The sequence below is a fragment of the Nocardia asteroides genome, from assembly GCA_019930625.1.
GTDB classification, from domain to species: domain Bacteria; phylum Actinomycetota; class Actinomycetes; order Mycobacteriales; family Mycobacteriaceae; genus Nocardia; species Nocardia sputi.
On sequence record CP082844.1, the window covers coordinates 57,672 to 288,357 of the forward strand.

The 230,686-nt window shown below is 68.9% G+C and carries 198 protein-coding genes, 1 tRNA gene and 5 pseudogenes (1 of these 204 running past the window's edge); 89 read left to right on the top strand and 115 right to left on the bottom strand.

What is annotated here, in order from left to right:
* Positions 1 to 66 precede the first annotated feature (66 nt).
* The 5 genes from K8O92_00335 to K8O92_00355 all read right to left on the bottom strand — a co-directional run bounded on the left by K8O92_00335 (position 67) and on the right by K8O92_00355 (position 6,062).
* Positions 67 to 1,530 carry a multidrug efflux MFS transporter gene (locus K8O92_00335; GenBank protein ID UAK32538.1) on the bottom strand — a complete coding sequence of 488 codons (1,464 nt, stop codon included), beginning with the start codon at positions 1,528 to 1,530 and terminating at the stop codon, positions 67 to 69.
* A gap of 284 nt (positions 1,531 to 1,814) precedes the next feature.
* Positions 1,815 to 2,696, bottom strand: a complete 882-nt coding sequence (locus K8O92_00340; GenBank protein UAK35345.1) for a glycosyltransferase — start codon at positions 2,694 to 2,696, stop codon at positions 1,815 to 1,817.
* Between the two features lie 19 nt (positions 2,697 to 2,715).
* Positions 2,716 to 3,585 carry a glycosyltransferase gene (locus K8O92_00345; GenBank protein UAK32539.1) on the bottom strand — a complete coding sequence of 290 codons (870 nt, stop codon included), beginning with the start codon at positions 3,583 to 3,585 and terminating at the stop codon, positions 2,716 to 2,718.
* A gap of 11 nt (positions 3,586 to 3,596) precedes the next feature.
* Positions 3,597 to 4,484 carry a polysaccharide pyruvyl transferase family protein gene (locus tag K8O92_00350; GenBank protein ID UAK35346.1) on the bottom strand — a complete coding sequence of 296 codons (888 nt, stop codon included), beginning with the start codon at positions 4,482 to 4,484 and terminating at the stop codon, positions 3,597 to 3,599.
* Between the two features lie 186 nt (positions 4,485 to 4,670).
* Positions 4,671 to 6,062, bottom strand: coding sequence for an aldehyde dehydrogenase family protein (locus K8O92_00355; GenBank protein ID UAK32540.1), 1,392 nt, complete (start codon positions 6,060 to 6,062; stop codon positions 4,671 to 4,673).
* A gap of 160 nt (positions 6,063 to 6,222) precedes the next feature.
* On the opposite strand from K8O92_00355, the gene K8O92_00360 reads away from it, so the two are divergent.
* The 14 genes from K8O92_00360 to K8O92_00425 all read left to right on the top strand — a co-directional run bounded on the left by K8O92_00360 (position 6,223) and on the right by K8O92_00425 (position 20,778).
* Positions 6,223 to 7,200, top strand: a complete 978-nt coding sequence (locus K8O92_00360) for a glycosyltransferase (GenBank protein UAK32541.1) — start codon at positions 6,223 to 6,225, stop codon at positions 7,198 to 7,200.
* Positions 7,201 to 7,231: 31 nt separating this feature from the next.
* On the top strand, positions 7,232 to 8,497 hold the full coding sequence (locus K8O92_00365; GenBank protein UAK35347.1) for a glycosyltransferase: 1,266 nt from the start codon (positions 7,232 to 7,234) through the stop codon (positions 8,495 to 8,497).
* Positions 8,498 to 8,499: 2 nt separating this feature from the next.
* On the top strand, positions 8,500 to 9,516 hold the full coding sequence (locus K8O92_00370; GenBank protein ID UAK32542.1) for an SDR family oxidoreductase: 1,017 nt from the start codon (positions 8,500 to 8,502) through the stop codon (positions 9,514 to 9,516).
* 54 nt (positions 9,517 to 9,570) lie between these two features.
* Positions 9,571 to 11,193 carry a carbamoyltransferase gene (locus tag K8O92_00375; GenBank protein UAK32543.1) on the top strand — a complete coding sequence of 541 codons (1,623 nt, stop codon included), beginning with the start codon at positions 9,571 to 9,573 and terminating at the stop codon, positions 11,191 to 11,193.
* Positions 11,190 to 12,692 carry an HAD-IIIA family hydrolase gene (locus K8O92_00380; protein UAK32544.1) on the top strand — a complete coding sequence of 501 codons (1,503 nt, stop codon included), beginning with the start codon at positions 11,190 to 11,192 and terminating at the stop codon, positions 12,690 to 12,692. Before K8O92_00375 ends, K8O92_00380 begins: the two co-directional genes overlap by 4 nt.
* Positions 12,689 to 13,732 (top strand): glycosyltransferase family 9 protein, encoded by a 1,044-nt coding sequence (locus K8O92_00385; GenBank protein ID UAK32545.1) that lies wholly within the window; start codon positions 12,689 to 12,691, stop codon positions 13,730 to 13,732. The genes K8O92_00380 and K8O92_00385 overlap by 4 nt, the downstream gene beginning before the upstream one ends.
* The gene (locus K8O92_00390) at positions 13,729 to 14,292 is read left to right on the top strand and encodes an SIS domain-containing protein (GenBank protein ID UAK32546.1); all 564 of its coding nucleotides are present in this window, start codon (positions 13,729 to 13,731) and stop codon (positions 14,290 to 14,292) included. Before K8O92_00385 ends, K8O92_00390 begins: the two co-directional genes overlap by 4 nt.
* Entirely contained in the window at positions 14,289 to 15,671 is a 1,383-nt protein-coding gene (gene rfaE2 / locus K8O92_00395) for a D-glycero-beta-D-manno-heptose 1-phosphate adenylyltransferase (GenBank protein ID UAK32547.1), read from the top strand. Before K8O92_00390 ends, rfaE2 begins: the two co-directional genes overlap by 4 nt.
* A gap of 20 nt (positions 15,672 to 15,691) precedes the next feature.
* Entirely contained in the window at positions 15,692 to 16,381 is a 690-nt protein-coding gene (locus K8O92_00400; GenBank protein UAK32548.1) for an SDR family oxidoreductase, read from the top strand.
* Between the two features lie 8 nt (positions 16,382 to 16,389).
* Positions 16,390 to 17,319, top strand: a complete 930-nt coding sequence (locus K8O92_00405; protein ID UAK35348.1) for a glycosyltransferase family 9 protein — start codon at positions 16,390 to 16,392, stop codon at positions 17,317 to 17,319.
* Positions 17,312 to 18,628: a UDP-glucose/GDP-mannose dehydrogenase family protein gene (locus K8O92_00410; GenBank protein ID UAK32549.1), complete on the top strand. Its 1,317-nt coding sequence runs from the start codon at positions 17,312 to 17,314 to the stop codon at positions 18,626 to 18,628. The genes K8O92_00405 and K8O92_00410 overlap by 8 nt, the downstream gene beginning before the upstream one ends.
* A 383-nt stretch (positions 18,629 to 19,011) precedes the next feature.
* Positions 19,012 to 19,551, top strand: a complete 540-nt coding sequence (locus tag K8O92_00415) for an RNA polymerase sigma factor (GenBank protein UAK32550.1) — start codon at positions 19,012 to 19,014, stop codon at positions 19,549 to 19,551.
* Positions 19,552 to 19,627: 76 nt separating this feature from the next.
* A complete protein-coding gene (locus tag K8O92_00420; GenBank protein ID UAK32551.1) occupies positions 19,628 to 20,101 on the top strand; it encodes a peroxiredoxin family protein in 474 nt (157 codons plus the stop codon).
* A gap of 290 nt (positions 20,102 to 20,391) precedes the next feature.
* Positions 20,392 to 20,778: a hypothetical protein gene (locus tag K8O92_00425; protein UAK32552.1), complete on the top strand. Its 387-nt coding sequence runs from the start codon at positions 20,392 to 20,394 to the stop codon at positions 20,776 to 20,778.
* 143 nt (positions 20,779 to 20,921) lie between these two features.
* On the opposite strand, the gene K8O92_00430 is transcribed toward K8O92_00425, so the two are convergent.
* Together K8O92_00430 and K8O92_00435 are read right to left on the bottom strand one after the other, a co-directional pair.
* Positions 20,922 to 21,818, bottom strand: a complete 897-nt coding sequence (locus K8O92_00430) for an aminoglycoside phosphotransferase family protein (protein ID UAK32553.1) — start codon at positions 21,816 to 21,818, stop codon at positions 20,922 to 20,924.
* Positions 21,815 to 22,372, bottom strand: coding sequence for a Gfo/Idh/MocA family oxidoreductase (locus K8O92_00435; protein UAK32554.1), 558 nt, complete (start codon positions 22,370 to 22,372; stop codon positions 21,815 to 21,817). Before K8O92_00435 ends, K8O92_00430 begins: the two co-directional genes overlap by 4 nt.
* Before the next feature lie 172 nt (positions 22,373 to 22,544).
* Between K8O92_00435 and K8O92_00440 the strand changes: the two genes are divergently transcribed.
* The 4 genes from K8O92_00440 (at position 22,545) to K8O92_00455 (ending at position 26,908) form a co-directional block, all read left to right on the top strand.
* Positions 22,545 to 23,789: a tetratricopeptide repeat protein gene (locus tag K8O92_00440; GenBank protein ID UAK32555.1), complete on the top strand. Its 1,245-nt coding sequence runs from the start codon at positions 22,545 to 22,547 to the stop codon at positions 23,787 to 23,789.
* Positions 23,790 to 23,847: 58 nt separating this feature from the next.
* Positions 23,848 to 24,729, top strand: coding sequence for an aminoglycoside phosphotransferase family protein (locus K8O92_00445; protein ID UAK32556.1), 882 nt, complete (start codon positions 23,848 to 23,850; stop codon positions 24,727 to 24,729).
* Between the two features lie 171 nt (positions 24,730 to 24,900).
* Positions 24,901 to 25,029: a YegP family protein gene (locus tag K8O92_00450; GenBank protein UAK35349.1), complete on the top strand. Its 129-nt coding sequence runs from the start codon at positions 24,901 to 24,903 to the stop codon at positions 25,027 to 25,029.
* A 637-nt stretch (positions 25,030 to 25,666) separates the two neighbouring features.
* Positions 25,667 to 26,908, top strand: a complete 1,242-nt coding sequence (locus tag K8O92_00455) for an IS256 family transposase (GenBank protein ID UAK32557.1) — start codon at positions 25,667 to 25,669, stop codon at positions 26,906 to 26,908.
* A gap of 210 nt (positions 26,909 to 27,118) precedes the next feature.
* Here the strand turns inward: K8O92_00455 and K8O92_00460 are convergent.
* Both K8O92_00460 and K8O92_00465 read right to left on the bottom strand, forming a co-directional pair.
* Positions 27,119 to 27,329: pseudogene (locus K8O92_00460) on the bottom strand (IS1380 family transposase).
* Positions 27,330 to 27,634: 305 nt separating this feature from the next.
* Positions 27,635 to 27,707 (bottom strand) — tRNA-Asn (locus K8O92_00465).
* Positions 27,708 to 27,910: 203 nt separating this feature from the next.
* On the opposite strand from K8O92_00465, the gene K8O92_00470 reads away from it, so the two are divergent.
* Positions 27,911 to 28,156, top strand: a complete 246-nt coding sequence (locus K8O92_00470) for a hypothetical protein (GenBank protein ID UAK32558.1) — start codon at positions 27,911 to 27,913, stop codon at positions 28,154 to 28,156.
* 83 nt (positions 28,157 to 28,239) lie between these two features.
* Here K8O92_00470 and dnaG read toward each other — a convergent pair whose 3' ends face one another.
* The 3 genes from dnaG to K8O92_00485 form a co-directional block, all read right to left on the bottom strand.
* Positions 28,240 to 30,159 (bottom strand): DNA primase, encoded by a 1,920-nt coding sequence (gene dnaG / locus K8O92_00475; GenBank protein ID UAK32559.1) that lies wholly within the window; start codon positions 30,157 to 30,159, stop codon positions 28,240 to 28,242.
* 66 nt (positions 30,160 to 30,225) lie between these two features.
* A complete protein-coding gene (locus tag K8O92_00480; GenBank protein ID UAK32560.1) occupies positions 30,226 to 30,975 on the bottom strand; it encodes a Mut7-C ubiquitin/RNAse domain-containing protein in 750 nt (249 codons plus the stop codon).
* Positions 30,972 to 32,126 carry an FIST C-terminal domain-containing protein gene (locus tag K8O92_00485; protein UAK32561.1) on the bottom strand — a complete coding sequence of 385 codons (1,155 nt, stop codon included), beginning with the start codon at positions 32,124 to 32,126 and terminating at the stop codon, positions 30,972 to 30,974. Before K8O92_00485 ends, K8O92_00480 begins: the two co-directional genes overlap by 4 nt.
* A 374-nt stretch (positions 32,127 to 32,500) precedes the next feature.
* Between K8O92_00485 and K8O92_00490 the strand changes: the two genes are divergently transcribed.
* Positions 32,501 to 35,356: a hypothetical protein gene (locus tag K8O92_00490; protein UAK32562.1), complete on the top strand. Its 2,856-nt coding sequence runs from the start codon at positions 32,501 to 32,503 to the stop codon at positions 35,354 to 35,356.
* A gap of 27 nt (positions 35,357 to 35,383) precedes the next feature.
* On the opposite strand, the gene K8O92_00495 is transcribed toward K8O92_00490, so the two are convergent.
* The 3 genes from K8O92_00495 to K8O92_00505 form a co-directional block, all read right to left on the bottom strand.
* The gene (locus K8O92_00495) at positions 35,384 to 36,643 is read right to left on the bottom strand and encodes a deoxyguanosinetriphosphate triphosphohydrolase (protein ID UAK32563.1); all 1,260 of its coding nucleotides are present in this window, start codon (positions 36,641 to 36,643) and stop codon (positions 35,384 to 35,386) included.
* 7 nt (positions 36,644 to 36,650) lie between these two features.
* Positions 36,651 to 37,331: a YdcF family protein gene (locus K8O92_00500; protein ID UAK35350.1), complete on the bottom strand. Its 681-nt coding sequence runs from the start codon at positions 37,329 to 37,331 to the stop codon at positions 36,651 to 36,653.
* Between the two features lie 104 nt (positions 37,332 to 37,435).
* Positions 37,436 to 38,023: an MBL fold metallo-hydrolase gene (locus tag K8O92_00505; GenBank protein UAK35351.1), complete on the bottom strand. Its 588-nt coding sequence runs from the start codon at positions 38,021 to 38,023 to the stop codon at positions 37,436 to 37,438.
* A gap of 120 nt (positions 38,024 to 38,143) precedes the next feature.
* On the opposite strand from K8O92_00505, the gene K8O92_00510 reads away from it, so the two are divergent.
* Together K8O92_00510 and K8O92_00515 are read left to right on the top strand one after the other, a co-directional pair.
* Positions 38,144 to 40,117 (top strand): TPM domain-containing protein, encoded by a 1,974-nt coding sequence (locus K8O92_00510; protein UAK32564.1) that lies wholly within the window; start codon positions 38,144 to 38,146, stop codon positions 40,115 to 40,117.
* Between the two features lie 47 nt (positions 40,118 to 40,164).
* A complete protein-coding gene (locus K8O92_00515; GenBank protein UAK32565.1) occupies positions 40,165 to 40,983 on the top strand; it encodes a MerR family transcriptional regulator in 819 nt (272 codons plus the stop codon).
* Between the two features lie 60 nt (positions 40,984 to 41,043).
* Here the strand turns inward: K8O92_00515 and K8O92_00520 are convergent, their stop codons facing one another.
* Positions 41,044 to 42,456, bottom strand: a complete 1,413-nt coding sequence (locus K8O92_00520) for an acyltransferase (GenBank protein ID UAK32566.1) — start codon at positions 42,454 to 42,456, stop codon at positions 41,044 to 41,046.
* Between K8O92_00520 and K8O92_00525 the strand changes: the two genes are divergently transcribed.
* The gene (locus K8O92_00525) at positions 42,377 to 42,985 is read left to right on the top strand and encodes a transcriptional regulator (GenBank protein UAK32567.1); all 609 of its coding nucleotides are present in this window, start codon (positions 42,377 to 42,379) and stop codon (positions 42,983 to 42,985) included. The two genes, K8O92_00520 and K8O92_00525, sit on opposite strands and share 80 nt — an antisense overlap.
* 78 nt (positions 42,986 to 43,063) lie before the next feature.
* Positions 43,064 to 43,453 (top strand): DUF1707 domain-containing protein, encoded by a 390-nt coding sequence (locus tag K8O92_00530; protein ID UAK32568.1) that lies wholly within the window; start codon positions 43,064 to 43,066, stop codon positions 43,451 to 43,453.
* Between the two features lie 47 nt (positions 43,454 to 43,500).
* Here the strand turns inward: K8O92_00530 and K8O92_00535 are convergent, their stop codons facing one another.
* Positions 43,501 to 44,907, bottom strand: coding sequence for a glycine--tRNA ligase (locus K8O92_00535; protein ID UAK32569.1), 1,407 nt, complete (start codon positions 44,905 to 44,907; stop codon positions 43,501 to 43,503).
* A 204-nt stretch (positions 44,908 to 45,111) separates the two neighbouring features.
* Between K8O92_00535 and K8O92_00540 the strand changes: the two genes are divergently transcribed.
* Together K8O92_00540 and K8O92_00545 are read left to right on the top strand one after the other, a co-directional pair.
* Complete coding sequence (locus K8O92_00540) at positions 45,112 to 45,462, top strand: metalloregulator ArsR/SmtB family transcription factor (protein UAK32570.1); 351 nt, start codon at positions 45,112 to 45,114, stop codon at positions 45,460 to 45,462.
* Positions 45,463 to 45,465: 3 nt separating this feature from the next.
* Positions 45,466 to 45,900: a transcriptional repressor gene (locus K8O92_00545; GenBank protein UAK32571.1), complete on the top strand. Its 435-nt coding sequence runs from the start codon at positions 45,466 to 45,468 to the stop codon at positions 45,898 to 45,900.
* Positions 45,901 to 46,181: 281 nt separating this feature from the next.
* On the opposite strand, the gene K8O92_00550 is transcribed toward K8O92_00545, so the two are convergent.
* Complete coding sequence (locus K8O92_00550; GenBank protein ID UAK32572.1) at positions 46,182 to 47,153, bottom strand: hypothetical protein; 972 nt, start codon at positions 47,151 to 47,153, stop codon at positions 46,182 to 46,184.
* 105 nt (positions 47,154 to 47,258) lie between these two features.
* On the opposite strand from K8O92_00550, the gene K8O92_00555 reads away from it, so the two are divergent.
* Positions 47,259 to 47,885, top strand: a complete 627-nt coding sequence (locus tag K8O92_00555; protein UAK32573.1) for a TetR/AcrR family transcriptional regulator — start codon at positions 47,259 to 47,261, stop codon at positions 47,883 to 47,885.
* A gap of 7 nt (positions 47,886 to 47,892) precedes the next feature.
* Here the strand turns inward: K8O92_00555 and K8O92_00560 are convergent, their stop codons facing one another.
* The gene (locus tag K8O92_00560; protein ID UAK32574.1) at positions 47,893 to 48,303 is read right to left on the bottom strand and encodes a YbjN domain-containing protein; all 411 of its coding nucleotides are present in this window, start codon (positions 48,301 to 48,303) and stop codon (positions 47,893 to 47,895) included.
* Positions 48,304 to 48,317: 14 nt separating this feature from the next.
* Positions 48,318 to 49,133: an isoprenyl transferase gene (locus tag K8O92_00565; GenBank protein ID UAK32575.1), complete on the bottom strand. Its 816-nt coding sequence runs from the start codon at positions 49,131 to 49,133 to the stop codon at positions 48,318 to 48,320.
* A gap of 122 nt (positions 49,134 to 49,255) precedes the next feature.
* Between K8O92_00565 and K8O92_00570 the strand changes: the two genes are divergently transcribed.
* Positions 49,256 to 49,636, top strand: coding sequence for a YdiL family protein (locus K8O92_00570; protein UAK32576.1), 381 nt, complete (start codon positions 49,256 to 49,258; stop codon positions 49,634 to 49,636).
* Between the two features lie 64 nt (positions 49,637 to 49,700).
* Here K8O92_00570 and recO read toward each other — a convergent pair.
* The 3 genes and pseudogenes from recO to K8O92_00585 all read right to left on the bottom strand — a co-directional run bounded on the left by recO (position 49,701) and on the right by K8O92_00585 (position 51,977).
* Positions 49,701 to 50,429 (bottom strand): annotated as a pseudogene (gene recO / locus K8O92_00575) (DNA repair protein RecO).
* 89 nt (positions 50,430 to 50,518) lie between these two features.
* Positions 50,519 to 51,124, bottom strand: a complete 606-nt coding sequence (locus tag K8O92_00580; protein ID UAK32577.1) for a TetR/AcrR family transcriptional regulator — start codon at positions 51,122 to 51,124, stop codon at positions 50,519 to 50,521.
* Positions 51,111 to 51,977, bottom strand: coding sequence for an alpha/beta hydrolase (locus K8O92_00585; GenBank protein ID UAK32578.1), 867 nt, complete (start codon positions 51,975 to 51,977; stop codon positions 51,111 to 51,113). The genes K8O92_00580 and K8O92_00585 overlap by 14 nt, the downstream gene beginning before the upstream one ends.
* Before the next feature lie 148 nt (positions 51,978 to 52,125).
* Here K8O92_00585 and K8O92_00590 point away from each other — a divergent pair, with 148 nt between their 5' ends.
* Together K8O92_00590 and K8O92_00595 are read left to right on the top strand one after the other, a co-directional pair.
* Complete coding sequence (locus K8O92_00590; protein ID UAK32579.1) at positions 52,126 to 53,553, top strand: amidase; 1,428 nt, start codon at positions 52,126 to 52,128, stop codon at positions 53,551 to 53,553.
* Positions 53,554 to 53,966: 413 nt separating this feature from the next.
* A complete protein-coding gene (locus K8O92_00595; protein UAK32580.1) occupies positions 53,967 to 54,755 on the top strand; it encodes a hypothetical protein in 789 nt (262 codons plus the stop codon).
* Positions 54,756 to 54,890: 135 nt separating this feature from the next.
* Here the strand turns inward: K8O92_00595 and K8O92_00600 are convergent, their stop codons facing one another.
* Positions 54,891 to 55,109 carry a hypothetical protein gene (locus K8O92_00600; protein ID UAK32581.1) on the bottom strand — a complete coding sequence of 73 codons (219 nt, stop codon included), beginning with the start codon at positions 55,107 to 55,109 and terminating at the stop codon, positions 54,891 to 54,893.
* A 4-nt stretch (positions 55,110 to 55,113) separates the two neighbouring features.
* Positions 55,114 to 55,593 (bottom strand): DNA-directed RNA polymerase subunit beta, encoded by a 480-nt coding sequence (locus K8O92_00605; GenBank protein UAK32582.1) that lies wholly within the window; start codon positions 55,591 to 55,593, stop codon positions 55,114 to 55,116.
* A 238-nt stretch (positions 55,594 to 55,831) separates the two neighbouring features.
* Here K8O92_00605 and K8O92_00610 point away from each other — a divergent pair, with 238 nt between their 5' ends.
* A complete protein-coding gene (locus tag K8O92_00610; protein UAK32583.1) occupies positions 55,832 to 57,124 on the top strand; it encodes a hypothetical protein in 1,293 nt (430 codons plus the stop codon).
* 4 nt (positions 57,125 to 57,128) lie between these two features.
* Positions 57,129 to 57,761, top strand: coding sequence for a 2'-5' RNA ligase family protein (locus K8O92_00615; GenBank protein UAK32584.1), 633 nt, complete (start codon positions 57,129 to 57,131; stop codon positions 57,759 to 57,761).
* A gap of 205 nt (positions 57,762 to 57,966) precedes the next feature.
* Here K8O92_00615 and K8O92_00620 read toward each other — a convergent pair whose 3' ends face one another.
* The 7 genes from K8O92_00620 to K8O92_00650 form a co-directional block, all read right to left on the bottom strand.
* The gene (locus tag K8O92_00620; GenBank protein UAK32585.1) at positions 57,967 to 58,368 is read right to left on the bottom strand and encodes a PPOX class F420-dependent oxidoreductase; all 402 of its coding nucleotides are present in this window, start codon (positions 58,366 to 58,368) and stop codon (positions 57,967 to 57,969) included.
* A gap of 218 nt (positions 58,369 to 58,586) precedes the next feature.
* Entirely contained in the window at positions 58,587 to 59,504 is a 918-nt protein-coding gene (gene era, locus K8O92_00625; protein UAK32586.1) for a GTPase Era, read from the bottom strand.
* On the bottom strand, positions 59,497 to 59,883 hold the full coding sequence (locus K8O92_00630) for a cytidine deaminase (GenBank protein UAK32587.1): 387 nt from the start codon (positions 59,881 to 59,883) through the stop codon (positions 59,497 to 59,499). Before K8O92_00630 ends, era begins: the two co-directional genes overlap by 8 nt.
* Positions 59,880 to 61,244 carry a hemolysin family protein gene (locus K8O92_00635; protein UAK32588.1) on the bottom strand — a complete coding sequence of 455 codons (1,365 nt, stop codon included), beginning with the start codon at positions 61,242 to 61,244 and terminating at the stop codon, positions 59,880 to 59,882. The genes K8O92_00630 and K8O92_00635 overlap by 4 nt, the downstream gene beginning before the upstream one ends.
* Positions 61,241 to 61,795 (bottom strand): rRNA maturation RNase YbeY, encoded by a 555-nt coding sequence (gene ybeY, locus K8O92_00640; GenBank protein ID UAK32589.1) that lies wholly within the window; start codon positions 61,793 to 61,795, stop codon positions 61,241 to 61,243. Before ybeY ends, K8O92_00635 begins: the two co-directional genes overlap by 4 nt.
* A gap of 62 nt (positions 61,796 to 61,857) precedes the next feature.
* Entirely contained in the window at positions 61,858 to 62,919 is a 1,062-nt protein-coding gene (locus K8O92_00645; protein ID UAK35352.1) for a PhoH family protein, read from the bottom strand.
* Between the two features lie 156 nt (positions 62,920 to 63,075).
* The gene (locus K8O92_00650; protein UAK32590.1) at positions 63,076 to 63,978 is read right to left on the bottom strand and encodes a LysR family transcriptional regulator; all 903 of its coding nucleotides are present in this window, start codon (positions 63,976 to 63,978) and stop codon (positions 63,076 to 63,078) included.
* 99 nt (positions 63,979 to 64,077) lie between these two features.
* On the opposite strand from K8O92_00650, the gene K8O92_00655 reads away from it, so the two are divergent.
* Positions 64,078 to 65,334 carry an MFS transporter gene (locus tag K8O92_00655; protein UAK32591.1) on the top strand — a complete coding sequence of 419 codons (1,257 nt, stop codon included), beginning with the start codon at positions 64,078 to 64,080 and terminating at the stop codon, positions 65,332 to 65,334.
* A gap of 120 nt (positions 65,335 to 65,454) precedes the next feature.
* Here K8O92_00655 and K8O92_00660 read toward each other — a convergent pair whose 3' ends face one another.
* From K8O92_00660 to hrcA, 3 genes are all read right to left on the bottom strand, one after another.
* A complete protein-coding gene (locus tag K8O92_00660) occupies positions 65,455 to 66,195 on the bottom strand; it encodes a 16S rRNA (uracil(1498)-N(3))-methyltransferase (GenBank protein UAK32592.1) in 741 nt (246 codons plus the stop codon).
* Entirely contained in the window at positions 66,196 to 67,347 is a 1,152-nt protein-coding gene (gene dnaJ, locus K8O92_00665) for a molecular chaperone DnaJ (protein UAK32593.1), read from the bottom strand.
* 151 nt (positions 67,348 to 67,498) lie between these two features.
* Positions 67,499 to 68,530, bottom strand: a complete 1,032-nt coding sequence (gene hrcA, locus K8O92_00670) for a heat-inducible transcriptional repressor HrcA (GenBank protein UAK32594.1) — start codon at positions 68,528 to 68,530, stop codon at positions 67,499 to 67,501.
* A 215-nt stretch (positions 68,531 to 68,745) separates the two neighbouring features.
* Between hrcA and K8O92_00675 the strand changes: the two genes are divergently transcribed.
* Positions 68,746 to 68,916 carry a hypothetical protein gene (locus K8O92_00675; protein UAK32595.1) on the top strand — a complete coding sequence of 57 codons (171 nt, stop codon included), beginning with the start codon at positions 68,746 to 68,748 and terminating at the stop codon, positions 68,914 to 68,916.
* Between the two features lie 193 nt (positions 68,917 to 69,109).
* Here the strand turns inward: K8O92_00675 and K8O92_00680 are convergent, their stop codons facing one another.
* From K8O92_00680 to K8O92_00690, 3 genes are all read right to left on the bottom strand, one after another.
* Positions 69,110 to 69,325 carry a hypothetical protein gene (locus K8O92_00680; protein ID UAK32596.1) on the bottom strand — a complete coding sequence of 72 codons (216 nt, stop codon included), beginning with the start codon at positions 69,323 to 69,325 and terminating at the stop codon, positions 69,110 to 69,112.
* A gap of 194 nt (positions 69,326 to 69,519) precedes the next feature.
* A complete protein-coding gene (gene hemW, locus K8O92_00685; protein ID UAK32597.1) occupies positions 69,520 to 70,728 on the bottom strand; it encodes a radical SAM family heme chaperone HemW in 1,209 nt (402 codons plus the stop codon).
* A gap of 274 nt (positions 70,729 to 71,002) precedes the next feature.
* Positions 71,003 to 71,410 carry an SgcJ/EcaC family oxidoreductase gene (locus K8O92_00690; GenBank protein UAK32598.1) on the bottom strand — a complete coding sequence of 136 codons (408 nt, stop codon included), beginning with the start codon at positions 71,408 to 71,410 and terminating at the stop codon, positions 71,003 to 71,005.
* 594 nt (positions 71,411 to 72,004) lie between these two features.
* Between K8O92_00690 and K8O92_00695 the strand changes: the two genes are divergently transcribed.
* The 6 genes from K8O92_00695 (at position 72,005) to K8O92_00720 (ending at position 78,472) form a co-directional block, all read left to right on the top strand.
* Positions 72,005 to 73,654 (top strand): nitrite/sulfite reductase, encoded by a 1,650-nt coding sequence (locus K8O92_00695; protein ID UAK35353.1) that lies wholly within the window; start codon positions 72,005 to 72,007, stop codon positions 73,652 to 73,654.
* Positions 73,655 to 73,674: 20 nt separating this feature from the next.
* The gene (locus tag K8O92_00700; protein UAK32599.1) at positions 73,675 to 74,391 is read left to right on the top strand and encodes a phosphoadenylyl-sulfate reductase; all 717 of its coding nucleotides are present in this window, start codon (positions 73,675 to 73,677) and stop codon (positions 74,389 to 74,391) included.
* 181 nt (positions 74,392 to 74,572) lie between these two features.
* Positions 74,573 to 75,505 (top strand): sulfate adenylyltransferase subunit 2, encoded by a 933-nt coding sequence (locus K8O92_00705; GenBank protein ID UAK32600.1) that lies wholly within the window; start codon positions 74,573 to 74,575, stop codon positions 75,503 to 75,505.
* Position 75,506: 1 nt separating this feature from the next.
* Positions 75,507 to 76,802, top strand: a complete 1,296-nt coding sequence (locus tag K8O92_00710) for a 50S ribosome-binding GTPase (protein ID UAK32601.1) — start codon at positions 75,507 to 75,509, stop codon at positions 76,800 to 76,802.
* A gap of 1 nt (position 76,803) precedes the next feature.
* Positions 76,804 to 77,667 (top strand): sirohydrochlorin chelatase, encoded by an 864-nt coding sequence (locus K8O92_00715; protein ID UAK32602.1) that lies wholly within the window; start codon positions 76,804 to 76,806, stop codon positions 77,665 to 77,667.
* A 115-nt stretch (positions 77,668 to 77,782) separates the two neighbouring features.
* Entirely contained in the window at positions 77,783 to 78,472 is a 690-nt protein-coding gene (locus K8O92_00720) for a hypothetical protein (protein ID UAK32603.1), read from the top strand.
* A 224-nt stretch (positions 78,473 to 78,696) separates the two neighbouring features.
* Here K8O92_00720 and K8O92_00725 read toward each other — a convergent pair whose 3' ends face one another.
* The gene (locus tag K8O92_00725; GenBank protein UAK32604.1) at positions 78,697 to 79,320 is read right to left on the bottom strand and encodes a TetR/AcrR family transcriptional regulator; all 624 of its coding nucleotides are present in this window, start codon (positions 79,318 to 79,320) and stop codon (positions 78,697 to 78,699) included.
* Between the two features lie 103 nt (positions 79,321 to 79,423).
* On the opposite strand from K8O92_00725, the gene K8O92_00730 reads away from it, so the two are divergent.
* Together K8O92_00730 and K8O92_00735 are read left to right on the top strand one after the other, a co-directional pair.
* A complete protein-coding gene (locus tag K8O92_00730; GenBank protein ID UAK32605.1) occupies positions 79,424 to 80,836 on the top strand; it encodes an MFS transporter in 1,413 nt (470 codons plus the stop codon).
* 8 nt (positions 80,837 to 80,844) lie between these two features.
* Positions 80,845 to 81,528 carry an SGNH/GDSL hydrolase family protein gene (locus K8O92_00735; protein ID UAK32606.1) on the top strand — a complete coding sequence of 228 codons (684 nt, stop codon included), beginning with the start codon at positions 80,845 to 80,847 and terminating at the stop codon, positions 81,526 to 81,528.
* Positions 81,529 to 81,601: 73 nt separating this feature from the next.
* Here K8O92_00735 and K8O92_00740 read toward each other — a convergent pair whose 3' ends face one another.
* Positions 81,602 to 82,564 carry a YafY family transcriptional regulator gene (locus K8O92_00740; protein ID UAK32607.1) on the bottom strand — a complete coding sequence of 321 codons (963 nt, stop codon included), beginning with the start codon at positions 82,562 to 82,564 and terminating at the stop codon, positions 81,602 to 81,604.
* Positions 82,565 to 82,658: 94 nt separating this feature from the next.
* On the opposite strand from K8O92_00740, the gene K8O92_00745 reads away from it, so the two are divergent.
* Positions 82,659 to 83,069 carry a VOC family protein gene (locus K8O92_00745; GenBank protein UAK32608.1) on the top strand — a complete coding sequence of 137 codons (411 nt, stop codon included), beginning with the start codon at positions 82,659 to 82,661 and terminating at the stop codon, positions 83,067 to 83,069.
* A 209-nt stretch (positions 83,070 to 83,278) separates the two neighbouring features.
* On the opposite strand, the gene K8O92_00750 is transcribed toward K8O92_00745, so the two are convergent.
* Together K8O92_00750 and K8O92_00755 are read right to left on the bottom strand one after the other, a co-directional pair.
* Positions 83,279 to 84,073, bottom strand: a complete 795-nt coding sequence (locus K8O92_00750) for a Cof-type HAD-IIB family hydrolase (GenBank protein ID UAK32609.1) — start codon at positions 84,071 to 84,073, stop codon at positions 83,279 to 83,281.
* Positions 84,074 to 84,170: 97 nt separating this feature from the next.
* Complete coding sequence (locus tag K8O92_00755) at positions 84,171 to 86,345, bottom strand: Hsp70 family protein (GenBank protein ID UAK32610.1); 2,175 nt, start codon at positions 86,343 to 86,345, stop codon at positions 84,171 to 84,173.
* A gap of 510 nt (positions 86,346 to 86,855) precedes the next feature.
* On the opposite strand from K8O92_00755, the gene K8O92_00760 reads away from it, so the two are divergent.
* Positions 86,856 to 87,617, top strand: coding sequence for an SDR family oxidoreductase (locus K8O92_00760; protein ID UAK32611.1), 762 nt, complete (start codon positions 86,856 to 86,858; stop codon positions 87,615 to 87,617).
* Positions 87,618 to 87,639: 22 nt separating this feature from the next.
* Here the strand turns inward: K8O92_00760 and K8O92_00765 are convergent, their stop codons facing one another.
* The 8 genes from K8O92_00765 to K8O92_00800 form a co-directional block, all read right to left on the bottom strand.
* Positions 87,640 to 89,226 (bottom strand): FAD-dependent oxidoreductase, encoded by a 1,587-nt coding sequence (locus K8O92_00765; GenBank protein UAK32612.1) that lies wholly within the window; start codon positions 89,224 to 89,226, stop codon positions 87,640 to 87,642.
* Between the two features lie 6 nt (positions 89,227 to 89,232).
* Positions 89,233 to 90,240, bottom strand: a complete 1,008-nt coding sequence (locus K8O92_00770; GenBank protein UAK35354.1) for a diiron oxygenase — start codon at positions 90,238 to 90,240, stop codon at positions 89,233 to 89,235.
* Positions 90,241 to 90,402: 162 nt separating this feature from the next.
* Complete coding sequence (locus K8O92_00775; protein ID UAK32613.1) at positions 90,403 to 91,536, bottom strand: Hsp70 family protein; 1,134 nt, start codon at positions 91,534 to 91,536, stop codon at positions 90,403 to 90,405.
* Positions 91,537 to 92,082: 546 nt separating this feature from the next.
* Positions 92,083 to 93,078 carry a sulfate ABC transporter ATP-binding protein gene (locus K8O92_00780; protein ID UAK32614.1) on the bottom strand — a complete coding sequence of 332 codons (996 nt, stop codon included), beginning with the start codon at positions 93,076 to 93,078 and terminating at the stop codon, positions 92,083 to 92,085.
* On the bottom strand, positions 93,075 to 93,881 hold the full coding sequence (gene cysW, locus K8O92_00785; GenBank protein UAK32615.1) for a sulfate ABC transporter permease subunit CysW: 807 nt from the start codon (positions 93,879 to 93,881) through the stop codon (positions 93,075 to 93,077). The genes K8O92_00780 and cysW overlap by 4 nt, the downstream gene beginning before the upstream one ends.
* Positions 93,878 to 94,678 (bottom strand): sulfate ABC transporter permease subunit CysT, encoded by an 801-nt coding sequence (gene cysT / locus K8O92_00790; protein UAK35355.1) that lies wholly within the window; start codon positions 94,676 to 94,678, stop codon positions 93,878 to 93,880. Before cysT ends, cysW begins: the two co-directional genes overlap by 4 nt.
* A gap of 129 nt (positions 94,679 to 94,807) precedes the next feature.
* Entirely contained in the window at positions 94,808 to 95,854 is a 1,047-nt protein-coding gene (locus K8O92_00795) for a sulfate ABC transporter substrate-binding protein (protein UAK32616.1), read from the bottom strand.
* A 597-nt stretch (positions 95,855 to 96,451) separates the two neighbouring features.
* Positions 96,452 to 96,730, bottom strand: coding sequence for a hypothetical protein (locus K8O92_00800; protein ID UAK32617.1), 279 nt, complete (start codon positions 96,728 to 96,730; stop codon positions 96,452 to 96,454).
* A 111-nt stretch (positions 96,731 to 96,841) separates the two neighbouring features.
* Here K8O92_00800 and K8O92_00805 point away from each other — a divergent pair, with 111 nt between their 5' ends.
* Positions 96,842 to 98,824: a glycoside hydrolase family 15 protein gene (locus tag K8O92_00805; GenBank protein UAK32618.1), complete on the top strand. Its 1,983-nt coding sequence runs from the start codon at positions 96,842 to 96,844 to the stop codon at positions 98,822 to 98,824.
* Positions 98,825 to 98,842: 18 nt separating this feature from the next.
* Here K8O92_00805 and K8O92_00810 read toward each other — a convergent pair whose 3' ends face one another.
* Positions 98,843 to 100,648 carry a 50S ribosome-binding GTPase gene (locus K8O92_00810; protein ID UAK32619.1) on the bottom strand — a complete coding sequence of 602 codons (1,806 nt, stop codon included), beginning with the start codon at positions 100,646 to 100,648 and terminating at the stop codon, positions 98,843 to 98,845.
* A gap of 81 nt (positions 100,649 to 100,729) precedes the next feature.
* Positions 100,730 to 102,901, bottom strand: a complete 2,172-nt coding sequence (locus tag K8O92_00815; GenBank protein ID UAK32620.1) for a hypothetical protein — start codon at positions 102,899 to 102,901, stop codon at positions 100,730 to 100,732.
* Between the two features lie 435 nt (positions 102,902 to 103,336).
* On the opposite strand from K8O92_00815, the gene K8O92_00820 reads away from it, so the two are divergent.
* Together K8O92_00820 and K8O92_00825 are read left to right on the top strand one after the other, a co-directional pair.
* Positions 103,337 to 104,029, top strand: coding sequence for a response regulator transcription factor (locus K8O92_00820; protein UAK32621.1), 693 nt, complete (start codon positions 103,337 to 103,339; stop codon positions 104,027 to 104,029).
* Positions 104,026 to 105,280: pseudogene (locus K8O92_00825) on the top strand (HAMP domain-containing histidine kinase). Before K8O92_00820 ends, K8O92_00825 begins: the two are co-directional and overlap by 4 nt.
* 4 nt (positions 105,281 to 105,284) lie before the next feature.
* On the opposite strand, the gene lepA reads toward K8O92_00825, so the two are convergent.
* Positions 105,285 to 107,162: a translation elongation factor 4 gene (gene lepA, locus K8O92_00830; protein UAK32622.1), complete on the bottom strand. Its 1,878-nt coding sequence runs from the start codon at positions 107,160 to 107,162 to the stop codon at positions 105,285 to 105,287.
* 283 nt (positions 107,163 to 107,445) lie between these two features.
* Here lepA and K8O92_00835 point away from each other — a divergent pair, with 283 nt between their 5' ends.
* Positions 107,446 to 108,000 (top strand): type II toxin-antitoxin system PemK/MazF family toxin, encoded by a 555-nt coding sequence (locus K8O92_00835; GenBank protein UAK32623.1) that lies wholly within the window; start codon positions 107,446 to 107,448, stop codon positions 107,998 to 108,000.
* A gap of 49 nt (positions 108,001 to 108,049) precedes the next feature.
* Here K8O92_00835 and K8O92_00840 read toward each other — a convergent pair whose 3' ends face one another.
* Positions 108,050 to 108,838 (bottom strand): aquaporin, encoded by a 789-nt coding sequence (locus tag K8O92_00840; protein UAK32624.1) that lies wholly within the window; start codon positions 108,836 to 108,838, stop codon positions 108,050 to 108,052.
* 310 nt (positions 108,839 to 109,148) lie between these two features.
* Here K8O92_00840 and rpsT point away from each other — a divergent pair, with 310 nt between their 5' ends.
* Both rpsT and K8O92_00850 read left to right on the top strand, forming a co-directional pair.
* Positions 109,149 to 109,409, top strand: coding sequence for a 30S ribosomal protein S20 (rpsT, locus tag K8O92_00845; protein ID UAK32625.1), 261 nt, complete (start codon positions 109,149 to 109,151; stop codon positions 109,407 to 109,409).
* A 183-nt stretch (positions 109,410 to 109,592) separates the two neighbouring features.
* Positions 109,593 to 109,841: a hypothetical protein gene (locus tag K8O92_00850; GenBank protein UAK32626.1), complete on the top strand. Its 249-nt coding sequence runs from the start codon at positions 109,593 to 109,595 to the stop codon at positions 109,839 to 109,841.
* Between the two features lie 7 nt (positions 109,842 to 109,848).
* Here K8O92_00850 and K8O92_00855 read toward each other — a convergent pair whose 3' ends face one another.
* Positions 109,849 to 110,661: a helix-turn-helix transcriptional regulator gene (locus K8O92_00855; GenBank protein ID UAK35356.1), complete on the bottom strand. Its 813-nt coding sequence runs from the start codon at positions 110,659 to 110,661 to the stop codon at positions 109,849 to 109,851.
* 301 nt (positions 110,662 to 110,962) lie between these two features.
* Here K8O92_00855 and K8O92_00860 point away from each other — a divergent pair, with 301 nt between their 5' ends.
* Positions 110,963 to 112,036 carry an aldo/keto reductase gene (locus K8O92_00860; protein UAK32627.1) on the top strand — a complete coding sequence of 358 codons (1,074 nt, stop codon included), beginning with the start codon at positions 110,963 to 110,965 and terminating at the stop codon, positions 112,034 to 112,036.
* A 56-nt stretch (positions 112,037 to 112,092) separates the two neighbouring features.
* Positions 112,093 to 112,725, top strand: a complete 633-nt coding sequence (locus K8O92_00865; protein ID UAK32628.1) for a maleylpyruvate isomerase family mycothiol-dependent enzyme — start codon at positions 112,093 to 112,095, stop codon at positions 112,723 to 112,725.
* 243 nt (positions 112,726 to 112,968) lie between these two features.
* Here K8O92_00865 and holA read toward each other — a convergent pair whose 3' ends face one another.
* The 15 genes from holA to K8O92_00940 form a co-directional block, all read right to left on the bottom strand.
* The gene (gene holA / locus K8O92_00870; GenBank protein ID UAK32629.1) at positions 112,969 to 113,940 is read right to left on the bottom strand and encodes a DNA polymerase III subunit delta; all 972 of its coding nucleotides are present in this window, start codon (positions 113,938 to 113,940) and stop codon (positions 112,969 to 112,971) included.
* 272 nt (positions 113,941 to 114,212) lie between these two features.
* On the bottom strand, positions 114,213 to 116,876 hold the full coding sequence (locus K8O92_00875) for a ComEC/Rec2 family competence protein (protein UAK32630.1): 2,664 nt from the start codon (positions 116,874 to 116,876) through the stop codon (positions 114,213 to 114,215).
* On the bottom strand, positions 116,873 to 117,766 hold the full coding sequence (locus K8O92_00880) for a helix-hairpin-helix domain-containing protein (GenBank protein ID UAK32631.1): 894 nt from the start codon (positions 117,764 to 117,766) through the stop codon (positions 116,873 to 116,875). The genes K8O92_00875 and K8O92_00880 overlap by 4 nt, the downstream gene beginning before the upstream one ends.
* A gap of 668 nt (positions 117,767 to 118,434) precedes the next feature.
* Complete coding sequence (locus tag K8O92_00885; GenBank protein ID UAK32632.1) at positions 118,435 to 118,917, bottom strand: GNAT family N-acetyltransferase; 483 nt, start codon at positions 118,915 to 118,917, stop codon at positions 118,435 to 118,437.
* 83 nt (positions 118,918 to 119,000) lie between these two features.
* Positions 119,001 to 119,843 (bottom strand): DegV family protein, encoded by an 843-nt coding sequence (locus tag K8O92_00890; GenBank protein ID UAK32633.1) that lies wholly within the window; start codon positions 119,841 to 119,843, stop codon positions 119,001 to 119,003.
* A gap of 3 nt (positions 119,844 to 119,846) precedes the next feature.
* Positions 119,847 to 120,539: an SGNH/GDSL hydrolase family protein gene (locus K8O92_00895; protein UAK35357.1), complete on the bottom strand. Its 693-nt coding sequence runs from the start codon at positions 120,537 to 120,539 to the stop codon at positions 119,847 to 119,849.
* 673 nt (positions 120,540 to 121,212) lie between these two features.
* Entirely contained in the window at positions 121,213 to 121,875 is a 663-nt protein-coding gene (locus K8O92_00900; GenBank protein UAK35358.1) for a histidine phosphatase family protein, read from the bottom strand.
* Positions 121,869 to 122,282, bottom strand: a complete 414-nt coding sequence (rsfS, locus tag K8O92_00905) for a ribosome silencing factor (protein ID UAK32634.1) — start codon at positions 122,280 to 122,282, stop codon at positions 121,869 to 121,871. The genes K8O92_00900 and rsfS overlap by 7 nt, the downstream gene beginning before the upstream one ends.
* A 28-nt stretch (positions 122,283 to 122,310) precedes the next feature.
* Entirely contained in the window at positions 122,311 to 122,952 is a 642-nt protein-coding gene (gene nadD, locus K8O92_00910; GenBank protein UAK32635.1) for a nicotinate-nucleotide adenylyltransferase, read from the bottom strand.
* 110 nt (positions 122,953 to 123,062) lie between these two features.
* The gene (locus tag K8O92_00915; GenBank protein ID UAK32636.1) at positions 123,063 to 125,024 is read right to left on the bottom strand and encodes a hypothetical protein; all 1,962 of its coding nucleotides are present in this window, start codon (positions 125,022 to 125,024) and stop codon (positions 123,063 to 123,065) included.
* Positions 125,025 to 125,026: 2 nt separating this feature from the next.
* The gene (locus tag K8O92_00920; protein UAK32637.1) at positions 125,027 to 126,877 is read right to left on the bottom strand and encodes an HSP90 family protein; all 1,851 of its coding nucleotides are present in this window, start codon (positions 126,875 to 126,877) and stop codon (positions 125,027 to 125,029) included.
* Positions 126,878 to 126,913: 36 nt separating this feature from the next.
* Positions 126,914 to 127,273 carry an MmcQ/YjbR family DNA-binding protein gene (locus K8O92_00925; GenBank protein UAK32638.1) on the bottom strand — a complete coding sequence of 120 codons (360 nt, stop codon included), beginning with the start codon at positions 127,271 to 127,273 and terminating at the stop codon, positions 126,914 to 126,916.
* A gap of 9 nt (positions 127,274 to 127,282) precedes the next feature.
* Positions 127,283 to 128,710, bottom strand: coding sequence for a VWA domain-containing protein (locus K8O92_00930; GenBank protein UAK32639.1), 1,428 nt, complete (start codon positions 128,708 to 128,710; stop codon positions 127,283 to 127,285).
* Between the two features lie 3 nt (positions 128,711 to 128,713).
* A complete protein-coding gene (locus tag K8O92_00935; protein ID UAK32640.1) occupies positions 128,714 to 129,595 on the bottom strand; it encodes a MoxR family ATPase in 882 nt (293 codons plus the stop codon).
* 85 nt (positions 129,596 to 129,680) lie between these two features.
* On the bottom strand, positions 129,681 to 130,946 hold the full coding sequence (locus K8O92_00940; GenBank protein UAK32641.1) for a glutamate-5-semialdehyde dehydrogenase: 1,266 nt from the start codon (positions 130,944 to 130,946) through the stop codon (positions 129,681 to 129,683).
* 111 nt (positions 130,947 to 131,057) lie between these two features.
* Here K8O92_00940 and K8O92_00945 point away from each other — a divergent pair, with 111 nt between their 5' ends.
* The 6 genes from K8O92_00945 to K8O92_00970 all read left to right on the top strand — a co-directional run bounded on the left by K8O92_00945 (position 131,058) and on the right by K8O92_00970 (position 139,240).
* On the top strand, positions 131,058 to 131,936 hold the full coding sequence (locus K8O92_00945; protein UAK32642.1) for a ribokinase: 879 nt from the start codon (positions 131,058 to 131,060) through the stop codon (positions 131,934 to 131,936).
* Between the two features lie 52 nt (positions 131,937 to 131,988).
* On the top strand, positions 131,989 to 133,359 hold the full coding sequence (locus K8O92_00950) for a glutamine synthetase family protein (protein UAK32643.1): 1,371 nt from the start codon (positions 131,989 to 131,991) through the stop codon (positions 133,357 to 133,359).
* 1 nt (position 133,360) lies between these two features.
* On the top strand, positions 133,361 to 134,440 hold the full coding sequence (locus K8O92_00955; protein ID UAK32644.1) for an amidohydrolase family protein: 1,080 nt from the start codon (positions 133,361 to 133,363) through the stop codon (positions 134,438 to 134,440).
* A gap of 92 nt (positions 134,441 to 134,532) precedes the next feature.
* Positions 134,533 to 135,756, top strand: coding sequence for an RtcB family protein (locus K8O92_00960; protein UAK32645.1), 1,224 nt, complete (start codon positions 134,533 to 134,535; stop codon positions 135,754 to 135,756).
* A 235-nt stretch (positions 135,757 to 135,991) separates the two neighbouring features.
* Positions 135,992 to 136,921 carry an alpha/beta hydrolase gene (locus K8O92_00965; GenBank protein ID UAK32646.1) on the top strand — a complete coding sequence of 310 codons (930 nt, stop codon included), beginning with the start codon at positions 135,992 to 135,994 and terminating at the stop codon, positions 136,919 to 136,921.
* Between the two features lie 186 nt (positions 136,922 to 137,107).
* On the top strand, positions 137,108 to 139,240 hold the full coding sequence (locus K8O92_00970) for a RecQ family ATP-dependent DNA helicase (GenBank protein ID UAK32647.1): 2,133 nt from the start codon (positions 137,108 to 137,110) through the stop codon (positions 139,238 to 139,240).
* A 42-nt stretch (positions 139,241 to 139,282) separates the two neighbouring features.
* Here K8O92_00970 and K8O92_00975 read toward each other — a convergent pair whose 3' ends face one another.
* Both K8O92_00975 and K8O92_00980 read right to left on the bottom strand, forming a co-directional pair.
* Positions 139,283 to 139,525 (bottom strand): hypothetical protein, encoded by a 243-nt coding sequence (locus K8O92_00975; protein UAK35359.1) that lies wholly within the window; start codon positions 139,523 to 139,525, stop codon positions 139,283 to 139,285.
* 62 nt (positions 139,526 to 139,587) lie between these two features.
* Entirely contained in the window at positions 139,588 to 139,827 is a 240-nt protein-coding gene (locus K8O92_00980) for a hypothetical protein (GenBank protein UAK32648.1), read from the bottom strand.
* A gap of 124 nt (positions 139,828 to 139,951) precedes the next feature.
* On the opposite strand from K8O92_00980, the gene ligD reads away from it, so the two are divergent.
* Together ligD and K8O92_00990 are read left to right on the top strand one after the other, a co-directional pair.
* Positions 139,952 to 140,920: a non-homologous end-joining DNA ligase gene (ligD, locus tag K8O92_00985; protein UAK32649.1), complete on the top strand. Its 969-nt coding sequence runs from the start codon at positions 139,952 to 139,954 to the stop codon at positions 140,918 to 140,920.
* Positions 140,921 to 141,032: 112 nt separating this feature from the next.
* A complete protein-coding gene (locus K8O92_00990; GenBank protein ID UAK32650.1) occupies positions 141,033 to 141,983 on the top strand; it encodes a D-isomer specific 2-hydroxyacid dehydrogenase family protein in 951 nt (316 codons plus the stop codon).
* 47 nt (positions 141,984 to 142,030) lie between these two features.
* On the opposite strand, the gene K8O92_00995 is transcribed toward K8O92_00990, so the two are convergent.
* Positions 142,031 to 142,612 carry a GrpB family protein gene (locus K8O92_00995; GenBank protein ID UAK32651.1) on the bottom strand — a complete coding sequence of 194 codons (582 nt, stop codon included), beginning with the start codon at positions 142,610 to 142,612 and terminating at the stop codon, positions 142,031 to 142,033.
* A 90-nt stretch (positions 142,613 to 142,702) separates the two neighbouring features.
* Here K8O92_00995 and K8O92_01000 point away from each other — a divergent pair, with 90 nt between their 5' ends.
* From K8O92_01000 to K8O92_01040, 9 genes are all read left to right on the top strand, one after another.
* The gene (locus tag K8O92_01000; protein ID UAK32652.1) at positions 142,703 to 143,689 is read left to right on the top strand and encodes an alpha/beta hydrolase; all 987 of its coding nucleotides are present in this window, start codon (positions 142,703 to 142,705) and stop codon (positions 143,687 to 143,689) included.
* A gap of 1 nt (position 143,690) precedes the next feature.
* Positions 143,691 to 144,593, top strand: coding sequence for an SDR family NAD(P)-dependent oxidoreductase (locus K8O92_01005; protein UAK32653.1), 903 nt, complete (start codon positions 143,691 to 143,693; stop codon positions 144,591 to 144,593).
* Positions 144,594 to 144,600: 7 nt separating this feature from the next.
* Entirely contained in the window at positions 144,601 to 145,521 is a 921-nt protein-coding gene (locus K8O92_01010) for a ferritin-like domain-containing protein (GenBank protein ID UAK35360.1), read from the top strand.
* A gap of 11 nt (positions 145,522 to 145,532) precedes the next feature.
* Entirely contained in the window at positions 145,533 to 147,038 is a 1,506-nt protein-coding gene (locus tag K8O92_01015) for an NAD(P)/FAD-dependent oxidoreductase (GenBank protein UAK32654.1), read from the top strand.
* A gap of 93 nt (positions 147,039 to 147,131) precedes the next feature.
* Positions 147,132 to 147,914: a MerR family transcriptional regulator gene (locus K8O92_01020; GenBank protein UAK32655.1), complete on the top strand. Its 783-nt coding sequence runs from the start codon at positions 147,132 to 147,134 to the stop codon at positions 147,912 to 147,914.
* Positions 147,915 to 147,956: 42 nt separating this feature from the next.
* Entirely contained in the window at positions 147,957 to 149,051 is a 1,095-nt protein-coding gene (locus K8O92_01025) for a hydroxyneurosporene methyltransferase (protein UAK32656.1), read from the top strand.
* A gap of 99 nt (positions 149,052 to 149,150) precedes the next feature.
* On the top strand, positions 149,151 to 149,855 hold the full coding sequence (locus K8O92_01030; GenBank protein ID UAK32657.1) for an ESX secretion-associated protein EspG: 705 nt from the start codon (positions 149,151 to 149,153) through the stop codon (positions 149,853 to 149,855).
* 93 nt (positions 149,856 to 149,948) lie between these two features.
* Positions 149,949 to 150,323 (top strand): hypothetical protein, encoded by a 375-nt coding sequence (locus tag K8O92_01035; protein UAK32658.1) that lies wholly within the window; start codon positions 149,949 to 149,951, stop codon positions 150,321 to 150,323.
* Positions 150,320 to 151,606 (top strand): hypothetical protein, encoded by a 1,287-nt coding sequence (locus K8O92_01040; GenBank protein UAK32659.1) that lies wholly within the window; start codon positions 150,320 to 150,322, stop codon positions 151,604 to 151,606. Before K8O92_01035 ends, K8O92_01040 begins: the two co-directional genes overlap by 4 nt.
* Before the next feature lie 449 nt (positions 151,607 to 152,055).
* On the opposite strand, the gene proB is transcribed toward K8O92_01040, so the two are convergent.
* From proB to K8O92_01090, 10 genes are all read right to left on the bottom strand, one after another.
* Positions 152,056 to 153,198, bottom strand: a complete 1,143-nt coding sequence (proB, locus tag K8O92_01045) for a glutamate 5-kinase (protein ID UAK32660.1) — start codon at positions 153,196 to 153,198, stop codon at positions 152,056 to 152,058.
* 54 nt (positions 153,199 to 153,252) lie between these two features.
* Positions 153,253 to 154,707, bottom strand: coding sequence for a GTPase ObgE (gene obgE / locus K8O92_01050; GenBank protein ID UAK32661.1), 1,455 nt, complete (start codon positions 154,705 to 154,707; stop codon positions 153,253 to 153,255).
* Between the two features lie 121 nt (positions 154,708 to 154,828).
* Positions 154,829 to 155,095, bottom strand: a complete 267-nt coding sequence (gene rpmA / locus K8O92_01055) for a 50S ribosomal protein L27 (GenBank protein ID UAK32662.1) — start codon at positions 155,093 to 155,095, stop codon at positions 154,829 to 154,831.
* Between the two features lie 22 nt (positions 155,096 to 155,117).
* On the bottom strand, positions 155,118 to 155,429 hold the full coding sequence (gene rplU / locus K8O92_01060; protein ID UAK32663.1) for a 50S ribosomal protein L21: 312 nt from the start codon (positions 155,427 to 155,429) through the stop codon (positions 155,118 to 155,120).
* A 329-nt stretch (positions 155,430 to 155,758) separates the two neighbouring features.
* Complete coding sequence (locus K8O92_01065) at positions 155,759 to 158,917, bottom strand: translation initiation factor IF-2 N-terminal domain-containing protein (GenBank protein UAK35361.1); 3,159 nt, start codon at positions 158,915 to 158,917, stop codon at positions 155,759 to 155,761.
* 517 nt (positions 158,918 to 159,434) lie between these two features.
* Positions 159,435 to 159,851 carry a nucleoside-diphosphate kinase gene (ndk, locus tag K8O92_01070; GenBank protein UAK32664.1) on the bottom strand — a complete coding sequence of 139 codons (417 nt, stop codon included), beginning with the start codon at positions 159,849 to 159,851 and terminating at the stop codon, positions 159,435 to 159,437.
* Positions 159,852 to 159,984: 133 nt separating this feature from the next.
* A complete protein-coding gene (locus K8O92_01075) occupies positions 159,985 to 160,401 on the bottom strand; it encodes a DUF4233 domain-containing protein (GenBank protein ID UAK32665.1) in 417 nt (138 codons plus the stop codon).
* 117 nt (positions 160,402 to 160,518) lie between these two features.
* A complete protein-coding gene (locus K8O92_01080) occupies positions 160,519 to 161,889 on the bottom strand; it encodes a bifunctional folylpolyglutamate synthase/dihydrofolate synthase (protein ID UAK35362.1) in 1,371 nt (456 codons plus the stop codon).
* A 92-nt stretch (positions 161,890 to 161,981) separates the two neighbouring features.
* On the bottom strand, positions 161,982 to 164,660 hold the full coding sequence (locus tag K8O92_01085) for a valine--tRNA ligase (GenBank protein UAK32666.1): 2,679 nt from the start codon (positions 164,658 to 164,660) through the stop codon (positions 161,982 to 161,984).
* 337 nt (positions 164,661 to 164,997) lie between these two features.
* Positions 164,998 to 165,924, bottom strand: coding sequence for an NAD(P)/FAD-dependent oxidoreductase (locus tag K8O92_01090; protein UAK32667.1), 927 nt, complete (start codon positions 165,922 to 165,924; stop codon positions 164,998 to 165,000).
* 91 nt (positions 165,925 to 166,015) lie between these two features.
* Here K8O92_01090 and K8O92_01095 point away from each other — a divergent pair, with 91 nt between their 5' ends.
* Positions 166,016 to 166,609, top strand: a complete 594-nt coding sequence (locus K8O92_01095) for an XRE family transcriptional regulator (GenBank protein UAK32668.1) — start codon at positions 166,016 to 166,018, stop codon at positions 166,607 to 166,609.
* A gap of 210 nt (positions 166,610 to 166,819) precedes the next feature.
* Positions 166,820 to 167,434 (top strand): ATP-binding protein, encoded by a 615-nt coding sequence (locus tag K8O92_01100; GenBank protein UAK35363.1) that lies wholly within the window; start codon positions 166,820 to 166,822, stop codon positions 167,432 to 167,434.
* Between the two features lie 21 nt (positions 167,435 to 167,455).
* Here the strand turns inward: K8O92_01100 and K8O92_01105 are convergent, their stop codons facing one another.
* Both K8O92_01105 and K8O92_01110 read right to left on the bottom strand, forming a co-directional pair.
* Positions 167,456 to 168,388, bottom strand: coding sequence for a YegS/Rv2252/BmrU family lipid kinase (locus K8O92_01105; protein UAK35364.1), 933 nt, complete (start codon positions 168,386 to 168,388; stop codon positions 167,456 to 167,458).
* A 14-nt stretch (positions 168,389 to 168,402) separates the two neighbouring features.
* Positions 168,403 to 169,980 (bottom strand): FAD-binding oxidoreductase, encoded by a 1,578-nt coding sequence (locus tag K8O92_01110; GenBank protein ID UAK35365.1) that lies wholly within the window; start codon positions 169,978 to 169,980, stop codon positions 168,403 to 168,405.
* Between the two features lie 175 nt (positions 169,981 to 170,155).
* On the opposite strand from K8O92_01110, the gene K8O92_01115 reads away from it, so the two are divergent.
* Complete coding sequence (locus K8O92_01115) at positions 170,156 to 170,794, top strand: TetR/AcrR family transcriptional regulator (protein ID UAK32669.1); 639 nt, start codon at positions 170,156 to 170,158, stop codon at positions 170,792 to 170,794.
* Between the two features lie 43 nt (positions 170,795 to 170,837).
* Positions 170,838 to 172,379, top strand: coding sequence for a glycerol-3-phosphate dehydrogenase/oxidase (locus tag K8O92_01120; GenBank protein UAK32670.1), 1,542 nt, complete (start codon positions 170,838 to 170,840; stop codon positions 172,377 to 172,379).
* Here K8O92_01120 and K8O92_01125 read toward each other — a convergent pair.
* Together K8O92_01125 and K8O92_01130 are read right to left on the bottom strand one after the other, a co-directional pair.
* Entirely contained in the window at positions 172,372 to 172,836 is a 465-nt protein-coding gene (locus K8O92_01125; GenBank protein UAK35366.1) for a GNAT family N-acetyltransferase, read from the bottom strand. The two genes, K8O92_01120 and K8O92_01125, sit on opposite strands and share 8 nt — an antisense overlap.
* Positions 172,837 to 172,963: 127 nt before the next feature.
* Entirely contained in the window at positions 172,964 to 173,635 is a 672-nt protein-coding gene (locus tag K8O92_01130; GenBank protein ID UAK32671.1) for a TetR/AcrR family transcriptional regulator, read from the bottom strand.
* A gap of 446 nt (positions 173,636 to 174,081) precedes the next feature.
* Between K8O92_01130 and K8O92_01135 the strand changes: the two genes are divergently transcribed.
* The 4 genes from K8O92_01135 (at position 174,082) to K8O92_01150 (ending at position 179,260) form a co-directional block, all read left to right on the top strand.
* A complete protein-coding gene (locus K8O92_01135) occupies positions 174,082 to 175,242 on the top strand; it encodes an FHA domain-containing protein (GenBank protein UAK32672.1) in 1,161 nt (386 codons plus the stop codon).
* A gap of 62 nt (positions 175,243 to 175,304) precedes the next feature.
* Entirely contained in the window at positions 175,305 to 177,656 is a 2,352-nt protein-coding gene (locus tag K8O92_01140) for an FdhF/YdeP family oxidoreductase (protein UAK32673.1), read from the top strand.
* Between the two features lie 144 nt (positions 177,657 to 177,800).
* A complete protein-coding gene (gene fdhD, locus K8O92_01145) occupies positions 177,801 to 178,640 on the top strand; it encodes a formate dehydrogenase accessory sulfurtransferase FdhD (GenBank protein ID UAK32674.1) in 840 nt (279 codons plus the stop codon).
* 80 nt (positions 178,641 to 178,720) lie between these two features.
* Positions 178,721 to 179,260 carry a hypothetical protein gene (locus tag K8O92_01150; protein UAK32675.1) on the top strand — a complete coding sequence of 180 codons (540 nt, stop codon included), beginning with the start codon at positions 178,721 to 178,723 and terminating at the stop codon, positions 179,258 to 179,260.
* A 90-nt stretch (positions 179,261 to 179,350) separates the two neighbouring features.
* On the opposite strand, the gene K8O92_01155 is transcribed toward K8O92_01150, so the two are convergent.
* Positions 179,351 to 179,665: an integration host factor gene (locus K8O92_01155; protein ID UAK32676.1), complete on the bottom strand. Its 315-nt coding sequence runs from the start codon at positions 179,663 to 179,665 to the stop codon at positions 179,351 to 179,353.
* Between the two features lie 195 nt (positions 179,666 to 179,860).
* Here K8O92_01155 and K8O92_01160 point away from each other — a divergent pair, with 195 nt between their 5' ends.
* The 5 genes and pseudogenes from K8O92_01160 to K8O92_01180 all read left to right on the top strand — a co-directional run bounded on the left by K8O92_01160 (position 179,861) and on the right by K8O92_01180 (position 183,575).
* Entirely contained in the window at positions 179,861 to 180,490 is a 630-nt protein-coding gene (locus tag K8O92_01160) for a dihydrofolate reductase family protein (protein UAK32677.1), read from the top strand.
* 200 nt (positions 180,491 to 180,690) lie between these two features.
* Positions 180,691 to 181,485: an AraC family transcriptional regulator gene (locus K8O92_01165; GenBank protein ID UAK32678.1), complete on the top strand. Its 795-nt coding sequence runs from the start codon at positions 180,691 to 180,693 to the stop codon at positions 181,483 to 181,485.
* Positions 181,486 to 181,526: 41 nt separating this feature from the next.
* On the top strand, positions 181,527 to 181,904 hold the full coding sequence (locus K8O92_01170; protein UAK32679.1) for a nuclear transport factor 2 family protein: 378 nt from the start codon (positions 181,527 to 181,529) through the stop codon (positions 181,902 to 181,904).
* A gap of 106 nt (positions 181,905 to 182,010) precedes the next feature.
* Positions 182,011 to 182,580, top strand: coding sequence for a carboxymuconolactone decarboxylase family protein (locus K8O92_01175; GenBank protein UAK32680.1), 570 nt, complete (start codon positions 182,011 to 182,013; stop codon positions 182,578 to 182,580).
* A 224-nt stretch (positions 182,581 to 182,804) separates the two neighbouring features.
* Positions 182,805 to 183,575, top strand: a pseudogene (locus tag K8O92_01180) (hypothetical protein).
* A gap of 228 nt (positions 183,576 to 183,803) precedes the next feature.
* Here the strand turns inward: K8O92_01180 and K8O92_01185 are convergent.
* The 7 genes from K8O92_01185 to K8O92_01215 all read right to left on the bottom strand — a co-directional run bounded on the left by K8O92_01185 (position 183,804) and on the right by K8O92_01215 (position 190,183).
* On the bottom strand, positions 183,804 to 184,064 hold the full coding sequence (locus tag K8O92_01185) for a ribosomal protein L7/L12 (protein ID UAK32681.1): 261 nt from the start codon (positions 184,062 to 184,064) through the stop codon (positions 183,804 to 183,806).
* 28 nt (positions 184,065 to 184,092) lie between these two features.
* Positions 184,093 to 184,503: an STAS domain-containing protein gene (locus tag K8O92_01190; GenBank protein UAK32682.1), complete on the bottom strand. Its 411-nt coding sequence runs from the start codon at positions 184,501 to 184,503 to the stop codon at positions 184,093 to 184,095.
* 151 nt (positions 184,504 to 184,654) lie between these two features.
* Complete coding sequence (clpX, locus tag K8O92_01195; GenBank protein ID UAK35367.1) at positions 184,655 to 185,935, bottom strand: ATP-dependent Clp protease ATP-binding subunit ClpX; 1,281 nt, start codon at positions 185,933 to 185,935, stop codon at positions 184,655 to 184,657.
* 465 nt (positions 185,936 to 186,400) lie between these two features.
* Positions 186,401 to 187,069 (bottom strand): ATP-dependent Clp protease proteolytic subunit, encoded by a 669-nt coding sequence (locus K8O92_01200; protein UAK32683.1) that lies wholly within the window; start codon positions 187,067 to 187,069, stop codon positions 186,401 to 186,403.
* A gap of 70 nt (positions 187,070 to 187,139) precedes the next feature.
* Entirely contained in the window at positions 187,140 to 187,745 is a 606-nt protein-coding gene (locus K8O92_01205; GenBank protein UAK35368.1) for an ATP-dependent Clp protease proteolytic subunit, read from the bottom strand.
* A 218-nt stretch (positions 187,746 to 187,963) separates the two neighbouring features.
* Positions 187,964 to 189,340, bottom strand: a complete 1,377-nt coding sequence (gene tig / locus K8O92_01210) for a trigger factor (GenBank protein ID UAK32684.1) — start codon at positions 189,338 to 189,340, stop codon at positions 187,964 to 187,966.
* A gap of 264 nt (positions 189,341 to 189,604) precedes the next feature.
* Entirely contained in the window at positions 189,605 to 190,183 is a 579-nt protein-coding gene (locus K8O92_01215; GenBank protein ID UAK32685.1) for an FKBP-type peptidyl-prolyl cis-trans isomerase, read from the bottom strand.
* 212 nt (positions 190,184 to 190,395) lie between these two features.
* Between K8O92_01215 and K8O92_01220 the strand changes: the two genes are divergently transcribed.
* The 5 genes from K8O92_01220 to K8O92_01240 all read left to right on the top strand — a co-directional run bounded on the left by K8O92_01220 (position 190,396) and on the right by K8O92_01240 (position 196,457).
* Positions 190,396 to 192,867: a phosphoketolase family protein gene (locus K8O92_01220; protein ID UAK32686.1), complete on the top strand. Its 2,472-nt coding sequence runs from the start codon at positions 190,396 to 190,398 to the stop codon at positions 192,865 to 192,867.
* Positions 192,868 to 193,003: 136 nt separating this feature from the next.
* A complete protein-coding gene (locus K8O92_01225; protein ID UAK32687.1) occupies positions 193,004 to 193,648 on the top strand; it encodes a TetR/AcrR family transcriptional regulator in 645 nt (214 codons plus the stop codon).
* A 182-nt stretch (positions 193,649 to 193,830) separates the two neighbouring features.
* On the top strand, positions 193,831 to 194,580 hold the full coding sequence (locus tag K8O92_01230; protein UAK32688.1) for a DUF6008 family protein: 750 nt from the start codon (positions 193,831 to 193,833) through the stop codon (positions 194,578 to 194,580).
* An 808-nt stretch (positions 194,581 to 195,388) separates the two neighbouring features.
* A complete protein-coding gene (locus K8O92_01235; GenBank protein UAK32689.1) occupies positions 195,389 to 195,769 on the top strand; it encodes a hypothetical protein in 381 nt (126 codons plus the stop codon).
* Between the two features lie 148 nt (positions 195,770 to 195,917).
* Positions 195,918 to 196,457 (top strand): hypothetical protein, encoded by a 540-nt coding sequence (locus K8O92_01240; protein UAK32690.1) that lies wholly within the window; start codon positions 195,918 to 195,920, stop codon positions 196,455 to 196,457.
* A 41-nt stretch (positions 196,458 to 196,498) separates the two neighbouring features.
* Here the strand turns inward: K8O92_01240 and K8O92_01245 are convergent, their stop codons facing one another.
* The 4 genes from K8O92_01245 to K8O92_01260 all read right to left on the bottom strand — a co-directional run bounded on the left by K8O92_01245 (position 196,499) and on the right by K8O92_01260 (position 203,369).
* Complete coding sequence (locus K8O92_01245) at positions 196,499 to 199,048, bottom strand: hypothetical protein (protein UAK32691.1); 2,550 nt, start codon at positions 199,046 to 199,048, stop codon at positions 196,499 to 196,501.
* A 111-nt stretch (positions 199,049 to 199,159) separates the two neighbouring features.
* The gene (locus K8O92_01250) at positions 199,160 to 201,688 is read right to left on the bottom strand and encodes an AAA family ATPase (GenBank protein ID UAK32692.1); all 2,529 of its coding nucleotides are present in this window, start codon (positions 201,686 to 201,688) and stop codon (positions 199,160 to 199,162) included.
* Between the two features lie 117 nt (positions 201,689 to 201,805).
* Positions 201,806 to 202,360 carry a dihydrofolate reductase family protein gene (locus K8O92_01255; GenBank protein ID UAK35369.1) on the bottom strand — a complete coding sequence of 185 codons (555 nt, stop codon included), beginning with the start codon at positions 202,358 to 202,360 and terminating at the stop codon, positions 201,806 to 201,808.
* Between the two features lie 274 nt (positions 202,361 to 202,634).
* Entirely contained in the window at positions 202,635 to 203,369 is a 735-nt protein-coding gene (locus tag K8O92_01260; GenBank protein ID UAK32693.1) for a MerR family transcriptional regulator, read from the bottom strand.
* A 203-nt stretch (positions 203,370 to 203,572) separates the two neighbouring features.
* Here K8O92_01260 and K8O92_01265 point away from each other — a divergent pair, with 203 nt between their 5' ends.
* Positions 203,573 to 203,929 (top strand): DUF1707 domain-containing protein, encoded by a 357-nt coding sequence (locus K8O92_01265; GenBank protein UAK32694.1) that lies wholly within the window; start codon positions 203,573 to 203,575, stop codon positions 203,927 to 203,929.
* A gap of 6 nt (positions 203,930 to 203,935) precedes the next feature.
* Here K8O92_01265 and K8O92_01270 read toward each other — a convergent pair whose 3' ends face one another.
* Positions 203,936 to 206,374: a protein kinase gene (locus K8O92_01270; GenBank protein ID UAK32695.1), complete on the bottom strand. Its 2,439-nt coding sequence runs from the start codon at positions 206,372 to 206,374 to the stop codon at positions 203,936 to 203,938.
* A gap of 129 nt (positions 206,375 to 206,503) precedes the next feature.
* Positions 206,504 to 208,042, bottom strand: coding sequence for an amino acid permease (locus K8O92_01275; protein UAK32696.1), 1,539 nt, complete (start codon positions 208,040 to 208,042; stop codon positions 206,504 to 206,506).
* A 209-nt stretch (positions 208,043 to 208,251) separates the two neighbouring features.
* On the opposite strand from K8O92_01275, the gene K8O92_01280 reads away from it, so the two are divergent.
* Complete coding sequence (locus tag K8O92_01280) at positions 208,252 to 209,316, top strand: SPFH domain-containing protein (GenBank protein UAK32697.1); 1,065 nt, start codon at positions 208,252 to 208,254, stop codon at positions 209,314 to 209,316.
* A 37-nt stretch (positions 209,317 to 209,353) separates the two neighbouring features.
* Here K8O92_01280 and K8O92_01285 read toward each other — a convergent pair whose 3' ends face one another.
* The 14 genes and pseudogenes from K8O92_01285 to eccCa form a co-directional block, all read right to left on the bottom strand.
* On the bottom strand, positions 209,354 to 214,297 hold the full coding sequence (locus tag K8O92_01285) for an NAD-glutamate dehydrogenase (GenBank protein UAK32698.1): 4,944 nt from the start codon (positions 214,295 to 214,297) through the stop codon (positions 209,354 to 209,356).
* A gap of 171 nt (positions 214,298 to 214,468) precedes the next feature.
* Positions 214,469 to 215,149, bottom strand: a complete 681-nt coding sequence (locus K8O92_01290) for a hypothetical protein (GenBank protein ID UAK32699.1) — start codon at positions 215,147 to 215,149, stop codon at positions 214,469 to 214,471.
* 1 nt (position 215,150) lies between these two features.
* A complete protein-coding gene (locus K8O92_01295; GenBank protein UAK32700.1) occupies positions 215,151 to 216,197 on the bottom strand; it encodes a discoidin domain-containing protein in 1,047 nt (348 codons plus the stop codon).
* 77 nt (positions 216,198 to 216,274) lie between these two features.
* Positions 216,275 to 216,562, bottom strand: a pseudogene (locus tag K8O92_01300) (helix-turn-helix domain-containing protein).
* Between the two features lie 85 nt (positions 216,563 to 216,647).
* Complete coding sequence (gene eccE / locus K8O92_01305) at positions 216,648 to 218,369, bottom strand: type VII secretion protein EccE (GenBank protein ID UAK32701.1); 1,722 nt, start codon at positions 218,367 to 218,369, stop codon at positions 216,648 to 216,650.
* Positions 218,366 to 219,724, bottom strand: a complete 1,359-nt coding sequence (gene mycP, locus K8O92_01310) for a type VII secretion-associated serine protease mycosin (GenBank protein UAK32702.1) — start codon at positions 219,722 to 219,724, stop codon at positions 218,366 to 218,368. The genes eccE and mycP overlap by 4 nt, the downstream gene beginning before the upstream one ends.
* Entirely contained in the window at positions 219,724 to 221,247 is a 1,524-nt protein-coding gene (eccD, locus tag K8O92_01315) for a type VII secretion integral membrane protein EccD (protein UAK32703.1), read from the bottom strand. Before eccD ends, mycP begins: the two co-directional genes overlap by 1 nt.
* Before the next feature lie 34 nt (positions 221,248 to 221,281).
* Entirely contained in the window at positions 221,282 to 222,568 is a 1,287-nt protein-coding gene (locus K8O92_01320) for a MinD/ParA family protein (protein ID UAK35370.1), read from the bottom strand.
* 325 nt (positions 222,569 to 222,893) lie between these two features.
* The gene (locus K8O92_01325) at positions 222,894 to 223,724 is read right to left on the bottom strand and encodes an ESX secretion-associated protein EspG (protein ID UAK32704.1); all 831 of its coding nucleotides are present in this window, start codon (positions 223,722 to 223,724) and stop codon (positions 222,894 to 222,896) included.
* 59 nt (positions 223,725 to 223,783) lie between these two features.
* Positions 223,784 to 225,121: a PPE domain-containing protein gene (locus K8O92_01330; GenBank protein UAK32705.1), complete on the bottom strand. Its 1,338-nt coding sequence runs from the start codon at positions 225,119 to 225,121 to the stop codon at positions 223,784 to 223,786.
* A gap of 30 nt (positions 225,122 to 225,151) precedes the next feature.
* The gene (locus K8O92_01335) at positions 225,152 to 225,463 is read right to left on the bottom strand and encodes a PE domain-containing protein (protein ID UAK32706.1); all 312 of its coding nucleotides are present in this window, start codon (positions 225,461 to 225,463) and stop codon (positions 225,152 to 225,154) included.
* 425 nt (positions 225,464 to 225,888) lie between these two features.
* On the bottom strand, positions 225,889 to 226,185 hold the full coding sequence (locus K8O92_01340) for a hypothetical protein (protein UAK32707.1): 297 nt from the start codon (positions 226,183 to 226,185) through the stop codon (positions 225,889 to 225,891).
* A gap of 43 nt (positions 226,186 to 226,228) precedes the next feature.
* On the bottom strand, positions 226,229 to 226,537 hold the full coding sequence (locus K8O92_01345) for a hypothetical protein (protein ID UAK32708.1): 309 nt from the start codon (positions 226,535 to 226,537) through the stop codon (positions 226,229 to 226,231).
* A gap of 402 nt (positions 226,538 to 226,939) precedes the next feature.
* Positions 226,940 to 230,686, bottom strand: partial view of a type VII secretion protein EccCa gene (eccCa, locus tag K8O92_01350; GenBank protein ID UAK32709.1) — the 3' portion only. Its footprint extends 261 nt past the window's final position; only the last 3,747 of its 4,008 coding nucleotides appear in the window; its start codon lies beyond the right edge, outside the window; the stop codon is at positions 226,940 to 226,942.

The following is a 230,686-nucleotide window of genomic DNA, read 5'->3' on the forward strand; positions in this document are numbered from 1 at the left end:
ACAGCGTTGGGGCAACGACCCCGGAATCCGCGCGATGCGGCCGGGCTCGGTGGTGCCGAACCTTGTTCAGCCCTTGACCAGCTCGGGCGTCGCGGTCTCCGGTTCCTCGGCTTCCACGGGGGCGGCGGCCCGGCTCGGCAACAGCACCGCCATGACGATCACGATCAGCGCCAAGGCGGCGGAGACGAGGAAGGCCAAACGCATGCCGTCGAGCTGGGCGGTGACGGCGTCGAGGCCATCGCCGACCAGCGTGGTGCTGCGCGCCGACATCACCGTCACCACCAGGGCGGTGCCGAAAGCCGCGGCGACCTGCTGCAAGGTGCCCAGCATGGAGCTGCCGTGCGAGTACAGGTGCTGCGGCAGAGCGCCGAGACCGAGGGTGAAGACCGGGGTGAAGGCCGCGGCCAGCGACACCATGAGCAGGATGTGCAGGGCCAGCAGCTGCCAGTACGGCATGGTCATCGAGATCTGCGTGAAGCCCGCCAGCGAGGCGGCGATGCCGACCGAACCGGGAATCACCAGCGAACGTCCGCCGAACCGGTCGAACAGGCGACCGACCGTCGGGCCGAGCAGACCCATCGCCAACCCGCCCGGCATCACCAGCAAACCGGTGGCCAACGGGCTCAGGCCACGCAGGTTCTGCAGGTACAACGGCAGCAGGATCATCGAGCCGAGCATCGCCATGAACGCGACCGACATCAGCACCAGCGCCTTGGTGTAGGTGCCCGACAACAGGACCCGCAGGTCCAGCAGCGGAGTGCCGGTGCGCTGCAGGCGCAACTGACGCCACACGAACGCGGCGATGAGCGCCGAGCCCGCGGAGACGATCAGCGCCGGGGTGGTGAGGTGGCCGCTCTCGAACCGGCTGAGCCCGAACACCAGCCCACCGAAGCCGAGCGCGGCCAGTGCCACGCCGATCGGGTCGATCTGCCCGGCCTGCGGTTCACCGACGTTCTCCAGCTGGCGCAGACCCAGCCAGGTGATCACGCCCGCGATCGGCAGCACCAGCACGAAAAGCCAACGCCACGAACCGATCTGCAGCACCGCTCCGGAGATCACCGGCCCCATGGCCGGCGCCACCGAAATGGCCAAGGTGACATTGCCCATCACCCTGCCGCGATCGTGCTCGGGCACCACCGTCATCAGCGTGGTCATCAGCAGCGGCATCATCACCGCGGTGCCGAAGGCTTGGATGATCCGGCCGAGCAGCAGCACCGCGAACGACGGCGCGACGGCCGACAGCGCGGTACCTGCCAGGAAGACGGCCATCGCCGCGGCGTAAGCCTGACGAGTGGTCACACGCTGCAGGAACCAGCCGGTGGTCGGGATGACCGCCGCCATCGTCAGCATGAACGCCGTCGACACCCATTGCGCCGCCCGGTCGGTGATCGAGAGGTCTCCCATCAGCCGCGGGATCGCGTTGATCATGATGGTCTCGTTCAGGATCACCACGAACGTCGCGAGCACCAACACCCGGATGACAATCGGTGTCCGTCCTCCCGAGACTGGAGCGGATGGTTCGGCGGACATCGGATACCTCCGGAAACGTTGGCGGTTGCTGGAATACGTGGCCCGTCGCCGAGTCACCGAATCGCGTCCCGGCGCCACAGTGGTCGAGACGGCTTCAGCTGCTCGAACTCATCGGGCGCGGGTCAGTATTCCGGCCGGCACCGACACAAACCACCGGATTCTCCCGCAGATGCCCTGCGCGTCCGCATCGGAACAGCTGGTCAACAGGGGTTCCCCCGAGCTGCCGCAATCAACAGTGAAGCTGGTCACAACACCTCCGGACGCCGATGCCGTGGTCGTACCCGTCAGCCCACGTAACGGCGGGCGACGGAACGGAGCTGGGATTCTTCCAGCAATACCAGGCCCTCCTCCACGCGCGGCGGCAGAACTTCTCGTTCGCGGAGCACCCAGGGCAGTCCACACACCACCTCGAGGACGGCCGCGGCCGTCGTCAGGTCTGCCGGGGCCGAGTCGAGCACCACGGCGGTCCGCCGGGCGGCGCTTCGCACCGGGCGGCGCAGCCACAACGTCCACAGGGTGTTCCGGATACCGAGCCGCCGGCGAAGGGTCGAATCACGTGCGGGTGAGGGCTCGTGATGGATCAGCATGTCCTCGATCCAGCACATCCACCAGCCGTGCGCCGCGAGGTCGAGTGCGAGCAGTTCCTCCTCGCCGCCGAACCACAACCGCGGGGAGAAGCCGCCGACTTGTTCGAACGCACTGACCCGGAAGGCGGACAGCGCCGCCATCACACCGAGCAGAGCGGGCCCCGGCAGCCAGTCGGGCCCACAGATCGGTGAATCGCGCAGTTCGGGGGTGATCGGGTCCTCGTGCAGGTCGGGCGCGACCAGGCATCGTCCGGTCACCGAAGCCAGGCCGGAATACTGGTCGAGCAGGTCGGCGGCGCGGGTCAAGGCGCCCGGCTGCCATCGGGTGTCGTCGTCGCAGAAGGCCACATACGGCGTGACCACCCGCTCGACCGCGATGTTCCTGGCCACCGCACCCAGGTTCTCCGGCGAGCGGATGAGGTCGACGGCGGGGAAGGTCGCGGCGACCGCGTCGGCCGTGCCGTCCGTCGACCCGTTGTCCACGAGGATGATCGGCGCCGCGTCGGGGAGCGCGGTCATGTGCGCGAGCGTTTCCAACAGTTGATCGCGCCGGTCGCGAGTGATGACGACGACCGTCATTCGTTCCGTGGCCATCCGGTCACTTCCTTCCGTGGGCGAGTTCCAGGATCCTGGCCTGACGTTCCACCTCCGGCGGCAGTCGGCGCCGCTGCGCCAACGCCCACGGCAGGCGGCCCAGGAAGCCCGCCACCGCGCGCAACGCCGCGGGGTCTCGGGCCGCCCGGCGCAGCAGGACCGCGGACTCGGCCGCGCACCGCCGCAGCGGCCGCCGCATCCAGGCGATCAACGCGTTGTTGCGCTGTTCGGCTCGCCTGCGCCACGCGGGCGGCGGTCGCCGCGCCGACGGGTGATGGTGGGCACGCACTTGCGCCACATAACAGAGGTCCCACCCGCAGGCCGCCAGGTCGAGCGACAGCAACCGTTCCTCGGCGCCGAAATGCAGCAGCGGACTGAATCCGGCGGCTTGCAGGTAGGCCTCCCTCCTGACGATCGCCGCACAGGCCAGGAAGCCGAGCACCGACGGACCCGGAAGCTCGGGATGATGCCCGAGCGGGCTGGTCGCCATCAGTTCGTTGACGGGGTCGTCACGCTCGTCGGCACCCACCAGCGTGCGTCCCGCTACCAGACCGAGCCGCGGACAGGCGTCCAGCACCCGCTCTGCCTCGGGCAGCGCGTCGGCGGCCCACCAGGAGTCGTCGTCACTGAAAGCCACGTACGGCGTCCGGGCGAGCGCGACGCCGAGATTGCGCGCCGCCGCCGCGAGATTGCGGTTCAGCCGGAGGACTTTCACATCCGGGAATGCCTCCGCCTCGCCTGCGGTGTCGTCGACCGAGGCGTTGTCCAGCACCACGATCGGGGGACGCGGGCGCAGGGCGCACAACTCGGTCAAGGTACGGGCCAATTCCGAAGCCCGGTTCCGGGTGGCGATGACGACTGTCGTCTTCGCCATGGTCGGAGGGTTCACGCCGGACGTCCCGTGAGCAGCTCGTCGAGCAGTTCCCGAGTCAAGGCGTCGGCCGCGGGAAACTCACGCCGCCGCGCGCGATCGCGTCCCTCCGACGACAGACACCAGCGCCACCAATGCTCGAACGCGCCCGCGTCGGCGGTTTGCTCGGCGGAGACCAATGCGGGCCAGTCCAACGCCCCCGCTTGCGCGGTGACCTTTCCCCCGCCCGCGATGGGATCCACCGCCAGGACCGGCACACCGGCTCGCAGGCCCAGCACCAGGCCGTGCAGGCGGGTCGTGACCACCGCGTCGAGACGGGAGAACACCGACGCGAGCTGATCGGGCGTGCGGCAGTGGCGCCAGTCGTCGGACGCCAGCCTGGTATCGAGCGGTAGCCGGGCGCAGTCCAGATCGCATAGCCAGCGCATCAACGCCCGGTGCACCGACCCATGCCGCCGGGCCGTGCCGTATTCGGCCTGTCCCGGCGCGAACGCGACGCCAACCACCGGGACGGTGACGGTGGACGCCGCGACGGCCATGTCCGGTCGCGCGGTGGACAGGCCGTCGCGCGGCAAGACGCGGTGGAATCCGGTGACCGCCGCATCGGCCGGATCGAGAACGGAAACGCCCACCGCGATGCGTCGGCAGTTCGCATACCGTTCGTGCAGAAACCGCACCTGCTCCCCATGCGCGGGCCCGCACACGAACACGAGGTGGGAATAGCGTTGGGAGTCGGCGTCGTCCAGATGCAAGGCGTCGGAACGGAATGCGGGGCTCCACGCCGTGTCATGGGGTATCCCGGCGGATGCGAGAGCGTCGCACACGCGGCTCATGCTGAGAACGTCCCCCGCTGTCGCTTCGCCGTGCACGAAGCTGGGCCACCCGGTGACAAGTACCCGCATGTCCGGTGCACCGTGGGTCATTCGGCCACCTCGGCGATCTTTCCGCGCTGCCCTCGACTACCGTCACCGCGGTGCGCGGATCCGCGAGATCCGTCGTGCCGCACGGCGTCCCGGTGCAGGCACCCCGCGAGGTCTGCCGCGGCACGCGGCGTCTCCGGGACCGTGACGTGGCGCATCGGATGGCCCCTAGATTTTCGCCGGGCGCAGGTGCACGACCTTCGTCTGGGTCATCTCGTCCAGCAACTCGGGTCCGTAACCGAAGCCTGCTCCGCTGGCCCGGCGTGGGTGCGCCGCACCGCCGGGCGCCCCGCCGAACACCGCGTTGATCTTCACCGTGCCCACCGGCAGTTCCCGCCAGGCGCGCTGCGCGTTGGCCATCGACGGAGTGAGCACGGTCGCCGCGAGTCCGTAGTCGTCGTTCGCCGCTTCCGCGATGCCCTGCTCGAACGAATCCACCACCCGCACCGGCGCGACCGGACCGAACGTTTCCTCACGCATGATGCGCATCTTCGGATCGCAGTGGGCCAACACGGTGGCCGGATAGTGCGCGCCGGCACCGTCCGGCACCACGCCGCCGGTCATCAGCTCGGCCCCGTGGTCCACCGCCTCGCGCACGTGGGCGTGGACGTGATCGCGATGGCGCCGGTCGACCAACGGCGCCACCGTCCTGGCCTCGGCTTCGGCGACCAGCGCGGCGAGAAAGGCCTCCGCGACGTCCCGGTGCGCGAAGATCCGCTCGACGGACACGCAGATCTGGCCGGAGTTGGCGAACGCGCCGAGCGCCGCCTGACCCGCCGCCCAGACCGGATCGACCCCGGTGTCGACGACGAGCGCGTCGTTGCCGCCGTTTTCCAGCAATGCCTTGGCACCCGTGGTCGCAGCGCTTTTCGCGATCGACCGTCCGGTGGCCGTGCTACCGACATGCGCGACGACGTCCACATCGGAACGTGCGGCCAGCAGCGCGCCGACCCTCCCATCGCCCTGCACCGTCTGCAGAACGCCCTCCGGGAGCGCACCGGCGAGCAGATCGCCCAGCAGCCCGCCGGTATGCGGCGCGCGTTCACTCGGCTTGTACACGACCGTGTTTCCCGTGACCAGCGCCGCGCCGAGCAATCCGCAGGACACCGCCACGGGATCGTTCCACGGCGTCAGGGCGATGACGACGCCGCGCGGTTCCCACACCATGAGGTCGGTGGCCTCGAAGTTCCCCTGCAGGCTCTTGCCTCGGTGCACCGGTCCGAGCTCGGCATATTGCTCCAACGTCGCGGCGCCTGCCGCCACACCCTCCTTGCTCTCGGAGAGTGGACGTCCGGTCTCGACCCGATTGAGCTCGGCGAGTTCATCGGCACGCTCGCGAAGCAAGGCGGCGCTCGCGCGTAGCGCGGCGGCCCGCTCGCCCGCCGGGGTTCGCGCCCAGACCGGCTGCACACGGTTGGCCAGCTCCAGGCGCGAATCGATCTCCGCCATACCGGTCATGGCCACCTTGCCGACAGTGGCGCCGGTGGCCGGATCGAGGATCTCGATCGTTTCGGTCGCGTCTTGTCCTGCGGGAAACGTGACAGCGCTCGGTCCGCTCATATCGCGGACATTGCCTCGCAGGCGGGGTTTCAAACCGGCTCGTGGCGATAGCTGAAACGCTGTATTTCTGGACAACCACCAGTTGAACAGCAATAGCCGATGATTCGCTGCGAGCCCGGGCTCGGGTTTGATCCGGCAGTAAAAGGCAAGAGCTATCGACATGGCCGAAACCACCGAACGGCTCGGAGTGCTGTTATGGCACGTGCACGGCTCTTGGACGACGTCGTTCGTGCGAGGACCGCACCGCTACCTGATCCCTGTGGTGGAAGACGGCGGGCCGTGGGGCCGCGGGAGGTGCGGCCGCGACTGGCCCTCCGCCGAGGAGGTGCCCGCAGGCCGGTTGCGGGAAATCGAGCCGGACGTGGTCGTTCTCCAGCGCCCGGAGGAAATCGCCCTGATCGAGCAATGGCTCGGTCGTCGTCCCGGCGTCGACATTCCGGCGGTCTACGTCGAGCACAACGCTCCGCGGCCCAGCGCGGCCACCACCAGGCATCCGCTGGCCGAACGCGCCGACATCCCGATCGTGCACGTCACGCATTTCAACAATCTGATGTGGGACAACGGGAGCACCCCCACCCGGGTCGTGCCGCACGGGATCGTGGACCCCGGCGCGCTGTACACCGGCGAAATCCCGCACGGCGTAGCGCTGATCAACGAACCGGCGCGGCGCGGAAGGATCACGGGAAGTGATCTGTTGCCCGACTTCGCGATGGCGGGACCCGTCGATCTGTACGGCATCGGAGCGAGCGACTACACGGCGGACAAACCGGCCCGCTATCCGATTCGCGGCATCGGCGACTTCGAACAGTCGGCATTGCATCCCGAAATGGCGCGCAGAAGGGTGTATCTGCACACCGCGCGGTGGACCTCGCTCGGCTTGTCCCTGCTGGAAGCCATGCACCTGGCCATGCCGGTGGTGGCTCTCGCCACGACCGAGGCCGTCAGCGCGGTGCCGCCGGAGGCCGGGGCCATTTCGTGCGACGTCGCGTCACTCACCGCGAAGTTCCGCGAATTGCTCCACGAACCCGATCTCGCCGTGCTCGCGGGCAAGTCGGCACGGCAGTTCGCGCTGGAGCACTACAGCCTCGACGCCTTCCTGCGGCGGTGGGACTCCCTGCTCGCCGAGCTCACCGAATGACGGCAGTGTCCCGGACCGGAAAGGCACGATGATGAAGATCGCGATGGTGTCCGAACACGCCAGCCCGCTCGCCCTGTTGGGCGGCGTCGATGCCGGTGGGCAGAACGTCCATGTCGCGGAGCTGTCCGCGGCCCTGTGCCGGCACGGGCACGAGGTGACCGTCTACACGCGACGCGAGGACGCCGAGGCGCCGCGCACGGTTACCACCGAACAGGGTTACCGCGTGATCAATGTCCCGGCCGGACCGGCTCGCGCATTGCCGAAGGACGAATTGCCGCCGTACATGGATGAATTCGGCGACTTTCTGCACGAGCAGTGGCGGCACGAACGCCCCGATGTGGTGCACGCGCATTTCTGGATGTCGGGGCTGGCGGCACTGCGTGCCGCTCGGCCCGCGGATATCCCGGTGGTACAGACGTTTCACGCCCTCGGGGTGGTGAAACGCCGCTATCAGGGCACGCACGACACCAGTCCGGCCGACCGGGTGCGCCTCGAACAACTGATCGCCGAGCGGACCGACCGCATCATCGCCACCTGTACCGACGAGGTGTTCGAACTGGCCAGGATGGGCGTGCCTCGCTCCCGCACGTCGGTGATCCCCTGCGGCGTGGATCCGGAGCAGTTCACGCCCGAGGGACCGAGCGCACCGAGGTCGGCCGTGCACCGGATGGTCAGCGTGGGCAGGTTGGTGCCACGCAAAGGTTTCGACATCGCGATCACCGCGCTCACCAGCCTGCCCGACACCGAACTGGTTCTGGTCGGCGGCCCGGACGGCGGCGAACTCGCCGATGACCCGGAAGGCGGGCGGCTCCTGGCATTGGCGGACGCGCTCGGCGTGCGAGACCGGCTCCACATGCTGGGCCGGGTGCCGAGGACACGAATGGCTCCCCTGTTGAGGTCGGCGGATGTGGCCGTGTGCACGCCCTGGTACGAACCATTCGGCATGACACCGCTAGAAGCGATGGCATGTGGCGTTCCGGTGGTGGCCGCTGCGGTCGGAGGCCTCATCGATACCGTCGTCGACGGTGTGACCGGCAGGCTCATCGCCCCGCAGGCCCCCTTGGAATTGGCTGACGCGGTCCGCGATCTTCTGAGTGCGCCCGCACTCAGGCACAGGTACGGTCGCGCAGGCCGCGAGCGCGTAGAGAAGCGCTATTCGTGGGACCGGATCGCCACGGAGACACTTCGCGCGTACCGCCGGGTGACCGCGGCCGGACGGGCGCGAAACAACAGCGAGCCCGGTCGCGGCCGCTCGCTCGACGGCAGCGCCGAGCGACCGGCGACGGGTAGGCGATAGCCGTGTCTCGGCGCTACGAACGTGCGCTGGTCACCGGCGGTTGCGGGTTCGTCGGATCGCACCTGTGTGAGCAGTTGCTCGACGCGGGCGCAGCCGTTCTCGCGCTCGACAACTTCGCCACCTCCACACCGGACAACGTCGCCCGGCTGCTGGACCGACCAGGGTTCGACCTCGTGCGGCACGACGTCACCGAGCCGTGGCCCGCGGTGGGCTCGTTCGACCTCGTCTTCCACCTCGCCTCCGCCGCGTCGCCTCCGGACTACCTGCGGCTGCCGATCGAGACGCTGCGAGCCGGTGCACTAGGAACCGCCAACGCCCTCGACCTGGCCGAGCGGGATCGAGCTCGATTCGTACTCGCGTCCACGAGCGAGGTATACGGCGACCCGGCCGTCCACCCGCAGCCCGAGAGTTACTGGGGCAACGTCAACCCGGTCGGTCCGCGCAGCGTCTACGACGAGGCGAAACGTTTTGCCGAGGCTTTGACTATGGCATTTCGCCGGGAACGGGGAGTGCAGACCGGAATAGCACGGATTTTCAATACCTACGGTCCGTATATGCGGAGCGACGACGGACGAATGGTTCCGACATTCATCGCTCAGGCCTTGTCCGGCGCACCACTCACCATTGCGGGAACCGGCGAGCAAACCCGTTCTCTCTGTTATGTGGAGGACACGGTGCGCGGCCTGATCGCACTCGCTTCCTCCGACCATCCCGGCCCGGTCAATATCGGCAATCCGCACGAAATCACCGTCCGGGGACTCGCCGAGGAAATTCGCGCGATAACCGGCAGCCGATCCGTTGTGCATTTTGTCGACGGCGCGATAGACGATCCGAAACGGCGCTGTCCGGACATCTCGCTGGCTCAGCGCGAACTCGGCTGGCGACCGTTGGTTACCAGGGCAGATGGGTTGCACCGCACGATCGACTGGTTCGCAGGCGGGGCGTTTATGTCGGCGGAAGAATTACCGCCTGAGCGGCTCGGTACAGCAACCCAGTTTAGCGGCGGCTTCAGCGGGTAGCGCCCGTATACGTCAGCGGGCAGGTCCCGCGCGTCTCGAACAGAAAGGCGACCCGTGCGCATTCTGGGAGTAAACGCGGTATTCCACGATCCTGCTGCTGCCGTGGTCGTGGACGGCGAGATCGTCGCGGCCGCCGAAGAAGAGCGGTTCACACGTCGCAAACACGGCAAACGGCCGGTGCCTTTTTCCGCGTGGGAACTGCCCGAGCAAGCGGCAGCATGGTGCCTGGACCGAGCGGGGATACGCCCAGACCAGCTCGACGCGGTGGGCTACTCCTACGACCCGGGGCTGGTCGATCATTCGCTCGGCGGTCTCGACGACAAAAGCGAGGAGACGCGAACGGATTACGCGTTCAGGGCGCCCGCTTTTCTCCGGGCCGCGTTGCCCGGCCTCGATCCCTCGATCGTGCGCTTCGTGCGGCATCACGTGGCGCACGCCGCGTCAGCAGCGCTCGCGGCGCCGTTCGGCGACTCGGCGGTCCTCGTGGCCGACGGTCGCGGCGAGAGCCAGTCCTATCTCGCCGGAGAGTACCGCGACGGCAAGTTCGTGGAGCTGGCGGCACAGCGGCTGCCGCACTCGCTCGGGCTGATGTACGAGGATCTCACCGCACATCTCGGATTCGCCCGGTCCAGCGACGAATACAAGGTGATGGCCCTCGCCTCCTACGGCACGCCCCGCTTCCTCGACCGCTTCCGGGAACTGGTGTATTCCACCGGTGACGGTGGTTTTCGAACCGAACCCGTGGACTGGGAGTGCTTCGCCCCCGCCGCGACCGGCGGTGACCTCGGCGGGGACCACGCCGACCTCGCCGCGAGCGTCCAACGACGACTCGAGGACGTGTTGCTGGAGTTGACGTCCTGGCTGCATCGTCAGACCGGGCAGCGCAATCTCACACTCGCCGGCGGCATCGCGCTGAACTGCGTGGCCAACACCCGGCTGCACGACGAAGGCCCCTACGAACGGATCTGGGTGCAACCGGCGGCGGGTGACGCGGGCACCGCCCTGGGCGCCGCGCTCCAGTTGGCGGCCGAGTTCGGTGAGCGTGCCACCCCGATGTGGGGGGCCGATCTCGGCCGCGAGTGGACGGACCAGGAACTGGAAACCATTCTCCGCACGGCGAAGATCCGGTACACCAGGTCCGAAGACGTTGCCGCCGAAGTGGCGCAAGCGCTCGCGGAGGACCGGGTGGTGGCCTGGTTCCAGGGCCGGGCCGAATTCGGCCCCCGCGCGCTCGGGCATCGTTCGCTGCTCGCGCATCCCGGTCGGGCGGCCAACCTGGAACGCCTCAACGATGTGAAGGGGCGCGAACAGTTCCGGCCGCTCGCCCCCATGGTGCTCGCCGACCGGGCGTCGGAGATCTTCGGACGCGGACCGTTGCCGAGCCCGTACATGCTGTTCGTCCACGATGTCGCCCCGGCATGGCGCACCCGGATTCCCGCCGTGACGCATGTGGACGGCACCGCGCGGGTGCAGACCGTCGATCCCGCGGACAACCCGGTCTTAGCGCGGATGTTGTCGGAGTTCGACCGGCGCACAGGGTTGCCCGTGGTGGTCAACACGAGCTTGAACACCGCGGGCAGGCCGATGGTCGATTCGCCTCGCGACGCCCTCGAGTGCTTCGGTTCCGCCCCGATCGACCTGCTGGCCATCGGCCCGTTTCTGGTACGGCGGCCATGACCGGCCATACCGTGGACTACAGCATCGTGATCCCGACTACGGGCCGGGAGAGTCTTCGGGTGCTGCTCGAGTCGCTCGACACCGCGGCGGGGCCGAGGCCACAGGAAATCATCGTGGTAGACGATCGGCCCGCAGGCGGGGAACTGCCGCTGCCCGGCACACGGCCTCCGGTGCGAGTCATCCGCTCGGGTGGTCGCGGACCCGCTGCCGCGAGGAACGCGGGGTGGCGGCATGCCACGGGCACGTGGATCGCGTTCCTCGACGACGATGTGCTCACCACGCCGGATTGGCCTGCCCGCTTGGCCGAGGACCTGCACGGTCTGGACGAGAAGACGGCGGCTTCCACCGCCCGCATCGAGGTGCCGCTGCCGAAATACCGGCGACCGACCGACGAGGAACGAGGAACCGCACGGCTGGCCACCGCGCGGTGGATCACAGCGGACATGGCCTACCGCCGGTCGGCGCTGGCCGCGGTCGGAGGCTTCGACGAGCGATTTCCGAGGGCGTTTCGCGAAGACGCCGATCTGGCGTTGCGCGTCTGCCTCGCCGGTTACGTCATCGCACCCGGGCAACGGCTGACTCGCCATCCGGTCCGCGCGTCCTCGGGGGCCTTGGCCAGTGTGCGAGCACAACGCGGGAACGCCGACAACGCGTTGCTGCGGCGCAAGTACGGGGCGCGGTGGCGTCAGCGCATCGGTGAAGCCGACGGGCTTCTCCCCCGCCACGCGCTGACCACGGCCGCGGGTGCGCTGGCCATGACGCTCGGCATCGCAGGCCGCAAACGCCCCGCCTTCCTGTCGGCGGCGATCTGGATGACGCTGACCGGCGCATTCGCCACGCGCCGCATCGCGCCGGGGCCTCGCACGCCCGGCGAAATCGGCCGGATGACGGTGAGCAGCGCGCTGATTCCACCGGCTGCGTGCTGGCACCGCCTGCGCGGCGAACTGCGCCACCGGCACGCGACCCACACCTCACCGCTGGCGTTGTTGTTCGACCGGGACGACACCCTCATCGTCGATGTCCCCTACCTCGCCGACCCGGCCGAGGTTCAGCCGGTGCCGGGTGCCGTCGAAGCGCTGGAGATGGCGCGTGCGGCCGGCATACAGCTCGGCATCGTGAGCAACCAGTCCGGCGTCGCGAGAGGATTGATCAGCCCCGGGCAACTGGCGGCGGTGAACGCCCGGGTCGAGGAACTGCTCGGACCTTTCGCGACGTGGCAGGTGTGCGTGCACGGCGAGGGCGACGGCTGCGGGTGTCGCAAACCCGAGCCGGGCATGGTGCGACGGGCAGCCGCGGATCTCGGCGTCGACGTCGGCCGGTGCGTGCTCATCGGCGACATCGGCGCCGATATGGACGCCGCCATATCCGCGGGCGCACGCGCGATCCTGGTGCCCACGGCGAGAACCCGCCCCGAAGAGGTGCATCGCGCGCGTCGGGAAGCGACCGTGGCGCAGAATCTGGCCGAAGCGGTACGGCTGGCGATGGCGGGTTCGCCATGACGCGCCGGGCGTTGGTGGCACGCATGGACAACATCGGCGATGTGCTGCTGGCGGGACCGTGCGTGCGCGCGGTGGCCGCGCACGTCGATGCGGTGACGCTGTTGACCGGGCCGCGAGGCCGCGCCGGCGGCGAGCTCCTTCCGGGTGTGCAACAGGTTCTGACCTGGTGTGCGCCGTGGATCGACCCGGAGCCGCCCGAGATCACCGCGGCGGGCGTGAACGCGTTCATCGAACGGATACGCGCACTCGACGTGGACCTGGCGTTGATCCTCACGTCCTTCCACCAGTCGCCGCTACCGCTGGCGCTGCTGCTCAGGATGGCCGGGGTGCGGTGGATCGGCGCGATCTCCGACGACTACCCCGGTTCGCTGCTGGATCTACGCCATCGCGTCGAAGGCGATCCCCCCGAAGCCGAACGCGCGCTGTCGCTCGCCGAAGCGGCCGGTTTCCGATTGCCGCGCGGGGACGACGGGAAACTCGCGGTCAGACAACCACTCCCGAAAGTCGTTGGCCTGACCGGCGAACCGGGCTATGTGGTGGTGCATCCCGCCGCCTCGGTACCGGCGCGGCAGCCGTCGGCGGCCCGTTCGGCGGCCATTGTCGCCGCGCTGACCGGCGCCGGTCACCGGGTGATCGTGACCGGGGCCACCTCCGACCGACCGCTCACCGATGCTGTCGCCGGTGTCCACGCCATCGACCTCGGCGGAGCCACCACCCTGCCCGAGCTCGCCGCCGTGCTCCGCGACGCGAGCGTCGTGGTAGCGCCCAACACCGGTCCGGCGCATCTCGCCGCAGCCGTCGGGACGCCGGTGGTGTCCCTCTTCGCACCGGTCGTGCCCGCCGAGCGCTGGGCGCCCTACGGCGTGCCGGTGGCGATGCTCGGTGACCAACGCGCGCCGTGCCGGGGCAGCAGGGCCCGGGAGTGCCCGGTCGCGGGGCACCCATGCCTCGAGTCGATCACCCCCGAGCAGGTCGTCATGGTGGCGGAAGAACTCGGTGCAGGCAAGCGCGAGCGTCCGCGGACAGGAGGTGTGTCGTGATCGAGGAGCATTTCGCGGCTTTGCGTACCGCACTGGAGCGCACAAGTCGCTTCGCACCGAATATCCGCAGGTGGGGGCGGGAACTGGCGGAAGTACTCGACAACGGTGGCAGATTGCTCGCGTGCGGCAACGGTGGCAGCGCCGCCGAAGCCCAGCACCTGACCGGTGAGCTGGTCGGCCGCTTCCGCACCGAGCGGCGCCCGCTGTCGGCGATCGCCTTGCACGCCGACACCTCGGCGGGCACCGCGATCGTGAACGACTACGGCGCAACCGAATTGTTCGCACGTCAGGTCCGGGCGCACGGCAGGCCCGATGACGTCCTCCTCTTGCTGTCCACCAGCGGCACCAGCCAGAACGTGGTGGCCGCGGCGAAAGCGGCGCGCGACATCGGCATCACCACGTGGGCCATGACCGGACCCGCGCCCAATCCGCTCGCGGCACTGTGCGACGACGCGGTGGCCGTGGAGGCGTCCACCACCGCGACGGTGCAGGAGGTGCATCTGGTCTTGGTGCACGCCTTGTGCGTGGCGCTCGACGACGCACTGGGGGTACCGACATGAAGCCGTTGGTCGTGGTCGGCGACGTCATTCTCGACGTCGACATCGAGGGTGTCGCCGACCGGCTATCCCCCGAAGCGCCCGTGCCCGTGGTGGACGTGGATCGCCAGTGGATACGTCCGGGCGGCGCCGGCTTGGCCGCCGCGCTGGCCGCCCAGTCGGTCGCCGAGGTCGCGCTGATCACCGCGACCACCGACGACCACGACGGCCACATCCTCGCGCGACTGCTCGACCTGCACGTGCAGGTCGTTCCGATGCTGCTGCGCGGCGAGACGGTACGAAAGACCCGCGTCCGCGCCTCCGGTCAGTCGCTGCTGCGACTGGACACCGGCGACGGGACCGCGGACGGCGGTCCGGTGAGCGCCGCGGTCACCAGGACGCTGCGGGCGGCCGGGGCGATCCTCGTCGCGGACTACGGCCGGGGTGTGGCCGCGAATCCGAGCATCCGGCACCTGCTGACCGACCTGTCCCGGGCCGTGCCGGTGGTGTGGGATCCACATCCGCGCGGTCCGGCGCCCACGCCGGGTGCGTCGCTGGTCTCACCGAATCTGAGAGAGGCGCGTCAGTTCGCGCCGGGATACGTCGAACCCGACGAGTTGGCGAAGGTGCTTCGCGACGAGTGGTCCGCGGATTCGGTCGCGGTCACCACCGGATCGGGCGGGGCGGTGCTCGCCAATGGGAAGCGGCTCACCGTGGTGCCCGTGCCCGCCGAGGTGCGTATCGCCGGGCACGCCGGTTCCGACACCTGCGGCGCGGGCGACCGATTCGCCTCGGCCGCGACCGCCGCGCTCTTCGACGGGTCCACGGTGGCCGATGCGGTGTCGCGCGCCGTGGACGCGGCGGCCGAATTCGTCGCCGCGGGCGGCGCGGTCACGCTGTCCACGTGCGACAGCGCCGCTGTCACCAAGGCGAGCACCGAGGAAGCGGGCGAGTCGGCGTTCGAGGTGGCGGCGCGGATCAGGTCGCGCGGCGGCAGACTCGTCGCCACCGGCGGCTGCTTCGATCTACTGCACCCCGGCCATGTGAGCTTGCTGCGCCAGGCACGCGCCATGGGCGACGCGCTGGTGGTCTGCCTGAACTCCGATGCGTCGGTGCGGCGTCTGAAAGGGCCGCGCCGCCCGATCGTCACCGCACGCGATCGCGCCCGGCTGCTCACCGAATTGTCCTCGGTGGACGCCGTCGTCGTGTTCGACGAGTCCACACCGAGCGCGCTGCTGGACCGCCTGCGTCCCGATGTGTGGGTCAAGGGCGGCGATTACTCCGGCGCCGAGCTGCCCGAGGCCGAAGTCGTTCGCGGTTACGGCGGCGAGATCGCGCTCGTCCCCACGGTGCCCAGTTACTCGACATCACAGCTGGTCGCCGCGGCCCAGGCCGGCGGCTGACCCGACAGCGAAGGAGCACGATGCGAACCCTCGGCAATATCTTGATCACCGGCGGCGCTTCCGGGCTCGGCGCGGCCGTTACCGCCGCCGTGCGCGAGAACGGGGGCCGCCCGTACGTGATCGACCGGGTGGAGCCCGAGACGCCGGTCGACTTCGTGCGTGCCGACCTCGCCGATACCGACGCCGCCGAACAGGCTGTGCACGAGATCATCGAGCGTGCGGGCGGGCGGATCGACGGCGTGTTCACCGCCGCCGGAACCGACGCGTGCGGCCCGCTGGACAAGGTGCCTACGAAGAAGTGGGAATACGTGGTCCAGGTCAACCTGTTCGGCACAGCCGCCGTGATCCGTGCCGCCCTTCCGGCCCTGCGGGAAAGCAAGGGAACGGTAGTCACCTGCGCTTCCACCCTGGGCATCAAAGCGGTCGGTGACGCGACCGCCTATTGCGCTTCGAAATTCGGCGTCGTCGGCTTCACCAGGGCGCTCGCCGCCGAGACGGCGGGCAGCGTCGGGGTGACGTTGCTGATCCCGGGGGGAATGCATACCGCGTTCTTCGATGACCGCGACGAGCAGTACAAGCCGCCGCCCGACGCGAAACTCAACCAACCCCACGACGTCGCCGCCGCGGTGGTCTTCGCGCTGAGCCAGCCGCCCGGCTGCGAGGTCCGGGAGATGGTCGTGTGCGCGTCGGAAGAAGGTTCGTGGCCTTGACGCACTCGATTCTCGTGCTCCGCGCACTCGGGCTCGGCGATCTGCTGACCATCGTGCCCGCCCTGCGCGGACTGAGAAATGCCTACCCGGACGGCCGGGTGGTGCTCGCCGCGCCGGAACCGCTCCGCGAGCTGGTGGGCCTCATCGACGCGGTCGATGAACTGCTGCCGACCGCGGGACTCGGTGCGCTGCGGTGGCCGGGCCCGCCGCCGAGGCTGGCGGTCAACTTGCACGGCAGCGGGCCGGAGAGCATCCGAGATCTGCTGGCGTCACGCCCGAATACCCTGCTGACCCATCACCATCCGGATTTCCCCGAGTTGCCCGGCCTCGAGTGGCGCGAGGACATGCACGAGGTGGAGCGCTGGTGCCGCCTGCTCGAATACGGAGGAATCGGCGCCGATCCCACCGCGCTGCTGCTGCCCGCCCCACCGGAGCCCGCCGAGTCGAACGTGGTCGTGATCCATCCGGGCGCGGCTTATCCCGCGCGCCGCTGGCCATCCGAACGTTTCGCGCGCGTGGCTCGGGAACTCAGCGGCAACGGCCACCGAGTGGTGATCACCGGGACAGCCGGGGAGATGCGATTGGCGAACGCGGTCGCCGAGAAAGCGGGGTTGCCGCCCTCAGCGGTGTACGCGGGACGCACCGCCCTGGCCGATCTCGCCGCGCTGGTGGCCCACGCGGCCCTGGTCGTGTGCGGCGACACCGGCGTAGGGCATCTCGCCACCGCCTTCGGCACACCGTCGGTACTGCTGTTCGGCCCCACGCCTCCGCACCGGTGGGGACCGCCCGCGGCCGCGAGACACCACGTGACGCTGTGGGCGGGGGAAGCCGGCGATCCGAATACCGACCATCCGCATCCCGGACTGCTCATGGTGCGACCGGAACAGGTGCTGACGGCCGCGACCGGGTTGCTCGCAGAGCGGGTGCGCCATGGGTAGTCGCGTCGGCGTGGTGGGCGCCGGTTATGTGGGGCTCACCAGTGCCGCGTGCCTCGCCCACTTGGGACATCACGTGGTCTGTGTCGACAATGACGAGTCGAAGGTAGCGGCTCTTCGCGCGGGTACGGTCGCGATCGTCGAGCCCGGCTTGCCGGAGCTGGTGCGCGAGGGGCTCTCGGAGAACCGGCTCTTCTTCACGTCCGACCCAGCGTCGCTGCACGAATGCGAAGTGGTCCTGTTGTGCCTTCCCACGCCCATGGGCGCCGGCGGCACGGCCGACCTGGGCGTACTCGAGGACGCGCTCGAAACGTTGTCCACCGTCCTGCCGCCGGATTGCGTGCTCGTGTCCAAGTCCACCGTGCCGGTGGGCACGGCGGCGCGCATTCCCGCGCTGTCCGGCCTCGCGAGCACGGCAGTCGTCAGCAACCCCGAATTCCTCCGGGAGGGCCACGCGGTGCAGGACTTCCTGCGTCCCGACCGCATTGTGATCGGTGCGGCCGAGCAGGACCGGGAGTCGGCCGACCGTGTCGCTGCGCTCTACGCGGGCACGGGCGCGCCGGTGCTGCGATCGGATTCGGCCAGCGCGGAACTCGCCAAGTACGCCAGCAACGCGGTCCTCGCGGTCAAACTCTCGTTCGTGAACACGCTCGCCGAACTGTGTGAACGGGTCGGAGCCGATATCACGAAAGTCACCGACGCGATGGGAATGGACGATCGGATCGGCCCGGACTTCTTGGCGCCCGGCCCCGGCTGGGGCGGCTCGTGCCTGCCCAAGGACACGCGCGCGCTCTTGCGAGCCGCGGAGACTTCGGGCGTCGACTTCGCGATCGTCCGTGATGCCCTGCGCGCCAACGACCATCAGCACGCGATGGTGATGCGCAAGATCCGTCGCGCGGCCACCGGTGCGGTCGACGGCTCACTGGCGGGCACGCGCATCGGCGTACTCGGCCTCGCGTTCAAAGCCGGGACGGGCGACCTGCGCGACTCCCCCGCCGTCGCGGTCACGCGGCAACTGGCCCATCACGACGCCACGGTCACCGCATACGACCCGTGCGTCCCGGACTCGAGCGCCCGCGACCTGCGCGGCATCCGCGTGGTGGACGACCCGTATCTGGTGGCGAAGGACGCGGGCGCGATCGTCATCCTCACCGAATGGCCCGAGTTCCGTTCCCTCGACTGGTCGAGACTCGCGACCGACGTCGACCGGGCTGTCATCGTGGACACCAGGAATCTGCTCGATGAGCAACTGCTGAGCGGCACCGGATTCACCTTGCTGGGCAACGGTACTGTCGGCTCCTTCAGTGGCTGACGGAGCTGTCGCTGCCGAACGATCCGCGGTTCGTCTCGCGCATGATCGCGATCATCGAAACCAACGTCCACACGACCGAGAAGTGAATCGGTCGCTCACGGGCTCCAGCTGAGACAGAGCCAGTTCTGTTCGCTGCTCGAGTCGGCGTAGTGCTCAGTGACAGCACGCGACCGCTGCGGATCGTCACGTCGGATCGCGAGACTGCGCAGTCCAGCGGCGGCACTCTCGAACGGACTTCCACCCGGTTCGAATCCTTTCTCGGTCGGGGACGCTCTTATGGTTGTGACACTCGAATCGAGACGAGCGACCGCGATCGACGCCTGCGTGGTCCCCATATCGCACCATCGCAAGCCCCGCGTCGGACCATCGAGGAGGTGGGTGGAGTGGATCGTGGATGGGCCGGTGAACAGCTGGTAGAAGCGGCCCAGCATGGCGACCGGGAGGCGATCTCCGCGATCATCGATGGGGCACATCCACACGTGCGGCGCTTCGCACAGCACTTGTGCGCGTCCTCCGCCGACGCCGAAGACGCCGCGCAAGAGGCCTTGATCATCCTGTATCGCAAGATCGGGACCCTGCGCGCCGCGACCGCCATCGCGTCGTGGATGTTCCGCATCGTCCGCAACGAATGCCTGCGCCGCACCCGATACCTGCTCGACCGCGGACCGCAGTTCGGTCCCGCCGTGCCCGACGCTGTCGCCTCCGCCGAGGACGAAGTCCTGCGCCGGTTCGACACCGACCAGCTCACCCAGGCGATCATCGCGTTGCCCGATCTCCAGCGCAGAGTCCTGATCATGCGCGATGTGCTCGGTTACCCCGGCCGCGCGACTGCCGACGCGCTCGGCCTCAGCACAGCGGCGATGAAATCGCAGCTGCACCGCGCACGCGCCACGATCCGCCACGGCCTCAACCCCGATCCCTAGCCCGCCACGGGACAACGACTTTCGGCCGTCAATCGCGCCATCGCTACCACCCGTACAAATCGAAGGAAACTTCACCATGCTTGCAACCGGATTTCCCGCGCCCGCAATGGAATTCGAAGACACCACCGGGCAGACTCGGCGTCTGTCCGACTACCGCGGTGAGCACAGCGCACTGCTGTATTTCATGCGCTCGACGTCATGCCCGATCTGCAACCGGCACGTGCGCGATCTCGTCGCACATCGAGACGAGTTCGACTCCAAAAACATTCGTGTCCTCATAGCGGTCCCCGAGGACCGCACCGCAGGCCTGGCCTGGCAAACCGAAAACGGCATCCCCTTCCCCGTCCTGGCCAGCTCGGCGGGCACCCCTCACGAATCAATCGGCCTGACCCGCAACTTCTTCGGCGCGATGCAGCAGTCCGGCACCATCCTCATCGACTCCGACGGCATCATCCGCCACACCCACAGCGCCACCCTTCCTACCAACAGCTACGACAGGAAGGGCATCCTCGCGGCCGTCGATTCCCTGGGCAGCCGTACAGGTTTGTGACGCTTCGGTTCCATCGAGGTCCACGTCCACTGCGGCCGATCTGAGATCGCAGAACACTTGAAGAAGGTTGCCGCGGGAACAGGAGAGATACTCAGAGCGGACCCCGCCCCCGGCCAAGTTGTAACCGTCGAAGAATATGGACAACGTGAACAATTTCTTTACCACGAGGTCTATTCCGATGGAAAATATGTGCACGATCCCAGACACAGCCCAAACCCAATCCCCATCGAGCAATGGCGGAAGACTATTATGGGAGATAATCTCGGTGCTACGGTCAAGAAGGTAGGGTAATGAATTCTGGCGACTTCATCGCCCGATTGAAGCGGTACGGAGACCTGGAGTGGTACCGCCATGCAGGCGGCACCGGCGATGACGGCACTCCCACTCCACCACTAGTTGTCTGGCGCTTTCCCGAACCTCAACCAGCTGGCCTTGCCGAACTCTTGCACGAAGCCGCTGTCGCCGATAATCGAGAGATCGACTGGTTGTTCGACACTACCCGACGGAACTGGATACTCGTACCTACACGAGTAATGGCCGAAAAAGAACGCCACGGGCTGGCAACCGAAGCGCAAGCCGCAAACCTATTGGTGAGAACGGATCTAGATTTCTGCCGACGTTCGGTACGCGATTTCGAAAGAATACTCGCAGTTCTGGACCAATATTCCGGTAACTGACTCGTCGAGTTCGCGCCATCGATATCCGTGAGCAGACTATGCCAAGTGATAACGGTTTCGACATTGACGAACCTTTGGACTTCTTCGGTCCGCCGTTCGATGCCGATCCAGGACTGTGACATCGCGAGCATACGGACGGAGGATCACGAGACCGCCCGCCACACCACCGCTCTATCGTCCGCTCGCAACGACAGGAGGCGATGTTGCAGTTCTTCGGCCGCCTCGGGCTTGGTCGGCGCGAGCCGGATGTAGGCGCCGAGGGAGTGCAGTTCGGTGATGTCGCGCAGCAAGGTCCATCCGGGCCAGTCGAGAAGGTCGTAGCCGTAGGCCGCGGCGAAGCGTGCCCGCTCGTGTTGTGGTTGGTGGAAGTGGTCGGGCAATCCGTTCACCAGGTCGAGTTCGCGTGGCCCGATGCTGCATTGGTCCCAGTCGATCAGCACCCACTGCCTGTGATCGCAGACGGCGTTCTCGCTCTGGATATCGACATGCACCAGGCCCTCCCCAAGTGGGAATTCGGTCTGGGTGAACTGGCCGACCAGCGCCTCGGCGCGGGCGCGCAGCCACGCGCGGTCAGAGTCGGTGAGTGCGGGTGTCGTCCGCTCGTCATCGAGGGCTAGGGCTTCGAACAGCCGTCGCAGCGGCTGGTATCGCGGCACGGGGAACGGCGGCCGCGCCACCGAGTGCAGCCGCCGTACGAGTGTGCCGAGGTCGGCCGGGCTTGGCCGATCTAGCGAGGGGCGGTAGGGCCAGAACGCAGCGATCGCGCCGTTGGCGGTGACTGGCTGGGTCCCGGACGCTGGAGTGAGCGCGATGGGTTGGACTTCGGCTGCCAGCCACCGTGTGACGGCGACGGCGATGTGAGCGCGCTCGCGGCGGTATGCGGTGCCGGGTGCCAGGCGCACGACGAGATCAGCGTGCGGCAGCAACCACACTGCGTTCGACCGATGATGCAGCAGTTGCGCGTCGCGGTCGTCGACGCCGAACGCTTGGCACGCGGCGCGCACGTCCGTGCGACCGGGAAGCTGGCTCTCGGTAGTCATGATGCCGTAGTGGCGAGGACCGCTCTTAGATCGCTCCGCAATTCAGCGACAATCGGATCGCTGTCGTGTCGGGTGGCAATACTGTCCAGGTCGCGGAGGCGGACGTAGCAGCGGGGTGAAGACAGCTCGGTGATCGCCGTGATCGCCTCGCGCCCGTACCGGTTGAGCACGTGGACCCGATGCTCTGCGGCCGACTCGATCACCGCCCGGCCGACATCGTGCGGGACGCAGACCACCACCAGGTCGAGCGCCTCGGCCTCGAACATCTCGCGATAATCGGCGAAGCCGGGCACATGATGCAGTGTTTCCTGCTGACGCACCACACTCGCGTCCTCATCACAGACGGCGGCCAGCTCGACATGGGGCGAGGCCACAAGCGCTGGAAGGTGATCATTGATCGCCTGGCGCCCGAGGCCCACCACACCAGCCCGCAGTGTTGTACTGCGGTGAGCGACACGGCGCGAGGTGCGCCACCCCGATTCGACATCTGGACGGACGATGCGCGACACCGGTGCTGCACCGAGCGCGCCTCGGACCGATTCACATGGTCTCATTCGATCCCCCAACTGATCGTTGTGCAGACGGCCCCTGCATATCGGAGCCGTCGTTCCAGCCTCACGCACGCGGCGGTCCTAGAAGAGGGCAAGTTACGGGGCAGATAATCTGCCCGACCGAGCGTCGGTGCTGCTGGATAGACTGAACCAACCGATATCGGCGAGGGGACGCATGCGACCGAACGTGCAACTCCAGCAGCGACGGGAAGCCACACCGTCGCGGGTGACACCTGGTCAGGTGATGGGTCGCGCCGAGCTGGCCGAGGCCGTCAACACCTACATCTGGCGCCAGCACGGTCAGCGGCGCGAACTCGATGCCCGCACCATCGCCCGCTACGAGCGCGGCACCGTCCGCTGGCCCAACGAGCTCTACCGCGAAGCGTTCCGCTCCATCCTGCAGGCCACCGATAGTGAACTGGGCTTCATCCCGAATCGAAGGCGCCGCGAAGCAGCGGCGCAGCCCGACAGCACGCTGGCGATAAGCCTGTTCAGCCCTTTTGACCCAGGCAGCGGCCCTGCTCACTATTTCGGCCCGAACGTCGACGACAAGCCGATTGGCCGGGTCGGCACGACCGAAGTCATCGACGTCCAGACAGCGACGCGCACTATCGCTTCGGCGGAGAACCTGCGGGGCGGCGGATCGATCAGCCTCGTCGCGGGCAGACAACTTGGCCGCTTCGCGCGACTACTGGACGCCAAGGCGTCGCCGAGCACTCGTCGGGCTCTGCTCGAAGCGATTGGCAACTTCGGCAGCGTCGCGGGATATGCGGCCTTCGACATCGGCGATCACGCCGCGGCTGAGCGGAGGTTCCGGCTCGCTTTGTGGTGCGCCGACACCGCCGGATCCTGGGAGCTGCGTGCCAGCGCGCTCGCCGACATGGCGCGCAAGATGGCATATATCGGTAACGCTGATGGCGCGTTGTCGCTCATCGAGCTGGCCCACGTGCGATCCGACCGGCTGTCCGCCACAACCCGCGCCATGCTCAGTGCCCTGCGCGCCCAATACTTGGCCGCCATGAAACGACCCGACGAAGCACTCTCCGAAGTGGCACGCGCCGACGAATACTTCGCCCAACGCAGCCCCGCCACCGACGCCCCCTGGCTGTGCTTCTACGACGAGGCCGAGCACCTCGGCAGCACCGGCAAAGCCCTGATCCCGATCGCACAAACTCGACACCGAATCGAATTGGCAGCGCCCAGGATTCAGCAGGCCATCGAGCTTCATGCTGCGGAATACCCTCGGTCCCAAACGTTTTCGCTCACCCGACTGGCTACCTTGACCATGCAGCTCGGCGATCCGAAGGAAGCAGTCGCCCTTGGAATCCGTGCCGCCACACAGGCGGGCCAGCTCGATTCCCATCGCATCCACAACAACTACAGCGATTGGCCGCTGCTTCCTCACCTCACCGGCGAATGAGCGACGTCGTCGAACTACGCGAAGTCATCACCCGCCGATCTGCGGCGAAAGCAGCACTATGACCGCCACGACGGCATCCAAGGAACTACTGGCGAAGGCCGCCCAACAAGCCGGGCTCGAGCTGCATCACCCGGAGGTGATCCGCGAAGGGTCCCACGCCATCTACCGGGTCAGTGACATCGTCGCGCGGATCGGAAGGCCCGGCAGCCTGAAGGATGCCGAGCGAGAGCTGCGCGTGTCACGATGGCTCAACAGTTCCGGCATCCCAACGGTGGAGGCGGTATCGGAACTGCTTCAACCGATCGTTGTCGACGACCGACCCGTCACCTGGTGGCAACTCATACCGGACCATCGGCCAGCCACGCCTGCCGAGCTCGGAGCCATGCTCCGAGCACTCCATTCGCTGCCACCGCCAGCCGATCCCGACCTGCCGAGACACGACCCGTTCGGTGATCTTCCCGCCCGGTTGGCGACTGCGGGCACAGTGGACGACGGTGACCGAACATGGCTGCTGACACGCTACGACGAGCTTCGCAAGCAATATGACAAGCTGCCGGATCCCCTGCGCCTCGTGGTCATTCATGGCGATGCCTGGCAAGGCAACCTGGTCGTGCCCCCGTCAGGTATTCCGACGGTGCTGGATCTCGACAAGGTGTCGCTTGGCCGACCGGAATGGGATCTCATTCAACTCGCCGTCGACTACACCGATTTCGCGCGAGTCCCCGACGCCGACTACCTGTCCTTTGTGAACGCCTATGGCGGCTACGACGTCACGACCCAGCCAGACTTCCGCGTATTCGCCGATATCCAGGAACTCAGATGGGTCGGGTTTGCTCTTGAACGAGCCTGTGGGAGCAGAACTGCTGCGAGGCAGGCGAATCATCGAATCGCTTGCCTCCGCGGAGCAGTGCCGCTGCCGTGGCAATGGGAAGCACTGTAACGGCGGCGGTCGACCAGAAGGCCCTCGTGTCCGTTTAGGCGGCGATCGCGGATTCCTTTCGCGCGTAGTCGGCGTACAAGAGGTCAAGCCAGGGGTAGTTACACCGAATCTGGCTCAGAATCCAGCCCAGCAACCCGCTGAGCTGTCACACCAGTAGGTCTCCGGACTCACCTGGGGGATTCACAAACTTTCCGAGTGATCGCCGTCGGCGAGGCATACGAATCGAAGGCAGCAGCGCACAAGGGCATCGAATCGATCAAGACGAACGCACCGGGCGCCGAAGTGGTTGACCTGACCTGAACCATCCGCACCGCGCGGCGACCGGAATGCCACTACAGCGCGGGTGTTCGGGCAGACGACGGCCAGCTGCCCCCGGCTCCGCATCACCGCTTTCTCAACACGTTTTACACGCAACATGGTGACCGCCCACCTGGTGTTACGCCTCTGCCTGAGCCATTGTGAGCGGTGTCGATAAACCGATCGGTTCGCGAACACCGTTAGCGGCAGAGCTGCGGATCGTGTTCTCCCCATGGGGGCGGGGTCGTAGCATTGACGTATGGGAATCTTTCGGCGGTCCAACTCGGCGCGGCGGCGGCCTGTGGGAGTACCTGACACTTGGTCTGAGTGCTCGGTGTGCGATGGATCCGGTCGCCGCCGAAAGGACCCCGAAAGCAAGCGGGATCTCGATCAGATCAAGTACGAAGACTGCGGGGCATGCAACGGCATGGGCTGGCGCTACCCACCGTCCGGGGATCCGTATCGCAACAACAGTGGGCGGTGAGGGCCTCTCGGCTCCAGGCTCGGGCGGGTTGCGTCCGGCAGAGTGGTGTACCAGCGATTTCGGAGCGACCGCGTGAGCGTGTCGTAGCCGGGTAGTGGGCGGTCACCGCGTGATCCTTCTTGAACCGCCAAGCTCAACGAAGGAGAAGTTCACGCGATGACCTCTGTCGAGCCTATCGACCCGTCGAAGTTGTTGTCCGATCAACTCGCCGTCGCCAGCCCTGACCTGCTGCGCACCATGCTCTCGACGTTCATCCAGTCGCTGATGAGCGCCGAAGCCGACGCGGTGTGCGGTGCCGGCTACGGCGAACGCTCGCCCGAGCGGGTCAACTCCCGCAACGGCTACCGGCATCGTGATTTCGACACCCGGGTCGGCACGATCGATGTCGCGATCCCGAAACTGCGATCGGGCAGCTACTTCCCGGACTGGCTGCTGGAGCGCCGCAAACGCGCCGAACGCGCACTCACCAGCGTGGTCGCCACCTGCTATCTGCTCGGAGTATCCACCCGGCGGATGGAGAAGCTTGTCGAATCCCTCGGGATCACAAGCCTGTCCAAGTCACAGGTGTCGATGATGGCCCGCGACCTGGACGCCCAGGTCGAAGCGTTCCGCACCCGTCCGCTGGATCAAGGTCCATACACCTTCGTCGCCGCCGACGCCATGGCGCTGAAAGTCCGGGAGAACGGGCGGGTGGTGAACGTGCACTGCCTGATCGCGACCGGCGTCAACGCCGAGGGCTACCGCGAAATCCTCGGTATCCAAGTCACCTCAGGTGAGGACGGAGCCGGTTGGCTGTCGTTCTTCCGGGACCTGGTCGCCCGCGGCCTGACCGGAGTCCGTCTGGTCACCTCCGACGCACACGCCGGGCTGGTGGCCGCGATCGGCGCCACCCTGCCCGGCGCGAGCTGGCAGCGCTGCCGCACCCACTACACAGTCAACCTGATGTCGGTGTGTCCGAAAACGTCGTGGCCGTGGGTGCGGACCCTGCTGCACTCGGTATTCGATCAAGCAGACCCGGAATCAGTTGCCGCCCAATACGACCGGATGCTCGACGCGTTGACCGAGAAACTGCCGAAAGTCGCCGACCACCTCGACACCGCCCGCGCCGACCTGCTCGCGTTCACCAGCTTCCCCAAACAGATCTGGCGCCAGATCTGGTCCAACAACCCCCAAGAACGGTTGAACAAGGAGATCCGCCGCCGCACCGACGTCGTCGGCATCTTCCCCGACCGCGCCGCGATCATCCACCTCGTCGGCGCCGTGCTCGCCGAACAACACGACGAATGGATCGAAGGCCGCCGCTACCTCGGCCTCGACGTCCTGACCCGATCCCGCGCCACCACCGACACCAACCCGAATGAACAGGAGGAAACCACCACCCCAGCCCTCACCGCCTGACCACCAACCGGATCAGCGGTGACCGCCCCTCCTACACCACGCCCCCGGACTTGACCGCAAGCCCACCGCGCGCGAACTTCGGTCCACAGAGCGGTCCAGTCCAGGCCCCGCGTCCCCGGCTGTTTCAGCCAGGGACGCGGGCCACTGATCCGCTCACGGTCTGTGAGGGTTCGTTTGGTTGGCGGCGAAGCCGTGGCATGGCAGGTTTCAGGCTCCGGTGTCTTTCGCGGCGCGGACCCGGTCTTCCCAGCGGGCCTGGCGGCGGTGCCGTAGTTCCGGGTCAGTGAGCTGACCACGTCTGGTGTTAGGGACAAATGCTGTCAAACGCAGCCCCGTCGACATCGGTGAACCGCAGTTGCGCGCCTGGGTGCGGTCCTTTCATTCGCGTGACCAGTCACATGCCGGTGGGCCAGCCCGACAACTGCGCCAGGGCGGTGTAGCCAGACAGATGCGCAGCCGCTCAGAACGAATAGTCCGCTTCAACTACTCACTGCCGCCCTGAGTGCATCCGGTCGTCTGCGTTCCCATATTCGATGCGCCCCGCCGAGGGCGCGAGTCTGCCACGTTCAACCGTCGAGCCGGAAGCGACAAGCCGATGGGCCATACCCACAGGGAAACGGTTGCAACGTAAGGAAGTTTAGACCGGAATTCTTGGCGTATTCTTGGTCGCTGCCCGCAGACTAGAACAGGTCAGGCACGATGACCGTGCCTGACCTGTTGGTTATGCTCCCCCATCTGGACTCGAACCAGAAACCTGCCGATTAACAGTCGGCTGCTCTGCCAATTGAGCTATAGGGGATTGCCCTCGGCTCGTCCGATTGGTATCGGGCGGGCCGAGGAGAAACTTTAGCGTATGGCTGGGCGGGAGCCCAAATCGTGTCGCTACCTGCTGACTTGTCCTCGAGGGCGGGGGTGGCGCCACGGGGTGTCCGGATCGACAGGCGTGTGGGGCGTCGGGCAGGATGGGGGCGGCGAACTGGCAACTGGGAGGAGCACATCGAGATGCTGCGGTTGATCATCGGCGTGGCGGCCGGGTATGTACTCGGCAGCAAGGCCGGGCGGGCTCGCTACGAACAGATCAGCGCCGCGACCCGCGCGCTGACCGAGAGCCCGGTGACCCGCAAGCTCGTGCTCGTCGGCAGGCAGAAGCTGGCGGACAAGCTCAGCACCCGTCCCCGGCTGGAGCCGATGGAGCCGCTCGACGAGCGGACCACCGTCCTGGTGCCGCACGACCAACTCCGTCGCTGACCTGCGCCGACACCTGACGTACCCATCCCTCGCACCCTGTCGGATCACGTGCGAGGGATCGCGGAAACTGACGAGGGCGGCCGCTAGGCTCCGGTGGCGAAATCGCCGTGGTTGCCCATCGCCTGGGTGAGCAGGCTCTTGCGGTACTGCTCCAGGGCGACGAGGTCGCCGAAGAGGGCGAAGTAGGCGTCCGGTTGTTCGGTCGAGGAGACCCGCTGCAGCTTGGACTTGAGTTCGGCGATCTGCCTGCCGACCCAGGCCTCCTGGGTGCGGGCCAGCACACCGGCGACGAAGCGCGGGATGTCGGCTTCCGTCTTCACCGGCAGCGGCTCGTTGGCCAGCTCCGACAGCAGGGCGCGCACGGTCAGGTCCTCGGTGCGATCCGCGACGGCGTTGACCCACTCGGCGCCGCCGAGCCCGGCCGCCGTACCGCCCGCCTCGGCGATCAGGGTGCGAACCATCGCGTAGGCGGGATGGGTGAAGGCCTCGGACTCGAGGGCGTCGAAACCCGCTCCCGCCATCGCCGGGTACTGAAGAGCTGCGGCCAGCACCTGTCGTTGCGGCAGGAGCGTGGGATCGTTCGGCTTCGGCCGGGCCGCCGGATGTTCGGCGACCACTTCGCGCTTCGCGGCCGGACGCGCCGCTCCAGCGCGGCCTCCATCGTTGCGTGGCCGCTTGGCCTCCTCGCCGACGCGGCGCACCACGGTCTGGATGTCGTCCCAGCCGACCCAGCCGGCCAGTTTGGTGGCGTACGCCTTGCGCAGGGCGTTGTCCTTGATCTGCGCGACCACCGGCACCGCCCGACGCAGCGCCTCGACCTGCCCCTCCGCGGTGTCCAGGTTGTGGTCGGCCAGCAGGCCGCGGATCACGAACTCGTACAGCGGGGTCCGGCGGGCGACGAGGTCGCGCACGGCGGCGTCACCGGAGTGCTGCCGCAGCTCGCACGGGTCCTGCCCGTCCGGTGCGATCGCGATATAAGTCTGACCGGCCAATTTCTGGTCGCCCGAGAATGCTTTCAGAGCCGCCGCCTGGCCCGCAGCGTCGCCGTCGAAGGTGTAGATGATCTCGCCGCGCCAGAAGTTGTCGTCCATCATGAGGCGGCGCAACAAGGCGAGATGCTCGTCGCCGAAGGCGGTGCCGCACGAGGCGACGGCGGTTTTCACCCCGGCCAGGTGCATCGCCATGACGTCGGTGTAGCCCTCGACCACCACCGCCTGATGACCCTTGGCGATCTCACGCTTGGCGAGGTCGAGGCCGAACAGCACCTGAGACTTCTTGTACAGCAACGTTTCCGGAGTGTTGATGTACTTGCCGGGCATGGTGTCGTCATCGAAGAGCTTGCGGGCGCCGAACCCGATGACGTCGCCGGAGAGGTTCCGGATCGGCCACAGCAGACGCCGGTGGAAGCGGTCGATCGGGCCGCGCTGACCTTGCCGGGACAGCCCGGCCGCCTCCAGCTCCTTGAAGTCGAACCCCTTGCGGAGCAGGTGCTTGGTGAGCGCGTCCCACCCTGCCGGGGCGTAGCCGCAGCCGAAATGGTGCGCGGCCGCCGCGTCGAAGTTGCGATCGGTGAGATATTTGCGCGCGGCTTCGGCTTCCGGCTCGCGCAACTGGGCGACATAGAACTCGTGCGCGGCCGCGTTCGCCGCGACCAGCCGGGACCGCGTGCCGCGGTCGCGCTGCACCGAGGTGCCGCCGCCCTCGTAGTTGATCTGGTAACCGATCCGGTCGGCCAGCTGCTCGACCGACTCGACGAACCCGACGTGCTCGATCTTCTGCATGAAGGCGAACACGTCGCCGCCCTCACCGCAGCCGAAGCAGTGGAACAGGCCGTGGTTGGGCCGCACGTGGAACGAGGGTGACTTCTCGTCGTGGAACGGGCACAGGCCCTTCATGGAGTCCGCTCCGGCGCGCTTGAGCGCGACGTACTCCCCCACCACGTCTTCGATCCGGACGCGTTCGCGTATTGCCGCGATATCGCGATCTGGAAGTCGTCCGGCCACGGCTGAGAGTCTAGGCGAACGCGGGGCCGACGCGCCCGGGCGGCTCGGCCCAGCGGGTCAGGTCCTTCAGGATCGATCGAGTTCCGCGCGGACCGCCGCGACCGTTTCCACCAGCCGAGCCTGGTGCGTGCCCTGCCAGTAGATCCGACCGCAATCGCGGCACTGCCGGAACGTGTCGTAATAGCGCCGGGTGAGCGGTTCCAGCCGGTCTTCGACCTCGGCTTTGGCGACCTCGACGACGACACCGCCACAGCGCAGGCAGCGGGTGAACGGCGCCAGGCACGCGAGGAGATCGAGCCGCCGGATCAGCTCGAGGACCTGGTCGAACGGCTGCTCGGATCGGATGTAGACGCCGTGCGTGACGTTGCGGCGTTTCAACAGCCCGCGGTCCCGGGTGAGCAGGATCCGGTGCTCGGCCGCCGAGACCTCGGCGAGTTCGGCGTCCTCGGCGTCCCACCGGCAGAGCACGTCCAGGCCCAGCAGTCGCATCAGCTTGGCGAGGCCGCCGAGATTCACATCCGCGAGGAAACGTGGCGTACGCAACGGGTGCGGGCGAACCCTGGTCACGCGGCTGATGTCGAGGGTCTCGAACACGGGATACGCCGTGATCCGCCCGTCGGGGCGCGGGCGATGGTCGAAATCGACCGATTGTCCGTCGACCAGGACCAGGTCGACCTCGGTGTGTGGAATGCCAGCGGCCTCGATGACGTCCTTCACCGTCTGGTGCGGCCGCGACGGCCGCCGCAGCGCGGTGTACCGCTCGCCCGGCCGCAGGAAGTCGTTCAGCTCGGCGTAGACCCTCAGCTCGACGCTCATTCGACGAACAACGCCATCGAGGCGGTGAATCCGTGCAACGCGTTTCGGCCCGCGATCGGCCCGATCTCGCCCGCGGCGAAGAAACCCGCGAGGGGGATGCCGTCGAGCAGATCCTCGATCGTCGTGGCATCGTGATCGGCGACCCCGAACATCCGGCGGCCGCGTCCGTTGCAGGTGAACAGCAACGCGCCGGCCGGACGTCCGGGAATTTCCGTCCGCGCCCGCGCCAGGGCCGCTCGCAGGTCCTGGTCCGCCCCGATCGCGTCGCGGACCTGGAATTGCACGGTCGTGCCGACCTCCACGACCTCGCCGACCTCGATCGCGCCACTGGACGGATCGGCGCCGAGCAGGCCACGGACCAGGAAGTCGCCTTGCCCCGGCTCGACCAGATGCTCGTCGACCACGAATCCGATCTGCAAGCCGCGCGCGAGCTGTTCCTGCTGATCGGGTGGCAGCACGGCGACGATCTCCCGCAAACGCTCGATCGGCGGCTGACCGCCGAGCCCGGTGATCACCGTGCCGTCCGCGCCGGTGACCGTGTAGGGGTAGCCGATCGGCCGGCAGCCCTGCGACACGATCGGCACGCCGTGCAGTCCCGGGAGCCGCACGCCGACCGCGCCGGATGTCACCACGGTGTGGTCACGGAACAGCCGGCTGCCTTCCGGCCCCCGGCCGCCGCTCACCAACCCGCCCATGACGACGGTGCCGGGCAGGTCCGTGTTCACGTACTCCAGCAGCAGGTCGGCCGGGAACGAGTACGGGTCGGGCAGTAGCAGGTGGAAGTCGCGCGCGGCTTTGTCGAAGCGATAACCGGCCAGCAGCCCGCCACTCGCCGTGCGGAGGAAGTCCAATTGGAAGGTCTCGGCGGCGGGCAGTCCGGAGGCCAGCCACACCGCCACCGCGGGCTCGTCCTCGATCTCGCGGCGGCCCGCTACGACCGCCTGCGCCACGCATCCGATCAGGGCGGGTACCCGGACCGTCCGATGGACGCCGTACAGCACTTCCACGGCGTCGTCGGTGTGCGCGCGGGATGCGAGGAGGACAGCGAGCGACGGCGCGTCGTCCGCGAGTTGATCGCGGGCGAGCGCTGCGGCCTCCCTGCCCGCCTGCCGCGCATCGGACGCGGTGGAGAGCCCTACTCCGATCCGCACCCTTCCATGGTAGCCAACCTGGGCGGATGGGGATGTTGTTGCGGCACAGCAGATTTCATCATCGATGACGGAGTTTGCCCGCACTGTGGAGTGTTCTGGCGCGGTGCCACTCGCTCAGGGAGGCCGTCGGCGTGACTGTCTGGTGCACGTCTGGAGCTTGCCGCCTCGGCGGTGCAACATAGATTCGCGATTGTTGCGATCCGATTGCTGTTCGACAAATGTGAGCCGCCCGCTATCTTCCCAACCCCGAGAGGTCGGGCGGATCTGAGTCACAATAGCGCCACCACAGTCTGCTTTCGGCCACGCGAGATCAGAATGTCGGCGCAGGCCAGTGCACCGCGGCAAGAGCTGGATGAGGACTAGCGGGAGACATCGTGAGTCAGCCGTCGCGGATCGACACCGGCGAACTTCGCGCGATGGTCTCGACACTGGAGCGCCTCATCGCCGAGGCATCCCGGACAGTCGGCGAGTTGAAGGCAACCATCGCATCCGCCGAGACGCTCATCGGCGACCACCACGACGATTCCCCGGTTCCGGTGCGAGCCGATGCCCCGCTCGCCCAGGCCCCCGCGGCTGCACCGCCGGGCGCGTCGGAACGCAAGGCGCTGCCCACCCCGTGGTCTCGCAGAGCCCCGGCGACGCCTTGGTCGCAGCGTGTCGTCAGGCCGTGCCCGACGGTGCCGAGCATCCCGATTCGAGTTTCCGCGGCGCGCGCGGTGGATTTACCGGCCGCAGAACTGTCAGTACCCTCACGGCAACAAACGTCGCCTCGTTACGCGGAATCCGACCTCCCGCGAGACCGGGGCAGCTTGGTCGACGACTCCGTGCCGGTCGAGCGAACCGTTTTCACCGGCGATTCCCAACCCACCCCCCGAGTCTTTCTCCCCGCGGACTCGGCACCGATCCGGAAGACCGATTACAGAGACCAGTCGGCGGTCATTCCGCCCACCGCGTCCACATCCATCGGGCGGTCCGGGCTCATCGACGACTCGACCCCTTTCCAGCGCACCGATGCCGTAGGACTCGGCCCACGCATTCGCGACGCCCCGGCGACCGACATCACCGACTTTGCTCCCGCAGGGCAGACCACCGCCGCGCCCCACCGCGAATCGGTCCCGAAGACGACCGAGGCCGACGGTTTCACACCTCGCCGACATATCGACTCTGCCGACGAATCCAGCCCGATCCAGCGGACCGGCCCCGCAGCGCGCACCGCGGCCGTCCAGGCGCCCGACGTCCCACCGGTCCGCCGGACTGGCATCACAGACCACGCGGCCGCGCAGCCGACCGACACCAGCCCGGACTCCGCACTGGTCCGGGAGTCCGGCATCGCTGACAACTTCTCGACGAGTCCGAAAGGCCACGCGGAACGTCCTGCGGTAAGCCAGTCGGCCGACTCCCGGCCCATCCCCCAGCCGAACTCGACTGACGACAGCGACCTCAGCCGACGGCCTGAAGCCACAGGCCCGCCTACGCCGATCGACCTCAACCACCCCGGACCCATTCAGCAGGACACCGCTGACGACGCCGCGCCAGCACCGCAGATCGAGACCGAATCGGACTCGGCAGCCGTCCCACGAATCGACATCCCGCACCGCACCGAAGAGCTCCACCCGATCGGCATCGCGGAGGACGCGGCCTCGACACGCCCACCCGATCCCGGTCCCCCACTCGACACCGCCGCCGAACCGGTGGTCATCGAGCGAACCGACCCCGCGAGCCGCCCAGCACGCGCCATCGCGGACGAGGCCCCACCGCGAGGCGACAACGAGCGTCGCCCCGAACTGATTTCGCCGATCGACCTCGCGAACTGCCTGGCATCGGCTCAGCGAACAGTTTCCCGATCCACCGAGTCCGCCACCCCCTGGGGCCTGGCACCCCGCCGGCAGCCCGACAGCACCCACGACTCCGCACCCATCCGGCAGGTCGAGGCCGGACACGACATCGCAGCCGACGGGAGGACCGACGCCGGCGCCGCCCTCCAGGAGACCGTCCCCGTCCGCCCCTCCGCAGTGAGGGACTTCCCGCCCACCCAGCCGGGCGATTTCGCCGACGGCCCCGTACTCAGCCGACGGACCGAAGCCACGAGCCCGCTCGCGCCTCTGGAACACACCGCGAGCGCCAACCATCCCGGAGGCATCGAGGAGACGGGGGTCGGCGTCCCCCCAGCCTCGATCGACACCGCCACCGGCTCAGCCGCCTCTCCACGGATCGACGTGTCGCACGACAGCGACGCCATCCCGCCGATCGGTAGTTCGAAAGGTGCCCCCGCGGCCCGCCGGAACGATTCCGGACCTCACCGACGGACCGGCAGCACAAGCAACTTCGTGTCCACCCCGCGAACCGACCCCGCCTCCCTCGAGCAGAGCAAGACTCCAGTCCACCGGGAACCGGTACAGCGGACCGCTGACCCAGCAGCCCGTGCATCAGATCGGCCGGCCACCGCCGCCCCCGCGCCGCAACGCGACCGCACCCCCGACTCCGCACCCGAGCAACGGAATGCCCCGGCACCCAGCGAGCAGACAACCACCAGGCACCGCCCTCCACCACCGCGAACCAACACCACCGAGGCCTCCGAGGCCTCCGAGGCGAGCCGGATCGCCCAGGAGATGGCGGAGCGGCACGACTTGGAAATCGTCGGGTTCGATGCCGGGAACGTCGACAGCCAAGCGGTCCGTGAGATTGTTTCCGCCATCGATGATCTGCTGGCGAAATACCCGATTCCGTTGCGGGGGATCGAACTCACCGACGATCCGGAATCGCGTCCGAGGCCGAACCCCACAACGATGACGCAGGGACCGGCTGAGGTTTGGATAGTCCTGGATAAAGCCGCCCCGCATCCGCCGGGCGGGGCGGCTCCACAGCAAACGCGAAGAGTCTTTCGGAGGCGCGGGCCTGTCGAGCGACCGATGTATACGACGGTCGTCCGCGAATTCGCGAGGGCATTGGACGTCGCGGGTGGTTTTCGAGCTCGTCAAGAAGCGTTGCGTACGTTGATCAACGAGTCCCTGCTCCGTGGCGGCAGTGGCGCCGGTCTGCTGGACCCCGGCCGGGCTCTGGTGGAGGGCTTCACCGAGGTGGTCCTGCGTGGGGATCGCGCGGGGGCGTCGGCGAAGGAACTACACGCGGCACTGGTGAAAATGGCGCGCGCGGATTCCACCGATGTGCCGGAGCACGCCGACCCGACGGAGTCCACCGATCTGCCGGAGGCCACCGACCTGACGGCGTGACCGCGCTGCCGCCGCACGCCTTCGGGTTCAGGCGTCCAGGTGGACGGCGACTTGCTCCAGGCGGCTTTCGGTGTAGGAGGCGATCTGGTCCACGACGACGCGCACGCGGGCCGCATCGTCGGGCGCGGCATTCCAGAACGGCAGCAATTGCGGATCGAGGCTGTGCGGGGCGGTGGCCAGCAACCGATCGGCCACGGCGAGGATGCGTTCACGCTGGGCCGCCTGCCGCAAACGGTGCGCCGGGTCGGACATCACGTAGCGCAACGCGACGGTCTTCAACAGCGCCACCTCGGCGGCGACGATGCGCGGCACCTCCAGGTCGGCGGCGTAGCGGGACAACGGTTCCGGACCGGCCACCTCTTTCGTCGCCATGATCGCGGCGGTGGCGAAGCGACCGACGAGCTCGCTGGTGAGGCGCTTGAGCGCGACCGAGGCGGTGAACGTGCCGTCGTAGCCGGACGCCGCCGCGACCACCGGGAGTTCCGAGAGTCGTTGTGCGGCGGCGATCAGTTCGTCGGCCGCCAGCGAGTGCTGGAACTGGCCGAGCGCCGCGAGCGCGTCCTGCTCGCCGGGATCGGCCAGCGCGCGCAGGTCGATCCGGCCCGCGATGACGCCGTCCTCGACGTCGTGCACCGAGTAGGCCACGTCGTCGGACCAGTCCATGATCTGGCATTCGAGGCTGCGGCGCCGGTCCGGCGCGCCCTTGCGAATCCACTCCAGGCGCTCGGCGTCGACCTCGTAGGCGCCGAACTTGGTACCGGGACCGGTTCGGCCCCACGGGTATTTGATCGCCGCGTCGAGCGCGGCGCGGGTGAGGTTGAGGCCCGCGCTGGTGGCGTCGGGCTCGAGCACTTTGGGTTCGAGGCGGGTGAGGATGCGTAGGTTCTGCGCGTTGCCTTCGAACCCGCCATAGGCGTCGGCGAAGGTGTCGAGGGCCTTCTCACCGTTGTGGCCGTAGGGCGGGTGGCCGATGTCGTGGGCCAGACCGGCCAGATCGACCAGGTCCGGATCGCAGCCGAGGCCGTCGGCGATGCTACGGCCGATCTGGGCGACTTCGATGGAATGGGTGAGGCGGGTGCGCGGCGTATCCCCGTCGCGCGGGCCCATGACCTGTGTTTTGTCGGCGAGCCTGCGCAGGGCCGCGGAGTGCAGCACGCGGGCGCGGTCGCGGGCGAACTCGGTGCGGTGGCCGGTCTCGAACTCGCTGCGCGGCGGGCCGAGGCCCGCGGTCTTGGCGCCCTCGACGACGAGGCGTTCGGTGTCGTGGTCGGTGTACCGAGCGCTCATCCGGGTGTCACTGTCCCGCCGTGTAGGCGAAGTCCGCCGAGAAATGGGTGAGCTGGTACCACAGCAGGGCGCCGGTCTCCCGGGCGATGCCGTGCGCCTGGGATTCGCGGGTGTAGACGGCGGGGCCGGTTCTGGTCGGGGCGGTCCACGCCGCCAGCCCTTCGTCCCGGGCCATGGTGCGGGTGCGCAGCGAGTGCCACGGATCGCTGACCAGCACCGCCGAGGACATGTCCCGCGCCCGCATCGCCGTCGCCACCGCCTCGACACTGCGCAAGGTGTCCGAACCGGTTTCTACGGCGAGGATCTTGTCACTCGGCACGCCACGCGCCTGCAGATAGTTCTTGCCCGAGGCGGCTTCGGTGAACAGATCACCCTCCTGTTTGCCGCCCACGGTGATGACACGCGGCGCGACACCGGCCCGGAACAGTCTGTACGCCCGGTCGAGTCGCGCTTCGAACACCGAGGACGGGGTCCCGGAGTACTGCGCCGCGCCGAGCACCACGATCGCGTCGGCCTTCGTGTAGTCATCGATGCGCGCGACCTGCCACACGCGCAACGCCGTCCCTCCGACCAGCACCGCCCCCATCACCACCGAGCCGATGACCAGTCGACGCGCCCAGCGCAGCAACCCCGCCCCGAAGCCGTGCGGCCGGGCTGGGTCGGGAGCCGGGAGAGCTCGGGTGCGCATCGTTGGCAAATCCACTCCCCAAGTCTGCCAGGAGCCGCGCAACCCCTGGACCGGCAACCGTCAGAGCCGAATTCTCGCACCGGTCGCCGTGCGAGGACGACGGTTCACCAGCCGCGCGCACGCCAGTCCGGGAGGTGGGGGCGTTCGGTGCCGAGGGTGGTGTCGTCGCCGTGACCGGGGTAGACGACGGTGTCGTCGGGGTAGCGGTCGAAGAGTTTGGCCGAGACGTCGGTGAAGAGAGTGGTGAAGTCCTCCGGCGAGGTGGTGCGCCCGACGCCGCCGGGAAACAGCGAGTCCCCGGTGAACAGGTGGGTGCGTCCCGCCCCGTCGGTGAGCGCGAGGGTGATCGAACCCGGTGTGTGACCCCGCAGGTGGATGACCTCGAAGACCAAGTCGCCGACCGTGACGGTGTCGCCCTCTGCGAGCAACCGGTCGGGGCGGACCGGGAGCGGGTCGGCGTCGAGCGGATGGGCCGCGGTGGGAGCACCGGTGGCGGCGGTGGTCTCCCGCAGCGCCATCCAGTGGTCGCGGTGCTGATGCGTGGTGACGATCAGCTGGACTTGCCCGGGCGCCTCCTGCTCTAGGAGCGCCGCGATGCGCGGCGCCTCGTTGGCGGCGTCGATGAGCAAAGCGGCCCCGGTGCCGGTGCACTGCACCAGGTAGCAGTTGTTGTCCATGCCGCCGACGGACATCTTGACGATGCGTGCGCCGGGGACCTCGCGCTGCTGCGGGTTCGAATCCGGGGACACGTGGCCGCTGTAGGAGCGATCGATGGTGATCACGAGACGATGCTAGCGAGCTAGATTCGTGCCATGTCACTGCCGCCGCGGATCCGCCTCGCTCGCTCGCTCGCGATCAGCGTCCTGCTGGCCGCGATCGCCCTGCTGGTCGCTCCGATGGTCGCGGCGGAACCTCCGCCGCGGATGAACACCTACGTGGAGGACTCGGCCGGCGCGCTCGACGAGCGTCAGCGCGATCGGGTGCGCAGTGCGGTGGACCAGCTCTACGCCGACCAGCAGATCCGGCTGTGGGTGGTGTACGTGCGCGGCTTCGACGGGCTCGCCCCGCAGGAGTGGGCCCGGCGCACCGCCACGCTGTCCGGGTTCGGCGAACGGGACCTGCTGCTCGCGGTCGCCACGCAGGACCGCGCGTACTGGCTGGAGGGCGCGCTGCCCAGCGGCGTCCGCGAAGCCGAACTCGACGGCATCCTGATCAGCGAGGTCGAGCCCGCCCTGCGCGACGGCCGTTGGTCCGACGCCGCAGTGGCGACGGCAGACGGACTGAACGCGGCGATGCGCGGTGGCGGGGTGAGCCTGCGCGCTTTGCTCGTCCTCGGCCTGCTGGTCGTTCTGGTGGCGGGCGGCCTCGTCTGGTACGCGCGCAAACGGCGCCGCGACCGGTTCGAGGCCGAGCTGGCGGCGGCGCGGCAACTGGATCCGGAGAATTCCGCGGCGCTGTCGGCGTTGCCGGTGGAGGCGCTGCACGCCCGTTCGCGCGAGGCGCTGGTGGAGATCGACAACGCGATCCGCACCAGCGGCGAGGAACTCGACCTCGCCATGGGCGAGTTCGGCGCCACCGCCACCACTGTCTTCCGCACCGCCCTCGACAACGCGAAGGCCGCTGCCGCCGAGGCGTTCGCGATCCGGCAACGCCTCGACGACGCCCTCCCGGAGACGCCGGAGGAACAGCGGTCGCTGCTGGTCCACCTGATCGGCACGGTGGGGCGCGCCGACCGGGACCTCGACGCGCAGGTCGCCGAATTCGACGCCATGCGCGATCTGCTGCTCGACGCCTCGGCTCGGCTGGAGGTGCTCACCAGGGACGTCGTCGACGTCACCGCACGGATCCCCGCTTCGGAGGCCGAGTTCGATCGGCTCGCCGCCATCCATCCGGCCGGTGTCCTCGCGCCGATCGAGGACAACGTCCGGATGGCCCGTGAGCGAATCGCCTTCGCGGAGCAGAACATCGATGCGGGGCACAACGCACTCGCCCAGCCGGTCGGCAAGCAGGGCGCGGCGGTCGCCGCCATTCGTTCCGCCGAAGCCGCGATCGGTCAGGCCCGCGCCTTGCTCGACGCGGTCGACAACGCGTCGAGCGCCATCCAGCAAGCCCGCGACGGCCTTCCCGGTGTGCTGGAGGAGTTGCGCCGCGACATCGATGCCGCCGACGAGCTCTCCGGCTACGGCGGGCCGGATCTGGCGGAGGCTCGCACCGCGGCGCAGTCGGCGCTGACGAAGGCGACGTCCGCAGGAGGCGCCGACCCGCTGGGCGCCTTCCACGACGCGGTCACCGCCGACGCCGAGCTGGACCGCGCCCTCGCCGCCGCCACCGACCGCAAACTCGCCGCCGAGGACCTGCGCCGCAGGCTCGACCGGACGCTCACCGACGCGCACACCCGGATCGGTGCGGCCGCCGACTACGTCACCACACGTCGCGGCGGCGTCGACGCCGAAGCGCGCACCCGGCTCTCCGAAGCGCAGCGCAACCTCGACGAGGCGCAGCGGCTGAGCGCGGGCGATCCGGTCGAGGCACTGCGGCGCGCGGGGACGGCGGCGGAGCTGGCGGGGCGAGCGCTGCACGCGGCTCAGGCGAGCGTGCGGGCATGGGAGGCGCAGCGGGCTCCCTCCGGCGGCGTCCACACCGGGGCTGTGCTCGGCGGGATCCTGCTCGAAGGACTGCTCCGCGGGGCGGCGGGCGGCGCTCGGCATTCCGGGGGCGGGTGGAGCCCCGGCTCGTTCGGCGGTTCCTCCGGCTCGCGGCGGATCGGTCGCGGCGGACGATTCTGACGCGGCTTGACCCTGACACCGTGTGAGGTCGTAGACCAGGACTCGTCATGTTGAGTATCGGAGATTTCGCCAGGCACGGACAGGTGTCGGTGCGCATGCTGCGCCACTACGACGCGATCGGGCTGTTGCGGCCGGACCGGGTCGACCCCACGAGCGGTTACCGCTATTACGACGCGGGACAACTGGCACGGCTCAATCGCATCGTCGCGCTGAAGGATCTCGGCTTCACCTTGGAACAGGTGCGCCGGATCCTGGACGAGCGGGTGGGCGGCGCCGAACTGCGCGGCATGCTCATGCTCCGCCGCGCCGAGCTCGAGCAGCGCATCACCAGCGACCGCGCCCGCCTGACCCAGGTCGAGACGAGACTCCGCATCATCGAGAAGGAGGGCTGCATGCCTGCCCACGATGTGGTGATCAAATCCGTTCCCGCCGTTCGAGTAGCCGAATTGACCGGTGTGGCAGCCGATTTCGAACCCGGGTCGGTCGGACCGGTGATCGGTCCGCTGTTCGAGGAACTGTGCGAGCGGCTGGAGCGTGCCCAGGTCGCACCCGTCGGTTCCGGCATCGCCTACTACGAAGAACGCGCCGACGGCACGATGCTCGCCCACGCGGCGATGCCGGTCGACCTCGATCCGGACGGCGAGCACGATTTCGCGGTGGTGGACCTGCCCGCCATCGACCAGGCCGCGACCGTGGTGCATCGCGGCAGCATGGACCTGGTCCTGGAACCCTGGCAGGCGCTCGGACGCTGGATCGACGAGAACGGCTATCGCATCACCGGTCCGAGCCGCGAGGTGCATTTGGTCTACACCGAGGACGTCGCGGGCTGGGTCACCGAGTTGCAGGAGCCCATCCAGCCGAAATAGGTACGCGTCGTGGCGGCCGTAACGCTCGGCCGCCACGATGCCTCTGCGTGCCCGCCTGGATCAGCCCGCGCAGACCGCCGCGAGAGCGGTCAGCTCGGCCCGCACTGCCGCGAGCAGGCCTTCGGCGTGCGCGCCGCCACCGAGCACGCCGACGGTCAGCTCACCGGCGAAGGTGTAGACGAGATAGGTGACCGCCGCCGACGCGCCCGCGGAGGGACGGGGATGCGCGGAGAGGTAGACGATCTCGTAGTCGGTCAACTCGAGACCAGCCGGGATGCGGAACGCGGGAACGACGCCGGTGTTGGTCACCGCGATATGTCCGGCGAGCGAGTGCCGCCTGGTCACGCCGTAGAAGTCCGGGAAATGCAGTACCGATTGCCGCACGACGCCCTCGGCGAGATCGTGCGCCAGCCGGGCCGAAATGCGTTGTGCGAGTTCGAGGAGGTCGGCCGCCGGATCCACCTCCGCGGCGAAGGAGGCCATGCCCGCCATGTTGGTGCCCGCCGCGGCGGCGACCGGCGGCGTCAACCGGCTGCGCAGGTCCACGGGATACAAGCAGCCCAGCGGCGTCGCGCCTCCGGTGGTCTCGCGCGCGTGGGCGCGCAGCAGTGCGGCGGTGAGCAGGCCGTTCACCGTCACGCCCGTCTTGCGCCCGAGGTCGATGATGCGCGCGGTGGCGGCGCGATCCAGCCGCACACGCAGCGGGCGCGCCAGCGTGCTCGGCGCGGGCTGCGCACCGTCGGATGGCGCGTCCCTCGCTTCCGGCGGGAGCGGCTTGGTCACGTCCTCGAAGCCGGAGACCGCTGCCCGGGAGATGCCGCGCGCCGCGACATGCCACTCCAAGGATTGCGGAATCTCATGTGGGGCAACGCTCGTCCGCCCGCCTTCGACTATGCCGGTGTAGAAGTCCCACAGTCGCGACAGCAGTTCGACACAGTGCCCGGCATCGGCGACGCTGTGGTGAGCGAACAGCGTGACACGCCATTCCTCCGCGCTCGCCCTCGCCACTTCCAGATAGGCCAACTGGACCGCGGGATCCGCGGCGGGGATGCCGACTGCCGCCACGTCACCCTCCCGCACGGACACCGGAGCCCATGCCCGCTGGTCTGCGGCGAGCAGATATCCCTGTCCCGCAACACCTTCCATGATGCGGCAGCCGATCACCGGATACGCGCGCCGCAGCGTCGCGAATGCCTCGCGCAGCGCTGTCACGTCGAGCACTCCCCGTACCGACACCGACCGGCCCGTGTAGGTGCCATGCCGCACGAACCGCTGCTCCGACGGCGCCAATACCCGAATCAGCGCGTCCTCATCCCACAACACCTCGCAAGGGTGCGGCACCGCGGACACAGGTGCAAACCGACCGGGCGGGCGGATGAGGAAGACTGCCGGTATGAGTCTCGCGGCAGAGTTGGAGAAGATCGGCCTGGCTTCGGTGGAGGAGCAGCTGGCCCATCCCACCGTGGTGGGCATCGCCGAGGGCACCTTGCCCGAATCGGTTTTCCGGTCCTGGTTGGAGCAGGACTATCTGTTCCTGCTCGACTACGTCCGAGTGTTCGCCCGCCTCGCCTGGCAGGCGCCTGCAGCCCATCTCGGCGACTTGGTCGATCTCGCGCACGCCACCTACCACGACGAACTGTCGCTGCATCGTTCGCTGGCCGCCGAATTCGGCGCCGATCTCGACGGCGCCGTCAAAGGCGCGCCGTGCGCGGCGTACACGGCGTTTCTTCTGGACTCCGCCGCGTCCTACGGCGAGGGTCTCGCCGCCCTCTACCCGTGCATGTGGGGGTACTCCACGCTCGGCGCGCGGCTGGCGCTGCGCCCGCCCGCCGAACCGCGCTACCGCCGCTGGGTCGACACCTACGCCGATCCGGGATTCGCCGCCCTCGCCCGTCGATGCGCCCAGATGATCGATGAATCCGGCGCCGACCCGGTGCGCGCGAAGGAGCTGTTCGGCGAAGGGCTGCGACACGAACTCGCGTTCTGGGACGTGCCCAGCTGATTCATCGAAGGCGAGACCGAATCACATTGCCACCGCAGATCACCCGGCGCGACCACCCGGGTGACTTAGGCTGACCCCGTGAGCAAGGACCACGTGCGGGCATCCGACGCCGATCGCGAGAAGATCGTCGACCAACTGCGGCATGCGATGAACGAGGGCAGGCTGACGCTGCCCGAATTCGACGAACGGCTGCAACAGGTGTATGCCGCCAAGACCTATGGAGAACTCACGCCATTACTGTCCGACCTTCCCGCACAACGGGAATCGCGACCAGCGCGCGGCACCGGCATTCCCCAGTGGATCATCATCATGTGGACGCCGTGGGTGTTCGTCAACGCGCTGTGCGTGGCGATCTACCTGGCCACCGGCGCGGGCTACTTCTGGCCGTTCTGGGTCGCGGTGCCGTGGGGTCTGGCGCTGCTCATTCCGACCACGATCGGCATCGTCACCCGCGGGAAGAGCCGCTGAACGACAGCGCTCCGCGGCCGATCACGACCACGGAGCGCCGCACCGGATCAGGCGCCGATCAGGTGCTGGGCGAGATAGCCCTCGACCTTGTCCAGCGCGATGCGCTCCTGGGTCATGCTGTCGCGCTCACGAATGGTCACTGCTTGGTCGTCGAGCGTCTCGAAGTCGACGGTGATGCAGAACGGCGTGCCGATCTCGTCCTGGCGGCGGTAGCGGCGGCCGATGGCGCCCGCGTCGTCGAACTCGACGTTCCAGTTCTTGCGCAGCTGCGCGGCCAGGTCTTTGGCCTTGGGCGTGAGATCGGCGTTGCGCGAGAGCGGAAGCACCGCCGCCTTCACGGGCGCGAGGCGGCGATCCAGGCGCAGCACGGTCCGGGTGTCCACGCCGCCCTTGGCGTTGGGCGCCTCGTCCTCGGCGTAGGCGTCGACCAGGAAGGCCATCAGGGAGCGGGTGAGGCCCGCCGCAGGCTCGATGACGTACGGAATGTAGCGCTCGTTGGTGGTCTGGTCGAAGAAGCTCAGCTCGGTTCCGGAGTGCTCGGAGTGCGTCTTCAGGTCGAAGTCGGTGCGGTTGGCGACGCCCTCCAGCTCACCCCACTCGTTGCCCTGGAAGCCGAAGCGGTACTCGATGTCGGTGGTGCCCGCCGAGTAGTGCGAGAGCTTGTCCTTCGGGTGCTCGAACAGCCGCAGGTTCTCCGCGGCGATGCCGAGATCGGTGTACCAGGAGAACCGCGTCTCGATCCAGTACTTGTGCCACTCCACGTCCTCGCCCGGCTTGACGAAGTACTCCATCTCCATCTGCTCGAACTCGCGGGTGCGGAAGATGAAGTTGCCCGGGGTGATCTCGTTGCGGAAGCTCTTGCCGATCTGCGCGATGCCGAACGGCGGCTTCTTGCGCGCGGTGGTCATCACGTTGGCGAAGTTCACGAAGATGCCCTGAGCGGTCTCCGGGCGCAGGTAGTGCAGGCCCTCCTCGGACTCGATCGGGCCGAGGTAGGTCTTGAGCATCATGTTGAAATCGCGCGGCTCGGTCCAGCGGCCGACGGTGCCACAGTTCGGGCACGCGATGAGCTCCATCGAGACCGTGTCGGGATCATCGATCTTGTTCTTCAGCGCGTACGCCTCCTGCAGGTGGTCCTGCCGGAAGCGGTGATGGCAGTTCAGGCACTCGACCAGCGGGTCGTTGAACACGCCCACGTGGCCGGAGGCGACCCACACCTGACGGGGCAGGATCACCGAGGAGTCGAGACCGACGACGTCCTCGCGGCTGGTGACCATCGCGCGCCACCACTGCTTCTTGATGTTCTCCTTGAGCTCGACACCCAGCGGACCGTAATCCCACGCCGACTTGGTGCCTCCGTAGATCTCACCGCACGGGTACACCAGACCCCGGCGCTTGGCGAGGTTGGCAACGGTGTCCACCTTCGACTTGGGTGCCACGCGAGAATTCTCCATCCACTGCGAGTCGGATCAGTTGAGTTGAATGTATTCACGTGAATAGATCACATTCAACGGGTCGGCTATAGCCTATAGACCCTGCCCGACCAGATTTCGACCGCACATCCAACCCCTCGACAGCCGATCTTCCGGCGCGCCCGTTTGACATGCATACCTGTGCATATGCAAACTGGTAATGCTTTCCATTAAGGAGTTGGTGACATGACCGCCGAGACCGCCGCGGCACCGCCGCACAACCCGTACCGGTCGCCCGGCCCGGCGCCCGTTCCCTCACGCACCGTACTAGAGGACGCGGGCGAGTTGTTGCGGGCGCTGGCAGCGCCGGTTCGGATTGCCATCGTGCTGCAGTTGCGCGAGTCGCCGCGCTGTGTGCACGAATTGGTCGACGCGCTCGGGGTCACGCAACCACTGGTCAGTCAGCATCTGCGTATCCTCAAGGCCGCCGGTGTCGTGCACGGTGAGCGTTCGGGTCGCGAGGTGCTCTACGAACTCGTCGACGACCATCTGGCGCACATCGTCGTCGACGCCGTCGCGCACGCCGAGGAAGGGTGATTCGTGCCAGACAACACGGCCGCTCCACAGAAACCGGTCGGTATCCGCAGCACCAGGCAGCGCAGCGCCATCGCCGCGCTGCTCGGTGACATCGAAGAGTTCCGCTCCGCGCAGGACCTACACGACGAGCTGCGCAAACGTGGCGAGGGCATCGGCCTGACCACGGTCTACCGGACCCTGCAGTCGCTGGCCGACGCGGGCATGGTCGACGTGCTGCGCACCGACTCCGGCGAGTCGGTCTACCGCCAGTGCTCCACCGGCCACCATCACCACCTGGTGTGCAGGCATTGCGGCCGCACCGTCGAAGTGGAGGGCCCGACGGTGGAGGCCTGGGCCGAAGCGATCGCCGGCGAGCACGGCTTCACGGAGATCAGCCACACGCTCGAGGTGTTCGGGACCTGTAAGTCCTGCGGGACGGCACGCCGACGCAACGGGTGACCGACCACCGCTGCGACGCGGCCGCACGACGCGCGCGTCGGCCGCGTTCCACGCTTCGAGCCGCAGGTCGCAGCGATCCGCCCGGCTCGTTCCTGCGCATGCGGGAGTGCGACTCGATCCGATCCCCCTGATGTGACGATCGGGCCTGCCCGCTGTCGCCACACGCGAAAGTGACCCGGCACCCCAACGGCCCGGGTCACTCGAACACTCACTTTCCGCACCGCTCAGCACCGGCAGAGGGCAGTTCCCTTCGAGAACGGCCCTCTGCCGGTGCCTCCATTTCAGCCCACCGGGACCAGGTCCGGCGCCGACGCCGGGTTCTCGGCCGGACGACCGCGCAGCGCGGCCACGCCGAGCAGCGCGAGTGCGATCGCACTCCAGACCAGCAGCACCACGAGCGGACCGGCCGCGGCAGCGCCGTCGAAGAACGCGACCGAGCGCAGCAGCGAGGCGGCGGCGCCGGGCGGCAGCAACTGCCCGATGACGCCCCACGGCTGCGGCAACAGCTCCGGCGCCGACGTGGCCGCCGAGAACGGGTTGCCGATGAGCAGCATGAGGAGCGCAGCGAGGCCGATACCCGCGCGACCGATCACGGCGGCGAGCCCGGCCACCGAGCCTGCCACCGCGAACGAGACCAGCCCGGCAACCGAGGCGAGCTCCAGGTAGGAGCCGGGCACCACCGACAGCCAACCCTGGACGATCGCCATGCTCAGCAATCCGCCGACGACGCCGAAGGTGACCAGCCCGATCACCTTGCCGCCGACCGCGGGAACCAGCAACGCCAGGAGCACCCCCGCCGCGATGCCCGCCATCACCAGCGGCAGCACCATCGCGCCGAACGCCGCTCCACGCGGATCGTCCGAGTCGGCCGCCACCACATCCCCGACCCGGGCGGTGGGCGCGCCGGAGAGCTGTTGCCCGATCTGGGTGAGTTGCTGAGCGACGGCGGGACTCGCCCCGGAGGCAACCAGCACACGCGGCGGTCCGTCGCCGGTGACGATCGCCCCGTAGACCTCGCGATTCTCGATCGCGGCGCGCGCGGCGGATTCGTCCACGGGCGTGGTGATCTCGAAGGCGCCCGGATTGTGCTCGGCGAGCTTGCCGGTGACCATCCCGGCCTGCGGACCGGTGACGGCCAGCGGCAAGTCACGGGGCGCGATGTTGGCCGCGGGCCAGGCGAACGCGATCAGCATCAGCGCCTGAAGCAGGGCGGCGCCGAAGCCCAGAGCGAACGCCCGCTGTGTGGTGTTCATGGCCTTCTCCCAAAAATCGAATGCTCGTTCTTTTTGATGGTGACCTTACCGTGACACGCAGTTCGCCGGGTTGTCAAGAACGAATATTCGTTTTATTTTTGAAGCATGCCCCGAGTCAGCGAAGAGCACCTGGAACGCCGCAAACAGCAGATCCTGGACGCCGCGCGGCGCTGCTTCGCCCGTAAGGGGTTCCACGAAACGTCCATGCAGGACGTGTTCGCGGAATCGGGACTCTCGGCCGGCGCGGTCTACCGATACTTCAAGAGCAAAGACGAGCTGATCACAGCGCTCGCCACGCAGACGACGGTATCCCTGCGCGTGGCCATGGACTACGCGATCAACCGCGAGCCGCTGCCCACGCCCGCCGAACTGATCATGATGATCGCCGAGGAGGTCGTACGGCGCAGCGGGCCGGACGGACCGGTGCGGCTGGCGCCGCAAGCCTGGGCACTGGCCCTGGTGCACCCAGGGGCGGCGCTGATGGTGCGCGAGACGATGTTCGCGATGCGCGCGCTGTGGGTGACTTACGCCGAACGCATGCGCGACAAGGGCTGGCTACCCGAAGACGCCGATGTCGATGCCGTCGCCAAGGCCATCATCGGCCTACTGCCGGGCTTCATTCTCCAGCACCTCATCCTCGAGGATCTGGATCCGGAGACGCTGGCCCGCGGCGTGCGCATCCTGCTCCCCTACGGCGAAACCGCCATCGCGGCGGCAGGCGAAAGCAGCTGACCGCGGATCAGGGCAGCAAACCCTGCCTGGCGCGGCCCGCGTTGGACAGCACGAGCAGCAGCATCGTGGTGAGGGCCTGGTCGTCCAGGCCCGCGGCGGGGAAGGTGTAGCGCAGGATGACGTCGGCGAGTTTGCCGTGGCCGATCACGGTGAGCGAACCGAACTGCAGCGAGTTGTTGCGCTCGGCGACGCGCTTGTGCAGCTGCGGCTTCAGCGGCCGGTCCCAGGCCAGCACGCAGGTCAGGCTGAGCACGTCCAACCCCGGCGCGAGATTCACCGCGCGCAACGAGGACAGCGCTCCCTCGTATTCGAATCCCAGCGACCCTTCGGGGTCGACGCGCACGTCTATGCCGTAGCTCGACAGGCAGGCTCCGGCCCGCGCCTGGAGTTCCCGGTCCGGTGTCACCGCTGCGTCCATGTTCGCCTCACCCTTCACTTGGTGCCGCCGAAGCGGCGGTCACGCGACGCGTACTGGAGGCAGGCCTCCCACAGGTCGCGCCGATCGAAATCGGGGAAAAGCGTGTCCTGATAGACGAATTCGGCGTACGCCGACTGCCAGATGAGGAAGTTGGAGCTGCGGAACTCACCCGATGGACGCAGGAACAGATCCACGTCCGGCATGTCGGGTTCGTCGAGGTACTTCGCCACCGTCGCCTCGGTGACCTTCTCCGGATCGATCTCGCCCGCTGCCACCCGGCGCGCGATCTCCCTTGCGGCGTCGGCGATTTCGGCACGGCCGCCGTAGTTGACGCACATGGTCAGCGTCATCACCGTGTTGTCCTCGGTGAGCTCCTCGGCGATCTCCAATTCCTTGATCACGCTGCGCCACAAGCGCGGTCGCCGTCCGGCCCAGCGCACACGGACGCCCATCTCGTGCATCTCGTCACGACGACGGCGGATCACGTCGCGGTTGAAGCCCATGAGGAAGCGCACCTCCTCGGGGCTGCGCCGCCAGTTCTCGGTGGAGAACGCGTAGGCCGACAGCCACTTGACGCCGATCTCGATACAGCCCTCGACGGTGTCCATCAGCACCGCCTCCCCCCGCTCGTGCCCGGCGGTGCGCGGCAACCCGCGCTCCTGGGCCCAGCGCCCGTTGCCGTCCATGACCAGCGCGACATGGTTGGGCACCAGTTCCGGCGGCAACTGCGGCGGCCGAGCTCCCGACGGATGCGGCGCGGGCGGGCGGACGCCCGCGGGCTTGGGCTCGGTCGCGGCGGCGGAGTCTCGGCGGAGGATCACGGCATCCATCCTGCCTGATCGCCTCCGCAGCCCCTACCGCCACGTTGCTTCCTGACGAATTCCGCGGTTCCCACCGGCACGGGTGACTTATTCTTTTCCCTATCGTGATACTGGGGAGGGGTTTCTCGTACGTGACCGATTTACCAGGCACCGGGACCGCGGCAGGTTTCCGGGCCACACGTGAATTACTCGGCCTTCCGGTCCCTTGGTGCGCGCGGTTCTTCGCGGTCGCGGAGCGCACGGTCGAGCGCTGGGAGAAGGGGGCCTTCCAGATTCCCGACACCGTGGCTCGCGAACTCGCCGCCATCGCGGACGAGACCGAGCAGGTGATCGAGGCCATGGTCGACGCCATCGACGCCGGGGAGATCTCGCCCCGCCTGCACACCTACCGGACCAACGACGACTACTGCAAGCACGAACCGGACACCCGCTACCCGGCCACCTGGCATCGCGCGGTGTGCGCCCGCGTCATGATCGAGCTGCCCCAGGTAGAGCTTCAATTCGTGGAGTAAGCGGCTGCCGGGCCTCCGGTCGATCCGGGGCGGCCACAGACGAACTTCCTCCGGCCGTGTCCTTGGACCGCTCGACCAGCGGCAGCGTGCGCAACTGACGTTCCAGATGCCACTGCAAGTGCGCCGCGACCAGCCCGCTGGCCTGTCTGCGCACCGCGCCGGGGGTCGCCTCGACCTGCTCCCATTCCCCGCGCAACAGCGCCACCAGCAGGTCGAGCACGCCGGGGGCGGGCGTCGCCGCGCCCGGTGGACGGCAATGCACGCACACCGCGCCGCCTGCCGCGACATGGAAGGCTCGATGCGGACCAGGCGTCGCGCACTTGGCGCATTCGTCCAAGGCGGGCGCCCAGCCCGCGAAACCCATGGCGCGCAACAAGAATGCGTCCAGGATCAGTTCGTGCGGCCGCTGTTTGGCCGCGATGGCGCGCAGTGCGCTCGCGGTGAGCGCGTGCAGCCGGGGGGCGGGCGCGTGCTCCTCGCCTGCCAGGCGTTCGGCGGTCTCCAGCACGGCGCACGCGGTGGTGTAGCGCCCGTAGTCGTCGATGATGTCGGCGGCGAACGCCTCCATCGTGTGCACCTGGGTGACGGTGTCCAACGAGCGCCCCGGGTGCAGCTGCACATCGATGTAGGAGAACGGTTCCAACCGTGCCCCGAACCTCGATTTGGTGCGCCGCACCCCCTTGGCGACCGCGCGCACCAGGCCGTGCTGCCGCGTGAGCAGCGTGACGATGCGGTCCGCCTCACCCAGCTTGTGCTGGCGCACCACTACCGCCTCGTCCCGATACAAACGCACGTGGTGAGTCTAGTTGCCGCGTCTACGTCGCTGGGTGGTCGCGGCCCCTTGTGGCGAGCCGGCGCGGATGTATGCCGTGCAGGCGGCGATCAGCCGGTCGGGCGCAGGAGCCCGGAGATGAGGAGCAGCACTGATTGCTGGGTCTGGGCGCGTGCGAGGCCGGGGTCGTCGGCGTGCGCGACGATCAAAGCGGCCTCGCTGATCACGCTGACGATGAGCTGGGCCAGTACCGGGACGGGGGCGTCGGCGATCAATCCGGCGGCGCGGGCGCGCTCGAGTTGCGCGGTGATCAGGCCGAGGCCGTGAGCGGCTTCGAATTCGCGCCAAGCCTGCCAGCCGAGCACCGCGGGGGCGTCGGTGAGGGCGATCCGCAGCATCGCAGGTCGCTGGCAGATCTCCAGGAACAGACCAAGCCCTGCCGCCATGCCGGCCATCACGTCATCGGGATCGACCGCGGCGATGGCGTTCTCGATCTCCGCGGTGGTCTCGACCTCGATCTGCTCCAGCACCGCGAGGAACAGCCCACGTTTGTCGCCGTAGTGGTGGTGCAGCGCGCCCCGGGTGACCCCGGCCTCGGTGACCAGCTCTTCGGCCGAGATTCCCGCGAAACCGCGCTCGGTGAACAGGCGGCGTCCCGCCTGTTCGAGCGCGGCCCTGGTCGCGCGCGAGCGGTCTTCCTGGCTACGGCGTGGCATGCAGCCGAGTGAACTCCAGGATCGATTCCGCGAGCAACTCGGGCTGATCCTCCGGCAGGAAGGTGTAGGAGTCATCGATGAGCCGCAACGTCGCGTTCGGCAGGTCCCTGGCCAGGCGTTCGGCGAACGACACCGGGAACACCCGGTCCTCGCGCGCCCAAGCCAGCAGTACCGGAGTGTCGATGGCGGCGAAGTGGCGCGCGGCCTCCAGCGTGTACCGCCGGTGCACCGAGGTCACGAAACGCCGCAGATCTTTTCGGATCGCGGCAGAGTTACGGCTCGGCAGCAGGTAGGAGTCCATGATCTCGGGCGGGATGGGCCGCTTACTGATATAGCCGAAAGCCAACGGCAGCCGATGCAGCGCGCGGATACGCAGCGCCTCGGTGAAGAGGCGAATCGAGCCGGGGAGCTTCGCCAGCATCGGAAGCGCCGTGAACGGCTGTGGCAGAAAGCCCTCGTAGCTGTCCACCGCGGCGAGCACCACGCGGCCGATCCTGGACCGGTCGCGCGTAAGCAATATCTGGGTGATCGCGCCGCCGGTGTCGTTGGCGACCACGGTGACATCGGTGAGGTCGAGGCGTTCGAGGAACGCGGCGACGAGATCGGCGACCCCGCTCGGGGTGAGATCCGCATGCGGCAGGGGGATCGAGTGCGAGCCGAGCGGCCAGTCCGGCGCGAGGCAGCGGTACCCCGCCGCGGCGACCCCGGGCACCACTTTGCGCCACAGGTCCGCGTTGGCCAGCAGACCGTGCACGAAGACGACCGGAGCGCCCTCCCCGGTGTCGTGATAGCGAATGCGGCCGCCGGGCAGATCCACCTCGTGGGTGCGGCCGAGTGATGTGCTGGTTGCCATGAGTCCTCCGAGTCGTTGCGATTCCTCACCACTTTTACATACATACGGTATGTATGCCTCCTACCCAGGGTGGATTTCCCGGCACCGTTATGGACGCATGACCAGGTTGGCGTTACGGTTTTTCCGACCACGACGAGACGGAGCTCACATGACGGTGTCCGATCCGGCCCAGGCACCCGACACGCGGGAACTGGGGCTGACCGAACTGGCGGCCGCGATCGCAAGCGGTGCGATCACCTCGACCGCTGCGGTCGGCGGCGCGCTGGATCGGATCGACGCCGCACAGGGCACGCTCAACGCTTTCCGGATCGTGCGCCGCGAGCGAGCGCTGGCCGAGGCCGCCGACGCCGACCGACGGCTGGCCGCCGGGGAACGGCTGCCGCTGCTGGGCGTGCCCGTCGCGGTGAAGGACGACACCGATGTCGCGGGCGAGCCGACCGCGTTCGGATGCGGTGGCGACTTCGCGCCGAAAACCCGAGACGCCGAATCGGTCCGGCGCCTGCGAGCCGCGGGCGCGGTGATCGTCGGGAAAACCAATACCTGCGAACTCGGGCAGTGGCCGTTCACCAGCGCCGTATCGTTCGGACACACCCGCAATCCCTGGGACCGGACCAGGACGCCGGGCGGGTCCTCCGGCGGGGCTTCGGCGGCCGTCGCGGCCGGTCTGGTGCCCGCCGCCCTCGGTTCCGACGGCGCGGGCTCGGTCCGTATTCCGGCGGCGTGGACGAACCTGGTCGGCATCAAGCCACAGCGCGGGCGGATCTCGACCTGGCCGGAGGCCGAGGCGTTCTACGGTCTCACCGTGAACGGCCCGCTGGCGCGCACGGTCGCGGACGCGGCGCTGCTGCTGGACGCGGCGGCCGGCCCGCACCACGGAGACCTGCACACACCGGACCCGATCCACGCCTCCGATGCCGTCGGCCGTGACCCGGGCAAGCTACGAATCGCCCTGTCGCTCCGCATCCCGTTCACCGCCACCAGAACCGCGCTCGATCCCGGAGTCGAGCAGGCCGTGCGACGCACCGCCGATACGTTGCGCGCACTCGGCCACACGGTGACCGTTGCCGACCTGCACTACGGCCTCATGATCGGCGCGTCGTTCCTGCCGCGTTCGCTCGCGGGCATCCGGCGGGTGTACCACCGGATGCCCGGCCTCGAGGTCGATCCGCGCACCGCCGCCAACGCCAGGATCGGACGCGTGCTCGACGGACCCGCCCTCTACGCGGCACGACGACTGGAACCCTTGCTGCACAAGCGGATCGGCAATTTCTTCCGCGATTACGACGTCGTCCTCGCGCCCACCACCGCGACTGCGGCGCCACGCGTCGAGGAGATCGACGGCATCGGCGTCAACGCCACCAACAACCTCATCACCGCCGCCTGCCCGTACACCTGGCCGTGGAACGTTCTGGGCTGGCCGAGCGTGAACGTCCCCGCCGGGTTCACCGATTCCGGCCTCCCCGTAGGCGCGCAGCTGATGGGCACGGCGAACTCCGAACCCCTCCTGATCTCCTTGGCAGCCCAACTCGAATCCGAACTCCAGTGGTACCGCCACCGACCTGTCCCCTGGTGGTGACCTGAGTTCGAACCCAGTTCAGCCCTTACCATTCCGGGCCGAGCGGGTCAGCGCACGCACGGTGCCGAATCGTGCTCGGCTTCCACCGGCGCGATGTACCTTGTGAAAGCGCCGAGTCCCCCGCATGTGTCGGTTCGGCCGCCGCGGACCCCACGCGGGTTCTATGCGCCGATGCCGAATTCCCTCGGCCGACCTTGGAACTCGAGGAGGTGCCCGATGGCCGATCGTCACGTGTCAGATGTCCATGTCTTGGTCGTGCGCGACGAGGAACTACTGCTGCCCCAGCGCCGCAGGGCACGTTCCTGGGCCAGTAGCACCTGAGATGATGAAGCTGCAGCGATCAGGCCGAGGGCATCGTCTTGCTGATCAGATCCGAGTTGGTTGCACGGGCATATACCCAATTCGCTCAACACTTGAGCAGGCAGATCGCGAGGGTAGCGAGAGCTGATGCCGAACACGGCGTCCGGCCCTTCGCCCGTGAAGCCCAGAGTGCGGCCGAAGTACTTTCCCAGGCCGACAGAGGATTACGTCATGCTTTCGACACCGGCGACCCGTCGTTCCCGCGTCCGCTGTCGGAACCCGGCTCAGCGCCGCCGGATCGTTTCTATAACGGAGCACGCCTGTGGCAAGTCGATCAAGTGTTCCCCAGGGCTTTTCGCGGAGACGAAGCCGCAGCCGAGGAAGGCTATATCCGCACAGCGTCGCACAGCACCGCCGGAGACGTTGTCTACCTCACCGACGGCAGTGACATCGCCGGCGTGTACGGAACGATCACGAGCTGGACCGATGTCCGCGACGGCACGATGCGGTTCCACCCCGCGGGCATGGTGCTGGGTATCGACGCCAACCGTATCCGGGTGAATCCGATGGCAGAAGAGGGGCATTCGGCAGCCAACTTCATCGAAGGTGTCAGCGACCGCGTATACACCACCCCGGGCCGCGTAGACACATCCAAGATCGTCAGCGTGGAATTCCAAACCTACGACGACATCATCTCCAACCCCGACGTAACCCTGGTCGCCGACGGGTTCCCCGGCTTCGAGGGCATTCGGCAAGAGTCGCTACGCGACCCCGCGGTAGTCGCCGAGCGCCTCACCACCATCGCCGACGCCGTACGCAGAAACTACCCGGCGATCGACGTCACCGTGGGCGCCAACCGTCTCTCCAGCGACGAAGCCATCAGGACCTTCCTCGCGACATGACCAGAGCAACGGCAATCCCGGTCGCGCCGGTCATCGAAGTCCGTACGTGCGGGGTCGGACGAGCGACTCATCGGTACTTCGCCATTCATCACCCGCACCGCTCCAGCTGGTGGTTGTGCTCGAACAGCACGGTGGTCACGGCACCAGGTAAAGGCGTTCATTCGGCAAACGTGGCAATCCGGCCGGGTCGCCGGGGACCACGGTCACCGCGTCCGGGTAGTGGTGGGCACGCCAGTCCTGTATGAAGCGCGACGCCGCGGTCGCGCAAGCGGCGAACTCCAGACGGAGATCGTGGAATTGGATGGACAGGTGAACGTCGTCTTCTTCGGGGCGCGGCGACAACTGGGAGTCCATGGCGTCACCGCCTGCGCTGTGGTCGGCAAGCTCTGATCGACTCGATGACGGCCATGCCGGATGGGCGGAAGGCGTCGCGTGGTGGTATCACCCAGACGCGGAATCCCGCTTGCCGCGCGCCTGGCGAGGGCAATGCGATTTGTGCGCCGAAGCGCGACACCGAAACGTTGAGCCGGAACAATTCGGCGAACAGCCTGTTCTCGTCCGGCACGTCCGGCACGATCAGGAAGGTCCATCGTTTCGAGCGTGGATGCGAGACGATCGGTCCCAGTCGCACACCCGAATCGTGCATACGTCCCTTCACCGCAGCCCCGAGCTGATGCGGCATGGTGATCGCGCCGACGCTGCCCGCAGGCACGATGATGCTTCCGATTTCAGGTTGAATTCTGGCCGGTAGGCCGCAGGTCTCACGATAGAAGCGGCACCGCGTCGACGGCGTGTCGGCCTGCACCGGCACCAGCACCTGAGTGTCCTCCAACCCCATCCCCGCATCTCCCTGCTCGTGGTGTGATGAGCACCCGGCGCCGAGGAGCACGCGCCACCGATCGGCCGCTCACAGCTGATCGGTGTGCCGTTGGCGGGCAACGGCATCGACCCGGCACCGGGTGCTGGAAAAGCGTGCCCGCAACGAACCAGTGCATAACAGTGCAGAACCGACGTGACAGAGGTTAAGTGCGGGTAGTTTGCTGCTCGGGGTCAGTCGTATAGAGGGGAGCGACCGTATGGTGGATATCGAGTGGACACCCGTAGAGATTCGCGCGCTCCGTGAAGCAATGCGGCGCAGCCCACTCGAGTTCTCGCGCATGGTCGGCGTAACGAAGCGGACTCTCAATCTCTGGGAGACCGGACGAACAACAAACCTGCACGAGTCGAGCAAGCGTCTGCTGTACCGCGTTCTGGAGGATGCCGCCGATGATGCGAAGGAACGGTTCTGGACCTTTCTCACCAGAAGTTGTGGCGGGCCATCCCCGCAGCCGCACAAAGGCGATCTACTTGTCGCGACCGCCGACGAATCGGCGTCCCTGCTGGCATGGGCTGAGGCGAGTAACGTGGGGCCGCTGACGATCGAAGATTTGCGCCAAAATCTACGGTGGGTGACTCGCGAGTACCTCAGATCGCCGACGCTGCCGCTTTTTCGGCGTGTGGTCGAGACGCGGGACCAGGCGGTCAAGCTGCTGCAGGGGCGACAACGGCCGCAGCACAGCGTCGAACTGTACGGGATTGCCGGATGGTCCATGACGATCCTCGGCTGGATTACGACCGATCTCGGACGCGGGGATATCGCAGAGCGGCACCTCCGCACCGCATGGGCTCTCGCCGACAACGCCGACGACAATGAATTGCGCGCCTGGATTCGCGCCGCTCAACGCACTGTGGCTGAGAGGCGCGGGGAGTACGACGCTGCGGCCGCGGCCGCAGCAGACGGTCTCGGCTACGCCGGTACCGGCTCGGCAGCGCTCCTGCTTGCCAGCGCCCAGGCGATCGACCTCGCTCGCTCGGGCAGAGGGAAGGAGTCCGCCTCGGCGATGCACTTGGCTCTCGACATCGCGGCTCGGTTGACCGATGAACCAGGACATGACCAGTTCGCAGGGCCGTTCTCGTGCTCACTGGAACGCGCGGCTGGGTACTGGGCTGACATCGCCCTGGTCAACGGTGACCCGCTGCGGTCGATCGAATACACCTCCACAGCCATCGAGCGATTCCGGAGCACCGCCCCAGCGCTGCGGAATGTCGGCTCCGAACGTATGGTCCGCTGCCAGCAGATCAAGGGCTATATCGCGCTCGGTGACCTGGACGTCGCTGCCACCGATCTGGCTGATATCGCGGCCACCACACCGGTAGAACACCGGGTTCAACCATTGATCCAGCGAGTAGACGAAATCGCCCAACTGGCATTTGAAGCCGGTGGGGGCGCTGGTGGAGTGGCCCAGATCGACGAGATCGCAACCGAATTTCGTCAGCTCGCTGATTGGGGAACCTTACCGACGCTGGCGGCCGATCCGGACGGAGAATGACTTCATGGCCGAGGATTACACATGGGATCACTGGTGGTGGCGTCCGGGCTGGAAGGCGGGCAAGTCGTTCTACACCTGGCACGTCACCTTCGACAATGATTCCCCAGCCGGACAACTCGTCGATGCCTTCGAGCCGACTCTTTCACAGATCCCTACGATGCAGCCCGTTGCCCGCGAGGGACTGCACATCACAATCCAGGGCATCGGATTCACCGACCAAGTGACAGCAGCAGACATACAGCGGATCAGCCAGACAGCCGCAACCTACCTGTCCCGACGTGAACCGTTCGAGGCCCTGATCGGACCTCCCTCCGTGGATAACGAGACCATTGGCATGCCGATCGCGAACCCGGAGTGCTTCCGAGCAATCCGCGAAGATCTGCAACGCGCCATCGCTGATGTCTGGGGCCCCGACCAAGTGCCCGAGCGCGGCGACCGCTTCCGGCCCCATCTGTCGCTCGCCTACTCCACCGGCGTGGCATCAATGCCTGATCTGCGCGACCTGCTCGCGCGAGATGAGCTGCGCGATATACAGATCGCGCAGGCAGTGACAGCGGTATCGCTCATCGCGCTGAACCGGGACAACCATCGATACGAATGGCGCGATATCACCAGGTTTCCGCTGGGTATACGGTGATTCGGACGCAGGCCATGTCACAGCGCTGCGCCGAAATCTCCGTGACCTGACAACCGGCAAGCGATACCGATCGGCAGCTGTAGGTGTTCTTACGGCGGCTACCCGGGACAGCGGACGGCACTTGCAGAGATCGCCGAGACGAGCCATGCAGCCGGTCAGGGGAGCTGGCGAGTGCCGGGATGGCCGCCGCGAAATCGCGTCACGGTCATGGTTCCTGCCACGTTGTGGCGACCTTGTCGACGGTGACTCTCACGGTGATCCACTGCGGGTTCGGCCCGGCGAACCCAGGGTAGGGTCCGCCGGTGTACTTGTGCGAAAGCTCAGCGATCAGCACACCGTCCGGATCGTCTTCGAGTGACGCGGTGCCCTGCACCTGAACGCTGTCGTACGGACTGGCGGCATCGAAGATCACGACAGCCGCCCTGGGATCCCGGCTCAAGTTGACTACCTTGCGGCGACTCTTCGGCAGCGCGAATACGATGTCGTCTCCGTCGCGCTTGACCCACATCACGGTCGAATGCGGCTTACCGTCCGGTTCGAGCGTGGACAATACAGCGAAGTTCTTGCCGTCGAACAGCGTTCGTACCTTGTCCGTCAACTGCGCCATCAGTCTTCCTTCGGTTCATGTTCCTCTGGTCCGGTGCGCACACTCGGCGGCCCGGTACGAGTTATGACGATGCGGGCGCGGAGAACTCATCGTCGCGCCGGCAATAACCGACCGGGATGGACAATTCGACATGACAAGTCTCGAAGACCACACGCAGTACGTGATCGTTCGAGCACTCCCAGCAGAGATCTGACAGCTTCAGGTCATTACGGATGCGCTCAGAAACCCAGTTTGCCCAGCTGCTTAGGGTCGCGCTGCCAGTCCTTGGCCACCTTCACGTGCAGATTCAGGTAGATCCGGGTGCCGAGGATGTGTTCGATCTGCTTGCGGGCGTTGGTGCCGACTTCCTTCAGCCGGGAACCGCCCTTACCGATGACGATGGCCTTCTGGCTGGGCCGCTCGACGTAGAGCAGGGCGTGCACGTCGAGCATGTCCTCGCGGTCCTCGTAGGGCAGGACCTCCTCGATGACGACGGCGAGCGAATGCGGCAGCTCGTCGCGGACGCCCTCGAGCGCGGCCTCGCGGATGAGCTCGGCCATGAGCGTTTCCTCCGGCTCATCGGTGAGTTCGCCGTCGGGGTAGAAGGCCGGACCCTCGGGCATCTTCGAGGCGATGACGTCCACGAGGACATCCACCTGCTCGCCCTTGACCGCCGAAACCGGCACCACGTCGGACTCCGGACCGAGCAGCTGGGAGACGGCGACCAGTTGCTGGGCGACTTGGTCGCGGCTCACCTTGTCGATCTTGGTGACCACACCGAGCAGCGTCGTCTTCGGCGCCATCTGCTTGATCTGCTGCACGATCCACCGGTCGCCCGGACCGATCTTCTCGTCCGCCGGGATGCACAGCGCGATCACGTCGACTTCCGAATACGTATCGCGCACAAGGTCGTTGAGGCGCTGACCGAGCAGGGTGCGCGGGCGGTGCAAGCCGGGGGTGTCGACCAGGATCAACTGCGCGTGCTCGCGGTGCACGATACCGCGAATCGTGTGCCTGGTGGTCTGCGGGCGCGAGGAGGTGATCGCGATCTTCGCGCCCACCAGAGCGTTGGTCAACGTCGATTTTCCGGTGTTCGGACGACCGACGAAACAGACGAAGCCGGAACGGAATTCGTCGTTCTGCCGCGTGTCAGCCACCGCGCACCTCGCCGGACTCGGCGCTGACCGCGTCGGCCGCGTCCGCGGAGTCGTCGACGACCTCGAACACCGCGCCGTCGCGATCGGTGAAGATGATCCGCGCCTCGGCCGAAACCTCGCGCACCGCGGCCACGCCGAAGTCGGACAACCGCCCGCCGACCACCACGGCCGCCTCGAATCCCTCCGCTCCGCTGGACAACGCGGCGGCGACGGCGGCTTGCAGCGCCGTCAGGCGCAACGCGGTCAGCGTGACCTCGCCGGCGGCGTAGGTACGGCCGTCGGTGTCACGGATCGCCGCTCCGCTCGCCCCGCCGGTGCGGCCGAGCGCGCCGCGGGCCAGCACGACCAGCTTGTTGTCCTCCGCGTCCAGTTCGGTCATTCGGTGTCTCCGTCCTCGTCGCGATCGGCCGGGATCTCCCGCTCCGATCCGTTGGCCTTACGCTTGCCATTGGGATTGTCGCCGTTGGTCTTCCCGGCGGGGACCTTCTCGCGCGCTTTGCGCACAACTACCGTGTTCACCCGCACCCGGCCCCGCGCGTCCGCGCCGCCCTCACCGCGCAGCACGAGCCCGTGCGCCTCGATCTTCGACCCCGGCAGCGGCACCCGGCCCAGCTCGTGCGCGAGCAGGCCGCCGACGGTGTCGACGTCCTCCTCATCGATCTCCAGCCCGTACAGCTCCCCGAGATCCTCCACCGGCAGCCGGGCCGACACACGGTAGCGGCCGTCGCCGAGATCCTCGATGGGCGGGGTCTCGTCGGTGTCGTACTCGTCGGCGATCTCACCGACGATTTCCTCCAGCACGTCCTCGATGGTCACCAGACCCGCGATGCCGCCGTACTCGTCCACCAGCAACGCCATGTGGTTACGCCTGCGCTGCATCTCGTCGAGCAGGCTGTCCAGCGGTTTGGAGTCGGGCATGAACACCGCGGGCCGCATCACCTCGCGCACCCGCACCTTGCGGCTGCGATCGGCGTACGGCACAAGGTCTTTCAGATAGACCACGCCGAGGATGTCGTCGACGTTCTCGCCGATCACCGGGACGCGCGAATGCCCGGAACGCACGGCCAGCGACATCGCCTGAGCCGCGGTCTTGTCCGCTTCGATCCAGACCATCTCCGTGCGCGGCACCATCACCGCCCGCGCCGGTGTGTCGCCGAGCTCGAAGACCGACTGGATCATGCGTCGTTCGTCGTCGGCCACCACGCCGCGTTCACTGGCCATCTCGACCACCTCACGCAGCTCGATCTCGGAGGCGAAGGGGCCGTTGCGGAAACCCTTACCCGGAGTGATGGCGTTACCGAGGAGAATCAGCAGCCTGCTCAGCGGACCGAGCAGCGCGCCGATGAACTGCAACGGCAACGCCGCGGCCAGCGCGATGGAGTAGGCGTGCTGACGACCCAGCGTGCGTGGGCCGACACCGATCACGACATAGGACACCAGCACCATCACCAGCGCGGTGACCAGCAACGCCCAGTTCTTCGCCCAGACCGTCATCAGGCCCGCCGCCAGCAGCACCGTGGCGCCGATCTCGCACAGAATACGCAGCAGCACCATCAGATTCACATACCGCGCCCGGTCGGCGACGATCCGGCTCAGCCGTACCGCACCGGACCGCTCGGCGCGCACCAAGTCCTCGACGCGAGCCGGTGAGATCGTGTTCAGGGCGGAATCGACACCGGCGAACACCCCACCCACCGAGATGAGCAGGACCGCGAGCAGAACGAGGGTCAGGGAATTCACGCGGGACCCAGGGAGTCACCCGGTGTGGTGAAGCCCGCCTTGCCCAGCAACCGCGCGTCCCGTTCGGCGAGCTCTGCCCGCCGCCGCGCCTCGCGCAGACTCTCGTACCACTCCTCGAGCAGCCGGGCCTGCAGCGCGAACATCTCCTTCTCCTCCTCCGGCTCGGCATGGTCGTAGCCGAGCAGGTGGAGCACGCCGTGCACGGTGAGCAAGGCGAGTTCCTGATCGAGGGAATGACCCGCCTTGCGCGCCTGCCCGGCGGCGAACTCCGGGCACAACACGATGTCGCCGAGCATGGACGGGCCGGGTTCGGGGCTGTCGGGCCGCCCGCCCGGTTCGAGCTCGTCCATCGGGAAGGACATGACGTCGGTCGGGCCGGGCAGGTCCATCCAGCGCATGTGCAGGTCGGCCATGGTGTCGAGATCCACGAGCACCATCGACAGCTCCGCGGCCGGGTGCACGTCCATCCGGGCGATCACGAACCGCGCGACGCTGACCAGCTCTTCTTCGGGCACGTCGATACCCGACTCGTTGGCGATCTCGATGCTCACCCGAATAGCCTACGATCCCGGCGATCGTGTCGCCGGAGCGGAGCCTCGTCCGGCGAGACGAGTTAGCGCCGGTCCGCCCGGCTCGCCGCGCGGCGCTGGGCCCGGTTGCCGCCGTAATGCGAAGCGACCGGCGGGCGCGTCTCGGCTTCGAAGCGGTCGTAGGCGTCCACGATGTCCGAGACCAGCCGGTGGCGGACCACGTCGCTGCTGGTCAGCTCCGCGAAGTGGATGTCTTCGATTTCGGTGAGGATCTCGCTGGCGGCACGCAGACCCGAGCGGGCGCCGCTGGGCAGATCGACCTGGGTCACGTCGCCGGTCACCACGATCTTCGATCCGAACCCGAGGCGGGTGAGGAACATCTTCATCTGCTCGGCGGTGGTGTTCTGCGCCTCGTCGAGAATGATGAACGAGTCGTTCAAGGTGCGACCGCGCATGTAGGCCAGCGGCGCGACCTCGATGACTCCGGCCGCCATCAGCTTGGGAATGGCCTCCGGATCCATCATGTCGTGCAGGGCGTCGTAGAGCGGGCGCAGGTACGGATCGATCTTCTCGTTCAGCGTGCCGGGCAGAAAGCCCAGACGCTCCCCCGCCTCGACCGCGGGACGGGTGAGGATGATCCGGTTGACCTGCTTGGATTGCAGCGCCTGGACCGCCTTGGCCATCGCCAGGTAGGTCTTGCCGGTACCGGCGGGGCCGATGCCGAACACGATCGTGTTGGCATCGATCGCGTCGACGTAGCGCTTCTGGTTCAGCGTCTTGGGCCGGATGGTCTTGCCCCGCCGGGACAGGATGTCCAGGCTGAGCACCTCCGCGGGAGACTCACTGGAGCCCTCGGTGAGCATCGATACCGTATGCCGCACCGCCTCCGGAGTCACCACGCGGTTGCGGCCGGTGAGCGCGACGAGCTGCTCGATGACCCGCTCGGCGAGCGCGACATCGGCCGCCTTGCCGGTGAGGGTCACGGAATTGCCACGGACGTGGATGTCCGCGTCGAGCAGCGTCTCCAGTTCACGAAGGTTCTGGTCGGCCGAACCGAGGAAGGGGAACACGGATTCGGGAGCGAGTTCGATACTCGAGCGCACGGTGCGCGCTGCGGGACCCGAACCGATGTCGCCGGCGCCGATGCCCGCCGCTGGGGTGGCCGGGTCGCCGATCTCGCCTTGTGTTCTCAAAAGTGGCTATAGCCTGCTTTCCGGTCTCGACTGCTGCTGTATGGAGAGAAGTTTAACGCGCCCCACCGACAGCGCCCAGTGAATAAGGCCTCCGGCGGGGCCGGACCCTCATGGAATTCCCCCACGTCGCCCTGCCCAATCCTCCGTGAAGTCACGGAAGTGCCGCACGGCGTCCGGTGGCGTCACCGCGGCGGCCCACACCAACCCGACGGCGCGCGCGGCGCCCGCGTCCGCCAGCGGCACCGTCACCGGGCCGGACAGCGGCCCAGCGGACAGCGGGTCCTCGCCCGGCAGGATCGCCACGCCCAGTCCCGCCGACACCAGCCCGGCCACCGTGACGAGGTCGCTCGACTCGAACGCGATCCGCGGCCGGATATCCGCGGCCGCGCACAGTTCCTCGAAGATGCGCCGCATCCCGAATCCGTGGTGCATCGTGACGAACTCCGCGTCGGCCACCTCGGCGAGCCGGACCTGCCGCCGTCCGGCCAACCGATGCTCCGGCGGCACCGCCAGCACCAGCGGCTGCCGCAGCACGGTACGCCAGCCGACGCCCGCGACGGCAGGGCGGGGCGAGACGATGCCCAGATCCGCTTCGCCCGCGAGCACCCGCTCGGTCACCGCTTCGGCCGCCCCCTGCCACAGTGTCACCGTGATCCGGCCGGAGATCCGCCGGAAGCCGCTGACCAGCTGCGGCACCAGTGATCCGCCGAAGGAGTGCTGGAAGGACAGCCGCACGACTCCCCCTGCCGGATTGGCCCGATCGGCGAGAGCCTGTTTCGCCGCGTCCAGCTCGGATTGCGCACGACGGGCATGCTCGTAGTAGATCCGCCCGAACTCGTTGAGGACGATCCGTTTTCCGCGCCGGTCGAACAGTTCGACACCGACCCGGCGCTCCAACCGGGCCAGCATGCGCGACAGGGTGGGCTGGGCGAGGTGCAACCGATCGGCTGCGGCACCCACCCGCTCCAGCTCGGCGAGTGTCGTGAACCACTCCAGATCCTCGCCGAGCATCGCCCTACCTCCCTATATGTCTCACAAGCATCGAATTGCTTCCTATTATTCATTTCCTTTCCGAAAAACCGCTGATGATGCTGGACGAAAGGAGGAGCCATGACCACCGAGCGCAGCGCAGCGGCAACGGACGTCGCCCACGAACGCAGGATCACCACCGCGCTGTTCGCGGCCGGTCTCACGACTTTCGCCTCCATGTACAGCGCCCAGGCTCTGCTGCCGAGCCTCTCGGCCGCGTTCGGCGCGACGCCTGCGCGGGCGGCGCTGGCGGTGTCGCTCACCACCGGCTTCCTCGCGCTGGCGATCATCCCCGTGAGCGCCCTCTCGTCCCGGATCGGCCGGACCGAAGTGATGACCGGCTCCGCGGTCGCGGCGGCGGCGATCGGATTGCTGCTACCGCTGAGCCCGTCGCTGGAGTTGCTGCTCACCGGACGAGCGCTGCAAGGCATCGCGCTGGCGGGCGTGCCCGCCGTGGCGATGGCCTATCTGGCGGAGGAGATCGGCGGGGACGGGCTGGGCGCCGCGATGGGCGTCTACGTGGCAGGCACCACGATCGGTGGGCTGGCCGGGCGATTGATTCCGGCGTTCACCTTGGACCTGGCGTCCTGGCGGTGGGCGCAGGCAGTGGCCGCGATCGCCGCCGCCGGCTGCACGGTGTGGTTCCTCCGGTGGCTGCCGCCGTCTCGCGGCTTCGTGCCGCGGCCCGCCGGAATGCGCACGGTGCTCGGCGATCTCGGGAGCCAGTTGCGTCATCGCGGGTTGCTCGCGCTGTTCGGGCTGGCGTTCGTCCTGATGGGTGGATTCGTCTCGGTGTACAACTATCTCGGCTACCGGCTGACGGCCGCGCCGTTCGGGTTGCCGGAAGCACTGGTGGGGCTGGTGTTCGTGCTGTATCTGGCCGGCACCGCGGCGTCGGCGGCGGCCGGCCGGCTGACCGACCGGATCGGCAGGCAGTGGGTGCTCACCGTGTCGCTGTGCATGATGACGATCGGGCTCGTGGTGACGATTCCCGACCACCTCGGCACCGCGCTCCTCGGCGTATTGCTCTACACCGCGGGATTCTTCGGTGCGCACACTGCGGCAAGCGCATGGGTGGGCGCGATGGCGCAAGGCAATCGGGGCGCGGCCTCGTCGCTGTATCTGTTCGCCTACTACCTCGGCAGCGCGGTCGTCGGCGGTGCGGCAGGCATCGTCTACGCCCGCGCGGGGTGGCTCGGCCTGACCTGCGGCATCGGTGCGCTGATGGTCATCGCGGCACTGTTGCTGTGGGTATCGCACCGATCGCAGCGCCGCGCGCGCAGACCATGCACACGAATCCCGCGCGGGAATCGTCGCCGGTCGAGGCTTGACCGCTGAGCCGAGATGTCCCGGGACACCGCAGCCGAACTATCTGGCCGTGCGCGTATTCGCGGGCCGCTGCCGAGTCGGTTGCCCAGGTGAAGGCTGTGATCGTTCTCCGCGACTCGGATACCGAGTTCACCAACGCGGGGTCAGGGCGCCTAGAGCGCCCAGCGCGACCGCTGCCGCGGTGGAGGTACGCAGCACCGTCGGGCCGAGCAGAGTCACGTCCGCGCCCGCCTCGGCCAGGGCGGTGAGTTCGGTGTCGTCCAGCCCGCCTTCCGGGCCCACCACGAGGACGATTCCGGTCGCGTCGGCGAAGGGCAGTTCGGTGAAGCGGGCCGTGCCGGACTCGTGCAGCGCCGCGATGATCGCGCCGTCGGCCTTCGCCGTGCGGACCACCTCCAGCAGGTCCTTGGTGCGGTGCAGGTCGGCGACCTCGGGGATGTAGGCCCGGCGGGACTGACGGGCGGCCGAGCGGGCGGCGGCCCGCCATTTGCCGACGCCTTTGGCGGCTTTGCCCTCCCAGTTCGCGACACAGCGCGCGGCCTGCCACGGGATGACGGCGTCGGCGCCCGCCTCCGTCATCAGCTCGACCGCCAGCTCCGAACGGTCGGACTTCGGCAGCGCCTGCGCGACGGTCACCGGCGGCGCCTGCGGGGCCGCCAGCACCCGGTCGCGCACCGCGAGCTCGAGCCGGTCACGGTACGCGGCGACGACTTCCGATTCGGCGAGCACACCGCGCCCGTCGGAGAGGGTGATCGGCTCGCCGACCCGGATGCGGCGCACCGTGGCGGCGTGCCTGCCTTCCGGGCCGTCGAGCACCGCGACCGCGCCCGGCTGGGGCACCTCGTCGAGGTAGAAGACCGTCGCGGCCACCTAGCGTCCGCTGAACGAGGCCCGCAGCCGCGCGAACAGGCCGCTGTTGTGCTCGGACTGCGCCGACATCACCTCGGCGCGCTCGCGGTCACGCATTCCCTTGTATTTGCGCAGGAGTTCGGTCTGCTTGCTGTCCAGCTTGGCCGGGATCACGATGTCCAGGTGCGCGAGCAGATCGCCGCGCGCGCCGGAGCGCAGCCGCGGCATGCCGTGACCGCGCAGCACCGAGATCTCGCCGGGCTGGGTGCCCGCCGGAATGGTCAACTCGGTCGGACCGTCCAGGATGGTGTCGATCACCACGGTGGTGCCCAGCGCCGCGTCGACCATCGGCACCCGGATGGTGCAGTGCAGATCGTCACCGTCGCGGACGAAGACGTCGTGCGGTTGCTCCACGATCTCCACGTACAGGTCACCCGCGTGACCGCCACCCGGGCCGACCTCGCCTTGCGCGGCCAGCCGCACCCGCATGCCGTTCGCGACGCCGGCGGGAATCGGCGCGGCGATCTCGCGGCGCGCCCGCACCCGGCCGTCGCCGCCGCACTTGTGGCACGGGTCCGGGATGGTCTCGCCCGCGCCCCGGCACGTGGGGCACGGGCGCGAAGTCAGCACCTGGCCGAGGAAGGATCGTTGCACGGACTGGACTTCGCCCGCGCCGCCGCAGGTCTCACAGCGCACCGGCTTGGAGTTGCCGTTGGTACCCGAGCCCTGGCAGATGTCGCACAGGATCGCGGTGTCCACGGTGAGGTGCTTGGTCACGCCGACCGCGCACTCGGCCAGGCTGAGCCGGGTGCGGATCAGCGAATCGGCGCCCGGCTGGACCCGGCCACGCGGCTTGCGCGCGCCGGTCGTCCCGCTCATGCCGCCGAAGAACGCCTCGAACACGTCGCCGAGCCCGCCGAAGCCCGCGCCGTTGAAGCCGGCCCCGCCCGCGCCGGATTCCATCGGGTCGCCGCCCATGTCGACGACGCGCCGCTTCTCCGGATCCGACAGCACCTCGTAGGCGGTCGACACTTCCTTGAACTTGGCCTGCGCCGCCTCGTCGGGGTTGACGTCGGGGTGGAGCTCACGCGCCAGCTTGCGGTATGCCCGCTTGATCTCCTGATCGGTCGCGTTCTTCGCGACGCCGAGCAGTCCGTAGTAGTCCCGTGCCACTTGAGTTCTCTAGTCCTTGGTCGTTCTCGACAGTGCCGCCGGTGCCCGCGCCGGATTCGAAACGCGCCGACAACAGCATTAGTCTTGTGCACTCAACTTTATCCGCCCGAAGGGTCGAGCGTAGCAGTGGCATCGCCGACCGGTGTTCAGGTCAGCGCTCGGCGAGGACCTCGCCGATGTATCGGGCGACGGCCGCGACCGACGCGATCGTGCCGGGATAGTCCATCCGCGTCGGGCCCAGCACACCCATACCGCCGAGCACCGCTCCCGCCGCGCCGTAGCCGGTCGACACAACAGACGTCCCGCGCATCTGCTCGACCTGCGTCTCCTCGCCGATGCGGACCGTGACCGTCCCCGGCTGCTGGGCCGCCGCGAGCAGCTTGAGCACGATCACCTGCTCCTCCAGCGCCTCCAGAACCGCCCGCAAGGAGCCGGGGAAGCCGAAGTCGGCGGCGTTGCGGGTGAGGTTGGCGGTGCCGCCGAGCACCAATCGTTCCTCGGGATGTTCCACCAGCGTCTCCACCAGTACCGTGGACACCCGCACCAGCACGTCGCGCAGCCGCACCGGCGCGCGCTCGGGCAGCTCCGCGACCGCCGCCGAGGCCGAGGCCAGGCGTTTGCCGTCCATGGCGCCGCCGAGCATGCCGCGCAGCGCGGCCAGATCCTCGTCGTCGATCACGGCGCCGAGGTCGACCAGTCGCTGATCGACGCGGCCGGTGTCGGTGATCACCACCAGCAGCAGGCGCGCGGGATTGAGCGCGACCACCTCGATGTGACGCACCGTGGACGCCGAGACCGTGGGGTACTGCACGACGGCGACCTGCCTGGTCAGCTGGGCCAGCAAGCGGACGCCCCTGCGCAGCACGTCGTCGAGGTCGACGCCCGACTCCAGGAACTCCATGATCGCCCTGCGCTCCGCCGCCGACAGCGGCTTCACCTCCGAGATCCGGTCCACGAACTGCCTATAGCCTTTGTCCGTCGGGATCCGGCCGGAACTCGTGTGCGGCTGTGTGATGTAGCCCTCGGCCTCGAGCACCGCCATGTCGTTGCGCACCGTCGCGCTGGAAACACCCAGATTGTGCCGCTCGACCAGCGTCTTCGACCCGATCGGCTCCTTGGTCGCGACATAGTCCGCGACGATCGCGCGCAGGACCTCGAAGCGCCGATCCTCGGTGCTCGACATCGGCCCCACCTCCTCGCTGACTCTCCGGTCTCGCCGTAGCCGGCGCAGACGGCCCACCTCATCGCCCACCTCATCGCAGGCGAATCCCGGGTGGTCTGTCGATCCAGTCTAATTGTCGGCAGCCGGATCGCCGCTCGGCAACGCACCGCTCGGCGCGACGGTCAGCGGCTCCGACCACCGCGAGCCACGGCGCCGGGTCGGGGGACCAGCGACGCGTGTCCGACATCCCGCTTTCCCGGCTCAGCGCCTCCGTCCTGCGCGACCTGGTCGATAACGAACGCGGCGCGGAACATATCGCCAAGGCGGACAACATGATTCGGCAGCTCTACAAGATCTGCCCGGAGCAGAGTACCGCCTCGAGCAGCGGATCATCAGTCAGCGGCTGAAGCAGGTGCGCCGCGCTGACCCAGGCCGGAACCGAAGCGCCGCACGATCATCATGATCGCGCGGCGCTGTGGTATTCAGGATCCGTCGACATCGGGGATCCGTCGCATTCCGTCCGGCGCTTTCGCACCGCGTACGGAGCTCTGGCTCCCGAAATGACACAGAACTGCGGCGGTCGTGGACCAGCCGTAGCGGTCAGCCGCAGTCGCCGACTTTCGCCTGCTTGCCCGCCAGGGCGTCGAGACCGAGCATCGCCAGCAGCGACTCGCAGTCAGCGGCGTTCTGCGCGTAGCTGGCCACGGTGCGGGCGGCGACGGCGCATTGGCGCGCATTCTCCGCTCTCTCCGCTGCCCGCGCCACCGCGAACTCGCCCGGCTCATGGATAAGAGTGATGTGTCGTGCCGACGCCATTTGTCTCCTTGGGGTTGGTCGCAGACTACGCGGCCGGTGGGCAACGCGGTACCGGAATGGAATGCGCGGTTCGCCGGACCACCGAACGGTGGTGCGGAATCGGGCTCGTCCGACAGGAAGCGCAAACGCTCGCGATCCATTGGGCCAGTTGCTTTTCGCGAGGCCGGTGTGCATACCGCCTCGAGTGGCGCGCATCAGTCGAGCAATTCGCGGACGACACCGTCGGCGAGGAGGCGGCCGCGATCGGTGAGGACGAGCCGGTCGTCGTCGGTGCGCAGGGCGAGGCCGTCGGCGACCACCCGGCCCACCGCGGCGATGGCGGAGGACGCCAGATCCGCCAGGGGCAGGCCGGTGCGCAACCGCACGGCGAGCATGACTCGTTCGGTGTACCGCTCGTCGTCGCTGAGCGCTTCCCATCCGGCCGCGGGCAGACCGCCCTGGCCGACTCGGTCCGCGTATCGCGCGGGGTGTTTGACGTTCCACCACCGCACTCCCCCGACATGGCTGTGCGCGCCGGGACCGGCGCCCAGCCAGTCGCCGCCGTCCCAGTAGCCGAGATTGTGCCGGCAGACCGCCGCCGCGCCTGCGGCCCAGTTCGAGACCTCGTACCAGTCGAGCCCGGCCGCGCGGAGCCGGGCGTCGATCCGTTCGTAGCGCGCGGCGAGCACGTCGTCGTCGGGCGCGGGCAGTTCGCCGCGGCGCACGCGCCGGGCCAGCGCGGTGCCGTCCTCCACGATCAGCGAATAGGCCGAGACGTGGTCGACACCGGCGTCGAGCACCGCGTCCAGGCTGGCGTCGAGATCGGCGTCGCGCTCGCCCGGCGTCCCGTAGATCAGATCCAGATTGACGTGCTCGAAGCCGGCGGCACGCGCTTCCCGCGCCGCGGCCACCGCCCGGCCGGGGGTGTGTGTGCGGTCGAGCACCCTCAGCACGTGTTCCGCGGCGGACTGCATGCCCAGCGACACCCGCGTGAACCCGGCCTCCCGGATGCGCCGGAAGAACTCCGGCGAGGTGGATTCCGGATTGGATTCCGTGGTGATCTCGGCGTCGGCGGCGAGGCGGAACTCGCCGCGCACCGCGTCCAGCACCGCGGCCAGACCGTCGCCGCCCAGCAGCGAGGGCGTTCCCCCGCCGACGAACACGGTGGACACCTCCGGTGTCGCGGTGGGCAGCGCCGCGAACTCCCGCGCCGCGGTCGCCAGCTCGCCGCGCAACGCCGTCGACCACGACTGCGGCGAGGCCGAGCTGCCGAGCTCACCCGCGGTGTAGGTGTTGAAGTCGCAGTAACCGCACCGCGTCGCGCAGAACGGCACGTGCACGTAGATCCCGAACGGCCCGTGGCCGAAGTCACGCACCACCGGTGCGGACGTATCGGTGCTCGCGGACGCGGCGGAAGAACTCACCTGTCCAGTGTGAACGCCACGGTGTTCACGCCGACGTCCGGGACTCCGCCGGGCGTCGGCGAGTCTCCGGTTGCGACCGATGCGCTCACCGAGCACCCGACCCTCGTATCCGTGGGATCACCCCGGTGATCGGCCCGCAGCGCAGACCAGGCGCACCGTGACCAGTCGCCGACATCGCCGGCCACGAGAAGCGCGCGGCGATCGAACCGCCGCGCCTTCTCCTCGGCGAGCGCGGCGCACCGTCGGCTTACCCTTCGCGCGGCTAGCGACCGGGTCAGTCCGTCACGATGGGAGTGTTCTGGTTGGCGGTGAGCACCCAGCGGCCGTCCTCCTTGGACATCACATACATCGGGGTGCCTTCCCTGTCCAGGTCGCCCGCGGGGGTGAAGTAGCGCTGGCGCACCTTGACCGCCGCGACGTCGGGGCGGATGAACAAGACGTGCTCGACTTCGTAGGTCGCCTTGCCGTGCGCACCGGACCCGGGCAGCACCGCGGCGGTGAACTCGGCGATGGCGGCGCGCCCGAAGAGGCGCTTGCCGTGCCCGGTGGTCCAGATCGCGTCCTCGCGGAACAGAGCCGCGAATTCCTCGACCGACTCGGTGCGCTGAACGTGTTCCACGGTGGCGACCACCGCGCGGATGGCTTCGATCTCGGCGGCGGCGTCGACAGTTGGTGTACTCATGGTGGCGAGCTTGCTACCTCGAGCTGACTCGAGGTCAAGCGGCGTGCGCCGTCTCACTGACGACCCGGCGGACGTATCACGCGCCCGGTTCGGCGCGCGAACTATGACAGCCGTCACAAACCGGGTCGAGCGTCCAGGGAATTTCCCGCCAAAATGCGGGGAATACCGGATGCGGGGTCGGAAGGCCGGCGCTGACGTGGCACAATGGGCCGCATGCGCGCTTTGGGAGTACGACTTGTGGCACGTCGCCACGTCGATTACAAGCGCGTCTGTAGCGCCTGCTGTCTGTCCGGTTCCCTCCGGTAGTTCAGCGCGCCCGATCCCCGGCCTCCGGCGATCCCGACTCCATCGGCCCGCTGACACCGCAGGTGTGAGTCAGCCCCTCACGCCCTCAGCAGGATGTACCACCCACCCCGCAGGAGCGACCCCATGACGTCGAGCACCGACGCCGGTCCGACCGATCAGCCCACGCCCGGATCCGAGCCCGGCCCCCGCGCGCGCCCCGAACGCCCGGCTTCCGAACGCCGGGTCCGCCCGGACCGCCCGCGTCCCGAGGCGACTTCCACGGGACCGCGCGCCCGCACCGGCAAGCCGGTGCGCCGCAAGGCCGAGGGCCAGTGGGCGCTGGGCTACCGCGAACCGCTGAACCCGAACGAACAGTCCAAGAAGGACGACAACCCGCTCAACGTCCGCGCCCGGATCGAGAACATTTACGCCAAGACCGGATTCGACGGCATCGACAAGGGCGATCTGCGCGGCCGGTTCCGCTGGTGGGGTCTGTACACCCAGCGCGAGCAGGGCTACGACGGCAGCTGGACCGGTGACGAGAACATCGACGTGCTCGAGGCCAAGTACTTCATGATGCGCGTGCGCTGCGACGGGGGTGCGCTGAATGTCGCGCAACTGCGCACGCTCGGGCAGATCTCCACCGAGTTCGCCCGGGACACCGCGGATCTGTCCGACCGGGAGAACGTGCAGTACCACTGGATCGAGGTGGAGAACGTCCCCGAGATCTGGAAGCGGATCGAAGCGGTCGGCCTGAAGACCACCGAGGCGTGCGGCGACTGCCCGCGCGTGGTGCTCGGTTCCCCGCTCGCGGGCGAGTCGCTGGACGAGGTCATCGACCCGACGCCCGCGATCGAGGAGATCGTGCGCCGCTACATCGGCAAGAAGGAGTACTCCAACCTGCCGCGCAAGTTCAAGACCGCGATCTCCGGCCAGCAGGACGTGGTGCATGAGATCAACGATGTGGCGTTCGTCGGCGTGGTGCATCCCGAACACGGCCCCGGTCTGGATCTGTGGGTCGGCGGCGGCCTGTCCACCAACCCGATGCTCGCCAAGCGGGTCGGCGCATGGGTGCCGCTGGAGGAGGTGCCCGACGTCTGGGAAGCCGTCGTGTCGCTGTTCCGTGACTACGGCTACCGCCGCCTGCGCACGAAGGCGCGCTTGAAGTTCCTGATCAAGGACTGGGGCATCGAGAAGTTCCGCCAGGTGCTGGAAGACGAGTACCTGAAGCGCAAGCTGATCGACGGCCCCGCGCCGCAGCAGCCGACCAAGCCGATCGACCACGTCGGCGTGCAGCGGCTGCGTAACGGGCTCAACGCCGTCGGCTTCTCCCCCATCGCGGGCCGGGTGTCGGGCACCGTCCTGACCAAGGTCGCCGACGCGGTCGAGCGGATCGGCTCCGATCGCGTCCGATTCACCCCGTACCAGAAACTGATCGTTCTCGATGTTCCCGACGACCAGGTCGACGCGCTGATCGAGGAGCTGGAACCCCTCGGCCTGCAGGCGCGGCCCTCGCTGTGGCGGCGCAACCTGATGGCCTGCACGGGAATCGAGTTCTGCAAGCTCTCCTTCGCCGAGACCCGCAAGCGGTCCCAGGCGCTGGTGCCGGAGCTGGAGGAGCGGCTTGCGGATCTGAACGCGCAGCTGGACGTTCCCATCACGATCAACATCAACGGCTGCCCGAACTCCTGCGCTCGCTCGCAGATCGCCGACATCGGGTTCAAGGGCCAGCTGGTCGACGACGGCGCCGGGAATCAGGTGGAGGGCTTCCAGGTTCACCTCGGTGGCAGCCTCGGCTTCGACAGCGCTTTCGGGCGCAAGCTGCGTCAGCACAAGGTGACCACCCAGGAACTCGGCGACTACGTCGAGCGGGTGGTGCGCAACTTCGTCAAACACCGTGCGGATGGCGAACGGTTCGCCCAGTGGGCGGTCCGCGCCGACGAGGCCGACCTCAGATAAGTGTCGACGGGAGATCAACTGTGACCACCGAACTCGTGGAGAAGCTGTCCGAGGACGAGCTCCGTGCCATCGCCGAGCGCGGGGCCGCCGAACTGGACGGCGCGTCGGCGACCGAACTCTTGCAGTGGACCGAGGACACCTTCGGCACGAACTACATCGTGGCCTCCAACATGCAGGACGGCGTGCTGGTGCACCTGGCCGCGGGAATCCGCGCCGGCGTTGACGTGCTGTTCCTGGACACCGGCTACCACTTCGCCGAGACCATCGGCACCCGCGACGCGGTGGAGGCCGTGTACGGAGTGAACGTGGTCGACGTTCGGCCGGAACATACGGTGGCCGAACAGGATCAGCTGCTGGGCAAGGATCTGTTCGCCCGCGAGCCGAACGAGTGCTGCCGGTTGCGCAAGGTCGTCCCGCTGCAGAAGTCGCTGGCCGGATACAACGCCTGGGTCACCGGCATCCGCCGGGTGGAGGCCCCGACCCGGGCGAACGCACCGCTGATCTCGTTCGACGAGGGTTTCGGACTGGTGAAGATCAACCCGATCGCGCCGTGGTCGGACGAGCAGATGCAGGACTACATCGAAAAGCACGGCATCCTCGTCAATCCCCTGGTGGAGGAGGGGTACCCGTCCATCGGCTGCGCTCCGTGCACCCGGAAGCCGGAGCCGGGAGCCGATCCACGCAGCGGCCGTTGGGCCGGTCTCGCCAAGACCGAGTGCGGGTTGCACACAGCATGACCGAGTCAGGGCCCGGAGGAGGCAGCCTGCGTAACCACGCAGGGCCCCCTCGGGCATGCAGAAAAGAACACAGCATGACCGAGTCAGGGCCCGGAGGAGGCAGCCAGCGTAACCACGCAGGGCCCCTCGGGCATGCACGAATCGACACAGCATGACCGAGTCAGGGCCCGGAGGAGACACCATGACCGAAACCATTCGACGCGAACGCCATCTCGGCATCAGCGATTTCGACACCCTCGCCGCGCTGGAGTCCGAGGCGATCCACATCTTCCGTGAGGTGGCGGGCGAGTTCGAGCGGCCGGTGATCCTGTTCTCCGGCGGCAAGGACTCCACCGTGCTGCTGCATCTGGCGCTCAAGGCGTTCTGGCCCGCTCCGCTGCCGTTCGCGCTGCTGCACGTGGACACCGGGCACAACCTGCCCGAAGTGCTCGAGTTCCGGGACAAGGTCGTCGAGCGCTACGGCTTGCGCCTGCACGTGGCGAAGGTAGAGGACTACCTGGCCGACGGCAGGCTCACCGAGCGCCCCGACGGGATCCGCAACCCGCTGCAGACCGTCCCCCTCCTGGACGCGATCAGCGAGCACCGTTTCGACGCCGTGTTCGGCGGTGGCCGCCGCGACGAGGAGCGCTCGCGCGCCAAGGAGCGGATCTTCTCGCTGCGCAACGCGTTCGGCCAGTGGGATCCGAAGCGGCAGCGCCCCGAGCTGTGGAACCTGTACAACGGACGCCACGCGCCGGGCGAGCACGTGCGCGTGTTCCCGCTGAGCAACTGGACCGAACTGGACATCTGGCGCTACATCGCGCGCGAGGACATCGATCTGGCGAGCATCTACTACGCGCACGAGCGTCCGGTGTACCTGCGCGACGGCATGTGGATGACGCCCGGCGTGTGGGGCGGCCCGCGCGACGGCGAAGTGCTGGAGACCCGGTCGGTGCGCTACCGCACCGTGGGCGACGGGTCCTCCACCGGCGCCATTCTTTCCGACGCGGCCGACAACGAGGCGATCCTCGCCGAGGTCGCCGCGTCCCGACTGACCGAACGTGGCGCGACCCGTGGTGACGACCGGGTTTCCGAAGCCGCGATGGAAGACCGCAAGCGAGAGGGTTATTTCTGACATGTCCGACCTATTGAGGCTGGCCACCGCCGGTTCTGTCGACGACGGCAAGTCCACTCTGGTCGGACGCCTGCTCTACGACACGAAATCCGTTCTGGCCGACCAGATCGACGCCGTCACCCGAGCGTCGGTGGACAAAGGTCTGGCCACACCGGATCTGTCGCTGCTCGTGGACGGGCTGCGCGCGGAACGTGAACAGGGCATCACCATCGATGTCGCCTACCGGTACTTCGCCACTCCGCGCCGCTCTTTCGTGCTCGCGGACACCCCCGGGCACGTGCAATACACCCGCAACACCGTGTCCGGCGCGTCCACCGCGCAGTTGGTGATCCTGCTCGTCGACGCGCGCAAGGGCGTCATCGAGCAGACCCGCAGGCATGCCGCCGTGCTCGCGCTGCTGGGTGTGCCGAAGCTGGTGCTCGCGGTGAACAAGATCGATCTGGTGGACGACGCCGCCGGCGTGTTCGCCGCGATCTCCGCGGAGTTCAACGAGCTCACCCGCACACTGGGCTGGTCGAGCGAGGACGTGCTGGAGATCCCGGTCTCGGCGCTGCACGGCGACAACATCGCCACCCGCTCGGACAACACCCCCTACTACGACGGCCCCTCGCTCATCGAGCATCTGGAATCGGTGCCGGTCGACGCCGACAGCACCGGCAATCACGCTTTGGGCTTGCGGTTCCCGGTGCAGTACGTGATCCGCCCGCGCACCGCGGAGCACCCGGACTACCGCGGCTACGCAGGGCAGATCGCCGCGGGCGCGGTCGCTCCGGGCGACGAGGTCGTGGTGCTGCCTTCGGGCATCCGTACGACCGTGGAGCGGATCGACACCCCCGACGGCGAGCTCGCGGTGGCGCAGGCCGGACGCAGCGTCACGCTCATCCTGGCCGACGATGTCGACATCTCCCGGGGCGACATCATCGCCTCGACCGCCGACGCGCCCGAGCCCGTCGATGCCTTCGACGCCACCGTGTGCTGGCTGGGTGACAAGCCGCTGCGCCCCGGCGCGCGACTGCTGCTCAAGCACGGCACCCGGACCACCCAGGCGATCGTCGGCACGCTGCTGGAGCGTTTCGACGAGCAGCGCCTGGCGGCCGATCCCAACCCGGAGTCGTTGGCACTCAACGACATCGGGCGCATCTCGGTCCGGGTCGCCGAGCCGATCCCGGCCGACGACTACCGGGCGAACCGGCACACCGGCAGTTTCCTGCTGATCGACCCGGCCGGCGGGAATACGCTGGCGGCCGGTCTGGTCGGCGACGTGTTGTCCGCCGTCGAGGTCGGCGCCGGAGCCTGACATGGCTGTGTCGCGAGCTCTTTCCGGCGCCTTGCCGGTCGTGCGCGCGAGCGCACCGGGCCGCTCGGGTTCCGCGACAGCCCGGCTCGGTCGCCCACCGGCGGTACTCGGTGACAGCCCACGGCCGCCCGCGCTGATCGCGGTCGCTCACGGCAGTCGCGATCCACGCTCGGCGGCGACCGTCGCGGAGGCGGTCGCCGCCGTGGCGGCCGCGCGGCCGGATCTCGACGTCCGGACGGCGTTCCTCGATCTCACCGCCCCGTCGGTCGAACAGGTCGTGGCTGCGGTCGCCGCCGAGGGACACACGCACGCGGTGGTTACCCCGCTGTTGCTCGGCAGCGCCTTCCACGCCAGGGTCGACCTGCCCGGCCTGCTGGCCGCGGCCCGCGCCCGTCATCTCGGGCTGCGCCTGACCCAGGCCGACGTGCTCGGCGCGGGCCCCGGGCTGATCGAGGCGTTGCGCGACCGGGTACTCGCCGCCGGTGGCGAGGCCGGGCACCTCTCGGGGGGCCGGCGTCTCGGTGTCGCGGTCGCGGCGGTCGGATCGTCGTCGACCGCCGCCAACACCCGGACCGCCGAAGTCGCCACCCGCCTGCGCGCCCGCACCGGCTGGCACACCGAGATCTGCTTCGCGACCACCGAACCGTCGGTGACCGAGGCGATTTCGCGACTACGCGCCCGCGGCGCGGACCAGGTGCTGATCGCGCCGTGGTTCCTCGCACCGGGACTGCTGACCGATCGCCTGGCCGACGCCGCGCCGCAGGCCATCCACGCGGACGTTCTCGGCGCGCATCCGGCCCTCACCCAGGTCATCTTGGACCGCTATCACGCGGCGATCGCGCAGACCCGCGCGCTTTCTGCCTGACCGGACGTTCTCGGAGAAGTCTTCCGGTCTCGGATGATCGCGGACACGCTTGCTTCCGAATCGTCCGCGCCGACCCACGCGCGCGTCCGACGGACACTGATGCTAGGAACTCGGGATGGCCGAAACGTCTTTCCGCACCACCTCCTGCGCCAGCCACGGACATCCCGAGTTCACCGTCGTGATCACCGAGACGCAGTTGCCGGGCATGGAGAGCTGGCTGCTGTCCTACTTGGAATCCTCTGTGGCGGAGGGCACGCGGTATCACCCCGGTGAGACGATCCGGATCGGCTGGAATCTGGTCCGGGTGCGCGGGCGCGACGACGGCACGCTGGGGCTGGCCGAACGCGCCGATGCGCAGACCTGGGTCGAGCAGGTCGATCGCACGCTGCGCGATGTCTGGTATCAGCGCGAGGTGGCGGCAGGCGTCGGCTTGGCCGAGCGCCTCGACTTTCCGGGCGAGGACCAGCAGGCGATCGTCTCGTCGTGCGGGCTCGAGTCGCCCGTGCTGGTCCTGGCCCGCACCGAGCAGGACGACCCGGAGTTCTCCGGCTGGTCGGTCGAGTGCTTCGAAGACCACGCACACCGCTCGTCGTACTACACCACCCTGCTGGAACTGGCCACCGCCATGCCGTTCGCGGTGCAGTTCTTCGCGCTGCCGGTCTCGACCACGGTGCTGATCGAAAGCCCCGGCATGACCCCGACCGGCACCATCCGCCCGCACATCGTGGACGCGGACGGCGTCGAACTGTCCCCGATCCCGGGCTCCTACCTGGACCACCTGGTCAACGGGACGCCGAGCGGCTAGCGGGTCGGCGCATGCGGTGGTGACGCCACTGGTGCCTTGCGCTACCGGCGGCCGACGCCGTTGCCAACTCACGAGGGCAAGGCACTCGCCTGCGCCGACTCGACGCCATCCAACTCCGAGGGGCTGGCCTGGTCACCTCGCAGATGGGATCGGCGGACGACGGCCCGTAGGGCCATTTCATGCCTCCGCGGCGGCGCGTCCACCACGAGTCGAGCGGTGGCGGCTCAACCGAGCAGGTCGTCGACTATGGCGCGCGCGGTGGCGACGCCCCGCTCGTCACCCAACTGCCGTGCGTTGTGCGCCGCGGCGATGACCGCATCCAATTCGAACGCGACGGCATCGGCGGCGCGGCCGCCGAGATGCCCCTGCTCCTGAGTACGGTGAATCTCCTTCACCAGCCACGCGAGCCAGTCCCGACGGTCTTCGGCGATGGCATCGCGCACCGGTCCCGGCTTGCTGTCGAATTCGGCGAGGGTCGCCACCCGGAAGCACCCGCCGGGGAATGCCGGGTCGGTCACCTGGCCGAACCAGCGCTCGACCAAGGCGCGCAGGCGCGGTAGTCCCGCGGGCTCGCTCAGGCTCGGCGTGATGACCGCGTCGATGAAGACCTGCCGCGCGGATCCGACCGCCGCGAGTTGCAAGCTCTCCTTGCTGCCGAAGAGGGTCGCGATCCCGCTCTTGCTGAGCCCCAGATCCGTGGCCAGTCGGCCGATGCTGATGCCGTTGAGCCCTTCCACGGACGCCACGTCGGCGGCGCGGCGAGCGATCGACGCCCGTGCCCGCGCCCCTTTGGCCAGGCGCTGATCGGTGTCGCGAGGCTGACCGCCTGCGGTGACGGACTTGGTCATACAGGTCATTGTTCCACTCCGCCATTGCACATACGAACGTATGGTCGTACTTTGATTGAACGAACGATCGTGCGTTTTGTTTCCCACTATCCGAAGGACTTCCATGACCGACGCGTCCGTGCGGCTCGACAGCCCGCCGCCCGCGACCGCGGCTACCCGCATCTTGCTGATCGCGTGCGGCGCGGCATTCATCGCTTTTCTCGACCTCTCGGTCGTCAACATCGCCTTCCCCTCGATCGCCCGGGACTACCCCGGCACGGCCACCACCACGCTCACCTGGGTCGTCAGCGGATACGCGGTCGCTTTCGCCGCCCTGCTCACTCCGGCCGGACGTTTCGCCGACGCGCTCGGCCGCCGCAAGCTCTTCCTCGGGGCGCTCGCCGGTTTCGCGGCCACCTCCCTGCTGTGCGGGCTCGCGCCGACGGCGGGCTGGCTCATCGCGGGCCGGGTCCTGCAAGGCGCCACGGCTGCGCTGATGGTGCCGTCCGCCCTCGGCTTGGTGCTCGCCGCAACCCCGCGGGAGAGGATCGGCGCGGCCATCGGAGCATGGTCGGCCGCCGGCGGGTTCGCCGCGGTGGTCGGGCCCGCGCTGGGCGGCGCGCTGGTCGAAGGGTTCGACTGGCGAGCGATCTTCGTGATCAACGTGCCGGTGGCCGTCCTGCTCATCGCGGCGGCGACGCGCATCCCGGCACCGACCGGCCGCCCCTCGGGGGGCGCGCTGCCGGATCCGGTCGGCACCGTCGCGGTGGCGGCCGGCCTGGGCGGCCTGGTCGCGGGCGTCACCGAAGGGCAACGCTGGGGCTGGACCTCGGCGGGGACGCTGACCGCGCTGATCGGCGGTGGACTCCTGGTCCTCGCCACCCTCGCACGTTCGGCCCGCCACCACCATCCCGCGATCGCGGTGGAACTCTGGCGCAGCAAGTCGTACGCGCTGGCCAACGCGACCTCGTTCGTCTTCGGGGCCGCCATGTTCGCCTGGCTGCTGTCGGGACCGCTGTTCCTCGACGCGATCTGGGGCTACTCGGTGCTCGGCTCCGCGGGGGCGATGACCATCGGGGCGGTGGCTTCGATGGTGACGGCGACGGTCGCCGGCCGAGTCGGCTCGCTCACAGCCAGGCGATGGCTCGGCGTGCTCGGCGCCTCGATGTTCGTCGCGTGCGCCGTGTGGATGAGCACGGGCGCCTTCGGTTCCACTCCAGCCCTGTGGTCGGCGTGGGTTCCGGCCGGCGTGCTCGGCGGTGGCGGCATCGGCTTCGTGGTCACCGTGCTCGGCACCGCGGCCGCGAGTTCCCTTCCGCCGCAGCAGTTCGCCGCCGGAACCGGCATGAATCTGACGGCGCGGCAAGTGGGCGGCGCACTCGGCGTGGCGGTGCTCGCGGCCGTGTTCGCCGCTCATCCGGACGATTCGCTCGGCGCGTTCCACATTCTCTTCGCCGTGTGCGCCGGCATCGCGGCCGTGGCCGCCTGCCTGGCGGCCCTCCCGACGAGCACTCCGTCCCCGTCCACCGACAACTAGGAAATTTCATGAGCGACAACGACATTCGCACCGAAGCCAATGATCCACTGCTGCTGCCCCTCGCCGAGCAGCGACGCCTGCTCGCCGACGCACCGTGGCAGCGCTACGCGGTGCTCGGCGACTCCATCGCGCAGGGCGTCGGCGACCCGAGCCCGGGATACGACCCCAGAGGCTGGGCCGACCGCGTCGCAGCCGTGCTCGCCGAGGCTCGCCCAGGTCTGGCCTACCTGAATACCGGCCGGATCGGCGCCACCTCCGACCAGGTCCTGGCCGAACAGTTGCCCGCCGTGCTCGAGTTCCGGCCCGACCTCGTCCACCTCACCTGCGGAGGCAACGATTTGTTCCTGGCGGGCGGCGATCTCACCCAGCTGCGGACGAACCTGGACACGCTGTTCGGCACACTGGCCCGCACCGGGGCCCAGGTCGTCACCTTCACCCTGGCCGACGTCTGGGAAGTCGAGCGCATGGCCCCCATGCGCCCGATGCGCGATCGGATGGCCGCGCTCAACGATCTGGTCCGCGAGCTGGCCGCCCGCTACGACGCGCTGCTGCTCGAACTCTGGGATCACCCGCTGCGCCTGCGCGAGGATCTGATGAGCGCCGACCTCATCCACTTCAGCATGAGCGGGCACGCCGTCCTCGCCTCGGACATGGTGCGCATGTTGGCCGGTCACGTTCTGGCGCCGCGCTGACCCGGATGGACGGGTGAAGGCAGTGGCCGACTGCCCCACCACGTTCCGAGCAGCGGTCGCCCGAGCAGGGTCGTCACATGCCGGGCCGCCCGTCCTTCGCGTAGCGGTCGAGTAGTTCGGCGCCGAGGCGGGCGAGTTCTTCCCGGACCTCGGGAGGACCGAGGACCTCGATCGAGGCGCCCCAGCCGGCCAACTGCTGGGCGAGCATCCAGGCGGTCGGGGCGGTGACGCGGACCTGAACGCGTCCGTCGGCGACCGGGCCGTCCACCACGCAGTTCCTACCCTGCTGGTCACGCAGGACGGGCAAGAGGCGTTCGGAGATCAACACCGTGGCGGCGGTGGTCGCGCGCCGCTGCTCCATCTCCTCGACCACCTGCGCCCAAGCGGTGGGGAGATCGAAATCGTCCGGGCGATGGGCCGGTTCGTCGGTGAGGGAGGCTTCGGAGATCCGGTCCACGCGGAACGTCCGCTGCCCCCGCTCGGTTCCGGCGATCAAATACCAGACGGCGTCCTTGTCGGCCAGGCCCCACGGGTCGACGATGCGCTCGGACCGCTCGCCGGTCCGGTTCGCATAGCGCAGCCGGACCTTGTTGCGCTGCACGACCGCCCGTTGCAGCAGCGCCACCACCGGCGGCAGCTCGCGGTCGGTCGCACCCCAGCGCGCCGGGTCGATCACCACGGCGTCGGCGGCCGCCTGCGCGTCGTCCCGGAACGTCTGCGGTAGCGCGCGGACCAGTTTGCGCAGCGCGGACTTGGCCTCCGGCACCGCCCCCGCGGAGGGACCGGCCAGAAGGAACAACGCCCGCGCCTCCCCCGCCGTCAGACCGCTCAGATCCGTGCGCGCACCTCCCACCAGCGACCATCCGCCGCCCCGCCCCGGCTGCGGATACACCGGCACCCCGGCGGCGGAGAGCGCTTCCAGGTCCCGGCGCGCGGTCGCGACCGAGGTCTCGAGTTCCGCCGCCACCTGCGCGGCCGTCACGCGGCCTCGGTTCTGCATCATCAGCAGGATCGCCACCAACCTGTCCGCTCGCATATGCCTAATTCTGCCGGTAAAAGTGCTCATTCGGTGCGCACTTTGAATCGGATGATGGTTCTACACACAAGAACCACACCGAAGGAGAATCACCATGCTGCGCGGAATGGCGACGAGCACCTTTTACGCCGACGACCTCGAGGCCGCCAAGGACTGGTATACCGAGTTCTTCGGCGTCGAGCCGTACTACCACGTCCCCAACGGCTACTACGAGTTCCGCATCGGCGACTACCAGCACGAATTCGGCCTCGTGAACCGCGCCTACGCCCCGGAGGGCGCCCGGAACGCACCCGGCGGCGCGATCGTCAACTGGCACGTCGACGACTTGCAGGCGACGTTCGACCGGCTGCTGGAACTCGGCGCGACCGTCTATGACCCGATCACCCCACGCGGGAACGACGGGAGTTTCGTCACCGCCGCGGTGGTCGACCCGTTCGGCAACGTCCTCGGCCTCATGTCGAATCCGCACTACCTCGAGGTCCTCGGCAAGACCGGTCCGGCGTAGATCACGACGGTGACGGCGTGGCGGCGACGACCGGGGTCGTCTCGTCACGCCGGGCGGACCGTCGAGTACCAGCTCACGAGGCACGGTGCCGCACCCCGGCGGCGGATTCTCTCGCTACCGGCACGGGCCCGAAGCGGCGGGACGACAGCGGCCGCACGAGGTGTGCGGGGTGCGGGCGCGCCAACGGTATCTCGGACTCGATCAGCGGGTCAGGAACGGAACCAGCGCTCCAGCACGGTGGCGACGCCGTCGTCCAGAACGTGGCCGGTCACTTCATCGGCGAGATCGCGAACATCCGAGGGCGCGTTGGCCATCGCGACCGAATGGGCTGCCCAGCGCAGCATTTCCCGGTCGTTGTAGCCGTCACCGATGGCCAGCGTCGCCTCGTCCGGGACACCGAGGGCGATGCGCAGCTGTTCCAGCGCCCATCCCTTGGAGACCCCCTGCCGGGAAACGGTGAGCCACGGCCCGAACTCGCCGTGCACCCAGCTCGCACCCGGCACGCGCAAGGAGCGCAGCGCGCGCAGCATCTCCTCGAGCGAACCGTCCGGCAACCAACCGTTCAGTCGCGGGGTGGGTTCGCTGCACAGCACGTGGTGGTCGACGAGCAGGTACTCCCCGAGAGAGTATTCACCCGGGCCGGCCCCGGTGGCCCAGGTGCCGATGCCGACCTTCTCCACGGCGAAGATCATCGCCGGGAAGAGCGCGCGCAACGCGGTGATCGCGGGCGCGGGATCGAACGCCTGGATCGCGACCGGCTCGCCCCGTGCCACGTCGATGTGCACGGCGCCGTTCGAGCACAACGCATGCCCTTCGCGCAGACCGAGTTCGGTGAGCACCGAACGTGTGGTCAGCACCGTGCGGCCGGTGGTCACCACGACGTGTGCGCCCGCCGCTACGGCCGCGCGCACCGCCGCCACGACGCGCGCACTGATCGGTGTCCCCGTGTCCAGCAGCGTCCCGTCCACGTCCAGCGCTATCAGCTGGGGGCCCCCGGATGCCATCAACCTATTGTGCCTGGGCTCCGGGCCGCCCGTTAGCAAATCCGACGCGTCGAGATCCGCTCGCGCGAGGACCATTTCGTCGTCGTGCACATCACCGCTACCGGCCGCGGGCTCCGCCTCCCGCGCCACCGGCCGACGATCCGCCTGTCGATGATCCCCCGACCGAGCCCGAACGGCTCGACGAACCGCCGGATGACGAAGCGCCCGAGGAGTTCCCGCCCGGACGACCACCCGCGGACGACGCTCCACCCGGACGTCCGCCCGACGCGGATCCGCCTGTCGAGGACGATCCACCCGTCGAGGATCCACCAGCCGATCCGGCTTGTGACGAACCGTTCGCGGGACCGGTGGACCCGCCCGAGGACGAATTGTGCGTCGCGGAATTCCCGGCCGATCCGCCCGAGGACGACCCACCCGACGACGAGTCGCCGGACGATCCGTGCGCGCCGGTCGATGCGTCCTCACCTGCGGAGTGGCCGCCGGAAGCAGTTCCGCCGGATGCTGTCGCATCGGAGTCGCCGGAGGACTCACCGGTCGACCCGCCTGCGGACGATGAAGCACCTGACGAACTCGTCGCGGAGGAGTCACCATGGGCGCCCGTGCCGGAACCCTGCGTGCCGGATGTTCCGGTGGATGCGCCGCCCACCGAATTTCCCGCAGTCGTCCCGCCGGACGCCGCCGGTGCCGAACCATTCTGCGGTGCGGGAGCAGTCGAGCCCGGTGATCCCACGGGCGGCGTCACGGTGCCTGGAGCCGGGATCTGCCCCGAGGCAGGCGGCAGACCCGCTCCGGGCGTCTGCCCCGGCACACCCGGCTGACCGGCTGCCGGAGGCTGCCCGGGGACAGGCGGTTGCCCGGCAGCCGGGGGCTGCCCGGGAGCAGGCGGTTGCGCGATATCCCCGGGTACGGGACTGACGACCGGGGCGAACGGAAGCGGATTCACGAAGTAGGCCGGATCACCGTATCCCCGGTAGCGCAAGCCGTTCGGGGCGCAGCACTTCCACGGGGCACGATGTGTGCCGAGCTGCGACTCGGCCAGCGAAGGACCATGGCCGGCGCTGCGGGGAGCCGGCGTGATGAATCGCGTGTAGGCGGAGGGCTGCTGCGACAGCAACGACGGCAGCGCCCGGCTCGAGTTCCACGCGGTCGGCGCGGCCATCCGGGACCAAGCCTCGGCGAGGCGCTCGCTCCCGACGTCGACCAGCAGACTGTCCCCCGGCATCCCGAGTTCCGGAAGACGCTCGAGCATCGGCGACAGCTCGGGAACCGTCGGTCCGCCGAAGACCGTGACCGCCGACATCGCGACCGCCGATACCACCGCGGCGCTGGAGAACACCGCCACGCGAGGCGCGCTGGACCGGCCGTCCGACGCGCCGAGCGCCATGGTGCGGGCCGCCATGAGGGCGGCGCCCGCGGCGACCGTCTGTCCGGGGTCGGCCGAGATCACCACGGGCCGACCGAGTTCGGCGAGCGTCCTGGCGACTTCGGCGGGGCGTGCGGCCCCGCCCACCAGCAGGATCCGGCCGATGTCGGAGAGCGTGATGCCCGCCTCCCGCACACATTCACGGACCAATTGGAGCGAGTCCTGCACGTGCGCGACACGCAGTCCGTCGATGTCGACGATGGACGTCATCGACAGTCCCGCGGATTCGGCAGGCACGTCGGGGGCGTACCGCGCGATCATCGACCCCAGCGGACGCCCGCCGAAGTCATAGGAGCGCACCGGCTTTCCGATCATCGGATGGTTGTCCCAGTCCGGGCCGACGCGCACGATGCTCACGTCGAGGCTGGTGCCGCCGAGGTCGTAGACCAGGACGAAGCTGGTCTCGAGCGGACCCTGCTGGTGTTCCAGCCATTCCGCGGCCGCGACGGGCTCGGGCACCAGGAGCACGTCGCCCGCCCCGGATAGGTCCAGCGCCTGTCGCAGCAGCGCGACCTGCTTGTCGGAATACATCGCGGGGTAGGTGGTCACGACGCCCGCTTCGGACGCACCCGGCTCCACCGCCCGCAGCTCGTTGACGACCGCGGCGACGAGATTCGCCGGTGACCATATGCGGCCGCCGACGACCACCGCTTCCGGGTCGCGGCCCAGGTCGGCGAAATCCGTGACCGCCATGCTGAATTGCGCGATCCCGCCGAGGCGCAGTCCACCGGCGCTGTCGAAGGTCACCGCGGTGCGCCGAGACCGCGCCGCCGGCCGTGGTAGTTCCGCGGCGACCGAAGCCGTCACGGAGTTCACCGCACCGATGCTGAAACCCAGACCTGTAGTCATTCGCTATCCCGTCAACGCACCGTGACCACGTCCATCACATGGCGTTCCCCTGTGGCCGCGGTCGTCTTCCAAACAGCCACCACAGGTTAGCTGTTTCGAGTCCTCGGAGATGCACAATTGATATGGAATGTTCCCCGAGAGCCATCATCGCCCGAAATGCCAGGTAAATACCAGGCAACTCAGGCGCCCAGCCCACTCGACGCCGTCGATATGACTGCCGTTCCAGCGATTCCGCTACCGTGCAGCGATCTCGATAACGGTGGGATGATCCAACCGAAAGACGGTTTAGGGGGCACCGAACCCCACCATGCGATAGACACCGACCAGTCGGTAACCAGTTCATTGCTCTTACTGCGGGATTGCCGCGCGTCAACCTCGTCGACAATCCATTGACACGTCAACTAGACGTCCGATTTCTGCCAGCGCCGCTGTTGGCGTCCGGCTTGACTGGGCAGTGGCTCCCACCACGAAGGTGAGATCGCCACAGCGAGCAGAGAGGGAAATCGAACGATGGCAACACGATTCGCGCAGCAGGTCGTACTGATCACCGGCGCGACTTCGGGCGTGGGCAAGGCGGTGGCGCTGCGCGTCGCGAGCGAAGGCGCCGCGGTCGTGCTGGGCGCCCGTGGCAAGGAGGCGGGCGAGCAGGTGGCCGCCGACATCCGCGCGGCAGGCGGCCGGGCACTGTTCGTGCCGACCGATGTCACAGTCGAACAGGACCTCGCCCGGCTGACCGACGCCGCGCTGTCGGAATTCGGCCGCCTCGACGCGGCATTCAACAACGCGGGCGCGGTGAACGCCTTCGGTCCGGTCGCGCAGATCGACGAAGCCGGCTGGCGCGCCGATCTGGAGCTCAATCTCACCAGCGTGTTCTACGGCCTGCGGCAGCAGGTTCCCGCGCTGGCGGCCTCCGGCGGCGGCGCGATCCTGAACAACGCGTCGAATCTCGGGGTGGTCGGCATGGGCTCGGTGGCGCCGTACGTGGCCGCCAAACACGGGGTGGTCGGCTTGACTCGCGCCGTGGCGCTCGAAGCCGCCGATCAAGGCGTGCGGGTCAACGCATTGGTGTCGGGAGCAGTCGACACCCCGGCTTTCCGGAACTCGATGGGCGCGACGCCGGAAGGCGAGGCCGCCATCGCCGCCCTGCACCCGATAGGCCGCATCGCGGCGCCGGAGGAGATCGCCTCGTTCTGCGCCTACCTGCTCAGCGCCGAAGCGAGTTTCGTCACCGGCGCCGCGCTGGCCATCGACGGTGGTTTCACCGCGCGGTGACCTCCGGCCCAACGGGGGTCGGTCAGGCGCGGGCCAGCAAGCGGCGGACCCGGCCGGGGCGAGCTTCCACAGCTCCCCCGGCACGGACCGCGGGCTGACGCAGCCGCACCAGCCGGTCGAACTCCGCGGCGGTACCGGCGGGTTCGGGCAGGCGGCCCGCGTTGAAGTCCGCGGCCAGCTGCCGCACCGTCTCCTGGGCACACGATTTGTTGGTGCCGATGAAACCGGTGGGCCCGCGCTTGATCCAGCCGGTCACGTAGGTGCCGGTGACCACCGCCGCGCCCGCGCGCTCCAGCACGCGGCCGTGCTCGTTCGGGATCACCGCGGCCTGCTCGTCGAACGGCAGACCCGGCACCGCGACGCCGCGGTAGCCGACCGAGGTGAGCACCAAGCCCGCGTCGAGGCGCTCGGTCTCCCCCGTCGCGACGGCGCGAACGCGGCCATCGGGATCGGTCACCAGTTCGGTGCGGCCGATCTCGAGGCCGGTCACCCGATCGGTCCCGAGGATCTCGGTGGGCGCGGCGAGATAGCGGAACACGACGTGCTTGCGCTCGCCGACCGGCCGGGTGCGCACGCTGTGCAGCAGCCGCAGCTTCTGCTCGACGTGGAAGGGCAGTTCCGCACCGAGTTCGGGCAGCTCGCCCTCGACCACGATGTCCACATCGCATCCGAGCAGGCCGACGAATTCCGGCACGGTGAAAGCCGATTCGAGCGGGCCGCGCCGACCGAGCACGACCACTTCCTCGATCTCGCTCTCCCGCAACGCCCGCAACGCGGACGGCGCGATATCGGTGCCTGCCAGCGTCGCGGGGTCGCTGGTGAGGACGCGCGCGACGTCGAGCGCGACGTTGCCGTTGCCGACGATCACGGCCCGCCGAGCGGAAAGGTCGAAGGAACGGTCCACGTGATCGGGATGACCGTTGTACCAGGCGACGAAATCGGTGGCCGACACAGTGCCCGCCAGGCCCTCACCCGGGATGCCGAGCTTGCGATCCGAGGACGCGCCGACCGCGTAGATCACGGCGTGGAAATGGTCGAGCAACTCGGCGTGTGAGATGTGCGCGCCGATATCGACGTTCAGGTATGAACCGAACCCCGGCTGCGCCGAGATGACGTCGAACAGCTCGCCGACCTTGCGCGTCTTGTCGTGGTCCGGTGCGACACCGTGCCTGGCCAGACCGTAGGGCACCGGCAGCCGGTCGAACACGGTCACCGACACCTCGGGTTGGGTCAGCAGTTCGTCCGCGGCGTACATCGCCGACGGCCCCGACCCCACGATCGCCACCCGCAGCGGCGTGCGCTCGGTGTGGATCCGCGCCGCGGGCACCGGTCGCGCCAGCAGGGGACGCGGCCGGGACTGCCGGTAGAAATCGGCGTTGATCTCGATGAACGGCTTCTGCTCGGCGGTCAGCTTCTTCGCTGACACGATGGCGTCGACCGGGCACGCGGTGGCGCATGCGCCACAGTCCACGCACGCCTTCGGGTCGACGTACAGCATCTCCGCCGTCCGGAAGTCCGGCTCGTCGGGCGTGGGATGGATGCAGTTGACCGGGCAGGCGTACACGCAGGACGCGTCGCTACAGCAGGATTGGGTGACGACGTACGGCATACCGGCTCAGGCGACCTTGCTCGCGGCGCGCAGCGGTTCCGACCGGTACCGGGTGCTGGGACCGTCGATCCCCAGCGCCTTCCAGACCGTCTTGGCGACCGGGTTCATCAGCCCGATGTCCTTGGCCAAGGCGCGTACGTCACAGAAGTAGTCGCTGAAGACCTGCTTGGCCTCCTTCGAGCCGTAGAACAGCTCCTTGCGCACCTTGTCCGGAATGTCGAACTCGGAGAAGAACGACCGCGGCGGGGTGACGATCGCGCGACCGAGGATCCACATGACGATCGGCATGGCCAGCGAGAGGATGAACTTCTGCGCGGGCTTCGCGTGCGGCACATGGTTCTTCAGGAACTCGTGCGCGAAGGAGATGTGCCGCGCCTCTTCGGCGACGTGAATGGCCATCACACCGCGCATGATCGGGTGCACGTCTTCGCCGGAGCGCAGGATCTGCTTCTGGATGTGGTCGATCGGCTCCTCACCGGCCAGCACGGCCATGAAGAACAGGTTCGGGAACCAGGCCGCCACGGGCGCGCCCAGGTACTTGAACTTGCTGACCAGGGGGCCCATGCCGGGCACATCCAGCCCGATCCGGTTGACCATCTCCTGGAACATCAGGGTGTGGTTGTGCTCCTCGATCATCTCGTGGGAGCAGTAGCGGAACTCCGGCGAACCGTTCGGCAGGCCGAAGTTGTGGATGACCATGCCGCTGATCAAGATCGACTCGAACTGCAGGCCGACCTTGGCGATGTTCGCCTGCCGGTACTTGCCGACGGCGATCTTCTCCTCGTTCGAGAGCGCTTGGTACCAGGGATGGCGCGCCACGGTGTCGGCGGACACGGGCAGGATCCAGCGCTCCTCACCGGCGTCGGCGGCGAAGTCGGGATTATCCCAGTCGATGTCCTCGAACGGGTCGAAGTGCTTGTTGACCGATCCCTCGGAGAGCAGCAGCAGCTTCGCGGCATACTCCTGCGCCTTCTCCAGATCGGGATCGACTGCGGGTGTCACGGCTGCGGACATCGTCGTCACTGCCTCTCCTCGATGGAACCGTTAACTGTATCCCATAGTTACACCAACGGAGAGTCACGTCAACCCAGCAGTTGCTAGGGGCCGCCCGGCGATGCGCGCCCTCATCACGCGCACCGCCGGACGGCCCTGTTCCATCGCGGACGTATCGGGTGCCTAACTCACCAGCACCCCGTCACCGGCCGCCAAGATCGAGGTGCCGAAACCGAAGACCGCCGACACACCCGTGACGACAACCGCCCGACCCAGCCGCCGCCTGGTCCGGCGCGACAGCACGAGGGCGCGGGTGGTGGCTCGGCGACGGGCCCGGCGACGCCTGACGCGGCGCTGCTCGGCCGCCACCTCGGCCGCGACCGCCGCCCTCCGGCCGATGATCGCGGCGCCGTCGGCCGTGGTCCGCTCGGGGTCCGCGGCGATGATCACCGGCCTGGCCAACTCCTCGGCGAGGACCTCGGCCACCTCCGCCGGTCGCGCGGCGCCGCCGACGACCAGGACGCAGTCGACGTCGGCCATGGTGACGTCCGCCACCCGCAGACAGCGATAGACGAGTTCGAGCGACGCCCGGACATGACGCGCGCGCAACTGCCCGGCGATCGTGTCGGCGACCGACTCCGAGACCGAAGACAGGCCCGCTCCGGCGTGCTCGGCGATCAATGCGCCGAACGCGCGTCCACCGAATTCCGTCGATCGCAGCGGCACGCCGACGATCGGATTGTGCGGGCACCCCGCGCCCACCCGGACCAAGGTGACGTCGAGCCCGGCGCCGCCGAGATCGTAGACCAGCGTGAGACCCGGCATCAGCGGGCCGCGGTCGGCCTCCAGCCAGGCCGCCGCCGCGACGGGCTCGGCGACCAGCGCGACCCGCTGTAGCTCGACACCGTCGAGCGCAGCACGCAGCGCGTCCACCTGTTCGTCGGCATAGCGGGCGGGATAGGTCAGCGCGATGCCCAGCCCCGCGCCGTCGACTGGATGATCTTGCTGCACCTCGGCGACCAGGCATTTGGCCACCGTGGCGACCAGGTCCGCCGGTGCGAGCGCACGGTTGCCCACCCGCGCCCACGTGCTGGAACGTTGCGTCAGGTCGGCGAATTCGGTGACCGCGCGACCGTGCCGGGGAATCATGCCGACCCTGGCCACGCCGGTGCTGTCGAAGGTCAGCGTGGTCGGCCGCGTGATGGTCTGCGCGCGCTGCGATTTGCGGCGCCCCGGCGGAGCCTTGGCCGAACCTTCCTCCGCCAGAACGGAAACCGTGTTCACCGTACCGATGCTCAACCCGAGACCAACCGCCATCGCAATCCACCCGATCGCCGTGCCGATTTGCTTCGAACGTTGTCCAGGCAACCACTCCGCGATCTTCGTGCCAAGACCGGACAACCAGTTGTCCGCAAGCCGCCTGTGCGCGGCCGCACCGTTTCCGCGATCGGCGACGCGCTCACCTGGCACACCAGCACTACACATGCCGTCCAGTCGGATTTCCTTGCGACACGCCAGGATCGACCATGCCCGGTAGAAGTTTGCCGGTTTTCGGCCGCCGCCTCGGTCCTCGGACAGCGATACCACTCCACGTGGGGAGATGCCGCTGGGCGAATTAACACCTCGCAGTGCGGGCGATTAACTACGCGAGCGAGTCGACTGCCGGACCGGCTCCGGCACCGGCACCGGCACGGCATGAACGCCATCGCACCCCGCCGCCCGAGACGGCCTTTCGCCGTCTCGCTCTGCACCCGCCTACGCATCCGCCGAGCGAGGGCCACCAGCGAAATGTCCGAAGTTCAGCAACTTGTCAGCGCCACATTTCCCCGCGCCGCCCGGGATACTGCCGAGTTCCTCGACCGGCTAGTGCGTGGGCAGTTCCGGGATCCGGGTGGCGCGAACGTAGACCGTCTCACCGTCGGAAAGCCGCAGCGCTTCCGCGTCGCCACGAGTGACCTGCGCGGAGAACAGGTCACCGGTCGCGGCGTTGCGCAATTCCACACGCACCTCGAAACCGAGATGGACGACGCGCTCGACCGTCGCCCTGGTGACACCAGCGGAGTCCGCGGTGCCCTCGTGCTCGGCGAGCGCCATGCTGGGATCGCGGCCGACGCGAATGTCGTGCGGCCTGACCAGATGTCCGTTGAGCCGGGCCACCGCGCCGAGGAACGACATGACGAAGTCGTTGGCGGGACGGTCGTACACGTCCTCCGGTGTGCCGATCTGCTCGATGCGCCCCTTGTTCATCACAGCGATCCGGTCGGCGACGTCGAGAGCCTCCTCTTGGTCGTGGGTGACCAGCACGGTGGTCACATGGACCTCCTCGTGCAGCCGGCGCAGCCAGGTGCGCAGGTCGGCACGAACCTTGGCGTCCAACGCCCCGAACGGCTCGTCCAGCAACAGCACCTGCGGATCGACGGCGAGCGCGCGGGCCAGCGCCATGCGCTGGCGCTGGCCACCCGACAACTGCGCCGGATAGCGGTGCTGGAAACCGTCCAGTCCCACGATGCCGAGCAATTCGTCGACGCGCTTGCTGATCTCGCTCTTGGGCCGCTTGCGGATCTTCAAGCCGAAGGCCACGTTGTCGCGCACGGTCATGTGCTTGAACGCCGCGTAGTGCTGGAACACGAAGCCGATGTCGCGCTTCTGCGGCGGCACCCGGGTGACATCGCGTCCGGCGATGGTGACCACACCGGAGTCCAGCGATTCCAGTCCGGCGATCGAGCGCAGCAGCGTCGACTTGCCCGAGCCCGAAGGCCCGAGCAGCGCGGTGAGCTCGCCGGAGGGGATGTCGATGGTGACGTCGTCGAGGGCCGCGAACGTGCCGTAGTTCTTGTTCGCGTTGGTCACGGTGATCACTTTGCGTCCCGCTTACGTTCGAGGAGGGTCATCAGCAGAAGGGTGACGAGGGCGATGCCCATCAGCAAGGTCGCGGCGGAGTAGGCGCCGAAGGTGTTGTGGTCGTTGATGTAGCGGCCGTGCACCAGCAGCGTCAGGGTCTGTGACTTGCCCGGCAGCGCGGAGGACACCATGATCACGGCGCCGAACTCGCCGAGCGCGCGGGCCACGGTGAGCACCACGCCATAGGTCAGACCCCACCGGATCGCGGGAAGCGTGATCCGCCAGAACGTCTGCCATTTGGACGCACCCAGGGTGGCCGCGGCCTGCTCCTGGTCGTCGCCGATCTCGTGCAGCACCGGCTCGACCTCGCGCACCACGAACGGCAGTGTGACGAAGATGGTGGCGATCACCATGCCCGGCAGGTTGAAGATGACTTTGAAGCCCACCTCTTCCAAGCCGCCGAACCATCCGCCCGCGCCCCACAGCAGGATCAGCGAGACGCCGACCACCACGGGCGAGACCGCGAACGGCAGATCGACGATGCCCTGGACCAGATTGCGGCCCGGGAATTTTCCGCGGACCAGCGCGAGCGCCGTCACGATGCCGAAGATCACGTTCACCGGTACGACGATCGCCACGATCAGGATGGACAGCTGAAACGCCGAGATCGCCGCGGGCGTGGTGATCGAGTCGACGAACGCGCCGGCGCCCCGCTCGAAGGTGCGCCACAGGATGATGACCAGCGGCAGGACCAGCAGCACGAACAGGTAGCCGAGCGCCACGGTCCGCAACGAGATGCGGGTGGAGGGAGACAGGTTCATCGGGCCGCCTGTTCCTTGCGCGCACTTCGCTCGGCGAGCAGCCGCAGGACCAGCAGCGTCGCGAACGAGATGGCCAGCAGCGCGACCGACACGGCCGCCGCGTTCACCGGCCGGTCGATCTCGATCTGCTTCTGGATGTACTGGGAGGCCATCTCGGTCTTGCGCGGAATCGCGCCGCCGATCAGCACCACCGAACCGTACTCACCGATCGCTCGGGCGAAGGCCAAGCCGCCACCGCTGATGATCGCGGGCGTCAGCGCGGGTAACACGATGGTGCGGAAGGTCGTCCAGTTGTTCGCACCCAGCGACAGGGCGGCCTGCTCGACCTCGCGGTCGGCCTCGATCAGGACCGGCTGCACCGAGCGCACCACGAATGGCAGCGTGACGAACGCCAGCGCTACCACCAGGCCGGGCTGGGTGGCGTTGAGGTGGATGTCGATCGGGCTCTGCGGGCCGTACAGCGAGAGCAGCACGATGCTGGCGACGATGGTCGGCAGCGCGAACGGCAGGTCGATCAGCGCGTTGACCACACTTTTGCCCGGGAACTCGTCGCGGACCAGCACCCAGGCGATCAAGGTGCCCATCACCACGTTGATCAGCGCCACCACGACCGAGACCAGCACGGTGATGCGCAGCGAGTCCAGCGCGGCGGGCGCGGTGACGGCGTCGGCGAAGCCGGACCACCCGTCCTCGAAGCTGGTCACGGTGAGCGCCGCCAGCGGCAGCAGCACGATGATGCTCAGCCACAACACCGCGGTGGCGATGCCGAGCGGGCCGACCGAGCCGGTCACGCGCAGCCAGGACCAGGTGAAACGGCGGTCCGGGCGCGCGGCGGCGGAGACGCCGGGACCGGCTGCCCGCGCGGTCTCGGCGCTACTGCTCTTCATCACAGTCGTCCAGTATCCCGTGTAACGGGGGTCACCCGGTCACTTGGTCGCGTTGTCATAGATCACCGCGACCGAGCCGGTGTTCGCGGTGAACAGATCCTTGTCCACGGTCTTCCAGCCGCCGAGGTCGGCGATCGTCCACAGCTGCTGCGGCTTCGGGAAGTCCTTGGCGTAGTCGGCGGCGACCTTCGGGTCGACCGGACGGAAACCCGCCTCGGCCCAGGCCTTCTGGCCCTCGGGGGTGAACAGGAAGTCGCGGAAGGCGACGGCCTTCTGCTGGTTCTTGCTGTTCTTCAGCACCGCGACCGGGTTCTCGATCTTGAACGTGACCGGCGGGACGATGTGCTCGATCGGATCGCCGTTGCGCTCGGCGAAGATCGCCTCGTTCTCGTAGCTCAGCAGGACGTCACCGGTGCCCTGCAGGAAGGTCTCGGTCGCCTCGCGGCCGGACTTGGGCTGCACCTTCACGTGCTCCTTGGATACCAGCTTGCTCAGGTAGTCCAGGCCCGCCTGCGGGTTCTTGCCGCCGTCGCTCTTGGCCGCGTACGGCGCGAGCAGGTTCCACTTCGCCGAACCGGAGCTGAAGGGGTTCGGGGTGACCACCTCGATGCCCGGCTTCAGCAGGTCATCCCAATCCTTGATGCCCTTCGGGTTGCCCTTGCGCACGACGATGGCGACCACCGATCCGAACGGGATCCCTTTGGTGGCGTCGGCGTTCCAGCTCGCGTCCACCAGGCCCGCGTCGACCAGGCGGGTGATGTCCGGCTCGACCGAGAAGTTGACGACGTCGGCCTCCGCGCCGTCCTTCACCTTGCGGGACTGGTCGCCGGAGGCGCCGTAGGACTGCTGGATCTGGACGCCCTTACCCTGCTCGGTCTTGTTGAACTCGGGGACCACCTTGTCGAAGCCGGGCTTCGGCACGGCATAGGCGTAGAGGTTGAGGGTGCCGCCGCTGCCGTCGGAGTCGCCGCCCCCGACCGTGTCGCTCGCTCCGCCGCCGCACGCGGTTAGCGCGACCGCCGCGAGTGCGGCGAAGGCAACGGCGCTGTAGCGTCGACGCGGCGAAAGCCAGGATTTGCGAGCCATCGGGGTGGACCTTTCTTGCGGACCGCCAGTTGTCCGGTAAAACATCGGTGGCGGCGACAAATGGTGTTGTCAGTAGACCTGCCGGAAAGCGATCCGGCAGTGGCGCGGCTAGCGGCCCGTGAGGGCCGAAGGTGGGGCACATCTGCACAAAGCGCGCCAGTCCACTGGGAAAACGAGACGCGGACGTGCCCGGTCGCCGATCAGCGACAGTAGACGTCCGCGACCGCGAGATCACCGACAGCAATCAACGCCAATTCATGGCGGACCTGCGGGACGGCGCTCGAAGACACGGGCAAACTGTAGCAGAGCGAACGGCCGCGTTCGAATCGAAGAGTGCCAGCAAGAGGGGTGTTTCATCCCATGACCACCGCTCCGGATGGCGTACGCGTCCGGCTCCCGGGGGTCGGTACCTGCGCCTGGGAGCACTGCGCCGACCGCATCGCCCTGGTTACCTCGCGGTCGTTCGCCATGGGGAGACGTGGTGCGGCACACGTCCGGCGACTGCCGCGAACGTTACCCGTCAGCGTGTGATCAACCAGGCGACCACGAGAAGCACGAGCAGAGCGACGAGGGCGAGCTGAACCCGCGAACGAGGCATCAGCGCGCCCCGCTCTGCACGGGTGTGCGGTCCTCGGCGACCTGCTCGGATTCGAGCATCACCGCCGCGCCTGCCGGGGCGGGCCGCACCGGTGCCGCGTGGGCGGCATACCGGCGATCCAGCATGCGCAGTACCGCGCGCAGCACGCGATCGAGCCCGTAGGCGATGGCGAAGCTGATCGGGACCATGCCCACGAGGACCACGAGGAACTGCGGAATGAACGGCAGACCCGCGACCCACAGCTCGAAGCCGTCCCACCATCCTGCGATGCGATGCACGGCTCCAGCCTAGTGGGTTCGCCGGCCGGTCCGCCGCGACCGTCGGCCACGGCGGCGGACTCGGCGAACCGAGCGGTGGACGCGGAGCGCGCATCGGCCCGAAGATGGGGTATGGCGTCCACCGATGACCTCACCCTCAACGACTCCGACGGCCTGCCGACGAGCTTGTCCGAGCCGCACCGCAACGGCGCCTACCCGCCGATCGACGACTACGCCTTCCTGTCGGACTGCGAGACCAGTTGCCTGATCGCCAGCAACGGCGCGGTGGAATGGATGTGTGTGCCGCGACCTGATTCACCGAGTGTCTTCGGGGCGATCCTGGATCGCAGCGCCGGCCACTTCCGGATCGGACCGTACGGCGTCAACGTGCCCGCCGCCCGCCGCTACCTGCCCGGCGGAATGATCTTGGAGACCACCTGGCAGACCGGCTCCGGCTGGCTCATCGTGCGTGACGCGCTGGTGCTCGGGAGCTGGCACAACAACGATCAGCGCAGCAAGACCCATCGGCGCACCCCGATGGACTGGGATGCCGAGCACCTGCTGCTGCGCACGGTGAAATGCGTGAACGGCACCGTGGAGCTGGAGATGAGCTGCGAGCCCGCGTTCGACTACCACCGGGCCACGGCCCGCTGGGAGTACACCGGCAAGGTGTACGAGGAGGCGACCGCGGTGCGCAGCGACGATCCGAGCGCGGGCCCGACGCTGGTGCTCACCACGGATCTGCGCCTCGGTCTCGAAGGGCGGGAGGCGCGCGCCCGCACCAGGATGAAGGAGGGCGACGAGGTCTTCGTCGCGCTCACCTGGTCGGAACTGCCCGCGCCGCGCACCTTCGAGGAGGCCGCGAGCAAGATGTGGCAGACCACCGAATGCTGGCGCCAGTGGATCACGCTCGGCAAGTTCCCCGACCACCCGTGGCGCAATTACCTGCAGCGCAGCGCGCTCACCCTCAAGGGACTCACCTACGCGCCGACCGGCGCCCTGATGGCGGCGCCGACCACCTCCCTGCCGGAAACGCCTCGCGGCGAACGGAACTGGGACTATCGCTACACCTGGGTGCGGGATTCCAGTTTCGCGCTGTGGGGTCTGTACACGCTCGGCCTGGACCGGGAGGCCGACGACTTCTTCGCCTTCCTCAACGACGCGACCACCGGCGAGAACGGCCAGCGCGTTCCGCTGCAGGTGCTCTACGGCATCGGCGGCGAACGGCAACTCGACGAACTCAGCCTCGACCATTTGGGCGGCTACGACCACTCGCGGCCGGTGCGCATCGGCAACAACGCCTACAACCAGGACCAGCACGACATCTGGGGCACCATGCTCGACGCGGTGTACCTGCACGTGAAGTCGCGCCAGCAGGTGCCGGAGACCTTGTGGCCGCTGCTGGTCCGCCAGGTGCACGCCGCCATCGAGCATTGGCAGGAGCCCGACCGGGGCATCTGGGAGGTGCGCGGCGAGCCGCAGCACTTCACCTCGTCCAAGGTGATGTGCTGGGTGGCGCTGGACCGCGGCGCGAAACTCGCCGAACTGCACGGTCAGTACGAGCACGCCGGAGAGTGGTACGCCATCGCGGAGGAGATCAAGGCCGACGTCCTGGCCAACGGCGTCAACTCCGAAGGCGTGTTCACCCAGGTCTACGGTGGCGACACGCTGGACGCCTCACTGCTGCTGGTGGTGCTCACCCGCTTCCTTCCGCCCGAGGACGACCGGGTGCGCTCCACCGTGCTGGCGATCGCCGACCGCCTCACCGAGAACGGCTTGGTGCTGCGGTATCGGACCGAGACCACCGACGACGGTTTGAGCGGTGAGGAAGGCGCGTTCACGATCTGCTCGTTCTGGCTGGTCTCCGCGCTGGTGGAGATCGGCGAGATCCAGCGGGCGCGGCACCTGTGCGAGCGACTGCTCGGCTTCGCCAGCCCGCTGCGGCTGTACGCCGAGGAGATCGATCCGCGCAGTGGCCGCCACCTCGGCAATTTCCCCCAAGCGTTCACCCACCTGGCGCTGATCAACGCCGTGACCCACGTGATCCGCGCCGAGGGTTCCGGGCACGCGGGCCGGTTCCAGCCCGCGCACACGCCACAGGGCCATCCGGTCTGACCCGGCCGCGGCAACGTTTCAGGCGGGAGCCAGTCCGTCGGCCTCCTCGCGCAGCACCCGCAATCTGCCCAGCCGCGCCTCGAGGTCGGCGATCCGCTCCGGCCTGCGATCGCCGTACTTCCCGTAGTTCTCCTCGGCCAACCGCAGTGCGTCGTCCGCGCCGCGGGAGACCTCGGTCGCGATGTCGGTGAAGTGGTCGCGCAGGACCCGCTGCATGGCGCGCAGACGGTTGCGCGACTCCTTGCCGACCTGGAAGATCACGTCGTCCATCAGGCGGGCGACCGCCACCTTGGCCTCGGCCCGGCGGCGCAGTTTGCGATTCTTGCGGTCGTCCCAGAGCGCGTTGACGCCCAGCAGCACGCCCGCGCCCGCCGAGTACCAGTTGACCAGCGACATGCCCAGCAGACTGGTGGCCAGACCCACCATCAGGATGCCGCCGTAGGAGCCGCGCAGACCGGTCAGGAACTGCTGGGTCACGCCGGCTTTCGCGCTCTCCAGCGGCTCCAGCGGTTGCACCGCTTCGAGCACCTCACCAGGGTTGGCCAAGCGCAGGTCCGGTAGCGGAGCGGCCCGGTTGTCGGCCGGGAACTTCGCGGCCACCTGTTCGCACAACTCCATCGAGCGGTAGTGCGCCACGGCGAAGTTCTCCTCGACCGCCTCGCAGATGCGCGCGTCCAGATCGGCGCCGAACTCCTTCCACCGGCGTGCCGGATCGGTCTGCGCGATCTCGGCCTCGGCGTCGCGGATCAGGCTGCGCAACCGATGGCGCAGATCGTGCTCGATGTCGGCCATCAACTCCGTCGCGCCGTCGACCAAGGTGACCTGCCAGTTCGCGGTGCGCTGGCGCAATTGGTCGGCCTCGTCGCGGGCCCGCACGAGCTGGTCGGTGATCTCGGCGCGCCGCCGCGGATCGCGCAGCGCCTCGGCCTCGGTGCGTAGCGTCAGCGCGAGATGGTCACAGACCAGGCGGATGTCCTGGACGGCGGCCTCCAGCGCCACCGCGTCGGCGCGAGCCACCACGTAGTCGCGCAGGTGATCGATCAGCTGCGGCACGCCGGATTCGATGTCGCGCTGGTAGTCACCGGTCATCCCGGCTTGCCGGTGCAGCTCGGCCGACACCGGCGCCACGGCGAAACCGAGCCCCGCCGAGTCGAGCAGTTCCCGGTTGCGCTGCTGGATGTGCGACCAGTGCGAGAAGACGTCGATCTTGTTCAGCACGCAGACCACCGTCGGGCAGATCTGCTGGATGCGCTGCAATTCGGCGATCTGTTCCATGGTCAGCTCGGCGCCGGCGTCGCCGACGTAGAGCACGGCGTCGGCCGCCGCGATCATCGACCAGGTGGTGCGGTTGTCGCCCAGCGCACCCGGTGCGTCCATGACCACGACACCGTCGGCGAGCAAGGGGCTCGGCTGGGTGAACTCGGCGCGCACGACACCCTGGGCGGCCAGCGCCGGGCCGGGATCGAGCGGGTCCACCGACTGACGTTCGGTGCGACCGTACTCGGTCTGCCGCACCAGCGTCGCCGTCGGCTCCGGGCCGTACTCGACGATCACCGGGACGCTCAGATCGCTGTTCGTCGCACTGACCGAGGCACCGACCAGGCTGTTGACCAGCGTGCTCATGCCGTTCTTCGGATGGCCGACGACCACGAGCCGTACCCGGGGATCGCTCACCCTGGCGCGGACCATGCTCAGTCGGCTGCCGAGGTCGTCGCGTCCCGCGGATCGGGCCGTCTCCCGCAGCTCGTCGAGGATTCGGATGAGCGGGGCCATCGCGTCCGGATGTTTCACCGTCGCAGCCTTCAGCCCGGCAGCGGCAGCCAACCCTCCTCCTTACTCTCGGTGACTCTCGTTCTGGTACCCCCTGCGGATGCTCCGCAGTCCTCGAAAACGCCTGCGCCCCGACTACATCAGCGAGACGTCCGACACACCGGACAGCTGGTGATGCGTATCCGCTATGGAATACTCCGGCAGCAACGCTCCCGACAGGCTGCCGCCGGAAGACAACGCCAGTGCCGAATGGTCGTAGGTGTGCTCGGAGACCATGACCGGAGCAAGACCCGAGTCGGCGGAGTGATCGGCCGCGAGCGGCGCCGAAATCCCCTGCGGCTTCGGGTCGATCACCTGCGGCTTGATCGGCGCCTGGGTGGGCACGGGGGCGATCTGGGTCGGGGCGACCGGAGTGTGCGGCTCGACGGTGGGCACATGCGCGGGGGCGCTGTAGGTCGGCTGGTCCGGCGCGGAGTACGTCGGCTGCGACGGCCGGCTCACGGTCGGCACGTCGCCGGTGGGGAACTCGTCGGTCGGCAGGTCATTGGTCGGGTAGGTGCCGGTGCTGGGGTAGCCCGTGTTGCCGCCCGGTGTCGTCACGTCGTCGTCCGGCGTGGTCGGGGCATGCGGGGGCGCCTGCGTCTGAGTGACCGTCGCGCCGGGCGTCTTGGTGGTCGGCACGTCCGGCGCGGTGGTGACGCCGCCGTGCGGCATCGTGGTGGCGCCCGGGATCTTCGTTCCGTCGAGATCCGGGGTCTTCGGCACGGACGGCGTGGTCACCTCACCCGGAACACTCGGCGTCGGCGTGGTCTTGACGATCGTCGTCGGGAGCGTCACCGTCGTCGCGGGCGGCTGGGCCGGATGGGGCTGCTGCGGCTCGGTCGCCGGGGCGGGCTTCACCACGGGCGCCGGGCGGACCGCGTCGAACAGCGCGGGGACGGCGGCCGCCGGAGCGGTCAGCACGGACGGCCCTTCCGGCGCGGCGAGCACATTCGCGATCGGGGTCGAGGCGGCATCGGGCTGAATCGTGGTCTGCAGCGGCGTGGCCGCGACGACCGGGGCGGCGGCGACCGCGGCAGGTGCGGGCGCGGGCAGCGGGGCGGCGGGAGCCACCGACGCGGCAGGCGCGACCGTGGAAGCCGGGGCGGCGGGCGCGGGACCGGCAGGCGCCGAGGCGGCAAGCGGCTGCGCGACCGCCGACGAGGACGGGGCGGCGCCGGAGACCGCCGACGACTGAGTGGCGGACGTGCCCGGCGTCGTGAGACCGCCGAGCAGACCGGGATTGCCGTTCCCCGGCGCATGCGAGTCGCCGACGGCGCGATCGGTGCCGTCGGGCACGCGGATGCCGTCGGCCAGCCAGTCGGTGTACTCGTCGAGCTGGTCGCCGACGTGCCCGACCGCGACGTCGATCTTCATCTCGGAGGTGAAGTAGATCCCGTTCGGGCCGAGCCCGAAGTCGACCGACCACTGCGTGCCGACGAACACTCCGAGATCGCCGTCTTGACCGACACCGTCGAACGGGTCGCCCGTCGTCGGTGCCGCGCCGAGTCCATTGGTGCCGGGCAGGTCGAAGACGGTGGATCCGGGCGCGACGAAGCCGTTCGCACCGGGCAGGCCGAAGCCGTGCCCGGCTTGGCCTAGTCCGTGGCCGGGCAGGCCGAATCCGTGCCCACCTGGCGCGTCGAGGTCGTCCGCGAGCTCGGACCGGCCGCCGGGCAGAGGGAGACCGCTGGATACGTTGCCATCGGTCCCCGGAATGGTCAGTCCGTTCCCGTCCGCGCCGGGGATGCCGCCCAGCCCCGGGACACCGTCTCCGGAGTGTCCGGGCAGTTGCATCGCTTGTCCGCCCGCATCGCCGGAGGAGGTAGGCAGCGAGAATCCCGCGTCGGTACCGCTGTAGTCACCACCCAGTGTGGGCAGCGATCCAGCGGGGCCTGCGCCGGCACCCGGCAGGGTGAACTCGTAGGTCGGGGTAGTCGGTGCCGGGTTGCCGTGGGCGACCGGGACATTCGAGCCGTGGGAAGAGAACGGCGCCGGTTCCACGACCGGGTCGGGGAAGGTGATGACCGGGCTCGGCTGATCGGGATCGGGATCGGTGCTGTGCGCCCAGCCGGTGTTCCAGCTGTCGAGGCGGGATTCGCCGGGCTGTGCGGGGACGCCGCCGCCGTTGGCGGCCACCAGGGCGCCGCCGGTGACATAGGCGCCCGCCCGCGCGACCCGCGCGACGCCGTTGGCCACACGATAGGCGGTATCGCCCGCGCGTTCGGCCCCATCGGTGTCGTCGTCGAAGGGCAGATCACGCGTCATAAAAGCTCCACTCTCGGTTCTCCAGCATCCTCACCACGCCGGTGGCGACCAAGTGAAGATCACCCAACAGTATTTCGGGAATACTCGCCTGTCACATTCTCCAGGACTGTAGAGACTACGACTGTGGTGAGCAACACCACCCTGCCATCCGAATTACCGGATCGGAAGCCCTATTTACGGTGGCCTTCCGGACCGGAAGACAGGCTCGAACAGGCCCCGCTACCAGGCCGGATCGGGAACGTCGTGACCCGCGGCAGGGGCGCGCCGGTGAAAAACTGATAGAACTCTGAGAGTTGCCGGTGAGTGCTGAAGGTTTGCCTTCTATCGTCGAATTCGGCGAACCGCCCGTTCGGGCCATCGGAGTGCCGCTGGTCAGCTGCGTGTTCCCGCAGCGGCAAGCGGTCCGCGTGCGCAGCGGGCAATTAGATTGACCTCATGGCCGGACAACGAATCTTGGTCGTGGACGACGAGGTTCGCGTCCTCGCGTCGCTGCGGCGGGGACTGGAGCTCTCCGATTTCGAGGTCGTCACCGCGGCCGACGGCGCGGCGGCGCTGAGCATGGTCCGCGCCACGTCGCCCGACGCGATGGTGCTCGACGTCAACATGCCCGAACTCGACGGCGTCGGCGTGGTCACCGCCCTGCGCGCGATGGGCAACGACATCCCGATCTGTGTGCTCAGCGCGCGCACCGCGGTCAGCGACCGGATCGCCTGCCTGGAGCGCGGGGCCGACGACTACCTGACCAAGCCGTTCGATCTCGGCGAGCTGGTCGCCCGGTTGCACGCGCTGCTGCGCCGCAGGCAGAAACCGGTGCGACGGCCGGACGAGGTCCGCACGGTCGGGCAGGTGCGGATCGAACCCGCCGGGCATCGGGTGCTGGCCGCGGGCAGGCCGGTGGACCTCACGAAGCGAGAATTCGAGGTGCTCGCCCTGCTCGCCGAGCACACCGGCATCGTGCTCGGCCGCGAGCAGATCCTGTCCGCCGTGTGGGGATACGACTTTCCCACCGACACCAACGTCGTCGACGTGTTCGTCTCCTATCTGCGTCGCAAGCTGGAGGCGGACGGCGTGCCCCGGGTGATCCACACCGTACGCGGCGTCGGCTTCGTCCTGCGGGAGGAACCATGAGCAGGTCGCCGTCGCTGCGCACCCGGGTGGCCGTCGTGTCGGGAGTGGTCGCGGCGTTGGTCGCGCTCACCTTGACGGTCACCTTCGCCGCCCTGCTCGGCGCCACCGGTGAACGTCAGCTGGACCAGACCGTCTCCTCGATGGCGGTCCGGGTCGCGCGGCCGCTGGAAGCCGCTCCCGGGCAACCGGTCCCGCCGTCCGCGTCGACGCTGTCTACGGAGCAGGCGCCCGCGGACGCGCGCGGGCCGGGCCTGCCCGCCGACGCCGCGCTCGCCCGCGTCGACGGGCTGCCCGGCGTGCTGGTCGCGCTCGATCCCGACCGCGACAGCGTGGAGGCGGCCATCGGACGCAGCCAGCGCATCGGGCTCGGCATCGGAGCGGCGGGCGCGTTGCTGGCCGCGCTGCTCGGCTGGTTCCTGGCCGGATTCGCCGCCCGCCCGCTGCGCAGGCTGGCCGATGCCACCCACCGCATCGACACGCTGGAGAAACTGCCGCCGCTGTCCGGCCGCGGCGCGCGGGAAGCCGAAGAGCTCTCCGACGCGATCACCCGCATGCTCGCCCGGCTGGAAGCCGCCCACCGCGCCACCAATCGAGCGCTGACCGGCGCACGCGACTTCGCCGCGGTCTGCGCGCACGAGTTGCGCACGCCGCTCACGGCCCTGCGCACCGATCTCCAAGTCCTGGCCACAAAGGAGATTTCGGAACAGCAGCGCGGCGCGATCCTGTCCGAGGTGCTCTTCGCCGAGCAGCAGATCGAGAACACGCTGACCGACCTGGAACGCCTGGCGGTCGGCGAACTCACCGGACCCGAGGTCTTCGAGCCGTTCGACCTCTGCGACACCCTCGACCGGGCGGTGCAGGACGCGCAGCGCAGGCACCCCGGAGTCCGGGTGGCACTGGCCGAATGCGCGCCGGTCACCGTGACCGGGCTGCCCGGCGGCGTCATGCTCATCGTCACGAATGCCGTCGCCAACGCCGTGCAGCACGGACAGGCAACAAACGTCACCGTCAGCGCCGCAGCGGGCCCGGCGGACACCGTGGAGATCCGCGTCGACGACGACGGCCGCGGCATCCCCGAGGCCCTGCGCGGGCGCCTTCGCCCGCTTCGTCAAAGGACCCGGCTCCCCCGGCTCCGGACTCGGCTTGGCCCTGGTCCGCCAGCAAGCCGAATTACATTCCGGCACGGCCGAACTCGACGCGAGCCCACTGGGCGGAGCCCGCCTGCGCGTACGGCTGCGCGTGGCGGGCTAACCGGCTACTTCTTGTCCTTCGGCTTGTCCGAAGCGGCGTCGGAGGACAGCGCGGCGACAAAGGCCTCCTGCGGGACTTCGACCCGGCCGATCGTTTTCATCCGCTTCTTGCCCTCCTTCTGCTTCTCCAGCAGCTTGCGCTTACGGCTGATGTCACCGCCGTAGCACTTGGCCAGCACGTCCTTGCGGATGGCGCGGATGTTCTCCCTGGCGATGATCTTCGACCCGATCGCGGCCTGGATCGGCACCTCGAACTGCTGACGCGGGATCAGCTCGCGCAATTTGGTGGTCATCTTGTGGCCGTAGGCCTGGGCGGCGTCGCGGTGCACGATCGCGCTGAACGCGTCCACCGCCTCGCCCTGCAACAGGATGTCCACCTTCACCAGCTGCGACTCCTGCTCGCCCGACTCCTCGTAGTCGAGGCTCGCGTAACCGCGCGTGCGCGACTTCAACGAGTCGAAGAAGTCGAAGATGATCTCCGCCATCGGCATCGTGTAGCGCAGCTCGACGCGGGTCTCGGAGAGGTAGTCCATGCCGCCGAGCTCGCCGCGACGAGACTGGCACAGCTCCATGATCGAGCCGATGAACTCGCTCGGCGAAATGATGGTGCACTTCACGACCGGCTCGTAGACCTTGCGAACCTTGCCCTCCGGCCAGTACGAGGGGTTGGTGACGACATGCTCGGCGCCGTCCTCCATCTCCACCCGGTACACCACGTTCGGCGCGGTCGAGATCAGGTCCAGGTCGAACTCGCGCTGGAGGCGCTCGCGCGTGATCTCCATGTGCAGCAGGCCGAGGAACCCGCAGCGGAAACCGAATCCCAGCGCCACCGAGGTCTCCGGCGTGTAGGTCAGGGCCGCGTCGTTGAGCTGCAACTTCTCCAACGCGTCGCGCAGGTCCGGATAGTCCGAGCCGTCCACCGGATAGAGGCCGGAGTACACCATCGGACGGGGCTCCCGATATCCGGTGAGCGGTTCGCTCGCGCCGCCGCGCGCACCGGTCACCGTGTCACCGACCTTGGACTGACGCACGTCCTTCACGCCCGTGATCAGGTAGCCGACCTCGCCCACCCCGAGGCCCCGAGTCGGTTTGGGCTCCGGCGACACGATGCCGATCTCCAGCAACTCGTGCGTGGCGCCGGTGGACATCATCTTGATCTTCTCGCGCGGGGTCAGCTTGCCGTCCACCACACGGACATAGGTGACCACGCCGCGGTAGGTGTCGTAGACCGAGTCGAAGATCATCGCGCGGGCGGGCGCGTCGGCGTCGCCCACCGGCGGCGGCACCTGGGCGATCACCTGGTCGAGCAGATCGGCCACGCCCTCGCCGGTCTTGCCGGACACGCGCAGCACGTCCGAGGGCTCACAGCCGACGATGTGCGCCAGTTCGGCGGCATAGCGCTCCGGGTCCGCGGCGGGCAGGTCGATCTTGTTCAGCACCGGGATGACCGTCAGATCCTTGTCCAGCGCCAGGTACAGGTTGGCCAGCGTCTGCGCCTCGATGCCCTGCGCGGCGTCGACCAGCAGGATCGCGCCCTCACACGCCTCCAAGGCGCGCGACACCTCGTAGGTGAAGTCCACGTGGCCGGGTGTGTCGATGAGGTGCAGCACGAAATCGGTGCCCGTGTGCTCCCCCGTCCGAGGCGTCCAGGGCAGCCGCACGTTCTGGGCCTTGATGGTGATGCCGCGTTCGCGCTCGATATCCATCCGGTCCAGATACTGCGCACGCATCTGCCGCTCCTCGACCACACCGGTCAGTTGCAGCATCCGGTCGGCCAGCGTCGACTTGCCGTGGTCGATGTGCGCGATGATGCAGAAGTTCCGGATCCGGGCGGGATCGGTGAACGTCGTGTCGGCGAAGCTGGCGGGCACTCCACTCCTCATGGGTATCGGCAAACTGCCGTCCATCGTCCCATGCTGCTGTGTTGGTTTTTGCAGCGCCTGCGGCCCCGTGTGTTCACGGCCCCGCGAAGTCTCGTGTCCGAGCGGACGAGACTCGCGCCTACGGCGCACGCACTTCACTCACTCCGGCGCGAGACAGACCGCGAACGGCGCTCGTAGTGGCGGTTATGTCCGGATTCATGCGTCATGCGCATCGCGATGTCCTCGGCGACACAAGGGTTCCCGGGCAGGTGAGAAGAGGCGGGTGCGCCGTTATTCTCCAGGGATGGCCCGAAGTTGGAACTCCCTCGGCAAGCAGATCGGTCTCATCGCGAAACAACAGGGTCCCAAGATCGTCAAGCAGCAGGGTCCCCGGCTGGTCGAGCGGCTGGTGGGGTCGCTGGCCCAGCGGCGCGCGAGCGGCGGCGTCTCGGTGCGGCCCGCCGCGTCCACCCCCGTCCCGACCGCCGAGCGGGCCCGGCAGATCGTCTACTCGCCGCAATTGGACGGCCGCGCCGATCCCGGGGAGATCGTGTGGACGTGGGTGCCGTTCGAGGAGGACCCGAGCAACGGCAAGGACCGGCCCGTGCTGGTGGTCGGCCGCGACCGTCGCACGCTGCTGGGCCTGATGCTGTCGTCGAATCCGGAACGCGCGTTCGACCGCGACTGGATCGGCATCGGCAGTGGCGCGTGGGACCACGACGGCCGCCCCAGCTGGGTGCGACTCGACCGGGTGCTCGACGTGCCCGAGGCCGGCATCCGCCGCGAGGGCGCGATTCTGCCGCGCAAGACCTTCGACCTGGTCGCCCACCGGCTCTGCGCCGAATACGCCTGGCACTGAACGGCGCCATGTCTCGCGTGCTCGGACCGACGCCGGAACGGTCCTACCGTCAGGAGATCATTTCGCGGGAGCGGCCGAACAGCAGGCCGTAGAGCAGCGCGCCGAGTGCGCCGCCGATCAGCGGGAACACGATGAACGCCCAGACCTGCCCCATCGCCCCGTCCTGGTAGGGCGCCACCGCGAGACTGCGGGCCGGGTTGACCGAGGTGTTGTCCACCGGGATCGAGACCAGGTGGATCACGGCCAATGTGACGCCGATGGACAGTCCGGCCAGCGGCACGTCGGAGATCTGATCGGTCGAGGACAGCACCACGAACACCAGCAGCGCCGTCAGCATCACCTCGACGATGATCATGGCGGCCAACCCGTAGCCGTTCTGCACGACCACCTCGCCGAGCGGCCCCCGGATCGCGGCCGGGCTGTGCTTGCCCCACCCGTTCGCGCCGAGTCCGTCCACCGACCGGTCGTACGACGGCAGGTTCTTGGCCAGCGCGAACAGGACGAGACCCGCGAGGAGTCCGCCGATCAGTTGCGCGATGACGTACCCCGCCGCGGACACGCCGCCGAGGCGGCCGAGCAGCAGATGGCCCACGGTCACCGCCGGGTTGACGTGGCAGCCCGATATCGGACCGATCGAGTAGACGAGGAACAGCAGCGTCAGGCCGAAGGCCAGTGCGACGCCCAGCGGACCGACCTTCTCCCCCGCCAGCACCGCGGTGCCCACGCCGCCGATCACCAGAACGAACGTGCCGAGCGCTTCGGCGCCCCATTTCTTGCTCTCGGGAATCGGTTTGTTCTCGACAGCCTCTTCGACTACTTCCTGGGCCGTTGGAGACATCTGTCCACCTTCCGCGTTCCAGACATGTACTCGGACGAGTCGTGGTACCGCTGCGACGACAGCAGCCGCGAGAAAGCAATGGTTGCTGGAAAAGCAATGGTTGCTGGAGAGGACGCTACGCGAGTCGAGTGGTCGAGACAACGACTTCGAGGCCCGGTCGGGCCGCCACCGGTCCGATGTCGATTTCGTGTGCCGCACGGCGGCTGGTACCCTCGATCTTCGGCGCTGCGTTACCCGTTCACCTCGGGTGTGTCGCGCGCTCCCCAACTTTCCAGGACATACCTACCAGACAGGAACACGAGGAACCGGCGTGGCCAACATCAAGTCCCAGATGAAGCGGATTCGCACCAACGAGGAAGCGCGCAAGCGCAACCAGTCGGTCAAGTCCGCGCTGCGCACCGCCATCCGCAGCTTCCGTGAGGCCGCGGCCGCGGGCGACAAGGACGCCGCCGCGCAGCGCCTGCAGTTCGCCAGCCGGAAGCTGGACAAGGCCGCCTCGAAGGGCGTCATCCACGCCAACCAGGCTGCCAACAAGAAGTCGGCGCTGTCGCTGGCCTTCAACAAGCTCTGATCAACCCGGTACCGCACGCCCGGTACCACCCTCACGCTGTGACGCAGCCGCCGTGGCCTCGATGACCACGGCGGCTTTTGTCGTGCCCGACCCCCGCGCCTCTGGCGTGGACCGGCGACCCCGCAGCCGGGGATTCGGGATTCGTCCCGCGCCGTGTCCGAGGTTCCAGCTACCATTCGGCGCATGGTAACCGTGTATGCCAATCAGACGGTCGTTCGCGCCGAGGACCTGCCGGACGTGATCCGCGCGGCCGAGGTGCTCGGATTCGGACTGAAGATCGAGAATGTGCTCGTTCCCGACGACGACGGCGGTTACTCGCTGGAGTGGATCGTCACCCGCGACGAGGACGTGCCCGCCTACGAGGAGTGGGATGGCCGCTACGAGGACGCGGCGGACGACGACGGGGAACTGCTGCTGAGTTCCGCGGAATAGCACCTGGTCACGGCGCGTCCAGAGCGGCAACGAGCCGGTCGAGCGCCGCCTGGGAATCCGCGTCCGCGGCGCGGTAGATGATGATCCGCTGGTCGGGATCCTGCACGGGCATCAGTACCTCGTAGCTGACAACCAGTGGACCCACCAGCGGATGCCGCAACGGCTTGTTCCCCCGCCCCTGTACCCGAACGTCGTGGCGGGCCCAGGCCTGCTCGAACTCGGCGCTGTGCGCGCTGAACTCCGCGATCAGGTCGGCCAGCGCCCGGTCGTCCGGGTGCGCGGCCCACGCCGCGCGCAGATCGGCGATGCCCTCACGGATGATGCGTTCCCGCTCGACATAGAAATCCCGCATACCCGGGTCCAGCAGGCACAACCACATCGAGTTGCGCTGCCGCTGCGGCAGAGCGCCGAAGTCGGTGATCAACGCCGCCATCTCCCGATTCCAGGCCAGGATGTCGTAGCGGTGGTTGACCAGCATCGCGGGCAGCGGCGACAGATCGCACACCAGCATCGCCAGCGCGGGGGCGGGCACCGTGCTCGGCTTGCCGTTGTCCGGCTGCCGCTGTCGTGCCAGATCGAACAGGTAGGCGCGCTCGTCGTCGTTCAGGCGCAGCGCCCGCGCCAGCGCGTTCAGCACCTCCACCGACGGCCGAAGGCCCCGCCCCTGCTCGAGCCGCACGATGTAGTCGGTGCTCACTCCCGCCAGTTCGGCGACCTCTTCCCGCCGCAGCCCAGGCGTCCGGCGCGCCTGCCTGCGCTGGGGCAAGCCGAGATCGTCCGGCGTCAACCGCTCCCGACGGGCACGCAGGAAGGCGGCCATCTCCTGCACTCGATCCGCGCTCCCCGACCCTGCGGGGCTACGCGAGCTACCGCCTCCGGGCCCCGGGTCGCGGCGCTGTATCGAATCTGCACCGCTCCCTGGCCCTGCGGGGCTACGCGAGCTACCGCCTCCGGGCCCCGGGTCGCGGCGCTGTGTCGGGTTCACCGTGCCAGTCATCACCGTCGATCCTACGGCTGACTAGGACTGGCTTTCCCAGGAAGAAGCTTCCCTTACTGCGTCTCGCGCACCGTTGAAGACTGTGTTTCGACAGCATGGCATCGCGAAACACAAGGAGCTGGACATGTCCGGAGCCCGCACCCTCGACACCTACCGGCTGCTCGGCCGCTCGGGCCTCCGGGTGTCCCCACTGTCCCTGGGAACCATGACCTTCGGCGCCGATTGGGGCTGGGGCGCGGACCGGGACGAGGCCCGCAAGATCTTCGACGCCTATGTCGAGCGAGGTGGCAACTTCATCGATACGGCCAGCCAGTACACCAATGGCACTTCCGAGCAACTGCTCGGCGAATTCACCGCGGACAACCGCGAAAGTTTGGTGCTGGCCACGAAATACACCATGCTGCGCCGCCCGGGTGACCCGAATTCCGGTGGCAACCATCGTAAGAGCATGATCGGCTCGGTCGAGGCCAGCCTGCGCAGGCTCGGCACCGACTACATCGACCTGCTCTACCTGCACGCTTGGGATTTCCTGACCCCGGTCGAGGAGATCTTGCGCGGTATGGACGATTTGGTGCGGTCCGGGAAGGTGCTCTACGTCGGCATCTCCGACGCGCCGGCCTGGCAGGTCGCGCGGATGCAGACCATCGCGGACCTGCGCGGCTGGTCCCCGCTCATCGCACTGCAGATCGAGTACAGCCTGATCGAACGGACCGTCGAGCGCGACCTCATTCCGATGGCACGCGAACTGGGCCTCGGCGTGATCCCGTGGTCACCGTTGGCCAGCGGCGTGCTCACCGGCAAGTACAGCCGCGCCGATCTGGACCACCAGGTCAATGGTTCGCCCGAGGGCAGCCGCAAGAACGTGGCCGCCGCCAACGGCTCGCTCACCGAACGCGGTCTCGCCATCGCCGACATCGTTCAGCAGGTCGCGGCCGAAATCGGCAAGATGCCCTCGCAGGTCGCGCTGGCCTGGACGCTGCGCGATCCGGCGGTCACCTCGCCGATCATCGGCGCGCGCACCGCGGCGCAGCTGGAGGACAATCTCGGCGCGCTCGAGGTGGAGTTCGACCCGGCCCAGCTCGCTCGGCTCGAACAGGCCAGCGCCGTGGACCTCGGCTTCCCGCACGAGTTCCTCACCCGCCCGATGGTCCGGAATGTCACCTTCGGCGACCTGAAGATCGAAGGACGCGTTCGATGAGTTTCGACTTCCTTCACCGTCTGCATCCGTGACAGCACCGACCACGGAGAGTGACGATGAACCTGGACCAGATCACGATGTGGACGCGCGCCGAACGGCTCGGTCTCGCAGACTTCCTCGATGACCTGGACGAGCACGAGTGGGGCGCCGACTCCCTGTGTCCCGGCTGGACCGTGCACGACGTCGCGGCTCACCTCACTCTGTCCAACCGGGTCACTCTCGGTGCGACGCTCGTGGGCATCATCCGGGCGCGAGGCAACTGGAACCGGATGACGGAGCGGATGGCGCGCGATCGCGCGAGCCGCTATTCCCCCGCGGAGCTGATCGCGCAACTGCGAGAAGGCGCCGCGTGGACTCGGCGGGCGCCTGGGGCGGGGCCACTGGATCCATTGGTGGACACCATGATTCACGGACAAGACATCGCCCGTCCGCTCGGTCGGCGGCGCGCCGTGCCCACCGAGCAGGCCGTCGTCGCACTGGAGCACCTCCTGCGCAGCCCCTTCTACGGCAGCGAGAAGCGCCTGCGCGGTGTGCGCCTGCTGGCCATCGATGCGGATTGGTCGGCAGGCACCGGAACGGAGGAGGTCAGCGGACCGCTGAGCGATCTGCTGCTCGTGGCAACCGGTCGCGTGGCCGGGCTCGCCGGGTTGACGGGGAAAGGTGTGGAACGCCTCGCCGGTGCGTTTTGAGCTCGCGTGCTCGGTGCCTCCGGGCGGCCTTCGAGGGAGCCCTCGACTCCTGGCAAGCGCCGTACAGTAGGCAGCGAGTTCCGAGCCGAGCTGGGACACGACGGGCGGCCACTACTGCGCGGGCTCGATCGCGACGTTCGCCGCCGCATCGAACGTTCGGCTACGGCGACCTGCCTCACCGCACGACGCCGCGCGTGCTGCGCTGACATTCGCGATACGTGCGGTGTGGGCGATGCGGCTCGATCAGCCCGCGCCGTGCAGGTCCAGTATCTGGGTGAGAGCGTGTTCCAGAGCGTAGCCCGCGTCGGCGGCGCCGCCCTTCACGTCGGCGTTGAGGGTCGCGACCACCTGAAGGGCCGATCCGATGGTCGCCTGGGTCCAATTCCGAGCCTGCGCTTGTGCCTTCTTCACCTTCCACGGCGGCATGCCGAGCTGTTGCGCCAGCTTGAACGGGTCACCGCGCCCGGCCGAGCCGACGCGGGCGATGGTGTGCACCGAGTCGGCGAGCGCGTCGGCCAGCAGGACGTGCGGCACGCCGCGGTCGTTCGCCCAGCGCAGCGCCTCCATCGCACCGGGGCGATCTCCCGCCACCGCGAGTTCGGCGACGTCGAATCCGGAGACCTCGGCCTTGCCGGAGTAGTAGCGACGCACGGCCGCAACGTCGATCTTCCCGCCGGTGTCCGCGGCCAGCTGCCCGCACGCCGCCGCCAGCTCACGCAGATCCGAGCCCACCGCCTCCAGCATCACCTGGACGACCTCGCCGGACACCCGCACCCCGGCGTTGCGAAACTCGCCGCGCACGAACTCGACTCGCTCGGCGGCTTTGGTCAGCTTGGCGCAGTCGTGGGTGACGGCGCCTGCCTTCTGCAAGGCGGGCACGAGCGTTTTGGCCCGTCCGCCGCCGGAGTGCAGAACGACCAGCACGACGCCCTCCGGCGGGCTCTGTACCGCCTCGGTGATCACCGCGACCGCGTCCTTACCCGCCTCGGCCGCCGCCTCGAGGACGATCACCCGGTCCTCGGCGAACAGCGACGGGCTCAGCAGTTCCGCCAGCTCCGCGGTACTCGCGTCACCCGCTCGCAATCGATCGACCGGCACCGCGTCGGGATCCGGGGCCAGCGCCCGTATCTGCGCGGTCAGCGCGCCCACCGCGCGCTCGATCAGCAGCTCTTCTTCCCCGAGCATCAAATGCACCGGCGCTGGTCGCTCGCTCACGCCGACGTCTCCCCGCTGCCGGAGGGCGTCGTGCCCGACAGGCGTGCCCCGTTGCTCCACTCGCCGCGCTCATCCACAGCCCGATCCTACGGTTCCCGACCGACACCCCGACTCGGCCCGGCACCGTGCCGTGACACGCGCGACGCCGACCGGAAGACTCGGCCGCACACGAAATGGCAGTGCTCCTCTCATCCACCGTTGGTGATCAGGGGCTGGTCCCTCGAACCGGATCGAGTGGAACGCAGCGGCACTTCGCCCGTACGTCCGCGGGGTCAGCGTGAACTCGTCACGCGGAGGTGTTCAGCACTGCCGGATACCACGATGTCGCCTTGCCGATCCGTCCTGGCCACGGTCGCCCCGAGATCGGCCAAGTCGGCGAGAACGCCGGGGTGCGGGTGTCCGAAGGTGTTGCCTGCGCCGACAGTGACCAGTACCAGTCGGGGACGCACCGCGTCGAGAAATGCTCTTGTGGTGGTCCGTGAGCCGTGGTGCGGCAGTTTGAGAATGTCCGCTCGGAGGGGAATCCCGGCATGCATCAGGGCCCGCTGGGCCTGCGCCTCGATGTCCCCGGTGAGCAGGATCCGGCCCCCGGGCGTGCGGGCGGTGACGACCACCGAACGGTCGTTGGCGTCCTCCGTTTCGGCTCCCCGGACCGGCCGCGGACCGTTCCGGGCCGGCGCGAGCACTTCGAATTCGATCCGCCCGAAACTGAGCACGTGTCCGGCCGACAATCCCAGCAGCGGCACGCCCGCGTCTGCGGCGACGGCCGCGACCTGCTCGAGCCCCGAGACAGGATCACGCGCGTCGCCGGATGGCCGCGCTGCCCGGCCGCTTCCGCCTTCGGTCGCACCGCAGGCCTTGGGCATTCTGGCAGCACCGGTATTGTTCGCGGCCGGTGTGACGATCGGGCCGTGACCGCAGCGGAGGCCGGCTTCGGGAGTAAGCCCAGCAGGTTCGGGTCGACCAGGTGGTGGAAGCGCCTCGAGTTCCTGGATGCCGACCGCTATCGCGTCGACCGCGCGACCGTGTAGCGCGCCGGTGAGCCCGCCGATGTGATCCGCATGCGGATGGGTGAGGATCAGCAGCGGGATGCGTTTGATGCGCAACCGGTCCAGACAGGTCCGGATCGGGCGCGGGTCCGGCCCGACATCGATGACGACGGCGGCGCCGGGACCGGCCGGCACGGCCAGGCCGTCGCCTTGGCCGACATCGCACGCCGCGAGGACCCAGCCGCTCGGCGGCCAGCCCGGATGCCAGAGCCGCACCGGGACCAGGATCACCGCGACGCCGAGCACCAGCGCGGCGGCGACTCGCCGCACTGCCCGGGCACGCAATGCCGCGATCGCGACCGCCACGACGACACTCGCGATCAGCCCTCCCGCCAGGCCACCCGGCACAGTGACGGTCGCGCCGGGCAGCGCGGCCGCGTACCCGGCCACCCACAGCAACCACCACAGCGGCGGCGCGGCGCAGCGCAGGATCAACTCGGCGAGGGGCGACCATAAACTCGCCAGCACCGCGCCACCTGCTCCTATGACGGTGATCGGCGCGACGACCGGGGCCACGAGAACATTGGCCAGTACCGCGACCAGGCTGAGCCTTCCGGTGAGCGCGATCAGGATCGGTGTCGTGACCACGAACGCCCCTGCAGACACGGCGACTATCTCGGCGGGCATCCGCCACCATCCCCTGGCACGCAACCAGTCGGCCCAGCTCGGCGCCAGCAGGATCAGGCCGCCCGTCGCGACGACCGACAGCGCGAACCCCGCGTTGACGGCGAGCGCGGGCCACAGAGCCAGTAGCGCGATGATCGCCGCGCACAGCGCGGGCAGCGCCTGTTTACGGCGACCCGTGAGCACCGCGAGCAGGGTGATCGCACCCATCGCACCGGCTCGCAGCACGCTCGGGTCCGGCCGCGCGACGACGACGAACATGAGCAGCGTCGCCGCCGCGACAGCCGCCGCGGCACGCGGACCGAGCGTCAGCAGGCGCACCACGAACAACACGACGGAAAGCACGATGGTGCAATTCGCGCCGCTGACCACTGTAAGGTGCTGCAGCCCGGCGATCTCGAAGTCCTCGCGCACCTGTTCGGGCAGCGCCGAGGTGTCACCGACGACGAGCGCGGGCAACAGGCCCGCGGAGTCGGGCGGCAGCGCCCGCGCGGCCGATACGGCGAAATCGGCGCGCACCGAGTTCGCGACGCGCTGCCACCACGGCAGCGGCCCGGCGGCAACGGGCGCGCCCAGCGCATGCAGCGTCACGACGGTGAGATCGGGTCGGCGCGGCTGATCGACCCGGGCCCGGAACTCGACCGGCCCGCCCGGCGACAGATCGGCCCACTCCGGTCCGGAAGCCAGGATCACCACCGCGCCACCCGCGCGGACGGTCACGCCGCCGCGCCGGCACTCGCGCAGATCCGCCCGGAGCACCCACTGCCGATTCGCGCCGGGCACCCTGACGCGCAGCGGTTTCGGGTCGTCCGTCGGCGTGACCACCACGCGCAGCGATTGCCCCGCCGCCGCCCGCAGCGGATGCGTCGCCCCTCGATGTTCCCGCCAGGCCGCCGCGGCGGCGAACGCGGCACCGAGGATCACGGCCGCGAGCGCCACCACCGCTACCGATCGCCACCGTTCGCCGCGGTGCGCGATGGCCCACAGCAGCAGTACCCACAATCCGATAGCCGTCATCGTCAACGTGGCCGCCAGTACCGTCCCGGCCCGCCACCCCGCCGTGAGCGCGACGATGGTGGCGCCCCAGCAGCACAACGCGGCGGGTAGCAAGCGAGCGTCCAGCACGTGGGCGGCGCCGGGCTCTTCCGTCGCACCGCCCTCCTTGCGACCTCCATCGGCCCGAGCGGTCGTGCCGGTCTCCGACGATCCCGCAGGCGATCCCAGCGTCCGGCGAACCACTTCGAGCAAGCCGCCGGGATTCATACCCGCACCAGATCACGCAATCGGGCCAGCCGGGCCGGGCCGATGCCGTCTACCTCACCCAGTTGCTCCACGGAGCTGAAGCGGCCATTGGTCGTACGCCAGCTGACGATGGCGCGTGCGGTGACCGGCCCGACACCGGGAAGAGCATCGAGTTCGGCCTCAGAGGCCGTATTGAGGTCGATCCGGCCCCCCGAAGACGAGGGACGACCCGAGGTGGCGGCGGAACCGGAGGACGGACGCCCGCCCACACCGATCGTGCTGCTGCTCTGGTGCGGCGCGGCGGAATTCGGCACGGCCGGACCGACCAGCACCTGATCCCCATCCGACAAGCGCTGGGCCAGATTCAGACCGCTGGTGTCGGCGCCTTCGCTCGGGCCGCCGGCCGCGGCGAGCGCATCGGCGACGCGCGATCCCTCGGGGAGGCGGACAAGACCGGTGCGCTGGACCAAGCCGACGACACTGACGACCAGCTCGGCTGTCGGCGGACCGGGTTCGACGCCTCCGGTCGGAGCCCGGACCGCGCTCACCGACGCAGCCGCAGCAGGTGTTTCGAAGGCAGCGGTCTGCCGAATCGGCAACGGCGTCACCGGGTGTGCGATCGGGCGCTCGAGGAACACGATCACCCCGGCGATCACCATCGCGGCGAGCCCGACGAGCCCGAGCGTACGCACCCCACGGCGCCCCGGATCGAGTCGGATGCCTCGGAATCGTTCGGGCACAAGCCGATGCCGCCGATCTGGTCCGGTTGCCGGTTCCTCGAGCCAGCCGGGAGACCGTACGCGACCGACATCGTCTTCGCCTACCCGGTCGGGAGTCGGGTCGTCGGGCAGCCGCAGGAGACCCCACTTTCCCTCCCCGGCCGAACGATCGTCGGGTCGTGGTTCACCCATCCGCGTAGCCCCCTGAGAGGAGCTGCCTTCCCGTGCCGATCGGTGTTCGTCGTCGCCATCGGAACCGGTCGCGTCGAAGTTCACCGATGTCCCGGCGTCCAGGGACGCGGGCCCGGCTTCTGCGGCCATCCGAGCAGCAGGCGCGACATGTGACGTGCCATTCGATATCGATTCGACCATCGCAGAGCGCGAATCACTTTCGCTGGAGGGCGACGGTCGTGCACTCGCGCCTGACCGCCCGCCGCGTGGTGTGGTGGCAACCGTGCCCCGGGTGGGAGTCGCGAGACCGGCACGATCCAGCTGCCCGGTCTTTCGCGCGGGCTCTCCGCTCGAGGAGCGCGCCGTACTCCACCCGGACGGTTCGCGCTCCGTCCCTGCCCCGGCCGCTGCAGCGCCCACACCGGCCGTTCTGCTCGCGCCGACCCGGGCGGTCAGCTCACCCAATCGCAGTCGTACCCGGTCGCGTTCGTCCTGTCGTGACATGGCGGCGACGGTAGTGCGACCACACGGCGAAAACGATGTCCTCACCAGGCAATTCGACAGGTCTGTTGACAACCACCGGGCTGTGCACAACCCACCCCTCGATCGGCTGACGCCTTCATCCGGACACGCCGTCTACTTCGCAGACGCATTCGCACGCCCGCGCCGCGAGGGCCTGAGCCGCCGCCTCAGAGTTCCTTGGCGAAGCAATTCGAAAGCGGCAGCACCTCGTACGGCGAGAAGATCGGAATACGGTGGTAGCCGCTGCGTTCGTAGAAGCGAACAGCCTCCGGTTGCAGGTGACCGGTCTGCAGAATCAATCGGGGGCGTCCGGCCAGGCGGGCGGCATCCTCGGCGGCGGCCAGCAGCAGCGCCGCGGCGCCCGAACCGCGGTGCGCGGGGCGGACGAACATCCGCTTCACCTCGAGGTCCTCCGCGTTCCATCGCAGGGCGGCGTGGCCGGCCGGACCGTCCGAGTACGCCACGAAGGTGCGGTGCACGGTGACGGGATCGACGGCATTCGGATTGGTGCGCAACTGCCTTGCCAAGTAGGCGTAGCGCGGCCCGACCTCGGCGGCCATCTCCGCGCGCAACGTCACCGCGTCCGGATGCTCCCAGTCCACCGCGGTCACGGTCAGCGGCGGACGAACCGGCGGCTTGGCGGAACTCATGACCCGACGCTAGCCGCGTGTCCCGGGACAGCGCTCGGATTCAGATCACCGAGATTGTTGCCCGAGCGGGGAATCCGGAACGCTCAGCGACACCCGCCCGGGACGACGAGCACGCCGAGCGCTCCCATTCCGAGGTGCACCGCCAGCGACGGCCCGAACTCGGCGACGATGAGTTCCTCGATTCCGGGAATGCGTTCGCGTAGCTGGCCCGCGACGGTGTGTGCGGCGTCCTCGGCGCCGAGGTGTTGCACGGCCACGGCGGCGCCGTCCGCACCGGCCACGTCGACCGCCGCGGCGACGAGTTTCGTGTAGGCCTTGGAGCGCGTCCGGACCTTCTCGCGCAGCTCCAGCCGCCCTTCGACCATGTGCAACAGCGGCTTGGTGACCAGCTCGCTGCCGAAGAATGTCGCCGCGGACGAGAGCCTGCCGCCGCGGCGCAACTGCTCGGTGCGATTGACCAGGATGAACGTGCGGGCGCGCGCGGCGGCGGCGACCGCCGTGTCGTAGACCGCGTCCAGCGGCGCCCCGTCCTCGGCGCGCCGCGCGGCGGCCAGCGCCGGCAGCCCGGTGGCCAGCCCGGCCCCCAGCGAGTCGACCAGGCGGACGCGGTCGGCGGCGTCCATGTCGCGCACGGCCTGCCTGCCGGCCTCCCATGTCCCGGACAGCCGACGGGAAATATGCACCGCCACAACGCCGTCGCCGCCACTGCGTTCCCAGGCAAGCTCGTAGACCGCGCGCAGCTCGCCGGGTGAGGCGGCCGAAGTGGTCACGGTGTCGGAGGCATAGTCGATGTCGACCGGGTCGACGCCTTCTCGCATCGCCCGGTCGCCGACCAGGACATGCAGGGGGACGACAGCGATATCCAGCTCGTCGAGATGTTCGGCAGGGAGGCTGGCGGACGAATCGGTGACGATCACGACTGCCACGGACTACCGAACCTCCTGCAAGGTCTTGACCATCGCGTTGGCCACCGCCGCGTGACCATCCCAGCCCCAGTGGATGCCGTCCGGGTTCGCCTCGCCGGAGAAGATGTTGTCGCGCACCGCTTCACCCAGGTCGACCAGCGGCACCGAGGTCCGCCCCGACCAGGCGCGCAGCGCCTCGACCGCACGCGGCCTGCCGGAGTGCACGCGACCGTAGGCCGCGCAGTCGTGCACCGACGGCAGCACCGCGACGACGGGCAGGTCGGGGCGCAGCTGGGCCAGGGCGGTGCGGGACTGCTCCAGGTAGTCGACGCTGACCTTCGGCGGAAGCGCCACGGGCCTGCCGAGTTTCGACAGCTTCGGTTGCAACCAGTTGTAGGTGGCGCGGACGACACGGCGCAGGGCGGGCGGGCGCACATACCGGATCAGTTCGCGCAGCGCGGTGGGCAGCGGCGAGGGCAGCGTGTCCATGCCGCCGACGGCGAAGACCACCGCGCCCGCGCGCGGCACCGCGGCCCACACGCGGGGATCGCCGATCAGCGCCCAGTAGGCGTCACGGCAGGTCCAGCCGATCCGGCCGACCAATTCGACGTCCCAATCCAGCTCGGCGGCAACCAGGTTAGGCCAGATGCGCGGATGGTCGGCGGGCAGTCCGCCCTTGGGTCCGAAGTAGGAGAGGGAGTCGGCGATCACCAGCAGTACCGGGCGTGCGGCTTCCCGGGCCTCGGCGGGCCCTTCGGCGGATTTCGCCGGCTCGGCGACTCGCTCGTCGGCGTCGTCCTGAGTGACAGCGTCCTCGATGGCGGTGAGCGCTCGCGGCCGCGACTCGATGGCGACTTCCGCAGCGGATTCCGGAGCGGGAGAGACGGACTCGGCGACAATCACTACAGCGGGGTGGAGTTCGGCTGCGCCGGAGTCGGCGGGTGCGTTTGTGACGGCGGGACCGCCGACCGCTCCGGTGGACACTGGCGATCCGGCGGCTTCGGCCGCATCGACGGCTTCGACTGCTTCGACCGCATCCACGGCATCGACCGCAGTGACCGATTCATCGAGCCCACCCACGAATTCGGCGGTCGGCTCCGAAGCGGAATCCTGACCGACGGCTGGCGCGATAACGCTGCCGGCGTGCGCTTGCGGCTCCGATTCGGTGACGAGAACGCCTACTGCGGCGACCGATCCGTCATCCTCCGCGTCGGATCCCTCGGCGGGCTCGGACGCGCCGCCCGATTCCGCGCCCGACGGCCGCTCGGACGTTGCCTCGGGTTCGCGAGGCGCCGGTGGCGGACCGCCGAACAAGGCGTCCGGCAACTGCCGCTCAGGTCTCGCCGACACCTTACGGAACAGTTCGTCCGGGACCGATCTGATCGGGTCTTCAGAGGACATCCGGTGCTACCTTCGCCGCCGCGTTCCACACATCCAGACGCCAGCCGGGCTGTTCGATGCTCGGGCCGTGACTGCTGAGCTGCACCCAGCTGGTGTTGGCCAATCCGCCCAGGATCGGCCAGTTCTGCGGCGGCAGGTCCAGCAGCGCGGCCGTGAGGGCGGCGATCAGCCCGCCGTGCGCCACCAGGATGATAGTCCGGCCGGGCCAATCCTGCCGCCCGACCAGCAACTCCCGTACGACCGGCAGCGACCGCGCGCCGACCTCGAGTTTGCTCTCCCCGTTGGGCGGGGTGTAGCGCGCGTCCAGCCGCCATGCCATGCGCGCGCCCGGGTAGTCGGCGTCGACCTCCAGATGGGTCAGCCCCTCCCAATCACCGAGATTGGTCTCCCGCAGCCGCGCGTCGGGGACCACGGTGAGCCCGGTGTGCTCGGCCAGTGCCGTCGCGGTGTCGAAGGCCCGGCGCAGATCCGAGGAGTGGATCGCGATGGCGTTACGCGAAACCAGCTCCCGCGCAGCCTCTTTGGCCTGTCTGCGACCGAGTTCGGTGAGATCGGTATCGATCTGGCCTTGCATACGGTCGGCAGCGTTCCATTCGGTTTGCCCGTGGCGCAGGAGGATCAGGGTGCGCACGCCGGCATGTCTGCTCACGATCGCGCCTCGTCCTCCGTCGCAGCGGCGCGCTTGTCCGGCGCGGCCCCGGTGATGCCCGCGACCGGCACGACCGGGCAGTCCTTCCACAAACGTTCCAGCGCATAGAAATTGCGCTCGTCGTTGTGCTGGATGTGCACGACGACGTCGACGTAGTCCAGCAGCGCCCAGCGGCCTTCGCGGGTGCCCTCGCGCCGCACCGGCTTGTGCCCGGCCGCGCGGAGCTTCTCCTCCACGTTGTCGACGATGGCGTTCACCTGACGTTCGTTGGGTGCGGAGGCGATCACGAAGCAGTCGGTGATCACCAACTGCTCGGACACGTCGAGCACCACCACGTCGGACGCCAGTTTCTCGTCGGCGGCCCGCGCGGCGACCTGCGCGATCTCCACCGACTCCGCGGTCGCGGTCATGCCCGCACCTCGCTGCGCTCGCTCACGCTCAGCTACCTTCCGCTGCTCCGGGCACATACAGGTGCCGCTTCGATATGTACTGCACCACGCCGTCGGGGACGAGGTACCACACCGGCCGGTTCTCGGCGGCGCGGCGACGGCATTCGCTCGACGAGATCGCCAGCGCCGGGATCTCGATCATGGTCACCGCATCGGCCGGAAGATCCCGCAGATGCTCCTCGAGATGATCGGTGTTCAGCTCGTACCCCGGACGGCTCACCCCGACGAACTTCGCCAGTTCGAACAGTTCCGCCCAATCCTGCCATGTGAGGATGCTGGCCAACGCGTCCGCACCGGTGATGAAGTACAGCTCGGCGCCGGGATACTTCGATTGCATCTCCCGCAGCGTGTCCACGGTGTAGGTGACCTTGCCGCGGTCGATGTCCGCGCGGCTGACCGAGAATCGCGGGTTGGAGGCGGTGGCGATGACGGTCATCAGGTACCGGTCCTCGGCCGGGCTGACCTGCTCGTGCGCCTTCTGCCAGGGCTGTCCGGTGGGGACGAAGATCACTTCGTCCAGGTCGAACCGGTGAGCGACCTCGCTGGCGGCGACCAGGTGCCCGTGGTGGATGGGGTCGAACGTGCCGCCCATCACCCCGAGCTTGCGGCCGCGCCGACCTGTCTCGTGCATGACTGCCGAGCTTAACGGGTAGCGTGCGGCCCCCACGGGCCGGTCAGCGGGCGGACCCCCGACTGGGGACGCCCGCCCGCACTCCAGCCCTCCGCGTATCCGGTGGCGTCTCAGGCGGTGGTTTCGGTGATGCCGCCGATCTGCAGCATTCGAGCCAGCTGAGCGCGGGTGTGCGCGAGTTCCCCGGCCGCCTCGGCCGACTGTTCGGCCGACTCGGCCAGTTCGCTGGTCAGCGCCCGCATCGATGTGAGCCACAGTTGGGGATCGGCTTCGCGGAACACTTGGAGCCAGGCCGCCGACCGCAGGCACCGCGCCCGCTGCGCCACCGCACCCAGCCCGGCCCACAGCTCGGCGGCGCGGTGATAGGCCGCCACGGCTTCCGCTTCCTGCCCGCAGTACTCGAGCGCGGTGGCGGCCGACGAGGCGAGGTCGGCGTGCAGACGCGTCCGTTCCGGATCGTGCTCGACGAGCCGTGCTCCTTCGAGAAATTGGCGCGCGGCGTCGCGGTGGCGGTCCAGCGCGTTCAGGGATCGGCCGAACTGCGCGCGCACCACCGCCAGCTCGCCGGACGGGTACGGGAGCGCGCCGCTGACCAGAGCCTGTTCGAACAAGGCAACGGCCTCGCCGTGGCGCTCGGCGCGGTGGAACGCGCGCGCGGCGACGAGGGTGTGATGCAGCACGTCCGGTTCGGACAGCCCCTCCCAGCGGGCGGCGGCGCGCACCGCGGCGTCGGCCAGATCGAGCTCACGGTCCGGTTGGCTCGCGATGGCGATGACCAGCTGCGCGCCCAACCGGGCGGCCTCCTGCATGGTCAGTACCGGTGTCCCGAGCGCGAGCGCTTCCCGCAGATGCGCTTCCGCCTCCTCGGGCGTATCGGCGAGCCGGGCGGCGGCGAGTTCGGACAGCTTGCGCACCTCCGCGGCCCGGTCGCCGGAGAAGTCGTCGCCCGACGCGACGCTGCCGGGACCGCGTCCCGCGCGCGGCAGTGTGCTGCGCAAACCGAGTGGCAGCCGGTCCAGCAGCGGCTCGGCGGCGAGCCGGGCGGCCGTGCGCAAGCTGACCGCGCCGTTGCCGTTGCGAGCGTCGTAGCGGGCGCACAGCGCGCCGATCTCGACTTCCAGATCCGCGCGCACCGACTCCACCGTCGCGCCCGCCAGGCGAAGGTCGCCCAGCCGCAACGTCACCAATCTGCGCAGCAGCACGCACACGCCGGTCGCGAACGCCAGCCGCGCGCCCGCGTCGGCGCCGGAATCGGTCAGCCAGCTCGCGTGTTCGGCGAGGATCTCCAGCCCGCGCGCTTCGTTACCGGTCAACGCGCAGAATTCGACGTGCAGCGCCACCGAGGGACGGAGGTCCTCGGTGTGCCGGACCAGCGGGTACCCGGTCAGGTGGGCGCCGCGCGCGGCGGCGGCGCGACCGGTGCGCACCAGTGGAAGCAAGGCCTCGGCCAGCACGCGGTGCGGTTCTTCGGCGCAGGTCCGGTCGCCGTCGAGCACGGGTTGCCAGTGCGCCAGCCCGCCCTCGTCGTCGCCGCAATGCACGCTCGTCACGCCCCACTCGCTGCGTTCGCAGGCGTCACAGTCGGACATGCTGTCGCGCGGAGCGGCCATCGCCGCTTCCAGCCACGCGGCGGCGGCCGCGCTGTCACCGATCTTGCGCGCGAGTTCGGAGCGCAGCGCCAGCACCGGGCGCGGACTGTAGCCGCGCTGCCGATATCTGCTGTCCAACTCGTCGAACCAGTGGTCGATCGTGGACAACGGTATCGACGGGTTGTCGACCATTCCCCAGGTCATCCATTTCAGGTACCAGTGCACCGAGTGCGTCATGGAGCCCAGCTCGGCGGGGTGATCGTCGTAGATGCGCAGCAACCTGCCGTATGCGACAGGCACCAGATCGCGCTCGCCCGCGTAGGTGTAGGACTGCGCCAGTTCCAGCAGCACCCTGCCTTCGAGCGCGCGATCGGCTCCCGATTTCGCGGCCGCGGCCAATGTTTCCAGCCGCTCGGTCCGAGTCCGGCCGTGCGGCAGCGCGTAGACCTGTCCCAGCGCCGCGTTGATCTCGGTGGCGTCCATGCTCACTCCGTCTCTTCGCCGCGGTCGGCGGCACGCTGGGTGGCCCAACCGAGGAATTCGCCGAAGGCGCGGTTGAGCAATGCCGTATCCGCGGCGCTGAGCGGACGGTGGGTCATCAGCAAGGCTTGGCCGTACAGCGATTCCACCGCCGTCTTCAGGAAGCCCGAGTCACCGATACGGGCCAGCCTGCGCACGATCGGGCTGCGGTGGTTGAGCACGAGCTGCGCACGCGGCGCGGTGATCGCCAGTGCGCCGAGGATCTCGGTCCACAGTTCGTCGGCGTCCTCGGCCGTCTGCGCCCTGGCCCGTTCGTTGCGGGCGGCGCGCCCGTCGAGGTAGAGCGCGGGCACCGAGACCGGATGGAAGGCTCGCACGATCACGTCGCAAGAGAGCGGATCGAGCGTGGTGCGCGCCAGCGCGAGTACCCGGGCCAGCGCCAATTCGTCGTCCGGGTCGACCGGGTCGAGTGCCGCGGTGATCGCGTCGGCGTCCAGTTCGACCACTTCGACGCCCGCCAGCAACCGGGGCAGCTGCATGATCAGCTCGCGGTCGTAGGCGTAGCCGCCGTTGACGACGCCGATGCCCTGCGCCGCGGCGGTAGAGGCCACCTGGCGGAACTCCTCGACTGTGGAGGTCACTCGCACGGTGCGGTGATTGCGGGCGAACTCGGTGAGCGGCACGCGCCCGTCTGTGGTCTCGAAACTCAGATGGGGCAGCATGATGCGCAGCAGGTCGACCGAATGGCCCGCCATCGCCTTGACCCCGAGTGCGTGCACCGACAGGAACGCGGCCAGTCGCTGCGGTTGTTCGGCGGCGATCTCGGTGAGCCAGTCCCGGATCCGATCGCCGAGCACCTCGCGGACGACGGCCAGCCGCTCGTCCTCGTAGAGCGCCTCCCGCGACGCGGTGGGCCGCAGCGTGTCGGTGTCGATCACACAGCGCACGAAGAACGCCCAGTCCGGCAGCACGCCGCGCACCGCGTCGCCGAGCAACATTCCTTTCAGGTACACCCGATGCGCGCTGCTCTCCGACGGGTTCCCCGGCTGGGACAGCACATAGGCCACGCCGCTGACCCCGGCAGCCCCGGCATCGAGGTCGATCACATCGAGCGGCTGGAAGCCCAGCCTCCGGTGACCGTATTCGAGCAGAGCGGCCCTGCGCTCGCCCGCCGTCGGATACGCGCGCCGCCAGACCGGAACTCCGTCGGTGATCGTCGTCACGACGCCGTCCGACTCCACCGTCACCGCATAGGGCAGCAGCGAGCCGAATTCACGGGCCAGATCGATCACCCGTTGCGGCTGGAACCACGCCCGCGCTCCCCCGCGGGGAGTGAGCCACACCGTGGTGCCCGGCTCGGCGTGGTCGCCCGGATGGAGCGAGCGCACCGAGTACGTGCCGTCGGCGGAGGCCGACCACTCGACAGGCGGTGCGGTCGTGTCGGTGGCCGATCGGGTGACCACCCGGATGGTCTCGGCGACCGTGAAGCAAGCCAGCAGTCCGATGCCGAACTGTCCGAGGAACTCTCGTCGTGCGCCCTCGATCTCGTCGCGTTTGGACGAGCGGCCGATGGTGGCGAGGAACCGGTGGACGTCGGTCTCGGTCAAACCGATGCCGGGATCACTGACGCGCAGGCCGGACTCGTCCAGGGTGAGCCGTATCGCGGTGGGCGCGCCCGAATCCAGCCGGGCGCGCGCGGTGACCGCGTCGACGGCATTCTGCAGCAGCTCGCGCAGATAGACCCGCGGACTCGAGTAGAGGTGATGAGAGAGCAGATCGACGATCCCGCGCAGGTCGACCTGGAACGAATAGTTGTCGTGCACCGCCGCCGGACCGTTGGGCGTACTGTTCACCATGGCCGCCGATCTTGTCGGCGCGCGCCAAAGGTTCCCTTAACGAACGCTTTCCGGTCCGGCGCTGGGGCGCTTGCTCTTCGGCAGCTTGCTCACGACGGCCTCGTAGGAGAGGTCGACGAGCTCGTAGAGTTCGTCGTCCGGAACGGCGCCGCCGAGCTGGACGACGTTCCAGCCGTACCGTCCGATGTAGGCCGACGCCGCCACGTCCTGCGGGTACACCCGGACCAGTTCGTCGGCCTCTTCGCGGGTCCGTCCACATTTCACGCCGACCGACGTCGCGCCGAGGAACGCGAAGATCTTGTCGCCGACCTTGGCGACGACGTCGCCCTCCCACGGCTCGTCCTGCCAGGCGCCCGGCTTGGCCAGGCAATAGCGCAGCAGCGCGGCGTCGTCCATGCTCGTCTCCTACACCGGCAGCAGCCGCGAGACGACCGCGGTGAGCTGTTTGGCCGAGCGGCATTCGTGCATCTCGATCACCTCGCGGTACTTGTCCGCGGCGGAATCGCCGGAGCCCCACTGATTGCGCGGTTCCGGATTGAGCCAGTGCGCGTGCTTGGCGACCCCGACCAGCGACCGCAAAGTGTTCAGCTCGGGATCACGGTAGTTCGTGCGTGCGTCGCCGAGGATCAGCAGCGAACTGCGGCTCGTGACGGCGTCCGGGAAATCCCTGGCGAACCCGGCCAGCGCATTGCCGTAGTCGGAGTGCCCGTCCAGGCCGACGACGCTCGCCTCACCGAAGATCCTGGCCATCGCCCGATCCAGTTGGGTGTGCGGATCGAAGAATCGGGTCACCTCATCGATCTGGTCGACGAAGGCGAAGATACGCACCCGGGAGAACTGTTCGCGCAGCGCGCTCACCAGCAACAGCGTGAAGCTGCTGAAGCCGGCCACCGAACCGGAGACGTCGCACAGCAGTACCAGTTCGGGGCGCCCCGGCCGCGGCTTGCGGTGCACGAGAGCAATGGGCACCCCGCCGGTCGACATGGACGCGCGCAACGTACGGCGCAGATCGATGGCGCCGCGGTGAGCGTGCCTGCGCCGTGCGGCCAGGCGCGCGGCCAGAATGCGGGCCAACCGCTGGGTACTGCGCTTGAGCTCGGTGAGTTCGGCCTCCGAGGCGCGCAGGAAGTCGACGTCCTCGGCTTGGCGGGCGACTCCGTAGGTCGCCACCCGTTCGCGGCCGATCCGTTCGGCGACCCGCCGCCGCGTCTCGGCTTCGACGGTCGCGCGGAAACCGGTGATGCGCTGCCGAGCGGCGCGCCGGGCGATTTCGGCGTCGAACTCGCTCGCATCCGGTCCGAGGGCCATACCCGCGAGGATCTTCGCCAGCAACGTCTGCGGCTGCACCTCTTTCAGCGCCTGGTACGACGAGAACGAAGGACCGCGGGCGGATTGGTACTGGCCGAGTTGCTCGACCAGTTGCGCGGCCAGCGCCTCCAGCTGCGGGGTCGCCGACTCCTGTGCCAGCAGTTCGGCGAGTAGCTCACGCAGCGCGGGGATGTCCACCTGCCCGGCAGGCGTGTGCGGGATCTCGACCTCGTCCACCGCGCGAGCGCGTTCTCCGAGCGCGACCGGGAACCACAGGTCGAACAGCCCGTCGAAGGTTGCCCGGTGGGTGGTTCGCCGCAGCAGTGCGCAGGCCAGTCCTTCGCGCAGCACCTCGCGGTCCATCAGGTCGAGCACGGTCACCACCCGGCCCGCATCTACCGTCTCCGAAGGTCCGACCGGTATCCCCCGCGCTCGCAGCGCCTCCACGAAGCCGACCAGATGCCCCGCCAGCCCGTGCGGCGCGCTCAGCGACGCGACATCCGGGGGGACCGATCCGGTCGCCATGGCTCAGGCCAGCTTCAGTTCGGCCAGCGCGCGCTGGTGGTCGCTCTGGTGTTTGAGCACCACGCCGAGGGTGGCGCGCACGGTCGTGTCGTCCAGATCCCGCAAGCCGAGCGCGAGCAGGGTCCGGCCCCAGTCGATCGACTCGGCCACCGAGGGCAGCTTCTTCAACTGCATCCCGCGCAGGACGTGCACGATCCGCACCAGCTGCGCGGCCACCGCCGCCGACAGCTCGGGTACCCGGCTGGCCAGGATGCGCCGCTCCAGCTCCTCGTCGGGAAAATCCAGGTGCAGGTACAGGCAGCGGCGCTTGAGCGCCTCGGACAGCTCGCGGGTGGCGTTCGAGGTCAACACCACGAACGGCTTGCGGCTGGCGGTGATGGTGCCCAGTTCCGGCACGGTCACCGCGAAATCACTGAGCACCTCGAGCAGCAGGCCCTCGATCTCGACGTCGGCCTTGTCGGTCTCGTCGATCAGCAGCACCGTGGGGTCGGTGCGCCGGATCGCGGTGAGCAGCGGGCGCGAGAGCAGGAACTCCTCGGTGAAGACGTCGGCCTTCGTCTCCTCCCAGTCGTTCTCACTGGAAGCCTGGATGCGCAGAATCTGCTTGGCGTGGTTCCACTCGTACAGCGCGCGGGCCTCATCGACGCCCTCATAGCACTGCAACCGCACCAGCTCGGCGCCCGAAGTCTGCGCGACCGCGCGCGCCAGCTCGGTCTTGCCCACACCCGCCGGTCCCTCGATCAGCAGCGGCTTGCCCAAGCGGTCGGCGAGGAACACCGAGGTGGCGGTGGCCTTGTCCGCCAGGTAGCCCGTGCTCGCCAACCGTTCGACCACGTCTTCCACCGACGAGAAGACCGGTTCCTGTACTGCGCTCTCCGACACCACCCGGCACCTTTCTTCCGACCATCCCCACGCTACGGCAGCGCGGCGACGACGCCGACTCGGCATCGTTCACGCCCACGCTCGCGGCTCAGACGGGCCGGATCTGTCCTTCGCCCCAGACGATCCACTTGGTGGAGGTCAATTCCGGCAGGGCCATCGGGCCGCGCGCGTGCAGCTTCTGGGTGGAGATGCCGATCTCGGCGCCGAAGCCGAACTGCTCGCCGTCGGTGAACGCGGTGGAGGCGTTGACCATCACGGCGGCGGCGTCGACACGGCCGGTGAACTCGCGCGCCGCGGCGAGATCACCGGTGACGATCGCCTCGGTGTGACCGGTGCCCCAGGTTTCGATGTGCTCCACTGCCGCGTCCAGGCCGTCGACCACTTTGAGCGCGATGTCCAGGGTGAGGTACTCCTCGCCCCAATCGGCGTCGGAGGCCGGGACCTGGCCCGGCAGGTCACCGTGGATGGTGACGCCGTGCCGCTCCAAGGCCGCGGTGAGCCGCGGCAGCGCGGTATCCGCGATCGCGGCGTCGATCAGCACGGTCTCGGCCGCGTTGCACACGCTGGGACGGCGAGTCTTGGCGTTGATCAGGATCTGCTCGGCCATGTCGAGATCGGCGGCGGCGTGCACGTAGACGTGGCAGTTGCCGGTGCCGGTCTCGATGGTGGGCACCTGCGCGTCGCGCACGACCGCGTTGATCAACCCGGCGCCACCGCGCGGAATGACCACGTCGACCAAGCCGCGGGCCTGGATCAGATGGGTGACGCTGGAACGGTCCTCGCTCGGCAGCAACTGCACGGCGTCGGCCGGGATATCCTGCGCGGCGAGCGATTCGCGCAGCACGGCCACGAGGGCGGCATTCGACCGGGCCGCCGAGGACGAGCCGCGCAGCAGGGCGGCGTTGCCGGATTTGAGCGCGAGCCCGAACGCGTCGACGGTGACGTTCGGCCGGGCCTCGTACACCATTCCGACCACGCCGAGCGGCACGCGCACCTGCTTGATCTCCAGCCCGTTGGGCAGGGTCGAGCCGCGCACCACCACACCGACGGGGTCGGGCAGCCCGGCCACCTGCCGCAATCCCGAGGCGATGCCGTCGATACGGGGCTTGGTCAGCCGCAGCCGGTCCAGCAGCGAATCCTCGGTGCCCGCGGCCTGCGCCGCGGCGATGTCCTCGGCATTGGCGGCGAGCACGCGGTCGGCGGCGGCCAGCAACGCGTCGGCGGCGGCATGCAGGGCGTCGTTCTTCTGCGCGGTCGTCAGCCGGGCCAGCGCCCGCGACGCGACCCGGGCCTTGCGCGCGGCCTCGTGCACCACCTCGCGAACATCCGGCTGGGTGGTCGTTCCTACCGTCATGGGTACAGCCTACGCATCAGCGGCGCCGCCGATCCCACCCGCTGTGCCGCGCGGTGGCGCGGGCGCGAGCCCGCGTGCGTGACACCGACCGGGCGACTACCTTCCGGCGATATGACGGTCGAATCGAACGCTCCGGCGATCGTGGTGCTGGGCAGCATCAACATGGACCTGGTGACCACGACCGACCACAGGCCCGCCCCCGGTGAGACGGTGCTCGGTAGCGGCTTCGCCATGGTGCCCGGCGGGAAAGGCGCGAATCAGGCCATAGCGGCACGGCGCGCGGGTGGAGAGGTGCGCTTCCTCGGGGCGGTCGGCGACGACGTCTTCGCCGGCGCACTGAGCAGGACACTCACGGACGCCGGGGTGTCGGCCGACCGGCTGCGCACCGTAGCCGGGCCGAGCGGCGTCGCCACGATCGTGGTCGACGGCGACGGCGAGAACAGCATCATCGTCGTCGGCGGCGCCAACACGCGGATGACCGAGCTGACCGAGGACGACCTGGCGGCGATCGCGGCCGCCGATATCCTGTTGTGCCAGTGGGAGATTCCGGTCGACACGGTGGCAGCCGCGGCGCGCCACGCCCGCGCACACGACACGACGGTGCTGTTGAACCCTTCGCCGGTGCGCACCGTACCCGCCGAGCTGTGGGCGAACATCGATGTGGCCGTGGTGAATTCGGGCGAGGCCGCGCACCTGGGCGCGGCGCTCGACACGGTCGCGCACGTGGTGGTCACCCGTGGGGCGGCGGGCGCGGACTATCGCGGCCCGGACGGCGCACGGCTGACCCGGCCCAGCCCGCGGGTGAACGTGGTCGACACCACCGGAGCGGGCGACGCCTTCACCGGTGCGCTGGCCGCGGCCTGGCATCGCGGCCCCGAATGGGCGCTGACCTGGGCTTGTGCCGCGGGAGCGCTGGCGACGACCCGGCTGGGGGCGAGCAGTTCGATTCCCACCGAAGAGGAGATCACCGCCGCACTGGCCGCCGAGTAGCCAGGCGCGCCGCGGCGGCTACCGGTGCGGCCGAGCCGATATCGTGTCGGGCATGGCCACCACGCCGGATCGCATCCCCGCCGACGGCGGCACCGCGCCGATCGAGGGGCTGGACGTATCCATGGTCGCGTTGAGCTTCGTGGACAACGCGGGCATCACGCGTGTGAAGGCCGTGCCCAGGCGGCGGCTGGACCTGGCGGCCCGGTACGGCGTCGGCGTGTCGCCGTGCTTCGAGACTTTTGCCTTCGACGATCTGATGGCGGTTGGGCGCTATCTCGGCGGGCCGGACGGCGATCTGCGGCTCATCCCCGATCCGGCCATGCTGACCGAGCTGGCCTGCCAGCCCGGCTGGGCGTGGGCGCCCACCGACAAGTACACCCAGGACGGCACCCGCTTCGTCGCCTGCCAGCGGCACTTCGCGGCGCGCCAGACGGCGGCGGCGCAGGCGGCCGGACTGCGGTTGTCCATGGCCTTCGAGACCGAATGGGCGGTGGGACGCGCCGACGGCACCGACGGCTTCACTCCCGCGATCCACGGCCCCGCCTACGGCATAGTGCGCCTCGGGCAGGTCGCCGAGTACGCCGACGACCTGGTCACGGCGCTGGAACGGCAAGGCGTCGCCGTCGCCCAGTTCCACCCGGAATACGCGCTCGCGCAACTGGAGTTGTCGGTCGAACCGACCGAGCCGGTCGCCGCCGCGGACCGGGCCGTGCTGGTCCGGCACACGATCCGTCAAGTGAGCCTGCGGCACGGCTGGCGAGCGCTGCTCGGGCCCTGCATCGAACCGGGCGGCTCCGGCTCCGGAGCGCACCTGCACCTGTCGGTGACCGACGACGACGGACCGCTGTTCGCCGGCGGCGACGGACCACACGGCATGCGGCGGACCGGCGAGGCGTTCCTGGCCGGAGTGCTGCGCGAACTGCCCGCGCTGGTCGCCGTCGGCGCGGGCAATCCGGCGAGCTTCCTGCGGTTGGAGCCGTCGCGCTGGGCGGGGGTCTGGCAGTGCTGGGGACACGAGACCAGAGAGGCCGCGCTGCGCTTCGTCACCGGGGTGCGCGGCACCGAGCCGTGGGCGGCCAACGCCGAGGTCAAATGCCTCGACGCGACCGGAAACCCGTACCTGATCGTCGGATCGGTGATCGCGGCCGGGCTCGCGGGCGTCGCCGAACAGCTGTGCCTGCCCGCCGAAATAACCGGGGACCCCGCGACTTTCGACGCCGAAGCACGCATGATGTCGGATGTGCGCCGACTTCCCACCACACCGGCAGAAGCCGCCGACCATCTCGCCGCGTCCGGAGTGCTCGCCGAGGCGATGGGCGCCGAACTGCACGACGCGCTGCTCACCGTGCGCCGGGCCGAAGCCGAGCGGTACGCCGCCGCGAGCCCCGAAGAACTGGCCGCCCTGACGCGGTGGCGGTTCTGACATGCTCACCGACGGTGTCCAGCTCACCGACCACCACTGTCACGGCGTCCACACCCGCACCTTGGATCGACCGGGCTTCGAGAGCTTGCTCGGCGAAGGCGCGCACGGGAGCTTCGATTCCGCGATCGGGCTGGCGGTGCGCCGCTGGTGCGCCCCCGCGCTCGACCTGCCCGCGCATGTCAGCCCGGACGTCTACCTGCGTCATCGCGACCGGCTCGGCGCGCACGAGGTCGCCGCGCGGCTGCTGCGCGCGACCGGCGTGACCCGATGGTTCCTGGATACCGGGATCGGCGGAGGCACAGCGGACTTCGCCGCGCTTGCGGACGGCGAGGTGCGGGAGGTCGTCCGGCTGGAGGAGGTGGCCGAGCAAGTGATCGCGCAGGTCGGCGCGGTCTCGGGTGTCTACGAGCGGATCGAGGCGCAGCTGCGTGCGCGAGCGGCCGACGCCGTCGGGCTGAAGACGATCGTCGCCTACCGATGCGGACTGGACTTCCCGCTGCGAGATCATCCACCGACCAGCTTCGCACCGCAACACCGGCTCACCGATCCACAGGTCCTCGGCTGGCTGGTCGGTCTCGGCGCGCGGATCGGCGCCGAACTCGGTCTCCCCTTGCAGTTCCATACCGGATTCGGCGACCCCGATCTGCGTCTGCGGCGCGGCGACCCCCTGCTGCTCACCGACTTCCTGCGCCGCAGCGTGGGCACCGGGTTGTCGGTGATGCTGCTGCACTGCTGGCCCTTCCATCGCCATGCGGCTTACCTCGCGCACGTCTTCGACCACGTCCATCTGGATCTGGGCCTCACCATCCCCTACGTGGGCCGACGGGCCGGGGCCGTGCTCGCCGAGACGCTGGAACTGGCTCCCTTCCGATCGCTGTGCTACTCCTCCGACGGCTACGGACTCGCCGAGCTGCACTACCTGGGCGCCCTGCTCTGGCGGCGCGGGCTGGGCGAGCTCATCGACGAGTGGATCGCCGACGACGCGATCACGACCGCCGACGCCGAAGCCCTGGTCGGCGCCATCGCCCACGGGAATGCCGAGCGCGTCTATCGCGCGCGGTTCGAGCACACCGCCAGGTGATCTGCGACCCATTCCGGCCGGCCGGATAATCGGGTGCGCCGCGCGCCGTGGGTCCCTACCGTTGATATGGAAGACCAACGGAAGGATCGATCATGTTTCCCGTCGAGCTGCGCGGCACCAAGGCGCAGACGCTGATGTGGGCCCACGAGCACGAGGTCGAGCAGGCCGCGCTCCAGCAGCTGCGCAACATCGCCGCGCTGAAATGGGTCCACGGCGTCCGTGTCATGCCGGACGTGCACCTCGGCAAAGGGGCCACGGTCGGCTCGGTGATCGCGATGCGGGACGCGGTGTCGCCCGCCGCGGTCGGCGTGGACATCGGCTGCGGCATGGAGAGCGTGCGCACCGACCTCACCGCGGCGGACCTGCCCGACAACCTGCGTTCGCTACGGGCGCGGATCGAGGCGGCGGTGCCGGTCGGCTTCCAAGCTCATCACGACGCCGTCGACGTCACCCGCCTCGGTTCCCAGGTCGCGGGGCTCGGCGCGAGCACAGCGACGCTGCGTGCCGGCTGGGACCGCTTCTGGGGTTCGTTCGGTGCGCTGGACGCCCGGGTGCAGTCGCGAGAGTCCCAGGCGCACAAGCAGATGGGCACGCTCGGCGGCGGCAACCACTTCATCGAGGTCTGCCTGGACTCCGACGAGGGGGTGTGGATCCTGCTGCACTCCGGCAGCCGCAACATCGGCAAGGAACTCGCCGAGCGGCACATGGCGATCGCGCGGACGTTGCCGCACAACGTCGATCTGCCCGACCGCGACTTGGCGGTCTTCGTCTCCGGCACGCCGGAGATGGAGGCATACCGGCGCGACCTCACCTGGGCGCAGGAGTACGCGGCGCGCAACCGCGCGGTGATGCTGGCCCTGGTCTGCCGTGCGGTCGCCGCCGAATTCGCCGATCGCGGAGTCCGTTTCGAGCAGCCGATTTCGTGCCACCACAATTACGTGGCGGAAGAACTGATCGACGGCGTGCCGATGCTGGTCACCCGCAAGGGCGCCGTGCGGGCGGGCGCGGGTGATCTGGCGCTGATCCCCGGCTCGATGGGTACCCGCTCCTACGTCGTGCGCGGCAAGGGGAATCCGGCTTCGTTCCAGTCGGCTTCGCATGGCGCGGGACGGCGGATGAGCCGCAACGCGGCCAAGAAGCAGTTCACCGTGGCCGATCTCATCGCCCAGACCGAGGGCGTCGAGTCGCGCAAGGACGCGGGCGTGGTGGACGAGATCCCGGCCGCGTACAAGGACATCGACGAAGTCATCGACGCACAGCGGGATCTGGTCGACGTGGTCGCGACGCTGCGCCAGGTACTCTGCGTCAAGGGCTGAACGTCGCGTTGCCGACTTCGCGCCGGGCGCATCGTGCTCGCCCGGCGTGAACTCACGGCCCGTGCCGCCTCGAGGTGGCGGCGAATTCGGCTCGTTCGGGCAGCCGAGCTGGTTCCGATCGCCGTCACCACCAGGCCGATGAGCGTCCCGACCACGATGGCGAGGTGCTGCCGCCGCTGCGACACTCGGGGCCCGATAGGGCCCGCCCCGGGCGACTTCCTCGATACCATCGCTTATGCCCTGGCGGCCTTGGTTCTTCTCACCCGCTCCGGAGTCCGACCCGGCGGCCGGCCCGCCGGAGATCCCGGGCGTGCGGCGCTCGAACGTGAGCGCCCGCGGCGTGCGTTTCCACGTCACCGAGGCTGGTCCGGCGGACGGACGCCCGGTGCTCGCGCTGCACGGCTGGCCCGAGCATCACTACGCCTACCGTCACCTGCTGGCCGATCCGCCGGAAGGGCTGCGGATCATCGCGCCCGACCTGCCCGGCTACGGCTGGTCCGGTCCCGCGCCGCACCGGTGGGCCAAAGACGACGTCGCCTCCGACCTGCTCGCACTGCTGGACGCACTCGGGCTGGACCGCGTCCTGCTGGTCGGCCACGATTGGGGCGGCTATAACGCCCACCTGCTCGTGTTGCGGGAACCGGAACGATTCGACGCGCTGCTGGCGCTCAATATCGCCCACCCGTGGCAGACGCCGCGCAGCTTTCTCCCGCATGCGTGGCGGTTGCTGGTGTACCAACCGCCCATCGCGGCCTTCGGCGCCTACCTGCACCGGCACACCCGCTTCTTGGAACTCGTCTTCGCCGGCGCGATACGCGACCGCGAGAAGTTCGGACCCCAGGCGATTCGCGTGTACACGGACCGTTTCCGCGACCCCGTCTGCGCCCGCGCCGCGACCGACACCTACCGCACTTTCCTGCTGCGCGAAGTCCCGCGCTCGGCCGGACGTGGCGAACGACGCCGAGCGCGGATCCCGATTCGCACCCTGTTCGGAGTCGAGGACGCGGCGGTGCATCCTTCCCTCGCGTCCGAGGAGACCGCGCGCGCCGAGGACTACCGCCTGGAACTGGTCCAGGACTGCGGCCACTTCATCGTGGAAGAGCGTCCGGACCTGGTCCGGACCCGGCTGATCGAGTTGGCCGCGGCGACCGCGCGGCCCGCCTGAACACGGTCGCCGCCTCGTCGGCGCTCCGAGTCGCCGGAGATTCCCATGACGAGCCGGACAACGCCGCTCGCGTGGCCGAGGACCCCGTGCCAGTGGACAGCCGCGACAGACGGGCCGTGTGGCGTCGGCCCGGTCGATCGCGGCGGCGGTCGGCCGGGCCGCCGCCTGTCGCAGGCGTGGGGCACGATGGAGCGCATGACCCAGGCGACCGATGCGTCTTCGATCGACCTCACCGCCCCCGACCTGCGCGAGCACGCCGAACAGCTGTTGCGCGAGCTGGCCGGGACCGGCGCTCGGCTGCGGGAGGACCAGTGGACCGCCATCGAGGCGCTCGTCGTCAGGCGGCGCAGGGCGCTGGTCGTGCAGCGCACCGGCTGGGGAAAATCGGCGGTGTACTTCATCGCCGCCAAGCTGCTGCGCAGGGCCGGACGCGGGCCGACGGTGATCGTGTCGCCGCTGCTGGCGCTGATGCGCAACCAGGTCGCGGCGGCGCAGCGCGCCGGGGTGGTCGCCGCCACGATCAACTCCGGCAATGTCACCGAGTGGGACGAGATCCACGCTCAGGTCGCCGCCGGAGCGGTCGACGTGCTGCTGGTCAGCCCGGAGCGGTTGAACAACCCGGACTTCCGGGACCAGGTGCTGCCCCGGCTCGCGGCCGACGCCGGGCTGGTGGTGATCGACGAAGCGCACTGCGTCTCGGACTGGGGCCACGACTTCCGGCCGGACTACCGGCGCATCCGGACGCTGATCGCCGATCTCGGCTCGGATGTCCCGGTGCTCGCGACCACCGCGACCGCCAACGACCGGGTGGTCACCGACGTCGCCACCCAGATCGGCACCGACACCCTGGTGCTGCGCGGCACGCTGGATCGCGAGTCGCTGCACCTGTCGGTGGTGCGCTTCGACGACGCTGTGGAACGCACCGCTTGGCTCAGCGGTCACCTGCACCGGCTGTCCGGCTCCGGCATCGTCTACACGCTCACCGTCGCCGCCGCGCACGACCTGGCCGATGTGCTGAACTCCCACGGCCACACCGTCGCCGCCTACACCGGCCAGACCGACCCCGCAGAACGCGAGGCGCTGGAGGCGGCGCTGCTGAACAACGAGGTCAAGGCACTCATCGCCACCTCAGCGCTCGGCATGGGGTTCGACAAGCCCGACCTCGGGTTCGTGGTGCACGTCGGTGCGCCCTCCTCCCCTATCGCCTACTACCAGCAGGTGGGACGGGCCGGACGCGGCACCGACCGGGCCGAGGTGGTCTTGCTTCCCGGCCCCGAGGACGCGCGGATCTGGAGCTACTTCGCCTCCGTCGCCTTCCCGCGCGAGCACATCGTGCGCGCCGTCCTCGAGGCGCTCGATTCCGAACGAGCGATGTCCACCGCGGCGTTGGAGCCGCTGGTGGAGCTGAACCGCTCCCGGCTGGAGATGGTGTTGAAGGTGCTCGACGTCGACGGTGCGGTGCGCCGCGTGCGCGGCGGTTGGATCGCCACCGGCCGCCCCTGGACCTACGACACCGAGCGCTACGAGCGCTTGTCCATCGCCAGGGAGGCCGAGCAGCAGGCCATGATCGACTATCAGTCGACCGCCGGTTGCCGCATGGAGTTCCTGCGCCGCCAGCTCGACGACCCGGGACTGTCCGCGGAACCGGCGGATTCGCCCGGCTGCGGCCGCTGCGACAACTGCACCGGCAGCCGTCCCGACCGCACCGTGGCTGCCGACGCGGTCGCCGCGACCAAGGCTCGCCTCGACCGCCCCGGCCTGGATCTCGCGCCGCGCAAGCAGTGGCCCACCGGCATGGCCAAGCTGGGAATTCCCTTGTCCGGCAAGATCAGCGGCGGCGCCGAGACCGGCCGCGTACTGGGCAGGCTGACCGACCTCGGCTGGGGGCAGCGGCTGCGAGCGCTGCTCGACGGCCCGGACGACCCGGTCCCCGACGCGGTCTTCGACGCCTGCGTCGCCGTTCTGCGCGAGTGGGATTGGGCAGCTCGCCCCACCTCGGTGCTCGCGATGGAGTCCCCGCGCTACCCGGTTCTCACCGCCACTCTCGCCGCACGGCTCGCCGAAGTCGGCCGCCTGCGCGACCTCGGCACCCTGCGCACCCGGCCGGGCAGGCCGCCGGTCTCCGCGGCCAACTCCGCACATCGCGTGGCCGGACTGTTCGACTCCTGGGAGATCCCCGACCTGACCGACGTGCCGGGCCCGATCCTGCTCGTGGACGCCATCACCGACACCGGCTGGACTTTCACCGTCGCCGCCCACGCGCTCCGAGCCGCGGGAGCCGACGCCATCCTGCCCTTCGCCCTGGCCACCCCGACGTAACGGCGCCGTACAGCTGAGCATGCGCCGCCGCAGGCGCTGGATTCACAGACTCAGCGTCGCCCGCAGGCGCGCGTCGAGGGATTCCGTTTCGGACGCGGTGAGCACACCGAGGTATTCGGTGAGCCACGGGCGATAGGCGCGGTGCAGTTCGAGGGTGTCTGCCCAGCCGTGCTCGGTGTGGGTGGCCAGCACGTGGCCGGGGTCGGCGGCGCGCAGCGGGACGACGTGCAGCCAGCGATAGCGCGAGGTGATCACCGCCGAATCGGACACCAATACGACCGTCATGCGCCGGGGAAAAGGTGTGCCGTCACTGAGCGTCGGGGCGTAGCGCCAGACCTCACCGCGTTTCATGCGGCGCCGCTGGCGTCGTCCTCGGCGGCCTGGGTGAGCGCCACTTCGTCGTATGCGGCGGCCAGTTCGGCTTCCTCGTCGATGACCAGCGCGGTCAGGCTGTCGTGCACGAGCGTGGTGCGCAGCGCGGCGTTGATCACCGACGACAGGCTGCGGTTCTGGCGATCGGCGGCTTCCCTGGCCCATTCGGCCACCTGGGGGTCCAGTGTGACGGTCACACGCGTCGCCTTGCTCATACCGGTATGCATACCAGAGCGGTGCGATGCCGGGAACCCAGCCCGAGCACGGTTTGTGCGGCCGCATCGCCTTCGCTCCGGGTTGTGGACGGACTTCCTACGGATCTCCCACTAAGGTCGACCCGTGGCCTCCAAATCCACCGGGTCGGCGATCGAGCTCGAAGTCGGCGACCACACAGTCCGTATTTCCAACCCCGACCGCGTGTACTTCCCGGAGACCGGCGCGACCAAGCTCGATCTGGTGCAGTACTACCTGAGTGTCGGGGACGGCATTGTCAACTCGCTGCGTGACCGGCCCTGCATGCTGCACCGGTTCCCCAAGGGCCTGGCGGGCGACAAGGTTCATCAGAAGCGGCTTCCCGCAGGCGCGCCGGACTGGATTCCGACTGTGCGGGTGTTCTTTCCGCGCTACGGCAGGCACGCCGACGAGCTGTGCGTCGACAAACTCGCCGACGTCATCTGGGCGGTGCAGATGTCGACGGTCGAGTTCCATCCGTGGAATTCCCGCGCCGCCGACACCGAGCGTCCGGACGAGTGGCGCATCGACCTCGACCCGATGCCGGAATGCCCCTGGTCGCGGGTGCGGCGCGTCGCCGGGGTGGTGCACGAGGTGCTCGACGAGATCGGCGCCGTCGGGTGGCCGAAGACCTCCGGCGGCAGGGGCCTGCACGTGTACGTCCGGATCGCGCCGCACTGGGGATTCCAGGACGTGCGCCGGGCGGCGCTCGCGTTCGCCCGTGAGGTCGAGCGCCGCGCACCCGACGACGTGACCACCACCTGGTGGCGGCGCGACCGCGACCCGCAGACGCTGTTCGTCGACTACAACCAGAACGCTCGCGACCACACCATCGCCGCCGCCTACTCGGTGCGCGGCGTCCCCGCCGCGACGGTCTCCACCCCGGTACGCTGGGACGAAATTCCCGACATCGACCCGCGCGACTTCACCATGTCCTCCGTTCCCCCGCGTTTCGCCGAACTCGGCGATCTGCACGCGGGCATGGACGACGCGGTGTTCCACCTGGATCCTCTCCTGGACTGGGCCGAGCGGGACAAGGTGGACGTGGAGCTCGACGACGAGCAGAGCGGGGCCTAGAGCTGACCGGGCGCCTGGAACGAGCACACCGGCCGGTGCATGCCGGGCGGTGCTACGGTCGCAACGTTCACCCCCCGCGACCACGTCCTACTGCTCCGAAGGAGGTCCGTCCATGAACCGACCGGCAGTAACCATCGCGATCGGCCCCACCGACCCTCCTCCCACTCTGGTGGAGAAAGCCGTGGTGGAGGCGTGCGCCACCGTCTCCGACCTCGACGAGGCGCAGGGGCTGGTCTGGGTCGGTGAACCCGACGAGTTCCCGCAGGACCTGCCTGCCGGTGTGGAGTGGGTGCAGCTTCCGGCCGCGGGCATCGAGGACTGGTTCACCGCGGGCGTCATCGCCAGGCATCCCGGCGTCCGATTCACCTCGGCCGCAGGGGCTTTCGCGGCGAGCGTGGCCGAGCACGCGCTCATGCTGCTGCTCGCGGGCGTGCGGTACCTGCCCGAGCATCTGCGCGCCGCGGACTGGCGGCAACAGGACTTCTTTCCGCATGTAGGCACGCTGCGCGGCAAGACGGTGACGATCGTCGGCGCCGGTGGCATCGGCCGCGCGCTGATCCCGATGCTGATTCCGCTCGGCGCGCACGTCATCGCGGTGAACCGGAGTGGGCGGCCGGTCACCGGCCCCGGCATTCCGCCGTCGGTCGAGACGATTTCCGCCGGCCATCTGGGCCGGATCTGGCCGCACACCGATCACGTGGTGGTCGCCGCTCCCGCGACTCCCGCTACCCGGCATCTCATCGGCGCGGACGAACTCGCTCGGTTGAAGCCGTCCTCGTGGATCATCAACGTCGCGCGCGGCAGCCTCATCGACACCGACGCGCTGGTGGCGGCGCTGGCCTGCGGCGCGATCGGCGGCGCCGGGCTCGACGTCACCGATCCCGAGCCCCTGCCTGCGGGTCATCCGCTCTGGTCGCTGCCCAATGCCATCATCACGCCGCATGATTCGAACCCACCCCAGCTGCGGTTGGCGGCGTTCGCCGATCACGTCGAGGAGAACGTCGAGCGATTCGTCCAAGGCCGCCCGCTGCTGGCGCCGGTCGATCCGGCGCGCGGGTACTGACAAAAATCATGCGGGCATCAGCCCGATCACGTCCCGGCAGGCAATCGTCAACCGGACAGCGCACGTCCGAGAATCTCCTCGATGACCGCGCTCTTGGCGTTCGCGTAGTGCTGCACGAACTTCCACTCACGAAGGGCCAGTTGACGTTTGGTCCGCTCGTAGTAACGCCGGTCGTCGTCGTTCGCGCGTAACCGATCCCGGAAGGCGAGGATTCGCTCGATCTCCACCGCGCCCGACTCCGGCGAGAGCACGTGCAGGTTCACATTGCGCGGCGCACCGCTTTCCACCCGCCGGACGAGACAGCGATGCTGGTACCAGTCCACCTGCCGTATCCGCAATGAATACCCGGCGGCCTCGAGCGCCGGAATATAGGCGGCTTCGTCGGCGGTGTCGGGAACGAGCAGCAGAATGTCGATCAACGGCTTCGCCGCGAGACCTGGCACCGACGTGGAGCCGGTGTGCTCGATTCGGAGGGCCACGCCGCCGAGCGCCGCGCCTATCGCGGCTTTCTCTTCGGCGTACCAACTCGGCCAGGCGGGGTTGTAATCCTCCAGCACGACCTCGACCGCGTAGGGCTCCAACTCGCCGATGGTCACCGCCGCGATGTCGTCGTCGTCCATTGTGGCCACATGTCACCTTAAGGCGGGCCGCGCACCACCAATCAGCCTTCTTGGAATGTGCCATTGACAACTGGCACATTCATCACTGATTCTGGACGCATGACAAGGTCAACGAGGACCTCGGTCCCCGGCGTTCCCGCCGTGCCCTCGCCCCGCGCCACCGTCGCCGCTGCGGCGACCCGGCTCGGATTGCGGCCGGTGAACTGCGCGGTACCGATGAATGCCCCCGGTGTCTGGTTCGCACGCAAGCTCATCGCCACACTGATGGCCGTCGGCGGTCCCGTTCCACCCGGTACTTCCGTCACCCAGGTCCGGTCGGGCGCGGTGCGCGGCGAGTGGGTCCGGGCGGCCGGCGTGCCGTTCGGTACACGGGCCGTCTACTACATCCACGGCAGCGGGTACGTGATCTGCTCGGCTCGCACACATCGTGGTCTCGCGGCCCGGCTTTCGAAGAAGACCGGGCTTCCGGTGTTCCTCACCGACTACCGGCTCGCGCCCGAGCACCGGTTCCCAGCCGCGGCCGACGACATCGAGGCCGGCTACCGCTGGCTGCTCGGCCGTGGCATCGCCCCGGAGGACATGGTGATCGCCTGCGATTCCGCGGGTGGGCACCTGGCGCTGGACCTGCTGGTCGAGAACGGGCGGAACGGCCGCTCCCAGCCCGCCGCCGTCGCGATGTTCTCCCCGCTGCTGGATCTGACCCTCGGCTTGGCGGCCGAGCGGGAACGTCTCCGGTCCGATCCGTTGATCTCCGCCGCGGCCGCGCGCAGGCTGCCCGCGGCCTACACCAGCGGCCATCCCGCCGACGCGGCGCGCCTGCGGCTGACCATCCCGCACGGTCTCGCGCTGCCGCCGATCCTCGTGCAAGTCGGCGGCACCGAGATGCTCGGCGCCGACGCGCAGGCGCTGTGCGAGATGGTCCGGCGGGCGGGCGGCACCTGCGAGCTGGAGATCTGGCCGGGGCAACTGCACGTCTTCCAAGCCCTTCCCATGGTGGTGCCCGAGGCCGACCAGGCCCTCGCCCGCGCCGCCGACTTCCTGCGCGCGGCGCTGGTCGCTACCTCCGGCACGAAAAAGGTGAGCTGAGATGTTCGGACTCGAGAAACTGGTGGCCCTGGGCCGCACCCGGCGCACCCACGGCGCGCGAGCCGTGGTCACCGGCGCGGGCAGCGGCATCGGCCGGGCGTTCGCGATGGAGATCGCGGCCCGCGGCGGCCGCGTGATCTGCGCCGACATCGATGAGGCGCGCGCCGACGAAACGGTCGCCCTGATCGAACGCGCCCATCCGGGCGCGGCGCACGCATTCCGCTGCGACGTGGCGCAACGCGAGGACGTGGAGTTGCTCGCCCGCTTCGCCGAGACGCTGTTCGAGCGCCCGGTCAGTCTGGTGATCAACAACGCGGGCGTCGGCATCGGCGGAAAACCCGTCGGACGCATCGGCTTCCAGGACTGGCAGTGGGCGCTGGGCATCAACCTGTGGGGCGTGGTGCACGGCTGCGAGATCTTCGCCCCACGCCTGCGCGCCGCCGGGACCGGCGGCATCATCAACGTCGCCTCGGCGGCCGGATTCGCCGCCGCCCCCTCGATGGCCGCCTACAACGTGTCCAAGGCGGGCGTGCTGTCGCTGTCGGAGACCATGGCCGCCGAACTGAGCGGCACCGGCGTCGCGGTCACGGTCCTGTGCCCGACGTTCGTTCGTACGAACGTCGCCAGGGACGGCCGGATCACCAAGGAATCCGCGCAGCTGGCCGACTTCCTCATGCGCTGGACCGGATTCTCCCCCGAACGCGTCGCACGCACCGCCCTGGACGCGCACGACCGCGGGCAGCTCTATGTGCTGCCCCAGCTGGACGCGCACGTCGTATGGCTGCTCAAGCGGCACTTCCCCGCCCAATACACCTACGTCCTCGGACTCCTGGAGCGGCTGCTGCCACAGGACGACTCGACCACCACCGACCGCACCTCGGTCACCGACAAGACAGGAGTCTGACATGGCCATCGCGATGGACTTCGACGACATGCTCCGCAAGATCAAGGACCGCCAGTGGGCGCTGGCCGACATCGATTGGGACGCACCGGGCGCCGAGACGATCACGCCCGAACTGCACGCCAAGCTCAAGCCGTTCATGGCCGATCTGATGTGGATCGAGAACGTCGGCGCGCGCGGCTTCGCGGCAATGGCCAAGAAGGCGCCGACGGAGACGCTGCGCGAGATCTACCGCTACTTCCACGCCGAGGAACAGAAGCACGCCAACGCCGAGCTGGCGCTGATGCGCCGGTGGGGCATGCTCGACGGTGACGAGATCCCGCAGCCGAACGTCAACGTCAAGCTGGTGATCGACTTCCTGGACAAGTACTCCGACGACATGTCGCTGTCGCTCCTCGGCACCGTGATCCCCATGCTGGAGGTCGCGCTGGACGGCGCCCTGATCAAGTTCATCATGGACGAGATCGAGGACCCGGTCTGTCAGGCGGCGTTCAAGAGGATCAACTCCGACGAATCCCGCCACCTGGCCGTCGATTTCGCCGTGATGGACCTGCTCGGGCACGCCGAGATGCGCAAGCTGCTCATCGACCTGGTCGGCGGCTGGGCCAAGCCCTCGCTGATCATCGGCGTGCTGAGCTACGTGCCGCTGCTGAACAAGATGCGCGACAACATCGTCGCGATGGGCGTCGACGAGGAGAAGCTCTACGGCGCGCTCAAGCGGTACGCGAACGTCGGCGAGCGCAGCGAATTCGCCCGCAGGCTTCCGATGTACCAGATCGTGAAGACCCACGGCGGCTGGGTGATCGACCGCGGGCACCCCTACCACCTGGTGGCCGACGCGCTGGTGAAGGTCACCGGGTTGCTGCCGAGGGCGCTGCTGCGCAACAACCCGACGTGGTCGAAGGAATTGACCTACGAGCCCGCCGCATGACAGGGAATACGATGAGCACGCACACCCTCGACGTCGCCGTCATCGGCGGCGGGTTCGCCGGCATCGGCACGGCCATCCGCCTGAAGCAGCGCGGAATCAACGACTTCGCGATCTTCGAGCGCGGCACCGCGATCGGCGGCACCTGGCGCGACAACACCTATCCGGGTGCGGCGTGCGACATTCCGTCGCGGTTGTACTCCTACAGTTTCGCGCCGAATCCGAACTGGTCACGCACCTACTCCGGAAGCAACGAGATCCTCGGCTACATCGAGGCGATGGCCGCGGAATTCCGGCTCGGTCCGCACCTGCGGTTCGGGCACAACGTCACCGGCATCGCGTTCGACGAGCAGGCCGGGACCTGGGAGATCGCCGTCGAGGGCCACGCGCACCCGATCCTCGCCCGCACCGTGGTGCTGGCCTCCGGGCCGCTGGCCAACGCCAGTCTTCCGGATATCCGGGGCATCGAGACCTATCGCGGCCACAAGATCCACAGCGCCCGGTGGGATCACGACTACGACTTCACCGGCAAACGGGTCGCGGTCGTCGGCACCGGGGCCAGCGCGGTCCAGATCATCCCGGAGCTGGTGGACAAAGCCGACTCGGTGAAGGTGTTCCAGCGCACGCCCGGCTGGGTGCTGCCCCGGGTCGACCGACGGACCAACGGCCTGACCAAGGAGCTCTACCGCCGGGTGCCCACCGCCGAACAGCTGGCTCGGCGCGCCTGGTTCTACGGACACGAGTCGGTGGCACTGGGCGTGGTCTGGAACACGCCGCTGACCAGGGTGGTCGAGCTGGTCGGCAAGGCACAGCTGCGCAGACAGGTGAAGGACCCGTGGCTGCGCCGTCAGCTCACCCCGGACTTCCGCGCGGGCTGCAAGCGCCTGCTGATGACCGACGACTACTACCCCGCCCTGCAACGGGACAACTGCAAATTGATCACCTGGCCGATCGCCCGGATCTCCGAGCACGGCATCCGCACCGCGGAGGGTATCGAACACCAGGCGGACTGCATCGTCTTCGCGACCGGATTCGACGTCTCCAAGACCGGGACCCCCATTCCGGTGGTCGGGCGCGACGGCCGGGTTCTCGCCGACGAATGGTCGCGCGGGGCCTACGCCTACAAGAGCGTCGCGGTCTCCGGATATCCCAACCTGTATCTCACGTTCGGACCGAATTCGGGGCCGGGGCACAATTCCGCGCTGGTCTACATGGAAGCCCAGATCGACTACCTCGTCGGCGCGATCGGCCTCATCCTGGACCGGGATCTGCGCATGCTGGACGTACGGCGCGATCGGCAGGATCGCTACAACGCCGCCATCCAGCGCAAGCTCGCCGCCACCACCTGGAACTCGGGATGCCGCAGCTGGTATCTCACCGAGGACGGCTTCAACGCGACCATGTATCCGGGGTTCGCCACCCAGTATGTCCATCAGCTGCGCGCGGTCGATCTCGACGACTACCTCGTGGTCGAACAGACCGCCGACCAGCGGCGACAGCGGGTGGCACCGGTTTCCTGAGTGCCGCGGGACCGGCGGCGCGGACGATAGACTCGGTCCGCAGCGAGTGCAAAGCGTGCCGCCGGTCCGTCGGCGCCGTGGTCAGCGAGGGAGGTGAGGTCGACGCCGGAGTACCGGATCGATGACCTCGCGCGCGCCGCGGGCACCACCACCCGCAACGTGCGCGCCTACCAGGAACGCGGGTTGCTGCCGCCGCCGGTCGGCAAGGACGGCCGGGCCAGCATCTACGACGACGCGCACCTGGAGCGGCTGCGCCTGATCGATGCGCTGCTGCAGCGCGGCTTCACCACCGCGCACATCGCCGACTTCATCACCAGCTGGGAGACCGGCAAGGACCTGACCGAGGTGCTCGGCCTGCAACACGCCGTGACGGCGTCCTGGGCCAAGGACGAGACGTTCGAGGTGCCCCGCGAGCTGATCGGCACCATCCTCGGCGCGGAGGCCGACGAGCTGGTCGACCGGCTGCGCGAGATGAAGCTGGTGCGGCTCGAAGGCGACACGGTGGTGTTCACCGAAACCCAGTTGCTCACCTCGTTCGCCGAGCTGCACGAGTACGGGCTCGAACTGCGCACGCTCATCGAGATCTACGCCAAGGTGGCCGATCGGATCGATGACATCACCCACATCATGATCACCGCCGCCAAGCAGCACATCATCGACGAGCACGGCCCCGGCTGGCTGCCGGACACCAGCAACGAAATCGCCGAGACCACAACGATGCTCAACAAGATGCGCGAGCTGGCGGTCGCCTCGGTGCACGCGACGCTCGCCCGGTCGATGGACGTCACGCTCCGGCGCGAACTCGGCGACTATCTCGCCACGGCGGCCGAGCGGGAGAAACAGCGCAGCGAACCCGGGCGCGACGTACCCTCCTAGACAAGCGCAGAGTGCTGCCGACCTTCGACGGATGGAGTCGCTGTGGGGTCCGACCGACCGAGAATCCCTCCGCTGCCGCTGATACGGGCCGTCGAATCGGTTCGCGGCGCGCTGGCCGTCGCGTTCCGCAAGCTGGTGCCGGGGCACGTCGCGCTGATGGAGCTGATCGCCGCCGGATGGATCACGCAGGCCATCCATGCCGCCGCGGCGCTCGGCGTGGCCGACGAACTCGCGGCGGGACCGCGGTCGGGCGCACAACTGGCGGCGGCGGTCGGCGCCGACGAGGACGCGCTGCGGCGGTTGCTGCGGCTGCTGATCAGTTACGGCATTTTCACCCAACGGCACGACGGACGGTACGCGCTGACGCCGATGGCGCGGGCGCTGCGCAAGGACGCGAACGTGTCGCTGCGCGACGCGGTGCTGTTCTTCGGGTCGCCCGCGCACCGCAACCACTGGTCGCACCTGGTCGACGCCGTGCGTACCGGCGAGCCGGTCGGCGAGAAACTGAACGGGATGCCGTTCTTCGACTACATCCAGCACGACCGCGAACTCGGCGAACTGTTCGATCGCGCGATGACCAGCATCGGCAGCCTCGCGCTGGAACCGCTGTTCGCGGCCTACGATTTCGGCCGCTACGAGACCCTGGTCGACGTCGGCGGCGGTGAAGGAACCCTGCTCACCGAGATCCTGCGCCGTGCGCCGCGGTCGCGCGGCGTCCTGTTCGACCTGCCCGAAGTGGTGGCGGCGGCGCCCACGCGGCTGGCCGAACTCGGTCTCGCCGATCGCTGCGCCGTGGAAAGCGGATCGTTCTTCGACAGCGTCCCCAAGGGTGGCGACGCCTACATCCTCAAGCACATCCTGCACGACTGGGCGGAACCGGAGGCGGGGCGCATTCTGCGTACGGTCCGTGCGGCTATGGACCCCGACGCCCGGCTGCTGATCGTCGAGCTGGTCGTACCCGAACACAGCGCGCCGCACCCGAGCAAGTTCATCGACCTGGAGATGCTGGTCAACGCAGGCGGCCGGGAACGGACCGAGGCCGAGTACCGCGCTTTCCTCGCCCGGCACGGATTCACGCTGACCAAGCGGGTGCCGACGGCCTCGCCGGACAACGTGCTGGAGGCCCGGCCGAGCTGACACCGGACGCACCCGTACCGTGAAGTCATCTGCGATCTCGGCGTCGGGACCGCTAGGCTACGAACAGTATTGGTGGTTCGGTAAGGATGTGAGTCGGCCGTGGAATGGACCTTCACTCCGGACGAGTTCGCCTATATCTGGCGGGAGACCGATCTGGATCGCCACCCGTACCCGCTGCGCATCCTGGAGACTCCCCGCACCGAGGACGAGGCCGAGAAGCTGCGCATCACCCTCGCCGAGCGGTTGCCGCTCGGCTCCGACCCCGATCTAACGGCCTGCCTGCGTATTCTGGCCGCGCCGCACACCAGGATCGTGGCCATCGGCGGCACCCACCAGCCGGGTGGTGAACTGCGGCTGCTGGCCGCCGCCATCTACGACCGCGCCGTGCTCGCGGTGCAGGAACCCGGCACGAGCCCGGATTTCGGTGGCCGCGTGCATATCTCGATCGGGCACAGCTCGAAACTGGGGCGGCGGATAGCGGCGCTGCTGCCGAAGACCCCCGCGGGCCGCGAACCCGCTCGGGCCGCCACCGGCGACGCGGTGCGCGACCAGGAAACGGCGCCCGCGCGACACCAGGCGGCGCCGCGCATCCGCAAGCTGCTGCTCGAGCCGCATACCGCCGAGGGCCACATCAGAATCGAACCGCGACTGGATCGTCCGACCCCGCCCCCGCCGGTCCACTACACCTGGATCGACGTGCGGAACGACGGAAGATACCTGATCAAGGCGGGTGTCGAAGTGCGCATCGCGCCTGCCTCCTCGGAACAGATCGCGACCCAATTGCAAAAGCGCATACCGGTATAGCCCGCTCCCGCGAGCGTGACCGCCGACTATTGCTGACCCGGCGCCGGGCTTCCGGTTAGTCTGAGGCGGACCGACCGATCTCAGGGGTGAGCGATGACGATCGAGACCAGCCGAGCCGATATCGCCCGATTCAAGGACGCCGCGCAGGCCGGGACCGTCCAGTTCGATCCGGCAGCGGCTCGGCAGTGCGCCGAGATGTACGACCGGCAGGCCGATCGGCTGATCCATCTACAGCAACGCCTCGAATCCGCCGCGGAACTCGGCGGTTTCGGCGGATTCGTCTCCGCGCAGCAGTTGCAGGCCGGATTCGGCCGCAAGGCGCGGGACGCGGCGGCTCTGCTCGACCACTACATCGAAGCGGCCTACCGCATGAAGGAAGCATTCCTGATCAGCGGAGGACTGTTCGAAGAAGCCGATGCCGCGGGCGCCGCCGCCCTGCGCGCGGTTGAGGCGAGGTTGCCCCGATGAGCGGCTCCGATCCCACCTACATCAGCTCGATGGAACATTTCGAGTCGCTGCGGCACGAAGAGATCTACGCGAAGGCGCAGCAGATCGACGCCGCGCAGGTGCTGCGCGCGTCGACGATCTGGATCGAGGCCGCAGGGGCGCTCACCACGTCGTTTCCACTCACTCGCGGCGGTGTGGACCGCGTGATGGACTCGGCCGAATGGAAAGGCGCCGCCGCCGACGCCGCCCAGGCATGCGCACGCAGTTTCGCGGCGTCGGCGGATGAGCTGGCCGCGGTGCTGGGCCAAGTGGGAGCCCGGCTCGGCGGGGTCGCCGCGGCCGCCGAGGCGGTGAAACTCGCGGTGGTGCCGCCCGGCGCTTCGGGACCGGTCGGCGCGATCGCGCAACTGCTGGAGGCCGCGCACGTCATCGACGCGCAGATGGCGCAGGAGGCACTGCGTCAGGAAGCCGTGCTGGCGATGAACATGGTCTACAAGCCCGCCTATTCCGCGGCGGGAACCGGCGTCCCCGCGCTGCCCGCACCGCCCGCTGTGACGGCGCCGTCCGCGCCGCAGGCGGTCCCTCCCGGCACACCGAGATACTCGACGCCCGAGCAGGCGCTGCCCAATGAGCAATGGTCGCCGGGCACAGCGCAACCCGCACCTGCCGCGCCGGAATCGCCTGACGCTTCCCACAATCCGGTGCCACCCGCCCCGCCGGAACCGGATACGCAGCAGGCCCCGACCGCGCCGACGCCGCAACCCACGCCGTCACCCTCACCCGAGCCCGCTCCGCAGACGCAGCAAGCCCCGACCACTCAGACACCGACGCCCACGCCATCGCCACAGCCCGCGCCGTCGTCACCAGAGCCCGCGCCGTCGTCACCACAGCCCGCGCCGCCGTCACTCGCACCTGAACCGGCTCCGCCGACGCAGCAGGCGCCGACCACCACACCGGCGCCGCCGAGTGCTCCCCCCGTGCCACCGAGCCCGAGCCCTTCACCCGCACCACCGAGTCCTTCACCAGCGCCGCCGAGCCCGGAGCCCGCACCACCGCCGAGTTCGTCGGCACCGGCGCCGCTCCCCGCGCCCCCGCCCGCGCCGCCCATCCCGGAGCCGGCACAACCACCGAGCCCACCCCAAACACAGCCGAGCCCGCAGCCCGCACCACCCCCTGTGCCCGGCCCTGCCGATCCCGCGGTCCCGCTGCCCGACCCAGGCGGCCAACCCGGTGTCACCGGCCCGGTGGAAGGCAATCAGGAGCAGATTCCGACCACCAACCAGCCCGGCGTCGTCCCATCCTGACGGTCCGGCAGCCGATGGGTACGAGGCCAGGTCTGATCCTCGACCTCGGAAATCGTCACAACGCGCTCGTCGATCGGCCGGTACATCAACCGGCCGATACGGCATCCAAGCCGTCCCGATCCACGTCCGGCTGGACGTCGCTCAGCCGATCACACGAACGGGCAAGCCAGACCGTCGGCGAACGGATGGATCCGGTGACGTACCAGGCATCCACCTTCCGAGCCGCCACCGGAATACGCGCGCCGCGAACCACCGAACGGGAGCGTTGCCACAAGCATCCGGTTCGCGGCGGAGGCGGCCGAACGACCGGCATCATGCTACCGACGCACCGCTCGCGCGATCGGCCACAGCGCTTCGGCTTCCCGCACCAGCCCGCGCCGGGGCGAACCGCGACCGGAGCGTGCTCGTGACTCGCTCGGTGTCCCCGCTGCCGATCGGCTGGTGTGCGATCAGACCTTGACCAGGTCGTCGGCGTGGATGACGGGGCGTTGCATGGTCTCGGGAAGCTCGGCGGTGGAGCGGCCGAGCATGCCCGCCAGTTCGGTGCTGTCGTATTCGACGACGCCCCTGGCGACGACACGGCTGTCGGGGGCCACCAGATCCACCACGTCCCCGCCGTAGAAGCGCCCACGCACGCCGACGATTCCCGCCGCGAGCAGCGACCGCCGCCGGTGCGCCACCGCTTGGACCGCGCCCTCGTCGATGAGCAGCGCGCCGCGGCTGTCGGCGGCGTGCCGGACCCAGAACTTGCGGGCGGACAACCGCACCGGGCGGGCGGCGAACGCGGTGCCGACCGTGCCGGTGGTCAGCGCGGTGGCGGCCGACGAGGCGGCGGCCAGCAGGACCGGCACACCCGCATCCGCGGCCAGGCGCGCCGCCGACAACTTCGACGCCATGCCTCCGGTGCCGAGCGCGCCGCCGCTGCCCGCGATGACGCCGTCGAGGTCGGCGCTGCTGCGTACCTCCGGAATCAGCGTGGCCGCGCCCTTACGGGGGTCGCCGTCGTAGAGGCCGTCCACGTCCGACAGCAGCACCAGCGCGTCGGCGCCGATCAGGTGGGCGACCAGCGCCGCGAGCCGGTCGTTGTCGCCGAATCGGATCTCTTCCGTCGCTACCGTGTCGTTTTCGTTCACCACCGCAACAGCGCCGAGTGAACGCAGGCGATCGAGGGTGCGCTGCGCGTTGCGGTGGTGCTCGCGGCGGGCGACGTCGTCGGCGCTCAGCAGCACCTGCCCGACCGTACGGCCGTAACGGGCGAACGAGGTGCCCCAGGCATGCGCGAGCGCCAGCTGTCCGACGCTCGCCGCGGCCTGCTTGGTCGCCAGATCACGCGGACGGCTGGTCAGGCCGAGTGGCGCGATGCCGGCGCCGATCGCGCCCGAAGACACGACCACCACATCGGATCCGGCGCGCATCCGCGCCTCCACCGCGTCGGCGAGCCGATCCAGTCGCGCGGTGTCCAGGCCGCCCTTCAAGCTGGTCAGCGCCGACGAACCGATCTTCACCACGACCCGTCGCGCCGACGCGATCGCCAGACGGGCCTCGCTGAGGCCCGGCGAATCCGCCTCGGCGGTCGCCGAATTCACCCGCATCGCCACCCAACTCCCTGCGCCACAATCGAATCCACGGTAGTCAGGGCGGTCGCCCTACTCCTGCTCTTCCTGCACCAGACCGCGTCGCACCCGGGACGCGTGCTTGCGCTCGGCCGCGCTGACCCGGTCGGAATGCTCGAGCCGGATGTCGGTGCCGCGCCCGGTGGGCACCATGTCGACGCCCGCGGAGATCTGGGGCTCCCACTCGAACGTCACGTCGCCGATGGTCACCGGCGCACCCGGTTCCGCGCCCAGCTTCACCAGCTCGTCCTCGACGCCGAGGCGGGCCAGACGGTCGGCCAGGTAGCCGACGGCCTCGTCGTTGTCGAACTGGGTCTGGCGCACCCAGCGCTCCGGCCGGGTGCCGCGCACGATGAAACCGCCCGGCTCCTCCGGGTCGGCGATCACACTGAATCCGGTTTCGTCCACCGCGATCGGACGGATGACCGGCCGCTTGGGCGCGGCCTTCGGATGATCCTCGCGGTACTGGCGCACCAGGTCGGCGAGGGCGAAAGTCAAGGGACGCAGACCCGCCCGGCTCACCGCGGAGATCTCGAACACCGGCCAGCCGCGTTCGGTGAACTCCGGGGTCACCATTTCCGCGAGTTCGGCCGCGTCGGGCACGTCGATCTTGTTCAGGATCACCACGCGCGGCCGGTCGGCGAGGTCGCCGAGCCCGGCGTCCGCGCTCAGCGCGGGCTTGTACGCGGCCAGTTCGGCTTCGAGCGCGTCGACGTCGGACACCGGGTCGCGGCCCGGCTCCAGCGTCGCGCAGTCCACCACGTGGGCGAGCACCGCGCACCGCTCGAGATGCCGCAGGAAGTCCAGCCCCAGTCCCCGGCCCTCACTCGCGCCCGGGATCAAACCGGGCACGTCGGCGACGGTGAAGGTGGTGTCACCGCTGGCGACGACGCCGAGGTTGGGCACCAGCGTGGTGAACGGGTAGTCGGCGATCTTCGGCTTGGCCGCCGACAGCACCGAGACCAGTGAGGACTTGCCCGCCGACGGGAAGCCGACGAGCCCGACGTCGGCTACGGATTTCAGCTCCAGCACCAGGTCGAGCTCTTCGCCGTCCTCGCCGAGCAGCGCGAAACCCGGAGCCTTGCGGGCCTTCGAAGCCAGCGCGGCATTGCCGAGACCGCCGCGGCCGCCGCGGGCGACGATGAAGCGGTTGCCCGCACCGACCAGGTCGACGAGCACCTTGCCGTCGTCGTCGAGCACCACGGTGCCGTCCGGCACCTTCAGCATCAGATCGGCGCCCTGTTTGCCGTCGCGGTTGCCGCCCTCGCCCGGCTTGCCGTTGCCTGCCTTGGCGTGCGGGTGGAAGTGGAAGTCCAAGAGGGTGTGCACGTTGGGGTCGACCTCGAGGATGACGTCTCCGCCGTTGCCACCGTTGCCGCCGTCGGGCCCGCCGAGCGGCTTGAACTTCTCACGGTGCACCGAGGCGCAACCGTGGCCGCCTTTACCCGCACGCACATGTAGTACGACACGGTCGATGAACTTGGACATACGCCGAATCATCCTCCTTCGGGACTGGTCGTACTCGGGGCAGTTCGTTCTCGAACACGAAAAACGGGCCAGGGTTTCGAGACCCTGACCCGCTCGCTGTAGTCCGGAAGTGGTTCGGCGGTCAGGCCTGAACCGGCTCCGGGGCCACGATGTTGACGGTCTTGCGTCCACGCTTGGTGCCGAACGTCACCGCGCCCGCCGCCAGGGCGAACAGAGTGTCGTCACCGCCACGGCCGACGTTCACGCCGGGGTGGAAGTGGGTGCCACGCTGACGCACCAGGATCTCGCCGGCCTTGACCGTCTGGCCGCCGAAGCGCTTGACGCCGAGTCGCTGGGCGTTGGAATCGCGCCCGTTCCGGGAGCTGGACGCACCCTTCTTGTGTGCCATAGCTGGTTCTCCTCGGGATGTCTTACTTGATGCCGGTGACCTTCAGGACCGTCAGCGGCTGACGGTGACCCTGGCGCTTGTGGTAGCCGGTCTTGTTCTTGAACTTGTGGATGCGGATCTTCGGGCCCTTGGTCTGCTCGACCACCTCGGCGGCCACGGAGACCTCGGCCAGCTTCGCGGCGTCGGTGGTCAGCTCGGCGCCATCGACGACGAGGACCGGGGCCAGCGCCACGGCGGTGCCCGGCGCACCCTCGATCTTCTCCACCTTCACCAGGTCACCGACCGCGACCTTGTACTGCTTTCCGCCGGTCTTGACGATCGCGTACGTTGCCATCGGTCGGCTGCCCTTCTTCCTGTAGTGCTCGGCACTTGCTCACGCGGCGACTCCTCCGGTCTGATTCCACCGGAAACCGCCACACGACTGGTCTGGTAATCGCCACCGCCTCGGCGCCTGGTGGCTCTCGGTATCGAACTGTCGAGAACCGGGCCACGAAGACAAAACATGTTGTCACCGGGCAGCGACTGTCCAAGATTACAGGACGGCTACCGCGACGACCAAACCGGCGTCCACGCTGCCACCGCGCCATGCCGTCGGTTCGCTGCCGGGACGCACGTGGCCCCCACCGGATGGACCGGCGGGGGCCACGTGAGGTGAGCTACAACTCAGTTCGACGCGTCCGGCGCGCCTGCCGGGCGGCCGACCGCACGCCTGCGCGGCCGGTTGCGCTGCGGCAGTTCGGCCGGTGCCGGCTGGGAGTAGTCGACCGCGGGCGCGGGCGTCTGCTCCCCGGTGGGTAGCACGAACACCGCCCCCGAACTGTCCGCGGCAGGCGCGGCAGCCGAACGGGCCACCCGTCGGCGACGAGCCGGACGGACCGACGCTTCTGCGGCAGCACCGTTGGCGGCAGCACCGTTCTCGCCCCTCGGGACCGGCTCGGCAGCCGAGGCGGGTCGAGCGACCGGCTCGGCCGCGGCGACCGGCTCCGGTTCGGCGATGGCGGCAGGCTCGGCGACCGGCGCGGACTCGACCTTCTCGACTTCCTCGATGACCTCGACCACTTCGGCGGGCTCGGTCTCCGGCTCCTCGGCGGGCACCGCAACCGCGGCCTCGACGACCTCCGTGACCACTTGCTCGTCGGCGACCGCGGTTCCGGTCGGCTCCGCGGCGGCCTCGGACTGTTCCGGCTCCTGCTCGCCCTCATCGGAGTGGTGCGCGGCCATGGCCAGCGCCACCGGATGCGCCCGTTTGACGGCCGCTTCCTCCTCGGGTTGCTCGGCTGCCGGAGCCGAGCCGTTCGCCGGCTGGGGAGCCTGCGCGGCCGCGCCCTTGTCCCGGCCACGGCGCCTGCGCGAACCGCTCTCCCGGGTGCGCGCCGCGGCCTCCTCACCGGAGCCGGGCTCCACCGGGTAGGCGTGCACGAGGATGCCGCGACCGTGGCAGTGCTCGCAGGTGGTCGAGAACGCCTCGACCAGTCCGGTGCCCAGCTTCTTGCGGGTCATCTGGACCAAGCCCAGCGAGGTGACCTCGGACACCTGGTGGCGGGTGCGGTCCCGGCCCAGCGCCTCGGTCAGGCGGCGCAGCACCAGGTCGCGGTTGGACTCGAGCACCATGTCGATGAAGTCGACGACGATCATGCCGCCGATGTCGCGCAGCCGCATCTGGCGCACGATCTCCTCGGCCGCCTCCAGATTGTTCCTGGTGACCGTCTCCTCCAAGTTGCTGCCACCGGAGCCGGTGAACTTTCCGGTGTTGACGTCGATCACCGTCATGGCCTCGGTGCGGTCGATCACCAGGGTGCCGCCCGAGGGCAGCCACACCTTGCGATCCAGCGCCTTGGCCAGCTGCTCGTCGATCCGATAGGTCTCGAACACGTCGACACCGTTGTTCTCGTGTCGGGAGACCCGGGCGAGCAGGTCCGGCGCGACCGTGCCGATGTACTTTTCGACCGTGCTCCAGGCGCGGTCACCCTCGATGACCAGCTTGGAGAAGTCCTCGTTGAACAAGTCTCGGATGACCTTGACCAGGAGATCGGGCTCCTCGTACAGCGTCTTGGGCCCGTTGTTGTCCTTGCCCGTCTGCTGCTGGATCGTGCGCCAGGTCTTCTGCAGCCGCTCCACGTCGCGGGCCAGTTCCGTCTCGCTGACGCCTTCGGAGGCGGTGCGGATGATCACACCGGCGTCGGCGGGCACGATGTCGCGCAGGATCTCCTTCAGACGCTTGCGCTCGGTGTCCGGCAGCTTGCGGCTGATCCCGGTGGAGGTACCGCCCGGCACGTACACCAGGAAGCGCCCGGCCAGGCTGATCTGGGTGGTCAGGCGGGCGCCCTTGTGACCGACCGGGTCCTTGCTCACCTGGACCAGCACCTGGTCGCCCGGCTTGAGCGCCTGCTCGATCTTGCGCTCCCTGCCGCCGAGCCCGGCGGCCTCCCAGTTGACCTCGCCCGCGTAGAGCACACCGTTGCGGCCGCGGCCGATATCGACGAACGCCGCCTCCATGCTGGGCAGCACGTTCTGCACCTTGCCCAGGTAGACGTTGCCGACCATGGACGCGGAGCCGGTGCTCGTGACGAAGTGCTCGACCAGGATGTTGTCTTCGAGCACGGCCACCTGCGTGGCGGTGGGGTGATCCGGGAAAGACTTCTCGCGCACGACCATCACGCGGTCGACGGCTTCGCGGCGGGCCAGGAACTCCGACTCGGTCAGGATCGGCGGGCGGCGGCGGCCGGCCTCGCGTCCGTCGCGACGGCGCTGCCGCTTGGCCTCCAGCCGGGTGGAGCCGGTGATGCCCTGGACCTCGTCGACCGCGACACGGCTGCGGCTCTTGTTGCGCGGCTCGCGCTCGTGCACGACCGTGTTCGGCGGGTCGTCGTCGGAGGACTCGCTCTCCCCGGCCTCGCCCGCGACCTTGCGGCGGCGACGACGACGGCGGCGACGGCTGGAGCCTTCCGGCGCCTCGTCCTCGTCCTCGCCCTCGGCGGACTCGGAAGACTCCGCCGACTCCGAAGCCTCCGCGGACTCCACCGTCTCGGCGGTCTCGGGAGCCGACTCGTCGTCGTTCTCGTCGTCGGCTTCGTTTTCCTCGTCGCCGTCGGTTTCGGACTGCTGCTCGCCCCGGCCGCGGCCACGCCCGCGGCGCCCACGACGCCTGCGACGCGGCTGACCTTCGGCGTCACCCTGCTGGTCGGCGGCCTCGCGCTCGTCCTCGGCGACCTCGGTCTCGTCCTCGGCGGGCTCGGGCGCCGGTTCTTCGGTGCGCCGGGTATCGCGCTCGGCACGACGCTGTCTGCGCGCTGCCTCGGCGGCCGTGGCGTCCGGGGGCAGGAACAGCGGCGCCTGCACGACGGCGGCGGACTCGAACACCACCGGGGCCACCGGCTCCGGCTCGGGCCGCACCGGGTGGGTGAACAGCTGCGTGGGCTGAGCTGCCGCGTCACCGGTCGGCGCCTGCGTGGCGCTCGGCACGTCCGGCGCGGAGAAGAGGACGCCCGCCCCGGTGAAGGGCGTGTCGGTCCGCGTTTCTCGCGCTGGTTGCGGCTGTTCGGCCGCCGATGGGGCGGCCGTCGCCCGCGTGGCGGCGTCTTCCCCTGGTTCGGCGGTCCGCGCCGGTGCGGGGGCATCCGCCTGCCCGGGGCTCGGCTGTTCGGCCGCGGCATCCGCCTCGACCGTCACCAAGGCGTCGCGCACCGATTCCGCGACGGCTCGGTCGACGTTGGACTGGGCGCTGCGCGCGTCGGCCCCCATCTCGGTGAGCTTGGCCAGGATGCGCTTGCTCGTTACTCCCAGCAGCTTGGCGAGTGCGTGAACTCGGATTCGCTCCGGCAATTGTTCGGCATCCTGTGATGTTGTTTCCAGCGGCTCTTGATCGGCCACGAAGTCTCCTCGGACCCCCGGGCGCGTCCCTCCCTGCGGGAGTGACGCGGCCGACGCGGGGGCACTGTCCGTTCGACTCACACCCGGTGGGCGCGAGGTCAAGTGGTCTCGCCCCGCGTGCCCGGTTATTTCCTCGGTTGTTCGTCGTTCGGGCTAACTGGTCACGCGGCGCCTGGCTGTATGGCTGAACTCCGCGGATCGAGCGCTCATCCAGCGTGCCTAGCGGACAGGCGACCCTGTGACCAGGCCGTTTGTCCACAGCAGCGATGATCGGCATCGAACCGTGGTGTCATCCGGCTGCGCTCGTCACGTCGCGTTCGCGCACCTGCACGAACAGTCTGCGTCGATAGCAGCCGATGCCAGTATCCCACACCGCGCGCCGGGCGTTCGCCATCGGCGCTCCACTCGGTCCGGCCCGCGGCGCGAACGCGCACGTCGCAGCAGCGCGGGCACGACCATCGAGGCTCGGTCAGGCGGGCCGCTCGGGGAACCAGAGCGCGATCTCACGCTTGGCTGATTCGGGCGAATCGGACCCGTGGACCAGGTTCTCCTGCGTCTCGAGAGCGAAGTCTCCGCGAATGCTGCCAGGCACGGCTTTCTCGACCGGATCGGTGCCGCCCGCGATCTGGCGGAACGCGGCGATCGCGCGCGGGCCCTCCAGGATGGCCGCGACAACCGGGCCCGAGGTGATGAAGTCGATCAAGGACCCGAAGAACGGCTTCTCGGCGTGCTCGGCGTAGTGGCCCTCGGCCAGTTCCCCGGACACGTGCTTCAGCTCGAGGGCGACGATCTTCAGGCCCTTACGCTCGATGCGTGCCAGCACCTCGCCGACAAGGCCACGGGCCACACCGTCCGGCTTGATGAGTACCAACGTCTGCTCAGTCACGGCGCACAGCCTATCCGGCACGCTTCCGGGCGCGACAGCAGCGGTAGGGCTGCTCGGCGGCGGTGTCCGTTCCGTGGCCCGGACTGGCCGCCGACGACAGCCCCGTCGGCCGGTCGCCACCGCATCGAGCGGGCTACCGACGCTGGATGCGCTGGCTGGGCAGCAGGCCTTTCTCCATCCGGCTGCGCACATCGGCGCGCAGCACCAGGATGAAGCCCCAGACCACCCCGAAGATCACGCCGATGACGCCGATGGACAGGTGGATGAACGCACCCAGCAGGACGAACACCTGTAACCCGAGGTTGAACGGCAGCGCCCAGGACCGCCGCTGCAACCCGGCTCCGAGGACCATCACCACCGCCAGCGCCACGAGGTAGGTGCCCGAGACCCAGGTCACCCCGCCGCCGACGTCGGCGACCACCGGCAGCGCGAGCAGCACCACGATCGCCTCGAGCACCAAGGTCCCCGCCATCACGCCGCGGAAACCTTTCCACGGGTCCGTCGCGGGGGCGGGTACCGACTGCTCGCCCTGGTCGGCCGGATCGCTCATGCTGTGCCCTCCTCGGCGTTCGCCGGGCCGCTGTGGCGCCTGACGCTCATGCTGTGACGTTCGGGACGGACGCGGGCCCGCCGTGGGTGGGCGGACTGCCGGCCGAGGGCTGGACGCTCATGCCGGGTCCTTCCCGAACAGCGCGCGAGCCGCGCCTGCCGTGACCACCGACCCGGTGATCACCACGCCCGCGCCCGACACCGTCTCCCCCGGTTCGCCCACCTCTTCGGCGATCGCGATCGCGGTCTCCAGCGCGTCGGGCAGCGTGGCGGCGGTGACCACCCGCTCGTCGCCGAATCGCTGTACCGCGAGGTCGGTCAAGGTCTCCACGTCCAGCGCGCGCGGCGAGCCGTTGCTGGTGACGACGATCTCGTCGAACACCGGCTCCAGCGCGGTCAGGATGCCGGCGGCGTCCTTGTCGCCGAGCACCGCGACCACGCCGACCAGCTTGCGGAAGTCGAACTCCTCGGTCAGCGTCGCGGCCAGCGCCCGCGCGCCCGCGGGGTTGTGCGCGGCGTCGATGAAGATGGTCGGCGCGCTGCGCATACGCTCGAGCCGTCCGGGACTGGTCACGCTCGCGAAACCGGCGCGCACGGCGTCGATGTCGAGCCTGCGCTGCGCGCCCGCGCCGAAGAACGCCTCCACCGCCGCCAGCGCGAGCACCGCGTTGCGCGCTTGGTGCTCGCCGTGCAGCGGCAGGAAGATCTCGTCGTACACCCCGCCGAGACCCTGCAACTCGAGTTGCTGCCCGCCGACCGCGATCTGCCGGGCGAGCACGCGGAACTCGGAGCCCTCGCGCGCCACCGCGGCGTCCACTTCGACGGCGCGGCGCAGCAGCACCTCCATCGCCTCCGGTTCCTGCTGCGCGATCACGGCGACGTTGTCGCGCGGCACCAGGCTTTCCGGGGCGCGCTTGATGATCCCGGCCTTCTCGCCCGCGATCGAGGCCAGGTCCGGACCGAGGTAGTCGGTGTGGTCCAGGCCGATCGGCGTGATCACCGCGACCTGCCCGTCGACGACGTTCGTGGCGTCCCAGGTGCCGCCCAAACCCGTCTCGACGACCGCGACATCGATCGGCGCCTCGGCGAAGGCGGCGAAGGCCATGCCGGTGAGCACCTCGAATTTGCTCATGGCGGGCCCGCCCGCGGACTGCGACTGCTTGTCGATCATCTCGACGTAGGGCAGCAGTTCGCGGTAGATCTCCACGTACCGGCCGGGGGAGATCGGCGCGTTGTCGATGCTGATCCGCTCGGAGGCCAGTTGCAGGTGGGGACTGGTGATCCGGCCGGTGCGCCGGTGCAGCGCGGTGAGCAGCGCGTCGATCATCCTGGTCACCGAGGTCTTGCCGTTGGTGCCCGCGATGTGGATGGCCGGGTAGTTCTGCTGCGGCGAGCCGAGCAGGTCCATCAACGTCGCGATCCTGGCGAGCGAGGGCTCGATCTTGGTTTCCGGCCAGCGCCGGTCGAGTTCCGCCTCGACCAGCGCCATCTCGGCCAGCTCCACGGGGGAGGGCCCGGAACCGAGCCGTGCCCCGCCGCCACGGCGCTCGTCGTCGCCGTATTGCGGTTCCGGCTCGTGGTTCACTTGCCGCTCAACTCCGCCAGTCGCGTGCCGATGCGCGCCACCTCGTCGGAGGCGACCTGCTGCCTGCCGCGGATCTTGTCGACCACGTGCTCGGGTGCCTTGGCCAGGAACGCCTCGTTGCCGAGCTTGGCGGTGGTGTTCTGGAGCTCCTTCTCCGCGGCGGCCAGATCCTTCTCCAGCCTGCGGCGTTCGGCGTCCAGGTCGACCGCGCCGGAAGTGTCCAGCTCCACGGTGACCGTCCCGGTGCTCAGGCGGACCTCCACCGACGCGGTCGCGGCGAAGTCGGCGCCGGGCTCGGTGAGCCGCGCCAGATTCGCGACCGAGGCGGCCTGCTCGCCGAGCCCCGCCTCGTCCACACCGATGAGCTTGGCCGCCACCTTCTGCTTGTCCGCCAAGCCCTGGTCGCTGCGGAACCGACGGATCTCCGTGATCAACCGCTGGGTGTCCGAGATGCGTTGCGCCGCCCCCTGGTCCGCGGGCACACCGGAGGGCTGCGGCCACGGCGCGATCACCACCGATTCGCCGCCGGTCAGCGCCTGCCACAACGCCTCGGTGACGAACGGGATGACCGGATGCAGCAGGCGCAGCACCGCGTCGAGCACGGAACCGAGCACCAGCTCGGTCGCCTCGGCGCGCGTACCGTCGGCGGCGAACTGCACCTTGGTCAGCTCCAGGTACCAATCGCACAGCTCGTCCCAGGCGAAGTGATAGAGCGCCTCGCACGCCTTGCCGAACTCGTAGGCGTCGAACGCGGCGTCGGCCTCGGCGCGCACCGCGTCCAGCCGGTCCAGGATCCAGCGGTCGGCGTCGGTGAGCTGGGCGCGGTCGGGCAGATCGCCGACTCGCGCGCCGTTCATCAGCGCGAACTTGACCGCGTTGAACAGCTTCGTCACGAAGCTGCGCGAGGCGAGCACGTGCGGCTCGCCGACCGAGAGGTCACCGCCGGGCTGCGCGCCGCGCGCGAGGGTGAACCGCGTGGCGTCGGCTCCGAAGCCGTTGATCCAGTCCAGCGGGTCGATGCCGTTGCCGCGCGACTTGGACATCTTCTTGCCGTACTGGTCGCGGATCAGGCCGTGCAGGAAGACGTCCTTGAACGGCACCTGCCGCTCGCCGCCCTTGCCGACGGTCAGCGCGGCGTCCTCGGCGACGTAGGTGCCGAACATCATCATCCGCGCCACCCAGAAGAACAGGATGTCGTAGCCGGTGACGAGAACGCTTGTCGGATAGAACTTCTCCAGCTCGGCGGTGGCGTGCGGCCAGCCCATCGTGGAGAACGGCCACAGGCCGGAGGAGAACCAGGTGTCGAGCACGTCCGGGTCCTGGACCCAGCCCTCGGGCGCCTGTTCGTCGGGCCCGACGCACACCACTTCGCCCTCGGGGCCGTACCAGATCGGGATGCGGTGGCCCCACCACAGCTGACGCGAGATGCACCAGTCGTGCATGTCGTCGACCCAGCCGAACCAGCGCGGCTCCTGGCTCTTCGGGTGGATCACGGTGTCACCGGACCGCACGGCGTCACCGGCGGCCTTGGCCAGTGACTCGACCTTCACCCACCACTGCATGGACAGGCGCGGCTCGATCGGCTCGCCGGTGCGCTCGGAGTGCCCCACGCTGTGCAGGTACGGCCGCTTCTCGGCGACCACCCGGCCCTCCCTGGCGAGCCGCTCGCGCACCTTGACGCGCGCCTCGAAGCGGTCCATGCCGTCGAACTCGGTTCCGGTGCCGGTGATCCGGCCGCGCTCGTCCATGATGGTCGGCATCGGCAGGCCGTGCCGCAGACCCATCTCGAAGTCGTTGGGATCATGCGCCGGTGTGATCTTCACCGCGCCCGAGCCGAATTCGGGATCGACGTAGTCGTCGGCGATGATCGGGATCTGCCGTCCGGTGATCGGATGCTCCAGGGTGGTGCCGATCAACGCCCGGTAGCGCGGATCCTCCGGATGCACGGCCACCGCGGTGTCGCCGAGCATGGTCTCCACCCGGGTGGTGGCCACGACGACGTGCGGCTCGTCGTCGTTCAGGGCGCCGTAGCGCAGCGAGACCAGCTCGCCTTCGACGTCCTCGTATTTGACCTCGATGTCGGAGATCGCGGTACGCAGCTCCGGCGACCAGTTCACCAGCCGCTCCGCGCGGTAGATCAGTCCCGCGTCGTAGAGCCGCTTGAACATGGTCTGCACGGCGCGCGAGAGGCCCTCGTCCATGGTGAAGCGGTCCCGGCTCCAGTCCACGCCGTCGCCGAGCGCGCGCATCTGCCACTGGATGGCGCCGCCGGACTCGCGCTTCCAGTCCCAAACCTTCTGCACGAACAGTTCGCGGCCGAAGTCTTCCTTCGTCTTGCCGTCCACCGCGAGCTGCTTTTCCACCACGGTCTGGGTGGCGATGCCCGCGTGGTCCATGCCGGGCAGCCAGAGCACCTCGTAGCCCTGCATGCGCTTGCGGCGCGACAGCGTGTCCATCAAGGTGTGGTCGAGCGCGTGGCCCATGTGCAGGGTGCCGGTGACGTTCGGCGGCGGCAGCACGATCGAGTACGGCGGCTTCCCGCTGGCGGGATCGGCGGTGAAATAGCCGGCGGCTACCCAGCGCTCGTACATCTCGGCCTCCACCTCGCCGGGGGTCCAGCTTTTGGGGAGGGCATCGGCACGATTACGCGTGTTGTCAGGGGCTGCGCTGGTCACCCCGCGATTCTAGAGCGCGTCCATCCGCCGACTTCGGGTCGGTCGACCCCCGGTCACCTTGCCCGCGGATCCGCCGGTCGACGCCGCGCCGGAAATGAAGAGGCGGCAGGGCGGCGGCCACGGCGCTCGGCACAAACCGTGCGATAGCGAATTCCGCGCTGGAGACGACCCGCACCGGAGACAATCCGTGCTGCGGACAAAGAGAGGCGGAGTCTTCGGTGGATGAGGGACACCGAACACTCCGCCCACGTCAGAAGCTTACCGGCGATCCGAGGCGCGGCGCGAAATCCATAAGTAATTCTCAGCTTCCGGCATTTTCACACCTCGGGAATTCCCCTTATCGGGCGGGTACGGTGGCGTCGGCCAGCACCAGGTCACCGTTGATCGCCATCGCGGCGGTCGAGCCCGCACCCGCCGCGGAGATCACCTGGGCAGCCGGATCGGCGACATTGCCCGCGGCCCAGACTCCCGCCGCGCTGGTACGCCCGGTCGCGTCGGTGACCACCCAGCCGTTGTCGTCGAACGCGCAGCCCAACGCGACCAGCACGTCGTCGTTGGCGCGGAAGGTCGGCGCGACGAACATCGCCGTTCTCGGCACCGCCCGTCCATCGGCCAGTTCCACGCCGCGCAGCCGGTCGTCCACGATCAACCGGGCCACCGGGCCTTCGAGCACCCGCACCCGGCGCGCGTCCAGGTGGGCGCGGTCACCGTCGGACAGGGGCATCGTGTTCGGGAAGAAGATGACGTCCCGCGACCACTGCGGCAGCAGCAGGGCCAAGTGCACCGCGCGGGCCAGGGCTCCTGGTTCCAGCCCGCCGAGCACACCGATCGGCTGGTCACGGACCTCGTAGCCGTGGCAGTACGGGCAGTGCAGCACATCGCGACCCCATCGCTCCCGCACTCCCGGCAGGTCCGGCAGTTCGTCGCGCAGCCCGGTGGCGACGAGCACGCGGCGCGCCCGCAGAGTCGCGCCGCCGCCCAGGCGCAGCATGTACGCCGAGTCCCCGGTCCCCTCCGCGTCGACGACGACGTCATCGATCAGTTCCGCACCGTAGCTCGCGACCTCGGCGGCTCCGCCGGCCAGCAGGTCCGCCGGTGGCATCCCGTCCCGGGACAGGAACCCGTGCATGTGCTCGGCGGGCGCGTTGCGCGGCGCACCGCCTCTGATCACCGCCACCCGTCGCCGCGCCCGGGCCAGGACCAACGCCCCGGACAGTCCCGCCGCGCCGCCACCTACGACCACCACGTCGTATATCTCGCTCATTCGCGATCACCTCCACCGACACAGTGCCGTCGACCTCGCTTATGCAGCAACTAATGTTGCCGAATCTGGGAAAATGCGGTGCACTGGTGACATGTCCACACCACCGGCTGTCACCGCGGCCCTGGCCGACATCGGCCCGCGGCTCAAAGCGCTGCGCACCCGCCGCAACGTCACACTCACCGCGCTGGCGGAAAGCACCGGGATCTCCAAGAGCACGCTCTCACGCCTGGAGTCCGGACAGCGAAAAGCCAGCCTGGAGCTACTGCTGCCGATCGCGATGGCCCACCAGGTGCCGCTGGACGAACTGGTGGCCGCGCCCCGGATCGCCGATCCCCGGGTCCACTCGACGGCGCGGAAGATCAACGGGCTCACCATTGTTCCACTCACCCGGCAACCGGGCCCGTTGCAGGCGTTCAAGATCGTCATTCCGCCTGATCGCGGCGAGCCCGACCCCAAGGTGCACGAGGGTTTCGAGTGGCTCTACGTGCTGTCCGGCCGGCTCCGACTGGTGCTCGGCGAGCACGATCTGGTGCTCGGCCCCGGCGAGGCGGCCGAATTCGACACCCGCCAGCCGCATTGGTTCGGCAGCGCGGGCCGAGGCCCGGTGGAAATCCTCAGCCTTTTCGGGTCCCAGGGCGAACGTATGCATCTTCGCGCCAGGTCGGCGGGCCGGAAACGCGAATAATCCGAAATGTTCGAAATGTCCCATATTGCCAAAACGCGAAAACTCGGGACTCTGGAGAGCGTGAACACTCCGAGCGTCCCTCCTGCGGTGAATCTTCCCGAAAAACCAGGGTTTTCCCGGTTGCCGAACACGTGCCGTTTGCGGACGCTGGGAGAGGTGAACCCTCCGCTGGACGCCGTGCCGGCCTACGCCCCGGAACCCCGGCTTCCGATCCTGCTCCCGGATACGCTGCACGACCTACGCGGTGGCGCGATCGAGGAGATCCGGTACCCGGCCGCGGCGGCGCTGATCGTCGCGGGCGTCCCCGGTGCGGGCAAGAGCACCGCGCTGCGGAAGTTCTTCGGCGCCGATTCGGCCGCCACCGCGCCGTCGCGCAGCTCCACCGGAGTGCTGGTGCTCGACTCGATGCAGGCCCGCAATCGCTGGCGGCCCAGGTTGTGGTGGCTGCCCTACCTGCTGTGGCGGCCGCTGGTGCATGCGGCGCATTTTCTGGCGATCCGCACCGCCTTGCGTTCTGCCACCGGTCCGGTCGTCATCCACGATTGCGCCACGTTCCACTGGGCCCGCGCCCTCATCGCGCGCTGGGCGGCGGATCGTGAACTGCACCTGCTCATGCTCGACGTGCCCGCGGCGGTCGCGCGCGCGGGCCAGCACAGCCGTGGCAGGCGGATCAACCACATGAGCTTCCGGCTGCACGTGCGGCGCTGGCGGCAACTGATGCGAGCGGTGGCGACCGAGCAGCGGTCGCCGGCCGGCGCGTCGAGGTCGGTCGTCATCGTCGACCGGGCGGCCGTGGACCGGTTGCGGTGCGTGAGTTTCGACTGATTCGCGCTGCCGCCGGGGTGGTCAGGGCACCAGGACGGTCAACGCGCCGGGGACCGCCCGAATGGTGATCGGCAAGGTGCCCGCCGGTTCACCGTCGGCGGTGGCGGGCGCGCCCGCGGCGGTGAGCGTGACGGCCGCGGCGCGGAACTGCTTGACCTCCGGGTGGTCGCGGCGCTTACCCGCCGACAGCGCGGGCAGCAGGCGCAACATCTCCACGCGCGACAACGCGCCGACCACGGTCAGGTCGAGCAGTCCGTCGTCCATGATCGCGTCCGGGCAGATCAGCATGCCGCCGCCATAGGTGCGGGTGTTACCGACCGCGACCATGACCGCCTCGGTCTCCAGCAGGGCGCCCTCCCCCGGGTTGGTCAACCCGTCGGTCACCGCGCCCTCCAACTCGACCCGATAGGGCACGGTGAAGCGCCCGGAGATCTCGGCCAGCGCGGCGACGGTGTAGCGCAGTCTCCCTTTCGGCCAGCGCATCTCGTTGGCGCGCAGGGTGACTCGCGCATCGAATCCGGTGCCGATCACCGTGGCGAACCACATCGGCTGCCCCGGCGCATCGATCCGGCCGAGATCGATCGTCCTGGTCCGGCCGCGCAACACCAGAGCGGCGGCGGCGAGCGGATCGTCGGTCGGCACCCCGAGTTCCCTGGCCAGGTCGTTGCCGGTGCCCGCGGGAATCATGCCGAGCGCGACCCCGGTCTCCGCGACGGCCGGAAGGGTCACATTGATCAGGCCGTCGCCGCCGACGCAGACCACAGCGTCCGGCGGCGCGCCGCCCACGCCCGCGATGGAATCCCGCACCTGCCGGACCGTTTCGGCGACGGAAGGGGCGCACACCTCGGTGACCTCGGCCCCGCCCGCGCGGAAACGGGCGATCGCGGCGCTCGCCGCGTCGCCGCCTCTACCGTGCCCGGACCGCGGGTTGGTCACCACGGTGATTCTGCGCACCGGCGAATACTCGGTCATGGCAGCAGCTTTCCGGGGTTCAGGATGCCGGCCGGGTCGAGTTCTGCCTTCACCGCGCGCAGGACGCGCACGCCGAGGTCGCCCACCTCGTCCGGCACCCAGGGACGGTGATCGGTTCCCACCGCGTGGTGATGGGTGATGGTGCTGCCCGCCGCGACGATCGCGTCGCCCGCCGCGCGCTTGGCGGCCTGCCACTGGGCCAGCGGGTCGTCCAACTGCTTGGCGACGACCGTGAAATACAGCGACGCGCCAGTCGGGTAGGTATGCGAGATGTGGCACATGACCAGGGGCGGCGTCCCCTGCCCGCCGAGCGAATCGGTCAGCGCCGCGGTCACCTCGGCCTTCAGCGCACTCAGGTTCGACCAGGTGGTGGCCGTTTCCAGCGTTTCGCAGAGCACGCCGACATCCAGGAGCGCGTCACGCAGGTACGGCGCGGCGAAACGGCCGTGCTCCCATTCCCGCGCCGGTGTCTCGCCCAGGGCCGTGCCGCCCGCCGCGGCCAGCAGCGCACTCGCTTCGGCACTGCGGGCGGCGACGTGCGCCGCGCTGCCCTCGAAGGTGGTGACGGCCAGGCACCCGGTTACCGGGTTGCCGCCGATATCGCCGGAGCGGGCGAGGTTGATCCCGGTCTCCGCCTCGTCGGAGAGCCGGAGCACGGTCGGCGCCGCGCCCGCCTGCACCACCGAACGCAATGCGGCGGCGCCGGTCCGGAAGTCGGGAAACGACCACGCCTGGTAAGCGACGGTGTCCGGAACCGGGTGCACTCGCAGGGTGACCTCGGTGATCACACCGAGCGTCCCCTCCGAGCCGACGAACAACTCGCGCAGATCCGGCCCGGCGGCGGAGGCGGGTGCGCGACCGAGTTCGAGCGTGCCGGTGGGCGTGGCGATCTTCAGCCGCTGCACCATGTCGTCGAAGCGGCCGTAACCCGCCGACGCCTGGCCGGACGAGCGCGTCGCCGCGAAGCCGCCGATCGTGGCGAACTCGAAACTCTGCGGGAAGTGACCGAGCGAGAGCCCGTGCGCACCGAGCAGTTCCTCCGCCCGCGGACCGGTCAGGCCCGCGCCCAGCGTGGCGGTGCCACTGATCGGATCGATCTCGGTGACGCCGTCGAGCCTGCGCAGGTCCAGCGCGATCACGGCGCCGAAGCGACCGCGCACGGGGTCGACCCCGCCGACCACGCTGGTGCCGCCGCCGAAGGGCACCACCGCGACGGCGTGCGTCGCGCAGTAGGCGAGCACGGCGAGGACCTGCTCGTGATCGGCGGGGAAGACGACGGCATCCGGCGCGTCCTGCGGGCCCTCGGCCCGCCTGCGCAGCAGATCGGGTGTGCTCTTTCCCCCGGCGTGCCGCAGCCGATCGCGGTGGTCGGCCGACACGTTCGCGGAGCCGACCACCTCGATCAACCCGGCTCGCAGCGCGGGCGTCAACGCCGATTCGCGCAGTGGCACGTCGCCCTCATCGCGGCGCGCCACCGGGTTGCCCGACACCCCGAACACCTGCGACAGCAGACCACGGATCCGCTCCGAAAGGGGCTGGTGTCCAGCCGGGACACCCCAAGCATCCCAGACCATACTCGGCGACCCGCCCGAGCCGGCCTTTGCCGCGAGAGCCGGATCACCGCCGGTGTGCTGCTGCGTTCTCACCATACGTTACAGTTTGACATAGACTGTCAAGCAGTAACGAAAATTCGGCTCGTTCTTCCAGGTCGGCGACCCGTCGACCGCTCGACCCACCGGTGGTGAACCGTTGACCGCTCCCGACATCTCCGCCGAGAACCCGCTCTCGGCGACCGACCTGGCGATCCTCGACGCGGCCCGTGCCTGCGTCCAGGAATTCGGCGTGCGCCGCACCACGCTCACCGAGGTGGCACGGCGTGCGGGCGTCAGCAGGCCGACCGTCTACCGCCGCTGGCCGGATACCGGCGCGCTGGTGGCCGAGCTGCTGGTCCGCGAGCTGCGCGGCATCGTGGCGGCGGCCATGCCGTCCGCGGGCAGCGCGCGCACCAGGCTGGTCGAGGGCATGGTCACGGGCGCGGCGACCGTTCGGGCGAATCCTTTGTTCGGCAAGATTTTTCGCACCGACACCGATCTGATGCTCACCTACGTCTTCGGCAGGCTCGGGCGCAACCAGCGCGCTCTGATCGAGCTGTTCGCGGCCGGTATACGGGAAGGCCAGCAGGACGGCTCCATACGCGGCGGCGACCCGGAGCGGATGGCCACGATGCTGCTGCTGATCGCGCAGTCCGCGGTGCAGTCGGCGGGCACCGTCGCGCCGCTGCTGGCGGGCGAGCACCTCGACACCGAACTCCGTCACGCCATCGACGGGTACCTCGACGACCACACCCGCGAAGCGGCCGCGGACTCCGATCGAAGGAACCCGCGATGACCACGGGCTCGTACGCCTCCCGCCCGACTCGAAAGGCACAGCGATGACCGAGAACTCGATGCCCGCGGGCGACTCCGCGTTGAACGCGGCGCGCCGCGCCGCGGATCTGTCCCGGCTCGGCGACGGCGCCGAGATCGATGTCCTGGTGATCGGCGGCGGCGTCACCGGCGCGGGCGCGGCGCTGGACGCCGCCGCCCGTGGACTGCGCACCGTGCTGGTGGAACGCCACGATCTGGCCTTCGGCACCAGCCGCTGGAGTTCCAAGCTGGTGCACGGCGGCCTGCGCTATCTGGCCGGCGGACGGATCGGCATCGCGCATGAGAGCGCGGTGGAACGCGGCATTCTGATGCGCACCACCGCGCCGCATCTGGTGCGCCCGCTGCCCCAGCTGGTGCCGCTGCTGCCCGGAATAGGCACAACCCAAGCGGCGCTCGTGCGCGCCGGTTTCCTGGCCGGTGACCTGCTGCGGCGCGGCGCCGGCACACCGGCGGCGATCCTGCCCCGGTCCCGGCACGTCGCCGCCGCGGAAGCCGTGCGCCTCGCACCGACCGTGCGGCGCGCGGACCTGCGCGGCGGCCTGCAGGCATGGGACGGACAGCTGGTCGACGACGCGCGCCTGGTCGTCGCGCTGGCGCGCACCGCGGCGGCCCACGGTGCTCGGGTGCTGACCCGCGTCGAAGCACTCGAGGCGAGCGGGAATTCGGCGATCCTGCGCGACACGCGCACCGGCGAAACACTCACGGTGCGGCCGCGCACCGTGGTGAACGCCACCGGCGTCTGGGCCGACCAGCTGGATCCGAGTATCCAGCTGCGCCCGAGCCGCGGCACCCACCTGGTGTTCTCCGCGGCGTCCTTCGGCGGCCTCACCGCCGCACTGACCGTGCCGGTGCCCGGCAGCATCGGTCGCTTCGTCTTCGCCTTCCCCGCCGCACACGGCCGGGTGTACCTGGGATTGACCGACGAAGACGCGCCGGGCCCGGTTCCCGACGAGCCGAAGCCCACCGACGGCGAGATCGACTTCCTGCTCGACACCCTCAACCCGGCTCTGCGTGAGCCGTTGACCCGCGACGATGTCCGTGGCTCCTACGCCGGACTGCGCCCGCTGCTGCAGACCGCCGACGACAGCACGGCCGACATCTCCCGCAAGCACGCGGTGCTGCGTTCACCGAACGGGATCATCACGATCGTAGGAGGCAAGCTCACCACCTACCGGCGGATGGCCGAGGACGTGATCGACGCCGCGGTCGCGCAGGGCGGTCTCGGGGCGGGACCGTGCCGGACCCGGCGGCTCCCCTTGGTGGGTGCGGTCTCCGGCGCGGCGCGCGACCGCATCGACGCCCCGCCCGTGCTGATCGAGCGTTACGGCAGCGAAGCGGCGACGGTGCTGGCCGCGGCGCGCCGCGATCCGGCGCTCGCCGAACCGGTGGCGCCCGGAATCGACGTGTCGCGGGCGGAATTCGTGTTCGCGGTGTCCCACGAGTGCGCGCTCGACGCCGATGATCTACTGGACCGGCGCACGCGCATCGGCCTGGTCGCCGAAGACCGGGCCGCCGCGTCTGCGGCCGCCGAACTGGCCCTCACCTAGCGGCGCACCGCCTTTCGCGGCTGGAGTCCATCGACCATTCGGACAGCTCGGCGCGCATGCACGCGCGCGGCCAGCGGTCGAGGCCGTGCGCGTGTTCGGCCGCACGCAACGCGGTCAGTCCCGGCGTCTGCTCCTCCGCCGACAGGTACCGGAAGCCGAGCCGCTCGTAGTACGGACCGTTCCAGGCGACCTCGGTGAAGGTGGTCAATGTCATCGCGGGCAACCCCGCGGCAGCGGCCCAGCGCGCGCCTCGGTCGAGCAAGCGCTTGCCGATCCGGCGTCCGGCGTAGTCGGGGTGCACGGAGACCTGCTCGATATGGGCGTTCCCGTCGACGATCCCCACGATCAGGTAGCCGATCGGCACGTCGTCGTCAATCCATACCCAGGCGCGCCCGGCCTGCTGGAACTCTCGCAGAGTGGCCACCGAAGGAGGTTCGTCGTCGGCCACCGCCGTCATCCCGATCTCCGCGAACGGCTTGCCCGCCGCGCGTTCGATATCTTGGAGCGCGGGTAGGTCGTGCGTCGTCGCGAGGCGGATCACCCGCCCATTGTGAATCGGCGTGGGTGGCGTGAGCCAGTGAATATCACTTCGCCCGCGTGGCGAGAATGCCGTTCAGCAGCACCTGAACGGCCCAGGCCGCGCGCGCGTCGCCGTCGCCTGCCAGCAGAGCGTCCCGCATGGCCACGATGGTCGGATAGCGGTCGGCGGGCAACTCGGCGAAGCGCCGCTCGATCGCGGCGAGGTACTCCTGCTCGGTCCCGCCACCGGTATCGTGCACGCTCTGTTCGGCCGCCGATGCGGTGATGTGCAGGAAGAGCAGGTCCACCGCCCACGACGCGGTCCGGGCGTCCAGCCCCGCCTCGGTGAGCGATCCGAGCATCAGTTCCACCAGCCGCAGCGCGTTCGGGCTGCTCGGGATCACACCCAGCGCGACGAGCGCCAGTCCTTCGTGCCTGCTCATCGCCGCGACCATGCCATCGACGAGCGCGGTCAGCCGCTCGCGCCAATCCGTCCCGGCGGGCGCGGGGACAGCGCCGAGGACATGATCGAGCATGGCGGCCATCAGATCGTCGCGATTGGCGACGTACACGTAAAGCGAAGCGGCGCCGGTATCCAACTCCTGCGCCACGCGGCGCATGGTCAGCGCCGCCGCTCCATCCCGGTCCAACACGCGCAGGCCGGTCTCGACGATCACCTCACGACTCAGCGGAACTTTGGCGGGGCGGGACCGGCGGCTGACGGCTGCTGCGCTCATGCGCCGAGCATAACCAGGTACGAACGCTGTTCGGACGAACGGCGCAGGTCCGCGCCCGCGGACTTCGTCCGCACACTCGGCGATGAGCTCGGGAGGGGCATCGGACCCGGCATGCGGCGGGAGCACGGGCGCAACGGCCTGTCGCGGTCGCGCATCCGCCACACGGGTCACGTCGACACTTCATGTGATCCACAGCACAGACATAAATTTCACACATGGCCACCGTCTGCTGCGGAAAAGGCCACAACGCGCAGCTCACAGCCATTGCGAAGACAGGCGGGCCCGCTCGCGAGAACCCGCGCCGCAGCGCGAGATTCGGCGGCCGAGGGGCACAACGGAGCGTTCGGCGCATTTCACTCGCGATGTCTCGACACCCCGGTTCGGTTCCCGCCGACGCTCTATGCTGGCTTCGGTATGCCGGTAGTGCGCCGGGAAGGAGGGCGCGGGTGCGCAGAAAACCGTCCACCGTGGGTGTCGCACCGGGCGACGGACTGGTCGCCCGCTTCGGGGCGGTCGTCGCCTACCTCGGTGCCGAAACCGCCTCCACCGACCGCGTACTCGGCACCATCGAAGCCGTCGCCGAAGGGGACCACCCCGGCGCCGCGCTCGCTCAGCGCTTGGCCGCGGTGATCTTCGGCAGCACGGTCCAACCGCCGCCGTTCGGCGTGGTCGCGCCGACCGACGACGGCATGCTGATCCTGTTGCGCGGACCGGTGACCGCGGAGATCCAAGGCGCGGAGGGCACCCGCCGCCTCGACGGCGGACGTGCGTTCACCTGGGTGGACGAAATCGTGCGCGAACCGGTGCGCCGCATCACGATCGGGGCGGGCACCGGTGCGCCGCCGACCGCGCTGCCACGCACGGACCTGCGCGCGGGCGTGGTGCCCGGTGGCGGCTTCGTCTTGCACGCGGCGGTGCGGCGCGCCGGGAAAACGGTCGAGCCGCGCACCGCCGAGCCCGCTTCGCGGCCCGAGCCCGAGCCGACGGCCGCGGCGGGTTTCACCGCGATGCCCGAACCGACCGGCGCGTCCGAAGCCGTCGCGCCCGCCCCGCAGCCGACCGAATCGGTGCGTCCCCTTGCCAAACCGCGTCCGCCACGGCCAGTCGCGGATCGTCCGCTCGCTTGGTCCCAAGTGCATCCCGCGCATGAAGCGGTAGCCCTGCGGAAAACGCCCGAGACCAGCGGAACAGGTGTTCCTCGCCCGGCGGCCCCCGCAGGAGACAACATCGGCGCACTGGTGACCGAAGACGGTGCGGCTTACCCGTTGAATCGCGCCTACGTCATCGGTCGCGGTCCCCAGGTGGACGAATCGGTGCGCGCCGCTACCGCCGCACCGCTCGTCATCCAGCGCGATCGCCACGTTTCCCGCGTTCACGCCTACGTGTCGGTCGACGGCGGCAAGGTGTACGTCCGGGACGCCGCCGCCACGTCCGGCACCTTCATCGCGGCTCCCGGCGCCGACCAGTGGACCCGGATCAACACGTCCCCGACCGAACTCCTTCCGGGCTGGCGCGTCCGCGTCAGCGAGCGCGTCCTCACCTACCGCGGCCAGGATCAGCGCACCGGCGGCGCGGCCGACACCGCGGGCGCTCGCCGCCGTTCCTGAACAGCGGCGTGAGCCTGCCGGTCCGCGCCCGGTCCGGACGACGGGAAGGGGACAATGGCGGCATGCACCGAAACGGACCGAGCCGCGACATCGATGAGTCCGAGCTGAGTGTGACCCCGCCGAAGGAGCAGGCCGCGGGTGTCACCGCCGTGGCGGTGGCGCTGAAACGCTCGGTCGAGGAGATGGGTGTCGTGCGCACCGCCCGCACCCTGGCGCGGGTCAATCAGGTGCACGGCTTCGACTGCCCCGGCTGCGCCTGGCCGGAGCCGACCGGTCATCGCAGGCCCGCGGAGTTCTGCGAGAACGGCGCGAAGGCCGTCGCCGAGGAAGCCACGCTGCGCACGGTCACGCCGGAGTTCTTCGCCGCGCACTCGATCGCCGAGCTGAGCGAGAAGTCCGGCTACTGGCTCGGGCAGCAGGGCAGGCTGACTCACCCGATGGTGCTGCGGCCCGGCGACACCCATTACTCCCCCATCACCTGGGAGGAGGCCTACCGGTTGATCGCAGATACACTGCGCGGCTTGGACTCGCCCGACGAGGCGGTGTTCTACACCTCCGGCCGCACCAGCAACGAGACCGCGTTTCTCTATCAGCTGCTGGTACGCAGTTACGGCACCAACAATCTGCCGGACTGCTCCAACATGTGCCACGAGTCCTCCGGTACGGCGCTGTCGAGCTCGATCGGGATAGGCAAGGGCTCGATCTCCATCGATGACTTCGAAAAGGCCGACTTGATCGTCGTCGCGGGACAGAACCCGGGCACCAACCATCCGCGGATGCTCAGCGCGCTCGCCGCGGCCAAAGCGAAGGGCGCCCGGATCGTCGCGGTGAACCCGCTGCCGGAGACCGGGCTGCTCGGCTTCCGCGATCCGCAGACGGTGAAAGGGATCACCACCGGTGTGCCGATCGCCGACGACTTCCTGCAGATCCGCCTCGGCGGTGACCTGGCCCTGTTCCAGGCGCTGGGCCGCCTGCTACTGGAAGCCGAGGACCGCGCGCCCGGCACGGTGGTCGACCGCGCGTTCGTCGACGCCCACTGCGCGGGCTATGCCGACTACGAAAAGCACGCGCGTGCCGTCGATCTCGCCACCGTGGAAGAAGCGACCGGCCTGAGCGCGGCCGAACTCGAGCACACCGCCGAGCTGTTCGCACGCTCGCGCAACATCATCCTGTGCTGGGCGATGGGCCTGACCCAGCAGGCCCATGCCGTGGCCACCATCGAGGAGGCCACCAACCTGCTGCTGTTGCGCGGCATGATCGGGAAACCGGGCGCGGGTGTGTGCCCGGTGCGGGGCCACTCCAACGTCCAGGGTGACCGCACCATGGGCATCTGGGAGAAGATGCCCGAGACCTTCCTCGGCGCTCTCGATCGCGAGTTCGGCATCACCAGCCCGCGCGAGCACGGCCTCGACACCGTCGCGGCCATCCGCGCCATGCGTGACGGGCACGCGAAAGTCTTCTTCGGCATGGGCGGCAACTTCGTCTCCGCCACCCCCGACACCGCCGTGACCGAGGCAGCGCTGCGCGGCTGCGCGCTCACCGTGCAGGTCTCCACCAAACTCAACCGCAGCCACGTCGTGCACGGCCGCACCGCGCTCATCCTGCCCACCCTCGGGCGCACCGACGTCGACCTCGCCCCGGACGGCACCAAACATCAAGTCTCGGTGGAGGACTCGATGTCGATGGTGCACCTGTCCACCGGTCGGCTGAAGCCCGTCAGCGAACACCTGCGCAGCGAAGTCGCCATCGTCTGCGAACTCGCCGCGGAACTCTTCGGCGCCGATCACGCGGTGGGGTGGGCGCGTTTCGCCCGCGACTACGACGCCATCCGCGACGCCATCTCCCGCGTCGTACCCGGCTGCACCGACTACAACCGTAAAGTTCGGCAGCGCAACGGCTTCCAGTTACCCCACCCGCCGCGCGACGCCCGCGAATTCCGTACCGCCACCGGCAAGGCCAACTTCGCGGTCAACGAACTGACCTGGCTGCCGGTCCCCGAGGGCAGGCTGATCCTGCAAACGCTGCGCAGCCACGACCAGTACAACACCACCATCTACGGCCTCGACGACCGCTACCGCGGCATCCACCACGGCCGCAAAGTCGTCCTGGTCCACCCCGACGACATCACCGCGTTCGGCTTCACCGACGGCGACCTGGTCGACATCGTCTCCGAGTGGACCGACGGCACCGAACGCCGCGTCGAAGGCTTCCGCCTGGTCTCCTATCCCACCCCACGCGGCAACGCCGCCGCCTACTACCCCGAAACGAATCCTCTGGTACCACTGGACCACGTCGCGAAACGGTCCAACACACCCGTCTCCAAAGCGGTCACCATCCGATTCGAAGCGAGCACCGGCGTGAGCGGTCAGGGCGGGAGTCAGGGCCCCGCTCATGCAGACAAGGACACAGCATGAGCGGTCAGGCCCGGAGGAGGCAGCGCAGCGTAACCACGCAGGGCCCCGCTCATGCAGACAAGGACACAGCATGAGCGGTCAGGCCCGGAGGAGGCAGCGCAGCGTAACCACGCAGGGCCCCGCTCATGCAGACAAGGACACAGCATGAGTCGCGTCACCGCCCGCCGCCGGATGCTGCGGATCTCGCCCACCGGGGAGATCCGTCGTCCGGACACCCTCGCCGTCGAGGAACCGCTGGAAATCCGCATCGGCGGGCAATCTCTGACGGTCACCATGCGCACCCCCGGCAACGACGTCGACCTCGTGCACGGATTCCTGTTGAGCGAAGGCATGATCGGCTCCGCCGAGGACATCGTGGCGGCCCGCTACTGCGCGGGCACCGACGACCAGGGTCGCAACACCTACAACGTCCTCGACGTCACCCTGCGCGCACCCGTCCCGGTGACGAAGCGGAATTTCCTCACCACCGGCGCCTGCGGCCTGTGCGGCAAGAGTGCCCTCGAGGAGGTACGCACCCGCACGCGATTCCCCCTGCCCTCCGGCGGCCCCGTGGTGGATTCCCGTGTGCTGGCCGCCATGCCCGGCATGCTGCGCGACCGCCAATCGGTGTTCGACGCCACCGGCGGCTTGCATGCCGCGGGGTTGTTCACCGCCGAAGGCTCAGCGCTGGCGGTGCGCGAGGACATCGGCAGGCACAACGCGGTGGACAAGGTGATCGGCTGGGCGCTGCGCGAAACCCGGGTCCCCGCTCACGATCTGGTGCTCATCGTCAGTGGGCGCGCCTCGTTCGAACTGGTGCAGAAAGCCGTCATGGCCGGCATCCCGATGCTCGGCGCGGTCTCCGCGCCCAGCTCCCTCGCCGTCGACCTCGCCGCCGAGGCCGGACTCAGCCTGGTCGGCTTCCTCCGCGGCGACACCATGAACGTCTACACCGCCCCCGAGCGGATCGGCACCGATCCGGGCACGGACTCGTTGTTGGCCTGACTCACTATTGCTCCGGCCGGACACCCGTCTTACCGTGGCTGCACAGAGCCGAAACGGATTCGGTGAGAACGGAGCGGCCGATGCGGATCTCGGTGGAGGGAAACTCCGGGGGCCTGCGGGTGCGGATGCGGTTCGAGCAGTACCGCCGCCTGCTGCTCACCCGGATCGTACTGGCCGTTTTGGCGGTGCAAGGCGCCGTCGTCGGTCTGTGGGCCACGCTGGCGCCGCACTCCTGGTACACCAGCTTCCCGGGATTCGGCGCACGCTGGGTGGCGGCCGACGGCCCGTACAACCACCATCTCGCGGCCGACGTCGGGTCCTTCTTCCTCGCGCTGACCGCGGTGACGATCGCCGCGCTGGTCGTCGACGGCACCACGGCGGCCCGGATCGCGGGCATCGGCTGGCTGACCTTCGGTATCCCCCATTTCCTGTACCACGTCTCCCACAAGCCCGCCGAGCTGGGCGCGGCCAGTTTCACGGCCAGCCTCGTCGCGGCGTTCCTGCTCGTGGTCGGCGGAGTCGTCTGTGTCTTCGTTCCGCCGCGTGGCGAGCTGCCCCTGTCGGAACCGCAGCCGATCACGCTGCGTTTCCCGCGCCGCCGTCCACGCACGTCTCGATGATCGAGGCCCGGTCGGCGAGTCCGGGACGCCCGTGGGCGATCACCACGGGCGTGATCCGGTGCGTCCGCGGATAACGCCGAGTTCCCCGGGTCAGTCCTTCAGCGCTTCGAGCAGCGCCGCGCGCTGACGTGCGCCGAGACCGCCGATGCGGCGGTCCTCGGGGATCTCCGCCTGGTCCATCAGCTTCGCGGCCTTCACCGGGCCGACACCGGGCAGGGCCTTGATCACCGCGGCCACCTTGGTCTTCTTGACCAGCTCGTCGGAGTCGGCCTTCTTCAGCAGGTCCGCGACCGAGACCTTGCCCTCCTTCACCTTGCCGATCAGTTCGGAGCGTGCCTTGCGGACCGCAGCCGCCTTGGCCAATGCCTCGGTGCGCTGCTCTGCGGTCATGGTAGGCAGTGCCATGTCTCCTCCGCTTTCCACTCGTCACTCGAACCTCTGGTTGACCGGACCGAGTAAACAGCACGGCACCGGCAGCGCAAGCTCGACACACCGGGGCACGAACAGCGGAAATAGCGATGAATTTCCCCGGTCCACGCCGTCGGAATCGGTGAACGGCCGACGCCCGGCGGGCGAAAAGGACGAAAGGAACACCACGTCATGGAGCTGTCCCTCACCCAGTTCGTCACGCTGGACGGCGTGTGCCAAGCACCCGGCGGCCCGCAGGAGGACACCAGCGGCGGATTCACCCATGGAGGCTGGTCTGTGCCGTTCGGCGACGCGGATTTCGGCGCGTTCATCGACGCGGTTTTCGATCGCGCGGACGCGTTCTTGCTCGGACGGCGTACCTACGAGATCTTCGCCGGTTACTGGCCGAAGATCACCGATCCGGACAACCCGGTGGCCACCAAGCTCAACGCCCTGCCCAAGCACGTCGCCAGCCGAACCCTGGAGCGCGCCGCATGGCCGGGCACCGAGCTACTGCGTGGCGAACTCGTCGCCGAAGTGACCGCACTGAAACAGCGGCCCGGCCGCGAACTCCAGACGCACGGCAGCGGCAACCTGGCCCGCACACTGTTGGCCAACGGCCTGATCGACACCCTTCACCTGCTCACCTTCCCGGTACTTCTCGGCACCGGTAAGCGCCTGTTCAGCACCGATGTGCAGCCGACCGGGCTCGAGCTCACGGAATCGCGGGTGACCGGCAGCGGCATCGTCATCGGCACCTACCGCAACGCCGGTGCGCCGCGTTACGGCGACTATTCCGAGGAGGCCATCGCTGCGCAGTAACACGGGGTGCCCCGTTCCCGACAAATTCAGCGAACACTCAGCGCGGTTCATGGTTCAACGGCGAACCAGGGGGATCAACGACGATCCCCCACATCCGGCGCGATCGGCCCACACCGAGCGGCGCCGTCACCGGGCCGACCACAACATCACACAGTCGGTTCCACGGCCCGTGGCAGCGTGGCCCGTGACAGCATGACGGCATGGGGCCGAGCATTCCGCCGGGGACGCCCTCTCCCGCAGCATTGTGGCTGTGGCCCGGGCAGGCGATCTATCGCGGACCGTCGCTGCACTTGGCGGCGCATTCCACCGCGGTCGACTGCCTTGCCGTCGGGGTGGACGCCACGCTCACGCTGGAGGCCGACGGCATAGCGCGTACCGCACGCAGCGCGCTGATCCCGCCACGCCGGGTACATCGCGTGGTCGCGGGCGGCGATCACATGATGTTCTGCTATCTGGATCCGGGCTCGCGCAGCGCCCGGGCATGTCGCGACCGAATGCTCCTATGGGACAGCGGTTTCGGACTCGGTCACCGAGCGGAGAGCGCGCTGACGACCGCCGCGAGCGGCCCGTGTCCCGATCCGCACGAACTGGCCGACCTCGTCGGCGCCGCGCCGGTCCCGGTGTTGGACGGTCGCGTGACGGAGGCGATGGCGGCGCTGCTCGCCGATCCCGCGCGCGAATTCACCGCAGGGCGGTTCGCCGCGGCGGCGCACCTGTCCGAGTCACGCTTCCTGCGCTTGTTCGCGGCGCAGGCAGGAACCTCGTTCCGGCGGTATCGGCTCTGGGCCAGGATGCTCGGCGTCGGCCGCGCGATCGCCGAAGGCGCGAATCTCACGGTCGCGTCGGCCGAGGCAGGATTCGCCAGTCCGTCCCATTTCAGCGACGCCTTCCGCACACTGTTCGGGTTGTCGGCCACCGCGCTGTTGGCCACCGGCGTGCAGATTGTCGTGCTGGACGCGGCGCAAGGGATCGAATCGGACTCGCGAACTTGCTAGGCTACAAAACTAGAACACGTTTCACCTCAAGAGGAGGCTCGATGGCCGAGCAGATCCGCGATGTGGTCGAGCAGTACGTCAAGCTGGTCGGCTCGGGCCCGACCGAGGACATCGTCGATCTGTACGCGCCCGACGCGGTCGTGGAGGACCCGGTCGGCACCCCGCCCAAGCGCGGCCACGACGCCATCCGCGAGTTCTACGAGGTGATCGCCGCCCTGGACCGGGAGACCGAGCTGCGGCCCGAGGATGTCAGGGTCGCGGGCAACCAGGCCGCGTTCGCGTTCACCATCGTCACCAAGGTCGGTGGGCAGCGCTTCGTCCTGTCGCCGATCGACGTGATGGAGTTCGACGAGGAAGGCCGGAAAACCGGAATGCGCGCCTACTGGAGCCAGGAGGACATGCGGGTCGACCCCGAGTGACCCGCCCGGCGGCCGTGTGCCGGCTCACACCGTCGCCCCATCACATTCCGGCCCGGTCTCTCGTCCGAGAAGTAGGAACCACATCCGCTGATCGAAGGAGATCGACATGGGCGCCACTCGGATCGCCGCCGTCACCCCGCAGCAGGCGGGGCCGGTGACCAAACTGCTGTACCGGCTGGCCAAGCGCCGCTTCCGCGAAGTGCCGGAGCCCTTCGCCGTCACCGCCAACCATCCGAAGCTGCTTACCGCCAACGCGGTGCACGAGACCATGGTGGACCGGGCCAGCACCGTCCTGCCCGCCGTTATCCGCGAGATCGCCGTCTATCGCACGGCGTGGACGATCGGCTGTTCGTGGTGCGTCGACTTCGGCGCCATGCTCATGCGCCTGGGCGAGCTGGACATCGCCCGGCTCGAACACATCGCCGACTACGCGACCTCGCCGCTGTACTCCGACGACGAGCGCGCCGCCATCGCCTACGCCGACGCGATGACCGCCACGCCGACCGCGGTCACCGACGAGCAGGTCGCCGACCTCGAGCGGCGCTTCGGCCGGGCCGGTGTGGTGGAGCTCGGCTATCACATCGCGCTGGAAAACTCGCGCGCCCGGTTCAATTCCGCGCTCGGGATCACCGCACAGGGTTTCAGCACCGATTCCTGCCGTGTGCCCTGGGCGTGAAAGGGGCTGCGGCGCTGGGAAAAGGTCTCCGCCGACCTGGCACTTCGGCGCCGCATCCACTCCGGACTGTCGCTGCGGCCTGGAATGCACTAAGAATAAGGGGTGTCGACGTCGCCTGGCCGTGCCCCGGTCAGCGAGCTACCGCTGCGAATTTCCCCGCACGGTAGCCGTGCCGGCGTCTTCGATTTCTCGAGTTCCCCTCCGCCCGACCGTTTTGGAGCCGCATGCTCGACGAACAGACCCCGGACGACGACATCGAACGGCTGGCGAGGCGGGTCGAGAAGGCCCGCGGCCGTCTCGCCTACCAGTTCGACCCGGCGCTGACCGGCGCACTGTCGGAAGAGGAACTGCTCGCCGAACGCGAACTGGCCGAACGGATCCGGACCCAGAACCGCGACCAGCGCTGGAAGCATGCCGAAGCGTCCTCCGCGGCATCCGACCGGGCGCGGCACACCTCGGAGGCCATCGAGAAAGCCGAGATCAGGGACCTGTTGCTGGCGCGCAAAGCCATTGCGGCGCAGCGCCGAGCCTCCAGCCCGCACGCCCGGCTGGCGTCGCTGTACCGGCACCGTTCCTGGTCGCTCGGCGCGCTGGCGGGCGTCGTCGCGGCGGGGATGCTGTGGTCGGCGGTCAACGTCCAGCACAACATCGCGCCGGGCGGGCCGACCGACCCGCTGTACTGGTTCAGCTACCTGCTCGAGGCGATGATCAGCGTGTCGCTGATCATCATCATGATCGGCACGAACAAGGTCACCGAGTGGGGCGTGCTGGACAACCGCAGCCAGGTGGCCGCGGCCGAGATCGCCTTGCTGGCCCTCACTGTCGCCTTGAACACCTACCCGTACGTGAGCGAGGGGCGGTGGTTCGACGCCGCCGTGCACGGGGTTGCTCCGGTGATGATCGGCGTCGCGCTGCTCATCCACGACGCCGCGAGCGCGCGCTACGGTCGCGCGATCAGCTACGCCACCGAACAGGTGCGTAACCTGCCCGACCCGATCGGGCACGAGCCCTTGCCGGAACGTGCCCTTGCGGACATGAGCGGCACGGACGCCGACCCCCGGACGGGTCTGCACGCCCCGCTGGTGCACAGCGCGCCCGGCTAGTCCTACTGCGCAGCGGCGCAACGGAAGTCAGCACGGAGCCGTACGCCGACCCCCTGCCCGAACCGGCGCGGATGCGGTCAGCGAGCCGAACCCCGCCCCTGGCCTGCCACTCCGGCGTCCTCAGTACGGGTACCGCCGTTCGACCGCGTCTTTGGCCTCTTTCAACCCGCAGCCGGTGAGCTCGCGGTACCGCTTGATCGCGTGAATCTTCTTGCCCTGCGCCAGTAATGCGTCGATCTCCGCCATGCCCTCGCCCCGCGGGACCGACCGCACCGCAGGCCGCGGCGCGACCGGCGCCTCGATGCCCAGATGGGCCATGATCAGATCGAGCTTGACGTGCAACGCGTCGACCTTGCGCTCCAGGCGCCGGTTGGCAAACATGAACCGATCGTAACGACGGACACCCGCTTCAGGCGGCAACGAGCACGGCGTCGGCCAGACTCGCCATGACCTCGAACCGCGCACGGTCACCAGCCAGCTGCAGCAGCCGGTCCACGCACGGCTGGCCGGTGACCAGACGCAACCTGCGGCCGGTCTCCTCCAGCATGGACCGCGCGTCGATCAGGACTTGTAGTCCGGCGACGCCGAAGAACCTGACTTTGGACAGATCGACGACCACCAGGGGCGCCGCTGTGCCCAGCGAGCCGATCAGCCTGCGGCGGAACACTTCGACGGTGTAATGGTCGACCTCGCCCGCGAGCGCGCAGAGGGTGACCAGCTCGCTCGGGGCGGTGACGGAAATCTTGAGCCGCTCGGCGGGGTGATCGGCATTGCGAGCAGCGTTGAGGACGTACGTGGGGTTGGCGAAGCCTGCCGACATGAGGACCTCGGTCCAGTCGCGCCCGCAGCGTTCTCGCGAGAGGGAGTGCTCGCGGGTGATGTAGCGCTCCAGAAGACGCAGCCGCCGGAACTAGGCTGTTTGCTCAACCCTCACGAAGGTGTACCCCCGCGGGTAAGCCGCCACACCCGGATTACGCCGACTTCTCCCGGCGCTCCGGCCGCTGCGGCTTGCGCGGCACGATGGTGGGCAGCACGTTGTCGTTGACGGTGTCCGCGTTGACAACCACCTTCGCGACGTCGTCGCGGCTGGGGATGTCGTACATCGCGGGCTGGAGGACTTCCTCCATGATCGCCCGCAGGCCACGCGCGCCGGTGCCGCGCAGGATCGCCTGGTCGGCGACGGCCTCCAGCGCGTCGTCGGTGAACTCGAGGTCGACCCCGTCCATCTCGAACAACCGGACGTACTGCTTGACCAGCGCGTTCTTCGGCTCGGACAGGATCTTGACCAGCGATTCCTTGTCCAGGTTGGTCACCGAGGCGACCACGGGCAGACGACCGATGAACTCGGGGATCAAGCCGAACTTGATCAGATCCTCCGGCATGACGTCCGCGAAGTGGTCGGTGGTGTCGATCTCGGCCTTGGAACGCACCTCGGCGCCGAAACCGATGCCGCGATGGCCGGTGCGGTCGGAGATGATCTTTTCCAGGCCGGCGAAGGCGCCCGCCACGATGAACAGCACGTTGGTGGTGTCGATCTGGATGAACTCCTGGTGCGGGTGCTTGCGCCCGCCCTGCGGCGGCACGCTCGCCTGGGTGCCCTCCAGGATCTTCAGCAGCGCCTGCTGCACGCCCTCACCGGACACGTCGCGGGTGATCGAGGGGTTCTCGCTCTTGCGAGCGATCTTGTCGACCTCATCGATGTAGATGATGCCGGTCTCGGCGCGCTTGACGTCGTAGTCCGCGGCCTGGATCAGCTTCAGCAGGATGTTCTCGACGTCCTCGCCGACATATCCGGCCTCGGTGAGCGCGGTAGCGTCGGCGATGGCGAACGGCACGTTCAGCATCTTCGCCAACGTCTGGGCCAGATACGTCTTGCCGCAGCCGGTGGGACCCAGCATCAGGATGTTGGACTTGGCCAGCTCGACGGTCTCGCCGCGGCTGTCCCGGCCCTTGTCACCGGCCTGGATGCGCTTGTAATGGTTGTAGACGGCCACCGCGAGAGTGCGCTTGGCGGTGTCCTGTCCGATGACGTAGTTCTCCAGGAAGTCGCGGATCTCGGCCGGCTTCGGCAGCTCATCGAGCTTGACCTCGCTGGACTCGGCGAGTTCCTCCTCGATGATCTCGTTGCAGAGATCGATGCACTCGTCGCAGATGTACACCCCTGGTCCCGCAATGAGCTTCTTGACCTGCTTCTGGCTCTTTCCGCAGAAAGAGCACTTCAGCAGATCGCCGCCATCTCCGATGCGCGCCATCTCGTGGGTCCCTACTTCCTTGTCCGCGTGCAACCGTCCGTCCAGGTTGCCAGCTGTCCACCACTTTCGCAGCCGCAAACGCATCGGCTGATCCGTGGCCGGTGGGGCAGTGCTGTCAACCGGGAGCAAAGGTCCCTAGGTTGACCGTACCCGGTGTTCGGGATGGAGGTCGACAACTCGCGCATGTTTCTCGCGCGGGTTGTGCGAGTTGTCCCGACACCGACAGGCGATCCGCCCGTCGGATCGGCAACCGAGACCTCCGGCCACCTATCGCGCCGCGCCAGGATTCGAACAGATTCTCATCCGCGGCGGCGCGTATGCGGTCCCGGCCGGGCGGCACGCCGATTGGCATACTTCCCGGCCGGAAATTCCCTTTTGTAGAGCGATTTCCGAGCGAACCGCCACCGGGATCGGCGATTCACCCCCGTCGTCCCGGCTCCGCCGGAAGCGACGATCGGCGCCTGATTACTTCTGCGCGCTCAGCTTGCGGTAGTCGAACACCGTGTCGATGATCCCGTACTCCCTGGCCTCCTCGGCCGTCAGGATCTTGTCACGGTCGGTGTCCTTGCGGATGGTATCGGCGTCCTTGCCGGTGTGCCGCGCGAGCGTGGTCTCCATCAGGCGGCGCATGCGCTCGATCTCGGCGGCCTGGATCTCCAGGTCCGACACCTGCCCCTGGATGCCACCCTCCAGCGAGGGCTGGTGGATCAGCACGCGGGCGTTGGGCAGGCAGGCGCGCTTGCCCGGGGTGCCCGCGGCCAGCAGCACGGCGGCGGCCGAGGCGGCCTGGCCCAGGCAGACCGTGGCGACGTCGGCGCGCACGTACTGCATGGTGTCGTAGATGGCCATCAACGAGGTGAACGAGCCGCCCGGCGAGTTGATGTACATGGTGATGTCGCGGTCGGGGTCCAGCGACTCCAGCACCAGCAGCTGCGCCATGATGTCGTTCGCCGAGGCGTCGTCCACCTGCACGCCGAGGAAGATGATGCGCTCCTCGAACAGCTTGTTGTAGGGGTTGGACTCCTTGACGCCGAAGCTCGAGTGCTCGATGAACGACGGCAGGATATAGCGCGCCTGCGGGCTCTGCGGTGCGATGCCGGACAGGCCGGCGCGCGGGTCGATCGAATTGGCCATCTGAGTCTCCAAAGTCGGTGCGGCGGCCGGACGTTCGAGGTGTCCGGGGGCCTGTGGGTGATCCGGTGCGTTACTTCTTGGCGCCGTTGGCCTGATTCGCGTGGCTGATCACGTGGTCGATGAAGCCGTATTCCAGGGCTTCGGTCGCGGTGAACCAGCGGTCGCGGTCGGCGTCGGCGGTGACCTGCTCGACCGACTTGCCGGTGTGCATCGCCTGCAGCTCGTTCAGCTCGCGCTTGGTGTGCGCGAACTGCTCGGCCATGATCGCGATGTCGGCCGCCGAGCCGCCGATGCCCGCGGAGGGCTGGTGCATCATGATGCGCGCGTGCGGCAGCGCGTAGCGCTTGCCCTTGGTGCCCGCGGTGAGCAGGAACTGCCCCATGGACGCGGCCAGGCCCATGCCGTAGGTAGCGATGTCGCACTCGGCGAACTGCATCGTGTCGTAGATGGCCATGCCCGCGGTCACCGAGCCGCCCGGCGAGTTGATGTAGAGCGAGATGTCCCTGGTGGGGTCCTCCGCCGACAGCAACAGGATCTGCGCGCACAGCTTGTTGGCGATGTCGTCGTCGACCTGCGTGCCGAGGAAGATGATGCGCTCACGCAGCAGGCGCTCGTACACCGAATCACTGAGGTTGAGACCAGCAGTCGCGGTTGTCATGACCCCTGCCTGGTTGATTGTCACGGATACCTGCCTTCTCTCGCCGGCTCGTTGTGGGTTGCCCCATAGCCATCACTGGTTGGACCCGCCGCGCCCGATCGGACAGGGCGTATCCAACTTGCCGTCACAAACATTAACGAAGCAGGGCGGCACCGAACTCCCGGTACCGCCCTTTCTTCGCTCACAGCGCAATCAGCGCACCTCTCGGGCGTCGACCGCACCGACATTCCATGAAATTATTCGGCGTCCGCCGCGGCCGTCTCCTCGGCCTTGTCCTCGTCCGCGGAATCGGCGGGAGCGCCGAACATTTCGGTGGTGTCCACCGGGTTGCCCGCGGAATCGGTGACGGTCACCTTGCCGACCACGCCCGCCAGCGCCTTGCCGCGGCGCACGTCGGCGAACACCGCGCCGAGCTGGCCCGCCTGCTGCACCTGCTGGATGAACTGCTCCGGCGCCATGCCGTAGCGCTGCGCCTGGAACAGGATCCGCTCGGTGAGCTCCTCCTGGCCGACCTGGGTGCCCTCCGCCTCGGCGATGGCGTCCAGCAGCAGCTGGGTCTTCACCGACTTCTCGGCGGCCTCCTTGGTGTCGGCGTCGAACTCCTCGCGGGTGCTGCCCTGCTCCGCCAGCGCCTCGGCGAACTTGGCCTCGTCGTGGTCGAAGCCGTGCACCGCGTCGTGGGTGACGGCGTCGATCTCGGCCTTCACCACGGCCTCGGGCAGCGGCACCTCGACCTGCTCGAGCAGAGTCTCCAGCACCTTGTCACGGATCTCCCCGGCCTGCTGCACCTTCTTGACCCGCTCGACGCGGCTGCGCAGATCGGCCTTCAGCTCCTCCAGCGTGTCGAATTCGCTGGCCAACTGCGCGAACTCGTCGTCGGCCTCGGGCAGCTCACGCTCCTTGACCGACTGCACGGTCACGGTGATGACCGCGTCCTTGCCCGCGTGCTCGCCCGCGACCAGCTTGGAGGTGAACTCCTTCGACTCGCCCGCGGACAACCCGGCCAGCGCCTCGTCCAGGCCCTCGATGAGCTGACCGGAGCCGACCTCGTGGGACAGGCCGGTGGTGGCGGCCTCGGCCACCTCCTCGCCGTCCACGGTCGCGGAGAGATCGATGGAGACGAAGTCGCCGTCGCGCACCGGACGCTCGACGCCCGTCAGGGTGCCGAAGCGCTGGCGCAGCGACTGCAACTGCTCCTCGATGTCCTCGTCGCCGACGGTGAACGCGTCGACGGTGACCGCGATGCTCTCGTAGTCCGGCAGCGTGATCTCCGGCCGCACGTCGACCTCGGCGGTGAAGGCGAGTTCCTGGCCGTCCTCGATCTTGGTGATCTCGATGTCGGGCTGGCCGATGACCTTCACCTCGGAGGTGGTGACGGCCTCGCTGTAGCGGCCCGGCAGCGCGTCGTTGACGACCTGCTCCAGGATCGCGCCACGGCCGAGGCGAGCCTCGAGCAGCTTCGCGGGCGCCTTACCGGGACGGAAGCCGGGGATGCGGACCTGCTTGGCCAGTGCCTTGTACGCGCGGTCGAAATCCGGCTTCAACTCCTCGAAGGGCACCTCGACATTGATCCGGACCCGGGTCGGGCTCAGCTGCTCGACGGTGCTCTTCACGGACATGCTCCTTGTTCGTTGTTCGTACTGGTTGACGTTCGGTTTGCGGTGCCAGGGCCCGCCCTCCGGAGGCCGGAACGGCATGCGAGGCGGCCCTACGCTGGCTGCCACACTCCCCCACCGGCGCTGGTCGGCGATCCGGAGTCCCGGCCTCGGCCGGGACTCCGAGGGGTGCGGCGTACGCCACGCATCCCGACCAGGTTAGTTGACCGGCCGAGCGGGCCTGCACCCGGCGGTGCCTGCCGCGGGCCGCGAGCGGCCTGGCTACTTCCCCACCGACACCGCGTCGGTGACGAAGACCAGCGTCTCGTACGGCGCGATGCCACGCCCGCCCGCGCCGTAGCCCAGCTCCGGCGGCACGATCAACAGGCGGCGCGAGCCCTCCCGGACGCCGACGAGTCCCTGGTCCCAGCCGTCGATGACATCGCCGGCGCCGAGGGAGAGCTGGAACGGCTTGCCGCGGTTGAAGGAGCTGTCCAGCGTCTTCTTGTCCGACCAGGTCACCAGCGCGTAGTTCATGGTCAGCGGCTGCCCCGGTTCGGCGCCGGGCCCGCTGCCCTCGATCAGATCCTTGACGATCAACTGCCGGGGCGGGTCGCAGTCGTCCGGAATGGCGATGTCCGGCGCCGCACCGAAGTCGCCGGTGACGCGGATGTCCTCGGCGGTGCACTCCCGGCCTTTGCTCTGCGTGGCCGGGCGCTGCGCGACGGAAGGCCCCGCCGCCGTGGTGTTCGGCGCGGAGACGGTCGTGGCGGACGGCTCGTCGTCCGAGCCGCAAGCCGCCAGCGCGATGGTCGTCGCGGCGAGGGCGCCGATCCCGATGATCCTTCCGAGAATGTGCATGCCGCGGACCCTAGACCACGAGCGGCCGCGGGGTGGGACAGGCTTCCCGCGACACGCTCCGGCCGCCGCGGGGCATCGCGCCCGGCTAGGCTGGCGGTGAATTCTCCATCCGGCGTTGCCGATTCCGGTCGGCAACAGTGCACGACCCGGGGCGGTGGTCCCTTGTGGCGCCACTGTCCCCCCGATGCCCCGAGCGTGAGGAGAGTCGGCGCATGACACACATGGCAAGTGCAGGTGGCGATACCTCGGCCGACAACGTCGGCAGCACCGGCGGGCGAACCGTCGCCCCGCGTCCCTACCGGCTCGCGGACGTACCGGGCCCGTTGGAACGCGACGAGCTGACGTCGATCGATGCGTGGTGGCGGGCCGCCAACTATCTCGCGGTGGGCCAGATCTATCTGATGGCCAACCCGCTGCTGCGTGCGCCCCTGCGATCCGAGCACATCAAGCCCCGGCTGCTCGGGCACTTCGGCACGGTGCCGGGCCTGAATCTGGTCTGGGCGCACGCCAATCGCGCGATCCGCGCCCGCGGCCTGAACGCCGTCTTCGTCGCGGGTCCCGGGCACGGCGGTCCCGGCCCGAACGCGTGCGCCTGGCTGGAGGGCACGTACTCCGAGTTCTACAGCCACATCCCCCGGGACGCCACCGGTATGGGCGCGCTGTTCCGCCAGTTCTCCTTTCCCGGCGGGGTGCCGAGTCACTGCGCACCGGAGACACCCGGCTCCTTCCACGAGGGCGGCGAACTCGGGTACTCGCTGCTGCACGCCTTCGGCGCCGCCCTGGACAACCCCGATCTCACCGTGTTCTGCGTGGTCGGCGACGGCGAGGCGGAGACGGGGCCGCTGGCCACGAGCTGGCATGCGAACAAGTTCCTCAACCCGGCACGCGACGGCGCCGTGCTGCCGATTCTGGCGCTGAACGAGTACAAGATCGCCAATCCGACCATCCTGGCCCGCATCCCCGAACCGGAACTGCTCACCCTGCTGCGCGGATACGGTTACGAGCCGATCGTCGTCGCGGGCGACGACCCCGCGGCGGTCCATCAGGCGATGGCCGCGGCGGTGGACACGAGCATGGAACGCATCGATCGGGTCCAGCGCGCCGCACGAGGCGGCGGCGGCGATGGGGCGCGGCCCGCATGGCCGATGATCGTGCTGCGCACCCCCAAGGGCTGGACTTGTCCGCCGGTGGTGGACGGCGACCAGGTCGAGGGCACCTTCCGCGCGCACCAGGTCCCGTTGCCCGGCGCCCGCACCGACGCCGAACACCGCGCGGTCCTGGAGCAGTGGCTGCGCTCCTACCGCCCGGAGGACCTGTTCGACGACAGCGGCGCACCGGTGCAGGCACTGACCGATCAGGTACCCGGCGGCGATCGGCGGATGAGCGCCAATCCGGTCGCCAACGGCGGCGCGCTGCTGCGCGACCTGCGCCTGCCGGACTGGCGTGACTTCGGTGTCGAGGTGTCCTCGCCCGGCGCGACCCAGCACTCGGCCACCAGGGTGCTCGGCGCCTGGCTGCGGGAGGTCACCAGGAACAATCCGGACAATTTCCTCACCTTCGCGCCGGACGAACTGGCCAGCAACCGGCTGCAGGACATCCTCGAGGTCACCGGCCGGGACTGGCAGGCCGAGATCGATGCCCGCGACGAGAAGCTCGACCGGGCGGGCCGGGTGGTCGAGGTGCTGTCCGAACACATGTGCCAGGGGCTGCTGGAGGGGTACCTGCTGACCGGCAGGCACGGCGTGTTCACCTGCTACGAGGCGTTCATCCACATCGTGGACGCCATGTTCAACCAGCACGCCAAATGGCTCGACGCCAGTGCCGCGGTGCCGTGGCGGCGTCCGATTCCCAGCCTGAACTACCTGCTGTCCTCGCATGTCTGGCGGCAGGACCACAACGGCTTCACCCACCAGGACCCTGGCTTCCTCGACGTGGTGTTGAACAAGAAGGCTTCCATCGTGCGGGTGTATCTGCCGCCGGACGCCAACACGCTGCTGTCCACCTACGACCACTGCCTGCGCTCCCGGCACTACGTGAACGTGGTGGTCGCGGGCAAGCAGCCCCAGGCCGACTGGCTGCCGGTGACCGAGGCCGCCGAGCACTGCGCCCGCGGAATCGGCCTCTGGCCGTGGGCCGGGCACCGGGACGAAGTCGGCACCACACCGGATGTGGTACTCGCCTGCGCGGGCGACGTACCGACGCTGGAGACGCTCGCCGCCGCCGCGATCCTGCGCGAACGACTGCCCGACCTGCGCGTCCGGGTGGTCAACGTGGTCGACCTGATGCGGTTGCAGCCGCAGGGCGAGCATCCGCACGGGCTGACCGACAGCGAGTTCGACACGCTGTTCACCCGCGACCGACCGGTGATCTTCGCCTTCCACGGCTACCCGTGGCTGGTCCACCGGCTGACCTATCGGCGCGCCAACCACGACGGGCTCCATGTGCGCGGTTACAAGGAACGCGGCACGACGACCACGCCGTTCGACATGGTGATGCTCAACGATCTGGACCGCTACCACCTGGTGATGGACGTGATCGATCGCGTGCCGAGCCTGCGGGAGCGTGCCGCGGGGCTGCGGCAGGAGATGGTCGACGCGCGCTGGACGGCACGCGCTTGGACCAGAGAACACGGTGAGGACATCCCTGAGGTCGCGGACTGGAGCTGGCCCTACCAGCGCGCCTGAACCTGCGCGGGGTCACAGGTCATCGCAGCAGCTTGTCGGTGCCGCGCACCGGAGAACAGGCCCTCCCGGTTCCGCTCCGAAATCCGCGGTCCCCACGAGCGGGCCGAAGTCCGCACCTGAAAGTACGATCGACCGCATGGAAGGCGGCCAGGACTCCGTGCTGCTCCCGGCACGGCACAGCGACGACATCACCGACAAGCGTCTGCTGCGCGGCGCGCGCACTCGGGCCACGGTGCTGCGGCAAGCGGTCGACATCGCCTCGCTGGAGGGATTGGACGGCCTCAGCTTCGGCAGGCTGGCCGAGGGCACCGGGTTGAGCAAGGCCGGGATCCAGACCCTCTTCCGCACCAAGGAAGCACTGCAAGTGGCCACCGTGGACTACGCGCGCGAACGGTTCGTTGCGGCGGTCGTCGAACCGGCCCGGTCCGCGCCGCGCGGCGTCGCTCGCCTGCGCGCCTTGGTCGAGCACTGGATGGTCTACGCCGAGACGCCGCTGTTCGCGGGCGGATGCTTCCGTGCCGCCAATATGGCGGGGCACGACAGCAAGCCGGGTCCGGTCCGCGATGCGCTGTTCCGCGATCAGCGGGACTGGGTGCGACTGTTGGCGCGGGAGTTGAGCTCGGCGGCGTCCGCCGGTGAGATCGCCGAGCTGGACGTCGATCTGGTCGCCTTCCAGATCGATGCGGTGCTCTGCGCGACCAATACCGCATTGCGGATCGGCGACCCGGAGGCCGCGGCCCGCGCCCGCCGCATCATCGAGGGATTCCTCGAACCGGCCTGAACAAGCGCAATACGTCCCCGGGTATAACACCAGCCGAATTGTGCGGCCCCCAGGACATTCGGAAACTTCGGACAATACCCCCAGCCGCCTTGTATCTTGCGGACAGCGCGTTCCCACGCGCTTCCGTAAGCAACTCCCCATCCGTCGCCGTTGCCGGAGGGCGCGCAGAAGGGCGGTTCCCCATGAACCACACAGCCGAAGCGACCGGGTTGGAAATCCTAGGTGCGATATTGATGGTGGCCTGGATGGTCGTCATGTGGGCGGCCGTCGCCGTACTGGTCGTCGCGTTGCGTAAACCATTGCGACCATGGATGTTCCGCACCGCACTCGCCGTGATCGCGCTGGGCGTCCTCGCCCAGATCGGTCACTTCCAAGAACACGTCGCTCAGGTCGGGTACTGGATCCAGCACCCGAACGCACCAGCGTGGATGACGCCGTGGGGCACCGGCCTGGCCAACGGCTTCGGTCAGGTGAACCACATGAAACCCGCGCTGGGCATGGAGCTGCTGCACTTGGTCGGCAACTTCCACTTCCTCGCCGGACTGGTCGGCGTCGCCCTGGTCACCCACCACGCACTGGAGAGCAAGGCACGCAAGTGGGGCCGAATGGGCGTGCTGATGCAAGGCATCCACGGACTCGAGCATCTCGCACTGACTCTGACGGTCGCGTTCGGCGCCAAGGCGATCGGCTTGTCGACCATCTTCGGCTTGCTCGACCCAGGCGCCGGCGCGTCGACCTACCGCATCTGGTGGCACTTCCTGGCCAACGTGATCGGCACGACCATCTTCGCCATGGCGTTGTACCACCTGTGGCGGGAGCGCGCTGTGATCGAAGCACCGTTCCGCGACGCCGCGGCCGCCGAGCCGAAGCGTGCGCCCGCGGTGGCCAAGGAGCCGGTGGCTCCCGCGTACGCGGCCGTCACCGAAGCCTGATCGAGACCGTTCCCCGCACGCTGATCGTGGCGTGCGCACGCCGAAAGGCTTGCAGGCGTTTCGACGCCGCCATCCAGCCGTGACGGCCAGATCGCCACGGAGATCCGACAGAAGAGGGCGCCCGCCATACGGCGGGCGCCCTTTCGCGTACCCGCCTGTCCCGGGACCCATCGAAATGCGGCCCGAGGTGGTGCGTGCCCACAGGAGCCGTCCGTACGGACGAGCACTGCCGCCGCGCCTCACTCAGCTCAAAGGTGCCGTGCCGTCATGGAGCTCTCCGACAGCCACCATTCCCACCCGTGAGAAAAGCGCTCGACAACAATCGACCCGTCGATTAATGTGACGTTATCCAACGGCACGATAGATAGGGACTCGCACATCGGACCATACCGGTCCGATCCCCGATCCCGAGGTGGCGAGATGAACGGACGCGAACGATGACCGGCATCACGCCGCACCAGCGACGGACACAGACCTGGCTCGTCCGCCCGCTGATCGTGAGCGCGATAGCGGCCACGCCGGAAATCCCGGCGCCGGCCGAGGCGCTGGCCGGGCCCGACACCGTCGAGGCACCGCGCCCCGCAGACCCGGGCCGCCACGGATACGACAGGCCGGGCTCTTCCCATCCCGACGACCGGGACCGAGCCGACCGGCACCGCCCCGCGGACGACACCTCCGCGACGGATGCCGCCCCGATCCCTATCCCGCCCACACCTTGCGCGGCAACTCCGACCACCGATGTTCGCCGCACCGCCGCATCCCCAACCGCGCCGCCGCGCACAGCTCCAATCTCGAACGGAGACTTACGATGACCGCCAACTCCACCCGCCACACCGCCGCCCGGCGACTGCTCACCTGTGCCGCGATCGTCGGCGCCCTCACCGCGGGCGCGGCGGGGATCGCCGGCGCCGAGTCGCACTCCGGTCCGTCGAACCCGCGCAACGGCACGGGCGACACCACCGGCTGGCACCACATCGACCCCATGGGCCAGCACCACCGGAACACCGACCGGCTGGACGCCGAGGAGGCCGACCAGGCCGTCCGCGACTACCACCGGCGGCAGAACCAGCCCGCGCCGAGCGGCAACGTCACCGCGGGCACATCCGACAGTCCGAGCTGGTCGCGGGTGGCCCGCCCGGACGGCAGCGGCTACACCGTCTGCCGCCCGCAGGCCAGCTGGTGCCGGTAACCGCGGAGCCGGCCCACACCCCCCGCACTCGAAATCTCCGTGACGTCCGCCTGGACTGACCATACCGCTACATAGCGGCGCATTACTTGATGTATCACCATCCCGGAAATCCACTCCGGCCGGGATAGCTCACGAAAGAGAAACACACATGATCAACTTCAGCGGGCTTCGCCGGGCGCGCAGCGACAAGCGCGGCGCCACGGCACAGACGCTCACCCTGCTGGCGGCGGCAGCGGTGGCGGCGGGCGGCCTGAGTCTCGGCGCGGGCACCGCCGAGGCTCAGGGCGCTGCCTGCCTGTGGGCCGGGGGAGCCTACGGCCAAGGCACGACGGTCGTCGCCGGCGGCTGGACCTTCGCCTGCGGGACCGACGGACACGGCACACCGTACTGGCATCGCGGACACGCGGTGCGGCAGGCGAGCACCGTGCCCAACCCCGGCGCGTACGCCCACCCCGCGGGGCTGTTCAGCCCGGGCGCACGCCAGTACGGCACCGAATACAACGACTACTGCGTCGGCAGCCAGCTCATCGAAGGCTCCGAGGACGTCTACCAGGTGGTGTCGGACGGACGCGGCGCGGTGTGGTGGAAAGCCGCCGGGCCGATCGACCAGTGGTCCTTCGATCCGGGTACCGCACCGCAGCCGTCCTGGCGCTCGGCGAGCCTGTGCTATGACGGCTCCCTGACCTGATCGCATCACCACTTTCCGCACGCCCGTGACCGCCGCGATGGTCACGGGCGTGTTCGCGTTCGCGCGGGCCGCCGCTCGGACTCCAGCCGGATCCGCTCCTCGAGGTGGTCGGGGACGTGCCAGCTGATGTCGGCCCTGGTGGCCGCCATCAGCTTCCTGCGCACGGACGCCACCTGCGCGTCGACAGTCCGGATCGAACTGCCCCGGCGCGCGGCGATGGCGCTGTTGGCCCAGCCTGCCGCGGCCAGCACGGCGACCTCCCGTTCCGCGCGGGTCAACTCCTCCCAGCGCGAAGCCGTCGGCCTGGCTTGCGGACGCGCGTCCGGCAGCTGATCCATCGGCAATCTGCCGAGCAGAAACAGTTGCAGTTCGTCGCGTTCGGGACGCAGCCGGGCCCCGCGCTGGACCGCCGCCGCGTGGGCTTCGGCGCCGATGACGGCGGTGACCGCCGCCACCGCCTGGGCGGTGCCGCGGGCCACCAGTGTCACCCGGTCGGCGACGATGCCCATCGAACGGTGCAGCGTGGCGATTCCGCCCTGCAAATGGGCGATCTCGGTGGCGGCGGCTTTTGCCGCGGCGCTGTCGGTGTCCCCCGCGTCGATCCGGGCGGACAGCAGGTAGGTCAGCGCCATCATGCTGAAATGCGCCACCCAGCCCGCCGTCCAGGTGTCCCCCGTGATCAGCAGGCGCTCCAACGTGGACTGACCGAGTTTCACCGCTTCGCGGGGATCGCCGTGCCGGGACACCGCGATCATCCACGCCAGCTCCGCCCAGGAGATCGCCCAGCCCGCGTCGGAGGCGAGGGCCCGGTCCAGATGCCTGCGCGCGGCCGCCAGCGCGACGTCCGCGTCACCGAGGTTGGCGTAGGTGAGCGCCTCGAACAGTTCGCTGCGCTGTTCTCCGGCTCGGTCGCCCAAGGCGGCGAATTTCTCACGCGCTCTGGCCAGAACGTCCACCGCTCGTATGTCGAGGTGGATCAACAGCAGTTCCAGACCCCAGGTGAACTCGACCGCGGCGGGCAGGCCGACGTCGTCCGACGTCGTGTCACGCCAGCGACGCCGCAGATCCGGGTCGGACAGGCACTCCGCGGCGCATTCGTCCAGCAATTGCGCGGTGTAGGCGTGCCTGCCCTGCCAGATCGCGATCCAGCCCACCAGCGCGGTCGCATTGATCCGCAGCTTGGTCGGCGGCGGGTCCACCTGCGCGGTGACTTCCAGGGCCTGTTCGGTCAGGCTGGTGATGGGGCGGTTGGATCCGGTGATGAACGGCACGCGCAACGCCATCAGTGTCGCGGCGGTCTCCAGTCCGACCACGGCCTCCTCCGGATCGGAGAGGCTGGTTTCTACGGCGATGAGGATGTTGTCCCATGCCGCCCGTGCCCAGGCGATCCACTCCTGTTCACCCGGGCCGTACCAGGTCGCCGGGCCCGCGGCGACGCGATCCCGGTAGTGCCGCCGATGGCGGGCGAGCAGGCGCGCCTCGTCCAGGTGATCACCGCGCACGGACAGGCGGTCCCGCACGAACACCCGGACGCTTTCCAACAGGTAGTAGCGCACGGTCGTCGCGGTGAAATGGGCCGACAGCAGCGAGCGTTCCACCAGGCGCTCGAGCAGCCCGCCGATCTCCTCCACGGGCAGCGCGGCGTCCGCGCACACCGCCACGATCGCGTCGAGTTCGGCTCCGCCCGAAGGCGTCTCGTCGTTCTCGGCGTCGCAACCGGTGGCGAACACCGACAACCGGTCCAGCAGCAACTGTTCACGTGCGGTGCACAGCCCGTAGGACCAGGCGATCACGTCGCGCACGCTGCGGTGCCGTTCGCCGACGCCGCCCCTGGCGCCGTGCGTCCACTGGAGGCGGCGATCGTCGGTGTCACCGGACAACTCGCGCAACACGATGGCCGGTGGCCGGTGCAGCAGCCGCGCCGCGGCCAGGCGGATGAACAGCGGGTTGTTGTCGACGTGGCCGCAGATCCGGGTGGCGATGGCGAGCTGTCCGGGGTCTTCGGAGATCGGCCGTCCGGTGCGCTCGGCTCGCCGCCGGAACAGTTCGAGAGCGTGCGGGCTGGACAGCGGTGGCACGGTCACCAGGTATTCATCGATCCAGCCGATCGGCTCGCGGCTGGTCGCGACGATGGTCAAGCCGGGGACTGCCTGCAGCAGGCTGATGATGAGCGGGCCGACCCCGCCGAGCACATGTTCGCAGTTGTCCAGGACCAGAATGGTCCGATGAGCCTCCTCCTCGGCGCCGCCCTCGGTGAAGGTCGCCACCAAGCCGTCCCAGGCGGAGCGGCCTGCGATGCCGTTCTTCGCGACCGATAGCAGCACTTCCTCGGCAACCGCGCCGGTCTCAGCGCCTGCCGCGAGCCGGGCCAGGCGGGTCCAGTAGACCGCGCGCCTCGCCGCACCGCGATACCGTCGCACGGCTTCGACCGCCAACGTCGTCTTGCCGATGCCGCCGGGCCCGACCAGGGTGATCAGCCGGGCGCTCGGCGAGTTCAGCAGGGCGTCGATCTGCCGCAGTTCGGCGTGCCTGCCCACGAACTCAACGGGCGCGGTGGGGCCGTTGCCGCCACCGCTGTTCACCTCCGACATGCCGACACACCTACCGATCCCGAGAAACACCGCTCGAGCAGCCTAGTGGGCGCGGCCGGACAGCAGGGTTCCGCCGTCGCGCCCACGCCCGGGCGCTGAGGAGGCAGCCGTCTACCGATGCCTGCTCCCCCCTTTGCGGCCGCGGCTGGGCCGCCGCTCGGACTCGTACCGGACCCGTTCGGCGAGCTCGTCGGGAATGTGGCCCGCGATCTCGGCGCGCGAGGCGATCATGAGCTTCTGCCGGATCGCGGCGACCTGCGCGTCGACGGTCCGGACGGAGCTGCGCCGACGACCGGCGATGGCGCTGTTGGGCCAGCCCGCCGCCGCGAAGACGGCGACATCCTGCTCGGCTTCCGACAGGTCGCTCCAGCGCGGGACCGGCCGCCGGGACGCGGGCCGGGACGCGGCCGGGCGGTCCGGACGGCGGGAGGCCCGCTCCGGCTCGGTGGCCGGACACCACAGCGCGTCGAGTTCGGGACGCAGCCGCGTGCGGCGTTCGGCGGAGGCGTAGGCCCGGTCGCCGAGCACCGCGCGGGCGATCTCCGCGGCTCTGCGGATCTCGGCGGCGATCAGGGGCACCCGGTCGACGGCGATGCCCATCGAACGCTGACGCGTCTTGAAGCTGCCGAGCAGATAGGCGATCTCCGTCGCGTCCTCGACGGCCGCGGTGCGATCGGCTCCCTCGGCCTGTTCGGCGACGAGGACCTGGGCCCGCGCGACGATGTGCGCCCCCACCGCCCAGCTCGCCGTCCAGGTGTCCTGCTCACCGCGGTAGCGGGTGAGGACGGCGTGGGTCGACGCCACGGCCTCGGCTGCGGATCCGTGCTTGGCCAGCGCCACCGCGCGCGCGATCTCCGCCCATGCTCTCGACAACGTCGAGCCGGAGGACATCGACCGCTCCAGGAACCGCGCGGTGTTCTCCAGCGCCTGTCGCTGGTCGCCGACGAGGGCGGAGCAGAATGCCACGAACACGTCACTGCGCTCGGCGCCGATGCGGTCGCCTTGCTCGGTGAACTTGCGCCGGGCGCGGGTGAGGACCGCGATCGCCCGCGGATCGCCACGCACCAGCATCAGCTCGAGTCCCCACATCCATTCCACCGGTGCGGGCAGGCCGAAATCCGTGTCGGTATAGCGCGGGCCCGCTCCAGGGGGGAGGCCGGCGCAGTCCGCGAGCAATCGGGGAATGTGCTCGGTGTGCCCCCGCCACAACGAGATCCAGCCGAGCAGCGCGGTGGCCAGGTCGGCGAGGCCGGAGGGACCGAGGCCGCAGGACCGGGTCGCTTCGAGTGCGCGTTCGGTCAACCGGGTGAGCGCGCCCGCGCCCGACTTGACGTACGGCACCTTCATCGAGAGCAGGACGGTGGCGGTCTCCAACGCGACTACGGCCTCCGCCGGGTCGGCCAAGCCCGATTCGATGCCGAGCACGATGTCGTTCCAGGCCGATCGCGCCCACGCCAGCCAGGCCTGATCCTGCGGGCCGAGCCAGATGGCCTGTCCGGCGACCACCTTGTCCCGGAAGTACCGGCGGTGCCGCGCGGCGAGGCGATCGAATTCACCGCGGTCACGGCGGCGCAGCCGGTCGCGGGCGAACACGCGGACACTCTCGACCAGGTACCAGCTGACCGTGGTCGCGGTGAGATGCGCCGACAGCAGCGACTGTTCGGTCAGGCGCTCCAGCAGGTGTTCGATCGAACGCACGGGCAGGGTGTCGTCGGCGCACACCGCGATCGCGGCGTCGAGCTCGATGCCGCCGCGCAGCGACTCGTCGTCGGTCTCGTACCCGGCGGCGAAGACCGACAGCCGCTCCAGCAGCAACTGCTCGGACGGGCTGCACAATGCGAAGGACCAGGCGACCACGTCGTAGACGCCGCGGTGACGCTCCTCGGCGCCCGCCTTCGCCCCGTGGGTCCAGCGCAGGCGTTTGTCGTCCGCGTCCCCGGTGAGTTCGCGCAGCACCCGGACCGGCGGCTGGTGCCGCAGGCGCGCCGCGGCCAGCCGGATGAACAGCGGGTTGTGGTCGACTCGGCGGCAGATCCGCGCGGCGACGGCCATCTGCTCGCGCTCGTCCGGGATCGCCCGTCCGATGAGTTCGGCGCGCTGCCGGAACAATTCGAGCGACTGCCGCGGCGAGAGCGGGGGCACGGCCACGATGTACTCGTCGGCCCAGCCGATCGGTTCCCGGCTGGTGGCCAGGATCGTCAGCCCGGGTGCGGCCTCCAGCAACTCGGCGATCATCGCCGCGACCGCACCGAGCAGATGTTCACAGTTGTCCAGCACCAGGACCGCGCCCTCGGCGGAACGGTCACCGCTGGCGAGGGTGCGCACCAGGGCGGCGCGTGTCGGTGGCGAACTCGGGTCGGTGCGCACCGCCGACTGCATCACGTCCTGCGCGGTGGCGGAGCTGTCGGCCTCCAGCCCGGCCAGCCGCGCCCAGTACACCGGCCTGTGCCTGCCGCGCGCGCCGTGGCGCAGTACTTCCGCGGCTAATCGCGTCTTTCCGATCCCGCCGGGGCCGACCAGGGTGATCAGCCGGGCGTCGCCGTCCAGCAGCGCGCCCAGCCGGTCCAATTCCGTTTCGCGGCCGACGAATTCACTGGTGGATGCAGGCAGCACGTCGCCACGTGCCTGAACCAGGGGCATAAAACGAAAGTTAGCCGACGACGCGGCAACGCGCTCGACAATCAGAGGTTACGTCCGGACGACACCGGCGGCTTTCGCGCGCGGTGAGACCCATTTCGCACTTCCCGCGCCGGATTGCTACCCGGTGGGGGCCATCTGCTGGTAATGCATCTGGACCACCGCGCTGTCGAAGGTCATCACGTCGACCAGTTGCAGCCCCGACACCACCGCGGGCGTCGGGAACAGCGGGATCCCGCCGCCGAGCAGGATGGGGTGCACGAACAACCGGTACTCATCGATCAGGTCGTGCTTCATGAAGGCCGATGCCGTCTCCGCGCCGCCGAACAGGACCATGTCGTATCCCGGCTGCGCGCGTAACGCGGTGATCTCCTCGACGAGGTCGTCCCGGACCACCCTGGTGTTCCAGCCCGCGGTGGCCATGGTGCGGGAGAAGACCAGTTTGGGCGTCTGCTTCCAGCAGCGCGCGAAATCCACGTAGAACTCCGAGATCGCGGGATCCACGTCGGCGGTCGGCCAGAACGACGCCATGATCTCGTAGGTCTTGCGGCCGTAGAGGAACAGGTCGGCCGAGCGCAATTCGTCCAGAAACGACTCGCACAGTTCCTCGTCCACCACCGGCCAGTGGATTTCCTGATCCGGCCCCTCCGCGAAGCCGTCGAGCGACATCTGCATCCACAGTGTCACGCTTCCCATGTGCCCACACCCATCCTGCTGCCCTTGTGCGACTTTCAGATTGTCGGGGAGTGCGACACTTCGGCGCATCGGTAGATCAGCCGGAGACATACTTAAGTAGTCGGCCATAGGTGGTCGGCGCACACTGGGAACGCGCGCAGACGACACCAATATACCGCTGAGCAACGGCACGTTACTGCCCCGTATCGCCAACAATGGGAATCTGAAACAGAAATGCTTCTGGCCCGACGGGTGAACCGTGCCGGGTGACCGATCACCCCTCCGGCAGCGCCTCCGAAAGCTCGGTGTCCTGGTCGAGATACCTTGCGACGAGCTGGTTCACGAGTTCGGCGACGATTTCCGCAGGAACGGACCTGGTCGCTTCCAGCCGCTGCGCCAGCTCGGCGACCTCCGCCGGGCCGCGATCGGAATCCTGGAACGACGCCAACGCGGTCCGGCGGAAGAACTCCATGTAGCGGTGGGCGATCCGATCCGCGTCGGCGCGCAGCTTCTCCAGCTCGCCGAGCACCTCCGCGGCCGGGATGCCCGCGGAGGCCATGCGATCGACACTGTGGGCCAGACGGCGATCCGCGATCCGGTAGGTCGCCGCGTCGACGGGCTCGTACAGACCCGCCGCGACGACGCGCGCCAGGCCGTTGGGCACGTCGCGATAGCGCTCGGCTAGTTCGGTCGCCGCGATGGTGTCCCCGGCCTCGACGACGGCCGGCTCGGCCGCGCCGGGCTCGCCGACCCCGAGGATGTCCCCCAGGTCGTCACCGCGGTCCCAGGCGTTGAGCAATTCCTTGATGCCGTTGATTTTGATCCCACGGTCGAGCAGTCTGCTGATGGTCCGCACGCGATTGAGGTGGTCGGCGCCGTAGAACCCGGTACGCCCCTTCACCTGCGGGGGCGGCAGCACACCGCGTTCGTGGTAAACGCGCAGGCTGCGCACGGTCGTACCGGCCTCCCGCGCCAGCTCGTCGATCGTGTACTCCACACCCGCAGTCATACTTCAAGGAAACCACATCGCAACACGGAGCGACCGCCGGTGGCGGCCGTTGTCCGGGCGACCGACCGGTCTCTAGCGACAAACCAGCAAACATCGTCGGCGTGGTGTGGAGCCGCCCTCGGCACACACGTCCGGCGAGGGTCCTTCCCGCCCCTGGAAATCCGCTCCATGCCCGCTTTTTCCACTGCGCCTATCCTTCCGGCATGGGTGAATCCGCGGGTCCCCCGGCCAGTCTCGCCGACCGCGAGCGCGCGATGCGTGAGCTGACCCAGCATCTGGGCGCGGGCAGACTGAGCCTGACCGAGTTCGACGACCTCAGCGCGGCCGTCGCGGCCGCGACCAGCCGAAGTCAGCTGGCCGAACTGTTCGCCGAGCTGCCGGGCAGCACACCGCCCGCGCCCGAGCCCACGCCGGTCAACCCCCTGCCCCGCCTGGTCGTTCTCGCCGGGGCGGCCGTGATCTTCTCGGTGGTGCTCGCGGTGACCACGGGCAACTGGCTGTGGCTGCTGGTGATCCTGGTCGCGCCCGCGCTTTTCATGCTCACCGCGCGTACGTCCTGAGGCCGGTCACCACTTCGACTTCGGCCGCACGAAATTGGCCAGATCGACCAGCCGGTAGCGGTGCAGACGATGCGGGGAAATCCGCGCGAGCGCCCGCAGGCTCGACTCGAGCCCCCGTTGCAGCCCGAGCGAGGTGAACGGGAAGCTGAGCAGCGTCGCGTCCGGATCGGCCGACCGGCCGCCCGCGCGCACCCACTCCAGCGCCGCCCCCACCACGATGACCTGTAATTGCAGCGCCCGTGGTTCGTCCGGCGCGGCATCCAGCCGCGCCGCCGCCTCCAGCAGGTCGGCCTCGGTCGTCTCGGCGATCGGTTGCGAGACCAGCAGCAGGCACCCGGTCATGCGGGCCACGCTCTGATACCGCGACGCCTCCGGCACCTGATCGAGGACCTCCACGGCCTCCAGCAACCCGCCGTCGGCGGCGAGCCTGCGTGCCAGGCCGAAGGCCGCGCTCACGACGCCGTGGTTGGTCCGCCACACCGTGCGGTAGTACTCCTCGGCGAGCCGATGCCAGTGGTCGCCGGCGGAGTCGCCGAGATGCTGGAGGGTGAGTTCCGCGGTGGCCGCCAGCGCCAGCGCGGGAGCGATCTCGCCGGGCAGCATGTCGTGCACCAGGTCGAAGTATTCGTAGGCGCGCTCGTACTGTCCGTCCAGCAGGGCGGCGACGGCGGAGTACCATTCGAGGCGCCAGTCCGTGCCGTAGTCGGGCCGCAGATCGGCGAGCCGATCGCAGGCCTGCACCACCTCACCCAGATCCAGGTGCGCGCGCACCGCGGTCAGCGTGCCCTCCAGTTCGAACGTCTCCGGCTCGGGGATCGTCCCGGAGACGATCCGGTCGGCGGTGCGGCGCAGCGCGTCCAGTGCGTGCCTGGGGTCGCCGTGCAGCAGCGTGGACAGCAGGTCCGCGCTGGGGTCCTCGCTGTCGATCAGCGGAACCGGCAGGGCCGCGACGACGCTCGGCGCGTCCAGGGCGGGCAGGCGATGCCGTCCGTCGGTCATGCCGTCGGTCTGCCCGATCAACGTCTCGATGCCGAAATCGCCTCGCATGGCGCCGAATTCCAGCGACGCCTGCGGATGTTCCTTACCGGTGTCGTAGGCCAGCACCATGCGCAGGACCCCGGCGAGCTGGCCGTACATCGAGTAGGCGGTCGGGAAGCGGCGGCGCGGATCCCGATCGGTCGCGCGGCGCAGCAGCCGGTACAAAGCCGGGTAGTCGCGCAGCAGTGGCTCCTCGTCCGGCGAAGGGATGCCGGGCAGCTGGTGGCCCTCGGCATTCTTGGGCATGTCCAGCACCAGGGCGGCCAGCGTCCGTCCGACGGTGTAGATGTCCGAGGCCACCGTCGGACCGGTCTCGGTGATCTCGGGCGCTTGGTAGCCCGGGGTGCCGTAGATGCTGCCGTAGGACTCCATCGCGGCGACCGCGCCGAGGTCGATCAACTTGACCTCGTCCTCGCTGACCATGACGTTGTCCGGCTTGAGATCGTTGTAGGCCAACCCGAACGAGTGCAGGTAGTCCAGCGCGGGCAGGATCTCCATCATGAAGGCGATCGCCTCGGACACCGGAATGCGCTCCGGCGCACGCAGATCCAGCATCTTCTTCAGCGATCGCCCGCCGACGTACTCCATGACGATGTAGCCGTCGGCCACATCGCGCCCGGAACGATGCTTGACGAAGTTGTGGATCTTGACGATGCCGGGATAGGCCACTTCGGAGAGGAATTGGCGTTCGGCGAGGGCGACCACGTGCGCCTCGAAGTCGAGCGGGTTCTGCAGCCCCTTCAGCACCACCCAGCGGTCGCTCACATTGCGATCGACCGCCAGGTAGATCCATCCCAACCCGCCATGGGCCAGACAGCCCTGGACCTCGTACTGGTCGGCGACCATCTCCCCCGGCTGCAGCGAGGGCCGGAAGTTGAACGGCGAGGCGCATCGGCCGCACTCACCCTCCACGGCGCCCGGCCCGGCTTCGGTAGTACGGCCGACGGGCTGCTGACATTTCCAGCAGAACCGTTTGTGCTCGGGCACTTCCGGGTCCTGCATGACCGCGGTGCGCGGATCGAGCGGGCTCACCTTGGGCATGGACACCAGACCGCCGCCCAATCTGCGCACGCTCGGCCGCGAGCGCGCGCTGCGCCCGGAACCGGGTTCGGACTCGAGTGCGCCGAGCAACAGCTCGGCGGTGCCGATGGTGTGTTCCCCGCCGACATCCGGGCTGGTCGCCGGCGCGACGGTGCCGGGAACCGAGTCGACGGCCACGGCACGTGGCTCGACATACCGCGGTGTCGACCACGGATTGGGTGGTAGTCGTGGAGGCACCTCGGTTTTGAGCAGATGCCGAGTTGCCCAGGGGTGCGAGGTTCGCCGGGGCACTTCGGTGCCGCGCATTCGCCGATTCGCCCACGGATGCGCAAGTGGACGGTCGGATGCGCTGGGGTGCTCCGGCATACGAACCTCTCAGACCCGCCGTGGAATCGCGGTTTCATTCTGGTCCGCCGCCTGTCGTCGCGCGCGAGTAGTGTTCCCGACATTGGGAATAGATCCGCCCCGGGCGAACAGCCCGGGGCGGATACTGCTTCACTCTTCGTCGGGCTTGTCGAGAATCACCACCGGGTCACCGCCGCCCTGCGCCTGCAGCGGCCGCTCGGCCAGGACCGGGAACTGACCGGTGATGCCTTGACGGATCTGCGCGATCTGCAGCACCCGCTTGCGGGCGAGGAACCAGCCGCCCACGAGCGCGGGAACCATGATGACGACCATCGCGATCACCGCGCCGCGCTGGACGTGGTCGTCACTGAAGGCCATCAGCACCACCACGGCCGCCAGGAACACCAGCGTCGCGAAGCTCGTGTACGGCGCGCCGATCAGGCGGAAGGACGGCCGCTCCGCACGCCCGGTCTTGGACCAGCGCCACAGCTGCAGCTGACAGATCACGATGGCGGCCCACGCGAAGATGGTGCCCAGCGCCGACATGTTCAGCACGATCTCGAACGCCTGCTCCGGCACCACCGCGTTCAGGCCGACGCCGATGAGCGCCACCGCACCGGTGGCGAGGATGCCGACGTAGGGCACGCCGCCGCCGGACATCCGCGCCGCGATGGTGGGCGCGCTGCCGTTCATCGACATCGAGCGCAGGATGCGGCCGGTCGAGTAGAGGCCGGCGTTCAGGCTGGAGAACGCCGCGGTCAGCACCACGAGGTTCATCACAGATCCCGCGCCGTCCACGCCGAGCCGCGAGAAGAAGGTGACGAAGGGGCTCTCCCCGTTCTTGAAAGCGGTGTACGGCAGCAGCAACGCGAGCAGGACCAGCGAACCCACGTAGAACAGCGCGATCCGGGCGATCACCGAGTTGATCGCGCGCGGCATGATCTTCTCGGGATTCTCCGCCTCACCTGCCGCGGTGCCGACCAGTTCGACCGCCGCGTAAGCGAAGACCACACCGGTGGTGACCAGGACCAGCGGAAGCAACCCGCTGGGGAACAGCCCGCCGCTGTCTGCGATGACACTCGGGCCGGTGACCTGGCCGTCGACCTTGAAGCGTCCCGCGAGGAACACCGTTCCGACGATCAGGAAGGTGACCAGCGCGATCACCTTGATCAGCGCGGCCCAGAACTCGAGTTCGCCGAACCACTTCACCGACACGAGGTTGATGCTCACCACGAGGGCGAGGGAGACCAGGGCGATCGCCCACTGCGGTATCGCCTCGAACGCTCCCCAGTAATGGACATAGGTCGCGATGGCGGTGATATCTACGATCCCGGTCATGCACCAGTGGAAGAAGTACATCCACCCGACAGCGAATGCCAGTTTCTCGCCGTAGAACTCGCGGGCGTAGGAGACGAACGATCCCGAGGAGGGGCGATGCAGCACCAGCTCACCGAGCGCCCGCAGGATGAAGAACACGAACACGCCACAGACGGCGTACACGATGAACAGACCCGGGCCCGCACTGGCCAGTCGGCCACCCGCACCGAGGAACAACCCGGTACCGATCGCACCACCGATCGCGATCATCTGCAGTTGGCGCGGGCGCAGCGATTTGTGATAGCCCGAGTCCTCGTCTTCGAGCGCGGCAGCCTGCGCGGGCGCCTCCGCGGGTGGTCGAACTGTGGTCATGGCGATGGCCTTTCAGGTGACGGCGATCATAACTTCGCCCAATGTACCGTTATATAGCGGCACGTTCAATAGCGATTCGCGGCTTGTAACACGCTGGACATCAAAGGCTTTGAAAAAGGGCATCCGATCAGCGTCGATCCGTGACTCGATCGTTGATCGTGCCAACGGATATCGGTACGCTAGATGCGAGAACGGATGAGGGAGCGCAGATGGCTTGGTTCGAGCGGGAGTTCATCGCGGTCCCCGAGGACCGTAAGAACCAGCTGGTCTACAAGTGGCCGGATGTCAACATCCGCCGCTACACCCGTGCGATGGTCAATGCCGACGAGCTCGCGCTCTTCGTCAAAGCCGGGCGCGTGGTCGCCGCGATGGGCCCGGGGCGCCACCGCATCGATGCCGACGAACTGCCCGTGCTCGGCGCGCTCGTCGACACCGTCACCGGCGGCAACTTCTACCGCGCCGAACTGTATTTCGTCTCCACCAGAGAGTTCCCCGGGATTCGCTTCGGCGGACGGCTGGCCGACATCCTCGATCCGGTCAGCGAGCAGGTGGTGACTCTGCGCGTCTTCGGCGAGTTCGCCCTCACCGTCCGCGATCCGGCCGAACTGCTCACCGCGCTGGCGGGTACCGGCGATCTCACCGATCAGGATCGGGTGCAGAGCTGGTGCGCCGACTTGCTGTTGAAGTCCATGAAGATTGCGGTCACGCAGGGCATCTCACGTGGCGACTGGCAGGTGCTCGGCCTCTCGGCGCAGTTGCAGCCGATCGAGCACGCCGTGCTGCGCCAGACCAATACCGCGCTCTACGACTACGGGCTGCGCGTGCCTCGGATGGGCAACTTCGACATCAGTCTGGCGCCGGAAGACGCCGACCGGCTCAAGCGCCTGGCCAAGGACGTCAAGTACATCGGTCTCACCGGTGACTTCCAGCGTTACGCCGCGGGCGAGCTCGCACTCGGCGCGAGCCAAGGCTTCGCACACGGCCACCACCACGGCGCCGAAGGCGGATTCCTCGGCGCGGCATTGAGTTTGAACGCCATCGGCCATCATGTCGGCAACCCCTCCCCCGCGCCGCAATTGCCGGCCGCGGCGCCGCAGACGAGCGGGACATCCTGCGCCACCTGCCAGTCCGCGAATCCGGCGGGTGCGAAGTTCTGTATGAACTGCGGAACGCGTCTGGCACCGCAGCCGCGACACTGCCCGAACTGCGGCGCGGAATCGAGCCCGAACGCCAAGTTCTGCGGCGCCTGCGGAACGCCGATGCCCGGAGGCTGACGCCGAGCGCGCCTGCCTCCGGGCATCGTGCGGTCGATCAGCCCGCGACCGTCGGTGCGACGGCCGTCGACTCACCGCCGCTCACCATGCCGCGGACCTGCCGCGCCGCCACCGAGAGCGCGGCGAGATCCTGCGTTTCGGCGGCGAAGATCTGCGCCAGCGACGCACCCGCGCGGGCCAGCCGCGACCGGTTGGTCGACTCCCAGTAGGCGATCTTCTCGGCGGTGCTGTCCTGCGGTTCGGTCGCGGTCAGCACATCGAGGGTCAGCGACCGCAGCGAATCGTAGAGATCCTCGCGGACCGCCAGCCGCGCCAGCGCCCGCCAGCGACCGCCGCGCTCCAGCTTGCCCACCGCGGTGAGCAGGCGTTCGATCTGGAAGTGCTCGTTGAGCGCGTAGTACAGCACCGCGACCTCCGCGGGATCGCGCTCGGCGATCTCGGCCAGGTCCAGCACGTCCAGCAGCGGGAAGCGGTGGATCAAACCGAACACCTCTTCGGCCAGCTCTCGCGGCGCACCCCGGGAGATCGACCGCCGGGAGCGTTCGGCGAGATCGTCGGTGAGATAGCCGGTCAGCCACGCGGGCACTTGCCCCGACAGCGCACGCACGCCGTCGCGGTACCTGGCGATGTCCGCGCCGATCGCGATCGGCTGCGGCCGGTTGGACAGCAGCCAGCGCGATGCCCGGTCCAAGGTGCGCTTGGTCTCCAATTCCAGCTCGTTGCGCGCCGCCGTGGACATGGGCGTCTGCCTGATCGACTCCCAGAGCGCGTGCAGATCGAAGATCTCCACCGCGGCCTTGTACGCGCGCACCGCGTCGTCGGTGGTCGCCCCGGCCTCTTCCGCGAGGCGGAACGCATAGGTGATCCCGCCGTAGTCGACCATCTCGTTGACCACGACGGTGGCCACGATCTCCCGCCGCAGCGGGTGCCTGCCGATAGCCGACGCGAACCGCTCCCGCAGCGGAGCGGGGAAGTAGGCGGGCAGCACCGACGCGAACGCCGCGCTGTCGAGCAGGTCGCCCGCCAGCAGGTCGGACTTGAGCGACAGCTTCACGTGCGCCATCAGATTGGCCAGCTCGGGCGAGGTGAGCCCGGTCCCTTCGGCGGCGCGCCGGGCCAGCTCCGCCTCGGTCGGCAGCGCCTCCAGCTCGCGGTCCAGACCGCGACGCTGTTCCAGGTCGTTGATCATCCTGGCGTGCACGCCGGACATGCCCGCCGCGTCGGCGCGCGACATCCCCAGCCGGAAATTCTGCGAGATGTTGTCGCGCATGACGAGCTCGGCGACTTCGTCGGTCATCGAGGCCAGCAGCGGATTGCGCTCGGCGACGGCGAGTTCACCGCTGGAGACGACGGCGTCGAGCAGGATCTTGATGTTGACCTCGTGGTCGGAGCAGTCCACGCCCGCCGAGTTGTCCAGCGCGTCGGTGTTCATCCGCCCGCCGGCCCGGCAGAACTCGATGCGGCCCAACGCCGTCGCGCCGAGATTGCCGCCCTCGCCGACCACCTTGACCCGCAGCTGGTCGGCGTTCACCCGGACCGCGTCGTTGGACTTGTCGCCCACTTCGGCGTTGGTCTCGGTACTCGCCTTGATGTAGGTGCCGATACCGCCGTTCCACAGCAGGTCGACCGGGGCAAGCAGGATCGCTTTGATCATCTCCGGCGGGGAGAGGGTGGTCACGTTCGCGGGCAGGTCGAGTGCCGCGCGTACCTCCGGCGTCACCGGGATGGCTTTGGCGGAGCGGTCGTAGACGCCGCCACCCGGGCTGATCAGGGAGGTGTCGTAGTCGGCCCACGACGACCGCGGCAACGCGAACATCCGCTGCCGCTCCCGGAACGAACGCGCCGCATCAGGATCCGGATCCAGGAAAATGTGGCGATGGTCGAACGCGGCCACCAAACGAATGTGCTCCGACAACAACATACCGTTACCGAACACATCACCACTCATGTCACCCACACCCACCACAGCGAAATCCTGCGACTGCGTATCGAGCTCCATCTCACGGAAATGCCGCTTGACACTCTCCCAAGCACCCTTGGCCGTGATACCCATCGCCTTGTGGTCATAACCCGCCGACCCACCCGAGGCGAACGCATCACCCAGCCAGAACCCATAACTCTGCGCCACATCATTGGCGATATCGGAGAACGACGCGGTGCCCTTGTCCGCCGCGACCACGAGATAGGTGTCATCCCCGTCGCGGCGCACCACCTGTGCGGGCGGAAGCACTTCGCCGGTCGCGCGGTCGACGTTGTCGGTGATGTCCAGCAAGCCGGAGATGAACGTGCGGTAGCAGGCCACGCCTTCGGCCATGAATGCCTGCCGGTCCGCCACCGGGTCACCGGTAGCCGCGGGCGGCTGCTTCACCACGAAACCGCCCTTCGCGCCGACCGGCACGATCACCGCGTTCTTCACCGCCTGAGCCTTCACCAAACCCAGGATCTCGGTACGGAAATCCTCCAACCGGTCCGACCACCGCAACCCACCACGCGCCACCGAGCCGAAGCGCAGATGCACGCCCTCCACCCGCGGCGAGTACACGAAGATCTCGAACTGCGGCCGCGGCTTGGGCAACTCGGCGATCGCATGCGGGTTCAGCTTGACCGACAGATAGTCCAGCGCAGCGCCCGTCTCGTCGCGCCGGTAGTAGTTGGTGCGCAGGGTCGCCTCGATCAAGCCGAACAGGGCGCGCAGGATACGGTCGATATCCAAGCTGACGACCGCGTCGATCTCGGCCTGCACCCGCTCGGCGATCTCCGCGGCCCGGTCGGCGGCCTCCGCGCCGACGCCGTCCGGATCGAAGTACGCGGCGAACAGGTCGGTCAACGACCGCGCCGTCGCCGGATGATTGAGCAGGACGCGCGTGATGTTGCCGAAGGTGTAGGCGAAGCCGGCCTGCTGCAGGTATTTCGCGTAGGCCCGCAGCAGGGCCACCTGCCGCCAGTGCAGGCCGGCGCGCAGCACCAGTTCGTTCAGACCGTCGACTTCGGCACGGCCGAACCACATCGCGGTGACGGCCTCCGGAAAACGCCGCCGCACACTGGTTTCCGGCAGCGACGCGGCGTCCACGGAGTGACCGAGCTGGGCGAGCGGCTCACTGTCGAGCGCGTCGCGCAGCGGCGCGGCGGTCACGCGCAGACCGAAGTCGTAGATCCAGCGGTCGGGCCGGTCCGCCAGCGCGATGCGATAGGGCCGCTCGTCGACGACCTCCACACCGAGGCTGTGCAGAACCGGCAGCACCCGGCTCAGCGAGACGCCCTCGCCCGCGACGTAGAGCGTGAAACGCCAATCAGCCGAAGCGGAATCGCCTTGGCGATAGAAATCGGTGTCGATCGTCCCGTCGGCCAACCGCTCCAGGCGCCGCAGATCGGTGAGCGCCTGCGCGGGCTCGCGCTCCTGCTGGTAGCTCGCCGGGAAGGCCGCCGCGTAGTCGCCGACCAGCGCCTGCGGCAGGTCGGACACGCCCGCGGCCTCGGCGACCAGGCGGTCGCTCCAGGTCCACGTCGTGGCCAGCAGCAGCTCCTGGATCCGCTCGCGATTGTCTTCGGAGATGTCGGCGGGCTCGGCTCCCGGCTTGCGGTGCACCGTGAAGTAGACAACGGCCAGCTCCGATTCGGTGGCCCGCGCCGAATACGCGATCTGCTCGGCATCGAACTGCTCGCGCAGGATGTCGCCCATGCGCACGCGGATCTCGGTGGAGTAGCGGTCTCGCGGCATGTAGACCAGGCAGTAGATGGTGTCGCTGCGCGAATCGCGGCGGATGAACAACCGCACCTGCCGCCGCAGACCCAGATTCATGACGGCGGAGACGGTTTCGAACAGCCTGCGCGCGTCGCTGGAGAACAGCTCTACCCGCGGGAACGACTGCATCATCTCCAGCATGGCCTGCCCGGAGTACGAATTGAGGCCGAAGCCCGCCCATTCGATGACCTGCAGCACGCGCCGGGAGATGACCGGGATGTCGAGGATGTTCTCGTGTAAGCCCGCCACGGTGAAGGTGCCCACGAAGACGTGCTCGCCCTTGACCATCTTGACCGTGTCGCCCCAGGCCGCACGGCCGCTCGGATCGCTCGCCCCGTAGTCGGCCACGCTGATGAAGTACAGGTCCCGAGAGCCGGGCAGCAGCGAGTCCACCGAGCCGTTGGCCATGCGCAGGACCGTGCGCTTCGCGCCGACCACGGGCACGCTGATATCGGCGGCGGCGCCGTTGCCGAGGACCCCGAGCCCGGTGCCCGGCAGCTGCCAGGGCACGAAGTCGGCGTTCGCGCTCGGCGCGGAGCGGCGGAAGTGGTAGTAGCCGTAGCCGAGCGTGGTGAAGTGCCCGTCCGACAGCCAGCGCAGCAGCCCGGCGGTCTGCGGGATCTCCGCGTCCCCGGCCCACTGCGCGGCCTGATCGAGCTGGTCGGCGACGTTGGTGAGCACCTCGACCATGGTCGGCGTGTCGACGGCCACTCGGCGCAGGTCGGCCAGCAGCGGCGGCAACGCTTGTTCGATCCGGTCCACCAGTTCGTCGGACAGACCCGCGCCGAGCTGTACGTGAATCCACGACTCGCGCAGGGGCTTTCCCTCGGCGGCTCCGGCAGTCTCGGCCACGCCGTCGCGGGGCGCGATGGACAGCACCCGTCCGTCGGCGTCGCGCGTGACGTCGAACACCGGATGCACGACTTCGGTCACCGTCGCGCCGAGGCGGCGCAGCGCGGCGGTAACGGAGTCGACCAGCAACGGCATGTCGTCGTTGACGATCTGAATCGCGGCGCCGAGCCCCGCGCTGTCGTCCGGCCGGTAGACCCGGGTGGTCGCCGAGCCGGGCGCGCGGGTGGCCGCCAGCTCCAGATGCTGCCGGAAGATCCGTTCGGCCCGATCCGTGATCGCCGACGCCGAGGATCCGGGCTGGATCCACCGGAAGTAAGCCGCCTCCAGATCGGTCGGATCATCGCGGAACCGCTTCGGTGAAATCGTCTGCTGGGTGGTTGCCACCATCGATCCGTTGCCTTCCCGAGAACTGCGCTCGTACGTGTTTCGTACTTCACATAACGTACCGCTGGATAACGGCACAATCAACAGTGTAACAATAATTCGCTGCGGCCGACATCGGTTGCGTGCGTCCGGATCAGGGATTTTCTGCGGTCCGGCGGCGTCGGCGCTGCTATGTCAGCGGACCAGTCCCGCCCGGGACAGGAAGGTCTGCGCGGCCGTCCGACTGGCGAAGTTGCTCGTCTCCAACCGCAGACCGGTTCGGGTATCGGCGTACCAGACGGTTGCCGAGGGACCGATCGCTGCGTAGACGGGACCGTCGACCAGGGCGGAGCCGCCCGCGGCGCGCCATCGAGAAACGCTGTCCGCCAGGCGATCCTGTGGTAACAGCTCGGCGTAGAAGGTCATCTCCCGGCCGCCGGCTATACCGCCGAAAAGCATCGGGTCGGTGGCGCTGATGACGCATTTCTCCCGCTGCCCGCCCTCATCCAGCGGCTGACAGGTTGCCGCCGTTCGAAGCGAACCCGGCATTGAACGGGCCGGCGCGGTTCCCCCGATGCTCGACGGCAGCGACAGCGAACAGGAGCGGACGGCCAGGACCGCGGCCACGACCATCAGCAGCAGGACAGCGCCGACCGCCTGCCACTGCCAGCGCGGATACGCCTTGCCCACAATGCTTTTCGCCTCGCCGCCGACTTTCTCGACGACTTCGGCGACCTGGGCGGGCAGCTTCTCCCCCACGGATTTCACCGCGTCCACGGCCGCGCGCAGCGGCGCTCCGCAGTGCCCGCAGCGGGAATCCGCGCCGGTGTTGCGGTGCGAGCAGTACTGGCAGACCAGTTCGGGCAGCGTGGACACCTCAGCGCCCCGTGATGACGATCGAGGCGATGGCGGTGGTGTTGACCGAGGGATCGCCTTTGGATTCCAGCACCGTGAGCACGATCTTCGAGGCGCTCACCGCGGGCTCCATCTTGGTCACCACCAGAGTGCGTTGATCGAGGGTCGGCTGCGTGTAGACGGTCTTGGTGCCGTCGTCGAACTGGTAGGAGACCCGGCTGACGGTACGGTACTTCGCCCATTGATCGGTACCGTCCGCGCTGATGTGATCCCAGCCGGGCACGATGCCGATCGAGTCGATCTGATACGTCTTGCCCAGGTCGATGGTTATGACCTGACCGTCCACCTTGTAGGCGCGCACGCACGACCACGCCTTGCCCGTCTGCCCTCCGAAAGCGTCCATCGCCGACGTGCTGCCGGGCGGGCACTTCGAGTCCGCGGACTTCGGCTGGATGATCGAGCTCGCAGGCGGCGCGGCCGAGGTCGCGGGCGCCGCGGAGGTCGGCGGCGGCGTGACGACCAGCAGCTGATCCTGCGCCGTCTTCTCCTGGCCGCCGGTGGTGACCAGAAGCAGTACCAGCAGCACGGCGACCACCGCGCCGACGATCAGGGCGACCCTGGGTTTGCGCAGCTGGACGAGCGCGTCCTTGGCGATCTGCTGTGCGGGTGCGAGCCGGTTGGCCTGCGGAGTCGCCGGACGCTCCGGCTCCGGCTCCGGCTCGGACGCGGTCGAACGCGCGGCGACCGAGGAGTAGTCGCTTCCCAAACCCACCGGGGGTGCGGTGTCCTGCGCCTGCCCGTTCAGCAGCGCGAGGATCCGTTCGCTCGCCCTCGGACCGTCACCGGTGCGCCGCCGCGGCGCGACCTCCTGGGGCTCCGAGTCGAGATCGGGCAACCCGATCGACGCGGCGCCGAACCCCGCGCTGTCGCCGAACCCCGCGCTGTCATCGAATTCCGGACCACCGGAGGACGAGGCCGCGGAAGGCCCGAGCGAAGGATCGGACAGCAGCGCGTCGAGGACCGCACCTCGATGACGGAGAAAGACATCTCCCGGGTCCTCGGCGGGCATGGTCGGATGGTATCCGGCCCGAGCCGCCCACCGGCGCCGACGCTATTCCCGCTGGAGAGAACAGCCGACCCGTCGGATCAGCGCTTCTTCTCCTCGGTCACGAAGTACTCCGGCGGCACGTCGAACACCCGTGCCAGCGCGATCACCAGGTCCAGCCGCGGGATCGCGTCCCCGTGGATCAGCCGGTACAGGCCCGACTGCGACACCGGCACGTCCGGGTAGGCCAATTCCAGATGCTGCGCCAGCGAATAGAGCGTCAACGACCGCGTCGATCCGTCCTCGGTCGAGACGACTGATTCCGCGATCAGCTCCGACAACCGGCTCGAGAAGATCGCCGCGGCCGCCTGTCTCGGGGTCAGCGCGTCCCCGGCGTCCTGATGAGGGAGATCGCCGCCATCGGAATGGGGGGTGTCCGCAACCACGGTGATAGACATTAACCGACCACTCCCATCAGCTCACGCGACGGCCACCGGGTTGCGGAGGTGCAACCACGGATCCCGATGCCCCCGCACCATGCGGAGGCGGCCCGTCGACGGTATCGAAATATCGTGTCTCGCCTCTCGGCTCGATGAGGTCAACCCGCACCGTGCGCATCGGAATGCTCACGTCCACTGCGGTCGCGCTGACCTGGTTGATCGCGAGATCGACCGCACGCCTGCGCGGACCGCCGGGCTCGCTGATGGTGACCGTGGTGTGCGCGCTCGACGCGCGCGGCGGTAGGTGGTCGAAGACCGCGATGGTGGCCGGAGTCTCCGCCTCCGCACTGTGGTCACCCGTTTGCCCGGCACCGGGAGGGGCCAAGCGCATGGAGCGCGGGTCGCCGACCGCGGTCACCAGCTGGCGCCAGTTGTCCGGTCGCGCCGAGTGGATCTCCACGTCCGCGCCGACCACCATGGCCCGGAGGATGATCTGCTGGGCGACCGGCAGGACGGCCTGCACGTCGATGGTGCGCCTGCGGGGGTTGTACCGGGCCGGGTCGAACAGCGGCAGGGCCAGGGTGTGGCGTGGCTGGCCGCTGATCGCGCCGAGGATCTGGCCGTTCGGGCCGATCGCGATAGCCAGTTCGGCCACGAGATCCTCGGGCGCGATGTCGGCGCCGGACTCGAAGCCGCGCAAGGCGCGGACGGAGGCGCCGGTGGGCAACGAGGCCAGCAAGGCCGTGGACTGGTCGCCACCCAGTAGTCGCAGATACTCCGGAGGTTCTGTGGTCACGGCCGGACCGATGAACCGGACCAGCGCGCGCGGACCGCTCGTGTCGGCGGTCAGGCTCACCACGAGGGTGGTTCGGCCGCGGTTCCAGGTCCAGCAGTCGCCCAGGCCCACCCCGCCCAGTTGGCTCCAGTCGATCAGGAAGCTGGTCACACACCGGCCGGGCACCGACGACTCCAGGTTGCTCCAGGTTTCCCGGAGATCGGAGAGCTCGACCCCGGCGTGCAGCAGCCGCGTGGCGTCTCGTAGCGCGTCCGCGGGCAGGGCGTGGGCGGCGATGCCGCGTTCACGCAGGCGCCCCGCGATCCGATGGGTGGCGCTGGCCAGTGCTTTGGGAGCGACCACCGAGCACGGGCCGCGCTTGCTCAGCGCCGCCAGGTTGCGTTCCTGGTCGAGCCGGACCACCAGCCAGGTCAGCCGGTCCCCGACCACCGGGTGGGAGCCGATCAGCTGGTCGTAGAGCATGCTGTAGCTACCGGTGGAACGGACCCGCTGACCGGTAGTGACGATGTCGATGTCGACCGAGATGCCGAACTGGTCCAGCATCGGCAGCAGCAGATCGACCGGAATGGTGTCCTCGGTGTAGAGCGTTCGCTCGCCGATGACCGTGGGCAGGTCCAGATTGGGCGCGAGCTGGATCATCGCGATCAGCGTGGTGCCCGCCTCGTTGACGCCGCACACGCCCGCGGCGACCTGCACATCCCGGATTTCGGCGCGCTGTGCCCGTTCACGCGCCCGCGCGGTGCGGCCGCTTCGGTAGCCAGCCCAGTCGAGCAGCCAGCGCGCGCCGGTGCGTCCGTTCACCCGGACGGTCACCGTTGTCAGCAGGACCGTGACCACCACCGCGCTCACCCACCACGGCGTCTTGGCAGACAGGCCGACCAGCAGCGGGCTGCCGACGACGACGAAGGCGGCGAACGGACCACGCTCGACGCCGGCGACCCGAACGCTCGGAAAGCTCACCGGCGCCTCCGCTTCACGGAGTTCAGGTGGCTGCCGGCCAACCCGAGCAGCACGGCCGCCAGGATGACGACGGTCGCGGTGACGGCGGGCCGTAGATCCTTCGGACGCGGCGGAGCCGGAATGGGCAGCGCCGCGGACTGGAACAGGCCCGCGGGTTGCTGCGGCGGCGTGCGGTAGCTCAGGGCGGCGAGCGGGTCGATCACGCCCGCGCCGACCGCGTTGTCGATGCCGCGCGCCGGAGCGTGCGCGCTGGCTTGGAGGCGGGCGGCGATCTCCCGCGGGGTTTCGTTGGGGAAACGCGACCGCAGCAAAGCGGCCACCCCGCTGACGTAGGCCGCGGCGAACGACGCGCCACCGACGGGCACGAGCTTGTCCGGTTCGCCGACACCGTTGATCAATCCACCGCCGCCGGGGCCGAGCGATTCGATGCCGGTCCCCGGGGCGGCGACCGAAACCCACGGTCCGGTGAGCGAATCCTGCATGGGTGCGCCGGTAGCTGTGGTGAATCCCACGGTGAGCACGTCGGCGCCGAACCAACCGGGCGTCGAGATGGTCTTCACGTCGCGCCAATTGCGCGGGTCGGCAGGGCGAGTGGGGTCGACGTCCGGATTCTGCGCGCAGTTCGCGGCGCCCGCGCTGTTGCCCGCGCCCGCGACGATAAGCGCGCCACGGGCATGGACGGCATAGCCGATGGCGGCCGAGAGCATGGACTGGTCCACCTGCGCGTCCACTGGCATGCAGATAGGCAGCGACACTGTGATCACGCCCGCGCCTTGGTTCGCGGCACGCGTGATCGCTCTGGCCAGCGTCCGGATTTCGATGGCCATCCGCTGGCTCTGATCGGAACTCGGTCGTTCGGGGATGAACGCGCCGGAACGAGTGCGAATGGAGATGATCCGCGAGTCCGGGGCCACACCGGCGAATCCGTCGGTGGGATCGGATGTCGCGCCGATGATTCCGGCGACCAGCGTGCCGTGCGCGTCGCAATCGGACAGTCCGTCGCCGCCGGCCGCCAGGTAGTCCCCACCGCCGACCAGGTTGGGCAAGCGCGGGTGGGGCTGCACTCCCGTGTCGATGACGGCGACGGTCACGCCGGCGCCCCGGCTCAGTGCCCTGGCGCGGCGCAGATCCAGCGCCAGTTCCGGTGGTGGAGTGCGGGTGAGGTCGCTGTCGGGCAAGACGCCCGCGGCCAGGCAGCCTTTATCCTGCTTCATCGGCTGTTCGGGCCCCGGCGGGTCGTCGGCGGGCGGCGAGCCCACTATCACTTGGGGCGGTTCGAGCGCTACGGCGGGAGCGGCGGTGACGGCGAGCATCACCCCGGCGAGAACGGCCACAGCGGCGCTGCCGACCTTCATCAGATTCCTCGCATCGCGGTGTAGACGCCCATGATCCAGAACGCGATCACCGGCACCACCAGGATGAGTGCGTATTCCACCAGGTCGATGACGCGCCGGGTCACCGGAGACAGCCGTTTGCCCGGCAACCGGAGTGCCGCGAGACAAGCCGCGCACGCCGCCAAGGCCACCACCAGTCCGACCACAAGACGTGCGACCGGCGTCTCGTAGGCGCCGACCAGAACGAAACCGACGCCGCACACCGTGACCGCGGACCCCGAGATCAGCGCGATCGCCTGGACGCGATCCGGGTGCCAGCGCGCACGCATCGCCAGCAGTCCACCGAGTGCGGCGGCCATGACGATCTCGCGGATGCCACCGGGGCTGACCGCGGCACAGATCACCGCGGAGACCGCGAGCACGGTGGAGATCGCGGCGATCAGGCCGCGCAGGCTGGTCACCGCGAGCCGGGCGCGGCTTTCGATACCCGCCTCGGTGGCAAGACGCTGCTGCTCGCCGACCGCGGTGTGCTCGTCCCCCTCACGCACCGTCTCCGCGTCGAAAATGTCGGTCAACGTGTTCGGCGAGACCTCGGTGCCCGGATCGGGCAGATCCGGTGGCCGGATGCGGGCGATGACCACGGCCAAGCGCGGCGCCATTGTCAGCAGCACGATCCCGACGAACGCCACACCGCCCGCGACCTGCCCGACCGAAAGATTCGCGTAGGTCAGCGGCAAGGCGGCGACGGTCAGCACGATGCCGAGCACGGTCACCGCCATCAAAGTCGCGATGCCCACTCCGCTCAACCGCATCATGGTGGCGGCGGCCACCGCGGCCACCACGGCTCCGGCCGCCAGGTTGGCCGCGGCGAACGGGCCGGGCTGGCCGTAGGCGGGCGGCACCAGCATCGCACCGCCCGCGAACAGCAGGGGCGTCGCCGCCAGCGTCAAGCCGAGGGAGAGCTTCGCCGGAGCGTCACGGCGGCGGGCCAGCGCGGCCGCGGCCCAGCACAAGCCGCCGAGCAGCAGGGCAGGCAAACCGCACCACAAGGCCGAACCTGTCATGGTCCACGACCAGGACAGCATGGCGGCCACCGCCGAGGCGCCGATACCGAGCGTGGCCAGCCCGACGATCGCGGCGGTGTTCGCGTCGAATTCGGCGAATTCGCGCTCGTTGATCAGCGCCAGGGCGTCGGTGATGTCCTCGACCACCGGCGTGAACACCTCCGCCGACTCGACCACCGACAGCATCAGCACGGTGCCGTCGGTGACGTCGTGGTCGTCCAGGCTGCGCCAGCGCGGAATCGGCGGCTCGCCGGGCCGCGCCAGGCTCCACTGGCCCTGCGGCGGGGTGAAGTCGACGCTCTCGTCGTCGATGGCCGAGGCCAGCACGACCAGCAGGTCGTCGATGAAGGTCTCGATGGTGAACTTGGTAGGCACCACCACGTCGACCTGATAGGTGGAGACCATCACGGCGATCCGGGCCCGTGCGACCTCCGCTGACGGCTGCGTCCCGGCAGGCGCGGGCGCGACGGCGGTGCTCATGCCTCCGCCTCGATCGCTCGCTCACTACGCTCGCTCATCGCCACCCTCCGCGGTCCCCGGAGTTGTCGGCGCCGCCGGAGAGGTATCCAGGGAATCCATCGGCCAGCCACGCGGCCAGCTCCTCGAACGCGAGCACGGTCTCCTTCTCCAGCAGCCGGAGGTCGATTTCGCCGCCTTCGGCCAGATGCGCGTCATAGGGCAGTACGCAGGTGGGGCGCTGCGCGGTCTCGAACAGCTTCTCGATCGCGTCCACGTCGACGGTCGGCTTCAGCGGCTGGTGGTGCACGATGCCGACGATCGACTTGGCGATCAAGTGTTGCAGGCCATGAGAACTCAGCCAGTTCAGGGTGGCCACCGCGCCGGTCACACCGCCCACCGTCGCCGGGGTGACGACCACGACGGCGTCGCTGGTCTGCAGCACCGTCGACGTCACCGAATCCAGCACACCGGTCCCGCAGTCCACCACCAGCAGGTTGAAGTGCTTGCGTAGCACCTCCACGGCGGTGCTGTACTCGCGGCCGGACAGCGCCTCGGTGGCCTCGGTCGACCAGGGCGAGGCGATCACGGCCAGGTCGGAGGAGTTGATCGAGGTGAACGACTGCACCGCGGAGAACGCGTCGAGGTTCTGCGACTGCGCCAGATCGCGCAGGGTCAGGCCGTAAGGGTGCCTGCAGGTGCGGGTCGACAAGTCGCCGAAGTCCGGGTTCGCGTCGATCGCGACCACCCGGTCCGGGCGCAGGCCCGCGAAGGTCGACCCGAGCGTCGCCGCGGTGGTGGTGCGGCCGACGCCGCCCTTCACACTGATCACCGCGATCTGATAGGTGGTGGTGAGCTGGCGTCGGATTCGCATCTTGCGGTCCTCGGCGCGCTGCTCGGCAGGCGAAAGCCCGAGATTGAAGCCGACTTTGTTGAGGGCACCGCGCATGCCGGTGCTGGAGCGCAGTTGCGCCCGCTTCGCGGCGGAGATGTCGGCGAGCAGGTCGATCGAGCTGAGCGCGGCGGGCAGCACCTCGATCCGCGGCGTCGGTTCATAGGCCGAGTGGTCGACGCGCTCGGGAACCCAGGGCGTCGCGGATCCGGACTGCCATTCGTCATTCGCGGATGCGGCATCGGTCCGCGCGATCGCCTGTGACACCCGGGCGGCCGCCTGCTCGGCGCGGTATTGCTCGGCGGACTGCTCATGTGCCGAATAATTTTGCGCCGCTTGCGGTGTGGCAGGCGGCGCTACGGAGTAGTCCGGCGGAGGCGTGCCCGCCGACGGCGGGGGCACATTCGACTGCGGAGGCGTGCTCGGCTGCGGAGGCGTGCTCGGCCGCGCCATCTGCGCATTCGCCTGCCGCGGCGGCACGCTGGCACTTGGTGGCGGCGTCACCGCGCCCTGCTGCGGGGAATGAGACTCGGATCCCCCAGTGGACGCCAGCGGCTCACGCGGCGGGCCGATCACGGGGTCGACGTGGGAGAACGCTTCGGCGTCCTGTCGGGTCTCGGGGGCGGGGCCCGGCGCGACAGCCGCGTCGGTCAGCTCGTTCGTCGGTGCGAAGTACGCGTCGTAACCGCCGCGAGCGCGCGCGGATTCGGCCGAATGACCGTTGATGCTCGGTGCTCGGTTCATTTCCGTCGTCCTCTCCACAACCACGGTCCGACGTTCAGTTCATTCTGCTGGTGTCGAACCAACTTCGGCCGGGCAGCAGGTCGATGAGCCCCCCGATGCCCGACCGCAAGGCCGCATCGTCGCCGGGGGCATATCTGGCCCACTTCCGTCCGTCCATCGCAACGCTCGGAGTCACGATGATCCGCCCTGACAGGGTATCCACCACGTGCACGGCGAATTCGGGCTTCGGCGAGCTGCCGTCGTGGTGCTCGATGATCACCACTTCCGCCCGTCGGACCACCTCGTCCAGCACCCGGCTCAACACGGCGGCGGCATGCGGTTCCGCACCGAGTTCCACCAGGGCACGACGGCGTTCGTCCTGGTCGTCGGGTATCTCACCGAATTGCTCCACCGTCGCGGTGACCGGCTCGAACCGCAGCACCGGCGCCGACCCGAGCGCGGTTGCTACGGCGGCCGACAACATATCGAGCTGGCGGTCCTGCTGGAACACCGACTGGATGACTACATGATCGTCGGAACGCACCGCGAGCACATGGGTCTCGCCCGCGCGCACCAGCGACATTCGCAGCATACCCTTCGGTTCGCCATCCAAGCCGGTGTCCAGGATTCGGACAGCCATTTCCACGTCCGCTCGGTAGAGACACATGAGCCAATGCTCGACGGCCGGGTGCACGCGACCGTCCTCGAGCACGCCCACTTCGGTGAGCTGCGCGGCGACTACGGAATGCACCCGATCCCGATCCTCGATGCGGTAGATATTCGGCAGGAGCGCCAATACGGGCGGATAGGAGTCGATGCCGACCAGATGCTGTAATAGCAGGGCGGCATCGACATTCAGGTCGATTGCGACTGGATCGTCTTCCACACCTTCCCCGAATGCATTGTGGTCATTTGTCTCGACTGGATATTCGACCTCGACGCGCGTCACCGGGGACGTTCCGCGGACGCGAGCACCGCTTCGTCTTCGTCTCGTTCGATGACGCCGACCGCGTGTGCCTCTTCGGGCGTCGGGTCGTCCCGGCCGTCACTGTCCACGTACTCGATGACCCCGATGACGGGGGGTTGCTCGAGTACCGGAACATCCTGAGGTTCGCCCGGTACGAAGACCTTCGAGGGCTTCGTCTCATCATCGCGACGTCGTCGCATTCGCGCCTTGGGCGCGACCGCACCGCGTGACGGCCCCGTCCGGCCCATCGGTCCGGACGCCGATTGTTGCGGCAAGGCGCCGAATGCCCTTCCGCTTCCTGGATTCCAGTTGGTGGGCATCCGGAATCCGGTCGAAGCGCCCGGCATAGCTCCCAGGCCGCCACGGGCCATATTGAGCGCGACGAGACTCCCGGCTCCACCACTCAAGGCGGCCAACGTCGGCGAATTCTGCGACGTGCCATAGAGCCAGGACTCGCCGGCTCCATCGCCCGTTCCCGAATCGCCGGACAACGCATTGGGATCCAACTGCTCGGAATTGGTGGCGGGGTTCGTCGTGTCCGCGGGTTGTGTCGTATCGGTTGGTTGTGTCGTATCGGTTGGTTGTGTCGTATCCGATGGTTGTGTCGTATCCGATGGCTGTGTCGAATCGGTGGGTGTCTTATCACCGCCCGATTCGGAGCCCTTATCGAGTCCAGTCGACCCTTCGTCCGTGGAGGTTTTAGTAAGACCGGAATCGGTGTGATCGGGCGGGTTGTCGAAAGACGCGTAATCCGTCTGCGGGCCCGGCCCTGGGCCGCCAGTAACAATGGGCGGCGCCTCGATCGGTGGCGGTATTGCGGCTAGCGTGGGCACCAACGCCCCAGCGTAAGCAGCCATTATCCCGAGGGCGGCCCCTCGGAGCGCGAGCAACTCGGCCTCGGCTTCCAGGAGCGCCGCGCCGCTCAGCGGACCGAAGCCGCCGCCGAGCGCGATGCCCTCCTGCAACCGGACCTGAGCGGTCTTGGCGGCGACCGCCGCCATTGCGGCCTTCGCCGCGGTGGCGATATCAGCCGCTCGGTCCAGCAACTCGCCTGTGGCCTCGGCCACCGCGGCTTGCTCACGCAACCATACCGAATGTTTACGGAACGCCGCCTGCGCCTGGTCGGAGGTAAGCGCTTGGAACGTCCCGCCCATCTGCAGCATTGAGCTGTCGGTGCTGGCCGCGGCAGTGTTCAAGTGCGCGGCCATAGCCTGATAAGCCTTCGCGGTCAACCGCGTCGTGGTGACCCCATCGCCGGCGAGCAGCGGGGCGATAATCGCCTCCGGCCCCAACGCGCCGAGTACGACAGCAAGCATGTCATCAGCTTTCGCTCGGGCTGTCCGCGCCTAGAATGCCGCTGCTCTGCTGAGCACCTGGCCACCGCCGGCCGCGTCACCGGCAGCGAAGGCGACCCCGACCTCCGGTAGGGCGACCGCACCTTCGCTCCTCACAAAGACCCCCTTTGCCGTGGCAGGGAAGAACAACCCCGCTTGCTTAGCGCACGCGGCGGGAATGAGTGCGCTCACGTCATCGAGACCCGGCGGGGCCGGGACAGCGACGGGAGCGGCAGCACCGAGCATCAACAGCAAGTCCTCCGCGCTGACGCCGAGTTGGGAAGCGATAACCGGGAGATGATCCGGATCAACTGCGAGATGCATGGAAGTCTCCTAACAACTGGTACACACTCTTGACGAGTAGTACGTCGACATCGAGCGGTGCAATCAGAACGTTAAGCTATTCCCAGCAGTGGTGATATGGGACGAAACCCGCAGTCATTACATCGGCCGTGTTGCCGCCGCCTGCAGAGATCCGCTGGAGGCGTTGCGAATGAGGCGAACGTCACGTGACACGAGCTCTCGGCGTTGGCCGCAAACGCGTACCGGAGGACATCCCGGACATCCGATCGCCCTCGACGAAGTCGATGTGAGCGAACTCGTCGAGGGCGACAGCGGATATTGATCAGTCTCGGCTGGACCACTCGGCAGCAACCGAGCACCGTGACCACGTTCGATCGACCGTCACCGGACCGGCCCGCTCGGGCGGGATCACGGGCCTACCGGGGGGACGACGAACCACGGAGCGGCTAGAGGATCTGAGAGAACCGCATGGCCTGGCCCTGATCCACAACGCGGAACTGGCCGTCGATGCCCGACACTTGTTTGGTCGCCGCCTTGAGCTGCACCAGCGCGGCGTTGTACTCGTCGATCAACTTGTGAATGGCATTCTGCAGTTCGCCGTTCGAGCTACCTGCGTCACCTCGAAAGTTCTGCTCCAGCAACCTGGCCAGCGTGTTCCGCTCACCCGCGTCGACCGACATGTCGGTGAGCACTTTGTCGGTGCGGACCACCAGACCCTCGACGGCATCGTAATCATTCTTCATTATCCGAGACCTTTCCCGATTGTTTTCTGGTGCAGATCAGGCATCAGAAATTGAGGTTGTATTTGTTGACCTGCGCCGCGTTCTCTTGGTCCTGGCTGTCGAAGGTCGCGCCGGCGATATTCAGAGCGTCGACGATTTCCATGAACTTCTTGTGCAGCTGCCCCCCCTTGTCGAGGGCACCCTGCATCGCCTGCTGGATCGCAGTTCCGGTCGCGCCTTCGACAGCGGGCGCATATTCCATCTTGATGCCCTCGAGAATACCCATGTGGTTCTTGAAGGTGTCGGCGTGCATGAAGAACTTCTTGGCGACATTGTCGATGTCTGCTCGGTCGCCGGTGAAGCCAATGGGCATATCTGTTCCTATCCTAGACGGCGTTTACCTTGCCTCGGACGGATTCGCCGAGGACGTTGACGGGGCGTGCGTGTCTCGCGATCGTCGATATCCGGCTCGGCCATCGACGTCCTCGACCACACCGATTGCAGCGAGTTTCTCCAGTACCGGCACCTCCTGGGTTACTCCGGGAACGTACAGCGCCGCCGGACAGAGGATTTCCAGTTGTTCCGGTAGCGTCTCGCGTGCGTGGCGATGGCGCCATCCGCCTGGGCTCGGTCACCGCGCCGCACATCCGGCGGCGCGATGCCTTGATCCGGGAGTGCCATGGTGAGACTCCAATCGAGCGTGACTACCAGCTCGGATCGAGCGGCTGCTAAGAAAAACGGTAATTCATTCCCAACCTTGGGATGAATGCTGAGGTCAGATCTGCTGGGGCACCCAGGCCACCTGGACAAGATCCCGGCGAGAACTCATCGGCTCCACGTAGATTCCCCGGCCCGGCGGCTGCTTGGTGGGTCGCACGTCGCCGACCAGGATCCCGTCGAGCTTCGAGCCGTCCATGATGAGACCCGAGGAATTGAGATTCTTCATCTGGCCGATCACGTTGTCGTACAACGCCGTGTCCGCTTGCGCGATGTTGCGCGCCGCGATGACGTGCAAGCCGGTATCCCGACCGTCGACAATGATCTCCTTCAACGGTTCCAGCGGATTCAGCGCGCCACGCTGCGCCACCATGTGGTAATCGTCGATCACGACGAAGACCTCGGGTCCGGTCCACCAGGACCGCTCCGCGAGCTGCCGGGTGGTCACGTTCTCCGGTGGTCGCCGCGAGCGCATCTTCTCCACCAGGGCAGGCAGCGCATCGCGTACATCGCGCTCGTTGGTCACATGTCCGATAAGCATCTCCGGCGGCACCGTCTCCAGATGCCTGCGCCGGTAGTCGATCAGCAGTACGCGCGCCTGTGAGGGGTCGTACTGATGCTGGATGGACGCCAGCAGGGCAGCCAACATGGTGGACTTCCCGGATCCGGTCGAGCCGAGCACGATGAAATGCGTCGACACACTGAAATCGATTGTCGCGGGCCGCAAATCGGATTCCCGGAGACCGAACGGCACGACGAGACGCTGCGCGAGCGTCTGCGGCACCGGCCATCCCGCGCGCACCTCGTCGAGGCCCACCTGCGGCGGCAGCAGTTTCACCTGCGGCGCGCGACGGCCAGGGTAGCGCTGTGCGACCTCGGCGGACGCCGCGGCGAGACCCTCCGCGGCCGATTCCGCCTCGCCCGCGCCGTCGATGCGCGGCAACGCCGTGAGCATGTGCAGGCCATCGGTCGAGATGCATCGGCCCGGCCGATTGGCGGGGATCGCCGCGACCACATTGCGGTGGGCGTTGAAAGTCGTATCGGCCAAATCTCCCAGACGCATCTCGAGGCGTGTCTGCATCAGGTCCTTGATCGCGGGGCGGATGGCGATCCAGCGTGAACTGCTCACCACCAAGTGAATGCCGTAGTTCAGGCCCTGCAGCGCGATCGATTCCATGATCGGGGTGTACTCGTCGTAGTACGGGCCGTTCATACCGAACCCGACGTCCCACCCGTCGATCACCAAGAAGACATCGCCGTAGGGATCGCGGTCCAGCCACGGTGCGGTGCCGCCCCCATCGCGCATCGTACGGAACTTCCGGATGCTATCGATGCCGAACTCGGTGAACATCGACTGCCTGCTCTCGAGCAGGCTGGTCACCAACGCGATCGTGCGCCGGATTCGGTCGCCGTCGCGGGCCGCGGCGACCGATCCCACGTGCGGCAGGTTCGCCAATATCGACAACCCGCCACCGGAGAAGTCCAGACAGTAGAACTGCACCTGTTCCGGCGTGTGGGTCAGCGCCGCGGACAGGATGAACGACTGCAGCGCCGTGGATTTGCCGGACTGCGTGCCGCCGACGATGGCCATATGTCCACCGCCGCCGGACATGTCCACCGACCAGACGTCCTGACGCTGTTGGCGCGGCTTGTCCACCAGAGCCAACGGCATCTGCAACGCGCCCTGGGGAACCGCGCGGATCATCCGCTCCAGGGTGGGCGGCGTGGTCAGCGGTGGGAGCCACATCTTATGAGCGGGGTTCCCGTGCCGGGCCAGTTGCTGCAACACCGCTTCCATCACGGTGATCGACTCACCGTCGGCGACCTCGGCCGCCTCTTGGACGACCACCGGCTCGACCACCGCGGGCCGGGTGTCGACGATGTGGCCCGCGGTGAAACGCTGCGGCGGCCGGTAACCGCCACCGGGCCGGCGCGCACGCTGCGCGGAGGCCGCGGACACCTGCGCAGGCGGCGAGTACTTCTCGCCCACATACGCGGCCTGGAACCGCTGGAGGTCACCGGAACCGACCCGCAGGTAACCCGAACCCGGCTTCTTCGGCAGGTGGTAGGCGTCCGCGGTGCCGATCGCATCGCGTGAGTCACTGGTCTGGTTGGTGCGCAACGCGATTCGATAGGAGAGGTGCGCTTCCAGCTCGCCCATTCGGTTGGCGGGCACCTTCTGCGACGACAGCAGCAGGTGAATTCGCAGTGATCGACCCAGTCGGCCGATGGCCACGAAGAGTTTCGAGAAGTTCGGGTATTGCTCGAGCAGTTCGGCGAACTCGTCCAGGATGATCAGCAGGGTGGGCAGCGGTCGCAGATCCGCGCCCTGTTCCCTGGCGCGCTCGTAATCGGCGACGCTGGCGAAATTGCCCGCGTCGCGCAGGATTCGTTGCCGCCGCGCCATTTCACCGTTGATGACGTCTTCCATACGGGTGACGAGGTCGGCTTCTTCCTCCATATTCGTCACGACGGCCGTCACGTGTGACAGCCGGTCGAAGCCGAGGAAGGTCGCGCCACCCTTGAAGTCGACGAGCAGCAGGTTCAGCACATCCGGTGAATGCGTCGCGACCGCCGAAAGCACCAGGGTTCGCAAGAATTCCGACTTGCCGGATCCGGTGGCGCCGATGCACATTCCGTGCGGACCCATGCCTTCTTCGGCCGATTCCTTGATATCGAGATAGACGACACTGCCGGCCGGATCATGACCGAACGGGATGTTCAGGCGCGCCCGATCCTCGTCGCGGCGGCGGATCCACGCTTGCTCGACGCGGATCGCGCCGGGATCGGCGATGCCGACCATTTCCTCCCACGATGTGCCACCGCTGGCTTGCTCGGCGGCCACCGCCTCCACCACCGTGGACAAGCGATACGGTGAAAGGCTGCGTGCCATCGCCGTCATCGCTGCCGCGGACAGCGAGTCGGCGACACCGACGCGCCGCAACCCGCGCGGACTCACCTCGTTCAGCGACCGGTCCTCGCTCACCGTGAAACGCAGCGCACGCGGAAGATTCTGCTCGGTGGCGCCCAGCCTCAACCATGTGCAGCCGTCGATGCCGGAGATGTCGCGGTCGGTCGCAGGCCCGCCGACGTCGACGATCAGCAGATAATGCGTGCGATCCAGGGTGGGCTGCGAATTCGCCGAGAACGGACCGCGATTGAGCCCGGCGAGCACTTTGGTGCGCAACTCGGCGACGGTGCGGTAGACCATCCGGCTCGGGCCTATCGCATCGGTGTCGCTCGGATGCTGGGCGTGTGGCAGCCATTTCAGCCAGGACCATTCCGGCGCGTCCGGGTCGGACAGCACCGCCGCGACCGCCACCTGGTCCGGGCCGTGCAGCACCGCGACCTCGGCGATCATCGCGCGAATCAGCCCGGCCACCAACTGCTCGTCACCATCGATACCGACCTGCGGCGCCGACAGCAGATTTATCGCGACCGGCATACCGCCGACCGTCGAATATGCCTTGGCGAACCTGGTCAGTTCGACGACACCGACCGGGTCGAGATCGGCCGTGGGCGCCGCTTCCGGGACGATGACGCGCACTTGATTGGCGATGCGTCCACGGCCGATTCGCACGCGCAGGAACTGCGGACTCGCGACCTGCACCTCCCACATCCGCTTGCCGCCGATGAGTCTGGCGATCTCATCGGGGCCGGGATGGGTGTAGCGCAGGAACGCGTACAGCTCGGCTTCTGCCCCGTGCACCGTCTTGCGGTTGTCGGTGATGCTACGCAAGTAGTCTTTGCGTTCCTCGTTGAGGCTGGCGGCGCCGCCGGAGCCGTTGCCAGCGAAGGCGCCGCC

What these genes read in the sequence shown, in the direction of transcription:
- K8O92_01230 (UAK32688.1), top strand. Translation starts at nt 193,831, where the DNA reads ATGAACCACACAGCCGAAGCGACCGGGTTGGAAATCCTAGGTGCGATA.
- K8O92_00760 (UAK32611.1), top strand. Translation starts at nt 86,856, where the DNA reads ATGGCAACACGATTCGCGCAGCAGGTCGTACTGATCACCGGCGCGACT.
- cysW (UAK32615.1), bottom strand. Translation starts at nt 93,881, where the DNA reads ATGAACCTGTCTCCCTCCACCCGCATCTCGTTGCGGACCGTGGCGCTC.
- K8O92_00950 (UAK32643.1), top strand. Translation starts at nt 131,989, where the DNA reads ATGGCCACCACGCCGGATCGCATCCCCGCCGACGGCGGCACCGCGCCG.
- K8O92_01155 (UAK32676.1), bottom strand. Translation starts at nt 179,665, where the DNA reads ATGGCACTGCCTACCATGACCGCAGAGCAGCGCACCGAGGCATTGGCC.
- K8O92_00580 (UAK32577.1), bottom strand. Translation starts at nt 51,124, where the DNA reads ATGCCACGCCGTAGCCAGGAAGACCGCTCGCGCGCGACCAGGGCCGCG.
- K8O92_00500 (UAK35350.1), bottom strand. Translation starts at nt 37,331, where the DNA reads ATGCGCACCCGAGCTCTCCCGGCTCCCGACCCAGCCCGGCCGCACGGC.
- K8O92_00410 (UAK32549.1), top strand. Translation starts at nt 17,312, where the DNA reads ATGGGTAGTCGCGTCGGCGTGGTGGGCGCCGGTTATGTGGGGCTCACC.
- rplU (UAK32663.1), bottom strand. Translation starts at nt 155,429, where the DNA reads ATGGCAACGTACGCGATCGTCAAGACCGGCGGAAAGCAGTACAAGGTC.
- K8O92_00420 (UAK32551.1), top strand. Translation starts at nt 19,628, where the DNA reads ATGCTTGCAACCGGATTTCCCGCGCCCGCAATGGAATTCGAAGACACC.
- K8O92_00735 (UAK32606.1), top strand. Translation starts at nt 80,845, where the DNA reads ATGAGCGACAACGACATTCGCACCGAAGCCAATGATCCACTGCTGCTG.
- K8O92_00610 (UAK32583.1), top strand. Translation starts at nt 55,832, where the DNA reads ATGGTGGATATCGAGTGGACACCCGTAGAGATTCGCGCGCTCCGTGAA.
- hrcA (UAK32594.1), bottom strand. Translation starts at nt 68,530, where the DNA reads ATGTCGAGCACCGAGGATCGGCGCTTCGAGGTCCTGCGCGCGATCGTC.
- K8O92_00980 (UAK32648.1), bottom strand. Translation starts at nt 139,827, where the DNA reads ATGAGCAAGGCGACGCGTGTGACCGTCACACTGGACCCCCAGGTGGCC.
- K8O92_01235 (UAK32689.1), top strand. Translation starts at nt 195,389, where the DNA reads ATGACCGCCAACTCCACCCGCCACACCGCCGCCCGGCGACTGCTCACC.
- K8O92_00400 (UAK32548.1), top strand. Translation starts at nt 15,692, where the DNA reads ATGCGAACCCTCGGCAATATCTTGATCACCGGCGGCGCTTCCGGGCTC.
- K8O92_00680 (UAK32596.1), bottom strand. Translation starts at nt 69,325, where the DNA reads ATGGCGTCGGCACGACACATCACTCTTATCCATGAGCCGGGCGAGTTC.
- K8O92_00425 (UAK32552.1), top strand. Translation starts at nt 20,392, where the DNA reads ATGAATTCTGGCGACTTCATCGCCCGATTGAAGCGGTACGGAGACCTG.
- nadD (UAK32635.1), bottom strand. Translation starts at nt 122,952, where the DNA reads ATGCACGAGACAGGTCGGCGCGGCCGCAAGCTCGGGGTGATGGGCGGC.
- K8O92_00555 (UAK32573.1), top strand. Translation starts at nt 47,259, where the DNA reads ATGCCCCGAGTCAGCGAAGAGCACCTGGAACGCCGCAAACAGCAGATC.
- K8O92_00740 (UAK32607.1), bottom strand. Translation starts at nt 82,564, where the DNA reads ATGCGAGCGGACAGGTTGGTGGCGATCCTGCTGATGATGCAGAACCGA.
- K8O92_00340 (UAK35345.1), bottom strand. Translation starts at nt 2,696, where the DNA reads ATGACGGTCGTCGTCATCACTCGCGACCGGCGCGATCAACTGTTGGAA.
- K8O92_00920 (UAK32637.1), bottom strand. Translation starts at nt 126,877, where the DNA reads ATGGTGAACAGTACGCCCAACGGTCCGGCGGCGGTGCACGACAACTAT.
- rfaE2 (UAK32547.1), top strand. Translation starts at nt 14,289, where the DNA reads ATGAAGCCGTTGGTCGTGGTCGGCGACGTCATTCTCGACGTCGACATC.
- K8O92_01295 (UAK32700.1), bottom strand. Translation starts at nt 216,197, where the DNA reads ATGCCCGCCGAGGACCCGGGAGATGTCTTTCTCCGTCATCGAGGTGCG.
- K8O92_00940 (UAK32641.1), bottom strand. Translation starts at nt 130,946, where the DNA reads ATGACGGTAGGAACGACCACCCAGCCGGATGTTCGCGAGGTGGTGCAC.
- K8O92_00355 (UAK32540.1), bottom strand. Translation starts at nt 6,062, where the DNA reads ATGAGCGGACCGAGCGCTGTCACGTTTCCCGCAGGACAAGACGCGACC.
- K8O92_00960 (UAK32645.1), top strand. Translation starts at nt 134,533, where the DNA reads ATGTTTCCCGTCGAGCTGCGCGGCACCAAGGCGCAGACGCTGATGTGG.
- fdhD (UAK32674.1), top strand. Translation starts at nt 177,801, where the DNA reads ATGAGTCGCGTCACCGCCCGCCGCCGGATGCTGCGGATCTCGCCCACC.
- K8O92_01190 (UAK32682.1), bottom strand. Translation starts at nt 184,503, where the DNA reads ATGTCGGCAGGCTTCGCCAACCCCACGTACGTCCTCAACGCTGCTCGC.
- K8O92_00365 (UAK35347.1), top strand. Translation starts at nt 7,232, where the DNA reads ATGAAGATCGCGATGGTGTCCGAACACGCCAGCCCGCTCGCCCTGTTG.
- K8O92_00600 (UAK32581.1), bottom strand. Translation starts at nt 55,109, where the DNA reads ATGGACTCCCAGTTGTCGCCGCGCCCCGAAGAAGACGACGTTCACCTG.
- K8O92_01345 (UAK32708.1), bottom strand. Translation starts at nt 226,537, where the DNA reads ATGCCCATTGGCTTCACCGGCGACCGAGCAGACATCGACAATGTCGCC.
- K8O92_00510 (UAK32564.1), top strand. Translation starts at nt 38,144, where the DNA reads ATGTCACTGCCGCCGCGGATCCGCCTCGCTCGCTCGCTCGCGATCAGC.
- K8O92_00445 (UAK32556.1), top strand. Translation starts at nt 23,848, where the DNA reads ATGACCGCCACGACGGCATCCAAGGAACTACTGGCGAAGGCCGCCCAA.
- K8O92_00350 (UAK35346.1), bottom strand. Translation starts at nt 4,484, where the DNA reads ATGCGGGTACTTGTCACCGGGTGGCCCAGCTTCGTGCACGGCGAAGCG.
- K8O92_01335 (UAK32706.1), bottom strand. Translation starts at nt 225,463, where the DNA reads ATGCATCTCGCAGTTGATCCGGATCATCTCCCGGTTATCGCTTCCCAA.
- K8O92_01075 (UAK32665.1), bottom strand. Translation starts at nt 160,401, where the DNA reads ATGAGCGATCCGGCCGACCAGGGCGAGCAGTCGGTACCCGCCCCCGCG.
- K8O92_00855 (UAK35356.1), bottom strand. Translation starts at nt 110,661, where the DNA reads ATGGCCGCCTTCCTGCGTGCCCGTCGGGAGCGGTTGACGCCGGACGAT.
- K8O92_01200 (UAK32683.1), bottom strand. Translation starts at nt 187,069, where the DNA reads ATGGCCAATTCGATCGACCCGCGCGCCGGCCTGTCCGGCATCGCACCG.
- K8O92_00930 (UAK32639.1), bottom strand. Translation starts at nt 128,710, where the DNA reads ATGGCGACCGGATCGGTCCCCCCGGATGTCGCGTCGCTGAGCGCGCCG.
- K8O92_01220 (UAK32686.1), top strand. Translation starts at nt 190,396, where the DNA reads ATGACACACATGGCAAGTGCAGGTGGCGATACCTCGGCCGACAACGTC.
- K8O92_00875 (UAK32630.1), bottom strand. Translation starts at nt 116,876, where the DNA reads ATGAATCCCGGCGGCTTGCTCGAAGTGGTTCGCCGGACGCTGGGATCG.
- K8O92_01340 (UAK32707.1), bottom strand. Translation starts at nt 226,185, where the DNA reads ATGAAGAATGATTACGATGCCGTCGAGGGTCTGGTGGTCCGCACCGAC.
- K8O92_01165 (UAK32678.1), top strand. Translation starts at nt 180,691, where the DNA reads ATGGGGCCGAGCATTCCGCCGGGGACGCCCTCTCCCGCAGCATTGTGG.
- rpmA (UAK32662.1), bottom strand. Translation starts at nt 155,095, where the DNA reads ATGGCACACAAGAAGGGTGCGTCCAGCTCCCGGAACGGGCGCGATTCC.
- K8O92_01015 (UAK32654.1), top strand. Translation starts at nt 145,533, where the DNA reads ATGAGCACGCACACCCTCGACGTCGCCGTCATCGGCGGCGGGTTCGCC.
- K8O92_00560 (UAK32574.1), bottom strand. Translation starts at nt 48,303, where the DNA reads ATGGACGCAGCGGTGACACCGGACCGGGAACTCCAGGCGCGGGCCGGA.
- K8O92_00360 (UAK32541.1), top strand. Translation starts at nt 6,223, where the DNA reads ATGGCCGAAACCACCGAACGGCTCGGAGTGCTGTTATGGCACGTGCAC.
- K8O92_01215 (UAK32685.1), bottom strand. Translation starts at nt 190,183, where the DNA reads ATGCACATTCTCGGAAGGATCATCGGGATCGGCGCCCTCGCCGCGACG.
- K8O92_01080 (UAK35362.1), bottom strand. Translation starts at nt 161,889, where the DNA reads ATGGCGCTGGTCGAGGCGGAACTCGACCGGCGCTGGCCGGAAACCAAG.
- K8O92_00605 (UAK32582.1), bottom strand. Translation starts at nt 55,593, where the DNA reads ATGGGGTTGGAGGACACTCAGGTGCTGGTGCCGGTGCAGGCCGACACG.
- lepA (UAK32622.1), bottom strand. Translation starts at nt 107,162, where the DNA reads ATGAGGAGTGGAGTGCCCGCCAGCTTCGCCGACACGACGTTCACCGAT.
- K8O92_00655 (UAK32591.1), top strand. Translation starts at nt 64,078, where the DNA reads ATGACCACCGAGCGCAGCGCAGCGGCAACGGACGTCGCCCACGAACGC.
- K8O92_00590 (UAK32579.1), top strand. Translation starts at nt 52,126, where the DNA reads ATGACGGTGTCCGATCCGGCCCAGGCACCCGACACGCGGGAACTGGGG.
- K8O92_00535 (UAK32569.1), bottom strand. Translation starts at nt 44,907, where the DNA reads ATGGAGAATTCTCGCGTGGCACCCAAGTCGAAGGTGGACACCGTTGCC.
- K8O92_01225 (UAK32687.1), top strand. Translation starts at nt 193,004, where the DNA reads ATGGAAGGCGGCCAGGACTCCGTGCTGCTCCCGGCACGGCACAGCGAC.
- K8O92_01130 (UAK32671.1), bottom strand. Translation starts at nt 173,635, where the DNA reads ATGAGCGCAGCAGCCGTCAGCCGCCGGTCCCGCCCCGCCAAAGTTCCG.
- K8O92_01035 (UAK32658.1), top strand. Translation starts at nt 149,949, where the DNA reads ATGACGATCGAGACCAGCCGAGCCGATATCGCCCGATTCAAGGACGCC.
- K8O92_01140 (UAK32673.1), top strand. Translation starts at nt 175,305, where the DNA reads ATGCACCGAAACGGACCGAGCCGCGACATCGATGAGTCCGAGCTGAGT.
- K8O92_01320 (UAK35370.1), bottom strand. Translation starts at nt 222,568, where the DNA reads ATGGCGCGGCCGAGCACGCCTCCGCAGCCGAGCACGCCTCCGCAGTCG.
- K8O92_01125 (UAK35366.1), bottom strand. Translation starts at nt 172,836, where the DNA reads ATGACGGCGGTGGCCGACGACGAACCTCCTTCGGTGGCCACTCTGCGA.
- K8O92_01265 (UAK32694.1), top strand. Translation starts at nt 203,573, where the DNA reads ATGGGTGAATCCGCGGGTCCCCCGGCCAGTCTCGCCGACCGCGAGCGC.
- K8O92_00975 (UAK35359.1), bottom strand. Translation starts at nt 139,525, where the DNA reads ATGACGGTCGTATTGGTGTCCGATTCGGCGGTGATCACCTCGCGCTAT.
- K8O92_00990 (UAK32650.1), top strand. Translation starts at nt 141,033, where the DNA reads ATGAACCGACCGGCAGTAACCATCGCGATCGGCCCCACCGACCCTCCT.
- K8O92_00720 (UAK32603.1), top strand. Translation starts at nt 77,783, where the DNA reads ATGGCCGAAACGTCTTTCCGCACCACCTCCTGCGCCAGCCACGGACAT.
- K8O92_00775 (UAK32613.1), bottom strand. Translation starts at nt 91,536, where the DNA reads ATGGCGGTTGGTCTCGGGTTGAGCATCGGTACGGTGAACACGGTTTCC.
- K8O92_00925 (UAK32638.1), bottom strand. Translation starts at nt 127,273, where the DNA reads ATGGACGACGCCGCGCTGCTGCGCTATTGCCTGGCCAAGCCGGGCGCC.
- K8O92_01285 (UAK32698.1), bottom strand. Translation starts at nt 214,297, where the DNA reads ATGGTGGCAACCACCCAGCAGACGATTTCACCGAAGCGGTTCCGCGAT.
- K8O92_00715 (UAK32602.1), top strand. Translation starts at nt 76,804, where the DNA reads ATGGCTGTGTCGCGAGCTCTTTCCGGCGCCTTGCCGGTCGTGCGCGCG.
- K8O92_01160 (UAK32677.1), top strand. Translation starts at nt 179,861, where the DNA reads ATGGAGCTGTCCCTCACCCAGTTCGTCACGCTGGACGGCGTGTGCCAA.
- mycP (UAK32702.1), bottom strand. Translation starts at nt 219,724, where the DNA reads ATGAAGGTCGGCAGCGCCGCTGTGGCCGTTCTCGCCGGGGTGATGCTC.
- K8O92_00430 (UAK32553.1), bottom strand. Translation starts at nt 21,818, where the DNA reads ATGACTACCGAGAGCCAGCTTCCCGGTCGCACGGACGTGCGCGCCGCG.
- proB (UAK32660.1), bottom strand. Translation starts at nt 153,198, where the DNA reads ATGCGGGTGAATTCGGCGACCGCCGAGGCGGATTCGCCGGGCCTCAGC.
- K8O92_00525 (UAK32567.1), top strand. Translation starts at nt 42,377, where the DNA reads ATGAGTCTCGCGGCAGAGTTGGAGAAGATCGGCCTGGCTTCGGTGGAG.
- K8O92_00380 (UAK32544.1), top strand. Translation starts at nt 11,190, where the DNA reads ATGACCGGCCATACCGTGGACTACAGCATCGTGATCCCGACTACGGGC.
- K8O92_00705 (UAK32600.1), top strand. Translation starts at nt 74,573, where the DNA reads ATGACCGAAACCATTCGACGCGAACGCCATCTCGGCATCAGCGATTTC.
- K8O92_01260 (UAK32693.1), bottom strand. Translation starts at nt 203,369, where the DNA reads ATGACTGCGGGTGTGGAGTACACGATCGACGAGCTGGCGCGGGAGGCC.
- K8O92_00440 (UAK32555.1), top strand. Translation starts at nt 22,545, where the DNA reads ATGCGACCGAACGTGCAACTCCAGCAGCGACGGGAAGCCACACCGTCG.
- K8O92_00505 (UAK35351.1), bottom strand. Translation starts at nt 38,023, where the DNA reads ATGTCCGTCGGCGGCATGGACAACAACTGCTACCTGGTGCAGTGCACC.
- K8O92_01250 (UAK32692.1), bottom strand. Translation starts at nt 201,688, where the DNA reads ATGCCCCTGGTTCAGGCACGTGGCGACGTGCTGCCTGCATCCACCAGT.
- eccD (UAK32703.1), bottom strand. Translation starts at nt 221,247, where the DNA reads ATGAGCACCGCCGTCGCGCCCGCGCCTGCCGGGACGCAGCCGTCAGCG.
- K8O92_01270 (UAK32695.1), bottom strand. Translation starts at nt 206,374, where the DNA reads ATGCCGGAGCACCCCAGCGCATCCGACCGTCCACTTGCGCATCCGTGG.
- K8O92_01330 (UAK32705.1), bottom strand. Translation starts at nt 225,121, where the DNA reads ATGCTTGCTGTCGTACTCGGCGCGTTGGGGCCGGAGGCGATTATCGCC.
- K8O92_00345 (UAK32539.1), bottom strand. Translation starts at nt 3,585, where the DNA reads ATGGCGAAGACGACAGTCGTCATCGCCACCCGGAACCGGGCTTCGGAA.
- K8O92_01120 (UAK32670.1), top strand. Translation starts at nt 170,838, where the DNA reads ATGACCGAGAACTCGATGCCCGCGGGCGACTCCGCGTTGAACGCGGCG.
- K8O92_00820 (UAK32621.1), top strand. Translation starts at nt 103,337, where the DNA reads ATGGCCGGACAACGAATCTTGGTCGTGGACGACGAGGTTCGCGTCCTC.
- K8O92_00615 (UAK32584.1), top strand. Translation starts at nt 57,129, where the DNA reads ATGGCCGAGGATTACACATGGGATCACTGGTGGTGGCGTCCGGGCTGG.
- rsfS (UAK32634.1), bottom strand. Translation starts at nt 122,282, where the DNA reads ATGACCGCGACCGCGGAGTCGGTGGAGATCGCGCAGGTCGCCGCGCGG.
- K8O92_00650 (UAK32590.1), bottom strand. Translation starts at nt 63,978, where the DNA reads ATGCTCGGCGAGGATCTGGAGTGGTTCACGACACTCGCCGAGCTGGAG.
- K8O92_00850 (UAK32626.1), top strand. Translation starts at nt 109,593, where the DNA reads ATGGTAACCGTGTATGCCAATCAGACGGTCGTTCGCGCCGAGGACCTG.
- K8O92_00915 (UAK32636.1), bottom strand. Translation starts at nt 125,024, where the DNA reads ATGGACGCCACCGAGATCAACGCGGCGCTGGGACAGGTCTACGCGCTG.
- K8O92_00470 (UAK32558.1), top strand. Translation starts at nt 27,911, where the DNA reads ATGCTGCGGTTGATCATCGGCGTGGCGGCCGGGTATGTACTCGGCAGC.
- K8O92_00885 (UAK32632.1), bottom strand. Translation starts at nt 118,917, where the DNA reads ATGAGTTCCGCCAAGCCGCCGGTTCGTCCGCCGCTGACCGTGACCGCG.
- K8O92_00770 (UAK35354.1), bottom strand. Translation starts at nt 90,240, where the DNA reads ATGTCCGCAGCCGTGACACCCGCAGTCGATCCCGATCTGGAGAAGGCG.
- K8O92_00865 (UAK32628.1), top strand. Translation starts at nt 112,093, where the DNA reads ATGAACCTGGACCAGATCACGATGTGGACGCGCGCCGAACGGCTCGGT.
- K8O92_01170 (UAK32679.1), top strand. Translation starts at nt 181,527, where the DNA reads ATGGCCGAGCAGATCCGCGATGTGGTCGAGCAGTACGTCAAGCTGGTC.
- K8O92_00565 (UAK32575.1), bottom strand. Translation starts at nt 49,133, where the DNA reads ATGGATGCCGTGATCCTCCGCCGAGACTCCGCCGCCGCGACCGAGCCC.
- K8O92_01150 (UAK32675.1), top strand. Translation starts at nt 178,721, where the DNA reads ATGCGGATCTCGGTGGAGGGAAACTCCGGGGGCCTGCGGGTGCGGATG.
- clpX (UAK35367.1), bottom strand. Translation starts at nt 185,935, where the DNA reads ATGGCGCGCATCGGAGATGGCGGCGATCTGCTGAAGTGCTCTTTCTGC.
- K8O92_01255 (UAK35369.1), bottom strand. Translation starts at nt 202,360, where the DNA reads ATGCAGATGTCGCTCGACGGCTTCGCGGAGGGGCCGGATCAGGAAATC.
- K8O92_01005 (UAK32653.1), top strand. Translation starts at nt 143,691, where the DNA reads ATGTTCGGACTCGAGAAACTGGTGGCCCTGGGCCGCACCCGGCGCACC.
- K8O92_00725 (UAK32604.1), bottom strand. Translation starts at nt 79,320, where the DNA reads ATGACCAAGTCCGTCACCGCAGGCGGTCAGCCTCGCGACACCGATCAG.
- K8O92_00835 (UAK32623.1), top strand. Translation starts at nt 107,446, where the DNA reads ATGGCCCGAAGTTGGAACTCCCTCGGCAAGCAGATCGGTCTCATCGCG.
- K8O92_01280 (UAK32697.1), top strand. Translation starts at nt 208,252, where the DNA reads ATGGCTTGGTTCGAGCGGGAGTTCATCGCGGTCCCCGAGGACCGTAAG.
- K8O92_01040 (UAK32659.1), top strand. Translation starts at nt 150,320, where the DNA reads ATGAGCGGCTCCGATCCCACCTACATCAGCTCGATGGAACATTTCGAG.
- K8O92_00540 (UAK32570.1), top strand. Translation starts at nt 45,112, where the DNA reads ATGACCGCCGAGACCGCCGCGGCACCGCCGCACAACCCGTACCGGTCG.
- K8O92_00515 (UAK32565.1), top strand. Translation starts at nt 40,165, where the DNA reads ATGTTGAGTATCGGAGATTTCGCCAGGCACGGACAGGTGTCGGTGCGC.
- K8O92_00745 (UAK32608.1), top strand. Translation starts at nt 82,659, where the DNA reads ATGCTGCGCGGAATGGCGACGAGCACCTTTTACGCCGACGACCTCGAG.
- K8O92_01110 (UAK35365.1), bottom strand. Translation starts at nt 169,980, where the DNA reads ATGGTCTGGGATGCTTGGGGTGTCCCGGCTGGACACCAGCCCCTTTCG.
- K8O92_00750 (UAK32609.1), bottom strand. Translation starts at nt 84,073, where the DNA reads ATGGCATCCGGGGGCCCCCAGCTGATAGCGCTGGACGTGGACGGGACG.
- K8O92_00955 (UAK32644.1), top strand. Translation starts at nt 133,361, where the DNA reads ATGCTCACCGACGGTGTCCAGCTCACCGACCACCACTGTCACGGCGTC.
- K8O92_01275 (UAK32696.1), bottom strand. Translation starts at nt 208,042, where the DNA reads ATGACCACAGTTCGACCACCCGCGGAGGCGCCCGCGCAGGCTGCCGCG.
- K8O92_00435 (UAK32554.1), bottom strand. Translation starts at nt 22,372, where the DNA reads ATGAGACCATGTGAATCGGTCCGAGGCGCGCTCGGTGCAGCACCGGTG.
- K8O92_01090 (UAK32667.1), bottom strand. Translation starts at nt 165,924, where the DNA reads ATGAGCGAGATATACGACGTGGTGGTCGTAGGTGGCGGCGCGGCGGGA.
- K8O92_00385 (UAK32545.1), top strand. Translation starts at nt 12,689, where the DNA reads ATGACGCGCCGGGCGTTGGTGGCACGCATGGACAACATCGGCGATGTG.
- K8O92_01240 (UAK32690.1), top strand. Translation starts at nt 195,918, where the DNA reads ATGATCAACTTCAGCGGGCTTCGCCGGGCGCGCAGCGACAAGCGCGGC.
- K8O92_00630 (UAK32587.1), bottom strand. Translation starts at nt 59,883, where the DNA reads ATGACCGAACTGGACGCGGAGGACAACAAGCTGGTCGTGCTGGCCCGC.
- K8O92_01185 (UAK32681.1), bottom strand. Translation starts at nt 184,064, where the DNA reads ATGTTTGCCAACCGGCGCCTGGAGCGCAAGGTCGACGCGTTGCACGTC.
- K8O92_00880 (UAK32631.1), bottom strand. Translation starts at nt 117,766, where the DNA reads ATGGGTGAACCACGACCCGACGATCGTTCGGCCGGGGAGGGAAAGTGG.
- K8O92_00860 (UAK32627.1), top strand. Translation starts at nt 110,963, where the DNA reads ATGTCCGGAGCCCGCACCCTCGACACCTACCGGCTGCTCGGCCGCTCG.
- K8O92_00805 (UAK32618.1), top strand. Translation starts at nt 96,842, where the DNA reads ATGGCGTCCACCGATGACCTCACCCTCAACGACTCCGACGGCCTGCCG.
- K8O92_00620 (UAK32585.1), bottom strand. Translation starts at nt 58,368, where the DNA reads ATGGCGCAGTTGACGGACAAGGTACGAACGCTGTTCGACGGCAAGAAC.
- K8O92_01000 (UAK32652.1), top strand. Translation starts at nt 142,703, where the DNA reads ATGACAAGGTCAACGAGGACCTCGGTCCCCGGCGTTCCCGCCGTGCCC.
- K8O92_01245 (UAK32691.1), bottom strand. Translation starts at nt 199,048, where the DNA reads ATGTCGGAGGTGAACAGCGGTGGCGGCAACGGCCCCACCGCGCCCGTT.
- K8O92_00730 (UAK32605.1), top strand. Translation starts at nt 79,424, where the DNA reads ATGACCGACGCGTCCGTGCGGCTCGACAGCCCGCCGCCCGCGACCGCG.
- K8O92_00480 (UAK32560.1), bottom strand. Translation starts at nt 30,975, where the DNA reads ATGAGCGTCGAGCTGAGGGTCTACGCCGAGCTGAACGACTTCCTGCGG.
- K8O92_00965 (UAK32646.1), top strand. Translation starts at nt 135,992, where the DNA reads ATGCCCTGGCGGCCTTGGTTCTTCTCACCCGCTCCGGAGTCCGACCCG.
- K8O92_00550 (UAK32572.1), bottom strand. Translation starts at nt 47,153, where the DNA reads ATGAACACCACACAGCGGGCGTTCGCTCTGGGCTTCGGCGCCGCCCTG.
- K8O92_01095 (UAK32668.1), top strand. Translation starts at nt 166,016, where the DNA reads ATGTCCACACCACCGGCTGTCACCGCGGCCCTGGCCGACATCGGCCCG.
- K8O92_00520 (UAK32566.1), bottom strand. Translation starts at nt 42,456, where the DNA reads ATGCCCACCACGGTGGGATGGGCCAGCTGCTCCTCCACCGAAGCCAGG.
- K8O92_00815 (UAK32620.1), bottom strand. Translation starts at nt 102,901, where the DNA reads ATGACGCGTGATCTGCCCTTCGACGACGACACCGATGGGGCCGAACGC.
- K8O92_00795 (UAK32616.1), bottom strand. Translation starts at nt 95,854, where the DNA reads ATGGCTCGCAAATCCTGGCTTTCGCCGCGTCGACGCTACAGCGCCGTT.
- K8O92_00585 (UAK32578.1), bottom strand. Translation starts at nt 51,977, where the DNA reads ATGGCAACCAGCACATCACTCGGCCGCACCCACGAGGTGGATCTGCCC.
- K8O92_00690 (UAK32598.1), bottom strand. Translation starts at nt 71,410, where the DNA reads ATGAGTACACCAACTGTCGACGCCGCCGCCGAGATCGAAGCCATCCGC.
- K8O92_00945 (UAK32642.1), top strand. Translation starts at nt 131,058, where the DNA reads ATGACGGTCGAATCGAACGCTCCGGCGATCGTGGTGCTGGGCAGCATC.
- K8O92_00710 (UAK32601.1), top strand. Translation starts at nt 75,507, where the DNA reads ATGTCCGACCTATTGAGGCTGGCCACCGCCGGTTCTGTCGACGACGGC.
- obgE (UAK32661.1), bottom strand. Translation starts at nt 154,707, where the DNA reads ATGTCCAAGTTCATCGACCGTGTCGTACTACATGTGCGTGCGGGTAAA.
- K8O92_00495 (UAK32563.1), bottom strand. Translation starts at nt 36,643, where the DNA reads ATGAGCGCTCGGTACACCGACCACGACACCGAACGCCTCGTCGTCGAG.
- K8O92_00335 (UAK32538.1), bottom strand. Translation starts at nt 1,530, where the DNA reads ATGTCCGCCGAACCATCCGCTCCAGTCTCGGGAGGACGGACACCGATT.
- K8O92_00765 (UAK32612.1), bottom strand. Translation starts at nt 89,226, where the DNA reads ATGCCGTACGTCGTCACCCAATCCTGCTGTAGCGACGCGTCCTGCGTG.
- K8O92_00455 (UAK32557.1), top strand. Translation starts at nt 25,667, where the DNA reads ATGACCTCTGTCGAGCCTATCGACCCGTCGAAGTTGTTGTCCGATCAA.
- K8O92_00970 (UAK32647.1), top strand. Translation starts at nt 137,108, where the DNA reads ATGGAGCGCATGACCCAGGCGACCGATGCGTCTTCGATCGACCTCACC.
- K8O92_00755 (UAK32610.1), bottom strand. Translation starts at nt 86,345, where the DNA reads ATGACTACAGGTCTGGGTTTCAGCATCGGTGCGGTGAACTCCGTGACG.
- K8O92_01175 (UAK32680.1), top strand. Translation starts at nt 182,011, where the DNA reads ATGGGCGCCACTCGGATCGCCGCCGTCACCCCGCAGCAGGCGGGGCCG.
- K8O92_00840 (UAK32624.1), bottom strand. Translation starts at nt 108,838, where the DNA reads ATGTCTCCAACGGCCCAGGAAGTAGTCGAAGAGGCTGTCGAGAACAAA.